Genomic DNA, 176,697 nt, shown 5'->3' on the forward strand with positions numbered 1-176,697 from the left:
AGAGAGAAGTACTGGAAGTCGGGAATTGGAAAGGAACAATTGCGAATAATAAGAAATAAACATAGTTAGATGCCTCGGTGGCGGAACTGGTAGACGCGCTGGATTCAAAATCCAGTGTCTTCGGACGTGTGGGTTCGATTCCCACCCGAGGTACGAATAAACCACAAAAAAGTGGAAATACAAGCGAGCTTCAAAAAAGAAGCTCGCTTCTTTTTTGAAGTAAAGCGAAGTGTTTCTTTTTGTGGTTTTCAAAGCGAGCGCGTAGGGAAGCTTGCCGGAGGGCAAGCAATCCCACCGCGAGTTTTGACTTCCCAGTTTGTAGTTTGTTCTGAGCGTGTATTGAAGTGTTTCTTTTTGTGGTTTTCAAAGCGAGCGAGTAGGGAAGCTTGCCGGAGGGCAAGCAATCCCACCGCGAGTTTTGACTCCCCAGTTTGTAGTTTGTTCTGAGCGTGTATTGAAGTGTTTCTTTTTGTAGTCTTCAAAGGCGCAAATCTGCTATTTGGCGTATAGGCTAAAAAACTCTGCTGTATCTTTAATATCCTGAAGACCCAGTATCCAGCATACCTCGGAGGTATCGGAGAAGTCGAGCCCGCCAGCTGCTATGGCCTCATTGTTGTAACGTCCTTCCACGCCATTATATTTATTCCCAATTTGTACAGCGTGTTGCCATAATTCTTTTAAAGCGGGCTCACTGATATCTGTCTTCCATTGTGAGTACTCTGGCGTACGGAAGCCTGGAGTACCATTGCCAACAGCATTACCATCAGGGATTTTATGATAGGTGGCATTGCTCTTGACATATGCCAGTTTCTGCTGATCTGTAACCTCTTCATTCCAGTTGCTGTGCTGCACTACATGAAATCTCTTAGGCGAATTAATATCAGGCATATCTTCCTTAACTGCCGCAATTAAAGCAGCGGTAAAGTCGGATTGCCCGGCTTCTGCAATCCAGATATTACCATCATTGTCAAGGGTTTTCTTAACTTTTGCTTTTACATCCTTAACCGCAGCAGATAATTTATTATGGGCATCTGTCCAGTTCTTGCCAAAGGCCATTTGGAATAGCGAATTAGGGGGCACATACAGGCCTTCCTGCACACCATATGTGCCTGCCACAGCATGGTAGCTAACCTTGGCATAGTCCGGATGGCTCATCAGGGTAATAAAAGCTGCAACAGAATGCAGATCGTCCACATCGGTTTTACAATCGTATTGCACTAACAAAAGGTCCTTTTCTACATTGAAGCCTTCCTGGGGAGAATGATCAGGAATCATAAAGCTATTCCCTACAGTGATGAAAGCAAAAGTTATTACCAGCAACAAACGAATTCTAAGTTTCATATTTTCTTGTTTTAGTTTTTTCAATTATCAATCTCCTCCTATATCCTTTACAGTAAGAGTGCGATTGGCTTAATTATTTTCATTGAGATCTTGAAGGTAGCATATTCCTGATCGAAGATATTTTCCATTTTCCGTCTTCAGTTACTAGCACAAAACTGCTCCACATATTCCTCTCTTTACCGTTTGGGTTTATAATCTGATATTGACAATCTACCAGGGCACAACCCGCATTTAAGAATCGCAATTTTTTTATTGTTAGCTTTCTTTTACCGGGGTTATTGGCCGAACTTCGCAACATTCCTTCAATAGCCATTTCCCTGTTGTTTCTCCAATTACCGGAAGAAACCAACTGATCCATATCTGATGTCAGTATATTGTTGAGCATAAGCGTATCTAGTTGCTCTCTAGCCTGGACATACATTTCTATCACTGTGTAAATAGCGACTTTTTCCGGATTGTTCACATTATCCTGGGGATAAACAGAAAAAGTAATTAAAATACTGCATAAGGCCAGTAAAAAAGAGGTTATAGGTTTCATATGATATAGTTCGATAAATATGTGATTTTGTTATTCTGAAAGGCCCTTGGAAGTTGAGATCAGGATTTTTAAGCGCTGACCAATGTCCGAATTGCGTTTGACATCTAAAAAGGTTTCGGCCCCAGGGCCCATCGCAAATAGTGGCACCACCGAAGCTGTATGATTTTTTGTGGCCCATACCAGCTGTAAATTGGGGTAATTACTATCCGACACTGCGGCCAGGCCACCGGTCTCGTGGTCTGAGGTAAAAACCACCAAAGTTTCTCCTTGTGTTTTGGCGTAATCGAGCACTAAAGAAAGCGTTTCCTGAAGTGCTGCTATTCCTTTTAAAACCCTTTTAGAATCGTTCCTATGGGAAGCGGAATCCATTTCCTCACATTCCACCAGCAATATAAACGGACTGTCCCGATAACTCAGATACCTCAATGCAGCATCTGTTAGCTGAAGAAGGTTGGGGGTAGAGGTCATGTCCTGAATTTCGTCTTCTTCAAAAATTGCAGCTATAGGTGCTAATACTTCAGTCTGCTGTGGTAGTGTCAGGGTGGCATCCAGCAGTTGAAATCGCTGTTTAAGGATTTCAATAGTGGTTTCGAGGTCCGGAATTTCATCCTCACCCAAATCTTCTAGTTCTCCGAAGAGTAGATCGAGCTCACTGGCAGCTATTTGAGTTAATATTTCTCTGGCATTATCACGAGAACCTGTATGGGCAACAAAGGCGGCCGGAGTGGCATCCCAGATATAAGAGTCTGTGACAATTGCTGTGTTGTATTGTTGGGCATTGGCTAATTCAAAAACATTGGTCAGGTGATTTCCTTCTGCATCTTGCCCTATGACTTCAAAAAACGTGCTGGTACCTGTTGCCATGGCCGTTGCAGAAGCCCCGGAATCCGTTAGTGGTCCAAAAGTTGAACGCGTGTCGTGCCAGCTTTTCACATCGAACTGCTGCCAGACCGAAGTTTTATTTTCCTTTTGTTGAGTTAGCATGGCCAAAGACAGATGGGTAAAGCCCAAGCCATCAGCCACAAAAATTATGATGTTCCTGGGTGTATTGTCTACACTATCTATAGTAGTTCCTTTAGGTTCTAATCCAGGTGAAAATTCGATATCCCCGGATGAACTCACTACTTTGAGATTAAACAAATAAAATATGCCAACAATGAGCAAGCCTAGCACCAACGCGGTAAGGAGACTTGTCTTTTTCCAATTTTTCACAGTCGAATTATCTGTAGATTAAGATACAAAAAATCGGTCCAGATTATTATAACCTGGTCCTATTTGTTTTGCCAGAAAAAGCCAGCATTTTCCAAAAACGTATTTAACTGATTTTCATAAGTGCTTTCTTCCTTTCAATATTCCTGATAGCTAGCTATAGGTGCGGTCGTGCGAACGCAATTTATTCCATTCATCCGTAGATTTAAAGAAACTCTTATCACTGGGATGCAGGTGCTTTTTAACCACCTCTTCATTTAGTTCTATACCCAATCCAGGGGCCGTAAGGGGCACCGTGGCAAAACCTTTATCGATCATTTTAAAACCCCCGACAGTTTTGACCAGATTTTCCCACCAGGGAAGATCCACAGAATGGTGCTCCAGGGCCAGGAAATTCTGGCTGGCCGCAGCACAATGCACATTGGCCATAAAAGAAACCGGGGTTCCTGCCTGATGCATGGCCATGGCAATTCCAAATTCTTCGGCATAATCGGCTATCCTTTTAGTTTCCAGTAATCCGCCCGAAGATGCTAAATCCGGATGAACAATATCTACGGAGCGGTTATGAATCAGCGGTTTAAAATTTTCGAGATAATGGATATCTTCTCCAGTAGTGGTTGGCGTCTCAATGGCTTCCGTGATGGTTCTCCATTGTGTGGTATGTTGCCAGGGAACCATATCTTCAAACCATGCCAGCCTGTATTTATCCAAAGCTTTGGCCAGCCTTATGCCGTTGTTAAGATCAAAATGGCCGTAATGATCTGTTGAGATAGGGATTTCATAACCCACCATATTTCTAACATTTTCAACAACTTGTTGCAAATGTTCCAGGCCTTTTTCAGTAATCTGGATTTGTGTAAAGGGGTGTGCGGTATTTGCATAGGACATGGAGTTTTGCATATCGCCCCATTGACTTAAATTACCATTAGCATCTTCCCAGATCTTCCCATTTACAATAGTTCCGGGGATTCCTTTGAGTTCACCAATAGATACATCCATTTTAAGCCAGGTATAGCCCTGATCCTGAACCCTGAAATTTATGAGTCGTTGCTGTTCTTCAGGAGAACTGGCTTCGGGGGTGTCGGCATATAACCTGACCTTATCCCTGTACCGGCCACCAAGTAGTTGCCATGCAGGCACATTGTAGGCTTTACCACAGATATCCCACAGTGCCATTTCTACGGCGCAAACCCCTCCGGCTTGCCTTGCCGGGCCTCCAAACTGTTTGATAGTTTTAAATATCTTCTCAACATTGCAGGGATTCTGCCCAAGGATGCGGCTTTTTAGGAATAATGCATAACGCACATCCGCGGCATCCCTGACTTCGCCCAGGCCGTAAATGCCCTGATTGGTGTCTATGCGAATTATGGCAGTACCTCCCATGACATTGGTTAAGGCATAGCGCATGTCTGTTATCTTCAATTCCGAAGGTGATGAACTACGGTTAACCCTGGACGTGGTCTCGGATATAGTGTCTTCAAAAGAATAGGCTACAAAACTGCTAAGTGCCATGCCTCCAAGGGCGGTTCTTTTTAAAAAATTTCTTCGGTCGTTAGAGGTTTTTGGATGATTTTGCTCTGCAAGGCGGGAGGCGGAGTACGCCATTTCCTCTTCTTTGTTTTTAGCGATCAGCTGTTGAAGGACATTTTTCATAAATGTGTTTTTAGAATGATTAACCTTATGTGAACTGTGTACTAAATGTACATATATTATTTTACGGTTCCGGGCTTTGATCAGACGAACGATGAACATTGACAATCTTTGGTTTTATTGTGATTATTTCTACTAGTAATTGTCTAGCCTAAGGATATCCCTTATTTTAGATGAAAATCAAAAGAGCATGGGAACAAGGAGAAATTTTATAGAGAAATTAACTGTTGCATCTGTCGGGGTTCCATTGGTATATAACCCTTCTACCTTATTTGCAGCAACCGGGGAGCATTATGATGGTCCTGTGCTGAGGGTGGCCATAATGGGACTTGGAAGTTATGGAACCAGAGTGGCGAAGGCAATGGTATCTTGTAAGCGGGCCAGGTTGGTGGGATTAATTAGTGGCACCCCGGCAAAAGTGGTCAAATGGAGGGCGCAATACAATATCCCTGAAAAAAACTGCTACAATTACCAGAATTTTGACCAGCTAAAAGATAATCCGGATATAGATGCAGTCTATGTTATTACCCCCAATGGACTGCATTGCGAGCAATCTATAAGAGTTGCCCGTGCAGGGAAACATGTGATTTGTGAAAAACCAATGGGGATAAATGCTGCTGAAGGACAAAAGATGGTAGATGCGTGTAAGGCAGCAGGGGTTAAATTATTGATTGGGTACCGAATGCATTTTGAACCCAAAACCGTTGCTGTCATCAAAATGCGTCAGGAGGGTGTTTTTGGACAGCTTAAATTTTTCCAGGGACAATCCGGTTTTGTCATAGGGAATCCTAACCAATGGAGATTAAACAAGAAGTTATCCGGAGGTGGAGCAATGATGGATATAGGAATTTACTCTATTAACGGGGCCCGTTATATGCTCGGGGAAGAACCAGTTTGGGTCACGGCCCAGGAAACCAAAACCGATCCTGTTAAGTTTAAAGAAGGGATAGATGAGACCATTCAATTTCAAATGGGATTCCCGAGCGGGGCAGTGGCATCTTGCCTGTCTACCTATGCCATGAATCATCTGGATAGATTTTTTCTCAATGGATCGGAAGGCTTTGCTGAAATGCAGCCATCAACGGGTTATGGACCTATTGAAGGACGTACCCACAAGGGGAAACTTACACAGCCTCATATTACGCATCAGACCTTACAAATGGACGGGATGGCAAAAATAATATTCGAGGATATCCAACCTATTGTACCTGTTGACGGGGAAGAGGGGGTAAAGGACATGAAAATTATAGATGCTATCTTTTTAGCCGTAAAGACAGGTAAAAAAGTTATGCTTTAGGTGTATTAACCACGGCCAATGTAAGGCATCTCGTTGGCCATAATCGTCATAAAAGGAACGTTCGTATCCAGAGGTAAGCCTGCCATATATACCACAGCACGGCCAACATCGTTAACATTCATGGTAGGTTCTGGTTTGGAAGTGCCATCTGCCTGGAGAATACCCTTTTCAATTTTTGTTGTCATTTCACTTGCTGCATTCCCAATGTCTATCTGTCCACAGCAGATATTGTACTTACGGCCATCCAGGGAGGCAGATTTGGTTAAACCCGTGATGCCGTGTTTACTAGCAGTATAGGCAACAGAATTAGGCCTGGGTACATGGGCACTTATAGAACCGTTATTTATAATACGCCCTCCCATTGGTTCCTGGTTTTTCATAATCTTAAATGCCTCCTGCATGCACCAGAAGGTGCCAGACAGGTTGGTGTCTATTGCACGTTTCCAATCTTCTCTGCTTAGCTGATCGAAAGGATGTGCCGGGGCACCAATTCCTGCGTTGTTAAATAGCAAATCTAACCTTCCATATTTATTTCTAAGCTCGTTAAAAAGTTCCGCAACACTATCTGGGTCTGTAATGTCTGTAACCACTGTAGTTGTTTCACTTGCACATAAGTTGGAGGTTTTAAGGAGTTGATCTGCTCTTCTGCCAGCTAAAATCAATGTCCAACCTGCCCTGCTGAGGGCTAGTGCTGAAGCCCGTCCAATTCCCGACCCAGCTCCCGTGACTACTGCTATTTTGCTGTTTTGTGACATGTGGTTCTACAGTTTTTAATTATAATTGATTGCTTATAATTCCACAAGGTTTTTCAGGGTGGTTCCTTTTGAGAATTGTATGATATTGAGTGCGGCTAGCCTGGACATTTCATTTCTGGCTTCTACAGTTGCTGACCCTATATGCGGTAATACAGCAACGTTTTCCATTTGGAGCAGCGGATTGTCTGGTAACATGGGTTCGGGATCGGTTACGTCTAATCCTGCGCCCCAGATTGTTTTATTCTTTAAGGCTTCAATAAGGTCCTTTTCATTGTGAATACCACCTCTTGCCGTATTAATAAATATGGCCGAGGGTTTCATTTTGGCAAATGTTGGCCCATCAAACAATTGCCGGGTCTTATTTGTAAGTGCGGCATGAACAGAGAGCACATCACTCTGGGCCAATAGCTCATCAAAGGAAACCATACGGGCATTGAGGAGCTTTTCAACTTCTTTATTTGGTTTTCGGTTATGGTAAATCACTTCCATGTTATAGGCTCCGGCACATCGCTTGGCGAATTCGGAACCTATTCTGCCCATTCCTAAAATTCCAACTGTCTTTCCTTTCAACTCGATTCCTAAATTGGCCTTTGGCCTGAAATGTGTCCATTTTTCGGCCTCAATTTGCTTGTGCATATAGAACATTTTTCTGGAAACGGCCAGCATTAGCCCGAAAGCGATATCGGCAGTAGCCGCGGTCATTGCACCCGGCGTATTGGTGATGGGAATTTTAAACTCTGATGCACTTTTAAGATCAATATTATTGTACCCTACGGCATACTGTGAAATAAGTTTAAGATGTTTATTGGTCTTCAGAAAATGTCTGTCAATTTTGTAGATACTGGAGGAAAGCAGGATGTCATGATTTTTACTGGCTTCCAAAAGTTCCTTGTACTGCATCGGCAGATCGTTAGTCCAGAGGGTCAGTTCAAAGCCTTCTTTGCGAAGCATCTCTATACCTACTTTTGGTATATCAATAGAAACCAGGACTTTCATAAATAGTTATTTAATAGAATTGCTTGATATCTTAATATTCCAGAAGTTCAATTTTTCTAAAATCTATTGGATGACTGTTAGACTGAATTGAAAGAAACCCTTCTTTAACGGTATCATCTCCGTTTATGATTAGCGCTTTTGCCGTTTTGTTTTCAGGGTCATAGTTAGGATTGGCATACCGTAGTATTTCTTCTCCATTTACATAGTGGGTAATCTGACCATCTTTTATATCAATTTCCAAACTTACCCATTGATCCCCGTGAAAAGTTCTGGAAACCACCGGAGGGGTACAATAACCAGAATTTTTTTCACCGTTGACCTCAATAAACATCCCATTGGCACAGGCCGCACCAACCGGTCGCTCATCGCTGCCGTTTCCTCCGTGTAAATTGTATTCCAGGCAAATGGGAAAGGCGTCTGTTATACTGAGCGTGGCGGGAGGCTGACTGTGGAATTGAATGCCACTGTCTCTATAGCCCCATTCCGGAGCTCCGGGAGCGGTTTCCCCAACAAATCTATATTCTGCCCTAAACCTGTAATTGGATAATTTTTTGTTGAAGTACAGGCCGCCGAAACGATCGTCAAAGTTATCGCCATAGGCATCATAGCGAATGCTTAAAATACCGTTTTCTACTCTAAATGTATTGCCAAAATTCTCTCCCATGGGAAAGCCCCTTATCTTCATAGTCCAGCCATCCAAATCCTTTCCATTAAATATGGTTTTCCAATTATCGGTGGCAGCTTTTTCTTGCTTTGTATTTGGCTTTTTTTCGGCGCAGGAGACTGCCAAAGATAAAAGCAGCAGCATTATATATTGTTTTAAGTTTGGCATATGTTGTTTATAAGAAGTGTAATACAATTATAAAGTAGAAAGATAATTCAATATTATTAAAAAGTCGGAAATAATTCCTGCTGCTGAGGTGCATGATAGCGGAGTTCGTGCTTAAAAATACATTTCTTATTTTAGAGGTCTTATCATAATAAATCTGCCAAACTATGAGAATTAAATCAGTTTATTTGCTACTTGCTTTTGTGGTTACCGTTTTTCTTACCACTTTTTCCTGCAAGGAAGTACCCGCCAACAATAAGGAGGAGGTTAAAAATGTCATGATCGATACCCAACTGGTGTATAGCGATTATACTCCGAATGCCTCCGATCTGAAATTATCCCGGGCAGATTATGCAGAAAAACTACATGGATTTTGGTTAGCGCAGTGTATTGCCAATTGGACCGGTCTGGTCACCGAAATGGATAAAATTGGGATTCCAAACAAAGAAGGCATAGGTGAAGGTTTTTATACCCGGGAAGATTGGGGCAAACCGGATCAGCCCAATCTTTGGGGTTCTAATAATTATTCTGATACCATAGACTTTCTATTTGCAGATCAGGATAGTATCTGGGGAGCTGATGATGATACAGATATTGAATATATCTATCAAAGCCTGTTATATGAAAACAAGACCAGTATACTCAGTGGAGAGCAAATTCGGGAAGGCTGGCTGAGGCACATTAAGACAGAGGAAGAGAATTTCCTTTGGGTTTCTAACCAAAGGGCGTTGGACCTTATGAGTGAAGGAATAACACCACCTTCGACAAGCGATCCTGAATTAAACCCGGATTACGAGATGATTGATGCGCAGCTGACTACAGAGATATTTGGTTTTTTTGCACCCTCGCGCCCGGATGTGGCATTGAAAATGTCCAAATTGCCTATACAGACCTCAGCCAGGGAGAATGCTGAATGGATTGCTGAGTTTTATGTCATTATGTACGCTCTTGCTCCGGCAGCGGACGAAAATAAATCTATTAAAGAAAACCTTGAATGGATGGCAACGATGGCAAGAAAAAGATTGCCGAATGAATCATATTCTGCCAAGATGTACGATTTTGTGAAGGAACAATATGCGTCCGGTGTCACTTGGGAGGAAGCTCGGGATGCTTTACACGAAAAATATCAGATAAGACAGGAAGATGGTTATATGTGGGCTACCAAAGATGAATCTTGCAGTGGATGTTTTGCTGCGGGGATAAATTTTGGAGCTAGTATAGTAAGCCTGCTTTACGGGGAAGGAGATTTAAAAGAGACGATTAAAATTGGTGCCCTGGCCGGATGGGATTCTGATAACCCTACTGCTACCTGGGGAGGACTTTTAGGGTTTATGTTAGGAAAAGAGGGCGTTGAAAAGGCATTTGACCGTAAGTTTGCAGAGGAATTTAATATTCACAGAACCAGAGTAGGGTTTCCCAATAACGGAGTAGACAATTTTAATGAGATGGCCAAAAAAGGAATTTATATCATAGACAGAGCGGTACAGGAACAAATGGGAGGTGGAGTAAGCCTGGAAGAAGATGTTTGGTACATTCCAGAAATGAAAGTTGAAATTCAGGAGGGGAGCTAACTTTTTGAGAGTCTGAATAAAATCTATTATTAAAACCTCGCTACATAGCGGGGTTTTTTCTTTAAAAAAAGGAATATTATAAGGAGTTGATTATGAAAAACTTAGGTCAAAACGGGTTTTCGCAATTTTTTTCTATAAAATGCATTTTGGGGGGTTTAAGCTGCGTATAATGCGCATTTCATCAGGATTTCCCTTTCCCTTATCTAATTTTCGGACTAAAATCTAAACTTAGTATGACTTTTGTCTTCTAACTAGTAGAGATTAATATAAAGATTTGGGATTATGGAAACATTATTACTTGTTAAGGAGATTTATTTAGAAGGCTTTAAAAATTTGGGCCACTATATCTTAAAGAACTACTTAAAGATATTTGCCTGGTTCAGCTTTGCTTTGTTATTTATAGCTGCATATGCACTGGTATTCAGAATTGCTACCGGATTTGCATTTGATTAAATAGTACCCCCGATCTTATTATTCGCCCCTGTTTTTATTGCAGAGGTGGTATTAAGACCCGCTTTGCAAATGGAATAACTAAAACAAAACGTTATGGATTCTATTTTGGAAAGTTTTAAGCGACTCAGTGAAGGAGTGGTTATTGATTATGGGAGAATAGGGATCATTGGTTATGTTACACTATCTATGATCTTCCTATATACTTTTCTTAATTAAAGCATACTCTTTTACGAAGGCCGTATATTAAATATGATAATGAATAGAAAAAGCACCCACATTAGCTGGGTGTTTTTTTGATATATTAATATGGAAATAATCCAAAAAATAGGAAATAATCCATATATTAGCTATCCTTTTAGTGAAGCCCTGTTTTAGTAGCTCTGCCTTTTGGTGGAACCAGGTAAGCAGATGGTTGAACCTGCCTGCTGGTTTACCCGCCTTTGGAGGGCAGGCAGGCTAACCCCCGCCATAGGACGGGGTCCTGGACTTGTCCAGGGCAAATACTATAGGGATAACTATGAAAAAAACCATACTACATTTAGATCTGGATACTTTTTTTGTGTCTGTAGAACGGCTGCTAGACAGTAGGTTGCAGCATAAGCCTATTCTTGTAGGCGGGCTTAGTGACAGGGGGGTAGTAGCCGCCTGTAGCTATGAAACCCGCGGGTATGGGGTGCATTCCGGGATGCCTATGAAAATGGCAAGGGAACTCTGTCCCGAAGCTATTGCTATAAAAGGCAATGCAGGTACCTACAGCAAGCATTCCGATCTGGTTACCGAGATCATTAAGGAACAAGTACCGCTGTTTGAAAAATCTAGTATTGATGAGTTCTATGCAGACCTTTCCGGGATGGACCGGTTTTTTGGTTGTTACCATTATGCCTCAGAACTCAGGCGAAAGATCATTAAAGAAACAGGCTTGCCCATATCCTTTGGTTTATCTGTTAATAAAGTGGTTTCTAAAGTAGCCACTAATGAGGCCAAACCCAATAACCAACTCAAAATAGATTTCGGCTATGAAAAACCCTTTTTAGCACCACTTTCTATAAAGAAAATTCCCATGGTAGGAGATAAAACCTACCAGACCCTTAGAAATTTAGGGCTTAGGAAAGTACAGACCATACAGGAAATGCCAGTGGATTTAATGCAAAGGGTATTGGGAAAAAACGGAAGGGTTATCTGGAAACGTGCCAACGGTATGGACAATAGCCCGGTGATCCCCTTCTGTGAGCGGAAATCTATTTCCAACGAGCGCACCTTTGATAAGGATACCATAGATGTGATAAAATTAAAAGGAATCCTTATTGCCATGGCCGAGAACCTGGCTTTTCAGTTGCGGAGGGGCGAAAAACTCACTGCCTGTATTGCGGTAAAGATCCGCTACTCGGATTTTAATACCTATTCCAAACAAATGAGGATTCCCTATACCAGTGCTGATCATATCCTTATCCCTAAAATCCTGGAACTGTTTAAAATTTTATACAACAGGAGGTTATTGGTACGTCTGGTGGGGATACGCTTTAGCCATTTGGTGCCGGGCAATTATCAGATAGATCTTTTTGAAGATACCGAGGAAGCCTTAAACCTCTATGCCGCTATGGATACTATCCGCGAACGCTATGGAGATAAGAGTGTGTTGCGTGCTTCGGGCATGGGGGCCAGAACCATTGGAAGAATGCACAATCCCTTTAATGGACAACCTCCAATTGTACTTGCGCACCGGAAACAGTAACAATTATCAGTGAACAGTAAACAATAAGCAATAAACAATAAGCTGTACCCAATATTTAACCCGGTCACCTAACACCTATGTATTTGAATTGCCACACATATTACAGCCTTCGTTACGGGACGCTCTCAGAGTTGGAACTCCTGCAATTGGCAAAGGAGAACCAGGTTACCCGCCTTGTCCTCACAGACATCAACAATACCTCTGCTGCCCTCAATTTTGTCCGTAAGGCTCCTGAATATGATATTACCCCTATTCTGGGGATCGATTTCAGAAATGGGGTGGCTCCCTGCTTTGTAGGGATCGCGAAAAACAATGAAGGGTACCAGGAATTGAACGCTTTTTTGTCTTATCACCTTCACGAGGAAAAGGAACTACCTTCCAGAGCCCCGTATTTTGAAAACGCCTATGTGGTATATCCGTTCGAGAATGTAGTAAAGTATGGGAGAACTAAATTTGAAAAACACGAATATATAGGGGTGTCCCTGGCCGATTTAAGAAGATTGCCTTTCTCCAGATTGAAAGAGAAGAAAGATAAATTAGTAGTGTTGCAGCCGGTTACTTTCAGAAACAAAAGGGATTTTAATGCTCATCGGCTTTTACGAGCTATAGACAACAATGTGTTGTTAAGCAAACTGCCGCCCGAAGAACAGGCGGAAGAAGGGGAAAAAATGTTTCCTGTTCAGAACCTTGCAATTGCCTTTTCTCAGTACCCGTTTATTCTGGAGAATACAGAACAACTTATCAACTCCTGTACGATACATTTCGATTTTTCAAAAAAAAGAAAGCCTCAGAACCTGCGCTCATATAATGCTACTATGGAGGAAGATGAGACCATGATAGAACGCTTGTGCCAAGAGGGAATGCCTTACAGATACCCCGAAGAAGGAGCACATATTTATGCCCGGCTTAAAAAGGAGCTCGATCTTATCAAAGAGAAAGGCTTTGTTTCCTACTTTCTCATCAATTGGGATATTGTGTCCTATGCCAGAAAGCAGGGGTTTTTCTATGTAGGACGGGGAAGTGGGGCCAACAGTATTGTAGCCTACCTGCTTAGGATCACTGATGTAGACCCCATAGAACTCGACCTTTATTTTGAACGCTTTATTAATTTGTACCGGGCCAATCCGCCCGACTTTGATATTGATTTCTCCTGGAAAGACCGCGAAGAGATGACCCGGTATATTTTTAATCGCTTTGATCATGTAGCACTCCTCGGCACCTATGTAACTTTTAAGGAAAGGGGAGTTATACGCGAATTGGGAAAAGTGTTTGGACTTCCAAAGGCTGAAATAGATGTCTTGTCTCAGGGTCATTACGAGCGTTCAAAACTGGATGAGGTTTCTCTACTGGTCTTAAAATATGGGCGACTCATAAAAAACATGCCCAATTACCTGAGTATTCATGCAGGAGGTATTTTGATCAGCCAGCACCCAATACATTATTTTTCGGCTACCCATCTGCCCCCCAAAGGTTTTGCTACCACCATGTTTGATATGGTCATTGCAGAGGATGTAGGCCTCTATAAATTTGACATCCTGGCGCAGCGGGGGCTGGCCAAAATTAAGGAAGCGTTACAGATTGCAATTCAAAACCAGCCCGAAACAGCAAAAGCTGTGGATATACACGACATCAAAAAATTTAAGAAAGATACCCGCATTAATCAGATGATAAAAACAGCCCAGTGTATGGGATGCTTTTATGTGGAATCGCCTGCCATGAGAATGCTACTGAAAAAGCTGGAGGTAGATAACTACCTGGGGCTGGTGGCAGCCAGCTCTATTATTCGCCCGGGAGTGGCCAAGAGCGGAATGATGCGGGAATATATTCTGAGGCATCGCAATAAGGGGAGGGCAGAAATGCAGGCCCATCCGGTAATGCTAGACATTATGCCCGATACTTATGGAGTAATGGTCTATCAGGAAGATGTAATTAAAGTAGCGCATTATTTTGCTGGTCTTACTCTGGGAGAAGCCGATGTGCTCAGAAGAGGAATGAGCGGAAAATTTCGCTCCCGGGAAGAATTCCAAAAGGTGCAGGAAAAGTTTATGGACAATTGCCGCAAAAAAGGCTATGATAAAAAACTCATAGACGAGATTTGGCATCAGGTGGCCAGCTTTGCAGGCTATGCTTTTGCCAAGGGGCATTCTGCTTCTTATGCAGTGGAAAGTTACCAAAGTCTTTTTTTGAGGGCCTATTATCCACTGGAATATATGGTAGCAGTACTTAATAATGGCGGCGGATTTTACAGGTCCGAATTTTATGTGCACGAGGCCCGTATGCTGGGCGCCACCATTTATGCCCCCTGTATCAACAAAAGTGTGGCGGTAAATTGTATAAGGGGAAAAGATATTTATCTGGGGTATTTGTATTTAAAAGAACTCGAGAGCAGGGTGATACAGCGTATCCTGAAAGAGAGGGAGCAAAACGGAGCGTTTTCTTCCCTCGAAGACTTCCTGGACCGGGTGCTGATCTCCATAGAACAAATAAGTATTCTGATCCGTATGAATGCCTTCCGGTTTACCGGGATAAACAAACACGAACTTCTATGGCAGGCACATCTGTTCCTTTCCAAAGGCAATAATATAGACCATCCTAAATTGTTTCCTCCAACCCATAAAGAATTTGAGATCCCTAAACTCAACACCACAAACCTCGAAATGGCCTTTACACAATTAGAATTATTGGGATTTGCCCTCTGCAGCCCCTTTGACCTCCTGGCAACAGCCCCGGCAAACACCAATGGGAGCAAGGACCTTGAAAAGTATTTGAATACATATATAGATATTTATGGCTACCTGGTTACCGTAAAAAACACCAGCACACATAATGGCAAACGCATGCACTTTGCCACTCTGGTAGATTGTTATGGGGAGGTGTTTGATACCGTTCTCTTTCCGCCGGTAGCCGCTAAGTATTTTTTTAGGGGAAAGGGTATTTACAGGTTTTATGGAAAGGTGGTGAGCGAGTTTGGTTTTCTAAGTATAGAAGTTATTAAAATGCAAAAGCAAGACCATATCCAGGACCCGCGATATGCGGATATGAAGACAAGTACAAAATTGTTACAACGAAAGGAGAAAAGCAATACAGCTTCAATAAGCAATAAGCAATAAGCAATAAACAATAAACAATTAACAATTAACAATTATCAATGGCAGGGTAATTACAATTGTTTTAATCTGATATTCCGATATTCTACTTTCATCGGGGGCCCCACATGTACCTGAAAGCCTAGAAAACCAGAGGACTTTCTGTTGAGACTATCATTGTCTATTACCTCACTCATCAAAACCCCATTCACATAATGCTGCAAATTATCGCCCCTGACAATTAAATGACATACATTCCAACCCTTATTTATTTTTGTTTTCAAGGAATCTATATCTCCCAGAGAAGCAATGATATCCCTACTTTGCCAGGCATTATTCTTAATATTTCCCCTTAACGAACCTGGGGCATCAGCATTAATTTGAGTAGAAATAGCCGCTCGCTCCCCCCGGTATGCCAGGGTAGTGCGTTTTCTCTCTTCATAATTCTGACCTGTATAACGATGCTGCCCATCTATATCTGCCTGATAGCCCCTTAAGGCAAAAGGAATAGTATCTAAACGCTCACTTCTATAATTGATGCCGCTGTTACCATTTTCTGAAATTCGGAATTCTAACTTGAGTTCAAAATTACTCGGTTGCCCCTCTTGCCAAATAATAAATGTATTGGTTTTCAGAAGTGTCTCCGGGGTGATTTCCCCTATCAACACGCCATTTTCTGCCCGCCAATACGTATCATCTCCATCCCAGCCTTTTAGCGATGAACCATCAAAAATCAACTCAAACTCATCCATGTTGGCCCCTGCATCTACAGCAGCCTCTTTCTTATCCTGACGCTTTTCCCCACAGGCCATTAGAAAAAAGATGAAGAGGATGCCAAATAAACTGATATGAAGGTTACGCTTTTTGTAATTCATGGCCATTTGTTTTTAGAACACCTTATAAAGGTTTCATTTTTAAGAATCAAAAGCAAATCAAATTTTTTAAATTTGAAAGAGTGCCTTCACAATTCGGATGCATCACAGAGATCTAACTTAAAATCAAAATTATGAATATAGCCATGTTAGGTTCTGGTTTTATAGCTCGTTTCTATGCAGAATCTTTGCATGGACAGCGAAGAAAAGACCGTATTGTTACGGTATATTCCAGAAACATTGATAATGCCAAACGATTTGCAGATGACTACGGATTAAGCTCCCATTATGATGATATGGAGGAAGCCATTAATAAGGACGAAGTAGATATAGTACTTATTTCACTTCCAAACCACCTTCACGAACCCGCAGTAGAAGCCTGTGCCAGGGCAAAGAAGCACGTCCTCTGTACCAAACCTTTGGGACGGACAGCCAAGGAGGCTAAGCATATGTTAGAGCTTGTGGAAGAGGCGGGGATATTTGGCGGTTACCTGGAGGATCTTTGTTATACCCCCAAATTTCTGAAATCAATGGAAAGTATCCGTCAGGGGAGTATTGGCAGGGTACTTTGGGCAAAATCCAGGGAAACCCATCCCGGGCCTCATAGCGATTGGTTTTGGGATAAGGAGCAATCCGGGGGTGGGGCAATTATTGATTTGGGTTGCCATTGTGTAGAGATTAGCCGGAATTTTATAGGGAAAAATATAAAACCACTTGAAGTAATGTGCTGGGCAGCAACTCAGGTACATCCCATTGATGCTGAAGACCACGCCATTGGTTTGGTGAAGTATGCCAATGGTGCTATTGGACAGTTTGAGGTCAGCTGGGCATTCAGGGGTGGGATGGACCTAAGGGATGAGGTTATGGGGACAGAAGGAACTATCTGGGTCAACAGTTTTTTGCGCACCGGTTTTGAAATGTTCAGCAGTGGTAAAGGCGATGGATATGTGGCCGAAAAAGCGGAAGTGAACAAAGGCTGGTTGTTTCCTGTTGGGGATGAAGCTCATGAATTGGGCTACCCGCATATGTTTACAGATATGTTTGAGGCCATTGAGGAAAACAGGGACCCTCTCGAAACCTTCTACGATGGTTACGTGGTTAATGCAATTCTGGACGCCGCTTATAAATCTGCCGAGACTAAGTTGTGGGAACCTGTTGTGCTCGAGATTTGGAGGGGAGACGATGAAACAGTGTATAACAAGGAGTATACTTCCTATGATGATGAATTTTATCTCATAAAGGAAGAAGTTTTGCCAAATGGGGATGCTAAACTCATATTAAAAAACAAAAAAACAGGGGAGCTGGTCCAAAAAACTACCTCCTAAGACTTAAGTTTATCTATGGTCTGATCTACTTCAGGATCTAGCCAATCAGATTCTGGCTCCTGATCGAACCCCGTCAGGGCTGCACTTTTAATTGCGTTGGGACCCACTTTTTTCAGGGGGGTATAACTAGCATGTTGACTTTCCTTATATGGACTATTGCGTGCAGCATTATAACAGCAAATTAGCGACCATCTTGGATGTTCAGATTTGTTTTGATCTGATCGATGTAAAATATTACAATCAAAAAACATAGCATCGCCGGGATCCATTTCGCAATACACCAAAGGAAATTTGGACTTGGCCACATTTACCTTTTCCATATCTGCTCCGGCCTGGTCTCCCGTCAAAGCATGGTCTACCCTGCCCATAGACTGAGAGCCTTTAAGTACCTGTAAACATCCATTTTCACGGGTAGCTTTGTCTACCGCAATAGTAACACTTGTAAGCAACGGCTGTAGCAAACCAAAGTTATACCAGTAACCGTAATCCTGATGCCAGGTCCAGGCCCCACCTACTTTTGCATCTTTTAGGATCATTTTTGAATGGTAATGATAAACCTCCCCCTGCAGTAATGCTTCAGCGATATTAACAAGACGCTCACTCCTTGCAAACATCCCATAAATAGTATTTCCCGGATGATTCCAAATAGAAAGCCGCACACTGCCTCCTTCACCATCGTCTCGCCCATAAGACCGCTTGTCTAATTCCCGATCTGCCAGGGCCGATTTTTTTAGCAAAGCTATTTCCTCGGCATCAAATAAATTTTTCAGCAGAAGGAAACCATCTTTTCTATAGGCGGCTATTTGTTTTTTATTCAACATGCTATATACATCTAATACTACCTTGAGATATTAAAAATACTAATTTAAATACGAAAATATTCTCCTAACCGACAGCCGGTTTAAGTTGTAGCATAGATGGTCAAACCCAGAATTTCCCTATTCTATTTAATATATTTTACTATTTTGTATGAGGTCTTGTAACCAGAGTTGAAACCAAAATTTATTCAGGGAGTAAATCAGTCATATAATAAAAGAAATGAGGATTATTAGTGTATGGACTCTAGTATTATTTATGAGCTTTTCGCAAGCCATAATAACAGATGAAGGCCTCAATTTCCCCGACAATAGGATTGATTTTAAGAACAAAAAAGATACACTTGTTTTAAACAGAACCCTTTACAAGGATAAATTAAAAGGTTTTTGGTTGGGCAGTTGTATTGCTAACTGGACAGGCCTGCCCACAGAGAACAAGCGAACAGATTTCCCCTTCTTTACCGATGCCGATTTTGGTAGCGGTAAGTATAACTATGTTTTGGATGAGGATCCCTGGGGTGCAGACGATGATACCGATATAGAATATGTCTACCAACATGCCATAGAGAAATTTGACAACCCCTTGTTGAGCGGACCGCAGATAAGTGCTGAATGGAAAGAACATATAAGCTTGCCATTGTTATGGGTTTCTAACCTGGCTGCCCTCGGGCAGATGCAGAATGGTGCAATTCCGCCTGCAACTTCATTACCAGAAAACAACCCAATGTGGGATATGATAGACGCCCAACTAACAACCGAGATTTTTGGAGCATTGGCCCCCGGACGGCCAGATTTTGCGCTCCAGATGGGACACCTACCTGTGCGGACAACTGCCTATCTGCACTCGGAATGGGCAGCTGAATTTTACATAATTATGTATGCGTTAGCTGCCAGGACCAATCCGGAGCAAAGTAGAAAGGAGCAAACCCAATGGATGGCTGCTCAGGCCCGAAAAAGAATCCCTGAGTGGTCTTATATAGCAGATATGTACGACTTTGTAAAACAGTCTTACGAGAATAACGACGATAAGGAAAATTGGGAAAAAACCAGGGATGAAGTTGCCCGCCGATACCAGCATACTGTCACCTCCGGCTATAATTATAAGTACCCCTGGGATGCGGGGATTAATTTTGCCGCTTCCATGGTTAGCCTGTTTTATGGAGAAGGGGATTATAAAAAAACCATCAGAATAGGAGTAATGTGCGGTTGGGATTCTGATAATCCTGCTGCCACCTGGGGGGGGTTATTGGGGCTGCTCTACGGACATGAAGAATTGGAAAACCACTTTGGCAAAACCAACTTTTCTGAAGATTACAATATTGCCAGGACCAGATACAAGATGCCAATACCATTAGATAATTTTACCGCTATGGCAGACCGGGGCCTATTAATAATTGATAAAATAGTTAAGGAACATTTAGAAGGAAAAATATCGGGAGATAATTGGTCAATTCCCCTGGGCGAATCTGAAATTGTAAAGGCAGGAGCGCAGGAAATTTTTGTACCATGGATAACGATTGAGGACAATGATCCGGCATGGGAGTATAATGGATTTAAATCCGAATACAATAATTGGAATGCTTCAGGGGCTTATTTGGCACGGGGTTATGCCAATTGCAGTGCTGAAATCACCTTTGTGGGGAAGGCAGTGCAATATTACGCGTATAGAAGTCCTAAGGGAGGAAACGTTAATATAATTCTGGATGGTATTCCCATGGGAACTTATAGTTTAGAAGACAATTCTAGCAGCCATGGCCAGTACTATGTAAAAATATTCGAGAAACTTAATCTTGACCCGGGAGCACATACCATTAAGATCATTGGAGACGCTACAGAAAAAGAGAAGACTATAGACATGCTTTCGATCATTCCTTAGTCTTAATATTCAACTTAACTTAAGGAATACAACCTTCTTGAAGAGATATACATTGTTGAGTTTCAAATAAAGCCAAACACACAAGATCCCTCTCGCCGTTCGGGATAAGTTCAACTTACAATTTTGATTTCGTCCAGAAGACTTTTCAAAATGGAGTTTCACTTAATTAAAAAAGAGCCCCGTCTTTACGATCAGGACTCTTTTACGAGAACACTATATGAAAATGAAAAAAATTATATAACTAACTATTTACAGGATAAAAATAGGTCACAAGACAGGAGGGGAAAAAGAAATGATGTGTAAGCCTCAAAAGATGTGGTGAAAATGTAAAATAGGCCGGAAAAGCACTATTTTTTATAAATAATAGAGGTTCCTTTGCTCGGAAACCCTTCAAAGGAGGTGAGCCTTAGGCCAAATTCTTCGTAGTAGACGGCTGAAATTGCCCGTATATAATCATCTACGACATCTTCATGCACCAGATTGATAGTGCATCCACCAAAGCCGCCTCCCATTTGCCTGGCTCCCAGTACTCCCGGGATTCCTTTGGAAAAGTTAACCAGGAAGTCAGATTCAGGACAACTGATCTCGTACAATTCACTAAGGCCAGAATGCCCGTCGTATAATATCTTACCCGCTGTTTTCAGGTCATTTTCCTTTAAGGCCTTGGTCATTGCCATCACCCTTTCATTTTCTTCAATGATAAACATACAGCGTTTGTAGATGGTATTATCCATTTCATCTTTTACTGTTTTGAGCATTTCCAATGTTGCATCTCTAAGTGTGCCGACAGTATCATATTTTTTCTTCAGGATGGCCACACCTTGTTCACACTCCATTTTTCTGGTATTGTATTCACTACTGGCAAGATTATGCGAAACATGGGTGTTTAAAAGCACAATTTTATAGGGCTCCAGGTTAATCGGGATATATTCGTGTTCCAGGGTGTTGCAATCCAGTAAAATTACATGGTCTTCCCTACTCATAACTGAGGCAAACTGGTCCATAATACCGCATTGAGTGCCTACAAAGGTATGCTCTGCTTTTTGTGAAAGGGCCACAATATCTGATTCAGATAGTCCAAGATTAAATAATTGGTTAAGGCCAAATGCCATTCCACATTCCAGGGCTGCTGAAGAACTAACACCAGATCCTAATGGAACCGTGCTTTCCAATGTACAATCAAAACCCCTTAGCTCATCTGTTAGTTTTTGTATTTCGTTAATTACCCCAAGTACATAATTTTCCCATTCCGTAATACTGCGAACTACTTTACGCAAGTCTATGGTAAGGCTCTTGTCGAAATCCTTGCTATATACTTTGCATATATGTTCGCTTTTATTTTTTCTAAACCTGAAGGTGATTTTTTTATTGATAGCCGTGGGCAGTACGTAACCCATGTTGTAGTCTGTATGCTCCCCGATGAGGTTAATGCGGCCAGGCGATTCTATAATAAGATCGGGGTCGAATGAATTCATGGTATAAATATCCATAATTGTTATTAATTACCCATGCTTTATCTGTCACAAAAAAGGATTCTTTTGTTTTCTTCAGAGACAAGGGGGTATTGTTGGCCTACTTTATTACATAAATTGTAAATTGAAATACCATAACCAACAATAAGCAGTATGACCCAGACCAGTACAGATGTTACCAAACGTCTTTTTTCATTAGATGTATTTCGAGGTCTGACCATGTTTTTTCTTGTTGCAGAAGCAGCAGATTTTCACCATAACTTTTATGAGTTTGTTAAGGACAGTGCTATTTGGTCTTCCATTGCTGAACAGTTGCATCATCACCCTTGGCACGGGCTAAGATTTTGGGATCTTATCCAACCCTTTTTTATGTTTATTGTCGGAGTAGCTATGCCCTTTTCGTTACGAAAGCGATTGGCGTCTGGAACCCGGAAGGCTGCTACACAACATATTTTAAAAAGGTGTTTCCTGCTTTTTGCATTTGGGGTGTTACTGCATTGTGTTAATAGTGGTGCCCTGGTTTGGGAGTTATGGAATGTCCTGGTGCAATTGGCATTCACTATTTTAATTGCCTATGCAATAATGAATTACTCTCATAAATCTCAAATCGCTTTTGCCGTAGGATTGCTGATACTCACCGAGATATTGTACAGAGTCTATAATCCTGCGGACCCCTTTAACCAGGGACAGAGTTTTGGTTCTTTTATGGACATGGTACTTATGGGTAAAGTGAATAGCGGATATTGGGTTACTATCAATTTTATTCCGACGGCTGCACATACAATTTGGGGGGTAGTTTGTGGACAGCTGTTACTTTCAAAAAAATCGGCCTCCGAAAAACTCAGCCCATTAGTGGTATACGGTGCTTTGCTTCTGGTGTTGGGTTATGGTTTAGACCTATTGGGCGTTACCCCTATAATTAAAAGGATCGCCACCACTTCTTTTACCCTGGCATCAGGAGGATGGGCTATATTGGTATTGGCGTTGTTCTATTGGTGGATAGATATTAAAGGGAATAATAGAAAATGGCTGCGTATATTCTCTGTGGTGGGCACCAATTCTATATTTATTTATCTGCTAGCCGAAACGGTGGGGGTTCAATGGTTCAGGGGCTTTGGCAAGATCTTTACAGAAGGGTTGCTTTCACCTATTGGCTTGCCCGATGGCCTTATCATGGTTATAAATTCACTATTTGTGCTCTTTATGTTCTGGTATATCACTTACTTTCTGGACAAGAAAAAAGTGTACTTTAAAGTTTAATGTTTTACCACTTTTATAAAGAAAAAACCGATGTCTTAGTACACCGGTTTTTGCTAAACTAACTCAAACTTAGGCTTTTGAAATCAGCCTTGTTGCAAAGGTCTTAAATAACTTTGTATTAAGTAGTTAAGTAATTGTCAAAGGTGTATTAAATAAATCCCAATATTTGGTTACGTATTTGATTACTTTGTCGCATCCGACTGACAAGAACTTTTTATTCCCTGACCTTGCCACATATGGGATTTTGAAATTGAATTATTATTTTGAAATACCCAAAGCTTCCTTAGGGTTTTCAACAAAAATCAAATCGATCTGTTCCTTACTAAATCCCTGTTCGTAGAGCCTTTTAAGTAAAATTTCTGAAATGGTATTGTAAGGGGTACTGTTCCCGTTTTCAAAAGGTTTTAAAGTCAAATCACCTTCTGTGTATTCCACGGACCAGCCATCGTCATGGGATAGCAAAAGCCTCGATAACAGAGATTTATCGTGTAAGGCAACTATCATGTTGAGGTATTCTTCTATCCGGGTTTCGCTTACTCCATCAAGGCTGATCCATATACCTTCTCTGGCCATCTCAATACGCTCTTCATTTTTTCCATTCTGGGCATGTACCCAAATGAGTTTGTTTAAATCAAAATTGTTCTTTTTCGCTAACCGATACTGGGATTTGATACTTATTCCGTCGCCTGTATGTACAGCCAGGGCCATTCCTGTAGTTGAACCCAATAGCAGCCCGGCCTTGAATATTTTTTGCTCAATACTGTCCAGTTCTCCCTTTCCAACTCCAAGTTTTATAAAACCTGGTCTGATTCCGGTAGCTGAAATCCCTTGTTCCCATTCTTTTAGCCAAGTAGCCGCAATAGATTGGGGGCTTAAACTATAAACGCTTTCCGGAAGGTATTTTTTGTCTACCGCTGCATAGTATCCTGTATTGGTGATAATGTTGATTCCGGAACGTTCCGATAGTTGCTGTAATAGTTCCACGTTCTTACCTATATGGCTTGGAGTACATTCTACAAGGGTAGTATACCCTAAAGTCTTCAGATTGTTGAGGTGGGGTAAAATTAAATTAATCGCTTTTTCCTGGTCTTTGAATGGCTGGTTGGGGTTCCTCGTACCTTCAAAATTTGTAACAATATGTTCATGTACCAGGGTTTTGCCCATTTCTTCAACCGCCAGTTTTCCTTTGACGGTCATGATATAGTTGCTGTCTTGCCCATATAGGAATTGACAAAAACAACCCATATAGAACAGTAGGATGGTTATACGACTGGGAATGAATTTCATTTTAAGGTGATGTTACTTCTCCTGGTTTATTAATGACAAGGACAAGATAACAATTAAAGTCCTGAAATAAGATCTTCTTAGGACTGCATTAGTTGTTCAAGGTGTTCACTATCAATAACATATTCGGTGATCTTAAAGACCTCTTTTCGGTTTTTCCTAAACGATTTTACAAAATCTGACATTTCTTCTTCAAGATGCTCATGTTCTGTTTTAATGATACCGGCATCTTTATGATTAGGGTCTTCAACTAAACGCCCCAATTGAATTACATGTTTTTTAACCTTTTCCAGTAAATCTTTATTTGTTTTGTTCAATTCGTACAATTCCTTTTTGATCTCCCTCACCAAGCTAAGATTTTCGGACTTTGTAATCCACATAAAATACTTGTCTACCAGATGATGCAAGAAAATGAGGTCGTCACTATAAAATTCAAGATCCGATTTCCAATGTCCGGTTAATACATAGAGTTCATCCCAGGGGCCATTCTCTAGCGCATTGGGTTGCTGGGTATATTTTGTATCGTTCATAATAAATATTTCAAAAGTTACAGCTATAAATTTAGTGAAGGCATCAGTCAATCAATATGATAAAAGTCATCTATAAAAACCTAGTGGATGACCAAGATCATTCTTTGTCCCTGGGGGATTGTATAGTTTCGTATAAATAACTTAATACCTCCACAATGAAAACGATTCTCTATGCTACCGACTATTCAAAAAACTCGGTTTCTGCCCTTAAGTTATCGTATTTGCTTGCCAAAAAATTTGATGCCATGTTACTTCTATTGCATGTTTTCGATACGCCCCCTTCACTGGCCAGCTCTGTTTCCATAAGCCATTCAAAGAAGAAGAAAGAACTTTTCATTGAGAATCTTGCAAAGTTGAAGGCCTTCTGTATGGAACACCTTGGGGATGATATGCAGGATGTGGATTGCCATTTAGTGGTGGAAGAAAATGCATCTTCCTGGAGCGGTATTCTTGAAAAGGCTACCCAAACCCGTGCTGATTTAATTGTGGTAGGCGCCACTGGGGCCGGTCAGTTAAAAGAATTACTAATGGGGAGCACTACAAAAGCGCTTTTCCGCAAATCCGCTTGTGCTGTATTAGCAATTCCGGCCGATTGCGATTCGTTGAAATTCAAAACTATGGTGTATGCAAGCGATTTTGAACAGGCAGATATTTTTGCTCTAAGAAGTCTGGTAAGCATGGCTAGAAAGTTTGATGCTCAGATCAGGGTAGTGCATATTGCACCAATAAATGAGTACAAAGGAGAACAACAAATGGAGTGGTTTAAGAACATGGTAAATCAAAAAGTACAATATGAAAAGATAAGTTATGATCAGCTTATCAGTGATAGTCTTACAGGGGCTTTAAATGGATTCTTAGAGGATTCAGGTGCAGATCTGCTGGCAATGTTAGAACGGCAGGAGAAGGGTGCTGTAAGTAATCTATTCCATAAAGACACTGTACTGAAAATGGAAAATCGGATCGATATTCCATTAATAAGTTATAACGTAGGAGGGCTATAGCTGTATTAGTTAGCCGGGACCATAGCGTACCCTTTTTATAATAAGAACAAAAAAGAGTTGAACTATGATAGTACAAGATGAATTACGTAAAAATGTTTCCATAAAAGTGGACGGGGCTATCTTAAAAGGACATCTGGCTATTCCAAAAAATCCGGCCGGACTGGTCATTTTTTCACATGGTAGTGGTAGTAGTCGTTTAAGCCCCAGGAATAATTATGTGGCCGAAGTTTTGCAGAAGAAAGGTATGGCCACTTTGCTTTTTGATCTTCTCACTGAAGATGAAGACCGCAACTACGATAAACGATTCGATATTAATTTGCTTACAACGCGCCTTATAGCTGTTACCCTATGGGTGCAACAACAAGAAGATACAGAGAAATTAGCTGTGGGGTATTTTGGTGCAAGTACGGGAGCAGCATCTGCCCTGCGGGCAGCAGCATTTTATGGCAAAGATATCAAAGCGGTTGTTTCCAGAGGCGGCCGACCAGATCTTGCCTATGACGAACTTTATAAAGTGATTGCCCCCACCTTATTAATTGTAGGTGGCAGGGATGATGTCGTCATTGAGCTAAATGAAACAGCCTATCGAAAATTATCAGCTACGCGAAAGCTCGAAATTATTCCCGGTGCCACCCATTTGTTTGCAGAACCTGGGAAACTGCAGGAAGTTGCTCAGATTTCAGCGGATTGGTTCAGCAACCATTTTCTAAACAAAAAAATTGAAACAAATGTTTGATAATAGGATTGACGCCGGCACACAATTGGCAGAAAAACTGCTAAAATACAAAGGACAAAATGTAGTTGTTCTTGCAGTTCCAAGAGGAGGATTACCTCTTGGAGCTATCGTGGCAAGGGCATTGGAGGCTCCACTAGATGTGGCCCTGACTAAAAAGATAGGCCACCCGTATCACAAGGAGTATGCCATTGGAGCGGTGAGCCTTGAAGATGTCTTACTTACAGATGCCCTTGGGGTTACACAGGGTTATATAGACGAAGAAGTTTCTCGGGTCAGAAAAAACCTGAAACGACGCCATAATCAGTATTACAGCAACCGACAGCCCGAAAATCTTCAGAATAAAACGGTAATTATCGTGGATGATGGCATCGCCACTGGCAACACACTTTTGGCGACTATAGAGCTGGTTGCTAAACAAAAGCCGACTAAAATAATTATAGCCATTCCTGTGGCCCCGGAATCGAGTTTGAGCAAAATTGAAAAAAATCAAAAAGTTGATGCAACCATTTGTCTTCTTGTTCCATTTAATTTTCGAGCAGTAGGTCAGTTTTATAAGGAATTTTATCAGGTTTCTGATCAGGAAGCAATTAGAATTCTGGAAGAGACAAATGCACCAAACACGCCTAGCCTGTAATTGCCATTAAGGATCTGAGCTTTGTAGCTTGTATGGAAATGGTTCAGAGAGTATCTTCGTTTTAAAGGGTATCATGAATAGCACCAAAAGATGATTTGTGCCGTTTAATAGGTTACATTCTGAAACTAAAAACCGATTCATTAAGAACATGCCGGAGGTAACCAACTACCTGGAATCATTCTATTCCAATTATTTAATGCCTGAATAGGGCTGACAAACTTCAAGTTTAAATAACTTGTCACAATTTTGATTGTCCCCGATTTTTATTTCTTCAAAATAGCAATAGGTTCAGCATCCAAATCGTCCTGTAAACCTAGAAGATTCAAAATTGTCGGGGCAATTTGATTACTGTAGAGTTGTTCCTTACTATTTACCTCACCCAGCGGTGCTACTTCATTTCCAAAGCAAAGGAACCAAACTTGTCCTGCATCTACAACCTTGTTACCATGGTGTTGCCAATTCTCCAGGGGATCTGTACCCCGGCCATGATCTGTGGTTATTATAAATAGAGTGTTGACTTTGTAATAGTCATCTTGCTTTGTAAACTCCCATAGGTCTTTAATCAGGCCATCGGTATTTCGTGCTGCTTTTAAATAGGCATCATAGTGTCCCTCATGTGCAAAATCGTCTGTTTCTCCATAAGCGATATAAATGAAGTCCGGATGGTTTTTTTGCATAAACTCTTTAGCGTAATGATGAGTAAAGGCATCTAATCTTACGGTACTCCAGGGGCTGGGCACCTGCGGTTGTAATTCATTCAGGAATACTTCACGAGGACTTAAATTTGAAGATGTGGCAATTTCAAATCCGGCATTCACGGGAACACCAGAGCGCTCTTCATTAATGATAAATGGAAAGACATCCCAACTACCGAAAGCCGCCACTTTGCCTTTAAATCTCGCATCCTTATTAGCAATTTCCAATATGGTACGGTTGGGGTTCGGCAGCTTATCATTACTTGTAATACGCTGGTCATCGGCAGTGCCTGATAGAATTTCGTTATACCCCGGATAGCTAAACCACAGGGTGTTGGTGAGATTTACTTTACTTCCCAGGTTTCGATTTCCATGTAACTGGCCCATATTCGGAACTTCTGTCCATAGAAAAGGCAGTAGTGCCTGCCGTCGTTCTTTGGCCGAATTTCGCCAGAAATTTTTCTTCAACCCAACGGTGTCTTTGACGTATTTTTCGTTGGCTACCAGCAGGGGATCAGCTCCCGAAAATAACTCTTGCCAGCGGAGGCCATCCAAAGTAATTAAAACAATTTTTGGGCTTGTATTTTCCTGGGCAAGAGCAGCGGGGACATTTATTAAAAGAAGGAATGCTAAAAGGAGAAAGGTTATTGGTCTCATTATATATTGAACTAACTGTTGTTTGATGAACAAGATATGGAATTCTCCAATTGTAGACTTAACAGTAGGGCCTGGTTATTATTACCAGGCCTTTAAACTGATGCTAATATGGCGGGAACTTCAGAAATTATTGTTCCAATCAATCTTCCCTGGTGGCCGTCCATACGGCAAGGAAATCACGGTCTATGGCATGGGTGGTTCCATACAACACGCCGTTCTTATAATAAAATGAGGTATTGTATTCTCCAGAATTATCCCCGGAAATCAGCGCTCCATAAACCACCCCTGTTTGGGTATTAATGCGCCCTTCGCGCATTTTGACACCATCCCTGTAGAAGAAGCCATTTATGCGGCCACCATCTATGTCTGTAATTTCCATTTTTGCAAAGTTGTTGTCCGTTTTGTTTTCCGGACTCATATCAAGTTTCCAGCTTCCCTTAAGCGCTTTTAAATCTGCAGTTGTATCCGCTTGTGCGCTAATGAGGTTGCATACTAGTAAAATGAGTACTAAAGTGAACGAATGTAATGTTTTCATGATTTCTGTTTTATATTAATTGGCCCAAACATATAGCGCAGAAGCATGAAAATCGATTCAATTGGGGAATTGACACCTATTTTATAGAATGGGTTGGGATCGTTTGGCGAATTGGTGGAGAGTTTATTGAAAAGCGGCATTGTTAAACCGTGCCATAGTGCTATCCTTTCATTCTGCGGTAAGTTTCAATATGCCATGGAAAGGCCAGAGTATGCGAAACCCTTTCATAGCCCTGTTCGTGAAAAACTTCTCTGATCTTATTTACAGGGTGGACATAGGGTCTGAATGAATTGCTTTTAAACTTTATCAATAGAGCACCAAACCAGGAGACAATTTTGGAAATAATGCCATCGATGGGATAGCTCAATGCAATATGTGTTTTAGCCTTTTTACAAGATACTTCTATTATTTGCTTATAATCGGGATAGCAGCAAACCACTTTATCAAGGGTAATATAATCTGGGCGGTCCACTTGGGTATGTACAACCGTGTAATCACCAAGTACGAAATTGGTTTTCTCGCCCCAGGCGTTTTTAATGGCATGTTCTTCCGCTTGTTGTAAATAACCCGATGAGGCATCAATAGCTGTGGATTGGGATCCGCCCTGTTGAAGGAACCACCATTGCAAGGCACCAATACCACCTCCCACATCAATCAATGACTTACCTTCGATAGTATTATTGGTCAATTGTCGTATAATTTTTGCTGTTACCCTCGAGGGGCCTTTTTTTAAATATTGGCGATATTGTTTTTTTGCTGTTTTCTTATCAAAAAACACATCGGCCCCACAACAATGATCCTGAATTGAGGTCATAAAATTGGTTTCAAAGTGACACTATCAATTTACGGTAATTTATCTGTTTCATAGTACTTTCAAGAAATTAAAACAAGACTTTAACTGCTGCGTTTTAATTCATTTGGAGTAATACCGAGTTGTTTCTTTACCGCACGGTTAAATGAAGATTTTGAATTGAAACCGGCTTCCATGGCCAGGCTCAAGAGGGTATATTTTTTATTTTCATCATTCTTGAGTAGTTGTTGTACCTCTTTTACTCTGTACTCATTGATATAGTCATTGAATTTTTTATCGATTATTTCATTGAGACATTTAGAGACCAGGTAAGATTTTATTCCCATTTCGTTAGCGACCGATCTTATTGAAATATCCTGATCCTTATACATTTTTTTTTCAACCATCATTTCTTCCAATACTACTGAAATTTCGATGAGCCGATTTTTCTCCGAAGGGGATAGCCTTTTCTTAATGGCAGGATCCTGCTGGTTTCTTCTGGAGAATCCTTCTATACCTATCCAGTAGATTAGAATGGCAAGACCAATGAAGAAGGGATAAAAATAGAAGCGATTAAAATAGAAATAATTATGGTCTGTCGTAAGATTATAAACCACTAAATCTATAAGCAGTATCAGAAGTACAATCGAAAAATATATTTTAAAAGCCCGAAGTATTCTGCTTATCCATTTTAGCTTATTGGGATGAATTTCTCCTGAACTAGCAGCAACCTTCAGGTTTTTTTCGGAACGGTAGGTGTAGAATACAATCAGACTACTGGCAATGACATAGATAGTTGCGTTATTCATCCAAACCACATAACCCCAATACCCCAGCCAGCTGAGGCTTTCACGGGTGCCATCCCAATAGAGATTTTGTAGCCTGACAAAAATACTGCAACAAATTTGTATGAATAAAGGCAGGAAATGTATCCAATCCTTTCTCTTGAGTGTAAAATTCCCTGTGGTTTGCGCCCTGGTATAGAAATACAATAGTGCACCAATAAACCAGCTAAAGTCCAGGTGGATATAATACCATCCATCGTAATATCCAAGACCAAAGAGTCTCATTACTTGTACAATTAAGCGATAAGAAAGTAAAAACAGCAGAACAGCCAAAAAGAAGTTTGCAGTGCGGTTATATCTTGTACTTCGCAATAAAATAATACCAAAAACTATTCCCTGGATGGCTCCTATGCAAAGCAGAATAATTATAAAAATGTTAGTGGTACTCATAGGAATTTAATGAGTATAAATATAGTTGATGTTCATAATACAACCATTTTAATACCAATAGCACCTCATTTCGATTAATCAGTCGGAATCCCCCACCTCAGAATGGGTTGGTTAAGCTGCTAAGAAACTGAGTTTAAAAATTTGCGCTATTGGTATTTTACATAACCCTCTATTCTGAAGTAGATATATGCTTGTATTTACTCTGTCTCTGGCATTAAAATGCCTAAAAAGTAATTTTCATCCAAATATTTTTGAGCAACTTGCTGAACATCCTCCGCGGTCAAATCATCAAGTTTGGTGTCGAGTTTCATCATACTTTCCAGGTTGCGATCTTGTTGGTCTGCTTTCACAAGATTGCTAATCCAGAATCTATTTGTCTTTATATCTTCTTTGCGTTTTACCAAATAAGTTTCTTTTACCTTGGCCATATCTTTTGGGGTGACGCCATCTATTTTTATTTTTTCTATTTCAGTTAAAGCGGCGTTAATCAATTTATCAACATTCTCTGGCCCGCAAGGAAACGATATGCTGAAAGTTAAGTTAGAGTAGGATATTTTACTCAAATTACCCCTTGCTCCTACACCATATACTCCGCCTTCTTCTTCACGTAGCTTTTCCACTAGTTTTATGGTCAGCACTTCTCCAAGAGCATTAACAGCCATTTCGGTACTGCTGTCAAAGGGAATCTCTTCTTCCCAGCTTATGCTAACATTACTCTTTGGGTCACTTCCCCTATTTACTATGTGCTTTTGATAGATGTCTTTTCTTCTGAATTTAGTGGGGAGATACTTTTCATTACTATTCAAGCCTGGTAAAGACGCGAGATAGGTGACAGCATATTCCTTAACCTTTGCTTCATCGACATTACCAACAAAGTAGAAATGAAAATCTCCTGCATCGGCAAAGCGTTCCTGATATTTGGCATATGCCAGTTCATAGTCGGAAGCTTCCATTTTTTCTACTGTGGGAAATCCGGTATACCTGGGGTTGCCTTCGTTCTTAACCTGACCCAATTGGTCTTGAAAGTAAAACTGTGGATTGGCCATGAGGTTACCCAAAAAGCTTTTTTGCTTGGTCATAAAAGAATTAAAAGCCGTTTTGTCTTTATTGAGAGAAGTGAAGTAGAGATGTACTATTTGAAATAAGGTCTCCAGGTCTTTGGGGGCCGCAGAACCATTAAAATTTTCACTAAATGCTCCTATTCTGGGAGATACCCTTACAATTTTACCACTCATAAATTTACTGAGATCGGTTAAAGACAATCCCCCTATGCCTGCTTCCGAAAGACCGCTATTGGCAAAAACTGTAGTACGGAATTCTTCATCACTATATAAGCTGGTACCCCCTGGACTATAGGCCCTAAAAAGTACTTCGTCATTTTTAAAATCTGTCTTTTTGTAAGTGACTTTAGCTCCATTGCTTAAGGTAAATGTGGTAATTTCTAAATTGGGATTTGTCTCTGATGCCACTATAGTACCAGGTGTGGGTATTGTTTCAATTAACTCGGACCGAATGGCTTCATCCTGATAGGGAGCGATCTCAGCCGTTTTGATAGTTTCTAATAAGGTTTTAACCTCTTCTTCAGTTACCAATTTAACACCTTCTTTTTCAGGCCCGGTCAATACAATAACCCGATTATCATCATGTAAGAAACTATTAATGAGCACCCCTATTTCTTCAAGTTTTATATTAGGCAATAAGCGTTGGGTTATGTCATATTGCCAGGCGATACCGGGTATTGGACTCTTTCTTAGGTAATTGTAAATATAACTGTTGACTATTCGATTGCTTTCTAGCTTATCCCGGTCATTAAATTGCTTTTCGAGCCTGGCTAAAAGACTTTTTTTAGCACGCTCAAATTCCCCTTCTTGAAAACCAAAACGTTTAACCCGTTCATTTTCTTCCAAAATTGCTTTAAGTCCACTCATTTGGCCGTCGGGACTAGTTTGAGCGAAAGATTGATAGGCATTTTTTGTTCTTGCAAAAGTGCCTCCATAGTAAGAATATCCAAAAACGAATGGGGGATTTGCACTATTGCGAATTTCATCTAATCTATTATTGATTAGGGTGGAAAACAGATTTTTAACCAACCTGTCCCGATAGTCCTTTATCGTAGTCGTTATTGGTGCTTCAAAACGATCTTTATACAGCACCTGTACCCGACTAAAAGCTGCTTCCTTATCGGAAGCAATTGCAATGAGGGTTTCTTCATGGTTTGGTAATTCATAAGACAAACGTTCTGCAGGGTTTTCGGATTTTTTAATGTTCGAAAAATGTGCTTTTATTTTAGCCTCCATTATTTCAACGTCTAGATCCCCCACGGCGATAACTGCCATTAATTCTGGTCTGTACCAGGTTTTGTAATAATCGCGAACGTCATCATAGGAGAAATTTTCCAGGTTTTCTTTGGTGCCAATTGGAAGACGATCTGCATACTTAGAGCCATACATCATCTTAGGTAGTGTCACTTTTTGCATACGTTCTTCTGCGCCTAGTCGCACACGAAGTTCTTCGAGCACTACTCCTCGTTCTCCATCAATAGCCTCTTCAGACAAGGTGGTATTATGTGCCCAGTCTTCCAGTATTTGAAATCCTTTTTCTAATTTTTCAGGATCGTCACTTGGTATGGGGAGTATGTATACTGTTTCATCAAAACTTGTATAAGCATTTAAATCGGCTCCAAATTTTACTCCAATGCTTTGTAGATAATCTACCAAATCATTTTTTTCAAAGTTTTTGGTGCCATTGAAATTCATATGCTCCATAAAATGGGCCAGGCCAAGCTGCCTGTCTGTTTCCATAATAGATCCTGCATTAACGGCCAAACGCAGCTCTACTTTGTCTTCTGGCTTGCCATTATTTCTAATGTAATACGTCAGCCCATTAGGCAATGTTCCTACTTTAACATTAGGATCGACAGGAATATTTTCTTCCGGGATTGTTGTGGTACTCAGACCATCGGTCTGTGCTGTAAGAGTCGAAAGACCAATAAAGGTGCAGACGATTAAAAGAATAAAATTTTTCATGTGTAATGGTTAATGTGAATTTGTAAATAAACGAAAAAGATAAAGAAGAATAAATTGTAAGAAAAATATTATGAATTATTTAAGATTGCTTTCACATTGGATGGCCTGGAGGCAGTAGATAAAATAGAAGAATTAGCGTCCTCTTAGTTTGGGCCTTATTTATTTGTATTTCTCCACAAAACGTTTGAGTATTTCTTTGGCTACAGGGGTGTGTGTATGGCGAACCATGGCAATTAGTTCGTCTGCTTCTCCGGGTGGGAAATAGCCGTGATATTTATAGGCTTTGATTCTCAGAATAAATTCATTGGCATCGGCTTCCGGATGAAATTGTGCTGAATAGATATTGTTTTTAACCCTGAACATCTGAACAGGGCAGGCCTCGGATGAGCATAAGAGTACCGTTCCCGGCGGTACATCGTCGCAAGCTTCTTTATGACCTACCATTGCAGAAAAGGTTCGTGGCAGATCTTTTAAAAGAGGGTCTTTTACTCCTTCATCAGTAATTTGTACCTGGACGCTTCCTAGTGTCTCTGAATATTTTTTTGATATCCGCGCTCCACAATATTTGCCAAGTAATCCGTTACCGGAACAAGCGCCAAAAAATGGAAAATCCTCCGGAACTACGCTATCAAATAATTGATCGTAAAATACCTCGATGTCTTTTTGGATTTGGCTCTTATTTTTATGCGGGGTGGTAATGTCAAAAGGGCTGCCTCCGGCAATAATAGCAGCATAGTCATTGATATCAATTTCAGGAATACCTTGCTCCAGTCGAACGCGATGCACTTCATCCTGGTTTAATCCACCAACACGAAGAATGGCCTGAAATTCACTTTCTGTTACCTCATCTTCCGGCCGCATTTGTAGTATGAGTATCTTTTTCTTCATTGAACCCCTTATATTTTTATTTGGTTCACTTGATTCAATATATAGAATCTTTTGTTTTCTGAAATTAGGGTACTGCTAATTCTTTGACAGTCAATAGATAGTAATTATCGATAAACAATTGATAATAAACAATGATTTTGATCAACCAAAAGGCACCTAGAACTGTATACTTTTTACTGCCTGCTGCATAATGCTATTTTGAATTTGCGCATAAAAATTTGCTTTTTAATACGATTCGTATTATGTTCGTAATACGAATCGTATTAAATATGAAAAATATTATTAAGCCGACGTTATTAGATTTTGCCATACTTGGATTAATTCAAAACCAACCCTTATCCGGGTATCGTATTCGAAAATTATTTGAACAAACCGCTCTAAGTAATTACAGCAGTAGTCCTGGTACAATTTATCCTGCATTAAAAAGAATGGAGCAACTTGGACTTATTGAAAAAGGCGTTATAAAAGATTCAAAGAAATCTCCTTTTCAAATAACTTCCAAAGGAATTTCGATTCTCACAAGTTGGTTTGTTAAACCAATTGAAAAAGAGGATGTCGAAAAAAGAATAGATGAATTATTGCTGCGATTTGCTTTTATGGAAACACTGGTTGATAAAAAGCAAAAATTACTTTTTTTGACCACATTTAGTGACTATTTAAGTAGATACATCAAAGAACTGAAGCAACACTACCACCAGCAAGCAAATGAAATGCCCTTGCATGGTAAGCTCGCTCTTCAACATGGCGTTGATACGGCCATGGTTACATTAAAATGGTGCAAAAAGGCACTGATTGAAATTAATTAATTTATAAAAGATGAAATCTCACTATTACCCAAAGCTAATCCTGGGCGCGATAATCCTGACTGCACTAAATATTATCTACACGCTAATATTGACTTCTGGTGAAATACTGAACCTGAGCGCTATTAAATGGTCTATGCTAGCCAATTTCTTAATTGTAGTTGTATTGGGCATTTACGTTTCCAAAACCAACATGGGAAGGTTCAATCTTGTTTTATCGGTTTTTGTAATCCTTTACCTAGTCGGATGCTTCAATTTAGCAATAGAAGCCTATATTTTTAATGTAACCGATAGATCAAAAACAATTGAAGAAATACTTCAAGGTCTTTTAGTCGCAGCGTTATTTGCCCCAATTTTGATTTACCTCCTTATAAGAGGGGACGCGCAAGGATCGAGGTTAAATTTCAGACCTCGTTCTACATTTGGCTGGTTATGGAGAGTCCTTGTAGGCGTAGTACTATATCTTATTTTTTATTTAGTTGCCGGGATGATATTGCAAGCCACCTATCCTGAACTTATGGATTTCTATAAGGATAAATTACCATCTATTGATTTAATGATTTTGACACAATTCCCCAGGGGGCTCATTTTTGTAGTCATTGCCATTTTAGTTGTGCGTACATCAAATTGGTCGCTAACAAAAAATGCAATTTTAATAGGACTAATTTTCTCAATTCTAGGGGCAATAGCCCCATTAATTCCTCCTAGTGAATATATGCCATCTAATATCAGACTAGTACACGGAGTTGAAGTAGGAATTTCTAATTTTATTTATGGAGGTATCCTTGGTTTTTTATTAGGACAGAAACAAACGAGCATTAACAATTAACAATGGTTTCAGGATATTGCTAATTGCTAACTGTTTACTGTTAATTGAAAACGGGATTGCTTCCTCATTTTATTCGGAAGCGGCCCAAGGGGTGGCCATTCAATTATCAATAAACAATAAACAATAAACAATTATCGATTTCAAAAGAGTACCTATATAACTTCTGACTTCTGACTTCTGACTTCTGACTTCTGACTTCTGACTTCTGACTTCTGACTTCTGGCTTCTGACTTCTAACTGTTTACTGCTAACTGATAATTGATTATTGAAAATTTGGGATTCTTTTCTCGGCTACCACCTCGAAAAGGGCCCAAGGGGTGGCCATTCAATTATCAATTAGCAATAAACAATAAACAATGATCGATTTTAAAAGAGTACCTATATAACTTCTGACTTCTGACTTCTGACTTCTAACTTCTGACTTCTAACTGTTTACTGCTAACTGATAATTGTTTATTGAAAAAACGGGATTCTTTTCTCGGCTACCACCTCGAAAAGGGCCCAAGGGGGTGGCCCAGCAGAGTAGTAGCCCCTCTAACGGCTATGCCGTTGTGGTCCTTTTTTATTTATTCGCATCAACAAGCAAGCTTGAATGCTCCTAAATAAAAAAGCCCCCCTCACTAGGTGAGAAGGGCTTACTACTCTGCGGTCTGGACGGGACTCGAACCCGCGACCCCCTGCGTGACAGGCAGGTATTCTAACCAACTGAACTACCAGACCGTGGCGTTTAGCGTGTGCAAATATACGTTGCCTAATTATTTTGACAAACAATTTTGTTTAAAATTGAAGAAAATAGGAAATCTTCGCATCCCAATGCTCTTCTATATAGGAAAGAAGGTCGAGACATTGCAGATATGTATTTTTGTTTTAGAGATGCGCTAACCTTCAATTCCACGCTAAAATGGCAGCAAAAAATTACATTTTATTAAGGCTTTTTTTATTCTTAGAAAGAAAAATAAGGGCCTTCAATCAAATAACGGGCTAAAGAAATTGCTGTCGCTCTATCATAAAAGTATTTAGTACTTTATCAAATGGAGCGGAGATATCCACATCTACATATTTAATTTTGTATTGCGCGCATTTCAATTTAAGTGAGGCCAAATATTGGGAAAGTTCTTTTTCATAGGCCTGTTTAACAGTATCTGCATAAAGATCTATGTGCTCTCCACTTTCTACATCTACAAACCTTTTGGGAGTATTTTCGAAATTAAAATGCATCTCTGTTTCTTTGTCGAGCAAATGAAACAGCACTACATCATGCTTGTTGTATTTTAAATGCCGAAGCGCATCAAATAGTTCTTCATCGCCGGTACTGGTTTGAAACATGTCTGTAAAAAGGAAAATAAGACTGCGTCGCTTTATTTTCTCAGCAATCTGATGCAAATAGGTATAGGTCTCAGTTTGTTTAGCGGGCTTATTATCCTGGCTAATCTCACTTAATTTCGCCAGCAACATTTGATGGTGTCTCTCACTGCCTTTCTCCGGTGCATAATAGTTGTAGTCACCTGCATATACACTTAAGCCAACCGCATCTCTTTGTTTTTTCAACAAGTTCATCAGCGCAGCAATTGCGAGTACTCCAAAGCCTATTTTGTTTAAATTTTCAACATTTAATTGTTCAACCCGTGGGTAATACATCGAGGCCGAATTATCCAGTATCATATGACACCTTAAATTGGTTTCCTCTTCATATCTTTTGGTATACAGCTTATCTGTTTTGGCAAATAACTTCCAATCTATATGTTTGGTGCTCTCCCCTGTATTGTAAATCTTGTGTTCAGCAAACTCCGCAGAAAAACCATGGAAGGGGCTTTTGTGGATACCACTTATAAACCCTTCTACCACCTGATTAGCCAAAAGTTCCAGGTTCTGGAATAATGGGGCTTTATGCAGTTCGGATTGCAGATTCATGCAACTAAGATATATCAAAAAAGGTTTGACCCCGAACTAAACGAGGTCAAACCTTTTATTACAACTTGTAATTATAATTTATAGTACAGCGTCTATAGCGTCTGTGTACACTTTTTTAGGAGAAACCCCTACTTGTCTGGTGACAATCTCACCACCTTTGAAAACCAATACGGTAGGAATATTTCTCACACCATATTTAGCTGCAAATTCCTGATTGGCATCTACATCTACCTTCCCAACAACAGCCTTGCCTTCATATTCGCTACTTACCTCGTCTATAATAGGACCAACCATTCTACAGGGTCCACACCATGCTGCCCAAAAATCTACTACTACAGGTTTGTCACTTTTTAATACTACTTCATCAAAAGTAGCATCGGTTATTTCTAATGCCATTTTATTTGTTTTTTGATATTACGCAAATTTAGTCAAATATTTTACCTATTCATTACCCCCGTTGTATACATTTTCTTTATAATGACATTGCCATCGTCTATAGCTAAATATCACGGCTTTAAGACCCTAAATCTGCCTTAAAGATTAATTTAATTTATAATGCAGTTCATTTTCTTCCAGAGCGGCCAGTAATTCGCTGCTTATTCTAACTTTCTGTTTTCTGCTGGAAAGTGTCACTTTTATTTCTTCCTCCATTTCATACACTACAAAATTCAGGGAATGGTTGCCTTTATGTGAAACCAGGGTGTCTTTGATGTTATGAACGTCCTGCTCTTTCAGTTCATCGATATTCAGTTTAATGGTCAACTTTTTAGCAAAGGTTTCCATGACCTCCTGTAGCAACATAAAACTGTTGTATTGCAATCTGGGATCTCCTTTTTTCCCGGTATCCCTGTTTACCCATCCTTCTTTTACATACACTTTTATATAGGCAAAGGAATTGATCATTAAAAAGTGTCTGAATCTTAAATACTCTTCTCCAAAAATTCTAAATTCCAGGCTGTCTGTATAATCTTCTATAGTAAAAATGGCCCATCCTTTCCCATTTTTCGAAATCCGATGTTGTACATCTGTGATAACCCCGGCAAAGCTAAGTTCGCGGTTAATATGGTTTTCCAATTGGTGGAAGGCCGCAATATTGCTATTGCAAAAAGCGCCAATCTCGGCCTTGAAATCATCCAGAGGATGCCCGGAGATGTATATCCCAACTACTTCTTTTTCCCTTCTGAGTTTTTCCATGGTCCCCCAGGTCTCGCAAGGAGGTACTTCGGGTTCAGGAATCTGCACCTCACTGGCATCTCCAAAGAGGCTCACCTGAGAAGAATTTTCATTTTCCTGGAATTTAGCGCCATACTTGATCACTTTTTCCAAAAAGGTAAGTCCGTCGCCTTCGCTATGAAAATACTGTGCTCTGTGGGTATTCCCGAAAGAATCGAACCCACCGGCCAGGGCAAGGTTTTCGAACGACTTTTTGTTCGCTGCCCTCAAATCTATACGCTTTGCCAGATCAAAGACAGATTTATAATGCCCATTTTCCTTCCTGTTGGCAACAATGGTCTCTACAGCAGATCTTCCAACTCCCTTTATTGCTCCCATTCCAAAACGTACAGCGTTGTCTTTATTTACTGCAAATTTGTAATAAGATTCATTAACATCCGGGCCCAAAACATTTAAGCCCATCCGCTTACATTCTTCCATAAAAAAGGTAACCTGCTTAATGTCGTTCATATTATTCGAAAGCACGGCTGCCATATATTCTGCTGGGAAATGTGCTTTTAGATAGGCCGTCTGATAAGCGATGTAGGCGTAGCAGGTAGAATGACTTTTATTGAAAGCGTAAGACGCAAAAGCCTCCCAATCTTTCCATATCTTTTCCAGGGTATCTCTGGGATGCCCATTTTTTTCACCTCCATCCAGAAACTGGGGTTTTAACTTTTGCAGCAATGGCAAAATCTTTTTACCCATGGCTTTCCTCAACACATCTGCTTCACCCTTTGTAAAACCCGCCAATTTTTGCGAAAGCAGCATCACCTGTTCCTGATAAACGGTAATCCCATAAGTTTCCTTCAGGTATTCTTCCATCTCAGGAAGGTCATAACTTATTTCAGCAAAGCCGTTTTTCCTTTGGATAAATGTAGGGATGTACTCCATGGGGCCAGGTCTGTACAAGGCATTCATGGCAATTAAATCGTCAAAGACCGTTGGTTTAAGATCTTTTAAATGTTTCTGCATTCCGGCAGATTCGTATTGAAAGATCCCTACTGTATCACCTCTTTGAAACAGTGCATAGGTCTCTTCATCATCGAGTGGAAATTCATCAGGCACCAATTGCAACCCCTGTCTTGCCTTTACTATTTTTACCGTGTCTTTAATCAGCGTCAGCGTTTTTAAACCCAGGAAGTCCATCTTCAACAATCCCGCACTTTCTACTACTGAATTGTCGAACTGGGTAACATAAAGGTCAGAATCCTTGGCCGTGGCGACAGGTACAAAATTGGTGATATCATCGGGGGTAATAATTACTCCACAGGCGTGGATCCCTGTATTTCTTAAGGAGCCTTCGAGCACCCTGGCCATATTTACGGTTTGCGCCTCCAGGTCTTCTCCTTCAGAAATGTTCAGCAGGTTATTCACCTTTTCCAGTTCGTCGGCCCTGAAGCGTTTTTTTAAATCGGCCTCGGGAACACCAAATATTTTCCCAAGTTTGGACATGTTGGGGATAAGTTTGGCTATTCTGTCGGCATCACCCAGGGGAAGATCCAATACCCTGGCAGTATCCCGAATGGAAGATTTTGCTGCCATTGTACCATAGGTAATAATCTGCGCCACCTGGTTAGCCCCGTATTTATTAATTACATAATCCATTACCCTTCCACGCCCTTCGTCATCAAAATCAATATCAATATCGGGCATAGAGACCCTGTCCGGGTTAAGGAAACGCTCAAAAAGCAGATCGTATTTTAATGGGTCAATATTGGTAATTCCCAGGCAATACGCCACTACAGAACCCGCTGCAGACCCTCTTCCGGGACCTACGGAGACGTCCATCTTTCTGGCTTCCCGGATAAAGTCTTCTACAATAAGAAAATAACCGGGATACCCAGAGTTTTCAATGGTCTGCAATTCAAAGTCGATTCGCTCGGTAATTTCCGGGGTAATTTCCTGATATCTTTTCTTAGCACCTTCGTAACTAATATGTCTTAGATAACTATTTTCCCCGCGCTTCCCTCCATCATTTTCATCTTCCTGCACCAAAAAGGCCGGGGGGATTTCAAATTTTGGCAGTAATACCTCTCTGGCCAACTCATAAGGTGTAATCTTTTCCAGGACTTCCCTTATGTTCAGGATAGCCTCAGGATGGTCTCTGAATAAGGTTTTCATCTCTTCAGATGACTTAAAATAATACTCCTGATTGGGAAGCCCGTACCGATAACCACGACCACGGCCAATAGGGGTAGCCTGTTTTTCCCCGTCTTTTACACAGAGCAATATGTCATGAGCGTCGGCATCCTCCTTTGCGCAATAATAGGTATTGTTTGTAGCAACCATTTTAACCTGGTGCTTTTTGGCCATGGGAATCAGCACCTGGTTGGCCCTGTCTTCATCTTCCTGGCCATGGCGCATCAATTCTACGTATAGGTCTTCTCCAAAAACAGACTTCCACCATAGTAGTGCTTCTTCTGCCTGCTTTTCACCTACATTCAGAATTTTTGAAGGAACCTCACCGTAGAGGTTCCCTGTAAGGGCGATAAGATCTTCCTTATATTCCTCAATAATCTTCTTGTCTATTCTGGGCACGTAGTAAAACCCGTCCGTATAGGCGATAGAAGACATCTTTGCTAAATTGTGGTATCCATTTTTGTTCTTGGCTAATAACACCACCTGATACCCATAATCTTTTACATTCTTATTATGGTGGTCTTCACATACAAAAAACTCACAGCCTATAATGGGGATAAGTTCTTTCTTTAATGCTGTTTCCCCATTTTCGATGGCCTCTTTATTTAATTCGGCGATATTTTGGTTGTGGGCCTTGATTTCTTTTACAAAATGGAAGGCACCCATCATATTGGCATGGTCCGTAATGGCTACTGCGGGCATGTTGTTGTCAGCAGCACATTTAACCAGATCTTTAACTTTAATAGTAGATTGTAAAACTGAAAACTGGGAGTGGTTATGAAGATGCGCAAACTGGCTGTCTTCCAGCGTTTTTATATTCTCATTGATCTCTTCATGAGAGACCTCTAACGTTTCGGCAGACTTTAGTCGGTCAGCAATTTTCCTGGAAGCCTTTTTAAGATTAAGATGCTTAAGTCCTAAAAGTTGTACTTCCTTTGGATGGACTTCGCTGAATTTTGAATAATAGTCCTGATCTACGTCGAGTTGTTCTGTGGTAAATTGCTTTTTTCGAACCAATTCGAAAAAACACCTGGCCGTCGCTTCAACATCTGCTGTGGCGTTGTGGGCTTCTGCAAACGGTTCATTAAATAGAAATTCGTGCAATTCTGTCAGCGTTGGCAATTTAAACTTACCTCCTCTTCCTCCCGGAATTTGGCATAGTGTGGCAGTATGCTCTGTACAGGTGTCTAATACGGGGAGTTGTTGCAGTGGATTGTCTATTTCGAGCCGATAAAACTCGGCTCCCATTATATTGACATCAAAACCAACGTTTTGACCAACTACAAATTTGGATTTGGAGAGTGCTACATTAAATGCCCCAAGAACTTCTGCCAGAGGTTTTCCTTTTTGCGCTGCCAAATCGGTAGAGATACCATGAATCTGTTCGGCGTCATAAGGGATGTTAAACCCGTCTGGCTGGATTAGAAAGTCCTGATGTTCTATCAGATTACCAAGCTCATCATGCAACTGCCAGGCAATCTGAATACATCTCGGCCAATTGTCGGTATCGGTTATGGGCGCGTCCCAGCGCTTGGGAAGACCGGTAGTCTCAGTGTCAAAGATAAGATACATACAGTTGGCGTTTCGATATAAACTAATGGATAAAAATAGTCAAAAATTAAGGGTAGAAAAAGGGGAGTTTTCAGTAGTTATCAACGTCATTTTTTTCTTATACTTTTTAAGGAGAAAGCGATTATTACTATATTCCACAATCAATACATCTATATGAGAACAGATATGCTTTTAACAAGGAAAAGATTTGGGATGCTCCTTTTTCTATGTTTATGTCAGTTGCACTTTGCCGTTGCGCAGGATAATGAAAAACAGCCGCCTAACTTTGTCATAATCTTTGCCGACGACCTTGGCTATGGGGATCTTGGAGTTTATGGAAATCCGACCATTGCTACCCCAAATTTGGATCAAATGGCGTATGAAGGGCAAAAATGGACCAATTTTTATGTTGCAGCCAGTGTGTGTACCCCCAGTCGGGCTGCTTTACTTACTGGAAGGCTAACTGTAAGAAGCGGCATGTCTAGCAACAAGTACAGGGTACTTTTTCCGGATTCAAAAAACGGCCTTCCGGCTGCTGAAATTACTATTGCTGAACAATTGAAGCAGGCAGGCTATAGCACCGCCTGTATTGGTAAATGGCATTTGGGGCATAAAGAACAGTATTTACCTACCAATAATGGATTTGATTATTACTTCGGGATACCCTATTCCAATGATATGGATATGATTTCAGAAATGCCGTACTGGAAATATTGGCAACAGGAAGATGAGGCAATAAAAACAGAACACTTCAATGTACCATTGATCAGGAATACAGAGATAATAGAACGTCCGGCAAATCAGAATACCATTACTAAAAGATATGCTGAAGAGGCCATAACTTTTATCAAGGAGAATAAAGCAGCACCTTTCTTTGTGTATCTGGCGCATAACCTTCCCCATATTCCACTTTTTACTTCCAAAGAGTTTAAAGGCAAAAGTAAGCGCGGACTGTATGGCGATGTGTTAGAAGAAATTGATCACGGGGTGGGCAAAATTATCAGCACGCTAAAGGAAGAAGGATTGGCAGATAATACCATTGTGATTTTCACCTCCGATAATGGTCCCTGGTTACCGTTTAAGAATAATGGGGGTAGTGCCGGTTTGTTAAGGGCTGGTAAGGGGTCTACCTGGGAAGGAGGTATGAGAGAGCCCGCAATTTTCTGGGGACCTGGATTAATTGCCCCTGGTTTGATAACAGATATAGGTTCTACAATGGATTTGTTCACCACTTTTAGTAAAATGGCCGGGGTTGATATCCCCAGGGATCGAATTATTGACGGACAAGACCTGAGCGCCACTCTCCTCAATAAAGCACCTGGCCCCAGAAAAAGCATTTTCTATTACAGGGGTACAGAGCTCTATGCCGTCAGGCTGGGAGACTATAAGGCACACTTCATTACACAGGGGGCCTATGGGCAATTTGGCGAAAAAGAAGTGCACGAAATTCCTTTGCTTTACAATTTAAGTCATGATGCAGGGGAACAGTTCAATATTGCTAAGAAACACCCGGAAATTATCAAGGAAATAAATGAACTGGTTGCGTTACACAAATCCAATCTGGTGATGGGGAAAGATCAATTGGCAGAAAGGGAATAAAGGAAATGTGGTAAAGTATTGCGCATTTAAAGAAATGAAGTATATTTGCACCCCTTTTAGGGAATAAAAGAATTAATAACGAGGGTCGGGCACCCTGCAAAATTAATGTGATATGCCAGTTAGAATTAGATTACAAAGACACGGAAAAAAAGGAAAACCATTTTATTGGATCGTTGCGGCCGATGGACGTGCGAAAAGAGATGGTAAATTCCTTGAAAAATTGGGCATCTACAATCCCAATACCAACCCTGCAACCATTGAAGTAAATGTTGATGATTCTGTAAAATGGTTACAGAATGGAGCACAACCTTCTGAAACTGCAAGACGAATTTTGTCTTATAAAGGAGTACTTTTAAAACACCACCTTTTAGGAGGATTAAGAAAAGGAGCACTTACAGAGGAGCAAGTTGAGGAAAAATTCAATGCATGGGTGGCTGATAAAGAGAAAGCTGTAGCAGGTAAAATTGCTGGGTTAGATAAAGAAAAATCTGAGGCCAGAGCTAAAGCATTGGAAGCTGAAAAAGAAATTAGCGACAAACGTGCTCAGGCTGCCATTGAAGCAGCAACTCCCGATGAAGAGGCTGAAGAGGAAGTAACTGAAGGCGCTATAGAAGTGGTAGAAACCGAAGCTGCTGCTGAGGAGACTGCTGAGGCAGTAGAGGAAACTACTGAAGCAGTTGCTGAAGAGAAAGAAGAAGTGGCAGAAGCTCCTGAAGCCAAGGAAGAAGTTGTAGCGGAAGAAGCTGCTGCTGAAGAGAAGGCAGAAGAAGAATAAATAAAAAATACGATATGCAAAAGGAGGAGTGTTTCTTTCTGGGCAAGGTCGTATCCAAATATAGCTTTAAGGGAGAGGTGTTAGTTAAATTAGACACTGATGATCCTGAAATTTACGATAATATGGAATCAGTATTTGTTTCGATCGGAAACAATCTGGTTCCATTTTTTATTGATCGATGTCGCCTACATAAATCCAACTTACTGAGGATATCATTTGAGGAGGTTAAGGATGAATCCACTGCGGAAAGGATACTTGGTGCAGAACTCTATCTTCCTCTAAGTACACTTCCAAAATTAAGCGGGAATAAATTTTACTATCACGAAATTATTGGTTTTGAATTAATAGATGCGGTCCACGGGAATATTGGAAGAATTACCGCGGTAAACGATTCGGCATCTCAGGCACTTTTTGAAGCCGAAAAAGAGGGTAAGCAGATATTGGTCCCCATTAATGATGATATTATTACCAAAGTAGACAGGAAGAATAAAACTATTAATGTCAGCACTCCGGAAGGACTCGTAGATCTCTACCTGAATAATTAAAAAGGTTAGTTAGAACCCTTATCTATTCCCGGATTTCCAAATATTTTCATTTGACGCATCGCCCAGGGGATAGGCAGATCTTTCTCTTCTATATCTTCGAGTTGTGTTATTTTCAGGAACTTCGCCTTCACCAGATCGAAGGCAATCAGAACATCCGCCTGTTCGCATTTTCCCTCGGCAATCTTTTGCCAGTTTTCCCCATCTACAGATGCCTCCAACAGATAGGAACGAGGATAGGTTTGTAATGGCGGTGGGGCAGTGGGCGACCATCCTCTCGACTTCGGAGGAGAATTAAAATGCAATTCGGATACGGATAGGATTTCAGGGAATTCTATTTGAAACCACATCCCTTTTTTCTGAGTTTCCCCCGTACTCCACCCCTCAAAATTAAACGCACTTGAGGCAGCGGCAGTTCCCCCAATCCTGGTAGGTACAATATGACTTGCAGTAATCTTCCATTCTTTAGAAGGCACCATACTCTGGGGTACTTCATTTAATAGTTCCTCATATTTATAGGGGACCTCCCTATCTTCAGTTGCAGAACGTACCAATGCCACATCTTCCGCGTTAATCATAGAGGCTTTATTAGACAAATTCTGTCTGATGTAAGAGGTGATTGCTGCTATCCACTCATCAGACTGTTCTTTATTGCCCACCATAATACCTGCCGGGTAGCTTGTGCCATCTAAAGGTCCTTCCAGCCCATGCATTACTGTTTTTATAATGTATTCAGGATGAGATTGTACTCTTGAAGAGCCAGATAAGGCAGGTGCCATTACCTGTCCGTTACCCAGTGGGGTCCCATTGCCATCGTTTCCATGACATTGAACACATAATTCATTAAATATAACGGCGCCTTTTTTCATGACCGACTTCTGTTTCTGGGTTAATTCGGCATCGCTTTTTTCCCACCATCTTTTTACTTCTTTCGGACGTAAAATCTGTTCTCCTATAGTTTGTACACCCTTTGCTTTATTTGATGTCAGTAGTTTTTCTATAGCGGCATTCAGCCCCGGTATTTTCAAGACTTTTCCACTGAGCATGGCCTGGATGGCCACATCAATATCGTTGTCTCTCAACAGTCCTAAGTAAAGTCTGTCTAAAGATGAGTTCCCTGCCTTATAAAGTGTTTCACCAGCCCTCATGGCCTGTATTCGGATACGTGGATTAGGATCTTTAAACAGTTCATGAAGTAATTCGGGTTTTAGAACCCCCAAGCCTTCCAGGGCCCACAAAGCATGAAAACGAGCTAGAAGGTTATCGCTTTTTGTTGCCAATTGTTCTAACTGTGGAACAACGCTTGTGTCTCTCCTGAGCACTATCAATTGCTGGGCCTTATCTCTCCACCAACCATTGGCATGCTCTAAATGCTTTACCAAATCTGAAGTGGGTGCTTCAAACATTCTGGGTACGGTCTTATCTCTTCCCTGGCTCTTGTGTGTAATTCGCCATATCCTGCCAAGGCCAACTACTTTATCTAGTTGATATTGCTCTATTTTGGTTCTGAGATATGTGCCTTTTTGGGCCCATTGCCCCTCCTGGATAATTCCGTGATACATGTCTGCAATATAAAGGGTGCCATCCGGAGCAGTGGCCATATCTACTGGCCGAAACAAGGGGTCTGTTGAACGCAGGAATTCAGATTTTTGTTCCTGATATACGTTATGGAGGGTGGTTATTCCTTCTTTTACAACCGGATTAATCTGCCGAACTATACGCGCCACCGGTTCCCCGTAAAATAGTTGGCCGTAGACTTCTTTTGGGAGGCGGTCTCCCCGATAAATATCATTACCTGCAGCTCCTGTAACTCTGTTAGGCCCCCCATCTGGCTGACGCACCCTATCCATACCTTCCTGTAAATCGGCAAGTTTAACCGGCGCTCCCCAGGGGATTTCAAAACCTTCAGCAAATTCATTATCATAATTGAAATTTCCATAGTGTACCGGATATTGAAATTGCGAAGGAAGTCCGCTGGCACCACCTAAAAACCAGAGTTTTCCATCATCGTCATGAGATATTCCCCATTGAGCTCTGTTATATCCGGTTTCTTCCCGGATTACCCCACCAGGGGTTTCTCTTACCCGAAAAGCATTAACGGTGCTATACAGCCAATTGTCCATACCGTAATACATAAAGGCCTGTTGGTGTTCCACATTACCAGAGCGGCCATAATTTGTAGTAAAGAGTTCCTTTTTGTCTGCTTCTCCGTCACCATCGGTGTCGGTATATTTATAGACATTATCGGCATCAGATTCCATTGTCAGTATAGCATCTTTTCCATAGGGTAGCACAAACCGGGGGAAAATCAGATGGTCTACAAAAGCGGTTCCAGTCTCATAAATTCCATCATTATCATTATCCTCCCAGCGCGATATTCTGCTTACAGGTTCCAGGGTGCCATCAGAATCTGCGGTTAACATATACGTTCGAAGTTCCAATACATACAGTCTGCCATTACCATCAAAGGCAATGGCACCAGGCTGTTCTATCTGAGGTTCGGTTAATACCGGGGTAATCTGATAACCGTCTGGCAATAAAAACCTTTTAGCCTCTTCCTCCGGGTATAATGGAAGTACAGGGGATTTAGGCTCCAGATCGATGCCTTTCCAATTTTCGTGCTCCGGATCTACATCTTCAGGAATAGATACTACCGGCAGAGAATCTGACATGGATACAATTACTCTTTCCACCGGATGAGGTTCCTTGGTGGCAGAAGTGCAATGCCATAACAACATTGGAATTAGTGAGTAAATAAATACAATTGAAAAATCAGAGAAAAATTTTCTTAGAAAGCAGCAAATGAATTTAGTCATATTAGGTATTGAGGGTGGCGTTAACAGGCTATTGTTCTAGAAAAATAGGTATATTCAGGGCAAATACCAAGCGATTATAAAATCATGAAAAAAGCATTCTATATTATAGCCCTCTTTACCATCATTTTATCTTGTGGAGACCGGAGTAAAAAAGGCGATCCGGTGCCGGAAGCACCACCCAATATTGTGCTCATTTTTACAGATGACCAGGGCTATCAGGATGTAGGAATTTTTGGGTCGCCAGATATTAAAACTCCTCATCTTGATAAAATGGCTGCGGAGGGTATCAGACTCACCAGTTACTACTCTGCCCAGGCGGTATGTTCTGCTTCAAGGGCAGGGATACTTACCGGCTGCTATCCCAATAGAATAGGGATACATAATGCACTTGGTCCTGGTAATACGCACGGGATAAATGCAACTGAGACTACTATGGCAGAAATGCTGAAAGCCAGTGGGTATAAGACAGCGATTTATGGTAAATGGCACCTGGGCCATCATTTAAAGTTTCTGCCCACAAGACATGGATTCGATGAATGGTTTGGTATCCCATACTCTAATGATATGTGGCCATTTCATCCGCAACAAGGGCCAATTTTTAATTTTCCGGACTTACCACTTTATGAGAATGAGACCGTAATTGATACCTTGTTGGAACAGTCCCAGCTGACTACCCAAATTACAGAGAGAAGCGTAGATTTTATCAATAGAAATAAGGATAACCCCTTCTTTTTATATGTTCCACATCCACAACCTCATGTACCTTTGTTTGTTTCTGATAAATTTAAGGGTAAATCCAAGAGGGGCCTGTATGGGGATGTAATCATGGAGATAGATTGGTCCGTGGGTCAGATTATGGAGGCACTTAAAAAGAATGGTCTGGAAGAAAACACTGTCGTAATTTTTACTTCAGATAATGGCCCCTGGCTTTCCTACGGCAATCATGCCGGAAGTGCCCTGCCTTTGCGAGAGGGAAAAGGAACAGCCTGGGAAGGCGGGCAACGAGAGCCCTTTATAATTAAATATCCCAAAAAATTAAAAGCCGGCGGTGTAATTGATGTTCCTGTTATGGCCATAGATATTCTACCCACTATAGCGGCACTTACCGATTCTGAGTTGCCAGAATTACAGATCGACGGAAAAAGTGCCTGGAGCTTGCTATCGGGTGAAAGCGATAAAAGTCCGCAAAAAGCGTATTTTTTTTACTACAGGGTAAATGAACTATTTGGAGTAAGATATGGTAAATGGAAAATGTATTTCCCTCATAGATACCGTACAATGGACGGGCAGGAACCGGGCAAGGATGGTCTTCCCGGGGAATATAGAATGATAGACCTGGAAGAGATAGAACTCTACGATATGCAAAACGATATCAGCGAGACAAATAATGTAGCCCAGGATAATCCTAAGGTAGTTGAAGAGATAAAATTACTTGCCAATGATATGCGTTTCAGATTGGGAGATGCCTTATTAGAATTGGAAGGATCGGAGACCAGGGAACCGGGCCGGTTAGTAAGTAGTGAGCAGTGAGCAGTTAACATAGGCAGGAATCAATAATTATCCATTCTAGCGTTGAGCAAACCCTTTAAGTTTAAACAGTTTACGATTAATCAGGATAAATGTGCCATGAAAGTGGGCACCGATGGGGTGCTTCTTGGGGCATGGACTTCTCTGGATAACGCTCCGGAAAGTATTTTAGACATCGGAGCCGGCACAGGACTGATTGCTCTGATAATGGCGCAAAGAAGTGAGGCGACTACTATAGACGCACTGGAAATAGATGAAGCGGCTTATGTGCAATGTGTAGAAAATTTTGAGGCGTCCCCCTGGGGAGATCGGCTCTTTTGCTACCATGCAGGGCTGCACGAATTTATAGAGGAGATAGAAGACCAATACGATTTAGTAATTTCTAATCCCCCCTTTTACACGGAAGATATGGCAAGTGGAAATGCTGCCAGGGATGTGGCCAGACAAAGCCAGTCATTGCCCTTTGAAGAATTAATTGAGGGAGCTTCGGTCTTGCTTTCTTCCAAAGGGGTCTTTTCAACGATCGTCCCATACAAAGAAGAGTATCATTTTATACAACTAGCGGCAGACAGAGGCTTATTCCCACAGCGCATAACAAGGGTAAAAGGAAATTTTTCATCAGAGATTAAAAGAAGCCTGCTTCAGTTTGTGTTTGATAAAGAGCAGGTCATAGAAGATGAATTAATTATCGAAAAAGAAAGGCACGTATATACCTCAGAATATATTGCGCTAACTAAGGAATTCTATCTGAAAATGTAATCTATATTATTCTATTCACAGGCCTAGTTAAACAGGTAGGCCCCCCACCACCTTTAATACTTATTTCCTGCCCGCTGTACGTTAAAACTTCACATCCAGCTTTTTCAAGGGCAGTTTGTGTTCTTGGATTGCCCTCAACCATGATACATTTTCCGGGTCCTATTGCCAGAACATTACATCCCATACTTTCAAATTCTGCTTCGGGTACTTCTACAAATTTGTACCCCAAATTTATCAGTTGCTTTCGAAATCTAATGGGCATCAAAGGAGGGTAAATTACCGCCAGGTCTTTATCAACAGGACTCAGAATAGACATTAAATGAAATACATCTTGTGGTCCTTTGTAGTGAGGTAAATCAGCTACTATCAACTTAACGCCTATAGGAGAAAGAAAGGCTTTTAACTGCCTAATTCCTTCCTCATTGGTTCTGTATGAGTGCCCCACTGCTAAGGTTGTTCTATTGAGCCAGGCTACATCGCCGCCCTCCAGCGATCCGGGGGATTCAATTTTCCCCAGAACAGGGATATTATGGGTTTTAAATGATTGGTATTGGGCTTCCGGTTCCCATTTTCTACCTTCTTTTCCCATTGCGCAAATGATCATTCCATGATCTGTAGCAATGGAGGCATCCCTGCAATAAACAGCGTCTATCCTTGTTTTGGAATTTTTGGGGAAATACTTTATCGCTATATTGTTATTTAGCAGAATTTTTTCAAAATTTTCATACTCACTTATGCTCTTCTCCAACCCGGGTTTTGATAAATAGTTTAATTCTTGCCATTGTTCGGCAAGCAGCTTCTCTGAAACAAATGCGTCACGTGCAGATTTCAGGTAAACCGTTGCTAATTTTAAATATTCTGAATGAGAGGTCTGCATGATTATTTTTTGGCGCGGGGCTTTGAAGTCATTTATTTTTGAACCTTGAGTTTAATATATTGCTTAAATTAGAAGCATAGCCAATATACAATTAATGTCAAGTAAATTCTTCATAGACCCCGATATTTCCAAGGCCGAAACACTGCCGGCATCTTTTTACAGGGATACTGAAATATTTGAAGCCATCAAAAACAACATCTTTTATAAATCATGGCAATGGTTGGGGCATCAGGATCTAGTGGAAAATCCACAACATGTACATCCGATGGTACTGTTGAACAATTTTATGACAGAACCATTGGTGCTGACCAAAGATTTAAACGAAAACATTCATTGCTTAAGCAACGTTTGCACCCATCGTGGTAACCTTGTGGTGAATTCATCAAAAAAGGCAAAAAAATTAATTTGTGGCTACCATGGCAGGAGATTCAGATTGGACGGTAGTTTTGAACATATGCCAGAATTTGAGAAAGCAGAAGGTTTTCCAAGGCCTTGTGACGACCTGCACAAATTTCAACTACGGCATTGGGGGCCATTTTTGTTTGCTGGTTTAGATCCAGTATTCGATTTCCAGGAAGTAATTAATACCTTGGAAGAACGCATTGGGTTCCTGGATCTGCATAGTTTTAAATTAGATTCTGACAGGGGAAAAGATTATACAATTGCTGCGCACTGGGCATTGTACTGTGATAATTATCTGGAGGGTTTCCACATCCCATTTGTTCATGACGATCTGGACGCTGTCCTGGATTACGGGAATTATGAAACCTTAATTTATGACCATTTAAACCTTCAGATAGGTTATGCATCGGGCGATGAAGAAATTTTTAATTTACCTGCGGGACATCCGGATTACGGTAAAAAAGTGGCTGCCTATTATTACTGGGTCTTTCCCAATATGATGTTTAATTTCTATCCCTGGGGACTCTCCGTTAACGTTGTTCAACCCCTGGCAGTGGATAAAACCAAAGTTTCTTTTTACAGTTATGTACAGGATGCTTCAAAACTCGACAAAGGCGCAGGAGCTATTCTGGACAAAGTGGAAATGGAAGATGAAGAGGTAGTAGAAGGGGTACAAAAGGGCGTGAGATCCAGATATTATAGAGCAGGGCGTTTCTCCCCCACAAAGGAAAAGGGAGTGCATCATTTTCATCATCTGCTCTCTAAATTTTTGCAGTAACTTTCATTAACAAATAATGAAGTAATAGCATTGTAATTTATAACAATCTGCATTTGCATTGTTATATATCCTTACTACCTTTGGCAAAATTTACTCCCATATGAAGCCCGATTTATTTGAAGCCCCGGACTATTACAATCTTGATGATCTTTTTAGTGATGAACACAAGCTGGTGCGCGATGCTGCCCGCCAGTGGGTAAAGCGTGACGTTTCTCCAATTATAGAGGAGTACGCCCAAAAAGCCAAGTTTCCAGAAAGTATTATTGGTGGTTTAGCAGAAATTGGAGCTTTTGGACCTTATATTCCTGTTGAATATGGTGGAGCTGGGCTAGATCAGATAAGCTATGGCCTTATTATGCAGGAAATAGAAAGAGGAGATAGTGGGGTGCGTTCTACGGCATCTGTACAATCCTCCCTGGTGATGTATCCAATCTTCACCTATGGCACTGAAGAACAACGCAAGAAATATTTGCCCAAATTGGCCACTGGTGAATATATGGGATGTTTTGGCCTGACAGAGCCCGATCACGGTTCTAATCCGGCAGGGATGGTAACTAACTTTAAAGACAAGGGAGATCATTATCTTCTCAATGGAGCAAAATTGTGGATATCTAATTCACCTTTCGCCGATATTGCCGTTGTTTGGGCAAAGAATGAAGAAGGCAGAATACACGGTTTAATTGTAGAACGCGGAATGGAAGGGTTATCTACCCCTGAAACCCACAACAAATGGTCATTAAGGGCTTCTGCTACAGGAGAGCTGATATTTGATAACGTTAAAGTGCCCAAGGAAAATCTGATGCCAGGTAAAAGTGGTCTCGGCGCGCCATTGGGATGTTTGGATTCTGCCCGATATGGTATTGCCTGGGGCGCCATTGGTGCTGCCATGGATTGCTATGATACCGCACTTAGATATGCCAAGGAGCGCATTCAGTTTGGCAAACCTATTGCTGCCACACAATTACAGCAGAAGAAATTGGCCGAGATGATTACTGAAATTACAAAAGCCCAATTGCTGGCATTTAGACTTGGTCAGTTAAAAAATGAAGGAAAGGCTACAACCGCTCAGATTTCTATGGCAAAACGAAATAATGTAGATATGGCAATTAAGATAGCAAGAGAAGCCAGACAGATATTAGGAGGCATGGGAATAACGGGGGAATACAGCATAATGCGTCATATGATGAATCTGGAATCTGTTATAACATATGAGGGCACACATGACATTCATCTGTTAATTACAGGGGCCGATATAACCGGGCATAGTGCGTTTAAATAAATTGTATTATTTTGGAGCTACACTTTTCACCAAAATAGTATTATGAGGTTTATCTTATTATTGTTATTCGTTTCTCTAGTCGCTTGTAAAACAGAAACGGATAAAAAAGTTGATACTTCTACCTCCTCAGTTCAGGTAATTACAACTACAACACAAGTTTTTGAAACACCCGACGTCTTGTTAGGCGATTTGTTCGTGGATGTACAGATGAAAGAAGTATTTCATGACGGCAAAACCTTTGTAGACTGTACCCCTAAATATCCGGCAAAGGTTATAGTGGAAAAATACGAAACCCAAAAAAGCAAGGCGGGCTTTGATCTCAGGGACTTTGTTCTGGAAAATTTTGAAGTACCCGTTTCTATATCCTCCGATTTTAAATCGGATCCAAATAAATCGGCTATTGAGCATGTAAATTCCTTGTGGCCCGTATTAAAACGAGCATCTGATACCTATAAAGAAGGCAGTACCTTAATTCCACTGCCAAAGCCCTACGTAGTTCCCGGAGGCAGATTTAGGGAGGTCTATTATTGGGACAGTTATTTTACGATGCTGGGCTTGGTAGAGAGTGGTGAATTTGGTCTGATTAAGGACATGTTAGATAATTTTTCTCATCTCATACAAACTGTGGGTCATATCCCGAACGGGAACAGAACCTATTATATTACAAGATCTCAACCACCATTTTTTTCGCAAATGGTGAAATTGTTAGCAGCGCATAAGGGAGACGAGGTATATGAAGAGTACAAGGATGCCCTGAGGAAAGAATACGAGTTCTGGATGGAAGGACGTAATGCCAATGAGACTCCTATCAAACATTGTGTCGGTACACCTTTGGGGGTGATGAATAGATTTTATGACCTTGGCGATAGCCCCAGGCAAGAGTCGTACAGAGAAGATTATACGCAAGTGAGTGCCATGGGAGGAGGAACCAAAATGTATCAGGATCTCAGAGCAGGTGCCGAATCGGGATGGGACTATACTTCCAGATGGTTCGCCGATGGAAGTACTATAGAATCTATAGAAACCACCGATATTATTCCGGTGGATCTCAACGCCTTGCTTTTTGGATTGGAAGAGGTTTTAACTCATTGCTTTAAAGATGATGCAGCCTATGTTGCAAGCCTTAAGTTAAGTATGGAGAATAGAAAGGCATTTCTGGATCAGTATTGCTGGAATGAACAGGAAGGGGTGTATGCCGATTTTAATTGGGTAGCTCAAAAGCAAACATCTATTAAGTCGCTCGCAATGGTATATCCCTTATTTTTTAAAATGAGCAATCAGTCGCAGGCAGATGAGGTGGCCAGTTATGTAAAAGAGCATTTCCTTAAACCAGGAGGTGTGGTTACCACACTCTATGATACAGGGCAACAATGGGATGCTCCAAATGGATGGGCGCCTTTACAATGGATGACGATTATTGGACTGCAGAATTACGGCCATAAGGATTTGGCCAGGACAATTGCAGAAAGATGGGTAAGTCTAAATGAAAAGGTCTATGCTAATACCGGTAAATTTGTAGAGAAGTACAATGTAGAAGATCTGTCTTTGGAGGCAGGGGGAGGAGAGTACCCTGTACAAGATGGGTTTGGTTGGAGCAACGGAGTTTACCTGGCCTTAAAAGGGTATTTGGAAAACCAATAGTGGCTAATTTAGCATAAATACCAGACCTTTTTGTTGAGTCGGTTTTGGTTTCACCACTTGAAAAATGCAGTTAGTTCATCAACTTTTCCTTCACCACTTCGTTCATATAAGGAACCTGATCAAGGGCTTTCTGAGTAAAATTGTATAAACTAAGTGCCCTGTCCATATTTTGGTTTTCATAGGCAACTTTGTAGTAAATATTTCCATTAAGATAATCTGTCAATGCCCTAATTCCATGGAGAAAAGGCATTAGTACAACTCCCATAGAAAGCAGATCTATTTCCTTTGCCGTAAGAAAAGCAGGGTTAGAACTCAGGCCATCGACAAAGGCTTCAAAAAGCGGCTTGTCAAAAGTAATCTTATGGTGCTCTTTTTCATCTTCAGGGGCCGTGTTGACTACGGTCCGAACAGCATCCCCAAAATCGTAGTGGAAGTACCCCTTCATTAAAGTGTCTAAATCAATAAGGCATAAAGCCTTATCAGTATGCTTTGAAAAAAGGATATTGTTGAGTTTGGTGTCATTATGGCAAAGTCTGACGGGGATTTCCTCCTGATCCCACTCTTTTAGCTTCGCTAAAATCCCAAAAGTAAAATCTATGGCTTTCTCTGCACTAACCTTCAATTCTGAAGGGCAGTTATCCAGTGCCGTTTTAAATTGATCTTCACGCAATTGAAGGTTGTGGAAATTGGGGATGGTTTCTTCAAAATCTTTTATTGGGGCAGTATGCAACAATTGATGAAACTTGCCTATTACCCTCCCGGCTTCGTATGCAATTATAGGATTTGTTGTGGTGTTGTAGGCCGTACTATGATCTATATATGTCATCAACCTCCAGCATTCACCGGCAGATGTCTCATAATAATAATCCCCATCAAGAGTTTTAACCAGCTCAATTTTCGCATAATCAGCATCCGCCAAATAATCCAGTGCCTTCCCAAAATTATTCATCAGGCCTGCCACATTCTGAAAGACTGTAGTATTAACCGACTGTAAGATAAATATGGGTCTGGACACATCCAGCACCAGAAAAGTGTCATTAATTAAACCTTGACTGATACTTTGTAGGCTATAGGGTTTCTTCTCAATGGAAAATTTATGTAGTAGAGCTACATGATCATTATTCTCCATTGCAGACATAGTTTATGATTTGACAGAGTTCCAAAGGGGAGCCTTATAGCCACCATTATTAGTCATGTCTAATAACTGATCCATGGCTTTCTCCTTATCATCTGCATAAGTAATTCCAAACCATTTGCTATCCGAAGGAATCACATCAACAGCGGTTTTGTTTTCCTGTAACATAGCTTGTATTACAAAAGGAAGGTAAACCTCACTACCGGTAATGTTTTCTTCATCTTTTAAAAACTCCCTTATATCTTCTTCAATCTGCGAGAAAATAGAAGGTCTGCAGACCCAGAAATTCATACTTACCAGTTCATCGCCAACAAATGCCTTGCCGGTTTCCAAATCTACTATACCACCGTTTTGTCTTGTAATCTTAATGGTTTCAACAACAGATACTAAAGCATCCCCATCTCGTTCACATACACCTCTTGATACAGAACCGTGTTCGGAAAGTGTATCACTCAGGGTGTAGGCCATAAGTCCATAACGGTCGTTATCCTCATTTTTAGCGATAAATTCAGCGGCATTTCTATAAGCAGCTTTCCCGTAATAGTCATCAGCATTGATAACGGCAAAAGGGGTTTTTATTACGTTTCTGGCAGACCAAACTGCGTGGGCTGTACCCCATGGCTTCTGGCGCTCTCCCTGATAGGCAGAGCCCTCTGGCAAATCTGAAAGCTCCTGTGCAATAACATCTAATTTAACCGATGCCGGAAGTCTAATGCTGAGGTGATCTCTTAGAAACGCAACATTGTCTTTTTGTGTTATAACCACTATATGGTCAAAACCGCTTTCCAAAGCGTCGTATATGCTGAACTCCATCAGGAATTCTTCATTTGGACCAAGGCCGTCAAATTGTTTTAATTTTCCATATCGGCTACCTCTTCCGGCTGCCATTAATAGTAAAGTCATAACTAATTCATTAATGGCCGCAAAAATAAGTTTTTATGACTGAAAATGTATCCTATCCTAAAGATTTTCATAATTTAAAGCGCTTTAAACGTAATGTGTTATGAATTCCAGACGGAAATTTATTAAAAAGACTTCAGTAATTGGTGCCGGCATGCTGACCCTTCCAACAGCGGCGTCGGAGTTTATGGAATCTGTACAGGAATCCAAATTAAATATAGGCCTCATTGGTGTTGGTTTAAGAGGAACTAATCATCTCAGCAATTTGTTGTTGCGAAAAGATGTCAATATTACTGCAATTTGTGATTTGGATCCGAAGCGGATCGCTATTGCAAGGAACATGATTAGTGATGCAGGCGGAAAAGAACCAAAGGTTTATGGCAAGGGAGAATACGACTATAGAAACTTATTGGAGCTCAAGGAAGTAGATGCTGTCATAATTGCCACCCCATGGTTATGGCATGTTACAATGTCTGTTGATGCTATGGAAGCCGGCAAGTATGCCGGTGTTGAGGTTTCGGCGGCCAATACGCTGGAAGAATGCTGGGATTTGGTAAATACACATGAAAAAACCGGCACCCATCTGATGATACTCGAAAATGTGAATTACAGAAGGGATGTTCTGGCAGTGTTAAATATGGTACGTCAGCAGGTATTTGGCGAGTTACTGCATTTTAGATGTGGGTACCAGCACGACCTCAGGGAAGTGAAATTCAATAATGGCAAGCAGCCCTATGGAGGCGGTGTAGAATTTGGCGAAAAAGCAACTTCCGAAGCCAAATGGCGTACTGCACATTCTGTTAAACGCAATGCCGATGTCTACCCAACCCATGGGTTAGGGCCTGTTGCTGTTATGGCAGATATTAATAGAGGAAACAGATTTATATCTATGACTTCTCACGCCTCAAAGGCAGTTGGGTTGCATAACCATATTGTAAAGCATGGTGGGAAAGACCATCCTAATGCCAGCATAAAATTTAAGCAGGGAGACATTATTACCTCTACCATAGGCACTGCAAATGGCGAAACCATTATTGTTACTCACGATTGCAACTCTCCCAGGCCATATTCTTTAGGATTCAGGGTTCAGGGTGCAAACGGACTTTGGGAAGTAGATGGAAACAGAATTTATGTTGAAGGAGAATCCGAACCACATCAATGGGATGATGCAACCGAATGGTTGGCTAAATATGATCATCCACTATGGAAGAAGTTTGGTCAATATGCCGAAGGGGCAGGTCATGGCGGGATGGATTTCTTTGTTATTAATGCCTTTGTGGAATCTGCCAAAAAGAATATTGCGCCTCCCATGGATGCCTATGACGCTGCAGCCTGGAGCGCGGTAACCCCATTATCAGAAGTTTCGCTGGCCAATAATGGAGAGCCTCAGGATTTTCCTGACTTCACCCGGGGGTTGTGGATTAAAAGGGCACCATACAACTGGATTAAAAATAACTTCTAGAACACCGAATACTTCAAAGAACAACCAACGTCAATTTTATGAAAGGACTAGACGCAATAGACTGGATAGTAATTACTGCTTATTTTATAATTCTACTGGGAGTTGCATGGTGGGTCATTAAGCAAAAACAAAAGAATACAGAAGATTACTTTCTTGCCGGCAGAAATATAGGTTGGTTTGTTGTAGGAGCTTCAATATTTGCTTCCAATATTGGTTCGGAACATGTAGTTGGCCTTGCAGGTAACGGAGCTGGAGATAAGATGCCCCTGCTAATCTATGAATTGCATGCCTGGATTGTATTAATGCTGGGATGGGTTTTTCTGCCATTTTATGCAAGAAGCGGAGTTTTTACGATGCCCGAATTCCTTGAGAAGCGATTCGATGCCAGGTCCAGATGGGTGTTATCCGTGGTTTCACTCATAGCTTATATTTTAACCAAAGTATCTGTCACAATTTATGCCGGGGGAGTAGTTGTATCGGCTCTCCTCGGCATCCCTTTCTGGATTGGAGCTGTTGCTACTGTGGTGCTTACCGGATTATACACCGTGCTGGGAGGAATGAGGGCTGTGGTTTATACTGAGACCATACAGGCCATTGTATTGGTAATGGGTGCTGGGGTGCTGACGTTCATGGGGCTCGATGCCGTTGGTGGTTGGGGAGAACTTAAAAACACGGTTGGGGCGGATTATTTTAATATGTGGCGTTCCAATTCGGACCCGGATTATCCCTGGTTGCCGCTTTTTATTACCAGTACTATTGTAGGGATCTGGTATTGGTGTACAGACCAGGTAATAGTGCAACGCGTACTGACGGCCAAAAACGTCAAAGAAGGAAGGCGTGGTAGTATATTTGGTGCCCTTTTGAAACTAATGCCGGTATTTTTGTTTCTGATTCCCGGAGTTGTGGCATTAGGATTAAAAATGCAGGGGAAGCTAGATTGGGACAGTCCGGACGAGGCCTTTCCGGTTCTTATGAGTAACCTCCTGCCCTCTGGTTTAAGAGGGCTTGTTGCAGCCGGACTTCTTGCAGCCTTGATGAGTTCGCTTGCTTCGGTTTTTAACTCTTGTTCTACGCTTTTTACCTTAGATATCTATAAGAAAATAAGACCGGATAAACCGGAAGAAAAGCTGGTGAAAACGGGGCGGATTGCTACATTTTTTGTCGTTGGCCTTGGGTTGCTTTGGATTCCTATTATTACCACATTATCTGACGGGCTGTACGAATATTTGCAAAATGTTCAGGCGTATATCTCACCTCCGATTGCAGCGGTCTTTCTACTTGGGATTTTTTATAAAAGGATCAATGCCAATGGGGCCATTGCTACCCTCGTAGGAGGATTTTTAATTGGATTTTCAAAATTGACACTGGAGATTACCAAGTCCAGTTTTTCGGAAGGAAGTTTTATGTTCAGGATAGCAGATATCAATTGGCTGGTCTTTGGGGCCTATTTCTTTGCTATTTGTGTTGCCATTGCCGTTGTGGTCAGTATGTTTTATCCTGCACCTTCTAAGGCCCAGCTGCAGGGGTTAACATTCGGGTCTATTTCAACAGAGCAGAAAGCTGCAAATAAATCTAGTTATAATATTTGGGATATTCTGGCTTCAATTCTGGTGGTTCTTATAGTGGTATATATTATGGTGTCTTTTAGTGCGATATCGCTTTAATACAGAGTAGAAGGACTCTGAACTCTCTTGCTTAAGATGGATATGTGAATGTCGGTTCTATAAGGTTTTATAGTGTTTTAGCGCTATTGGATCTTCTTAATTGCATTTCAGTTTAGCGAGGAAGCCATTTGCATATTTTTAGGAATTGATAATACAGGATATGCTCATCCTAAATCTAATCCTGACTTTTATCATGTTTTCTTGGTGAAGCTCATTGTAGATTTGTTAGAAACATTTAGTTAATGTGTAGTTTAACCCAGAAATACAATATTCCAGGTCCCAGATATACCAGTTACCCTACGGTTCCCTATTGGGATATGACTACTTTTTCAGCAAAACGGTGGAAAGCATCTTTAATACAAAGTTTTAACGAAAGCAATAAGGAGGAGGGTATAAGTCTTTATATCCATCTGCCATTTTGTGAAAGTATGTGTACTTTTTGTGGATGCCACAAAAGAATTACAAAGCGGCATGAAGTTGAAATGCCATATATCAATTCTGTACTGAAAGAGTGGAAATTATATTGCGATCTTTTCAGTAGCAGACCAATTATAAAAGAATTGCATCTGGGTGGTGGGACCCCAACATTTTTTTCTCCCGAAAATCTTGAAATACTAATTCATGGAATATTTTACAGGGCTGATAGAGCTGAGGATTATGAGTTCAGTTTTGAGGGCCATCCCAATAACACAAATAAAGATCACCTTCAGGCACTTTACAATGTTGGTTTCAGGAGGGTAAGCTATGGCGTGCAGGATTATAGTGAGAAGGTACAAAAGGCCATTCACAGGATTCAATCCTTTGAGCAGGTAAGTAATGTAACCAATTGGGCACGTGAAATAGGGTACACATCAGTTGGACATGATATTATTTTTGGGCTACCCCATCAAACCTTAAAGGACATTGAGAACACCATCGAGAAAACAAAGATCCTTAAACCCGATCGTTTGGCATTTTATAGTTATGCACATGTTCCCTGGTTAAAGGGCAATGGACAAAGAGGATATAAGGATGAGGATTTACCTAGTGCGCAAGAGAAAAGAAAACAATATGCCCTTGGAAAAGAAATGCTCTCTGAGGCCGGGTATTTTGAAATTGGGATGGACCACTTTGCAAGGGAAGGCGATAGCTTGTATAAGGCAATGGTTTCAGGTAAATTGCATAGAAATTTTATGGGGTATACCGCCTCAAAAACCAAGCTGATGATTGGCCTGGGAGCCTCTAGCATTAGTGACAGTTGGTATAGTTTTGCGCAAAATGTCAAAGGTTTGGAAGAGTATCAGCATTTAATTGAAAACCAGATTATTCCTATTTACAAAGGACATATACTAACTGGTGAAGATGAAAAAATTAGAAGGCATATATTAAATTTAATGTGCCACTTTAGAACGTCATGGGATAGCGAAGCTACCTATTTTCCTGAAATTGACAGGGTGTTAAATAGCCTTAAGGAAATGGAGGCCGACAAGCTGGTAGAAGTTATGCCCAAAGAAATAATAGTCACCGAAGCTGGTAGACCATTTATAAGAAACATTTGCATGGCATTTGATTTGTTGTTACATAGAAAAGCGCCAAAAACACGCCTTTTTTCTATGACTGTGTAATCTTAAAATTAAAATTATGAAAACTATTATTGTACCTGTTGACTTCTCAGAACAATCCGAATATGCCATAAAAGTAGCCGCTTCTTTGGCAAAAAAACACAAAGCAGAACTTTTGGTTTTGCATATGCTGGAACTTAATGAGGCCGTTCTGACCTCTGCTGAAGGCTTGCATATAGAACAAACTGTATTCTTTATTAAACTGGCGGAAAAGAGATTGACCAATTTCTTAGATAAGCCGTATTTAAAAGACATAAAGATTACTCCGATAATTAAGCACTTTAAGGTTTTTAGCGAGGTAAATGATGTAGCTAAAAAACACGGTGCTGATCTAATAGTTATGGGGTCTCATGGCACGGACGGACTAAAAGAAATATTTGTCGGATCTAATGCAGAGAAGGTAGTTCGTCATGCCGATGTTCCCGTTCTGGTTATTAAAAAGGAAATTGAAGACTTTAATGTAGAAAATTTTGTTTTCGCCTCTGATTTCAGAGAAGAAGGCTTGGTGGCGTTCCAAAAGGCATTAGATTTTGCCGACACCTTATCTGCAAAACTGCACCTGGTCTATGTAAATACACCTGGGGAAGATTTTCTAAGTCACCAGGATATATACAAAAAGGTTACTGATTTCTTACAGAAGTCCGGAGCCGGGAAAGAAGTTGAAATCTATAACGATTACAGTGTGGAGCGCGGAGTGCTTAATTTTAGCGAGAGTATCGGAGCAGACGCAATAGGGATACCAACACACGGAAGAAGAGGCCTGGCGCATTTCTTCATGGGAAGTATTGGTGAAGATATTGCCAACCATTCAAAAATTCCCGTTATAACATTTAGGATTTGATTGAGTGATATATATAGTTGATGAATGAGAAGGGGAGTCTGTGGGGGCTCCCTTTTTATTTAAAGTATTGACATACATTAATTTAAACAAGTTGCATAGTAACCGGATCCCAATTGACAATCTTCTCGTTAAAATAACTTTCATTAGCCAATAGCGCAGCACCTGCTGCCCGTAATCCAAATGTGGGGTCCTGTACAATAGTACCATTGCCCCGAATTGCCTCGAAGAAATTAAAAAAATGGTCATAATGCCCGCCTTTATAATCACGGGGCGCTTCCCATATGGTCTGCCCGGTGTTTAAGGATGTTGCTCTGGATGTGGTATTTTTAACGGCATATTCTTTCCTGATTTTCTCCTGGGTAGCTTCGGTATAGGCAACCATGGAATAACCTCCCGGAGTCATTCCCAATTTTGAACGGGTTAGTTGAACCCTATTCTGACTCACCTCCATTTCACCTTCGGTACCAATTATTTTAAATCCACCACCTCCGCCATTTCCTGCAATAAAGTTTATTCTGAAGACGGCATTAAAGGCTGCATGAGTTGCTGTTTGAGGATAATCATAAAGGGTGAGAGAAACATCCGGAACATCCCGACCGTCTTTCCAATAACGCAGTCCTCCTGTTGCCAATGCCTTATTTGGCCCCTTTGAACTCAGCACAAAATTTAAGGTAGAAAATGCGTGAACGAAAAGATCGCCGGCAACTCCAGTTCCGTAATCCTGATAATTTCTCCATCTGAAAAATCGTTTCAATTCAAAAGGTACTTTTGAGGCGTTTCCCAAAAAAGTGTCAAAATCTACCGTAGACGGATTAGCATCCGGAGGGATAGGATATTGCCAGGCCCCATCGGATGAATAGCGATCGTTATACATGTCTAGCATAACAATTTCGCCAATGGCACCATCATTATACAATTGTTTTGCTTTCTCATTACCCAGGGAAGACATTCCCTGGCTACCTACCTGGCATACTACAGCTGTTTGCTTTTGAGTTTTAATTATTTCATGGCCTTCATCAAATTTTTGGACCATCGGTTTTTCGCAATACACGGCCTTGCCGGCATTAAGGGCATCAATTGTAATTTTTTTATGCCAATGATCCGGGGTGGCAACAATAACGGCATCGATATCTTTTCTTTGAAGTAGTTCCCGGTAATCCCTGGTGGTGTATATATCATCTCCCCAGAGTTCCTTCGCTCTGTCTAATCTTCCTTCATAAAGATCACAAACAGCAACCAGTTGTACCCCGTTTACTCCTAGCGCAGCCCTGGTATCGTAAATACCCTGAATTCCTGAGCCGATGAGCCCCAGTTGAATCTGATCGTTATGCGCATATTCTTTTTGATGATATGTTTTATGCAGTAGTAGTTTTTGAGAGTAGGAACCTGCTAAAATTTCAGGAGCTGCACTCATTGCGGCGGTTCCCAGGGTGGCTCTTTTAATGAAAGACCTTCTGGATGAATTTTTATTCATAATCGGAAGCAATAGTTATGGTAAATAAAAGCTATCAAGTTACGGCTTTTGATATAGCTGACAAAGTAACATCAGAGAGGTAAGAATGCCTTCTTGTCACCTAGATTTTCAGATAATTCGCGAATTGAAGTAGATTCAAGGCTTTTTATCATTTTTGAACGCGAACTACTAACAGCATGGTGCAGAGGACAGGGTTTATCCTTGCTGCAATCTTTTAGGCTGAGCAGACAGGACTCTAGCTTATTCTTACCGTCTATGACACCAACAATATCCATAACAAACAAATCTTTATTCAGTTCACTTAGATAGAAACCACCTTTAGGGCCACGTGTAGAGGAAACTATGCGATGTCGGGATAAATCCTGGAGTAACTTGGAAAGGTAAGCCTTTGGTACGTTGATGGGCTTGCAGATATCCTTTACCATCAATTTATTGTCTTCACTGGCGTGAAGTGCCAGGTATAGAACAGCCTTAATAGCATATTTTGAGGAGTTTGAGAACATAAAAATGAATTGATAATACAAATATAACAATAAAAAGATATTTTTATCTTAAATATGACAATAGTCATGTTTTTTCTATGACTTCGCAACTACTTTTGAGCCATAATCTTAACATCTATAAATTATGAAATTCGTTTTCAGAAGTGCTCTATTACTCCTCTCTTTAATTGTATTGAGTTGTGGTGGAAAAGAAGAAAAGAAAAAGGAAGGGTTTAGCGTCGAAAGGCAGAAATCCCAGACAGAGCAGCCTAAATCAGAAACAGAAGCTCCTACTACTAAAGCCTCTGAAAGAATAGAACTTAACAATAAAGGGGTAGGCCCAATTACAGATTTGACATTGAATGATGAAATAGACCAGGAAATGGCAACTATGGGAGAAGGGATATATAATCAAATGTGTCTCGCATGCCATAGAGTAGGAAAGAAATTCATTGGTCCGGCACCCGATAAAATATTAGAAAGACGTAGCCCGGAATGGGTTATGAACATGATCCTGAATCCGGAAGGAATGGTCAAGGAAGATCCTCTTGCCAAAGACCTCCTGATAGAATTTAATGGTTCTCCAATGGCCAACCAGGGTCTGACAGAAGAGCAGGCCAGAGCCGTTTTAGAATATTTCCGAACACTTTAAACCAACAAATAATGAAAACAGACACTAGACTTAAGCTGCTACCAGCTTTAATTATTTTGCTCTTCGTTTTAGTTGCATGTAAAAATGATGCTAAAACGACAGGTACCGACTCCGTTTCAGAACCTCAGGCGACGGAACAAACTAAAAAACAAGGGCAGGCTTTCCTTAAAGACGATGAGTCTACGCCCAATGTTTTAGACATTGCAATTGGATCTGCGGACCATTCAACACTTGTTGCTGCAGTGCAAGCTGCGGAATTAGAGAATGTTTTGGTCAATGCAGGGCCCCTTATGGTTTTTGCGCCGACAAACGCTGCTTTTGATGCACTTCCTGAAGGCACCGTGGAAAATTTACTTAAACCAGAGAATAAGGATGCCCTATCCAACATTCTAAAACACCATGTTACGCCAGGTAAATATGATAAGGAATTTCTAAAGAAATTTAAAAAATTAGGCCAGGCAAATGATCAGAGCACGACAGTAGAAGTAAAAGGAGATGATGTCTACGTTGGCGGAGCCAAGATCCTTGCAAGTGTGCCTGCTGGTAATGGAATTGTTCATGTTGTAGACAAAGTGATATTACCTCCATCTAATTAATAACAACTAGAAAATTTATAAAAATGATGAAAAAATTTAGTCTTTTATTAACCGGTATTTTGGGTTTTGCCCTGGTAATGACCAGTTGCAATAACCAGGGAAAAGGCACTTCAAATGGTGCGTTAACTTCCAATGCCGCTGAACGTGTCTATGTGGCCCCTGGAGAGCACGATGAGTTTTATGCCTTTATTTCTGGTGGCTTCAGTGGACAGTTATCTGTATACGGATTGCCATCTGGACGACTTTTCAAAGTGATTCCTGTTTTTTCACAGGATGCTGAAAAGGCATGGGGCTATAACGAAGAAACAAAACCTATGCTTAATACCTCACATGGTTTTGTGCCATGGGATGATTCGCATCACCCGGACATTTCACAAACCAATGGAGAATTGGATGGTAGATATGTATTTATCAATGGGAACAATACTCCCAGGATTGCTAAAGTAGATCTAAGTGTTTTTGAAACTACTGAGATCATTGAAATCCCCAATAGTGGGGGGAACCATAGTTCTTCCTTTGTTACGGAAAATACAGAGTATGTGGTGGCCGGCACAAGGTTTTCAGTGCCAGTTCCTCAAAGAGATATGCCAATTAAGGATTACAAAGGTAATTTCAAGGGAGCCCTTACATTTATAAGTGTGGCACCTGAAAATGGCAGAATGGACATTAAATTTCAGTTGATGATGCCTGGGTTCGATTATGACCTTGCACACCCTGGTAGGGGTGATTCTCACGGCTGGTTCTTTTTTACCACTTACAATACGGAAGAGGCCAGTTCTCTGCTAGAAGTAAATGCATCGCAGAATGATAAAGACTTTATTGCTGCCGTGAACTGGAAGAAAATAGAAGAATATGTCAATGGCGGCGGAGGCAAAAAAATGGCTACAAATTATGCGCATAACGTATATGATGAGAGCACACATACTGCCACTTCAACTATGAAGAAAGAAGTTCTTGTGGTAGATCCACTAGAGGTTCCTGGTGCCGTGTATTTCCTTCCTACACCTAAATCTCCTCACGGTTGTGATGTAGATACTACCGGAGAATATATTGTTGGTAACGGAAAACTTTCTGCAGATCTGACTGTACACTCGTTCTCCAAAATGCTTGCAGCTATCGAGGCAGAGAAATTTGACGGAGATGCTTATGGCATCCCTATCCTGAATTTTGAAGATGTTTTAGCTGGAACGGTTAAAAGTGGAGGCTTGGGGCCATTACACACAGAATTTGATGGCGAAGGTAACGCCTATACTACATTCTTCATTTCTTCGGAAGTGGTGAAATGGAAGGTAGGTACCTGGGAAGTTGTAGACAGGCAACCTTGTTATTATTCCGTAGGTCACCTTATGATACCCGGAGGGAATTCCAGAAAACCATTTGGTAAATATGTGCTGGCGATGAATAAAATTACTAAAGACCGCTATCTGCCAACCGGTCCGGAAGTAACACAATCTGCTCAGTTATACGATATATCCGGAGAAAAAATGGAGCTGCTGCTCGATTTCCCAACGGTAGGTGAACCACACTACGCCGCAGGGATAGCAGCAGATATTGTAAAGGCAAGATCTAAAAAGATATATAATCTTTCAGAGAATGAGCATAAATATGGTATCCAGACAGATGCAGATGTACGAGTAGAACGAAATGGCAAAGAAGTACATATCTACATGTCTATGATTCGAAGCCACTTTAACCCGGATAATATTGAAGGTATTAAAGTGGGGGATAAAGTGTATTTCCACGTCACCAACTTGGAACAAGATTATGATGTTCCCCATGGGGTAAGTGTTTTGGGTGCCAATACAGCAGAGCTTCTTATTATGCCGGGGCAAACGGAAAGCTTTGTTTGGGAACCTAAACAGGTAGGTGTCTGGCCATTTTATTGTACAGATTTTTGTTCGGCACTTCACCAGGAAATGCAGGGGTATATAAGAGTTTCCCCTGAAAACTCGAACTTAGACCTGTCCTGGTCTTTGGGTGAGTAAATACTCTTAGAAATTCTTTTTTTCAAACTAAAAGCGGGTAGCTAACACTAACCCTATCCGCTTTTCTTTTAATCCTTTTACATTATGAATAAGTCGAAGATACTAATGTTCCTTGCGGCATTACTGCCACTGCTTTTGTTTGTTTTTCCTTTGTGGAAGATTACACTAGAAGCACCACAGTACCCAACTCCGCTGGGGATGTACATTCATATTAATGATTTTTCGGATGCAAATCCACATGATATAAAAAACATCAATTTGATGAATCACTATGTTGGGATGAAGTATATTCCTGACGCAATTCCGGAATTTAAAATATTTCCTCTTGGTATCATTATTACGACCGTTTTAGGATTGATAATTGCATTTTATGGGAATCACAAATGGTACCTGTATTGGTTTATAATGATGGTTTTGGTTAGCGCTGCCGGCTTGTATGATTTTTATTTGTGGGAGCACGACTATGGCTATGATCTGGATCCAAAAGCAATCATGAAATTCACCAATCCGGATGGCTCTGTGATGGGTTTTCAACCGCCCTTATTTGGCTCTAAGGACATCCTGAACTTCACGGCACATTCTTATCCCCAGTTGGGAGCCTATTGCCTTGGTCTTGGTATGGCAGTTTCTTTTGTGGCATACTTGCTAGGGCGTAGAGAGAAAAAAAATCAAGTTCTGAGACATGAAGCATCTTAAAAAAATACCGCCCTTTTATTTCCTGATATTAATTGGATTGCTGGTATCCTGTAAAGTAAGCCCCCAACCCATTACCTATGGTTCTGATGGTTGTCATTTTTGTAGTATGACAATAGTAGACCGTCAGCATGCAGCAGAACTAGTGACAGAAAAAGGTAAGGTATTTAAATTTGATGCTGTAGAATGCATGCTGAACCATTTAAAGGATGTTGATAACACCACTATAGCCATGTTTTTGGTTAATGATTATGACGCCCCCGGAGAATTAGTAGATGCAGCTGAGGCGAATTATTTAATATGCGATGAAATACCAAGTCCGATGGGCGAATACCTGACGGCATTTGGCACAAAAGAAGGTGTTGAAAAAGCCTTTAAGGAGAATGGCGGAGAAACATTTACCTGGCCAGAATTAAAACTAAGATTTGAAGTTACCGATTAAATAAAGACTAAGATGCATTCAATTTTTGGAACATTAGAAACGGAAGCATGTATTAAGTTGCTTAAGGATAACTATATAGGACGATTGGCTTTTAACTCTGGAGCAACCCCCTATATAACCCCAATTACTTACTATTATGACGCAAAGGAGAACTGTATTTTGAGCTATTCCACGGAAGGCCACAAAATAGCGGCCATGAGAAAATTAAACCTGGTGGCATTGCAGGTAGACCAGATTGATACCATACAAAATTGGCGTTCTGTTCTGATACATGGCAATTTTGAAGAACTTAAGGGAAGCACCGCCAAATACTATCTGCACAAGTTTGCTGAGGGAGTACAGGAAACTATTGCAAAGACAGAGGGTTCCGGAGCTAAATTTATCAGTGATTTTTCTAGTCGTTTAACACAAAAGGGTATTCCTATAGTATATCGTATAATCATAAATGACATTTCAGGAAAGTTCAGGGATGGGAAGTAGCACCAAAAACCAATTAATGTACGAGCTAAATAATATAATTGCGTCTCTCGCTTTTAATGGTCTCCAGGTAAAGCAATTAATAAAGACATCCTTCTTGGAAATTCTTTGCATAAGTTTAGAGAATGGTGCAATTTTTCCTGAGCATACTTCTCCACGGGATGCTGAATTGATCGTACTTGAAGGTGAGATTACTTTTTTTATTAATGAGCAACAATTCGACTTACATAAGTATCAACATTTTAGATTTCCAAAAGAAGTTCGGCATTGGGTACAGGCCACTGAAAATTCAAAATTTTTAATCATAAGATAATTCATATATGAGCACTTTTAAAGTACTTTTTACACTCTTCCTATGCCTTGTTGTTACTGAGATGAGCATGGCTCAAACCAAGTCATGTGCACTTTGTAATATGGAGATCAATGACAATGCGTTCAGGGCAGAAGCGACTTCCGGTGCTGGAAACCCAGTGAGTTTTGATGCGATAGAATGCCTGGTGAATTACTTGAAAACAAAGGATCAGAACAGTTTTTCTAAGCTTTCCGTCACAGATTATACAAGCGGCCGGTTCATAGATGCAACAAAAGCCTATCATTTAAAAAGCAAAGATGTACCAAGTCTGATGGAAGAAGCGATACCTCTATATCAGAACTATAATGGTATATTTATGGATGAGGATTGGGCGGTAAATATTGCTGTCAGATATATAGTACTCTAAGAAGGAACACTATGAACATAAGAGGATTATTCATTCTTTTCTTTTGTACCATTACAGGGTCAGGCCTTTGGGCCAAAACCATTGAAGTCTGTTATTCATGTGAGGTGGCTTCTGTTAAGGAAGCAATAGCCATGGCCTCAGATTATGATACCGTTCTTGTTAAAAAAGGAACTTATAAGGAATATAACCTGGTAATAGATAAACCAATGACCCTGCTTGGGAAGGGATATCCTGTGATTGACGGAGAAGATAAAGGAGAGATAATTACCATAACATCAGATGGGGTTACCGTAGATGGCTTGTTCATCATTAATGTTGGCACAAGTTATACCTCGGATTATGCTGCAATACGGGTTATAAAAAGCAAAAATTTTCTTATCCAGAATGTGGTATTGGAGAAATTATTTTTTGGTATATATCTGGAGAAATCCCAGCACGGCAAAGTGTATAACAACAAAATTGTGGGAGACGCGGTGGAAGAGTTCAACTCTGGCAACGGTATACAATTATGGTATTGCCAGTATGTTGATATTGATGGCAATATTGTGCAACATGTAAGAGATGGTATCTATCTGGAATTTTCTGATAACATTAATATCAGTAACAACAGGAGTTCGGATAACGTTCGCTACGGCTTGCATTTCATGTTTTCCAATAATGATACTTATCAAAACAATGTTTTTGAGAACAACGGTGCCGGAGTGGCGGTGATGTTTTCAAAGGAAATTAAAATGATAGACAACATCTTTAGAAAAAATTGGGGCCCTACTTCTTACGGATTATTACTAAAGGAAATTAATGATGCGGAAATTAGAGGTAACACTTTTGAAGATAATACCACCGGTATTACTGTAGAAGGTACAAACAGGGTGCGTTATGAAAAGAATGATTTTATAAATAATGGCTGGGCCTTAAAAGTGCGGGGGGCTTGCTATGGGAATATTGTGATTAATAATAATTTCCTTTATAACTCTTTCGATGTTTCTTATAACAGTAAGCTCAACGACAATGTTTTTGATCAGAATTTCTGGAGCTCATATACCGGGTATGATCTGGATAAAAATGGCATAGGTGATGTGCCCTACAGGCCTGTAAAACTGTTCTCCTATATTGTGAACAGAACCCCGGAGACGATAATAATGCTCAGAAGCCTGTTTATGGATATCATTGATTTTTCTGAAAAGGTCTCCCCTGTTTTCACCCCCGATAAACTAATAGACGCTAATCCTCTAATGAAGAAATTATAATGATAGGCATAACAGACTTGCACAAGAAGTATGGCAAAAACAAGGTGCTCACCGGGGTTGACCTGGACATCACTAATGGAGGGATTTATGCAATTTTAGGACCAAATGGCTCAGGAAAAACCACACTCATTAAAAGCGTTTTGGGGATGGTAATCCCGGATGCTGGTGATATTTCGGTTTTCGATAGTAGCATAAAGGGTAAATGGAAATATCGCAAGGAAATTAATTATTTGCCACAGATCGCCAATTTTCCAAACAACCTTAGTGTAAAAGAATTAATTCAGATGATCATTGATCTTCGTCAAAAACCAAGTGAGGAGGAACAACTGATCTCACTATTGGAATTAGAACCTTTTCTGGATAAAAAATTAAGTACACTTTCTGGTGGCACAAAACAAAAGGTAAATATTGTGATGGCCTTTATGTTCGACAGCCCGCTGATGATTTTAGATGAGCCCACCACCGGTTTGGATCCGGCATCACTAATACAATTAAAAGAGCTGATCCAAAAAGAGAAGTCGAAGGGTAAAACCTTGTTGATCACTTCGCACATTATGCAGTTTGTTGAAGAGGTGGCAGACGAAATAGTGTATTTGCTCGAAGGCAATATATATTTTCAGGGGAGTATCAAGGAACTAAAAGAGAAAACAAAAGAGAAAGATTTTGAACATGCCATTGCGGCTATAGCAAATTACAAAACACATGCTTAAAATATTAAAATACAGTTTTTACGATTTAATGCGCAGTCGCTGGAGCTATGTGTACTTTCTCTTTTATTTGTTGTTGGGCTTTGTGTTATTATTCCTAAACAACGATCTGTCCAAAGCGGTTATTACCTTAATGAATGTGATCATTGTGTTGGTGCCGCTTATCGGAACCATCTTTGGAGTCATGTATTTCTATAATTCAAGAGAGTTTATAGAATTATTGCTGGCACAGCCCTTAAAGCGTTCCTCTATCTTTCTGGGCCAATTTTTTGGTGTGGCAACTTCACTGACCCTGAGCCTTATGTTAGGTTTGGGAATACCATTTGTCTTGTACGGTCTATTTAAAAGCGATGCCATTTGGAATTTTTCCCTTTTACTCGTTACAGGATCTTTCCTGACATTTATTTTTACCGGTCTGGCGTTTAATATAGCATTGTCTAATGAAAATAAGATCAAAGGTTTTGGTTATGCAGTGTTACTATGGTTATTCTTAGCAGTAATCTATGACGGATTGTTTTTACTGTCGCTCATAATTTTTGAGGAATATCCCCTGGACACCTTTTCTCTGGCAGCTGCCATGGCCAATCCTATAGATCTGTCGCGTACGTTAATACTTCTGAAATTAGATATTTCGGCTTTACTGGGTTATACGGGAGCCGTATTTAAGCAATTCTTTGGCACCAATTCTGGTCTGATTATTTCTTTTGGATTGCTATTACTTTGGGCGATTCTACCAATTTGGAGTTTGTCTTATAAATCCAGGCGAAAAGATTTCTGATAAAATCAAAAAAAGCCTCGCGAATGATCAAGCCAAATCATCATGTAAAAATCGCTCTAATTTATTTCATTTTGGCTGCCGTATTAGGCCTGGTTTTACGTTCATTTAATCTTCTGGAAATCCCGATAAATTACAAGTTTATCCTGAATACCCATTCGCATATTGCACTATTGGGATGGGTTTATTTATCTGTTTCCACCATATTGTACAAGTTGTATTTAGCCAAAACCAGTTTCAACAAGAAGTATTCCAGAATCTTTTGGTTTACGCAAGTGTCATTAATAGGGATGCTTTTTACTTTTCCCTTTATGGGGTATGCCTTGTTTTCCATTATCTTTTCTACCCTCTTTTTGTTTGCTTCGTACTGGTTTACCTGGTTTTTTTTGAAATATACGCCGATCACTTACCGGAAATCAGATTCCTTTAAGTGTATAAGGGCATCTTTATGGTATCTGGTAATCTCTAGTGCGGGGCCCTGGGCCCTGGGAGCAATTATGAATATTTTAGGTCCGGAATCTGTTTGGTACCGTCTGGCCATCTATTTCTATCTTCATTTTCTATATAATGGCTGGATGATACTATCTCTTGTCGGAATGTTGTTGTTTGTTCTTGAAAGACAACAACTAGTTATCCCAGAGAAGACAATGAAGTTATTTTATGGGAGTCTAAATCTGGGAATAATTCTCTCTTTCTTCTTATCTGCCCTCTTTGCAAAACCACATGTAATAGTTAATATTTTAGGAGCCATTGGAGCAATTTTACAAATAGGGGCATTCTTAGTTCTTGGGGTTTCACTTCTTAAAATACAGAAGAGAGCGGATAAGTTTTTCTCCCCTCTTCATATTGGGATGTTAAAGATAATTGTCTTTTTGGCTGGTCTAAAAATGATATTGCAATTGTTAAGTGCGTTGCCCTATTTTGCCGGCCTGGCAGTAGAGTTTTTAGATTTTACCATAGGCTACCTACATTTAACTTTTTTGGGTGTGGTGACTATAGGATTGTTTTTATTCCTCGATTATTTTAAGATGTTAAGAATCCGGAGGAATATGTATTACCTATATCTCTCTGGTTTTATCCTTTCAGAATTATTTATCTTTTCCAGGGCAATAACCGCCTGGTTAAAACTAAAAATAATTGCAGGGAATTCTGAGCTAATAGCTATTGCCAGCTTGTTAATGGTGCTAAGTTTGATGCTTATTTTGCTCTCAAATAGCCTGAATATCAGGAGAGGTAATCACAAACATTAATCGGTTCGGAGGAAAGTTAAAGTAAAATTGTTCAAAAATACTAATTGCTTCCCCAGCTATCTTTCTCGTTTTGTGTCCATAATACAGGAAAGAATTTACGTTGCTGATGCTTGGGGTGCAAGTATTTTATCCATTTAGATCCGCCGGTTGCTGCCTTTTGTTCTCCTTTTTTATTTAAATAGTGCTTTGCTGTACTGAGATGAACCAAAGGCCATTTTACATTATACAAAACATCAAATTCTTTTAATTTGTCTTTTAAATCCGAGGATAGTTCCGGGAGTTCTAAAATGCGATCTTCAAGTGTGTTACCCTCTATTTTTTTAGCAAATGCTACGAATCCTTCAAGATATTCATCCTCAAACTGCTGCATAGTCAAAGTTTTTTCACCCGTTTTTCTATTGAGCCCGGCGTCTTTCCAGTAGATGTGCTCAAAATAATCTGCGATGGTCGGTTTTACGGGTAGTCTGCTTTTGCCTTGATCATTGACAAGGTTTTGCAAGCGGGTGCAATAGAGCTCAATATACCTGAATTGAGCACTTTGGAAGCCACTGGCAGGGGTAAGTGTAGATCTGAATATGTTGTAATCGTCATAATCCATCCCATCTTTCATAATATCAAAAGAAGTAATGAGCAAAGTGGTATATCTATTTAATCTGTTGATTTTAGTGATGAGATAGTCTTCGGTGAGTTGTTTTTCTTCTGTGATTTGTTCCAGTTCATGACACATCATTTTCAGTACCAGTTCGGTAACCTGATGGTACATAATAAAAATACTTTCGTCTTTAAAATGCGTTCTTGGCTTTTGCAAAGAAAGCAATGTATTTACTTCTACATAGTCCCAATAGTTTATTGGTTTGGCATGTAAGAGGCCTTTCAAATAAGTCTCTGGATTTTCCCCTAATTGCTCATATTTCTCCTTCAGTTTTTTCTTGATATCCGACATGATTTATCTATTAATTTTGTCTGTGCTGATATATCTGCATGTATAGCATTGTGCTCATTTTTTGCGCCCTGTTTTTTGCTATCCAGGCATTTTCTCCCTCAAATAATTCATCTATAGTAGAGAACCAAAGGTTAATCCAATATCCAAAATGCTCGGGTGTTAGAGAATGGTTCATTTTATCATCAACTTCCTGATGTACAAGGACCGGGTTCCCGGAATATTTGCGATTTAAGAAGAGTTGTGTTTCCCAGAAATCTGTGAGTAGACTAAAGTGACTTTCCCAATCCCTGATTATAGCATTAAATATCGGCCCCAGTATTTCATCCTTTCTGATTTTCGCATAAAAGGTCCGGACCAGCAATGAAATATCTTTCCGGTTTTTTATGTCGCTTTTGGTTTCCATTTTATATTATGTTCAGGGCTATTTCAACCATTTTAGTAAATGTATTTTCCCGCTCTTCGGCGCTACAGGCTGTATTGCTCACCAGGGAATCTGAAATGGTAAGAATGGCAAGGGCCTGTACGTTATTTTTGGAAGCTATGGTGTACAATCCTGCAGCTTCCATCTCTGCACATAATACACCACTTTTCGCCCATTTTTTATAGGCGTCCGGATCTTCGCTATAAAACTGGTCAGAAGACAATACATTCCCGGCATTAAAAGCGATGTTATTTTTGGTTGCATATTCTGCTGCTTTGATAAGTAAATCAAAATCCGCTGTAGGGGCATAACTCCCAAATCCAAATTGTTTTTTATTAATGCCAGAGGTGGTTGAAGCAGACATGGCAAACACGATGTCTTTTAACCCGATGTGTTTTTGATAAGAACCTGCAGTGCCTACTCTTATTAAAGTTTTTACCCCATATTCCTTTATAAGTTCATGATAGTAAATCAAGGCAGAAGGAATCCCCATACCACTACCCTGAACAGAAACACGTTTATCCTTGTAGTTACCTGTATAACCAAACATGCCTCTTACCTTATTATAGCACACCGCATTTTCCAAAAAAGTTTCAGCAATCCATTTAGCACGCAAGGGGTCACCTGGAAGCAAAACGGCATCCGCAATATCATTTTTGTTGGCATCGATATGTAAACTCATACTAATGTGTGCTCTTAATTTACTATTGCAATTCCTGAGGAAGTGCCAATCCTGCTAACTCCCATTTCAATATATCTAAGGGCAGTGGTTTTGTCTTTAATTCCGCCAGAGGCTTTTATGGCAGCCAAACCTTTGACCGTATTTTTAATTAATTCTACATCCCCTAGGGTGGCACCGCCAGTGCCAAAACCTGTTGAAGTTTTTACGAAATCTGCTTTGGCGGCAATGATAAGCTTACAAGCACGGCTTTTTTCTTCTTCATTCAGGAAACAGGTTTCAATAATTACTTTTAAAACTTTGCCCTGGATAGCTTCCTTAATTGATGCTATTTCGCTGGTTATACTATCATATAGTCCTTCTTTAAGCCATCCAATGTTGATCACCATATCAATTTCGTCTGCCCCGTTTTCTACACAGTTTTTGGCTTCGGCAACCTTAGATGCTGTAGACATTGCCCCAAGCGGGAATCCAATAACCGCAGCAAGTTTTACTCCCGAGCCCATCAATTGTTTTTGTGCTAATGCTACAAAGCAGCCATTAACACAGACGGCATAAAATTGATGTTGTTTTGCTTCAGAGCACAAATTTATAATGTCCAGACTAGTAGCCGTTGGCTTTAATAAAGTATGGTCTATATACTGTGCTAAATCCATTTATGCAAAATTTTTGGTACTGCCGAACCTTTCAAAAGCCTCTTTTTGCAATTCCTCCCTATGGTCGGGATGTGCAATTGATATTAGTGCATCTGCCCTTTCTTTCAGGTTTTTTCCAAAGAGGTCCACAACACCGTATTCGGTAGCCACATAATGAACATGTGCCCTTGTTGTGGTTACGCCTGCACCATGCTTAAGATAAGGTGTAATTTTTGAAATGCCTTTGGAAGTTACAGATGGCATAGCAAAAATGGGTTTGCCCCGCTCTGAAAGTGCTGCAGCCCTTATAAAATCCATCTGTCCTCCAACACCGGAATACTGGAACTTGCCAATAGTATCAGCACATACCTGGCCGGTTAAATCTATCTCAATAGCACTATTAATTGCAGTAACTTTTGGATTTCTTCGAATGATCGCGGCATCATTTGTATATCCTGCTTCTTTAAAATGTACCAGGGGGTTGTCATCGACAAAATCATATAATTTTTGTGAGCCCACGGCAAAGCAAGAAACAATTTTTCCTGTTTTAATCTCTTTATCCTCACCGGTTAGTATACCGTTTTCAATTAGTGGCAGCAGCCCATCAGAAAACATTTCTGTATGTACTCCTAGTCGTTTATGGTTGTGCAGATTTTTCAGTACAGCGTTGGGGATATTTCCAATACCCATCTGAAGGGTAGCACCGTCTTCAACAAGCTGTGCGACCTGTTTGCCTATTTGCTCTTCAATATCTGAAATTGGGACCAGATCATGAATATGAATTGGAGTGTCCACCTCAATAGCGCAATCAATATTCTTAATATGAATGATACCATCTCCATGGGTTCTGGGAACGCAGGGATTAATTTGCGCAATGACTTTTTTTGCTGTCTGAATGGCTGGCAAGGCAACATCAACAGAAACTCCGAGCGAACAAAATCCGTGTTTGTCCGGAGGGGAGACCTGAACTATGGCCACATCAAGGGGCAGTATTTTTTTTCGAAATAATAAATGAATTTCGCTTAGAAAAATGGGGATATAGTCGCCTCGTGTACTGTTAACCAATTTTCTGACATTAGGGCCCACAAAACAACTGTTCATTTTAAAACTTTCGCTATATGGCAAATGAGCGTATTTGGCTTCCCCTTCAGTATGTATTGAAATAATTTCAACATCTTTTAATTCGTTGTATCGCTCACATAGTGCATCGATCAAAATATTTGGAGTCATAGCTGCTCCCTGTAAAAAAACGCGATCTCCAGATCGCACTTGAGATACGGCTTCAACCGCAGAAACTATTTTCATATGTCTTAATCTATTTTATTAATTAGTGATCTTGTCCGACTATTATGGTTGCTGACATTCCATATCAGCAGATACCATCTCCGTAACTGGCTTGGGAGAAATATATGGTATACCCAGTCCCAAACCACGGAGAATGAATAAGGAACCGATCAAAATTACAAAAACAGGCACTGCCTTTCTCAGCCGGGTTCTTAAGGTCCCCTTAATAATGGATCCAAAGTAAACGGCTGCCGTCATTAACGGAATTGTACCCAGGCCGAAAAGCATCATATAAAATGCGCCTTCAAGGGCATTACCCATTGCTATTGCACCAAAAAGTGCCATATATACCAATCCACAAGGTAGAAATCCATTTAAAACACCTATAGTCAAAAATGTATCAGGAGTTTTCTTTTTTAGTTCTTTACCAAGTCCGGTTTTAATTTTTGAGATGATTCTGAATACAGGCTTGGAGAAGTTATACTTAGCAAAAGTGCGGTAAGGAATAAGCACAACAATTATCATGATGACACCAATAATCACTGATAGTTTTTGTTGCATACCGAAAATGTAAAGACCCTTACCAAGAAGACCAAAAATTACTCCTATGCTTCCATAGGCTAACAAACGGCCCAGATGATATATTGAAAGTTGACCGGCTTTCTTTAAAGAATTGGTATTGTCAACAGGGAGCATAAAAGCAATAGGGCCACACATACCAATGCAGTGTAAACTTCCCATCAATCCCAATATGACAGCCGATATCAACATGTTTTATGGCAATTTTGTTTTTGATAAATATCTCGTATTTATGAGATAGTATTCCTTATTGTATCCTTGCAAAATGTCCAGGTCTATTTATCTCAGTAAACAATACTTTCTTTATGCAAGTAGGCTTTTTCCTTATATACCCAATAAATTTTAATGTCCCAACGACCATCCAATAAACGTTTGTCAGGTATGAGCAAATGTGATTTGGACCAACTTAAAGGTAAGTCGAAATCCAATTGTTTATTAGATGGTCTGTATAAGGACACTGTTCCTTTAGTGTTTTGAGTATTAAATTCTTCTGGTATGTAGATTATCAGGCCTTCTTCTCCTTTAATTATTTTGATAGGTGTTGATAATTTAGAGGCATTGGTCTGGGCATTAATTTCCTTTTGATAGGCCAGTTCCTCCTTATAGTAATCTTCTGTTACAAGATCGTGTTCTGCTCTGTTATCTGTGCTTGCAATGAATACAAAATACAGTATAAAGGCAATAAATGCTGCAAATGCCATCACTATTGCTGTTCCCCAATTTATTTTCATAGCTATCTATTTTCCAGATTATCAAATTAATTCAAATGGTAGAACTAATTGTAACTTCTTGGCGCCAGAAATCTGGCGCTTGTAGTTTCAATAAGTTCATCTCCACTGTATACTCCAATTCTTAATTTATCCTTGTCCCCACTGAGGGCGGCATTATTAATTTCTATAAAGAGGGTCCCTTCCGCAAGGTCCTGAGAGGGCACGGTAAAGTTCTTGTGAGTCACCAGATCTATTTTTCCTTTATGAGAGATCAATCTGAAGTTTACATCAGGGATTTCTTTTGTGGTTTTATTGATCAATTTAAAGGTATACACATTACTAATGATATTACCTTCCTTGCGCTCGTACAGTTGCCCTGGTAATCTTAAAATATTGGCTTCAAGTTCGTTCCGTAAAAATAACATCCCGATCAAGACTCCTGTCAAAATTACAAGTACTGCAGAATAACCTTTAAGCCTTGGGGTAAAACTAAATTTAGCTTTTTTAACAATATTATCTTCACTTGCATAGCGGATCAAACCTGTTGGGAGATTTACCTTCTCCATGATGGTATCACATTCATCAATGCAGGCCGTGCAGTTTACACATTCCAGTTGTGTGCCATTCCGGATATCGATACCGGTGGGGCAGACATTGACGCATTGAAAACAATCTATACAATCTCCATGGCCCAGACTTTTCCTGTCTTCGTTTTTCCTGAATTTCTTTCGGCCGTTCTCACCTTCACCCCGTTTATGATCATAAGCTACCACAATAGATTTGTTATCCAGTAGAACGCCTTGCATTCTTCCATAAGGGCAGGCGATAATGCAGACTTGCTCTCTGAACCATGCAAATACAAAATAGAATACGGCAGTAAATATGAGGAGGGAAATTAATGTATTGACATGATTTAGCGGGCCTTCAATGATATATCGTAGCAGTTGATCTCCCCCTATGAGGTAGGCCAAAAAGACATTCGCAATTATGAATGAGATGATAAAAAAAATGAACCATTTAGACGTTCGCTTTCGTATTTTTTCAGCATTCCAGGGTTGCCGGTCCAATCGCATCTGGGCTCCGCGGTCACCATCTATCCAATATTCTATTCTGCGGAACACCATCTCCAGAAAAATAGTTTGAGGACACATCCAGCCACAGAAAATTCTACCGAAAGCAACAGTGAACAGCGCTATAAAAATAACGCCAATGATCATGGAAATTACAAAAAGGTGAAAGTCTTGTGGCCAGAAAGGAAAACCGAAAATATTAAATCGGCGTTCCAGCACATTGAACATCAGGAATTGGTTGCCATTTAGTTTTACAAATGGAGAGAGTACCAGGAATAGCAACAAGAAATAGCTTACCCATTTCCGGTATTTATAAAATCTTCCACTGGGTTTCTTAGGAAATATCCAGGCGCGCTTGCCTTCTTTATCAATAGTGCCTATAGAATCCCTAAAATTTTCTTCTTCCGTCATAGCGCCTTCCTCTGAAGCCAGGTTACAGGTCTAGTTCTACTCCTCAGGAGCATTTTCCTCTACCCAGATATCACCCTCCGCTGCTTTTGGATTAGCAGGGGTAGTTCCTTGCATTTTTACAATATAACTACCCACCTGGGCCATTTCTAAAGGTTTTAGGGTTTGTTTCCAGGCGATCATTCCTTTGCCGTCTCTTCCCCCTTCCGAAATTGTATTGAAAATGTTTTTAATTCCCCCTCCTAAAATCCAGTTCTGGTCCGTAAGGTTAGGGCCAATTCCACCACCGCCATCTGGCATGTGACAGACAGCACAACTTGCATCAAATATGGCTTTACCCGCACTTAGATCTCCTGCATCTGTCAGGAGTACAACCGTATTAGCATCTACCAGATCTTTGGCTGTTTTTTTGTAAGCATCTATGGCGATTTGTGCAGCTGCCACTTCCTGCTCGTATTCCTGGTCTTGTGTATAATCACCAAAGACATGAAATCTGGCCAGATATACCACCCCAAATATTATGGTGGCATAGAACATATACACCCACCATGGAGGCAGCTTATTATCTAGCTCTCTGATACCGTCATAGTTGTGATCCAGAATTATTTCACCTTCTTCTTCAAGAGGTTTGGAGCCCAATAGTTTTTTATAAATTCTCTTGCCCCATTTCCATTCCCAACGACTTTCTTTGCTGTTTAGATAGCGCTCTCTGGCTTCTTCTGATAAGGTCTGAAGCATAGTGTTTTCAATAGCGCTTAAAATGAGTTCTATAGCTATCAGTATTAAAAGAGTAAGCAGTAGAAACCATTGAGTAACCGGATACTCTAAAAACGCTGGTTTTTCTCCAGAGTCTATGAAGTACTCCATCAATCCAAAGATCAAAAAGAACAGTAAGGGGACCCTAATCCACCATGGCATCATATTTTTCATAATTGTTCGGTATTTTGGTTGTTATCGTCTAGCGGAAGTTCACTAACTTCTTTTATATGCTCTTTGGAAGCGGTAAAAACCCACCAAAAAAGCAACGTAAAAAAAACAAAGAAGATCAGTAATGATATCATAGGATAGGTAGCGATACCCTCTATACTTTCCATATGGTTCTTTATATATTTTAGCATAACTATATCTATTTAACCGATAAGTTTTCGGCGGTTTCTTTTACTTTAATATCTGTACCCAGCCTTTGTAAATAGGCAATTAGAGCAACAATTTCTCTATCGCGCATTTCAATGAAGTCCTGTCCATTGTCAGCAGCGTACTTCTTGTCTTCCTCGTATCCCTTTGCAAATTCGGGGTCTGTATAGAGGTTTTTTTCTATTTGTAAAGCCTGCGATGCCATATTGGCCTCGGCATTGGCAATATCCTCTTCGGAATACGGCACACCCAATTGGGCCATAGCTTCCATTTTACTTTGTACCTGACTTCTGTCGTGCCGGTCAAGTACCAACCATTGATAAGCAGGCATAATAGAGCCTGAGGAGGTACTTTGTGGATCGTACATATGGTTTAGATGCCAACTATCGGAGTACTTCCCTCCAATTCTTGCGAGATCGGGGCCTGTCCGTTTACTACCCCAGAGGAAGGGGTGATCGTATACAAATTCTCCTGCCTTGGAATAGTCACCATAACGTTCTACTTCACTTCGGAACGGTCTAATCATTTGGGAATGACAACCCACACAACCTTCCCTTATGTAGAGGTCTCGTCCTTCCAATTCCAGGGGAGAATAAGGTTTCACACTAGTGATTGTCGGGATATTTGATTTTACAAGTATGGTTGGAACTATCTGGATAATACCACCAATCAAAATAGCTATTGTGGCCAATATGGTCAACTGTATGGGCTTGCGCTCTAACCAGGTATGATATGTCTCGCCGGCAGTCCTCTTTTTGGAGACTCTGGTAAGTGCGGGAGCTTCTGCCATCTCGTCTTGCACCTTGCTGCCAGAACGGATAGTTTTTACAATGTTATATATCATAACAATCGCACCTACAAGATAGAGGCTACCACCTATTGCACGCATCCAGTACATAGGCATTATTTCGTTTACGGTCTCCAGGAAGTTACCATAAACAAGGGTTCCATCCGGATTAAAATCTTTCCACATAAGTGCCTGAGTAAATCCTGCAACATACATAGGTAAGGCATACAAAATGATACCTAAGGTGCCAATCCAAAAATGGAAGTTAGCCATTGGCCTGGAAAATAATCGGGTCTTAAACATTTTTGGCACCAACCAATAGATCATACCAAAGGTTAGAAAACCATTCCATGCTAAAGCGCCAACATGTACATGGGCAATAATCCAATCACTAAAGTGGGCTATGGCGTTTACATTTTTTAGAGAAAGCATGGGCCCTTCAAATGTCGCCATACCATAACCGGTGATGGCCACGACCATAAATTTAAGGGTAGGATCTGTCCTGACTTTGTCCCATGCTCCCCTGAGGGTTAATAGTCCGTTAATCATACCACCCCATGAGGGCGCAATTAACATAATTGAGAAAGCTACTCCCAGGTTTTGAGCCCAATCTGGCAATGATGAGTATAATAAGTGATGCGGCCCGGCCCAGATATAGATAAATATCAGAGACCAAAAGTGAACAATAGACAATCTATAAGAATAAATGGGTCTGTTAGCGGCCTTGGGAACAAAATAATACATTAGTCCCAGGAAAGGAGTCGTTAAGAAAAACGCTACGGCATTATGCCCGTACCACCATTGCACCAGTGCGTCCTGAACCCCGGCATAAACAGAATAACTTTTAAGAGCACTTATAGGTAATTCAAGGCTATTGAATATATGAAGTACCGCAACGGTTACAAATGTGGCGAGGTAAAACCAAATGGCAACATAGAGATGGCGTTGCCTTCTCTTGAGCATGGTGCCTATGAGGTTCCATCCAAAGGCTACCCAAACAAGAGCGATAGCGATATCTATTGGCCATTCCAGTTCTGCGTATTCCTTAGAGGTGGTATAACCCAATGGCAAAGTTATTGCCGCAGCCACGATAATGGCTTGCCATCCCCAAAAGTTGAAATTACTCAGCGCATCACTGAACATTCTAGCTTTTAAAAGGCGCTGAGTAGAGTAGTATACCCCGGCAAAAAGGGCATTACCTACAAAAGCAAAAATTACCGCGTTGGTGTGCAAAGGCCTAAGACGACCAAAACTAAGCCAGGAGATGCCATCAGTGATATTAGGAAATATAAACATAAAGGCCAGCAGTAAGCCCACAAGCATTCCAACAATTCCCCATAGCATTGTGGCATAGAGGAATTTTTGGACAATCTTATTATCATAATGAAATTGTTGCACTTCCATATTTACTTATTTAGTTGGATTGATTTTTTTGGTTTTTCATCTGTCGAGGAATTTTTAACGATCTCGTCCTCGAAGAGCATGCGGACAGATGGGGTGTACGAATCATCGTACTGCCCATTTCTGACAGAAATAATAAAGGCGGTGAAAAAGATAAGAGCCACAGCAATGCTTATAGCTAACAACACATAGATTACACTCATACCAAACTTAATCTGGGGTTAAAACTAAGTCCGGGATATACAATAAAATATGACATATATCAGGTTTTTATATTTAATTCATTTTCTGTTTCTGGCATAACTAAAATACCAATATTTATTTTAAGTTCCTTCCTAAGAAATTCGTAGCCACAGTGGTAAATATTACGATACTAATAGAGCTTAAGGGCATTAAAATAGCTGCAATTACTGGTTCTAATTGTGCCGACACGGCAAAATAGAGGCCAACAACATTGTACAGCAGCGATAAAACAAAGCTCACTTTTATAATTTTCATGGCACTTTTAGAAGCCAGGATAAAAGCATATAATTGTTTAAATTTTAATCCATCTAAAATTCCATCGGAGGCAGGTGAAAAGACATTGATGTCCTCTGAAACGGCAATTCCCACATCACTTTGGGCAAATGCTCCGGCATCATTCAGGCCATCTCCAACCATGAGCACATTCTTGTTCTGTTCCTGCAACTGCTGTATAAATCTTAATTTGTCTTCGGGTTTTTGGTTAAAGTAGAAATGAGTGAGTTTGGGGAACAATTTTTCTAATTGTCGCCTTTCACCATCATTATCACCTGACAGTACTGCTATATCCATAGTTTTCCCTAAAGCCCGGGCAACATCTGAAACTCCTTCCCTATAGGCATTCTGAAAAGAATAATATCCTTTGTAATTATTGTCAGAACTTATATGAACCGCTGTATTAGAAGTGTCGGAATGCGCTGTGTTACCAACAAAATCTGCTGATCCAATTCTAATATTTCGCTCATCTTTACTGGCTTCCAATCCTTTGCCTGGATGTTCTCGGTAGTCATCCAAAGTGGTAATCTCATGTTCTTTCAACAATTCGTAAAGAGATCTGCTCAAGGGGTGGTTAGATCCTCTAAGGGTGTTTTTTAATAATGATTCTTCATCAGGGGTTAATTGCAAACCGTTATAGCTTATGTCATTAATTTTGGTGGTTGTTATAGTGCCAGTCTTATCAAAAATTACCGTATTAATGCGTGAAAGGCGTTCAATACTCTGGGTATCTTTGAGGTAAAACTTACATCGCCCATATATCCTCAGCATATTGCCTAATGTAAATGGGGCAGCCAAGGCTATGGCGCATGGACAGGCAATAATAAGTACGGCAGTAAATACATTTAGGGCCTTACTACTATCATAGACCATCCAGAAACTTGCGGCAACCACCGCAATTATAAGTATTGTTATGGTGAATCGCTTTCCGATGCTATCTGTCAGTGTCCTGAATTCACTTGTTCTGTCTTTTTGAAAGGCAGCTCTACTCCAAAGTTGTGTAAGATAGCTTTGTGACACCGTTTTAAGCACTTCAATCTCAATAGGACCACTTATTTGTTTACCTCCCGAAAAAACTTTATCACCACTGACTATACGTACCGGTTTCGCTTCCCCGGTTACGAAGCTGTAATCTACTTTCGCAGATGTACTGATAAGGATACCATCAGCCGGAATTAATTCTTCATTTCGGATAAGCAAACGATCCCCTTTATTAATCTTGTACACCTGAACACTTTCTTCATTACGGTCGGCATCTATTCTGGTAGCAGCGATGGGGAAATAAGATTTATAATCCCTTTCAAAGGAAAGGAATGAATAAGTTTTTTGTTGAAAAACTTTGCCCAGAAGCAGGAAGAATATCAGCCCGGTAAGACTATCAAAAAACCCTGGCCCCAAATCCAATACGACTTCTGTAGCGCTTCTTAAAAATAGTACTGTAATTCCCAACGCAATTGGGACATCAATGCTTAGCAGTTTAGCCCTGATTCCTTTGAATGCAGAAATGAAATAATCTCGCCCGGAGTAAAATACCACTGGTAATGAAAATACTAGCATTAGCCATCGAAATACTCCTTTAAATTGTTCTAGCCAGAATTCTCCAACTTCAAAGTATTCCGGAAAAGAAAGGAACATGATGTTGCCAAAAGCAAATCCGGCTATTCCGGTTTTATACCACAAACTTCTGTCCTTTTTAATGGGGGCATTCTTATAATCGTTCAGGGAGATATTGGGCTCATACCCAATTTTGGATAGCAGCATTACCAACTCCTTTAAAACAATTTTGTCTGTATTGTATGTAATTGATATCGTCTTCCTTGGGAAATCTACCTGTGAAGATGAAACCCCGTCATGTAGCTTATTCAGGTTTTCGAGAATCCAGATACAGGAACTACAATGAATATTTGGAATAAAAAGATCAACAATTTCCATTTTTTCATTATGGAAAGACAAGAGGCTTTCAACAAATTCAGGAGTATCCAGAAAATCAAATTTGCCGTCTGTATTATCGGGAGTGCTTCCAGGGGATTCCTGGAGTTCATAATAATAGGACAAATCGTTTTGGTGAAAAATTTCAAATACGGTCTTACATCCATTGCAACAAAAATCTTTATCGTCCAAGACAATATGTGTTCTGTTGCACGGTTCACCGCAATGATAACAGGATGCAGGGTCCATTGACATTTGCTAATTACCTGAGTGCAAAATTGAGTTTATTCAATAATGAAATATATGATAAAAGTCAGGATTTGTTCTTTTAATTTAGGGAAAAGTAAATTAAGTAATGTAAATTAGTGCTCTATGGAGAGCAAATGCGAACAATGTATAATTCGTAAGTTCAATTCCCTGCGGGCAATGAGCAAGGAAGAATTGAAAAAGGTTTCGGATACAAAAATCACGAAAGAGATAAAAAAGGGAGAGGTAATTTTTGATGAGGGTGAAAAACTCAATGGGGTATTTTGTGTCCGCAATGGGGTCTCTAAACTTTCTAAATTAAGTTCCAATGGAAAGGATCAGATTGTCAAATTGGCTACAAAAGGCGAGGTTTTAGGACAACGCTCTGTGATTGCCGAGGAATCGGCCAATTTAAGTGCGGTGGCAGTGAATGATATGGAAGTTTGTTTTATTCCCAAAGAGTCTATCGTTAATACTTTACACAAGAACCCCGATTTTACTTTTGAAGTGCTGAGGCATATGGCCCATGACCTCAGGGAAGCAGACGATGTTATAGTTAACATTTCACAAAAAACAGTAAAGCAGCGTATTGCAGAAGCTTTCCTTTATCTGCAAAAGAATTTTGGGGAGGATGATCAGGGGTTTCTACTGCTCACTCTTTCCAGAGAGGATATCGCTAATGTCGTTGGTACCGCCACAGAATCTTGCATCAGAATAATATCAGAATTTAAAAAGAAAGGGTTTCTGATTACTTCCGGTAAAAAGGTGGGAATCGCCAATCAGAAAAAGCTTCAAGACCTCGTTGACGGATTTTAATTTCCTCCTGAACCTCGGGAAATATTAGCTGACATATATCATATTTTTCGCTTATTACTTCAAGTATTTTTACTTCATCTTAAAATACTTGTGATGATGAAGAACATTTTGTTGCCGACAGATTTCTCAGAAAATGCATGGAATGCAATCGAGTATGCCTTGAAATTGTTCAAAGATGATGAATGTACCTTCCATTTGCTCAATACCTATACCCCGGCAATTGTTCATAGCAGATTTATGGCAATAAATACTGAAGGCAGGCTGCTCGAAGATGCTTGTCATTCCGCATCTGTAAGCGGCTTGGAAAATTTATTGATTAAACTGCAAGGAGGGCATCATAATCCAAAGCATTATTTCAATACCATCTCATCATTTAATTTACTGACAGAGGAAATTAAGGAAGCTATAGAGGTTCGGAATATAGATATGATTATCACCGGTACTAAAGGCGCTAGTGGTCTAAAGGAAATATTTTTGGGGAGTAATACTGTTAGGATTATAAAAAGTAATTTACCCTGCCCGGTCCTTGTGGTGCCCGAGAACTTTAAATTTGAGCGTCCAAGGGAAATTGCTCTGGTAACAGATTTTATGAGGAATTTTGATGCCTCTATAATTGAGCCTTTAAAACAAACAGCTATTCAATTAGAGGCAAGGGTGCGCATAATGCGAATCAATGAAACGGAAGAATTAAGCAAGTATCAGAAATCTAATTTATCCACACTGGAGGACTACTTATCCGAAATTCCGACTTCCGTGCATTGGATGCCATATTTTGCTAGTAAAGCTCATGTTATCCAATCGTTTATTGAAGAACTTGGAATAGATCTTCTGGCTATGGTTTATCACAGACACGGATTTTTGGGTGAGCTTACCAGAGAACCGGTGATTAAAAATTTGGCATTTCACTCAAAAATTCCACTTCTTGTGATTCCCGGTTAAATGGAGATGGTGAAAGCTCCGGTACATTTATACAATAGAGATTGTGTATTATATTGATTATCAACTACATTATAATGATCCAGGCACCTTAAGGCGGATTCAGAAAATTTGTCAATAGAGTTCCGATTACATGCAATAGTGAGAATAATGAGGGTCATTTCTATCAGATTATTTATATTGCATTTTTCAAAGAGTAACATTCCCTAGTAGAAAATCTCAACTGTAATGGTCAAAAAAAAATATACCATTAAAGACATTGCCAGGTTAGCAGGTGTTTCTAAAGGGACAGTTGACAGGGTGCTACATAAGCGCGGCAAGGTTTCGCAAAAAGCTTTTGAAAAAGTAGATGCAGTACTAAAGAAAATAGATTACCACCCCAACCCTATAGCCAGGAATCTTAAGACCAATAAGGTCTACAATATTTGTGTCTTACTGCCGGATCCGGAAGTAGACCCCTACTGGGATCCTGCACACGAAGGAATATTGCAGGCTGCTGAAGAATTTATGCCATTCGGAGTAATTGTTGAAGAATTTTTCTATCATCCACATAACAAATCTTCTTTTGTTGCCATTTCTAAAAAGGCCTTACAATCAGCTCCTGATGCTTTGTTGATGGCGCCCTTATTTCATGACGAATCTTTAGAGTTGTTCAATAAATGCAGAGCGAAAGATATTGTTATCGCCTCTTTCAATAATTCTATAGACCCACTACATAATGAGAATTTCATTGGCCAGGATCTGTTTCAGAGCGGGAGAGTGGCTGCCAGCCTTATAGACAAGATGATACAGGGAAAGGAGGCTAAAATAGGTATTCTACACGTAAACCTTGAACCCCATATGCAGCTCAAGGAAGATGGCTTTAAAAGCTATTTTAGCGATAAGGAATTAAAGCAGGTAAAGATGATTACCCATATATTCAGAACAGATGGGGCCATAAGTTTTGAAGAGCAGTTAAGACAATTTCTCAATAGCAACAGGGATCTTTCGGCCATTTTTGTAACCAACTCCAAAGCGTTCCTTTTGACAGAAGTACTGCAAAAGGAATTAAGAAATGCAGTTGTTGTTGGTTATGATCTTTTAAAAGAAAATATCGGATTTATTGAACAAGGGAGTATAGATTTTTTAATTCATCAAAAACCTAAAAGGCAGGCCTATCTGGGGGTTGGACAGCTTGCAGAACATTTTCTTTTTGGGAAAAGTATTCCTTCTAAGAAACTGTTACCCATAGATGTGATTACCTCAGAGAACGTTCAATATTACCATAGCTAGTTGTTTTGGAAATATTGTTTAATAACTTCTGACTGTATTTGGTACTTTAAGCATTATCCCTTAAACAGAATAACCGGTTTTATTAAACTTTTACTATATTTAAAAAACAAAGAGAATTGTGATTAACCAAAAGATTGAGAAAGATGGAATTGATGATGTGCTGGTTTTTAACACTTTAGACAGGTGTTTCAAATTTTTTGGAATAAAATGTGCTCGAGCACATTTTTATGATAAATTGCATTGTAATAAGGAAAAAAGGTTTAATTTAACCGAAATATTATATAACAACTAAAGAAGTCAAGAGGCCAAATTTGCCAGATTGCTTCGAGAACTTAATCAATTAAAACAACGTACTAATTTAAACAGAGAAAACTATGTGTAAAAAGTTACTAGTGTTTTTGCTGCTGGTGTTCGGGACTTACCCGTTGCTTGCGCAAGACAAAACAGTGTCTGGAACAGTCACAGATGCTGCTGATGGATCTCCTTTACCAGGGGTGAGTATTGTGGAGCAAAATACTACCAATGGAACGCAGACAGATTTTGATGGAAATTATACCATCAATGTCTCCGATGGAAGTGTTTTGGTATTTTCCTATATTGGTATGGCTACCCAGACCATTACAGTTGGGGCCTCGGATACCTATAATATACAAATGCTGGAAGATGCCAGTCAGTTAGATGAGGTGGTAGTTACTGCATTAGGTGTAAAACGACAGAAAAAGTCGCTTACTTATGCAACTCAGCAAGTAGACACAGATGGGATAGACGAAGCAAGACCACAACAGAACCTTGTGAACAGTCTGTCGGGTAGAGTTGCCGGACTTTCGATTCAGCGGTCTGGAAATGGGGTAAGCGGTGCTTCTAAAGTGGTGCTAAGAGGTAATAGATCTATTGCAGGTAGTAGTCAGCCTTTATATATAGTAGACGGGGTGCCATTAGGTGGAGACATTTCAGACCTCAGTCCTGATGACATTGCATCTATTAACGTCCTTAAAGGGGCAAATGCTGCGGCCCTTTATGGTGCTCGGGCAAATAATGGGGCTATTATAATTACTACTAAATCTGGTAGTGAGGACAGAGTAAGTGTTGATATAAGTTCAACGATAACTGCCGAAACAGGAAACATACTTTTTGATTATCAAAATCAGTTTGGTCAGGGAAGTGGCGGAACATATAATCCGGCTTCACTTGGTTCCTGGGGTCCATCCTTAGGCGGTGGAAATGTTGCAAATTGGTCACCAGACCCTAATAACTCAGCTGATATTCCTTATGCCGCTCAAAGCGACAATGTGGAAGACTTTATGCAGACCGGTTATAACTTTGCAAATAATATCTCTATCCGGTCCGGTAGTGAAAGAAACCAGACCTTTTTCGGTTATACCAATGAAAACAGAGTTGGTATTGTGCCTGGGAATGAACTTAAGAGACATAACGTTAGTTTAAAAGTCGATAACAAATTAATTGATGATAAGCTCGAACTCAGTGCAAGAATTAATTATATAAGAACTGAAATCGACAATCAGCTGGATACAGGCGAGGCCTTTTCCAACCCTTGGCGTCATGCGTACAGACTTCCAAGGAATATAAGAACTCAGGATGTAAGTGTCTTCCAATATACCGATGACGGTGGTAACGTAAGACAAAATTACTGGGATCCCGGTAACAATGGCGGTGCTAACCCGTATTGGACCATAAACAAGAACTTAAAGGAAATTGTCAATAACAGAGTACTTGGATATGTTTCTCTTACCTATAACTTTACGGACGATTTAAACTTATTAGTACGTACGGCAGTAGACCAGGCAGATATTACCAGGGAAGACCGTTTGCATAATGATTCTTATATCATTGCTGATAATGGTAACTATGTAACCAGAAACGATACCAGTCTGGAATGGAACTCAGATTTTCTTTTGAGTTATAATAAGACGCTAAGTGAAGAATTTGCTTTTAATGTCAGTGTTGGTGGAAACCACAGACAGGCAAACAGCAAATTTGTTAGAACCAATAACGGAGGCTTAAACGCTGCTAATATTTTTGCAATTAGTAACGCACAGAATTTGACTGCCTCCCAGGATTTGTTTAGAAGAAAAGTGAATTCTCTTTACGGTTTAGGACAAGTGGCTTATAAAGACGCTGTTTTCTTAGACCTTACTTATAGGAGTGACTGGAGTTCTACATTACCTGTAGATAATAATAGATTCGACTATTATTCTGCTGGTATAAGTGGTGTGATATCAGATTTGACTACACTGCCAGAATTCATGTCCTATTTAAAACTACGAGCATCATATGCGGAAGTGGGTAATGATACTGCTCCATTTCAGCTGAGCAGAATCGCAAGCCTGCAGCCTGGTGGATTTATCCAGTTAGGAACCGTACTTCCAAATCCGGACTTAAAGCCGGAAAGAACAAAATCTTTCGAGTTTGGGTTTGATGCCCGATTCCTGGAAAGTAGGTTAGGGATAGATTTTACCTATTATAAGACCAATAGTATCGATCAGTTATTTGGACAACAGGTGCCTCAGGGATCTGGTGTTGCTACCAGGTTTATCAATGGTGCAGATATCCAAAACAGAGGGGTTGAAGTCATTTTAACTGCTACACCGATAAGAACAGCTGATTTCAACTGGAACCTGACACTGAATTTCACGAAAAATGACAGTGAAGTTCTTGAACTGGCTGAAGGACTCGAAACACTTAGTTTTGGTGGTGACTTCTTTAGGAGATTTGAACTAAATGTAGGTGACGAATGGGGTAATGTATATTCAAGAGGTTTTGCCAGAGATTCTCAGGGTAGAGTTCTTGTTGCTGCAGATGGAACTCCTGAAATTACTTCAGGACAGGAAGTGTTGATTGGTAATTACAACCCAGACTGGCTTGGAGGTATAAATAACAGTTTTAATTATAAGAATTTTAGTTTTGGGTTCTTAATTGATATCCGTCAGGGAGGTACCGTTGGGTCCTTTACAAATGCTATTCTTGCATCAGACGGAGCCCTTACTAAAACCCTTCAGGGTAGAGACGGCACACTTGTATTTGGAGAAAATATTTTCTCTAACCTCAATGTAGTGCAGGCCGATGGAAGCCCTAATAATATTCAGGTAGGTGCCGAAGCCTTTTGGGCTAAGGTTGGAGGTAGAAACTCCCCGGTAGGTGAAGCATTTGTTGAAGATGCTTCAAATATCAGAATGAGAGAAATTACTCTTGGTTATGCATTTCCGCAGAGCCTTTTGAGTAAGACACCACTTAGAAGCGCTAAAGTTTCTTTAGTAGGAAGAAATCTTTTCTTCATATCTAATAAAGCATCGGTTGATCCCGAGGTTGTTACAGGAACAAATACCAGCGCTGACGGGTTCGAATCTTTTGCCCCTCCAGCCACGAGGAGTTTTGGAGTAAACCTGAAACTTGGATTCTAAAAAAATTGTAACTTTAAAGAAAAAAACATGAAAAAAGTATTAACTAAAATTGGATTCGGTGTGGTCATGGGAGCAATGCTGCTCGGCTGTACCGAAGGATTTGAAGATCTGAACACAGACCCATTGGCCTTGGATATTGGGGCTTTGGAAGACAGTCAGGTTTTGCAGGGCCAGGCCTTTGCACAGGCGCAGTATGTCTCTGTTAATGGGCTGCATTGGAGATTTCAGATCTCTCAAAATTTATTTTCGGATATATGGTGCCAGTACTACGCTACAACGGCTTCCGGATTTGATTCTGACAGGTACGTTCAGGTAGGCCGGTGGGCAGACCTTGCCTGGGGATCATTTTACGGTCAGGCAGCACCTCAGATAAAATTGGTGGAAGACCTTTCCGAAGCCAATGGGAACGACGTAGGAAACGCCATGGCCAAAATTCTTAGAGTTCACGCTTACCATAGAATTACAGATTACTGGGGTCCTGTTCCTTATTCGGCTTTCGGTAATGGAGAGCTAAGTGTACCTTATGATTCTCAGGAATCTATGTACGCAGACTTCTTTACTACCTTAGATGATGCTGTAGCCAAGCTACAAGCTAATTCCGGAGGATCTTCTTACGGAGGAAGCGACAGAATGTATGGAGGAGATGCAGCCAAATGGCTGAAATTTGCAAACAGCCTTCGTCTTAGATTGGCCTTAAGGATTAAGTATGTAGATCCTGCCAAAGCTCAGTCTGAAGCAGAAAAGGCAGTTTCGGCTGGAGTAATTGATGACAATGCCGATAATGCATTTGTTGAAACTGACGATACAAACAGAAATCCACTAGAAACAATCACAGATTGGGGAGAATTCAGAATGAGTGCTACAATGGAAAGTATTCTTGAGGGTTATGGCGATCCCAGAATGCCGGAATATTTTTCACCAGCCCTTGACGGGGATTCTGATGGCGACGGAAGCGATTATGAAGGTCTGCAGAACGGACAAACAAAAGTGTCTTTGGAAACCAGTAAGAATGCCGGACATTCAGATTTGGCAACGAAATTCATTGATGTAGCTAAAGGAGGGACAAATCCACCTATTGAAATAATGAATGCCGCAGAGATGTTCTTCTTAAGAGCTGAAGGTGCCCTGGAAGGATGGGCAATGGGCGGAACTGCTCAAAGTCTTTATGAAGACGGGATCAGAGCTTCTATGACTCAAAAAACTGCTGCTGATGGTGCTGGTATTGATGCTTATATCGCAAGTACTAGCGTTCCTGTTGAGTTTGAAGCAGGCGCAGGCCCTGTTACTGATATTCCTGTTGCGTTCGGAGCTGACCCGGAAACACAGTTAGAGCAGATCATAACACAAAAGTGGATTGCCATTTATCCTAATGGCTGGGAAGCTTGGGCAGAACTTAGAAGAACAGGATATCCAAAACAATATGCCAGGATCGAATCTGAAAACCCTGATGTTGGGGTTACAGAAGTCATGAGAAGAATGGTATATGTACAAAGCGAATTTGATACTAATGGGGAAGCAATCCAAGCCGCGCTTTCACTTTCGGAAATGACCGGAGGAGACAAGAACAACACCAAGGTTTGGTGGGATAAAAGATAATTTTCCCTTAATTTGAATAGCAAAAAATACCAATAAATTTTTATTGGTATTTTTTGTTTCTATTCGTCACAAAAACTTTTTAATCTGGGTTATAGATGAAGAAAACGACATTCATATTTCTTTTCGGCGTAGTGTTTTGTATCCTTAATTCTTGTATGGAGACAGAAGAAAAGAAACTGTTTACCCTAATGGACCCCGATGATACAGGAATTAAATTTAAAAACTTACTAAAAGAAACAGAGCAGTTTAATGTGCTCGAATATGGTTATCTCTACAATGGAGGAGGAGTGTCTATCGGGGATTTAAACAACGATAGCTTGCCAGATATTTATTTTACCGGGAATATGGTGGGTAGTCGCCTCTATATTAACCAGGGAGGAATGGAGTTCAAAGAGATTGCGGAGGAGGCCGGGGTATTTGCCGAAGGACTTTGGAATACAGGAACTACCATGGCCGATGTTAATGCAGATGGGTTATTGGATATCTATGTCTGCAGGTCGGCGGCTAAAGATCCGCAAAAGAGGAAAAATCTTTTGTTTATTAATAATGGCGATCTCACCTTTACTGAAAAGGCAGCAGATTACGGGATAGACGATTCTGGTTATTCCACACAAGGAGCATTTTTTGATTATGATAAAGACGGGGACCTGGACCTATATGTATTAAATCATTCTACCCAGGAGTATGCCGGATTTGGACAAATTACCCCGCAACTAAAAAATAGAAAGAACAAGGCCTATTCCGATAAACTCTATCAGAACAATCAGGGTAAGTTCAGGGATGTAAGTGATGAAGCCGGATTAATATCCAATGTACTCGGATTTGGCCTGGGGATAGCCATCTCCGACATTAATAATGATGCCTGGCCGGATATCTATGTTTCTAATGATTACAATGAACAGGACTATTTGTATATCAATAACGCCGATGGCACATTTAGCGAAAGCCTCGAAGACTATATAGGCCATACTTCATTATTCTCTATGGGATCAGATATAGCTGATATTAACAACGATGGCTATACAGATATTATGACCTTAGATATGCTTCCAGAAGATAATTACCGTCAAAAGATGGTTTCTGGCCCTGATAATTATGATAAATACAGCCTTTTGGTACAGTCTGGTTTTTACAACCAGTCTATGCGAAATATGCTACAATTAAATAATAAAGGAACTTCCTTTTCGGAAATAGGACAATTCGCCGGAATATCTAATACAGACTGGAGCTGGGCTTCTCTTTTTGCAGATTTGGATAATGATGGTTTTAAAGATGTATTTATTACCAATGGATACAAACGAGATTACACTAATATGGATTTCATGAACTACGCCGTTCAGGAGAAGTTGAATGAAAACAAGACGGGAAGACGTACGGCCATCATGGAGTTATTAGAAAAAATCCCTTCCACTGTTGTCGAGAATTACACCTATCGTAATACAGGAAACCTGAAGTTTAACAAAGTAAATGCAGAATGGGGGATAGATCAGAAATCGCTTTCAAATGGGGCAGCTTATGCCGATTTGGACAATGATGGGGATCTGGACCTTGTAGTAAATAATATTGAAACGGAACCTTTTGTTTACCGGAACAATTCTGAAATCCTAACAGCTAATCATTACATAAAAATTAAATTAAAGGGCAGTGATGCCAATACCTTCGGTATCGGGGCCCGGGTGGAAGTTTATTTGCCCGATGGGCAGAAATTAATTCAGGAGTTATTGCCCAGCAGGGGGTACCAATCATCAGTAGATTACCATTTGGTTTTTGGATTGGGTACAACAGAACAAATAGATAAATTAAAGGTGATTTGGCCGGATGGGAAGGTGCAATTAATTACTGACATAAAAGTAGATTCAACCCTTACTCTGTTTCAGAAAGATGCTGCCAGTAATAATTCCGAGCAGCCCAGGGAGAAAAACACATATTTAACTAACATATCTTCAGATAGTGTTCTGGTATATGCCCATACAGAAAATAACTTTATCGATTTTAAAAGGGAACAACTGTTGCCACATAAATTGTCTACCCAGGGGCCAAAATTGGCGAAGGCGGATGCTAATGGTGACGGGTTGGAAGATATTTTTATAGGAGGAGCTAAAGGGAGTTCCGGACAATTGTTTTTACAAGAAAGATCGGGGACTTTCAGAGCCTCAGATCAGAAGACCTTTAACAATGACAAGGGTGCTGAAGATATTGGCGTATTGTTCTTTGATGCGGACAATGATGAGGATATGGATCTTTATGTCGTTAGTGGAGGCGCAGATTTTAATCCTGGAGATAGTGATTTACAAGATAGATTATACTTCAACAACGGTCAGGGAGGTTTTGCGCAGAAAACTGGCACATTACCACAAATGCAAACAAGCGGGTCTTGCGTTACTGCCGCAGATTTTGATGGGGATGGAGATACAGATCTTTTTGTAGGGGGAAGGCTGGAACCAGGACTTTATCCTAATGCTGCCCGCAGCTACATTTTAGAAAATGACGGTCTGGGTAACTTTAAAGATATTACCTCCGATGTAAATGAAAACCTTTTAAAACCCGGTATGGTAACAGACGCACTGTGGACAGATATCAACCAAAATGGCAGCAGCGATCTTATTCTTGTTGGGGAATGGATGAATATCAGAATTTTCGAGAATACTTCAGGGATATTGAAGGAAATTACCGAAACAGCAGGGTTGGATAATTCCTGGGGCTGGTGGAATACCATAGAGGAGGGCGACTTTGATAATGACGGAGATCAGGATTATGTAATTGGGAATTTTGGACTCAATTCACAGTTGAAGGCTTCAGAGGAAGAACCAGTGGAGCTTTTTGTGAAAGATTTTGATGGTAACGGTTCCTTAGATCCTATTTTGTGTTCCTATATTATGGGGGAAAGTTATCCGGTTTTTTCAAAGGATGATCTGGTTGGACAACTAAATAACCTGAAATCCAGATATGTAAATTATTCTGATTATGCAGGGCAGAAAATGACCGATATCTTTAGCCAAAAGCAGTTGGAGGATGCCCAGGTTTTAAAAGCTACCAACTTTGCCAGCAGTTATATGGAAAATATGGGGAACGGAACTTTTAAGCTTTCGGCTTTGCCCAGAACAACTCAGTTTTCCCCGGTTTATGGCATCATTTCCAAGGACCTGAATGCCGATGGTAATTTGGATCTGCTCCTGGCAGGAAACTTTTTTGGCACAAGGGTTAAATATGGGCGCTATGACGCCAATAAGGGGGTATTACTTCTTGGTGATGGCCATGGAAAGTTCAAGTTTATAAACAACGCAGAAAGCGGGATGCTGATCAACGGAGAAGTTAGGGATGTAATCTCTGTTAAGGGCTCAGATGGGCAGGAACTTGTTATTTTCTCACAGAACAATATGCCTGTTGAAATCTACAAGATCAACCAATAATAATTTATAAGGTCATGAAAAAAGGGAATAGTATTTTTCTACTACTAGGGGTGCTCCTCTGTTTAAATGGTGCGAACGCACAAAATGTAACATTTAAAGAGGAAGATCTCTCTTTGGACACGTATTCATTTGATGATCCTAATCCTGTCCCAATCCTTAAGGACAATCCAAAAATCTATCCCTATTTCAAATTTGAAGGGTACAGGCATACTACCGAGAATAAAAAGTGGCGGGTTGTTACCCTTGAAAACGATTATATAAAAGTGATGATTTTACCTGAAATAGGGGGAAAGGTATGGGGAGCCATCGAAAAATCTACCGGAAAAGAATTTCTATATAAAAATGAGGTTGTAAAATTTCGAAATATTGCAATGCGGGGTCCCTGGACTTCTGGTGGAATAGAATTTAATTTTGGGATAATTGGCCACCATCCTTCAACGGCTACCCCTGTAGATTACACAGTTGTAGCAAATGAAGATGGAAGTTTTAGTTGTATAGTTGGTAATCTTGATCTGCCCTCCAGGACCTCCTGGCGGGTTGAAATCAGACTGGAAAAAGACAAGGCCTATTTTGAGACAAAAGCATCCTGGTACAATTCTACGCCGGTTAACCAGTCGTATTACAATTGGATGACTGCTGCAGCTGTAGCTACCGACGATTTGGAGTTTTTTATCCCAGGGGACGAATTTTTAGAGCACAATGGTGATGCCCTTCCGTGGCCTGTCGATGAGCAAAACAGAGATCTTTCATATTATAAGAACAATAATTTCGGCCCTGCAAAGTCGTATCATATTGTTGGAGATTATAAAGATTTTTTTGGGGGCTACTACCATAATTCCAAATTTGGTTTTGGGCATTGGTCGCCTTACGAAGAGATGCCCGGACAGAAGCTATGGCTATGGGCCTTGTCCAGGTCTGGTGGAATTTGGGAGGATTTGCTCACCGATACCGATGGCCAGTATATAGAATTCCAGGCGGGCCGTTTGTTTAATCAATATTTTCCGGGAGCTGAAAATCCAATTTCACAAGCCAATTTTGAACCCTATGTGATGGACAGGTGGCGCGAGATATGGTTTCCAATCAAGGAAATAGGGGGGATGGAAGCTGCTAATGAATATGGGATAATCAATATAGAAGAGGAAAACGGGCAGGCATCAATTGGTTTTAACGCCTTGCAGCATATTACCGAAGAATTAAAGGTAAGGGTAAATGGAAAGCAGATTAAAAACGAATCACTCCGCTTAAAGCCAATGGATATTTATACCACGAATGTACCGCTACAGCAAGGAGATACCCTGGATGTGGTTTTAGGTGATGGTAAACTGATGTATAGTAATATAGCTGAAAAGACCCTTATAAAAAGACCATTTCATCAAAAGGAAGATTTGGCGGTTTCCCCGCATCAGGAATTATTTATGAAGGGTTGGGAAGCCATGAAATACAGGGAATTTGATAAAGCCTTAGCATCTTTTACTACGCTGGTTACGGAGGATCCTTCGCATCAGGATGCCTGGGTTAAACTGGCAGAACTGGAGTATAGGCGTACCAACTACGAAAAGGCGCTGGAATATGCTGACAATGCCCTAAGGCTGGATACCTATCATCCGGGGGCCAATTATTTTGCGGGTATTTCATACAGGGCGATAGACGATCATATAAATGCTCTGGAATCCCTGGGGTGGGCGGCCAGAGAAATGAAATACAGATCGGTGGCCTATGCCCAAATGGCAGAGGTGTATTTTTTGACGGAAAAATATCCTCAGGCAAGGAACTACGCCCATAAAGCGCTGGATTATAATACCTACAACCTCAATGCCCGGGAGCTACTCTTAATACTAAGTAGAATTAATGGTCAGCAAGAAAAAATAAAATTTCAAGCCAGTAAAATACTGGAAATAGATCCTTTAAGCCTCTTTGCGAAATCTGAAGATCATTTTGCATTAGATGGGGAAATAAGCAGCCTTACCGAGCATGTCCAGAACGAATTTCCGGCAGAAACACTGCTGGAATTGGCGCTCAGGTATTATCAATTAGGAAGGATAGCAGAAAGTATCGATATTCTGAAGTTGTCACCTCAGGATACCAAAAGCAAACTATGGTTGGCATTTTTTATTCAGGAGTCGAACCCGCAGGAAAGTCGTGAATTATTATCTCAAATTGCTCAGACGCCACCAGATTTTATCTATCCCTATAGAAGAGAGACCATCCCGGTGTTGCAGTGGGCAATGACGCATAGCAAGGATTGGAAATTTGGGTATTATCTGGCGCTGAATTATTTGGCCGTTGGGTTAGAAGAGAAGGGGAAATCATTGCTACAGGTTGCCGGAGATAACCCCGATGCTGACGTCTTTTATAGGTTTAGGGCAAGATTATTTGAAGATATGCCTTATCAGAACAGATGGGCAGATCATGAAAAAGCACTTAGTTTAAACAATAAGGATTGGAAAGTTTGGGAAGAATACATTCAATTCTATTTGAAAAATAAAAAATTTGAAGCTGCCCATAAATTAAGTGCTAAGGCCTACAAGAAATTTAAAGACAACTACAATATTGGTCTAGGTCATGCAAAGTCAGCATTAAATGTAGACCGGTACCAACAGTGTATCGATGTTTTAAAAGCGATAAATATATTACCGTTTGAACATGCTTCGGAGAGCAAAGCAATCTATGATAATGCCCACATTTTTTTAGCCAGGACTAAGATAGATAAGGGGAAGTATCTCGAAGCGATAGGCCTGTTAGAACAAGCCAAATTATGGCCCGAGAATCTTGGTGTAGGCAAACCCTATGATCCGGATAGCCGAATACAGGATTATCTTTTAGCGATTGCTTACCATGAGACCGATAAAAGCTCTAAATCTGAAAGTCTGCTTGAGGAAATAGCAGATTACAGCCTTAAGCATTCTGATAATCTTTCAATAAAGAGTTATTTTGGAATTTTGGCACTTAGAAAAATTGGTAGGGTCAATGAAGCACAACAGTTGGTTGCGGCCTTGCAAAATGGGCTGGGTGAAGAAAATAAAAGAATTCAACTTATAAAAGCATTCCTGGATAACGATAAGGAAGCTCAGGATCGTTTAAGAAAGGAGCAGATGGTGGAGGATGAAATTTGGGAAATAATGGCACTGTGCAGGAATTTTTAGAACGATAACATTGAGCAAATAGGGTATTAATCCAAATACCCATTTATACTGTTATACTTAAGCTAAAAGAGCAGCTTTATGATCCGGTATTGATTATTTTTGTACAAAATTATCAATGACGCTTCCTAATTCAGAAAATCGCCGTATAGTTATAATTGGTGGCGGATTTGCCGGTATTTCTTTGGCAAAAAAGCTGGGGAATCTCAATGCCCAGATTGTAATGATAGACAAACATAACTATCATACTTTTCAACCCCTGCTATATCAGGTTTCTACCGGTGGACTTGAACCGGATTCCATAGCATATCCATTAAGGAAAATTCTAAAAAGGTTAAAAAACTTTCATTTCAGATGGGCAACTGTTGAGCGTATAGATCCTGTACATTCAATAGTACATACGGATATTGGGGAATTAGAATACGACTATTTGGTGATGGCTACTGGTACAAAGACTAACTTTTTTGGTAATGAGCAAATAGAAGCTAATGCCATGCCCATGAAGAATGTGCCCCAATCTTTGAATATCCGGAGTTATATGTTGCAGAATTTTGAGCGGGCAGATAATTGTGAGGATGCCGAAGAACGCAAGGCCTTGATGAATTTTTCAATTGTTGGAGGCGGCCCAACGGGAGTAGAGCTTGCCGGCGCATTTGCCGAGTTAAAAAAGCACGTTTTCCCAAAAGATTACAGGCACCTGAATATTGAAGAGATGGAGATTCATCTCTTTGAGGGCGGAGATAGGGTATTACCTCCAATGTCTTTACACGCCTCCAAAAAAGCTAATCAATTTTTGGATGAGCTGGGAGTACATGTACATCTGAACAACCTGGTAAAAGATTACGACGGAGAAGTTATGACTATGGGAGATGGGACAAGTATAAAGACGAGAAATTTCATCTGGACAGCAGGAGTAACCGGAGCCGCCGTTAAAGGATTTACAAAAGAGGCACTTCTGGATCGCTTAAACAGGTTTAAGGTGAATGAATACAATCAGGTTACGGGCTATGAGAAAATTTTTGCAATAGGGGATATCGCCTATATGCAAACTGAAGCCTATCCCCAAGGACACCCTCAAATGGCCCAACCGGCAATACAGCAAGGCGAACTTTTGGCCAGGAATCTGAAGTCTCTTTTTGACGGAAAGCCAATGAAACCATTTAAATACAAGAACAAGGGGGAAATGGCTACCATAGGTCGTAATAAGGCTGTGGTAGATTTGCCCAAAATTAGTTTTGGAGGTTTCATTGCCTGGTTTATCTGGATGTTTGTACATCTGATGTCTCTTGTAGGCTTTAGAAACAGGGTAATTGTATTCTTCAACTGGGTATATAATTATATCAACTACGATAAGGCCGCGAGATTAATTGTCAGGCCATTTAAGCCAAAAAAGTAAAACATAGTTACGGACGCACCTCCATGTTAAAAAGCTTTAGTATATTTGCGATGTTGTGTTGTGCATAAGTCACAATTAATAGGATTTATGCAAAGTGTGAAAGTCTTTTAGGACTATCACCAATGAAAGGCTTTCCTTTTTGGGAGGCTTTTTTTCATTTACAACAGTTGAGAATAATCTTTTATCATTTTATTTCAACTGCATTTTATTGTATTTTTACTTAAGTGACCTTGGGTTGAAATTGGCCTGATAGCTTTTTCAATACAAATCTATTCAAGCGCCCACAATGGTTGGATTATTGCCAGACAAACGCAATCTAAAATTCTAGCACATGCCATTATACCATAAATTGGGACATATTCCCCACAAGCGACACACCGTATTTAAGAAAAAAGACGGAACACTTCATTATGAACAGCTCTTTGGAACTATAGGATTTGACGGAATGTCTTCCTTAATGTACCATCTGCACAGACCTACTCAGGTTAAGGAAGTGGCTGAGCCTATTGATATTACTCCCAGGGCGGCGGTAGCTTATAATATGAAGTCGCGCTTGTTAAAAGGCCTGGAATTAAAAGCCGAAGACGATTATCTGGACAGCAGAAAAGTGATACTTTTTAATTCTGATGTTCATGTAGGTCTGGCCGCCCCTAAGAAGTCTATGACGGACTACTTTTATAAAAATGCAGATGCAGATGAGTTGTTGTTTGTGCATAAGGGAACAGGGACGTTGAAGACCATGTTAGGTGAAATTCTCTTTGAGTATGGGGATTATATATTAATTCCAAGAGGAATGATATATCAGATAGAATTCAATAGCGAGGATAACAGGCTTTTGATCACAGAATCTTATCACCCAATATATACCCCAAAGCGGTACCGCAATTGGTTTGGGCAACATTTAGAACATTCACCTTTTTGTGAACGTGATTTTAAACTGCCCGAGAATTTGCAGACCCATGATGAAAAAGGGGAGTTTCTGATGAAGGTAAAAAAGCAGGGACAATTACATCATATGGTTTATGCCACACATCCTTTTGACGTGGTTGGCTGGGATGGTTATAATTATCCTTATGCATTTTCTATCCACGATTTTGAACCGATTACAGGCCGGGTACATCAGCCACCCCCTGTGCATCAGACTTTTGAGACAAGTACCTTTGTGGTCTGCTCATTCTGTCCAAGACTATATGATTATCATCCGGAGGCCATTCCGGCACCCTATAATCATTCGAATATAGATTCTGATGAGGTGTTGTATTATGTAGACGGCGATTTTATGAGCCGGAATAATATAGATCAGGGCTATATCTCATTACACCCTGCCGGGATACCACACGGGCCGCACCCGGGAACCTATGAGGCGAGTATAGGGAAATCCGGGACCGAGGAATTGGCTGTAATGATTGATACTTTTAAACCTTTACAACTTACACAGAAGGCGCTGGATCTTGATGATGGTAAATATTACACTTCCTGGCTAGAGTAAAGCTATTTCGTGAAGCACAAAATGAATTAAACTTGCTGCAAGTATCGCAGTTTGATTGTCAATGTCATATGCCGGGTTCATTTCTGCTATATCCATACTAATCAACTTTCTGGCTTGGATAATTGTCTTTATGGCTTCCAGGGCAATGTCCGGTGCAAATCCCATGGGAGAGGCCGCACTAACTCCTGGGGCATATGCCGAAGAAAACCCGTCCATATCTATGGTCAGGTAGAGATAATCTACCTTCTCAATAAATTCTTTAAGTTCACTTTTTACCTGATCAACATTGTGCATGTTAAATTGCTCTGCCTTGATAAATGCAACCTCCAAATCCTTTGCTTTTGCAAATAATGCCCTGTCATTTGCATTATCACGAATACCCAGACACATATAGTTCATAGGAGTTTTATTGGCTATAGCATCTTCAGCAATTTGAAAAAAAGGAGTGCCGGAATTGTTCCCTGATGCATTGGATCTCAAATCGAAATGCGCATCAAAATTGATGATTCCCAAAGTCTTAGCCTTCCCTAAATAGTTAATTATTCCCTGGTGATGACCATATGCGATATCATGACCACCACCCAGAATAATTGGGAATATGTTTGAGTTGAGAAGGGTAAAGACCTTTTCGCCAAGAAAAGACTGGGCAGCCTCCATATTACCATTCAGACACTCTACAGAACCAAAATCTATAAGGGAGGTGGACTGAGGTAAATGGGAGGGCATTTTTGCGAGTTGCTTCCTAATTGTGTCCGGAGCTTCAGCGGCACCAGGCCTTCCATAATTTCTTCGTACCCCTTCATCGCAGCAATATCCTAAGATACCACAAGCATTGTTTCTTAGATCAGAAAATTCACCATCAAGAGGAATGCATTCAACCCTCTCATGCATATAATGCCCATGGCCGGAATTTCGTCCGGTCCACAGTTTTGCTATAGGAGGGAGATACGACTTCATATTATTTTGCTGTAACTAATTTGAGGATTCCTGAAACCTTCAGGTTTATTCAAACAAGGCCTCCAGAAGGTCATCTTCTACAAAATTAGGTAAAGTAACCTTCAGTTCAGGAGTTCTTTCCATTTCTCTTTCAATGGCAAACAACGCCTCCTTGTTACGGGCCCACCCTCTTCGGGCTATCCCATTGTTTACATCATAAAAAAGCATATTTTTTAATCGAATGTCCGCTTCTGAACTACCATCCAGAACCAGACCAAAGCCTCCATTAATGACTTCTCCCCAACCAACTCCACCTCCGTTATGGATAGAAACCCAGGTAGCTCCTCTGAAACTATCCCCAATTACATTATGGATGGCCATATCTGCTGTAAATTTGCTGCCATCGTATATATTACTGGTTTCTCTGAACGGAGAATCAGTACCGCTTACATCGTGGTGATCCCTCCCCAATACTACTGGTGCTGAGATTTCTCCAGTGCTAATAGCCATATTAAAGGCTTCGGCGATCTTACTTCTGCCTTCAGCATCGGCATAAAGAATTCTGGCTTGGGAACCTACAACCAATTTGTTTTCTTCGGCTTCAGAAATCCACTTTATATTATCGCCCATCTGTTGCTGAATTTCCCGGGGAGCATCAGATTTTATTCTTTCCAACACCTTCAGAGCAATGGCATCTGTTTTTTTTAAATCCTCCGGATCGCCAGAAGTACATACCCACCTGAATGGCCCAAAACCATAATCGAAACACATTGGGCCAAGAATGTCCTGAACATAGGAAGGGTACTTAAAGTCGATATTGTTTTCTGCCATAATCGCCGCCCCGGCCCTTGAGGCTTCCAGTAGAAAGGCATTGCCGTAATCAAAGAAGTAGGTGCCTTTTTCCGAATGTTTGTTAATAGCCGTTACCTGCCTCCTTAAAGATTCGCGCACCTTTTCCTGAAAGGTTTCGGGATCTGAACTCATTAATTTATTGGATTGTTCAAAAGTGAGTCCCACCGGGTAGTACCCGCCTGCCCAGGGGTTGTGAAGGGAGGTTTGATCGGAACCAAGATGCACAAAAATATGTTCGTCATAAAAGGCTTCCCAAACTTCTACAACATTGCCTATATAAGCCAGGGAGACCACCTCTTTTTGTGCAACAGCTTTTTTGGTCCTGGAAATAAGCTGATCCATTGCGATAATAAGCTCGTCTACCCAGCCTTGTTCAAACCTTTTGATTGCTGCTGCCTTATTTACTTCTGCACATACCGTTATACAACCGGCGATGTTGCCTGCTTTTGGCTGGGCACCGCTCATTCCTCCCATACCCGCCGTAAGGAATATTTTCCCGGCTGTTGGTTCTCCCTGAGGTAGTATTTTTCTAAAGGCATTCATAACCGTAATGGCCGTGCCATGAACAATTCCCTGAGGCCCAATATACATATAAGAACCAGCTGTCATCTGCCCGTATTGTGTTACTCCCAGGGCATTGTATTTTTCCCAATCGTCCGGTTTGGAATAATTTGGAATCATCATACCATTTGTCACTACTACGCGGGGTGCTTCTTCTGATGACGGAAATAACCCCATTGGATGGCCAGAATAAATATGCAGTGTCTGCCTGTCTGTCATTTGGGCGAGGTATTTCATTGTGATCAGGTATTGCGCCCAGTTTTGAAATACGGCCCCGTTACCGCCATATGTAATTAGTTCATTAGGATGCTGGGCAACCTCCGGATTCAGATTGTTCTGTATCATCAGCATTATTGCTGCGGCTTGCCCTGAGTTTGCCGGGTATTCGGAAATAGGCCTTGCATATAATTCATAGGCCGGTTTTAGCCTGTACATATATATTCTTCCACAGGTTTCAAGTTCTTCGGCAAACTCCAGGGACAGTGTCTTGTGCCAGGTTTTTGGAAAATAGCGCAGGGCGTTACGTATGGCTAGCTTTTTCTCTTCGGGCGAGAGAATTTCTTTCCTTTTCGGAGCCGGATTGCCTGTAGGGTAACCAGCAGGTTTGGGCGGCAGTTCGTTTGGAATTCCCTGAAGAATTTGAGATTTGAAATCCATAATTATGATTTGTGTTTGTCATATACTCTATGGCCGTTTTTGTAAACCAGACAGGGTTTAAAATTCCCTTGATGATATAGGATTTCCCTGTAATCAGCAGTGTGAAATACACTTAAATCTGCCATTTGATCTACCTCAATGCGCCCTCTGTCTTTTAATCCAAGGGCAGCCGCCGCCCTAAAAGTGATGCCTGCCAGCACTTCGGCATTAGTAAGTTTTTCATAGGCTCCCAGAACAGCTGCCTGAGTAAGTAAATCGCCCATGGGGGCAGATCCGGGATTATGATCACTGGCAATCGCTAAGGCTCCACCGGCATCCAGGATTTTTCGGGCTGGTGTAAAATTGCAGCCAAGCCCCAGTGAGGCTCCTGGGAGCGCAGTTGCGATTACATTGCTATTCCCAAGCAGTTGAATTTCAGTATCAGTACTGGCCTCCAGATGATCGGCACTAATTGCTCCAAATTCTACCGCTACTTTACTGCCTCCTGTAGAAAATTGATCGGCATGTACGGTAATGTCAAAACCCATTTCCCTGGCACGGCTAAAATAAGAGGCAATGGAGGAGGGAGTAAATGCGCCTTCTTCTATAAAGGCATCAATTCTGTTACTTAAGCCCTCTTCTTTGAGCAAAGGAAACAGGGTTGTACTTATTTCATTGAGATATTCTTCAGTAGTGCCATGATGATCCCTGGGCACCATATGTGCTGCCAGACAGGTGGAAATCAGGTCTGAATGCAGTTGCTTGTTGGCCTCTTTAATTGCGTTTAGCATTTTTAGTTCTTCCTCTACGGAGAGCCCATACCCACTTTTAACTTCAAGGGTGGTTGTGCCGTTTTTCAAATGTCTGTTAGCTCGTTTTACGATCCCTTTGATCAGATCTTCTCCACTTGCTTTTCTGGTTTGTGTAACGGTATCCCAAATGCCGCCGCCCGCTTTAGCGATTTCCAAATAGCTTTTTCCGGCGTTTCGCAAGGCATAATCTTTAGCCCTGGAACCACCAAAACATATATGCGTATGTGCATCTATCAGGCCAGGGAGACAACTGTGTTTTCCTTGCAATTCTTCTATAGTGGCATTCATTGCTACGGCTCTTGAGGCCAAATCATCATAATTGCCTATTTCTTTAATGATACCGTTTTCCACCATGATTCCGCCCTGCTCAATTATCTTAAGTTCCTTATCGGCTATAGGGCCTTTAAGGGAAATATCCGAGAGGGTTGCAATTTGGCTAAACGGACCTATTAGTTTTAAATCTTTCAATGGACAGATAATTATTGATTCTTTTTAATATAGTTCAAATTCTTCTGAATATGGAGTATTAAGTGAAAGTCCCTGCTGTTTGATAAGCTTATTGATACTGCTAACTATTTCTTTGCTTTTAATCATACTAATTCCACAGGCAATATCCTTTGCAAAAACCCGGTCTTTTTCGGCGAAAGCCACTTTTTTTCTAACGGCCTTATGCACTTCGTCTAATAAAATTCCCGACTTCATAGGCTTTCTGAATTCAAAGGCCTGGGTGGCAGTCAGCAGTTCTATGGCCAGAATCTTTTCTACATTCTCTATGACCTGCAATGCTTTTCTTCCAGAGATAGATCCCATACTTACATGGTCTTCCTGCCCCAGTGATGTTGGAATACTATCAGCACTGGACGGGAAACATAGTCCTTTGTTTTCACTGGCCAAGGCTGCCGTGGTGTATTGCAAAATCATATAACCAGAATTGATACCGCTGTCTTCCATTAGTAATTTTGGAACACCAGGGCTGTTTCCTTCCAGCGCCAGATAGATTCGACGGTCGGAAATACTTCCCAGCTCAGCCGCAGCCAGACAGGCGTAATCCAGTGCCATTGCAAGTGGCTGACCGTGAAAACTTCCCCCGCTGATCGTTAGATCTTCATCTATCACTACAGGATTGTCCGTGACCGAGTTCAATTCTGTTTCCAATAATTCTTTTAAGTGCAACCAGGCATTCCTTGAGGCGCCGTGAACCTGTGGCATACATCGAAGGGAATAGGGGTCTTGTACACGTTCACAATCTATATGATCTTCCATTATTTCAGACCCTTCCAGAAGCAGTTTTATTCTGCTGGCCACATGTATGTTTCCCTTAAAGGGCCTTAAGTTGTGTAATTCTTTGTAAAAAGGCTTTATGGAACCCTGCAGGCCTTCAATCATCATCGCACCGATGATATCGGCATGAGACAAGCAATTGTGCAGTTTTTCTATGGTCATCACCGCATGGGCGGCAATAAATTGTGTGCCATTAATTAAAGCCAGCCCTTCTTTAGCTATTAAATTAATCGGTTTTAAATTAACTTCTTTTAGCAGGGCATCTGAATTAATTACATTTCCTTTATAATGTACTTCCCCAAGACCTATTAGTGGCAAAAATAAATGAGACAAAGGGGCAAGGTCGCCCGAAGCTCCTACCGAGCCTTGTGATGGGACTGTAGGGATAGCATCATTTTCTATATGCCACAATATCCGGTCCAGGGTGGTTTCTGCAATACCTGAATACCCTTTTGAGAGCGCGTGCAATTTAAGAATCAGCATAAGTTTAGCCAACTCATTTGCGATGGGCTCCCCTACACCAACACTGTGACTCTGCAATATATTGTTCTGTAAAATATTAGTTTCATCTTTGGATATCTTTGTGGTACAAAGTGGTCCAAACCCAGTGTTTATACCATAAACGGGCAGACCTTTATCCACAATCTTCGCTACTGCTTCCTGACTCCTCCTAATATTTCCCCTGCATTTATTTGAGATTCGGCCAATTTTTTCTCCCGAAACTAATTGCAATGCGATCCCGGCAGTTAGCCAATCTTCCCCGTAGTAAAATATCTTTTTTGATGCCACCATGTTATGGGTTTTGGAAGCATAAAATTATTGCTTATGTTTGATAATTACTAATACTAAATATATCAATAGTTAATAACTATGAGTTATCAATTAGAATTGCGACACTTCAAATATTTTCTAGCAGTAGCTGATGAATTGCACTTCAGGAAGGCCGCTGAGAAGCTTTTTATTTCACAACCCGGATTGAGTCGGCAGATTAAACAAATGGAAGACATACTGGGGGTTTCACTTTTTCTAAGAGATAAGAAGAAGGTAAGCCTAACTGCTGCTGGGGAATATCTTAAAAATGAAGTGGAATTTATACTCAATCATCTGGAAATCACTAAAAAACAAATGAAATTAGTAGCCCAGGGGAATACCGGGGAATTGCGAATTGGATTTCTGGGATCTGCCATGCAACAGGTGATCCCGGAATTGCTTTTAAATTTAAAAGAAAGCAGGCCGGGGATTAATACCAGCCTGGAGGAACTTTCTAACAATTCACAGCTTAGTGCTATCATAAAAGATAAATTAGATCTGGGATTCGTAAGATTATCAAGGACCCCACCGGGACTGGAAATACAACCGATATATGAGGATACTTTTTCATTGGTAGTACCAAAAAAACATAAAATTGGGGCTAAAGAATTTACTGGTTTACAACAGTTTGCAAAGGATAGTTTTATTCTGTTTTCACAGGAGTACAGCCCCCTGTACTACGATACTGTTATGAGTATATGCGAGGATGCCGGCTTTTCACCCCTGGTATCACATAAATCGGTACATGCACAAACCATTTTTAAGCTGGTAGAAAATAATCTTGGAATAGCAATTGTTCCTACTGCATTGCAGTATGGTTTTCGGTTGAAAGTAAAGTTCATCGAATTGAAAAAAATACCACAGCGCGCCACCCTTTCCGTAATCTGGAAAACTGACAATAGAAACCCGGCCTTAGAAAATTGCCTCAATCTTTTACTACAGAAAGAAGAATAGTTTGATTGTATTAAATTTGTCCTAAAACCCAGAGAAAGTGCTATGATTTTAGACCTCATCAAAAAAAGACGTTCCGTATTTCCTGTACAGTACAATGATTTACCTATAGAAAGGGCAACGATAGAAAAAGTACTCGAAACTGCCAATTGGGCCCCAACTCATAAAAAAACAGAACCCTGGAGGTTTAAGGTGCTCATGGGCGAATCCAAGGAAAAACTCGGGCTGTTTCTCTCTTATAAATACCTGGAGGAGGAAGCTCGCCCCAAGCAAATGAAGGCAAAAAAACTGATAGAGAACCCTAAAAGGGCAGCGGCGGTAATTGCCATTTGTATGCAACGAGATCCTAATGAAAGTATACCAGAATGGGAGGAAATTGCCGCTACGGCAATGGCCGTACAAAATATGTGGCTGTATTGTGCGGAACTGGGCATAGGCTGCTATTGGAGTTCGCCGGGCCTTATAAAATATATGGATGAATTTTTTGAAATGAAGGAAGGAGAGAAATGCCTAGGATTTTTCTATATGGGATATTATGACGAAGAATTACCAGAGGGTATCCGCAGCCCTATTGCGGATAAAGTGGAATGGAGTCATTAATTCATTGTTTCATATACCAGAATGCAGGACAGACCTTTAAAATAGACGTCTAATCTTCTTCCTTTTGCTTCTCCTTGTCTTTAAAGGCTGTACTCATTCCAGCTCCTATGGCGATACCGAGACTCAGCCAGAGCCCAATATTGCCTGTAGCCACACCTATTGCAGTGCCAATGGCAATCCCTATGGCTATTCCCTTTGCTAAATTGTTATTTTTTTTCATGTTTCGGAATGATTGATATTTGTGAATTGTTGTTAGTACTTTAATCAAAATAAGGGAAGAGCGCTGCTTTATAATCCCATACTGTTGAAATAAATAGCCCCAGGAAGATTATAGTAACAACAAACTTCAGAAAGGTGCCTGTAAGGAACCCAATAAAAGAACCAAAAGCTGCTTTTACCGCTGTTTTCTGATCGGCTTTGTTAGTGAGTTCTCCAATTAACGCCCCTACAAATGGCCAAATGACAATGCCGAAAATACCGAGAATTGGAAAAAATATGGCAACAATTAACCCTATGGTCGTGCCTATCATCCCTGCTCTGCTACCTCCAAACTTCCTGGTCCCCATTGCCGGGATTATATAGTCCATTGCAAAAACAATGAGAGCTACAGCCCCCGTGATTCCCAGGAACCACCAATCGTCCGGGACTGCTTTTGTAAGGTAGAGCAGTAATAATCCTGCCCAACTTATGGGAGGCCCCGGGAGTACAGGTAAAATACTACCCAATATGCCCACCAGCATTAATATAAATCCAATCACTAATAGTAGGATATCCATCAGAAGTATCAATTTATTGTTTGACGAAGATATAAAGGTTTTGTTACATAGATTTCGAGTATTGGGAAGTTATATTTACTGCATCAATTGACTAAAAAATCGTAATTTCCCGCCAAGAATATGGCCTTTATGCGGAAGTTGGGAATATTTTGTCTGCTTTGTTTTTTTGTATCCTGTGATTGGTTTTCTTCCCGGGAAGCAAAAACCCAAAAACTGGTAGAAAAAGAACTGCAAGCCATAGATTGGAATGATGTGGACCAATATCCGTTATTCGAAGATTGTGACGAGACGGTATCCAAGTCGGCCCAACGGGAGTGTTTCGAAAACACCTTGCTTTTACATTTTTCCATGACATTACAAGATTTCGAATTTGTCCTGGATGAGAAAATTGATGAAAGTATTTATGTGGATTTTCTTGTGGACAAGGACGGTAGAATGACCGTTTTGGACATAGAAGAACACGGGGTGCTCAAGGAACAAATCCCTGAATTCAACGGAATCATTACCCAAAGTTTTAAAAGTGTCCCCAAAGTAGCGCCAGCCCTTAAACGAGGAATACCTGTGAATGCAAAATTCAGGATCCCCCTGGTATTTAATGATAAATAGGAAACAATGCCACACGAAAAAATCATATTAGGAATAGATCCGGGAACAACAATAATGGGGTTTGGTATTATCAGGGTTAGCGGAAAGAAGATGGAATTTATTCAGATGAATGAATTGCTCCTCAAAAAATACGATGATCATTTTACCAAACTTAAATTAATATTCGATAGAACTATAGAACTAATAGATACGTATCATCCTGATGAGATTGCCATTGAAGCACCTTTTTTTGGTAAAAATGTTCAATCCATGCTGAAATTGGGCAGGGCCCAGGGAGTTGCCATGGCTGCAGGCTTGTCCAGACAGATTCCCATTACCGAATACCTCCCTAAGAAAATAAAAATGGCCATTACTGGAAATGGTAATGCCAGTAAAGAGCAGGTGGCCAAAATGCTGCAAAGCACCCTCGGGTTAAAATCGCTCCCCAAAAATCTGGACAGTACGGATGGACTTGCAGCTGCAGTGTGCCATTTCTACAATCAGGGTCGAGTAGAGGTCGGGAAATCTTATACGGGCTGGGAGGCATTTGTGAAGCAGAATGATGATAAAATCAATAAACAATAATCAGTTAACAATAATCAATTAGTACCTCTCTATTCTGGTAGTCCTAAGTATTGAGAACATGATTCTCGACAGTTCATCTGCATCATTTATTAGAGAATCTGCAACTTTTATAGACAGGTAATCCGAGTCTCTTAGTAATTTTAGCCAATATTTAACTTCTAAACTTTCTTTATATGCAATAGAAATTTTAGATGAAAAATCTGATTTTGAAATCGCACCATTTGCTTCAGCGACATTTGCTCCGATTGAAGTCCCACATTTTATTAATTGCTTGGAAATTACATATTCTCTTTCGGTTCGACATATTTCCTTATAAAGACGCACAATTTTTAATGCGAACCGATATGATTTACTAAACAAAGGATTATCTTTCATTAAGACTAATATTTATTCAATTTTAAATTATGTACGCGCACTGCAAGTTCAGTTCATCGATTAAACATTTATTCATAAACATTGCTTATTGCTTATTGCTTATTGCTAATTGAAATGAGCGGTATCTACATCCATATTCCTTTTTGCAAACAGGCCTGTCACTATTGTGATTTTCACTTTTCTACCACTATGGCGAAGAAAACCGCAATGGTCCATGGCATTTGCAGGGAATTGGAGCTTAGAAAAGAGGAATTCGCTAACGAAGAAGTACAGACTATCTATTTTGGCGGGGGCACTCCATCTGTTCTGGAGTTAAATGAAATAGAGGATATTTTGGATACCGTTAATGCTAATTATACTATTATTGACGAGCCAGAGATTACCCTCGAGGCGAATCCGGACGATCTTACGAAAGAAGTAATTGCAAAACTGGCCAGTACACCTATCAACAGGCTGAGCATTGGGATACAGTCTTTTAATGATCAGGACTTGCAGCTGATGAACCGGGCACACAATGCGGATGAAGCGGAAAAATGTATAGCATGTGCCGGGGAATATTTTGATAATATTTCTATAGATCTCATTTATGGGATTCCCAATATGAGCACAGCCAGATGGACACAGAATATTGAAAAGGCGCTATCATTTAATATTCCTCATATCTCTTCATATGCCCTGACAGTAGAACCCAGAACTGCTTTAAAGAAGTTTATTGAAAAGGGACTCGTGCCAGACGTTGATGATGAGGCAGCCAGGGAACAATTCTTGCTACTCATAAAGCAGCTGGAAAAGGACGGTTTTGTACACTACGAAGTTTCGAACTTTGGTAAACCCGGTTATTTTTCCAGGAACAATACGGCCTATTGGCAGGGCAAGAAATATTTGGGAATAGGCCCATCTTCCCATTCTTATGATGGTAAAAGCCGGGCATGGAATATAGCTAACAACCCCAAATATATTAAGGCAATAACTATGGGGATACTTCCTATGGAAAGAGAAATACTTACAAAGAGAGATAACTACAACGAATATGTAATGACTGGCTTAAGAACCATCTGGGGGGTATCCTTGGCAGAGATCGAAGTAAAGTACGGCTCGCGCTATCGACAACATTTGGCAAAGGAGTCTGAAAAGTTTCTTGAACAGGGATTACTAAGACTAGATAAAGAAACTCTTCTGGTAACTAAAAAAGGAAAGTTTCTTACAGATGGGATTGCGGCCGATCTTTTTCTGCTAAATTTGAAAGACAGAAAATAATTGATTTGCGAACAGTAGTATATTTTAAGAATAGAAAGTACGAGATAGATTTATCCAGTCCCCTGGATATTTCAATTCCCTTGACCAATAAGGAGGATAACGTCAATGCATGGGACCTGGAAGCACCCAGGATTGAACCACATACAGAAGGAGAGTTCATAGGAAAGGTTTCCGAAGGTGCTGCAGTAAACTTCAATGACATTTGGTTTAATCCACATTCCCATGGGACACATACCGAATGTATTGGGCATATTACAAAGGAGTTGTATTCTGTAAACCAGTATTTGACCAATTACTTTTTCCTGGCCGAATTGGTTACCATTGCCCCGGAAAAGTATCAACAAGACTTTGTGGTGTCCAGAAAGCAGTTGCAATATGCCCTTGGGAATAAAAAACGCGAAGCCCTAATTGTTAGGACCTTGCCAAATACCACACAAAAATTAAACAGACAGTACTCCAACTCTAACCCTCCGTACCTTCTGGAACAGGCAGCACAGTATTTAGTAGATAAAGGGATATCACATCTTTTGATAGATTTGCCTTCAATTGACAAGGAAAAGGATGGAGGAGCACTATTAGCACACAAGGCTTTTTGGAATTTTGATGGCAAGAGAAGAATGCACGCCACTATTACAGAATTCATATTTGTAGCCAATAACATTCCGGATGGTACCTATCTTCTAAACCTGCAAATGGCACCCTTCGAAAATGATGCAAGTCCAAGCAGGCCTGTACTCTACAAAATTATTACAACATGAAATCAGTACTGAAATTAGAAGAAGCAATTCTGTTTTTCTTCGGCACTGTTTTATTTGCACAATTACCTTACCAATGGTGGTGGTTCCCATCGCTTATATTATTGCCAGACATAGGCATGTTAGGTTATATAATTAATGAGAAATCAGGTGCTATTATCTATAATTTGTTTCACCATCGAGGTTTGGCAATTTTAATTTATCTTTTTGGACAATTTACAAATATGCCCATTGTTCAACTCATAGGTATTATCTTATTTGCACATACTGCCATGGACAGAACTTTTGGATACGGATTAAAATATTTCAAAGGATTTAAATACACCCATTTAGGAGAAATAGGAAAGAGTAATGGATAGTTTATTTGAACTGGTTTTGGGTTTAGTTTTAGGTGCCATAATCATGTATTGGGTATATGCTTTTTTCAACACCAGGAAAAGCAGGGAGCTTACAAAATACCAGTCTACGGTTTTACTTGAAAAAACTAAAAGTGTATGTAAGTTGATTACAGTTGAAGGGGATTTTGCTGAGATTTATAAATATGAAAATACCCGAGAGCATTTTATGAGCCTTTTCAGCAGCAAAAAAAAGGCCCTTATTGTAATCAATGCCAAGGCTCAAATAGGGTATGACCTGAATAAGTTAGTTATGCACGCCGATGAAGCCCAGAAGAAGATTGTACTTACCAACTTTCCCAAACCTGAGATATTATCAATAGAACCCGAACTGGAATTCTATGATATTAAAAATGGCCTCTTTAATACTTTTAAGCCAGATGATCTTACTGCTTTGAATCTGGAAGCTAAAGAACATATAAGGGAGAAGATACCCCAAAGCGGACTTATGGATACTGCCAGCCGGGAGGCCATGGAAGCTGTATTGCTCATAGAGAAGATAGTTGAGACTATAGGCTGGAAATTGGATTATTCCGCTTTGCAAATTGATTCTGGCGATGAGAATTTAATAGATTAGTAGCGAAGCCCGTAATTAATTATAGGAAGATGTTCTGTTTAAAGACAGTAGTTGAAATTGAACAAATGTAAAACCTGGCTCACTGATAAAGGCTACATTTACCTATATTATTAAAATTGTATAACACCAAAACAATTCTGAATGAAACAAACAATACTTATTTTTACTTTTATTCTAATATCAATGACAACTTATAGTCAAGAAAAGCAAACAATGAAAAATTTTGATCCTGCCTTCGTGCATACGGTGTTCTTTTGGTTGAATAATCCGGAAAGTGAAACAGATAGGTCTAAGTTTGAGGCTTCTCTGAGTAAATTTCTCAATAACTCTGATTTTGCCAAGACCAATTTTATCGGGACGCCGCCAAAGGCATCCAGAGATGTGGTTGATGGTTCGTTTACCTATTCACTTATAGTTACTTTTGAGTCTGCAGAAGCGCAACAGAACTACCAGGATGAGCCCGCCCATTTACTTTTTATAGAAGAATCTAGCAATCTATGGAGTAAAGTGATTGTTTATGATTCCATGGGATTGTAAGGCAAGGTAGTATGATTCAATACAGGCAGGGGACTAAAGGGGATGCTGAGAATATAGCAGCACTCCATGCAGTAAGCTGGCAACAGAATTATCGTGGAATTTTGGACGATCATTACCTGGATCATGAGGTTGTTGCAGATCGCAACAAAGTTTGGCAAGAACGTTTCAGAACACCGCGGACAGATATGAGCATCATACTGGCGGAATATGGGACAGAATTGGTTGGGTTTGGCTGTATTTTTTTCAATGAAAGCGAAGTATATGGAGCGTATCTTGATAATTTACATGTTTCTAAAGAATATAGTGGCAGAGGTATTGGTAAAGCATTGATGAGATTGCTGGGCAATGAAATTCTGATCAGAGAAAAGCGGCAGGACATGTACCTGTGGGTGCTGAAAGAGAATGAAGGAGCCATCAGATTGTACGAAAAACTCAAGGGTCAAAGGAAAGAAATGGTGATGGAAAAAGAATTATGGGAGCAACCCGTGGAAAAGGTTCGCTACTACTGGCCCAATGTACAGGCATTAATATCAGATTAATCCGCCTGGAGTAAGCGCATGCCAACTTAATAATAGATGAAATTTAGGCTGTGAATATAGAGGAATTCCGATTACACTGTATTGATAAAAAAGGAGTTACGGAAGAATTTCCTTTTGACCAGCACACGCTGGTATTTAAAGTAATGGGCAAAATGTTTGCCCTGGTTCCTTTGGAAAGAATACCGTCACAAGCCAATTTAAAATGTGACCCGGAACGGGCAATCGCACTCAGAGAAGAATATGACGGGGTAATCATCCCCGGCTATCATATGAGTAAAGTACATTGGAATACACTACACCTGGAACAAGTGCCACCAAAATTAGTGCTACAATTAATAGATCATTCCTACGACCTTGTAGTGTCGAAATTCACTAAGAAGTTGAGAGAGGAATTAGGCCGACTCGGCTAGTCCAGAATCCATATCTTTGACATTATTTTTTTGAGGATATGGTTGATCATCATCAGTTTTATAATGACCAAATTAAGCGCTATAGCCAGGAGTTGTCGGCAGTTAAGCGGCAACTTTTCACTTCTAGTATGTTGCGGCTGGCCATTTTCCTATTAGCCATTTTGGGGATCTACCTGTGCTATGGGGAATCAAAGCTGATAATTGGCATACTTGTACTGACCTTTATATTGTTCCTATATTTAGTTTCCCGCCACACAGACCTCCATTATAAAAAGGCCAAACTATTGGCCTTAATTAGAATCAATGAAACGGAATTGGAAGTTGGTGCCCGCAACTTTCAAAGTTTAGCCGATGGTAAAGAATATATAGATGCTTTGCATGATTTTAGCCAGGATCTGGATCTTTTTGGAAGAGGATCTTTTTATCAGTATTCTAATAGAACTGCTCTGCAACAGGGCAGTGAAATTTATGCCTCGGCATTACTGGCAAATGAGCCACGCGATATACTTAAAAAACAAGCTGCCATACAGGAACTGTCGGCCATAGCGGAATGGAGACAAGATTTCTCGGCTACAGCTTCCCTGGTTAAAACAGAAACATCTTATCTAAAGATTATCAACTGGATGAAAGGGTATACACCTTTTACATCGCCGATTATGAAGTACCTGCCCTGGGTATTTTCTATACTTTCCGGCCTTGTAATTGGCAGTTATTTCCTGGATTGGATAAGTGGTTGGATGCTTATAATATGGTTTTTTCTAGGACTGGGAATCACGGGAAGACATCTAAAAAGGATTGGGAAGCTGGCGGCGGATTGTTCCAAAGTACAAAGCACTTTTCAACAATATCAGTCGCTCCTTCTTAAACTGGAAGAGACGGCGTTTACTTCTGATATCCTCAAGGAGAAAAGAGGATTGATTATTCGGGAAAATGGCACTGCTTCTAAACAGATGAAAAGGTTTTCCAGACTGCTTAACGGGCTGGATCAGCGCAACAATATTATAATTGGCATCCTGGGAAATGCCTTTATGCTTAGAGACATTCAAATGTGCTATGCTATTGAGCAGTGGTTAACCCAATACGGTTCAGAAGTAGCCGCCTGGTTTTCGGCTATCGCATTCTTTGATGCTTACAATACTATGGGCAACTTCGCTTTTAATCATCCGGCATACAATTTTCCCCAAATACATGACGGCCCGCTTATAATGCAGGCTACGGATGCTTCCCACCCTATGTTGGATCCTGAGAAATCTGTTACTAATAATTTTAGCATAAAAGATGCGGAGTTTTTTATAGTTACCGGGGCCAACATGGCAGGTAAAAGCACTTTTCTCAGAACGGTTGCCATCCAAATTGTAATGGCCAATACAGGCTTGCCTGTAAATGCCTCATCAATAATTTATAATCCGATAAAGCTAATTACAAGTATGCGTACTACCGATTCATTAACAGATGACGAGTCGTACTTCTTTTCCGAATTAAAGCGACTCAAATTTATAGTCGATAAAATTCAACAACAGCGCTACTTTATTGTGTTAGATGAGATATTAAAGGGCACTAACAGTACAGACAAAGCCCAGGGCTCCCGAAAATTTATAGATCGTTTAATTGCTTCAAAATCTACGGGGATTATCGCAACCCATGATTTAAGTCTCTGCCAGGCTGCAGAGGATTATGAAGCCGTTAAAAATTATTACTTTGACGCAGAGATAAAAGATGATGAACTTCATTTTGATTATAAATTTAAGCAAGGGGTTTGTAAGAATATGAATGCCTCTTTCTTGCTTAAAAAGATGGGAATCGTTAATTAGTTGCAGAGTTTGTTATAATATGGATTCACTGACACAAATTGTTTTAGGAGCTGCCGTGGGCGAGGCCGTTCTGGGGAAAAAAGTTGGTAGCAAAGCTGCTTTATATGGAGCTATTGCCGGGACAATTCCGGATCTGGATATGTTAAGTGCTTATTTTGTAGATCTTGTAACTTATACTGAATGGCATCGGGGATTTAGTCATTCTATTCTCTTCAGCTTACTGATGGCGCCCATTTTTGGTTGGCTTATTTCCAAAATTGAAAGAAAATCTGGCGCAAGCTACAAAGACTGGTCCCGTCTTATGTTTTGGGGACTTTTTACACATCCTCTCTTAGATGCATTTACTACCTGGGGAACCCAGCTATTTTGGCCGTTTGATCTGAGGCTGGCTTTTCAGAATATTTTTGTTATTGACCCACTATATACCCTGCCATTTTTAATCTTCCTGATCATGGCGCTGCGCCAAAAAAGAGGTAGTATTAAAAGGAGGAAGTACAATAATCTGGGTTTGATAGTAAGTAGTGGATATTTGCTCGTTAGTCTAATACTAAAAGGAATTGCTTATAACAGGTTTGTTGAAAACCTGGATATTCAGGGCGTTTCATACCAGGAAATAGCGATCAGACCTACAGCATTTAACACCATACTATGGACGGCCAATATAGATGCTGGGGATGCTTATTTAATTGGGGACTATTCTTTTTTTGATTCCAAACCCATTAAATTTAAATCCTATCCTAAGAATCATGAGTTGTTGGGAAACCTGAAGGCTGATGATAAAGTACAGCGATTAATTGCTATTTCAGAGGGATGGTATATCATTACAAAGGCGAAGAGTACTATTTATTTTAACGATCTCAGATTTGGCATACTCAGTACAGATGAAAAAGAAACAAAGTATATCTTCAGCTATTTATTGCTAAACAAGCAAAATGGCTTAGTGGTACAAGAAGCCCCAAAGTTTGCCAATGATGCTAAGAGTTTATTCGCCAAATTATGGATCAGAATAAAAGGAAACTAAAAATATGAAAAGGACTAAAAATATTGTTTTTTGGTTGGGCTTGCTGGGGGCATTGGTATTTGTTATTGTCTCTATATGGGGTGGTATACGCCTGGAGGATTATAGTGTATTTAGCCAGTATATCAGTGAGACTTATGCCACCGGTATAGAAGGTGCAGCACCTTTGAGATACGGTTTTATTTTCGCAGGGATATGCCTTGCGCTATTTGCATTTTTAGCCCCTAAAACCTTGCCAAAATCTAATGGAATTAAAGGTGCTTTCTGGGGTATAGGCGTTTTTTATGGCCTTAGCACGGTAATTACAGGGATATTTCCTTGTGACCTGGGTTGCAATCCTGATATGGTATCACCCAGTATGGCTCAATTGATCCATAATTTTACAGGTTCCTTGACCTATATGTTTGTCCCTTTTTGTGTATTGGCGATTGGAGTTATTGCACATGGCTGGCCCGATGGTAAAAAGCTTTCTGCAGTTAGCCTGGGCTGTGCCGTAATTGCCGGAATATTTGTGCTTATTCTTTTCTCCCATTTAGATTCGGAGATAAAAGGAATCTACCAGCGGATAATAGAGAGCAGTTTTATTGTTTGGATTATATATCTGGCTTTTTATATAAAAAACAGACCATCATAAGTTCTTGATCTGCAATTCGTGAAAGGCATTGGCCTGTAACCGGAGTAACTCCTCGGCCTTTTCCTTTTTATAGGCGTATGCAGCTTCTTCTTCAGCGATTTCCCCGTACACTTTTTCGTTTAGTGTGGTGTCTGTGGCAAGTATATGCTCTCGCTGACGTACCTTTTGAGTTACCCAGGTAGCTATTGCACTTTCCTCATCTTCCAACTTAAGATCATAGGGTCCTTTTGGTGAAAGTAGTTTAGCAATTATGGGTGAAGTTTCAATAGCTAAAAATAGGAGGAAAATAAAGAAGGAGGGAAGCCATGGAAGTTCTCCCAGGGCATTTATCCTTGCCATTAGTCCGTCAAAACCATCAATAATTGGTTGAGAATTTGCAACTACCTCTGCATATTCAACATTTAAAGCCGCAATTTGGTTCTCAATGTCCGTAATTTTCTGTCCGTTAGTTGCTTTGAGTTCCTGTAATTCTGCAAGATATGCATCGTGCTTATCTCTTTTTTCTTTATAGACTGGTCCTTTGCCCAGTAGCATTGTACCGGCGGTTCCCTCAGCCTCTGTGATATAGGTGTCATATAGGGCGTTGGTCTCCGCTTCTTTGGTAACTATTTCACTTTTCAGATCCGCAATATCCTGATTCAGAGCTTCAACCACAGGGGTGTATTGCAGCGCTAGCTGCTGTTTGTTTGCAAGGGTCATCTCATTCTTTTGTTCCAATAAAACCTGGTTGATTTCCTTTTCAAAAATTTTCATTTCCAAAGGTTTGGAGATGACTACGGCTATTATTACAGCCAAAATAATACGCGGTGTCGCCTGAACTAATTCACTTCTGAAACTGTTCCTTTTTTTGATAGTGGAGACAATAAACCGGTCCAGATTAAATATCAGTAACCCCCAGATTATTCCAAAAAATATGGCGGTATACACATTGTCAAAGACGGTGTATAAAGCATAACTACTGGCAATAAATGCCATTACCGCAGTAAAGAAGACAGTAGCTCCAATGCCGGCATATTTGTTTTGTTCTCCTGAAGAACAGGTTTCTAAAAGGTTGGTGTCTGCTCCGGAACAGAGCATAAAAAAGCGTCGTATCATAATAGCGTTCGTTTTTGATTGATAGTCTGTAACAGACTATTAGAACGCAGTTTGGTATAATTTGTTACAATAATTGCACCCTTAATTACGGCTTTAAGAATCATTTATGATTTCCCGCGATCTTTTTCTTACAAGTACTTCGATATTTTAACCACAGGAGACTCATTATTCTTTCTTTTAACGCTAATGCTGAGTTCCTTATTCTCCTTTACAATTGATATGGCCTTTTCTGCATCTATTTTTTTACCCCGATAGTAAAAAATGGCATCTTCTTTGGCTAGTTGGATGACATGCTCTAAGGGATCGGGGGCTGGGGGAGGAGGAGGAGGAGGTACGTTAACTGCAGCTGCCAATACGGGAGTCTCAGGTGAAGGTGGTGAAGGCGGAAGTGTGGCCTGCGCGGCTTTTACAGCTCTAACTGCCTGGGAGGCAATCGCCGGACCTGGTGCAACCTTGGCACTGGGTGCAACCTCAGGGACATTGGCAAGTTGAGGAGCAGTAGCAGCTCCTGGAGGGTCTGGCATAGGCGGAAAATCTGGAAAAGGTTCAGCATCTGCCTTTTGCTTGTCCGACATTAAACTGTAGATATGTCTTAAACGTTCTACATCTTTTAAGGAGATTTTCATATTCCGGCGTGGCATGTTGTTGTAGTGTTTTGCCAGTTTATTGTATTCTGCCATGAGTTTCCTGGAAGCCCCTTCCTGTGAATTTGCTTTGTGCCGCATAATCGCTGGAAATGCCTCTGCGTGTGCTTTTTGCAGCGGGAGCATTATTTTATAGATACTTTCTAAAGTCCTTAGATCATCCATAGGAATTTTGCGCTCTTCCATTGGAATGGCGTTGTATTTTTTTGCTAACTTTTTAAAAATTTTGAGTTGTTCTTCAGTGGCACCACCCTGTATCTTTTCATGTCTTGCAAATACGGGTTTTTTGTCATCATCATAGTGATTAATCTTAGGTAGCCGGGTATTAATTTCTATTGTTTTAATCCCAAGCTTACCCAGCTCTATATGTAATTGGTTGATTAACCAATCCGGGATCTCAATGTCGGGGGACGCATTAATGAAAATAGAGTTGCTGAGCGACTTTGGAGGCACTATTTGGAGCATTTGACCTGTAAGTTTATCTAACTCAACTTGCTGGTCGTTCAACCATAGGCTGAGATCGTCTTTAATTTCAATCTTTAATTGTGAAATGTTCAATTCTGATTCTTCACTGATGCCTTCTGCCGTTTCATAGTGTATTTCCTTGTTGGAAAAACTAATCAGCAATAGCCCAATTAATGGCAAAAGCAAAAGGTTCTTTAGTAAAATTGATCTTCTTGATGTTTGTGATGTCATGACTGTAAATCGTTTTTTGATTGATGAATAATTTATGGCGTTTGCCAATGATTGTTGATGAATGGGTGTCATAAATGAAAGCAACGTGTTTTGGTATGTTGATGAATCGATACCTTTTTTTAATACCGCTTTGTCTGCCAGAAATTCATGATTGAGTTTGATAGACTTCTTTATGATATAGATTAATGGATTAAACCACATAATGATTTGCAAAATCTCAATGAAAAGCACATCCAGGCTGTGTTTTTGCATGGCATGGGTTTCTTCATGTAAGAGTACCTCTTTCGGAATCTCATTAGCTTCCAGTCTTTCTTTATTCAGAAAAATATAGTTGAAAAACGTATGTGGCGGTAGGTGTTGAAGTAACAAAACCTGTATAAAAGGCAACTTATCTATTTTGGGATTATTTCGGATCCTCTTTAAAATTTGAAAAAGATTCTTTATGAATTTTAATCCAAAAAAGATGACCCCTAACAGGTAAACTACCCATAAAATTGGAGCAATGTCAGCAGCATCTGCTTCAAGCGCAGGAGGTACATTTATGACTTCAGAAGAAGTAACTACAGGTTGTAATATTGTTTCGGTACCGGCTTCAACCACTACATATTCTGTAAATACCAGGGAGGGAACTGTCAAGGAAAAAAACAGAGCGCCCAATAAATAAAACCGCTTGAAAACATGAATACTCTCGCGTTCCAGGAACAGCTTATAAAAGATGAGCAGCGCTGCCAGGCAAAATGTAAATTTTAGGATATAGAGCAACATATTTATTTCTTTTTGATTTGGGTATCGATCATTTTTTTTAGTTCTTCCAACTCTGCTTTACTTAAGTTGGTTTCCTGGGTAAAGAATGATGCAAACTGTGTCGCGCTGTCATTAAAGAAATTCTTTATTAATCCGTTTACATGCTTAGAGAAGTAGTCTTTCTTTTTAACCAATGGGTAATATTTTCTTGACCTCCCCTGACTTTCATAAGCTATAAACCCTTTGTCGGTCATTCTTTTTAATAACGTCGCTATTGTAGTAGTTGCTGGCTTAGGAGCTTCATATGCGTCTAACAGATCCTTCATAAAAGCAGTCTTTTGCTTCCAGAGGATATTCATTAATTCTTCTTCGGATTTTGACAGCTGCATTGGGTTGTATTTAAATATTGCTCTACAAACATAGAACAAATATTTTAATTCTACAAATGTAGAGTATAATTTTATTAAAAGTCCCCCTTAGACTTGTCATTGCGAGCGTAACGAAGCAATCTCATGATTCTGCTATCTATACGAGATTGCTTCGTCGCAAGTTACTTGCAATGACTATGGTCCTGAAGTTTTGGGTTTGGGTAATGCCCAAAGATTACGTTGACAATTCAGCGAAATATTTGTAAAAATAGGGGATGGTTTCTATGCCTTTGAGGTAATTCCAGATACCAAAATGTTCATTCGGGGAATGGATGGCGTTGCTGTCCAGACCAAATCCCATCAAAATAGTCTTACTATTAAGCTCTTCCTCAAAGAGCGCCACTATCGGGATGCTCCCTCCACCTCTTTGGGGTACAGGGGCTTTACCAAAGGTAGTTTCATAGGCTTTACTGGCCGCCTGGTAACCGATATGATCAATTGGGGTAACATATGCCTGCCCCCCGTGATGTGCGGTAACCTTAACTTGAACCCCGGCTGGTGCTATTGACTCAAAGTGCTGTTTAAATAAAGCTGTAATTTCTTGCCAGTCCTGATTAGGGACCAACCGCATAGAAATTTTGGCATATGCTTTACTTGCGATTACCGTTTTGGCACCTTCGCCCGTATAACCACCCCAAATTCCGTTGACATCGAGTGTGGGCCTTATAGCATTGCGTTCGTTTGTTGAATATCCCTCTTCTCCATACACGGCTTCTATAGACAAGGCAGATTTATATTCTTCAAGATCGAATGGCGCCTTTGCCATTTCAGTTCGTTCCTCCATAGAAAGTTCTTCTACCTTGTCGTAAAATCCGGGAATAGTTATATGATTTTTTTCATCATGTAGTGAAGCGATCATTTTAGTTAAAATATTAATAGGATTAGCCACTGCACCTCCATACAATCCCGAATGCAAATCCCGATTTGGTCCGGTAACTTCAACCTCTACATAACTGAGTCCGCGCAATCCTGTAGTAATAGAAGGCACTTCATTTGCGATCATGCCGGTGTCTGAAATAAGGATGATATCGTTGGCCAGCTTCTCATGGTTTTCCTTAACGAAAGCAGATAGGCTTTTACTTCCTACCTCTTCCTCGCCCTCTATCATGAATTTTATGTTACAGGGTAACGAGTTAGAGCGAAGCATATATTCAAGGGCTTTAACATGCATGTAAAACTGTCCTTTATCGTCGCTGGCACCTCTAGCAAAAATAGCACCATCCGGATGCAGTGAGGTGGTTTTAATAACGGGTTCAAAAGGAGGAGAGTCCCATAGGTCCAGAGGATCAGGCGGTTGTACGTCATAATGGCCATAAACCAAAACGGTAGGGCGGTCTTCCCCAATCCTTTTTTCACCATAAACAATTGGATATCCCTGGGTTTCACATATTTCTACGGTATCACAGCCAGCCGTTCTAAGTGCATTGGCCACGGCCTCAGCGGTGTCTAACATGTCCTGAGAATATGCTGAGTCGGCGCTTACCGAGGGAATTCTTAGTAATTCTATTAGCTCATTTAGGAATCTTTGTTTGTGCTCTTCTACGTAAGTTCTGACGTTTTGCATTTGGAATCTTTTGATATAGTTTTAAAAGTACAAAAAGCAACACGAATTTTTTAAACAGTACTATTTTTAAATTGAAATTTTGACTTATATTTGCATCCCGATTTGATCGGGAGATGCAGGCGTGGTGGAATTGGTAGACACGCTAGACTTAGGATCTAGTGCCGAGAGGTGTGAGAGTTCGAGTCTCTCCGCCTGTACGAAGTAAAGGCCCCTCCGGAAGGAGGGGTTTTTTTGTAAAAAAAACAGTGAGGCGAGAAGTTTATCATAAAGGCGCAGTCCATTATGTAGTCTCTCCGCCTGTACAGAGTAGAGGCCCATCCATTTTTGGATGGGCTTTTTTTATAAAAAGCGGAGAAACGAGAAGCCTGTCCCGAGCGAAGTGAAGGGACTATCACCGCCTGTACTAAGTAAGGTTCCTCCGATAAGCGGGGGGTTAAAACAATTCTTGAAACAGGCATCAGAATCCTGCACATTTTGGCATTCAGACGAAAGACTACAAATTGACATTCTATTATTGAAAATATTGTATCTATTTCAGATGAGGTATGTACAGTAAATAAGCTTCATAAATCCGCAAATTGGTTAATATTGACTAAGGGATTAGTGAATAAGGAAGGTAAACCGGAATCTTTTCAGGGACCATTCTCGCCAGATTTCAATTGTTTATGAGAAGGATAGTCCTTTTATCTTTTTACTATCTTTAGATTTTATATTATATATGTTAACTAATGCCTGCAAATATGCTATAAGAGCCGTGATCTACCTTGCTCTAAATAGTGATGCTGATAAAAAACTTGGCGCTAAACAGATTGCCAGCGAATTAGATGTGCCGCAGGCTTTCCTTGCGAAATTATTGCGAAAACTCAGCTCAGATAAATTAATTTCTTCCGCTAAAGGCCCAGGCGGCGGGTTTTTTCTAAACAAGGAAAATCTTGAGAAAACGGTATGGGATATAATAACTGCAATTGACGATCAGCAAAAATTAGACGATTGTTTTCTGGGCCTTGTAAAATGCAATAGTGAAAACCCCTGCCCGGTGCACTATATTGCCGCCCCATTTAAAGAACAATTACTAAACGACTTCAAGAAAAAGACCATTGCCGTCATGGCTGAGGAAATGGTTGAAAATGGAACTGTAATTACACTCAACAGATTCATATGATTCCAGGCCTAAAGTGACAATAAATGGTGAAATTCGTTTTGCTAATTTGATCATTTTCTATGACAAAGATCACCTCCTAAATTAAAATAAAGGACTAAATTGTCCTTTACCGATAATCCCTTTCGTTTAATCGATTAAATATCGCAGATTTTTGTTGCACTATTCAGTTGAATTATCTTTGTTAATTGGGGTTTAGGCCTGTTTGTTCTAAAATTAAAATTGCTGTATTTACTTTAAGAATTATGATCACTTTGCACCCCCCTTTCCTTAGAAAAATTGTCGGATTAGCCTTGTTTTTAATAACAGGAGTATCCACTAGTCTTAACGCACAGGTAAACTTTGCCAAAAGCGATTTGGATTTTAATGGTCAGGGAAATGTTTCCTCTGGTGTCACTTCATTAATGTACGGACCGGATGGGCGTTTGTATGTTGCAGAATATCCCGGGACCATAAAAATACTGACAATAGATAGAAACGGTGCTTCGGATTACGTGGTTACCAATATTGAACAACTTTCATCTGTGACAGATATCGTAAATCATGACGATGATGGTACTGTCAATAATGCTGAAACGCAAAGAGAAACTACCGGGATTACGGTAGGCGGTACGGCCGCCAATCCTGTGATTTATGTCACTTCCAGTGATTTCCGGATTGGTTCTGGTTTTGGTGGAGGTAATGGCGATCTGGATCTTGACACCAATTCTGGTATTATCACCCGTATAAGCTGGAATGGCACTTCATGGGAGACGGTAGACCTTGTTAGAGGGTTACCCCGATCCGAAGAGAACCATGCCACCAACGGCCTCGAATTTGTTACCGTTAATGGTGTTGATTACCTAATTGTCGCCTCCGGAGGTATTACCAACGCGGGTGGCCCCGGCACTAATTTTGTATATACCTGTGAATATGCCCTTTCTGGCGCCGTACTCTCGGTTAATTTGGACTTACTCAACGCAATGGCCATAAAAACAGATGGCAATGGTAGAAAATACATATATGATCTGCCCACCCTTGACGATCCTTCGAGAGCCAATGTAAATGGAATTACAGACCCGGATAACCCTTCATATAATGGAATAGATATCAATGATCCTTTTGGAGGAAATGACGGACTTAATCAGGCAATGATTGTGCCTGGCGGACCGGTGCAAATATTCTCGCCTGGCTATAGAAACGCCTACGACCTGGTGGTTACCCAAAGTGGTGCAGTATATGTTACTGATAATGGAGCAAATGTCGGCTGGGGAGGGTTCCCGGTAAACGAGGGAGGAGGTAGTGCCACAAACGCCTACGATTCCAATGAACCTGGCAGCAGCAATCCAACTGCAGATGGTGAAATGGTTAACAATGTTGACCATCTGGAATTAGTCACTAATAACATACAGAACTATACTTTTGGAAGTTTCTATGCCGGTCATCCCAACCCTACAAGAGCTAATCCAAATGGTGCCGGACTATATACAGCACCCAACCTGCTTGGTACTGCAGGAGCGGTCTTTAGAACCATGGTATATGATCCGGATGGAAGTACCCCCGGGTCTACGACCAATGCAGCGATAGCGCTGCCAGCAAACTGGCCCCCGGTAACCACTGCAAATAGTGTAGAGGGCGACTGGCGTGGTCCGGGCATGTCTAATCCGGATGGTCCTGATGATAACCCAATTACCACATGGGGAACAAATACCAATGGGATAGACGAATATACCGCATCAAATTTTGGAGGTGCCATGCAAGGAGATCTCTTGGCAGGCCATAATAATGGTATTTTAAGGAGAGTAGAACTTAATCCCAACGGTTCATTACAGCAACTAACATCTAATTTTCTAACTAATATTGGGGGAAATGCGTTGGGTGTAAGTTGTAACAGTGACACTGAAATCTTTCCAGGGACCATATGGATTGGTACCCTTAACGGGAAAATCGTCGTTTTTGAACCAGGAGATTTTGAAAGCTGTATCAATCCGGGCGAATCCGGATATGATGCCAATGCGGATTATGACGGTGATGGTTATACCAATCAGGATGAAGTGGATAACGGAACCGATCATTGCAGCCCTCTGTCGCAACCTAATGATTTTGATAAGGCTGTTGGAGGAACATTAGTCTCTGATCTAAATGATGCCGATGATGATGCTGATGGGATACCAGATGCAAGCGATCCGTTTCAATTGGGAGATCCCACTACTGCCGGTAGTGATGCTTTTGTATTACCTGTAAGCAATAATTTGTTTGATAATGCCCAGGGATTAGGAGGTATTTATGGTGTTGGCCTTACAGGTTTAATGAATAATGGAGCGGCAAATCCAAATTGGCTGAATTGGATAGACGATACAGGACAGGGCCCAAATCCGGACGATGTAATAGACGGAGTAGCCGGACTTATGACTTTACAAATGACCTCTGGTACGGCAATGGGTGGTAGCAATACCCAGGAAAAAGGGTTTCAATATGGAGTGCAGGTAGATCAGAATTCATCATCTTTTACAGTCTCTGGTAAACTTTTAAATCTTCATGGCCCCTTGAGACTCTATGACCATACCGCTGCAATTGGTGGTGAATTGGGCTTTTTTATTGGGGATGGCACGCAAAGTAACTATATTAAATTTGTTGTAACCACTGCCGGATTAACAGCTTTACAAGAAATAAATGATGTGCCTCAAACGCCTGTAAATTTTCCAATTGCATTGCCAGACAAGCCTTCGACCGACATCATTTTTTATTTTGAAATTGATCCTTCCAACGGAGAGGTAGAGCTACAGTACGCTGCTGATGGTGCATCACCTGCCAGCATAGGTTTTATTAATGCCCAGGCGGCTATATTGAATGCGCTTCAGCAAGCCAATTCCGATCTGGCCGTTGGCTTTATCGGGACTTCAAATACCCCGGGAGTAGAATTGGAAGGCACATGGGATTATTTAAATGTTATTCCTTCGGCCGAGAATTTTTCGTTAAGAATTAATGCGGGTGGTCCGGAGATTATGCATGCAGGCAAATTGTTTTCCGCCGATCAGCTTTTCCAGGGAGGTGTTCCTTTTAGCAATTCAAATGCCCAGGTACCAGTATTGTTCCAAACCGAACGTACTGCTTCGCCCCCAACTTTCGATTATGAAATTCCGGTCACTAATGGTGATTATACTATAATCCTTCATTTTGCCGAAATATACTGGGGAGCAACCGGAAGTGGTCCGGGAGGCATTGGTAATAGGATTTTCGATGTTCGTATTGAAAATGCTCTGGTGTTAGACAATTATGACATAAATGCGGATGTAGGCCCGGAAACAACCGTTTCCAAGTCTTTTGACACCAATATTACAGATGGCGAGCTCAATATACACTTTTCGGCTCTTGCTGCAGATGGTGGTGTAAATCAGCCCAAGATATCGGCCATAGAGGTAATTGGAAATAGTAGCAATGCACCTCCGGTGGCAATGGCCAGTGCAGTACCAACAACTGGGATAATTCCTTTGGAAGTTACCTTTACCGGGAGCAATTCTACAGATGATGTTGCTGTCGTATCTTATTTATGGGATTTTAAAGATGGCTCACCTGTTTCAACCTTGGCAAATCCCGTACATACATTTACCGTAGCTAATACGTATATGGTAGAACTAACGGTAGAAGATGGGGAAGGGCTGACCGATACTACTTCCATTACCATTAATGCAAATGATATAGTAAACGAAGCCCCGGTGGCAATAGCCAGTGCATTGCCCACAAGTGGCACAGTGCCATTAGTAGTTTCCTTTACGGGTGACGGTTCTACAGATGATGTGGCTGTAGTAAGTTATCAATGGGACTTTAAAGACGGTTCTCCAATTTCAACAACAGCCAACCCGGCCCACACCTTTGGGGTAGCAGGTACTTATATTGTAGAACTAACGGTGGAAGATGGTGAAGGATTAACCGATAGCACAACTATCACAATAGAAGTAGGTTCTCCGGTGAATGAAGCTCCCCAGGCAGTTATGAGCGCATCTCCCCTTAACGGAGAGGCGCCGCTGGAAGTAATTTTTACTGGAAGTAACTCTACCGATGATGTTGCCGTTGTAAGTTACCTCTGGGATTTCGGCGATGATTCGGCTACCTCATCAGAAGAGAACCCTACACATACTTTTGCCAATGCAGGAACTTACGAAGTAACACTGACGGTAGCGGATATTGAAGGACTGACAGCAACCTCATCTGTAACCATAATTGTAGTGGAGACACAGGCAGAAAAAGAAATAGATAAAGAGATAGATGCAATGCTCATAGTAAACCCGGCAAATGAAGTTGCGCAGATTAGACTAATAGACAACGGACCGGCAGACAGGAGGGTGGTAAAGATCTATTTACATGATTCCAGTGGAAGACTTATCGACTTGTATAGTCCAAGTGAGGTATTTGTTCATGGTTTATTTGAGATCCCAATTGCTACACTGACCGATGGGGGTGTTTATTATATTGGATTTGAAATGAACAAGGGAGATCGGCTCGTGATGAGTTTAATCGTAAAGCACTAAGTAGATGCCTGTTATTGTATCGAATTATTAAAACAGAATAGCCATTTAAAATTTTAATTATGATCCTGTTTTCACAAATAGTAATTGCCTACCTAAAACTTCGAAGAGGGGTGTTTTTTTCTTCGAGCTATTTTAGCTCAATAAGGGTGGTAAGTCTTATGTCAGCCGTCTTACTGATAGGATTAAATTCTTGTACACATGAACGGGCAATTAATGATGAAGATATTGATATCGATACAGATGGCGACGGTATTCTGGACAGTGAGGAGATTGCAAACGGGACCAATAAGAACGATCCTTGTGACCCTGTTCAGAACGCTGATTATACTGCGTATGATGCACTGAACATTTTTTGGACAACATCGGATTGCGACAACGACGGAATAAGTAATTCGGATGAGCTTGCAAATGCCACCAACCCGTATTTTGATGAGGGAAGTGTCAACGATTTAGACTTTGCGGTTCCGGAATTTCTACCCAAATTGTCCGAACTACGCATTTTTCAGGGAGACCTTTCAAATCTTGAATTTAATAATGAGGTATATGAATATGAAATGAGCACCCCCCTTTTTACTGATTATTCTTATAAATTACGTTCTATTGCCCTGCCCAAAGGAGAACAAATGACCTATCAGGGAGAAGGTTTGCTATTATTCCCGGACAACACTGTCCTTTCAAAAACATTTTATTATCTGAATGATGAACGAAACCCCGCCCTCGGGAAAAAAATCATAGAAACCCGCATACTTATTAAAAAGAATGGAACCTGGATGGTAGGGAATTATCTATGGAATGCAGAACAAACAGATGCGCTGCTAGATGAAGATGCTCATATTATTCCAGTAGATTATATCGATGATCAGGGAACAAACAGGATGTTCAATTATAAGGTGCCTCCTAAACAATTATGTTTTCAGTGTCATGATAAGAATGGCAGTACCATTCCAGTAGGCCCAAAAGCAAGGGCATTGAATTTTAGCTTTAAAGGTAAAAATCAGTTACAGCATTTTGTGGATATGCAATTACTGCAGGGAGCACCAGATGTGTCTCAAATTCCAGTGTTGCCAGACTGGTCGGATGACACCATTAGTTTAGATGACCGTGCAAGAGCGTATCTGGATGTCAATTGTGCTCATTGCCATCAACCCGGAGGATCTTACAATTTGAGTTTTGGAGATGATTTCGAGTTCCGTTATGAATCCTCTTTTGAAGACACTAATATTTTTGAAACCAGAGTGGCAATACAAGGCCGTATGACCACTCAGATCTCAGGGTATTTTATGCCCTTAATTGGCACAACCGTTATACATGCCGAAGGAGTAGAACTTATAGAGGAATACATAAGTTCACTGGAATAGAGATCCAGAATTCCAAAATCTATCACTGGCATTTCTCAAAGGTCTTTTATATAATTGACCAAGAGCCATAGATCCTCCTCTTCCCTGATTATTTTTTCAAAACCCGGCATTTCATTTCTACCTGTGTACACCTTGTAATAAATACTGCCGTCTGTCTGATCTTTGAAAACATCTGCAGAAAAATCGGCAACAGGTGTTTCTAGTAATTTGGCTGCAGACCCATCACCCTTTCCTTTGCTTCCATGGCAAGTTTTGCAGTATTTAGAATAGGTAATACGTCCAATTCTATCTTCATCTTCAACTTCAGCATAAGGGTTTTCTAAATTTTGATAATCTTCAGGTACTTCCCATACCGTTTCCTGGTTTAGCTTAACAACGGTCATTGAAAGCAACATAAAACCACCTAACAAAATAGTAAGCCTGCGAATAATCATGTACTTCATTCTATATAGTTTTAGTTTGTCAACTTTATTTTTATCATCTGCCTAGGCCATAGCCTAGAAGCGGTAAGCTCTTGTGATATTAAATCCAATCAGGAAATCACCGTTAAAAAAATCATTTTGGTTAAACATCATATCTTTTTGGGGGACCAATGCATTATAGTTGGTTATAAATAGTTGAAAGGCATGACCCGAAGTTGAAAACTCTACACCAATGCCGAAGCCTGCCTTTGGTTCATAATCTGTCGATAATCCATCCACCTCGCTGGCAAAGGGATGATTGTACTCCATAGTAATTGCCGTTTGAGGAGTTATCTTGCATCTTGCTCCTGCAGCAATAGCAAAAAGGTCGTTATTCATATCGCTTTCCACGACATTATAGTGCGATATACTAGGCGCAATCATCAGGGAGAAATCCGGGCTGAATCTTTTTGCAAAAACGATTTGGTGAAAAAATGAAAATCTGTCCTGATCAAATTTGAGGTCCTGTTTTTTACGGGCGTCAATGGTGAAATTGCCAAAGTACGACGCACTTATCGGAACCTTATTTGAACGGGTTTGTCGGAACAAAGCAATTTTTAAGCTGAAATCCTGAAGACGATCAAATTTAGTAGTTCCAAAACCCAAAGTCCACCTATCTCCAACTGCATATGAAAATCCCAGGCGAATATTAGATGGCGCCCATATGCCTATAAGATCATTATCGCCTCCATTTACTAAACCAAATCTATGTTTTATCTGAATTTCCAGCGTCTTCTTTGCAAATAGCACGTTGGTTGGGTTATTGATAAGGTAGGATCCTTCAAAAGCAGGCCGCGCCGGCTTTTCCGGAATAGTGTCTTTTTTGGTTTCCTGGGATACAACCGTAAATACGGACATTGAAAATGCAAATAGCAGTATTTTGAAATATTGCATAGCTCTTGTATTTAAATTTAATTATCTAAGGCTCCTTGCTCTATCCAGCTTTTGACCGAATTAATTTCTGAGGCTGATAAACTACCACTTGGAGGCATAATACTGGGATTGCCAAGAAGCCTTTGATATAGTGTGCTGGCATCTATATCATTGGGAACAACATAAATACCGTTGGTTATACTGCTATATGAATTACCCGAACTGAGATCTGGGTTGGCCACCAGGACAGGATGACAAGAGGTACAATAGGCATTAAAAATGGGTTGAATATCTGCCGTAAATGAAACCTGATCCGAAGGGTCTTCTTCCTCAAATTTGTCATAGTAGCAACCAGACAATGTAAGGGCCAATGTAAAGACTGCTAAGCCGGTTATTTTTGCTAAATCCCTTTTCATATAGAAGGTGTTAAGATTACGAAAAGTATGATGCCTAATAATTTTGTATTCCCTAAATGTTTAATTTCCAGGTGTTTTAGGTTATTAAAAAATGATTCTATTATGGATGCCAGCATAGTTAAGGAAAGGAATATGGCGTATTGAACGTCGTTTTGACGTTACATGGGGTTTATATAATATATTTTACCCCTGTTATTTCATAGCATTAGACTCTCTCATTCAACAGGGAATTATCAATGGTAAAACTAATGCCGAAATACCTCTTATTTTATGAGATTTATCATATTTAGAGGATATTTGGAAGCTGTTTGCGATAAAGACCAATGGCTGATACGTTTTGGATTAATTGTATCTTACAATTATGAAAAAACTAGCAGTCGTATTAATCATCCTGCTTATTTATGGATGTAGAACAGAAAATAAGAAGGAAGTAAGTCCACCTAATATTGTTTTTATTTTTGCAGATGACCTTACCTATAAGGCAGTAAATGCCCTTGGCAATTCAGAAGTTCAAACGCCTAACCTGGACCGTATAGCGGCCGCGGGAACCACATTTACAAATGCCTATAACATGGGAGCATGGAATGGTGCAGTATGTGTGGCTTCCAGAGCAATGATAATATCCGGACGCAGTGTCTGGAACGCTAATAACTTTCGGAAGAACTGGCTCCAGGGTAACGAAATGGACAAAACCTGGGGCAGATTGATGCAAGCTGGAGGATATCAAACCTATATGACTGGCAAATGGCATGTAGATGCCCCGGCAGATAGTGTATTCCAGAATGTAGTGCATATACGCCCCGGAATGCCGAGTGATTCTTGGAATCATAATGGTAGAATAGCTTACATAAATAAACTGGCAGACCAAGGGGCTTCTGAAAGTGAAATTAGAGCAATTGGTTATAACCGGCCCTTGAGTGAAAAGGATACCAGTTGGTCCGCTACAGATAAGAAATTTGGTGGATTTTGGGAAGGAGGCACACACTGGAGTGAAGTTCTTAAAGACGATGCCCTTGGATTTATAGATCAGGCCAAGACCAGTGATAGTCCTTTCTTTATGTACCTCGCATTCAATGCCCCACATGATCCAAGACAGGCACCCCAGGAATATTTGGATAAATACCCTCTGGAAGATATCAGTTTACCAAAGAGTTGGTTACCTATGTACCCCTACAAAGATTCCATAGGTAACGGGCCGGATCTTAGGGATGAAGCCCTGGGACCATTTCCAAGAACCGCATATGCCATAAAAACACACTTAAAGGAGTATTACGCAATTGTTTCTCATCTGGATACCCAGGTAGGTAAAATTATGGAAGCATTGGAAAAGAGTGGAAAAATGGATAACACCTATGTATTTTTTACTGCTGATCACGGTTTGGCACTAGGAAGACATGGATTATTGGGTAAACAGAGCCAATTTGATCACAGTATCCGTCCACCATTTATGATACTCGGACCAGATATTCCTCAAGGAAAGCAAATAACTGCAGACATATACCTCCAGGATGCCATGGCGACTGCCCTGGAATTGGCCGGTATAGAGAAACCACAATATGTCTTTTTCAATAGTATTCTAAAATTAATAGACGGTACGCGGACCAAAAGTTATTACGATGCTATTTATGGAGGGTATGTAAACACCCAGCGAATGATTAGAAAAGAAGGATTTAAGTTAATTGTCTATCCCAAGATTGATAAAATATTACTTTTTGATATGGAAAATGATCCGGACGAGATGAACGATCTGTTCAAGCTTCCGGAGTACAGGGAAATGGGGAGGGAATTATTCATGGAGTTATTACAACTTCAGAAAGATTTGAACGATCCGTTAGATATCTCACATATACAACCATAAAAGAGGGAAGTGCAATTCTTTCCTTTGAATAATCTACCTCTTAAGATCTTGCTATAGATATATTCCTTATGGCTTAGGATTCAACATTTTTATATGTGTTTTAAGGATTGATTTAACAGGCTTAAAGCAGTATCTTTAGAAGTCTAACACCAAGTTCCTGATGAAAATGAATAATCAAAGCAAAACTCCGGGTACAAACAAGGGGAGAAGAAGTTTTATTCGAAATACAGCCCTAAGCCTTGGGGCCATTTCTATTATTCCCAGACATGTAATGGGTAATGGGTATACGGCTCCAAGCGATAAAATTAATCTTGGATTTATAGGCCTTGGAAAACAGAGCGCCGGTCTGGCCAACAGATTTGCTTCACGCACAACCGCTCAGATTGTTGCGGGTTGTGATGTCTGGACAACAAAAACGCAGTGGTTTAGGCAACATGTGCAGGCAGTTTATGCAAGACAACGCAAGCAAAAAGATTACAACGGAGTTGAGGTGTATGCCGAATATAAGGAGTTACTCAACAGGGATGATATAGATGCAGTCGTGATTGCAACACCAGATCATTGGCATGCAACAATGGCCATTAATGCTATGAAGAAGGGTAAGGACATTTATTTGGAAAAACCGCTGACACATAGAATTGCTGAAGGAATAGATCTGGTTAAAACAGTAAAACAAACAGGGCAAATACTTCAGACGGGTAGTATGCAACGCTCTGATGAAAATTTTAGAAGAGCTTGCGAAATTGTACGGAATGGTTATCTGGGAGAAATACAAAAAATTCTGGTAAATGTAGGGGATCCTGCAATAGATTATAACCTGCAAGAAGAGGAAGTCCCTGCCGAAGTAAATTGGAACAAATGGTGCGGGCCTGCACCCTTATTGGCCTACAATCATCGATTGGCACCTGCGAATAACGATGTAAACTTCTGGCCGGATTGGAGAAAGTTTAAGGAAACTGGAGGAGGGATCCTCTGCGATTGGGGTGCCCATATGTTTGATATTGCTCAATGGGCCTTGGGTATGGACCATTCCGGTCCGGTCCGGTATATTCCACCAGCTGAAAAGGACGCCGTTCGGGGTTTACGCATGTTCTATAAAAATGGGATCGAAATGATTCACGAAGATTTTGACCGCGGCTGGGGAGTCCGGTTCATTGGAAGTGAAGGAAGCCTTGATGTGAGCAGAAGTTATCTGGAAACCACACCGGCAAATATACTTTCTGTCGAATTGAAAGATAGGGATACTCGCCTCTACAATTCTAATGACAACCACTATCAGGATTGGATAGATGCCATCAAAAACCGCACGAATCCGCTTTGTGATGTAACCACGGGCCATAGATCTGCCTCCATTTGCAACATCGCCAACATTGCCTATCAATTAGGACGTTCACTAGAATGGGATGTTGAGGAAGAACATTTTAAAGGCGACGCTGAAGCAAACCGTCTGCGCGAACGGGAAGATAGAGTATTTGATTAAAACCCACGATCTGGAAAAGCGATTAAAAATTGTGCTATTTTATATTATAACAGCGACTTTAGTCTGCTGTGGAGGGCCCGAATTGCCTGATGATGTGCAAATGGCCTATGATCTACTGCCAGAGGAAATTGATTTTAACCAACATGTAAAACCCATACTATCGGACAAATGCTTTATCTGCCACGGACCCGATAAGGCCAAAGTGAAAGCAGGTCTCCAATTACACCTCCCGGAATTTGCATATGATGAATTAAAGGATTCCCCTGGCGAATATGCTATAAAACCAGGCAACTTAGCTAAAAGTCAGACCGTTGCACGTATTTTATCTGATGATCCGGACTACCAGATGCCTAAACCAGATGCGCATTTGTCTTTGAGTAATTACGAAAAGGCCATGTTGATAAAATGGATTGAAGAGGGGGCAGAATACAAGGACCATTGGGCTTTTAGTGCACCTGAAAAGTATGCTCCTCCCAAAGTTGAATTACAAGAAAAAGTGGCCAATCCGATAGACAATTTTGTGTTGGCGAAATTAGAGGGCGCGCAATTAATCCCAAACGACAAAGCAGATAAAGAAACCTTACTCCGAAGGCTGACATTTGATCTGACCGGGCTACCCCCTGACCTGCAAGAAATGGATAATTTTCTGGCAGACGACTCTCCCTATGCTTACGAAAAACAAGTAGACCGACTTCTGGCTTCTCCTCATTATGGGGAACAAATGACTTTCGACTGGTTAGATCTTGCCCGTTACGCCGATACACATGGGTATACCGTAGATCGTTACAGAGATGTTTCGCCCTGGAGAGATTGGGTGATTAAAGCTTTTAATGAGAATATGCCTTATGATAAATTTATTCAGTGGCAGATAGCAGGGGATATGATGCCAGATGCTACACAGGAACAAATACTTGCAACCACATTTAACAGGTTGCATCCCCAAAATGGCGAAGGAGGCATAATTGACGAAGAATTCAGATCTGAATATGTAGCAGACAGGACCAATACATTAGGTCAGGGGCTATTGGGTTTAACGGTTGCCTGTGCAAAATGTCATGATCACAAATACGATCCGATTAGTCAGAAGAACTACTACGAAATGTATAGTTTTTTTAATAATGTAAATGAATCTGGTCAGATCTCGTTCGATTATTCGATGCCAGCTCCAAATCTTATGCTTCCCAATGAGGAACAAGAAAAATTTCTCAAATATATTGAAGCATTGATCGGGGAAGAGGAAAAGAAAGTCAAGGAAATGGGAGATGCGGAAGTGCCAAATATCAAAGAGTGGATCTCCACTTTAGGCTATCAAAAAATTAATCCTGACATATTGCCTACCGGACTATTAGCCAACTTTGATTTTAACTCCGGACAACTTAGAAATACGCTCAATTTATCACAAAAAGGAAGAATAAGGAGGCAATACGCCAATGATCAAAAGGTAAATCTCGTCAGTGGATTTGATGGTAATGGACTTAAATTGGACGGCGATGCCTGGTTGCACCTTGATAATATTGGGAATTTTCAGAGGCATCAATCGTTTAGTATCGGCATTCGTATACATCTGCCAGAAGAGCTGGAATCCGGGGTGATATTTCATAAAGGAGTGGGAGCTAAATTGTACAACTTCAGAGGTTATCACCTGGCTTTAAATGACAATAAATTAGAATTGGTTCTGGCACATTTGCATCCGGCTAATGCAATAATTGTCCGTTCCTTATCCGAAGTGCCCAAGAATAAATGGGTGCAGTTAACAATGACCTATAATGGCAATAGTAAGGCATCGGGATTAAAAATATTTATGGATGGTCAGCAATTGCCAACCAAGACCGTGACAGATAACCTTTATAAGGATATAAGCTTTAACAGCAATGCTTATGGTGTTGCAGATGTCCCAAATGATCCTGGTTTGCAGATTGGTGCCAGGTGGAGAGGCAAGGGGATTGGCGGGGCAATAGTAGACGATATCCTGGTATTCGACAAAGAACTCAGCAAACTTGAAGTGCTGCAGATAAGTCGACCTGAGCAGCTGACATCGCTGTTGACAAAATCAAATAAAGAACTTACTGAGGATGAGGTAAATGTAATTAGTGATTATTTCCTTGCCAATAAATCTAAAAATTTACAGACTGCTAAAGCAAGGCTCGAGCAGCTGAAAAAAGTGCAAGTTGATTCTATGGATAGGGTACAGGAGATAATGGTAATGAAGGAAATGGCCATTCCCAGAGCATCATTTATTCTTGAACGTGGTTTGTACGATGTATACGGAGAACAGGTGTTTCCAAATACTCCCCAGAAAATTTTTCCATATCCAGACAGTCTGCCAAAAAACAGATTGGGTCTGGCAAAATGGGTGACGCATAGACAAAATCCGCTAACGGCCAGGGTAGCTGTAAACAGATATTGGCAGCACCTCTTTGGTATGGGGATTGTCCGGACAGCAGAGGATTTTGGGAACCAGGGCGAAATGCCATCCCATCCAAAATTACTAGACTGGTTAGCCATACACTTTATAGAATCTGGCTGGGATGTAAAAGCCTTGCATAAATTAATGGTGATGTCTAATACCTACCAGCAAAGTTCTTTGGCAAGTGATCAGCAGAAAGAAAAAGATAAGTACAACAGATTATTAGCCAGAGGGCCATCTAAAAGATTAACGGGTGAAATGCTGAGAAATAATGCACTGGCAGCTTCAGGATTGCTTAATAAAAAAATTGGAGGACCAAGTGTAAAGCCGTATCAACCGAAAGGCTTATGGAAAATTAACGGTGCAGCTTATGAGGTAGACAAAGGAGATAAATTATATAGGAAAAGCATGTATACGATTTGGAAACGTTCTGTACCCCATCCTACCATTGCGACATTTGATGCACCGGAAAGATCGTATTGTGTCGTAAGGAGGCAGGAAACAAATACACCTTTACAAGCTTTGGTGATGCTTAATGACCCCACTTATGTGGAAGCAGCCAGGGCATTAGGGAATAGTATGGTAGCATATACCGACATAAAAGACGGAATAACAACAGTATTCAGGAAATTGACGGGGAGAACAATTCTTCCTGATGAATTGCAATTGCTTGTAAATCTGAGAGAGGAAGAATTAGTTAAATTCAAGGTTGACAAGTCCAAAACTGAAGGATGGTTAAGTTCCGGGATGTATAGGATTTCTAAGCAGGCAGACGGGGTTGCTGTAGCTGCTAATGCAGTAGTTGCCAGTACTATTCTAAATTCGGATGCAACAATTACTAAAAGATAGGTTTTCAAAAAATGATTTGTTATGTGTCATAATCACGAAGTCGTAAAATCTGATAATAAAGATTTACAGCAGCTCGAAAAACAGTTGAGTCGTAGAAACTTTCTGACCAAAACCTCTATGGGCCTGGGCGCCATTGCATTGAGTTCTTTAATGAATACAGACAGGGTTTATGGTGCGGTAAAGGGTAAAATAGACGCAGCTAATGCCAATAACATATTGGCAGAATATAACAAAAACATCTCGGGCTTACCACATCATTTACCAAAGGCCAGGAGGATTGTGTATCTCTTTCAAAGCGGAGGGCCATCTCAATTAGATATGTTCGATTATAAACCTAAGTTAAGGCAGATGTTCGGCAAGGACCTTCCGGATTCTGTGCGTCAGGGACAACGATTAACAGGGATGAGCGCTGGCCAGACTACTTTTCCTATTGCACCTTCTATAATGGACTTTAAGCAGTACGGAGCATCCCGAGCCTGGGTAAGTGAATTAATGCCTTACACTTCTGAGATTGTCGACGACCTGTGCTTTGTTAAATCGATGCAGACAGATGCCATAAATCACGACCCGGCAATTACATTTCTGCAGACTGGGAATCAACTACCAGGCAGGCCTTCTATCGGGGCCTGGCTAAGTTATGGTCTGGGTTCGGACAATGAGAATCTACCCACCTTTATTACTTTGATTACCAAAAATATGGGGGGTCAGCCACTGTATTCCCGTCTCTGGGGAAATGGCTTCCTACCTACAGAACATCAGGGGGTTCAGTTCAGATCTGGTAAAGACCCGGTGCTGTATCTCAGTGATCCGCAAAATTATGATGGAAATGACAGGCGCAGAATGCTAGACTATCTTGGAAAACTTAATGAATTGCAATACAGTGCTTATGGAGATCCGGAAATAAATGCAAGAATGGCGCAGTACGAGATGGCCTTTAGAATGCAGACATCGGTTCCCGAAGTTACGGACATGTCCGATGAACCGGACTATATTTTTGATATGTACGGCAAGGACAGCAGAGATCCCGGGACATATGCTGCTAACTGTCTGATGGCTAGAAAATTACTGGAGAAAGATGTGAAATTCGTTCAATTATACCATCAGGGCTGGGACCAGCACATAGGTTGTCCGGGTGGTGTCAGAAGTCAGTGTAAACTAACAGATCAGGCAAACGCCGCTTTGATAAAAGACTTAAAACAAAGAGGGATGTTAGAAGACACCCTTGTGATTTGGGGAGGAGAATTTGGGCGCACCGTCTATTCTCAAGGACAGTTAACTGCCGATAACTATGGCAGGGACCATCATCCCAAGGCTTTCACGATGTGGATGGCCGGAGCGGGAGTGAAAGCCGGTTTCTGCTATGGAGAGACAGATGATTTCAGTTATAATGTGGTCAGAGACCCTGTTCATGTGCACGATTTTCACGCTACACTATTACACTTGTTTGGAATAGATCATGAAAGATTGGTCTTTAAGCACCAGGGAAGGCGCTACAGACTTACAGATGTGCACGGGCATGTAGTTAATGATTTATTGGTGTAATCCTGGATGTGCCCTCAGCACAATGAAGTCAAAAAAGTGATGTAGCCCTATTATTTTAATGCTCCATGTATCTAAATGTTATGGATTTTAAAAGTTCTATAGCCATAGACTGCCACTACCAAAAAGCAGATTAATGGCAAAACAAATGAAAAGTTCACCTCGGGTACCCCTAGAATCTCAATATCTGTATACCCGGAACCACCGAAGTCTAAAATAGCTCCTTGTAACACCGGCATAATTGCACCTCCTACTATCGCCATGACAAGGAATGCGGCTCCAAATTTCGCATCTTCTCCAACTCCTTCCAAGGCTATACCGTAAATGGTTGGGAACATTATAGACATGCATAGAGAAATCCCCACCAAGGCGTATAGCCCTATCATTCCCTGAATAAAAATAGCTCCCAATGTAAATGTTATAGCACCAAGGGCAAAATACATTAATAATTTGCCTGAGCTAACAAATTTTAAAAGGTATGTACCTATCCATCGGCCAATTAAGAATAGGATCAGTGCCCAATAGGCATAGGTAACTGCACTTCTATTATCTATACCAAGGGTTTCTGCATATTGGTAAATGTAGGTCCAGCACATTATTTGCGCCCCCACATAGAACATTTGTGCTACTACTCCTTCAAGAAACTTCTTGCTTTTAAACAATCTATTAACAGCATTGGAGACAGTACCACTTTGATCTTCTTTTTTCTCGGGCATTTTAACTAATACAATTAACAAGAGCATAAATAATACAAACAGGCCGAGAAGTACATACGGGTTTCTGATTACCATCAAATCGGAAGTTCTGACTGCTGTTTTAGCCGTGGCTGTCAGCGTATCGTAAATTGGATTCCCATTTACATCCAGATCATCAGATTGTAAGGAACCAAGGATAAATGTTTGTGCTATAAATAAACCCGAAAGCGCTCCTATAGGATTAAAAGCCTGAGCCAGATTTAATCTTCGTGTAGCAGTTTTCTCGTCGCCCATCGCCAGGATAAACGGATTGGCGGTAGTTTCCAAAAATGCCAGACCAAAAGTAAGAATGTACAAGGCAGCAAGAAAAAAACCGAATGCCTCATAATAGGCGGCCGGATAAAATAAAAGCGCACCAGAGGCATACAATAGTAGTCCAACTATGATTCCTTTTTTATAGGTATATTTTTTAATGAACATGGCAGCCGGGAACGCCATGGTAAAATACCCCCCGTAAAATGCCATTTGCACCCAGGAGGCCTGGGTGTTATTTAGTTCAAGTATTTTCTTAAAGGCCGACACCATCGGATTGGTAATGTCATTGGCGAAACCCCATAGTGCAAACAAAGAGGTAATAAGGATAAAAGGTAACAGCACTTTTTTAGAAACAACTGGCGATGATGTAGTAGTTTGCATATTTATAAATGCCTTTGGTTTAATTAATTGTTTAACAAAGCCCTGTCCAGGTGAACATACCCGCCATCAACAAAAATATACTGCCCTGTGGTATGGGATGATCTTTCAGAAATAGTAAAGAGGCATGCACTTGCGATTTCCTCCGGAGTGGTCATCCGCTTTCCCAATGGAATATTTTGTTGAATGGCCTCAAGTTGTTCTTTGCCATTCTTAAGCGTAGCGATCCATTCCTCGTACATCGGGGTATAACTTTCTGCAATTAATACAGCGTTACATCTGATCCCATCCTTTAAAAGGTCTACCGCCCATTCGCGGGTCAGCCCCAGAACTCCACCTTTGGCTGCCGCATATCCCGAGGTTTTTCCCTGGCCGGTTAATGCTACTTTGGAACCGATGTTTAGAATATTTCCTTTAGACATCTTTAAATGAGGAAGGGCGAATTTGACCACCAAAAAATAGCTGGCGAGGTTGAGTTTTATGGATTCCATAAATTCATCGAATGAATTGTCAAGTCCAATCCCGTCATTGCAACCAACATTATTGATAACTGCATCTATTCTCCCGTATTTTTTTGAGATAACTTCTATGGCTTTCTGCACTTCTTGTGGACTGGTAACATCTGTTTTGCAAAATAGGGCCTCACCTCCATTACTGATGATTTCATCTGCATATTTAAGCCCCCTTTCACTGATGTCCAGGATCACCGGAATAGCCTCTTCTTTTGCAAGATGCTCAAACAGGCATGCGCCAATACTACCCTTTTTTCCACCACCGCCGCTTATGATTACTACTTTTCCTTTTAAACCTAAATCCATCAATACTGATTAAAGATTATAAAACTTCATTGCATTCAAACCCATGATCGCCTGCTTTTCATCGCTGCTCAAACTATCAATGAATCCTGTTACCAAGTGGAGTACCTGGCCATAATTTCCAGCTACCAGACAAACGGGCCAATCGGAACCGTACATTATCCTATCCGCCCCAAAAGCATTGAGTGCCAGTTCCATATAGGGGTAGATTTGTTCAGATGTCCAATGCTGATAGTCCGCTTCAGTAATCATACCGGATAATTTGCAATATACGTTTTCATGTTTCCCAATTTCATTCATTAAGACTGCCCAGCCATCATAGTACTGATCCTTTATATATGGTTTAGCTATATGGTCTATTACAAATTTTTGATGAGGAAAATGCCTGACAAATTCCAACGTAGCCCCTAATTGGTGGGGAAAAATCAGGATATCATAGGTGTAATCGTATTTTTCCAGATATGATATTCCTTTTAAAAAGTCTGATCGCAATAAAAAATTGTGATCTGCCTCTCCTTGCACAATATGGCGCCATCCTTTGATTTTCTTTTGATGATGATACTTTTCTAACGTCCCATCTATGCTACTATCTCTTAGATCTGCCCACCCAACAACACCTTTAATGAACTCATGCTCCGATGCAAGCGAAAGGAGAAAATTTGTTTCATCAAGTGTCTGATCGGCCTGTACTGCGACGCAGCCATCAATACTATGCTGTTTGTAAACTTTCTTAAGATCTGAAGGTAAAAAGTCTTTCCGAATAATGGCCATATCGTCATCAATCCAGGAATGTTTATCACTATTGTAGATCCAAAAATGCTGATGTGCGTCTATTTGCATTATTCACAAGTTATTATTGGCTAACAAAATACCATTATTTTCAATTAGACCGCTGGCACCTTAAAGCGATATACCCCGTTTCCAGGGAATAAAGTCGTCCTGTCCAAGTCTGACTGCTGCCGGAATTGCTTCTCCACTGGCCACTTTTATGATATATTCTAAAAGTTCTTCGCCTTTACTTTCTATTGTAGCTTCTCCGGTGATTATATCCCCCGTATTGAAATCGATAAGATCTTTCATTCGTTCACTCAGGGCGTTATTACTACTCATTTTTATTACCGGAGCCACGGGATTTCCTGTAGGTGTCCCAAGACCCGTTGTAAACGCAATGATATTGCAACCAGATCCTGCAAGGCCCGTAGTGCTCTCAACATCATTACCAGGAGTGCATAAGAGGTTTAAGCCTTTTTTGGTGGACTTTTCAGTATAATCCAGGACCTGAGTAACCAATGATGAACCTCCTTTCTTAGCCGCACCGGCAGACTTTATTGCGTCTGTTATTAGTCCGTCTTTGATGTTCCCCGGCGACGGATTATTAGCAAAGGCAGAGCCCAATGCCTCTGCCCGGGCAGAATAGCGATCCATAAGTTCAGCAAACTTAGCTGCGTCATCATTTGTAGCACAACGATTAATCAGCTCTTGTTCCACCCCATTTAATTCGGGAAATTCCGATAAAATTGTAGTGCCTCCCAAGCCAACTATTAAATCTGATGCATGTCCTAATGCCGGGTTGGCCGATATTCCAGAGAAGCCATCAGAACCTCCACATTCCAGACCCAGGACCAATTTGCTCAATGGCGCAGGCATTCTATTTACTTTATTTGCTTCCGTAAGACCTATAAAGGTCTGTTTCACTGCTTGTTCTATAAAATGCCTTTCACTTTTACTCTTTTGCTGTTCAAGGATATAAAGTGGTTTGGAGAAATTAGGATCTCTCTGTGCAATTCCTTCCTGCAGTGCTTTAACTTCCGCATTCTGACATCCCAAACTTAGCACAGTAGCTCCTGCGACATTTGGATTAGTAATATAACCTGCCAAAAGATTGCATAGTGTTTCAGAATCTAAACGAAACCCTCCGCAACCTCCGTCGTGCGTTAAAAATTTAATACCGTCAACATTAGAAAAAACCCTGTTTTGCTTCACATCTTCAGCGCTCAGTATAATCTCGGACTCCAAAAGCTGTTCTGTGGTAGCTCCTTTTTTGTAACGGTCTACCAGGGTATCTGTATCTACTATAAAATCTGTTGTGGTAGGGTAACCCAAAGATTTTAGTAAGGCAGATTTTAGTACTTCAACATTTCTGTTTTCACAAAAGACCATAGGAATTACAAGCCAGTAATTTGCTGTGCCTACAGACCCGTCGGCCCTGTGATACCCTTTAAAATATCGATTATTCCAACGCTCAATATTGGGGGGCTGCCATTGCGCCTTCTCACCTCCCAAACCATATTCGGCTGAGGCATGAATTACATTAGTTGTAGTTAGTACCTCTCCCTTCGAAATGTCTGTAGTGGCCTTTCCAACCAAAGCACCGTACATGAAAATTTCATCTCCAGCCTTTAGGGCATTGAGTAGAAATTTATGTTTTCCCTGAACATCCGTTACAAGCGAAAAATTATTCTTATCAATGTGTATTTCGGTTCCTTTTGAAAGATCTTTCAAGGCTACCAAAACATTGTCTTTTTCATGTAATCTTAAATAAGGTACTTTCATCAATCTGCTTTTGCGAAACGACTTATGATATTGATTATATAAATTATTACCTAACCCACTAAAATTGGCACAAAGCCGATCAGATAGTGAATAAGATCGAAAGTAAATAAACTTATTTAAATTCTAATAATTAAGTAATTTACATAAAATAGTTTCGTAAACAGATTTTTAAATTTGGATGAACTTATTATATGCTACCTAATCTGGAAACTTACTTTTAGTAACATTGGATATGAAAAGAAAATGTAAAGCGGCAATTGCTACAGGTGATGGGAATTTTATAATAGACTATGTCAGCCTGAGTGAGCCGGGACCGGATGAGGTTTTGGTAAAAATAAAGGCAGCAGGTTTATGCCATACAGATTACGATTCCCTTAGTTGGGGTAAGCCCATAGTAATGGGGCACGAAGGCGCCGGAATCATTTCGGCCGTCGGAGCAAAAATAACCGATTTGGTTGTTGGCGATTCCGTGATTCTAAATTGGGCTACACCCTGTAGAAACTGTTTTCAGTGCAAGCTAGGTAATGAACATATTTGCGAGAAGAATTCACCGGTAATTGCCGGGGGGAATGGGTATACTGAAGGGCATGCGCATCTGGATGGAACTACTTTCAGGGGAGAACCAATAGAACGCTCATTTAATCTGGGGACGTTATCCGAATATGCTCTGGTAAAGGCTTCTGCAGTTGTTCAAAACCCATCACAGGAAATGCCTTTTCCAGCTGCCAGTATCATTAGTTGTGGGGTAATGACCGGATATGGGTCTGTAGTGAACTCGGCAAAAGTCTTACCGGGAAGCTCTGTTGTGGTTCTGGGAACAGGAGGTGTTGGTCTGAGTGTTATTCAGGGGGCAAAAGTTGCTAATGCAAGCAGGATTATAGCTGTTGATATTAATGAAGACCGCCTTCGGTTGGCCAGGAAATTTGGAGCTACAGATGTAATAAGGGCGGAAAAAAAAGACAAGGGGCTTTTGGAGGCCGCCAAAGCCGTAAAACAATTAACTGATGGCAGAGGAGCAGACTATGCATTTGAATGCACAGCAGTTCCTGAACTGGGCGCAGCACCTCTGGCAATGGTTCGAAATGCCGGAATGGCGGTACAGGTTAGTGGGATAGAGCAGGAGATCACAATTGATATGAATTTGTTCGAATGGGACAAGATTTATATTAATCCACTTTATGGAGGATGCAATCCAACAAGAGACTTTCCAAAAATTGTAGCGCTTTATGAAAGGGGAGAACTATTACTAGACCAAATGGTAACACAAAAATATGCTCTTGATGATCTTAATATGGCATTCCAGGATTTGTTAGAAGGAAAGAATGCAAAGGGAGTTGTTGTATTTGATTAATTTTAACCATGTTCAGGACATCAGAAATCTCAGACCCTCAGTACGCAAGTAATAATCTGAGGTTTATAACGGTAAAATCTCAGCAGCTTAAAGGAAGGGGCGATATTTGCGTTTTTGTTCCTCCTTTAGATAATCTTAATGAAGTTTCATTAGTGATTCTATTACATGGTGTCTATGGCAGCTCCTGGGCCTGGTCACAAAAAGGAGGGGTGCATGTCACTGCATGGGAGATGATGCAAAAAGGGTTGATAAAACCGATGGTAATCGCTATGCCTTCAGATGGCCTTTGGGGCGATGGTTCCGGATATATGCCTCATGCCGATAAAAATTATGAAAAGTGGATAGTAGAAGATGTACCAAATGCAGTGATGCAACACCTTCCTATGGTTACTGCTAAGTCTGCACATTATATCGCTGGCTTATCTATGGGTGGTTTTGGAGCTTTGCGCCTTGGAGTGAAATATTCTGAAATATTTTCTGCGGCTTGCGGTCATTCTTCAATTACTTCCTTAGATCAGATGCAATTATTTGTAGAAGAATCCATAGAAGAATATTTACAGGAAGATAAAACTGAAAACTCGGTATTTGGAATTATCCAAAAAAATACAAACCGCTTGCCAAGGATTAGATTCGATTGCGGAACTGAAGATCCACTATTAGATCATAATAGATTACTACATCAACAATTATTGAAAAACAACCTTGAGCATATTTATGAAGAATTTGCCGGTGGCCATGAATGGGCGTATTGGGAGGAACATATAAAGAAGACCTTGCTTTTCTTTGAAGGAATTCATTAGATACTTCCGTTTTGAGGTATCACGGTTGCTGTTTTTAAGTGCTTTTGTCTTAATTTAGAAAATCATAGCAGATTTAATCTTCTTTATGATCAGATTTCCGCAAAGGATCAAAAGGTTTACTAGAGAAGATTCACTTAAGGTTAGTATCGTTTGATGCCGTAGAGGGGATTATCTGTGTGCAAAAAGTTTTGAAACGACCTAAAAACAATTGATGGAGCAGAAATTAGCGAAAAAAATAAATGATAATGGCATAATTGCCGTTTTGATAATTGATGAATTAAAGCATGCCATACCCCTGGCAAATGCACTTTTAAAGGGAGGGGTTAGTATTATTGAACTCACATTGCGAACCCCGGTGGCCATTGATGCTGCCAGAGCCATCAAAAGAGAGGTGCCGGAAATTACCCTGGGTTTTGGAACCGTACTAACCACAGAACAGGTGAAGGCAGTTGTTGATGTAGGTGCCGATTTTGCCGTTTCTCCAGGCTGTAACCCGAAAATCATTGTTGAAGCGCACAAACAAGGCTTACCATTTGCACCTGGGGTCATGACTCCTACCGATATAGAACTGGCCGTACAAGAAGGGTGTCGAATCCTTAAATTCTTCCCTGCGGCAACCGCTGGGGGGATGAAACACTTAGAAAGTATGTCGGCTCCATATCAGCATTTGGGTTTAAAATTTATCCCTTTGGGGGGATGCAATATTAACAATGCCGAGTCGTATCTTAGGTCTCCGTTGATTACTGCAATAGGGGGGACCTGGTTGGCAAAGCGCCCCTTAATTCTCTCTGAAGACTGGGACGCCATTACAAATAATGCATCTGAAATTAGAACACTTATTAACCAAACAAGAGGAAATCTGTAAGATAGCAAGAGCGCTTATTATCGATTTTATTACCACATTATTATATTGAATTTAAAATGAAAACAATTGTAACATTCGGAGAAATAATGGGAAGGTTAGCCGCCCCCGGGAATTTACGGCTGCGTCAAACACGTAATTTAGAAGTTACCTATGCAGGGGCCGAGGCCAGTGTGGCGGCTTCGATTTGTAATTATGGGGGTAAAGCACGTTACGTGACTGCCCTCCCTAAACATGCTCTTGCGGAAGCCACATTGGATACTGTTAGATCAGTAGGAATCGATACAGATTTTATCTTGCGAACAAATGATGGTCGGTTGGGATTGTATTTTCTCGAGACAGGTGCAAACCAGCGACCCAGTAATGTAGTTTATGACCGGGCAGATTCAGCGATATCTATAACCCCGGCCGACCAGTACGACTGGAAAGGTATTTTTAACGGGGCTCAGTGGTTGCACTTGAGTGGCATAACTCCTGCTTTGTCAAAAAATGCAGCTGAAGCCACTTTGGTGGCAGCAAAGGAAGCAAAAGCGGCTGGGGCATCAGTTTCAATAGACCTTAACTTTCGGGGAAAACTATGGAAATGGGATCCCTCAAAATCTGCTCATGAATTGGCACAGGAAACCATGCGGGGAATCTTGCCTTTTGTTGATGTAGTTGTAGGTAATGAGGAAGATTGCCATGATGTATTGGGAATACAGGCCGGTGATACTGATGTACATTCAGGGACATTAGATACATCCAGATATCCAGATGTGGCTAGACAGGTGGCGAAACAATTTCCAAATCTCAGTAAGATAGCCATTACCCTCCGTGAGAGTCTATCTGCAAGTCATAACAATTGGGGGGCGATGCTTTATGATGCTAAGTCAGACCAACCATTTTATGCGCCTTTAAACGATGAGGGAAATTACCAGGCCTACCAAATCAGGAATATCGTTGATCGGGTGGGGGGAGGAGATTCTTTTGCTGCTGGGTTAATTTTTGCCATGACTACTCCGGAATTGAATGATACTCAGACAACAGTAGATTTTGCAGTGGCAGCCTCTTGTCTTAAACATTCAATAAAAGGGGATTTTAATTACAGTACCAGAGCAGAAGTAGAAAAGCTGATGGGCGGAAACGCCTCGGGCAGGGTAGTGAGATAAGATTTGTACTTAGTTGTCAAAGCTGCCATTCAAAATTGTTTGGATCACAATTTTCAACTACCTATTATTAAATGTGCGTAACTCTTGAAATGAATTATAAATACACATGTTTCTGCATCTTATTATTGTTATGCTACAACAGTTGTAAAAAAAATGACCAGCTCCCTCAGGAAACACCCAATATTGTGTGGCTGGTATCTGAGGATAATTCCAAGCATTTTTTAAGGCTGTATGATAAGGACGGGGCACCTATGCCCCATATTGAGGCCCTGGCAAAAAAAGGAGTCGTATTCAACAATGCATTCTCTAACGCCCCCGTATGTTCTGTAGCCCGAAGTACGATAATTTCAGGATGTTACGCTCCCCGTGTAGGGGTGCAATACCATCGCAAAATGTCATTGGCACCTATGCCAGAAGGTTTAAAAATGTTTCCCGAATATTTAAGGGAGGCCGGTTATTATACTACAAACAATGCTAAGGAGGATTATAATTTTATTAAGTCGGATAGCGTATGGGATGAATCTTCAAAGGAGGCAACCTATAAAAATCGGAAATCGGGACAGGCTTTTTTCCATGTTCAGAATTTTCATGGCACCCATGAAGGACAATTGCACTTTAGCAAAACCCATATGGACAGTAGCACAACCAGAACCCCAATAGATAATGTTGCGGTTTTTCCTTACCACCCAGACACTCCTACCTATCAATTTACGAATGCCTACTACAGAGATTTGCATCAGAAAGTAGACATGCAAATAGGGGATTTTCTTGATCAGTTGGAAAATGATGGTTTAATGGATGATACTATCATCTTTTATTATGGAGACCATGGAGGAGTACTCCCCAGAAGCAAAGGTTACATATATGAAAGCGGGCTGCACGTACCTATGGTGGTATATGTTCCTGAAAAGTGGAAACATTTGGCCCCTCTCAAAATGGGAAGCAGAACCGATGCTTTTGTGCAGTTTATTGACCTGGCCCCGACGGTTTTGAATTTGGCAGGGGTAGATCTTCCCAATCAAATTGACGGCAAACCCTTTCTGGGGAAATCAGTGACCAATGAACATTTTAATCAAAGAAATACCGCCTTCGGCTATGCAGATAGGTTCGATGAAAAATATGACCTGGTACGCTCTGTTCGAAAAGGAAATTATAAATATATCCGTAATTATCAACCATTCAATATAGATGGTCTATATAACTTTTATCGTTATAAAATGCTCGCTTATAGAGAATGGGAAGAGCTTTTTGACAAAGGCGAGCTCAATGAAGCACAGGCACAATTTTTTAACTCACGCTCGGCCGAGGCATTATACAATATAGAAGAAGATCCGCATGAAATCCATAATCTGGCCAGAGATAAGTCTTATGAAGGGATACTCCATGAACTTCGGACAGCTCTGCAGTATCAGGTAAAATCCATGCCTGACCTGAGTTTTTATCCCGAGTCCTATTATTTGGATAAGGGTATTGCGAACCCGGTTGCTTTTGGACAGCAAAATAAAATTGAAATATCACAATTAGTTGATATAGCAGATCTTAGTCTTACCACCTTCTCAAAAGCACAGAGCAAATTGGAAAACGCGCTTAACTCGGAGAATTCCTGGAAGCGGTATTGGGCCCTCATTGTTTGCAGCTCTTTTGGAAAACAAGCCGCTCCTTTCTTTAGAATTGCGGAGGAAATGGCTGTAAATGATAAGGAAAATCTAGTTCGTATAAGAGCTGTGGAATTTTTAGCATTAAATAAAAGATCCATGCCAAAGGGGATATTGAAGGAGATCGTTAAAGGGGCCAGGACCGAGAGCGAAACCAACTTGGTGTTAAATAGTATTGCGCTTTTGTCTACTGTGAATCCAGACCTTGAAATTCATATCTCCAAGTCGCTTTTCCCTTCGGATTGGGTAGATCGGGAAGGGGATTTGGTGAACCGTAGAATAGACTTCATCAATGGTAATAATAATCCATAATACAATAAAATGAAAAGAAATTTCAAATTCGAATTCTTGCTGTGTTTGATGGTACTGCTTACAATTAATTCTTGCAAAACCGATAAGGAAAAGGGGGAAGTATCCGATGATAAAGCCGGGCCTAACATTGTTATTATCTATGCAGATGATTTGGGTTATGGAGAATTGGGTGTCTACGGAGCAACGGAATTGAAAACCCCTAATCTGGACAGGCTGGCTAATGGCGGGTTGCGATTTACAAATGGATATGCCTCCTCGGCAACCTGTACACCCAGCAGGTACGCGCTGTTAACAGGAGTTTATCCCTGGCGCAACAAAAGGGCAAAAATCCTTCCGGGCACTGCACCTTTAATAATAGATACAGCACAACTAACCCTTCCGAAAATGTTAAAGAAAAAAGGGTATCATACCGGGATAGTGGGTAAATGGCATTTGGGATTAGGAGATGGAAATGTGGATTGGAATAAAAGAATTGCTCCGGGACCCAATGAGGTTGGCTTTGATTACAGCAATATTTTGGCAGCCACCCAGGATAGGGTGCCGACTGTTTATATTGAAAACGGTCATGTAGTTAATCTTGACCCCAATGACCCGATAGAAGTAGATTACCAGAAAAACTTTAAAGGGGAACCAACGGGGCTTGATAACCCGGAAATGCTCAAAATGAAGTGGCATCACGGACACAATAACAGCATTGTAAACGGAATTCCCCGTATTGGATTTATGAAAGGAGGAGCAGCTGCACTTTGGGTTGATGAGGATATGGCGGATTATTTTTTAAATGAAGCCCAGCAGTATGTTAGAGCGCAAAAGGAGCAGCCCTTTTTTCTCTATTATGCTTTGCAACAACCCCATGTTCCCCGAACCCCGCATCCGCGTTTTGTAGGTAGTTCTGGGATGGGTCCCAGGGGAGATGTGATTGTAGAGGCAGATTGGGTAGTTGGAGAGTTGATTAAGACCCTGGAGACTGAAGGGGTATTAGATAATACCTTGATTATTTTTTCTAGTGACAACGGCCCGGTTTTAAATGATGGCTATTATGATGATGCTGTAGAGAAGGTAGGAAATCACCAACCAAAAGGCCCATTAAGGGGAGGTAAGTATAGTCTTTTTGAAGCTGGAACCAGAGTGCCTTTCTTTACTTATTGGAAAGGAACAATTAAACCTGGGACTTCTGATGCATTGGTGTCTCAATTAGATATATTCTCTTCAATTGCGTCTTTAGTTGGCAGTGATTTGGAAGGCGAAGACAGCAAGGATATCTTAAACACCTTTTTGGGTAAGAGTGATATGGGAAGGGATGAACTTGTTTTGGAAGCCACCTCCAGAACAGCATATAGAAAGGGGGACTGGGTGATGATTCCTCCTTATGATGGTCCGGCAAAAAATATGCAGGTTGATATTGAACTCGGAAATGATAAGGAATACCAGTTATATGATCTAAAAAACGATATTGGCCAGGAAATCAACCTTGCGCACAGCAATCCGGATAAACTGGAAGAAATGATAAAGGCTTTTGAACAAATTAGAGGCGAAGGCTATAAAAAAGTGGAGCAACTGGAGCTGAAATAATTCTAATAAACTAATAAAGAATTTTTGGTGAAAAAGCAGAATTCCCTAAATTAAATCCAAATAAATCTAATTGCTATGGAAGAGGTAAAGGATCTGGCCGAGGTGAACGAGCTAATTACTGAACTATTTAAACTTCCCAATTCTCAGGAAGAATGGGAACAATATAGATTAAGCGATGACCAGGTAGATCATTTTCATGAATTTGGTTACCTGGCAGGAATCAAAATGCTTGATGATGTACAGGTTGAAGTACTTAGAAAGGAACTTGCCGAAATCATGGATCCTGAGCACCCTGCCCATCATTTGTTTTATGAGTTTCACAGCAATGAATCTGAGGATCCGAATGCAGTACTTTTCCATTCTTTAGGACATTGGCGGATTACCGAAGGTTTTCATGATGTATTGTGGAACCCTGCTTTTATTATGGCGGCACACCAATTGCTCGAAAATAAACCAGTAAGATTCTGGCACGACCAGTTGTTCTGTAAACCAGCCCGGCATGGCGGCGTAGTAGCCTGGCACCAGGACTATTCTTACTGGACAAGGACTATAGCTATGCAACATCTTACATGTTGGACGGGGCTTGATGATGCAACTGTGTCTAACGGATGTCTGCACTACATCCCAAAGAGCCACAAATGGGGTTTGCTGGATGCACCTTCACTAGCTGGTGATATGGACGGATTGATGGACTATCTTTCCCCTGAACAAAAAGCTGCCTTTGAACCAGTTCCTGTTGAATTAAAAAAGGGGTATGCCACCTTTCACCATCCGCTTATGGTTCATGGGTCTTATGAGAACAAATCCGATATAAGGAGAAGGGCTTTTGTGCTAAACGTTTTTGCAGATGGTACTGTGAGCAACACCAATTATGAATTACTTCATGGAGTTCCGCCTATTGCGAAAGGTCAAAAGATGCAAGGGAAGTTTTTTCCGCTTCTTTTTAAGGGTCTTTAATCGGGATCCACAAACCTTAGAACAAAGAGATCAAAAAATTTAATATACCTATACTTTCCACTTGAGTAGGTTTCAAAAAAAAACAGCCTCCAATTTATGGAGGCTGTTATATAACATTTAAGAAATAATCTTATTTTTTGATCAGCGGCACAGTGAAGCTAGAGCCCTTTGATTGCAAGATCAGATAGTAAACACCATTGTTCTTGTTGTCAAAGGAATCCAGGTTAAACTCTGCATTATCCCCTGCTCTGTCAACAGATATTTTCCCGGTTTCTACCTCTGCACCAGAAGTGCTGATTAGACTATAGAAAACATCTCCTACAACTTCTTCCGGCACTTTTACCGAGAATCTGCCATCTTTAACTGGGTTAGGGTAAACATAAACCTGACCAATTGCTGACTTCGCAGTAGATGTACCTGCTGTGAAGTTTATTGTTGCACTTCCCAGCTTAGTCCCAGTCCTGTTACTTCCGGACCAGGCCTCAGCCAATAAGGTATAGGAACCTGAAGGGAAATTGACTCCAACGTAATTTCCACCATTATCTGCATAAAGTGCATAAGGAGCTGTATTCTCTGTCCAAACTCTGTTCAGACGACCAGATAATCTAAAGTATACACTCTTAGTGCCGCTAAATGAAGAGTTTGCTCTTATGTTCTTATCATTGGGTGAACTAATATTACTGCCATTAGACAGTGTACTCACCACACTGTTGGTACTGGCATTTATCAGGCTAAACGTAACTCCTCCTCCAGATGGTGGTGGTGGCGGTGGTGGTGGGTTACCACTACCTACTGTAATATTAACAGTAGCCGAGGTAGTTGCCCCATCATTATCTGTAACAGTTGCTCTGATTGCGTAGCTGCCTGCAGCAATGTTAGATATAACGTATGGAGTAAAGAAAGTACCGTCAGTATCTCTAAGAACATTGTTCACAAAAATCTGGTGTTTTACAACACTTCCGTCAGAATCACTGGCTGATAATCCAACACTTACATTACTTCCTACGGCAAAATTTTGACCATTATTTGGACTCGTAATACTAACCACAGGAGGATTATTACCTCCTGTTGGTGGTGGTGGTGGCGGTGGTGGTGGATTACCACTACCTACAGTAATATTTACGGTTGCTGATGCTGTTGCACCTTCATTATCTGTTACGGTAACTCGTATAGCATAACTACCCGCAGCAATATTTGATATTTGGTGTGCCGTATAATTGGCCCCATCCGTGTCTTTAAGAGCACCATTTACATATACCTGATGTTTTGCGATACTTCCATCAGAATCACTAGCAGAAACTCCAACTGTTACCGTACTTCCGGTATTAAAGTTCTGTCCGTCCGCAGGATTGGTAATGCTGACTGTCGGAGCATTATTCTCTCCTGATGGTGGCGGAGGTGGTGGTGGTGGTGGAGAGCCTCCTCCTCCTACTGTGATATTAACAGTGGAAGAAGCAGTCTTGCCCCCGTTATCTGTTACTGTGGCTCTTATGGCATAACTACCAGCAGCAGCGTTTGTCATGGTATATGCAGAATAGTTTGCGCCATCAGTATCTTTCAAGACATTATTTACAAAAATCTGATGCTTAGAAATACTTCCGTCAGAATCACTCGCATTTAATGAGACCGTTATATTGCTTCCTGTGTTAAAATTTTGACCATTGCTGGGACTAGTAATGCTAACAGTTGGAGCGTTATTCTCGCCTGATGGTGGTGGTGGCGGTGGTGGCGGTGGTGGTGGTGTTGAACTACCATCGCAATTCGTTTGAGTCCTGGATAAACTTTGAGCAGAACTTGCTGAAATTGATGTTCTATGAAGTACCATACGGTCTATTAGGTGGCCATTAGACCTTCCTGAAACCTGAATACGGTAAACACCGGGAGAATTAAATACTGCATAGACCTGGTGTGGATCAAAATCACTGGTTTGTGTTGACCAACTCCAGTTAATAGTATTGGTATACACCTTAAACCAACCTCCTCCACTGGCACCTTCGGGATTAGGAGTTTTACCAGATCCTTTAGGATAAACCCTGCTATTTCCCCTTAGACCGTAAAAATCAGAGGCGTCCGGGAATTTTAACCAGGAATCATTGTGCTCAGTTGAAGCATTACTACTCGCCAGAACACCAATTTTGTTGCGCCATTGAAAACGGTAGGTTCCCGGGGTATTAATCCGAACCGTATATGTAACAATATTATTTCCGGGGCTGCCAAAGTAGTTAGTACCTTCATAGGAATTGTATCCGCTTCCGGTATAACCAGACTGGCTGGATCTCTGAGCCCAACCTGGGCCATCGACAGATTCAGCTTCTATCACAGCTATCCCGTTTACTTCCTGAAACTGAGCTCCGGTACATTGGGCCTGTATCTGATAAGCAAACAAAGCTGTTAAACAAATAAAAAGAGTAGTTTTTAACTTCATAAGTTAATTGTTTGTGGGGTTAGTAAAAATTTAGAATAATTATCGAGAACGAGAATAAGAAAAGTGCAGATAACAGGCATACATAGGTGTATACCTAGAGCTAAAACATGTGGGGTCAAACGCTTCATACGAATGAGTGGGTGATGATTAGTTTTTTGCACTTGATTGTATATGTTATAATACATATACGACGAAAAGACCATTTTGGTCTACGAAAGGCAAAAAAAACCATTTATTGTCTAATAAACAACTACTTAGACCTTAAATATCTCCTAAAACCTTTATTAATTTGATAATAGTTGATTAATGGAGCATAAATGAAGGAAAAAATAACAAAGGAGATAAGAAATATTAATATAAAAAATTAGGAATTATCCTTCTCATAGAAAATCAGAAGGATCATAAATGCCAATAAGTGTAATGTAAATTTTAGTAAATTTAAAGGGAAAGTAGGACGAAAATAAAGAATTTATAACCATTTTTTGGATGTAGTAATATCCTGTGACATTGGCTCTAATAGAAAAGGCAAGATTGGGGAATCCATAATGCTATAGCGCAGACCTAAAAGAATCCTAATCCGGCCAGAATAAGACAAATTACCACAGCGGCCAGAATTAGTACCAAGACTACAACCATAATACTTAGAAATCCGTTTAGGATTCTAATACCAGGTGTTAAATGCTCTTCCATAATTCATATAATTTACAACAATTTACTAATAATTGCTTAATATTTAAGGGTATATAATTAGAAATCGATCAAACGCCCTGCTTGGAGGGCATTTCAAAGATGTACTGCTTAAATAAACGTTGAATGGCCTGGCGGAAGAAATTACTTTGAACCTGAATCACTAAGTTTTCTGCCAAGTTCTTCCAATGACACCCCTTTTGTTTCTGGCATCATATACCGGACAAATAGCAATTGAAGAACCATCATAAAGGCAAAAAATGCAAATACAGGCCCCGGCCCAATTTTAGAAAAAAGAAAAGGTACGGTTGATGGAATTATAGCAGCTAAAACCCAATGTGTGGAACTGCCAAAAGACTGGCCGGCACTCCTCAAATGATTTGGGAAAATCTCGGAAATAAAAACCCAAATTACTGCACCCTGACCAATCGCATGAGAAGCTATAAACAAAAACAGGAATATGGGCACTGCCATCCCTGTCCAACCCAAAAAGAAGGCTGCGGCAACAAGAGAAAGAGAAACAATGTATCCTACAGATCCAAAATACATTAACTGTTTTCTGCCTAATCGATCTATCAGAAATATGCCCAGGATAGTGAAAAGTAAATTAGTGACTCCAATTCCAATACTACTCAATAAGGCTGTACTTGCCCCTAATCCGGCTTCTTCAAAAATCCGGGGAGCATAATAAAGAAATGCATTGATGCCCGAAAACTGATTAAAAAAAGCTATTAAGAAAGCAAGAATAAGTGGAAAGCGGTACTTCTTAATGAATATAGTCTCTGCAGTGCCATTTGATGCAACTTCTCCAGACATATTCTCCATCAAGGCCTCAACAGTCAAAGACGGATTTACCGTTTTAAGTACTTTACTGGCTTCTTCTTTTCTGCCCTTTGTTAATAGCCATCTTGGACTTCTGGGTACGGATAAGACAAAGAGCGTATATAGAATTGCCGGGATTGCTTCTACCCCTACCATCCATCGCCAGTCGTTTTCTCCCAGTCCGCTTAAAAGATAATTGGAAAGAAAGGCAATCAAAATCCCAAACACCAGCATAAACTGGTAAAAACCTACTAACCTGCCTCGGTCTTTGGCCGGGGCAATTTCAGAAATGTAGGCCGGAGCTGCAATTGTTGAAGCCCCGACACCGAGACCTCCGATAAAGCGAAAGGCAGCAAAGCTTATCGGGTCATTGGCAAAGGCAGAACCGATAGCAGAAACCGAGTAGAGTACACCTATCCATATCAGTGTTTGTTTTCTTCCAATTTTATTGGTGGGGATACCCCCAAAGATTGCTCCAATAACGGTGCCCCAAAGTGCCATTCCCATAACAACAATTCCATGAAAACCATCAGAGGATTGCCAAAGTAATTGCAGTTTTTGATCTGCACCCGAAATTACAACGGTGTCAAATCCAAATAAAAAGCCCGCCAGGGCTGCTATTAAAGAAATTCTTAAGATCCTGGAATTCATTTTGCTGGTTTAGCGGTTTTCGTAAAACTAGCAAAAAAAAGGAAAGCTCAAAATGCAATTTTATGATCAGGCAGTTTTTGGTCTAAGAGTGTCTAATTCGTTTTTGCTCCTATTTTTGTGATTTCTTCGGTCGGACTTTTGTTCTTTCGGAACTTCGTTGATCTTAATTGGCCGTTCCTTTTTTTCCTCACTTTTTTCAACCGGAGATACCTCTGCTTCTTTTGCAGGATTAGCTTTTTGATGAGTATCAGGCTGGTTTCTGCATGCTAAAAATCCTATGCATAAGAACAACATGAAAACTAAATTAGGGGCAAATTTCATAATTTGGGTAGATTAAGCACTATAGTAACGTACGCAGATACGCTATTATTTGGATGCTTGCCCCCTTATTTTTTTCGATATAAGCAGTATTGACCAGACCTGTTCTCTTTCTGAAGTCATTGTCATTTACAAATTTATCTACTGCATTTTCAAAATCTTTGTAGTTATTAATGCTCAGACACCCTTTTTGCTCTACCAGTTCTTCAGCTTCCTTAAAGCCAGTATATTTTGGGCCAATTAAGACAGGCATACCAAATACTGCAGGTTCAAGTGTATTGTGAAGTCCTGTAGCGAAACCACCACCTACATAGGCTATATCCCCATAGCTGTATATTTTTGTTAACAAGCCAATGTGGTCAACTATCAAGACTTCAAAGTCTTTAAGATCCTGCCCATTATACTCCGAATAAAGAACTGTTTTTTTTGTAATGGATTTTCTTAATTCAATTATATGATCTTTTTTAATGTTGTGAGGAGCAATGACGAATTTAACAGATGAGCCCGTGGTATTAATATAGGGGACAATACGTTTTTCATCCTCTGGCCAGGTACTTCCTGCGATAAAACACAATTGATCATCTTTGAAAACATTCATAAAATCCAAAGAATTATCTCGCTCTTTAATTTTATTCACCCGGTCAAATCTGGTATCTCCTGAAATTGTAACCTGGTTAATTCCAATTTCCTGTAATAATACTTCGGACGCTTCATTTTGAACAAAAAAATGATCAAATTTCAGTAAGGCCTTTCGCATAAAATCACCATACCATTTAAAATAAATCTGCTTTTTCTTAAATATTGCCGATATGAGAATAATGGGAATCTGATTCTTTTCTAAGGCACTTAAATAATTGGGCCATATTTCATATTTGACGAAAATTGCAATTTTTGGGTTAACCTTCTTTACGAACTTCCAGGCATTTTTTTTACTATCCAAAGGCAGGTAACAAACAACATTTGCTGCATTGGTATTTTTCTTAACCTCATAACCAGATGGCGAAAAGAAGGTGATAAGTATCTTATATTCACTAAAATGTTTCCTAATCTGCTCTATTACCGGCAGGCCCTGTTCAAATTCTCCAAGAGAAGCGGTATGTATCCATATGACATTGTCTGTTTCAGAAATGTTCTTTTCCAGAATCGAAAAAGTAGCTTTGCGCCCTTTAACAAATAAATTAATCTTTGGTTGGAAAAGCGCAATGATTTTTAAGGTAAACGAAATTACCGCCAGCGCCAGATTATAGAAGAAATACACGAACAACAAGTTTAATGCTAAAATACGCTTCTTTGCTTAAATTCATTTGAAGCCTTTCCTTATTTTTGTAATATTGTTCCCGGTGTCCATTGCAAACGGATACCCTTCTTATCCAATTAAATCTTATGAGGAAAATTCAAATGGTAGACCTTGTTGGTCAATACCAGGAAATTAAAGAGGAGGTAGATGCATCTATATCCAATATTTTGAGTACTGCTGCCTTTATTAACGGACCTGAAGTGAGTGCTTTTCAAAAAGACCTCGAAGCCTATTTGGGCATTAAACATGTTATTCCATGTGCCAATGGAACAGATGCACTTCAAATAGCCATGATGGGACTGGGGTTACAGCCAGGAGATGAAGTAATTACAGCCGATTTTACCTTTGCTGCCACCGTGGAAGTGATTGGGCTGCTTCAATTAACTCCTGTTCTGGTAGACGTTGAGCCGGATACCTTTAATATAGATCCGAAGGCCATTCTAAAAGCGATTACTCCAAAAACCAAGGCCATTGTTCCAGTACATCTTTTTGGGCAGTGTGCGAATATGGATGCCATTATGGAAATTGCTGCAGAGCACGATCTATACGTCATTGAAGATAATGCGCAGGCAATAGGCGCGGATTTTATTTCCAGTAATGGTACGAGCAAAAAAGCAGGAACAATTGGCCATATAGGTGCCACATCTTTTTTTCCTTCCAAAAATTTGGGGTGCTATGGTGATGGGGGTGCAATCTTTACCGATGATGATGAGCTTGCTCATTTTATCAGAGGAATTGTAAATCACGGGATGTATCAACGCTATCATCATGATGTAATAGGCGTTAATTCCAGACTTGATACCATACAGGCTGCAGTACTTAAGGCAAAATTACCGCGGTTAGATACATATTGCGATAAAAGAAGAGCGGCTGCGAGGAAATATTCGAAGGCCTTCGAAGACCAACAACATATACATACCCCTATTACCGTTCAGGGTTGTGAGGGAATATGTGAGAATTGTAATTGCCATGTGTTTCACCAATACACTTTAAGGATTACCAATGGGAAAAGGGATGCTTTGGTGGCTCACCTTGCCAGTAAAGAAATACCATGCGGGGTGTATTATCCGATCCCCCTACACAAGCAAAAAGCCTATCAGGACAGTCGTTATAAGGATGAAGAATTTCCTGTTACCAATAGGCTCGTTCAAGAAGTTATTTCACTTCCAATGCATACAGAGTTGGATGATGAACAAATAAATTATATTACGGAAAGTGTCATTGAATTCATAAACTCCTAGCATGAAAATACTTGTTACCGGGGGCTTGGGATTCATTGGTTCGCATACAGTTGTAGAATTGCTGCAACAGAATTTCGAAGTTGTAATTATTGATAATTGTTCTAATTCTTCGGAAGATGTTCTGGATGGGATTAAAGCCATAACAGGGAAATCACCCATCTTTGAGAAAATTGATCTAAGAGAAAAGGAGGCCGTAGCGGAATTTTTTAGAAAATACAATGATATTGAAGGGGTAATTCATTTTGCCGCCTCCAAAGCGGTGGGGGAAAGTGTGGACAAACCCCTGTTGTACTACGAGAATAACCTTAATACGCTGATTTATCTTCTTCAACAGCTTTCTTCAAAAGAAAGTGCCTCTTTTATTTTTAGCTCTTCATGTACTGTTTATGGGCAGGCTGATAAAATGCCAATTACAGAAAATGCTCCTGTTAAACAGGCCGAGTCGCCTTATGGGAACACCAAACAAATTGGCGAAGAGATCATTGGGGATACCTGTAAAGTAAATCCTCAAATAAAAGCAATATCACTTAGGTATTTTAACCCAATGGGTGCCCATGCTAGTACAGAAATTGGGGAGCTTCCCATTGGGGTTCCTCAGAACCTTGTGCCTTTTATTACCCAGACCGGGATTGGCCTGAGAGAAGAATTATCTGTTTTTGGAGATGACTACTCTACTCCCGATGGTACCTGTATTCGTGATTACATACATGTTGTAGACCTGGCCAAAGCCCATGTTGTAGCATTGGAAAGACTGCTCAAAAATAAGAATGAAGAAAATTATGAAGTTTTTAATGTAGGTACGGGAAAGGGTAATTCTGTTCTTGAGGTTATTGGCAGTTTTGAACGGGTATCAGGAAAAAAATTGAACTACAGAATTGTAGGTAGAAGAGCAGGGGATGTTGTGGTTGCGTATGCAGATACGAGCAAGGCTGAAACTATTTTGGGATGGAAAGCGGATTCTACCTTAGATGAAGCAATGAAATCTGCCTGGGATTGGGAATGTAAAATCAGAAATGAAGCGCAGTAATCTTGCCAAATTCCAAAAGGCTTAGACTTTTGGCAAAAAGCATTAATAAAGCAATAATAAAAATCATGAAAAACACCATTTATTTTGTCCTAATGTTATTTTCGGCTGTGGTCTTTGCTCAGGACACCTATTTGCATTGCGGAACAATTGTAGATACAGAATCTGGTAAACTACTTAAGGAAAAAACCATTGTTGTAACCGGTAATAAGATTAAACGAATAGACAATGGGTATACCAAAGCAACTGCCGAAGACCAGGTCATAGACCTTAAAGGTAAAACGGTACTGCCAGGATTTATAGATATGCATGTACATATTGAAGGGGAATCTAGCCCTACCCGCTACCTGGATAAATTTACCAAAAACCCGGCAGATGTAGCCTTCCAATCCACTGTTTATGCCGAGAGGACCCTAATGGCTGGCTTTACGACCGTCCGAGATTTGGGGGGGAGTGGGGTTAATATTGCTTTGCGCAAGGCAATTAATAAAGGACTGGTAAAAGGGCCGAGGATATTTACTGCGGGGAAAGCACTTGCCACAACAGGGGGTCATGCCGATCCTACTAATGGAATGCGTGAAGACCTTAAAGGGGATCCAGGGCCAAAAGAAGGTGTTGTGAACTCGCCTGAAGATGGGAAAAAGGCGGTACGACAACGTTATAAGGACGGGGCGGATGTAATCAAAATTACGGCTACAGGCGGAGTAATGAGTGTTGCCAAAAACGGGAGGAATCCACAGTTTACAGTAGAAGAAATAAAGGCAATTACGGCAACCGCTAAAGATTATGGAATGCTCACTGCAGCACATGCTCATGGAGATGAGGGAATGCAACGTGCTATTATAGGGGGCATTAAAACTATCGAACATGGCACTTTTATGAGTGAAGAGACCATGGAATTAATGAAGCAGTATAACGCTTTTTTGGTTCCTACCATTTCAGCAGGGAAACAAGCAGCAAAAATGGCGGAAATCCCTGGATTTTTACCACCAATTGTTGCTCAGAAAGCCAGGGAAATAGGTCCCATTAGTCAGGTTACATTTGGGAAGGCATATAAAAAAGGAGTGCCTATTGCCTTTGGGACCGATGCCGGGGTTTCACCCCATGGCGAAAATGCCAAGGAATTTGGTTATATGCTTGAGGCAGGGATGCCCGTTAAAGAATCGCTCAAAAGTGCTACAATTACTAATGCCGAATTACTTGGAATGAAAGAAAGTCTCGGTCAACTCAAAGCTGGTTTCATTGCGGATATTATCGCAGTAGATGAAGATCCTATGAAGAATGTTACAACTTTAGAAAATATGAAGTTTGTAATGAAAGAAGGAGTTATTTATAAGCAGTAAAAAGCAGCAGGTCTTCTTCTGATTAAAAGTATCGGGCAAACGCCCAGACAGATAATATACCAATTGGGGAATCCGGGTTTTTTTAATACAACTTATTATCTTCTACCCATGATTGGAGAAAACGAAGCCCTTCAAATACTGGAAACAGCTGCTACAGAGGCCTTATATGATAAGCTGGTACTGCAGCTTAGCAAGGATTTCGAGATGGCCAATGTGTCCATGGACGAGCTAACGGCGGTTAGTCCAAGGGAAGTTGTAGTGCTTCTTCGCGAAAAAATATACCGTCTTATTTTGGAAGACTTTACGGCTTATTTAAATCTACTCTATGTTATCGATGTCCCTGAAAAAGCCTTCAAGGAACTGGAATTAACAGATGTTGTTGAGGTGGCAGATCAGGTAGGTTGTCTTATTCTTAAACGGGAACTGTTGAAAGTAAGGTTGAAAGACAAATTTTCGAATTAAAAATATACCCTTATAAAGGGCATCCATGGATCCGCATAAATGCTTTTCTGAGCATCGTGCAAAACATCATATCGTATTCCAAAGGTGACATTTTGGTTGCTGTAACCCAAGCCAAAAAACAAAGCCGGGGACCAGTAGTTATCTTCAATGCGGCTCCCATCAAAAGACTCAATTGATCGGTTTACTCTAAGTTGTTCAAATTCAGCTGATAGCTGTATAGGTCTTACAGGATTAAACAAGGTCAGCAGGCTTCCCCCATAGGCCGTAAACTTAGCATCTCCAAACTTATAATAATTGAAACTCAACCCCATACCAGCCGCAAAATAATCATTGGCCTGATAGATAGCACTTGGAGCCAAAGCTATATTGAAAGAATTATTTCCAAACCCTAAACCCAGCCCACCTCCATATCGTACCTTGTTCCAAAAGTCGTTTGAAGAATTCAGATTTTGGGAGTAACCTAAGGCGCAGAAAAGACCAAGAAATATACAAATTGCTATCTTTTTTGGGGAGCTATATTTTATATGTGCCATTAGCATTCAAAATTATCAATAATAGGCTCTAAGATACTTCTATAAAGCTTGAAATGTTGTATTTTTGATGAATTATTCTAGTAAAGACAGTTATAACGTCCATGGATAAATATTCCTTTTTAAATACTGCCCATACTTCTTTTTTTGCTGAATTGTACGATCAATATCTTATCCATCCAGATAGTGTTGAGCCAAGTTGGCGCGCTTTTTTTCAGGGGTTCGATTTTGGAGTTGAAAGTGCTGGTGACCTGGCCGGAGGTTTGGGACAAAACGGAGCTACGGCATTGATTGATGGAGATGAGATAAGCATTCCCGAGTCGCTTCAAAAAGAATTTCAGGTTGTCAGATTAATAGATGGTTATCGCAGCAGAGGTCATTTGTTTACCAAAACCAACCCTGTAAGGGAAAGAAGAAAATACAGCCCTACTTTAGACATTGAAAATTTTGGATTATCGGACAGGGATTTGGATGTGGTATTCAGTGCCGGTGAAATTATAGGGATAGGACAGAATACGCTTAGGAATATAATTAATCATCTGCAGCGGATTTATTGTGATGCCATTGGGGTAGAGTATATGTATATCAGGAGCCCGGAACGCGTTCAGTGGATTCAGGATTGGTTGAATATTAATGATAACCATCCAAATTTTTCTAGTGAAAGAAAGAAGTACATATTAAAGAAATTAAATCAGGCAGTTGCTTTTGAAGGGTTCCTGCATACTAAGTACGTCGGTCAAAAAAGATTTTCGTTAGAAGGAAATGAAACTTTGATCCCGGCAGTAGATGCTATTGTTGAGCGGGCTGCAGAACTGGGGGTAAAACAATTTGTCATGGGAATGGCCCATAGAGGGCGGCTAAACGTGCTTACCAATATATTTGGAAAATCTGCCAAAGATATTTTTAGTGAATTTGATGGTAAGGATTACGAACAAGAGATTTTTGATGGGGATGTGAAATACCATTTAGGCTGGACCTCGGAACGTAAATCGGGAAATGGGAACAGAATTAATATGAATATTGCTCCTAATCCTTCACACCTGGAAACCGTAGGTGCTGTTGTAGAAGGAATAACAAGGGCGAAGCAAGACACTCATTATCCTGATGACTTCTCAAAGGTATTACCCATTGTTGTGCATGGAGATGCTGCCATTGCCGGGCAGGGATTGGCCTATGAGGTAGTCCAGATGGCCAATCTAGATGGCTATAAGACCAATGGCACCATTCATATTGTTGTTAATAACCAAATAGGATTTACCACTAATTATCTGGATGGCAGATCATCTACCTATTGCACCGATGTGGGTAAAGTTACTTTAAGCCCGGTACTCCATATTAATGCTGACGATGCAGAAGCGGTTGTACATGCAGCACTTTTTGCACTGGAATATCGCATGCGTTTTAAAAGAGATGTATTTCTTGATTTATTGGGTTACAGGAAATACGGACATAATGAGGGCGATGAACCCAGGTTTACACAACCCAAATTATACAAAGCAATATCCAAGCACAGCAATCCCAGAGATATTTACGCCGCCAGGCTTAGAGCTGAAGGAATTATAGATGAGAATTATGTTAAGAAGCTGGAAGATGAATACAAATCTTCTCTAGAGGAAGAATTAGTAGTTTCCAGGCAAGAAGATAAAACCGAAATCACACCTTTTATGGCAGATGAGTGGAAAGGTTTCGAGAATGTTCGGGAGTGGGAGATGATGGAAGCCGTTGAAACCGGATATGATATTAAGAAGCTTACAGCCATAGCCGATACTATAACGCAACTGCCAAAAGACAAAAAGTTTTTGCGTAAAGTAGAGCGACTGGTCAATGACAGAAGGAAGATGTTTTTTGAATCTGACAAACTGGATTGGGCCATGGGAGAACTTTTGGCATATGGCAGCCTGTTAGAAGAAGGTTATGGTGTCCGTATGTCCGGACAGGATGTTGAAAGAGGAACTTTTTCTCACAGACATGCTGTAATGAAAGTTGAAGAAAGTGAAGAAGAAGTTTTACTGCTCAATCATTTGTCCGATAAGCAGGGAAGGTTCCAAATTTATAACTCACTTTTATCGGAATATGGCGTCGTAGGGTTCGATTATGGCTATGCAATGGCGAGTCCAAATACCCTGACTATCTGGGAGGCCCAGTTTGGGGATTTCAGCAATGGGGCCCAGATAATGATAGATCAGTATATATCGGCAGCTGAGGACAAATGGAAATTGCAAAATGGTTTAGTAATGCTGCTCCCTCATGGATATGAAGGGCAGGGTGCTGAGCATTCATCGGCAAGAATGGAACGTTATCTTCAACTATGTGCACGAGACAATATGTATGTTGCAGATTGTACCACTCCAGCCAATTTGTTTCACCTGCTAAGAAGGCAAATGAAAGTGAATTTCAGAAAACCATTAATAGTCTTTACACCCAAAAGCCTTTTGCGTCATCCAAAAGCAGTTTCTGAAGTGGCGGCGTTTACAAAAGGCAGTTTTCAGGAAGTTATAGATGATGTTTCAGCAGATGTAAATAAGGTAAAAAGTGTGGTTTTTTGTACAGGAAAATTTTATTATGATCTGCTGGCCACAAAGGAGGAAAACAAGAGGGAGGATGTTGCTTTGATCAGGGTTGAACAACTATTTCCATTGCCTTCGGAACAGATGAAAGAGGTTATTGCCAAATACAAAAAAGCCGATGATCTGGTTTGGGCTCAGGAAGAACCACGAAATATGGGAGCCTGGAGTCATATGATGATGCATTTTAGTGATGCTGCTAAATTCAGAGTGGCCACCAGACGCTTTTATGCTTCTCCGGCAGCAGGTAGTGCGGTAAGATCCAAAATGAGGCACCAACAGGTAATCGATTTTGTTTTCGACAAAACAAAGAGCAATATGACTCGGGTTAAAACAAAGAATAATAAAACTAAATAATACAGCATGATTTTAGAAATGAAAGTTCCCTCCCCGGGGGAGTCCATAACGGAAGTTGAAATTGCGGAATGGCTTGTTAGCGATGGGGATTATGTTGAAAAAGATCAGGCAATAGCCGAGGTGGATTCTGACAAGGCCACCCTGGAACTGCCTGCGGAAGAAAGTGGAACAATAACTCTGAAAGCCGAAGAAGGTGATGCAGTAGCTGTGGGTGAGGTAGTGTGTCTTATAGATACTAGTGCTGCCAAACCCGAAGGAGATGAATCAGAAGCTGTTGCATCTAAAGATCAGCAAGAAGTTAAAGAGACTCCCAAAAAGGAAGCCGAACCAAAACCTGAAAAAAAGGAGACCTATGCAACTGGGGTGCCTTCACCAGCTGCCGCGAAGATATTAGATGAGAAAGGAATAGATGCCAAGAGTGTGACCGGGACGGGTAAGGACGGTAGGATAACCAAGGAAGATGCAGTTAATGCCGTTCCTTCTATGGGCAGTCCTACTGGCGGAAGTCGCGGTGAAACCCGAACAAAACTTTCTATGTTGAGAAGGAAGGTTGCGGAGCGACTTGTAGCAGCTAAAAACGAAACTGCAATGCTGACCACTTTTAATGAGGTGGATATGACGCCCATATTTGATCTTCGTTCTGAGTACAAGGAGACTTTTAAGGAGAAGCACGGGGTGAGTTTAGGATTTATGTCATTTTTTACCAAAGCGGTGGTAAGGGCTTTGGAATTGTTCCCTGCTGTAAACTCCATGATAGATGGCAAGGAAATGTTGAGTTATGATTTTTGTGATATCAGCATAGCTGTTTCCGGGCCCAAAGGATTAATGGTTCCGGTGATTAGAAATGCAGAGCATCTTACATTCAGAGGAGTGGAATCTGAAGTAAAACGTCTGGCGATAAGAGCCAGAGAAGGGGAGATCACTGTTGATGAAATGACCGGAGGAACATTTACCATAACTAATGGTGGGGTATTTGGGTCTATGTTATCAACTCCTATTATCAACCCTCCTCAAAGCGCTATTCTTGGAATGCATAATATAGTCCAAAGGCCTGTAGCAAAAGATGGGCAGGTTGTTATTGCACCGATTATGTATGTGGCCCTGTCTTATGACCATCGCATTATTGATGGGAAGGAATCGGTTGGGTTCCTGGTCGCAGTAAAAGAGGCCCTTGAAAATCCTGTTGAATTATTGATGGATGGTCAGGTGAAGAAAGCACTGGAATTATAAATCGGGCTATTTGTAGGTTCTTGTAGTTTGATTCTTGGAGTAACTTATTTCTTTACCTTAAGATAGAGACTTCGTTTTTCATAATCAATAACGGCTTTACCTTTTTTAAGAATATCCGCGCCTATGATACCGTCAACCGGTAGTGCTTGATGGGCGATTAGGGCACTATTAACATGGATAAGATCAAATAGCACTATTTTGAGCTTCTTTTTCTTCCACGGGCCCAGATTCAAAACATTTTTTGTGGATATCAGGGTTTCCATATCTGTAGCCCCGGCACCGGCGGCTTTAATTTTTGACTTCTTTGATGTGAGTTGGAAGAAATCTATCTTGTCGAATCCTACACAGGTATTGGAAGCACCAGTGTCTAAAATAAACCTCCCGGTAATGCCATTTATCATGGCAATGACCTCCATATGATTGGTAGCCGTAAGTACCAAAGGAATTTTAATATAGTTTTTCTTCTTAAGAAATTTTTTAAGACTACTCATGCACTCTTTTTGACAAAGATAATTCTATTTTTGTTGCATGATTTTAACAGATACCCATACACACCTTTATAGCGAAGCCTTTGATGAAGACAGGGATGCTGTTATTCAGAATGCCTTGTCCAAGGGGGTGCAAAGATTTTTTATTCCTGCAATAGATTCTTCCTATACAAAGGCGATGTTTGATCTGGAGCAGATGTATCCGGATAATGTTTATTTGATGATGGGGCTGCATCCTACCAGTGTTAAGGAGAATTATCAGGAAGAGTTGTCACAAGTAGAGTCTCTGTTGCAGCAGCGTAAATTTTATGCAGTTGGGGAAATAGGAATAGATTTGTATTGGGATACTTCATTTTTTAAGCAGCAAAGAAAAGCCTTTAAATACCAGATAAGGCTGGCCAAAAAATACAGGCTTCCGATTGTTATCCACTGCAGAGATTCCTTTGCTGAAATTTTTGAGGTACTTGAGGAAGAAAAAGGAGAAGATCTTTTTGGTATATTTCACTGTTTTACCGGTACTATAGAAGATGCGCATAAAGCTATTGGTTATAATATGAAATTGGGCATAGGAGGGGTAGTTACTTTTAAAAACGGCAAAATAGATGCCTTCCTTAAGGAGATAGATTTGTCCCATATTGTTTTGGAAACCGATTCTCCTTATCTGGCCCCAGTTCCTTTTAGAGGAAAGCGAAATGAAAGTGCATACCTAATTCAGGTACTGGATAAATTAAAGGATATTTATGGGGTTTCGCCAGAGGAAATTGCGGCGATAACCACTGCAAATTCCAAAGAAGTTTTTGGGATTTAGTTATAATACGGCTTTTGTAAATATAAAACGGCAGCAGGCAGGCAAAATCTATCTTGATTTGAAAAAGAAAACTAAAATATTACTCATATATACTGGTGGAACCATTGGTATGGTAAAGGATTATAAAACCGGGGTCCTAAAATCTTTTGATTTCAAAAAATTACTCACTCATATTCCGGAGTTAGCCCAGTTGGCCTGTAGTATAAAAAGCGTTTCATTTAGAAAGCCGATAGATTCCTCCAATATGAATATTACACATTGGGTGCGAATCGCCAGTATTATTGAGAAACAGTATGACAGATACGATGGCTTTGTAGTGCTACACGGAAGTGATACAATGAGTTATTCTTCTTCGGCGCTTAGCTTTATGCTAGAGCATCTTTCCAAACCTGTAGTATTCACCGGCTCACAGTTACCTATTGGAGATTTAAGGACAGATGCGAAAGAAAATCTGATTACCTCTATTCAGATCGCTGCCTTGCAACAAAGGACTAAACCGGTGATCACAGAAGTTTGCTTGTACTTTGAATACAAATTATACAGGGCAAACAGGACGACTAAAATTAATGCTGAACATTTTGAAGCCTTTGCTTCTTTAAACTATCCTGCACTGGCCGAATCTGGTGTACACTTAAAAGTAAATCAGGAGAACCTGTTGAGGCGTAAAGGCAGAAAGCCATTGTTTGTCCAAAAACAAATGGACAACAGGGTAGCTATACTAAAACTATTTCCGGGAATTAACAAGGAAATAGTGAGAAGCATTTTTTCTGCCACAAATTTAAAGGCAGTTATATTGGAAACATACGGTGCAGGGAATGCCACAACAGAAGATTGGTTTCTCAAAGAGGTTGGCCAGGCTATTCGCAATGGTATATATATAGTTAATGTTACGCAATGTTCAGGAGGGAGTGTAATAATGGGCCAGTATGAAACCAGTGAAGCCCTGCAAAAGATGCAAGTAATTAACGGTAAAGACATTACTACCGAAGCCGCTATTACAAAGCTGATGTATCTTCTTGGAAGTGGCGTGTCTTCAAAGTCGTTTAAATCGATTTTTGAGACTTCATTGCGTGGAGAAATGACTTAAAATTAACGCTTCAAAATTTCGGGAACTAAGTTTTTTTTTGTTTATTGCTCGCCCTGAAAATGGATACTTAGAGAGGTGGCCGAGTGGTCGAAGGCGCACGCCTGGAAAGTGTGTATACACCAAAAGTGTATCGAGGGTTCGAATCCCTTCCTCTCTGCGAATACATTTGCGAAAGATAAATTTTGTCGAAGCTTGCTTCAGCAAAATTTTGAATGAGCAAATGGATTTCTGCAAAGCAGAAATGTTCATCAATGTATTGCCAGCATAGTCTTTTGGGATGCACGAGCATAGCGAGTGAATCCTTTAGTATTATAATGTATGGGGATTGC

At 40.6% G+C, this 176,697-nt stretch carries 148 protein-coding genes and 4 tRNA genes; 86 read left to right on the forward strand and 66 right to left on the reverse strand.

The genetic code is table 11. The features are described from left to right. The first annotated feature begins 71 nt into the window (after positions 1–71). Positions 72–153 (forward strand) — tRNA-Leu (locus J1G40_RS12780). A gap of 342 nt (positions 154–495) precedes the next feature. Here the strand turns inward: J1G40_RS12780 and J1G40_RS12785 are convergent. The 4 genes from J1G40_RS12785 to J1G40_RS12800 all read right to left on the reverse strand — a co-directional run bounded on the left by J1G40_RS12785 (position 496) and on the right by J1G40_RS12800 (position 4,741). Continuing rightward, entirely contained in the window at positions 496–1,341 is an 846-nt protein-coding gene (locus J1G40_RS12785; RefSeq protein ID WP_265243038.1) for a hypothetical protein, read from the reverse strand. 79 nt (positions 1,342–1,420) lie between these two features. Beyond that, positions 1,421–1,879, reverse strand: coding sequence for a nuclear transport factor 2 family protein (locus tag J1G40_RS12790; protein ID WP_265243039.1), 459 nt, complete (start codon positions 1,877–1,879; stop codon positions 1,421–1,423). Between the two features lie 30 nt (positions 1,880–1,909). Beyond that, positions 1,910–3,091 carry an alkaline phosphatase gene (locus J1G40_RS12795; RefSeq protein WP_265243040.1) on the reverse strand — a complete coding sequence of 394 codons (1,182 nt, stop codon included), beginning with the start codon at positions 3,089–3,091 and terminating at the stop codon, positions 1,910–1,912. A gap of 150 nt (positions 3,092–3,241) precedes the next feature. Continuing rightward, positions 3,242–4,741, reverse strand: a complete 1,500-nt coding sequence (locus J1G40_RS12800; RefSeq protein WP_265243041.1) for a mandelate racemase/muconate lactonizing enzyme family protein — start codon at positions 4,739–4,741, stop codon at positions 3,242–3,244. Positions 4,742–4,928: 187 nt separating this feature from the next. Between J1G40_RS12800 and J1G40_RS12805 the strand changes: the two genes are divergently transcribed. Next, entirely contained in the window at positions 4,929–6,035 is a 1,107-nt protein-coding gene (locus J1G40_RS12805) for a Gfo/Idh/MocA family protein (RefSeq protein ID WP_265243042.1), read from the forward strand. 5 nt (positions 6,036–6,040) lie between these two features. Here the strand turns inward: J1G40_RS12805 and J1G40_RS12810 are convergent, their stop codons facing one another. Genes J1G40_RS12810 through J1G40_RS12820 form a run of 3 tightly spaced genes read right to left on the reverse strand, consistent with a single transcriptional unit; the run spans position 6,041 to position 8,594 of the window. Continuing rightward, positions 6,041–6,790, reverse strand: coding sequence for an SDR family oxidoreductase (locus tag J1G40_RS12810; protein WP_265243043.1), 750 nt, complete (start codon positions 6,788–6,790; stop codon positions 6,041–6,043). 33 nt (positions 6,791–6,823) lie between these two features. Next, positions 6,824–7,786 carry a 2-hydroxyacid dehydrogenase gene (locus J1G40_RS12815; protein WP_265243044.1) on the reverse strand — a complete coding sequence of 321 codons (963 nt, stop codon included), beginning with the start codon at positions 7,784–7,786 and terminating at the stop codon, positions 6,824–6,826. Positions 7,787–7,817: 31 nt separating this feature from the next. Next, positions 7,818–8,594 (reverse strand): DUF1080 domain-containing protein, encoded by a 777-nt coding sequence (locus tag J1G40_RS12820; protein ID WP_265243045.1) that lies wholly within the window; start codon positions 8,592–8,594, stop codon positions 7,818–7,820. A gap of 188 nt (positions 8,595–8,782) precedes the next feature. On the opposite strand from J1G40_RS12820, the gene J1G40_RS12825 reads away from it, so the two are divergent. The 5 genes from J1G40_RS12825 to J1G40_RS12845 all read left to right on the forward strand — a co-directional run bounded on the left by J1G40_RS12825 (position 8,783) and on the right by J1G40_RS12845 (position 15,481). Beyond that, positions 8,783–10,186 (forward strand): ADP-ribosylglycohydrolase family protein, encoded by a 1,404-nt coding sequence (locus J1G40_RS12825; protein ID WP_265243046.1) that lies wholly within the window; start codon positions 8,783–8,785, stop codon positions 10,184–10,186. A 282-nt stretch (positions 10,187–10,468) separates the two neighbouring features. Next, positions 10,469–10,639, forward strand: a complete 171-nt coding sequence (locus J1G40_RS12830; protein WP_265243047.1) for a DUF6747 family protein — start codon at positions 10,469–10,471, stop codon at positions 10,637–10,639. A gap of 93 nt (positions 10,640–10,732) precedes the next feature. After that, positions 10,733–10,855: a hypothetical protein gene (locus tag J1G40_RS12835; RefSeq protein ID WP_265243048.1), complete on the forward strand. Its 123-nt coding sequence runs from the start codon at positions 10,733–10,735 to the stop codon at positions 10,853–10,855. 301 nt (positions 10,856–11,156) lie between these two features. Next, entirely contained in the window at positions 11,157–12,371 is a 1,215-nt protein-coding gene (locus tag J1G40_RS12840; RefSeq protein WP_265243049.1) for a DNA polymerase IV, read from the forward strand. 77 nt (positions 12,372–12,448) lie between these two features. Beyond that, the gene (locus J1G40_RS12845) at positions 12,449–15,481 is read left to right on the forward strand and encodes a DNA polymerase III subunit alpha (protein ID WP_265243050.1); all 3,033 of its coding nucleotides are present in this window, start codon (positions 12,449–12,451) and stop codon (positions 15,479–15,481) included. 50 nt (positions 15,482–15,531) lie between these two features. Here the strand turns inward: J1G40_RS12845 and J1G40_RS12850 are convergent, their stop codons facing one another. Then, positions 15,532–16,332 carry a DUF1080 domain-containing protein gene (locus J1G40_RS12850; RefSeq protein ID WP_265243051.1) on the reverse strand — a complete coding sequence of 267 codons (801 nt, stop codon included), beginning with the start codon at positions 16,330–16,332 and terminating at the stop codon, positions 15,532–15,534. A gap of 131 nt (positions 16,333–16,463) precedes the next feature. Here J1G40_RS12850 and J1G40_RS12855 point away from each other — a divergent pair, with 131 nt between their 5' ends. Beyond that, positions 16,464–17,654: a Gfo/Idh/MocA family protein gene (locus J1G40_RS12855; RefSeq protein WP_265243052.1), complete on the forward strand. Its 1,191-nt coding sequence runs from the start codon at positions 16,464–16,466 to the stop codon at positions 17,652–17,654. Here J1G40_RS12855 and J1G40_RS12860 read toward each other — a convergent pair. Beyond that, positions 17,651–18,475: a phytanoyl-CoA dioxygenase family protein gene (locus J1G40_RS12860; RefSeq protein WP_265243053.1), complete on the reverse strand. Its 825-nt coding sequence runs from the start codon at positions 18,473–18,475 to the stop codon at positions 17,651–17,653. The two genes, J1G40_RS12855 and J1G40_RS12860, sit on opposite strands and share 4 nt — an antisense overlap. 253 nt (positions 18,476–18,728) lie before the next feature. Between J1G40_RS12860 and J1G40_RS12865 the strand changes: the two genes are divergently transcribed. Then, positions 18,729–20,345 (forward strand): ADP-ribosylglycohydrolase family protein, encoded by a 1,617-nt coding sequence (locus J1G40_RS12865; RefSeq protein ID WP_265243054.1) that lies wholly within the window; start codon positions 18,729–18,731, stop codon positions 20,343–20,345. Between the two features lie 347 nt (positions 20,346–20,692). Here the strand turns inward: J1G40_RS12865 and galK are convergent, their stop codons facing one another. Then, the gene (gene galK, locus J1G40_RS12870; protein ID WP_265243055.1) at positions 20,693–21,835 is read right to left on the reverse strand and encodes a galactokinase; all 1,143 of its coding nucleotides are present in this window, start codon (positions 21,833–21,835) and stop codon (positions 20,693–20,695) included. Positions 21,836–21,970: 135 nt separating this feature from the next. On the opposite strand from galK, the gene J1G40_RS12875 reads away from it, so the two are divergent. Further along, positions 21,971–23,077: an acyltransferase family protein gene (locus tag J1G40_RS12875; RefSeq protein ID WP_265243056.1), complete on the forward strand. Its 1,107-nt coding sequence runs from the start codon at positions 21,971–21,973 to the stop codon at positions 23,075–23,077. A 258-nt stretch (positions 23,078–23,335) separates the two neighbouring features. Here J1G40_RS12875 and J1G40_RS12880 read toward each other — a convergent pair whose 3' ends face one another. Then, positions 23,336–24,364, reverse strand: a complete 1,029-nt coding sequence (locus tag J1G40_RS12880; protein ID WP_265243057.1) for a hypothetical protein — start codon at positions 24,362–24,364, stop codon at positions 23,336–23,338. Between the two features lie 77 nt (positions 24,365–24,441). Beyond that, positions 24,442–24,891 (reverse strand): hypothetical protein, encoded by a 450-nt coding sequence (locus J1G40_RS12885; protein WP_265243058.1) that lies wholly within the window; start codon positions 24,889–24,891, stop codon positions 24,442–24,444. Between the two features lie 155 nt (positions 24,892–25,046). Here J1G40_RS12885 and J1G40_RS12890 point away from each other — a divergent pair, with 155 nt between their 5' ends. From J1G40_RS12890 to J1G40_RS12900, 3 genes are all read left to right on the forward strand, one after another. Further along, positions 25,047–25,892, forward strand: coding sequence for a universal stress protein (locus J1G40_RS12890; RefSeq protein WP_265243059.1), 846 nt, complete (start codon positions 25,047–25,049; stop codon positions 25,890–25,892). Between the two features lie 64 nt (positions 25,893–25,956). Beyond that, positions 25,957–26,628: a dienelactone hydrolase family protein gene (locus tag J1G40_RS12895; protein WP_265243060.1), complete on the forward strand. Its 672-nt coding sequence runs from the start codon at positions 25,957–25,959 to the stop codon at positions 26,626–26,628. Further along, complete coding sequence (locus tag J1G40_RS12900; RefSeq protein ID WP_265243061.1) at positions 26,621–27,262, forward strand: phosphoribosyltransferase; 642 nt, start codon at positions 26,621–26,623, stop codon at positions 27,260–27,262. The genes J1G40_RS12895 and J1G40_RS12900 overlap by 8 nt, the downstream gene beginning before the upstream one ends. A gap of 263 nt (positions 27,263–27,525) precedes the next feature. Here J1G40_RS12900 and J1G40_RS12905 read toward each other — a convergent pair whose 3' ends face one another. The 6 genes from J1G40_RS12905 to J1G40_RS12930 all read right to left on the reverse strand — a co-directional run bounded on the left by J1G40_RS12905 (position 27,526) and on the right by J1G40_RS12930 (position 35,088). Continuing rightward, positions 27,526–28,614, reverse strand: a complete 1,089-nt coding sequence (locus J1G40_RS12905) for an alkaline phosphatase family protein (RefSeq protein ID WP_265243062.1) — start codon at positions 28,612–28,614, stop codon at positions 27,526–27,528. Between the two features lie 139 nt (positions 28,615–28,753). Further along, positions 28,754–29,149 carry a hypothetical protein gene (locus J1G40_RS12910; protein ID WP_265243063.1) on the reverse strand — a complete coding sequence of 132 codons (396 nt, stop codon included), beginning with the start codon at positions 29,147–29,149 and terminating at the stop codon, positions 28,754–28,756. Positions 29,150–29,309: 160 nt separating this feature from the next. Next, positions 29,310–29,963, reverse strand: coding sequence for a class I SAM-dependent methyltransferase (locus J1G40_RS12915; RefSeq protein WP_265243064.1), 654 nt, complete (start codon positions 29,961–29,963; stop codon positions 29,310–29,312). 80 nt (positions 29,964–30,043) lie between these two features. Continuing rightward, positions 30,044–31,174 carry a helix-turn-helix domain-containing protein gene (locus tag J1G40_RS12920; RefSeq protein WP_265243065.1) on the reverse strand — a complete coding sequence of 377 codons (1,131 nt, stop codon included), beginning with the start codon at positions 31,172–31,174 and terminating at the stop codon, positions 30,044–30,046. A gap of 197 nt (positions 31,175–31,371) precedes the next feature. After that, the gene (locus J1G40_RS12925) at positions 31,372–34,200 is read right to left on the reverse strand and encodes a M16 family metallopeptidase (RefSeq protein WP_265243066.1); all 2,829 of its coding nucleotides are present in this window, start codon (positions 34,198–34,200) and stop codon (positions 31,372–31,374) included. A 159-nt stretch (positions 34,201–34,359) separates the two neighbouring features. Next, positions 34,360–35,088: a glutamine amidotransferase gene (locus tag J1G40_RS12930; protein ID WP_265243067.1), complete on the reverse strand. Its 729-nt coding sequence runs from the start codon at positions 35,086–35,088 to the stop codon at positions 34,360–34,362. A 269-nt stretch (positions 35,089–35,357) separates the two neighbouring features. Here J1G40_RS12930 and J1G40_RS12935 point away from each other — a divergent pair, with 269 nt between their 5' ends. Next, positions 35,358–35,894: a PadR family transcriptional regulator gene (locus tag J1G40_RS12935; RefSeq protein ID WP_265243068.1), complete on the forward strand. Its 537-nt coding sequence runs from the start codon at positions 35,358–35,360 to the stop codon at positions 35,892–35,894. Positions 35,895–35,904: 10 nt separating this feature from the next. Then, positions 35,905–36,720 carry a hypothetical protein gene (locus tag J1G40_RS12940; protein ID WP_265243069.1) on the forward strand — a complete coding sequence of 272 codons (816 nt, stop codon included), beginning with the start codon at positions 35,905–35,907 and terminating at the stop codon, positions 36,718–36,720. A 646-nt stretch (positions 36,721–37,366) separates the two neighbouring features. Here the strand turns inward: J1G40_RS12940 and J1G40_RS12945 are convergent. The 4 genes from J1G40_RS12945 to dnaE all read right to left on the reverse strand — a co-directional run bounded on the left by J1G40_RS12945 (position 37,367) and on the right by dnaE (position 43,557). Next, positions 37,367–37,440: transfer RNA gene (locus J1G40_RS12945), tRNA-Asp, on the reverse strand. Positions 37,441–37,701: 261 nt separating this feature from the next. Continuing rightward, a complete protein-coding gene (locus tag J1G40_RS12950; RefSeq protein WP_265243070.1) occupies positions 37,702–38,631 on the reverse strand; it encodes a DUF58 domain-containing protein in 930 nt (309 codons plus the stop codon). A gap of 78 nt (positions 38,632–38,709) precedes the next feature. Then, on the reverse strand, positions 38,710–39,027 hold the full coding sequence (gene trxA, locus J1G40_RS12955; protein WP_265243071.1) for a thioredoxin: 318 nt from the start codon (positions 39,025–39,027) through the stop codon (positions 38,710–38,712). 144 nt (positions 39,028–39,171) lie between these two features. Further along, positions 39,172–43,557, reverse strand: a complete 4,386-nt coding sequence (gene dnaE / locus J1G40_RS12960; protein ID WP_265243072.1) for a DNA polymerase III subunit alpha — start codon at positions 43,555–43,557, stop codon at positions 39,172–39,174. A gap of 153 nt (positions 43,558–43,710) precedes the next feature. On the opposite strand from dnaE, the gene J1G40_RS12965 reads away from it, so the two are divergent. The 3 genes from J1G40_RS12965 to rimM all read left to right on the forward strand — a co-directional run bounded on the left by J1G40_RS12965 (position 43,711) and on the right by rimM (position 46,455). Next, positions 43,711–45,135 carry a sulfatase gene (locus J1G40_RS12965; protein ID WP_265243073.1) on the forward strand — a complete coding sequence of 475 codons (1,425 nt, stop codon included), beginning with the start codon at positions 43,711–43,713 and terminating at the stop codon, positions 45,133–45,135. 112 nt (positions 45,136–45,247) lie between these two features. After that, positions 45,248–45,910, forward strand: coding sequence for a 30S ribosomal protein S16 (locus J1G40_RS12970; protein WP_265243074.1), 663 nt, complete (start codon positions 45,248–45,250; stop codon positions 45,908–45,910). A 14-nt stretch (positions 45,911–45,924) separates the two neighbouring features. Further along, positions 45,925–46,455: a ribosome maturation factor RimM gene (gene rimM, locus J1G40_RS12975; RefSeq protein ID WP_265243075.1), complete on the forward strand. Its 531-nt coding sequence runs from the start codon at positions 45,925–45,927 to the stop codon at positions 46,453–46,455. A 5-nt stretch (positions 46,456–46,460) separates the two neighbouring features. Here rimM and J1G40_RS12980 read toward each other — a convergent pair whose 3' ends face one another. After that, positions 46,461–49,268, reverse strand: a complete 2,808-nt coding sequence (locus J1G40_RS12980; protein WP_265243076.1) for a c-type cytochrome — start codon at positions 49,266–49,268, stop codon at positions 46,461–46,463. Positions 49,269–49,352: 84 nt separating this feature from the next. On the opposite strand from J1G40_RS12980, the gene J1G40_RS12985 reads away from it, so the two are divergent. Continuing rightward, on the forward strand, positions 49,353–50,798 hold the full coding sequence (locus J1G40_RS12985; protein WP_265243077.1) for a sulfatase: 1,446 nt from the start codon (positions 49,353–49,355) through the stop codon (positions 50,796–50,798). A 42-nt stretch (positions 50,799–50,840) separates the two neighbouring features. Further along, a complete protein-coding gene (locus J1G40_RS12990; RefSeq protein WP_265243078.1) occupies positions 50,841–51,554 on the forward strand; it encodes a tRNA1(Val) (adenine(37)-N6)-methyltransferase in 714 nt (237 codons plus the stop codon). A gap of 1 nt (position 51,555) precedes the next feature. Here J1G40_RS12990 and J1G40_RS12995 read toward each other — a convergent pair whose 3' ends face one another. After that, positions 51,556–52,431, reverse strand: coding sequence for a dimethylarginine dimethylaminohydrolase family protein (locus J1G40_RS12995; protein WP_265243079.1), 876 nt, complete (start codon positions 52,429–52,431; stop codon positions 51,556–51,558). A 94-nt stretch (positions 52,432–52,525) separates the two neighbouring features. Between J1G40_RS12995 and J1G40_RS13000 the strand changes: the two genes are divergently transcribed. The 3 genes from J1G40_RS13000 to treF all read left to right on the forward strand — a co-directional run bounded on the left by J1G40_RS13000 (position 52,526) and on the right by treF (position 56,531). Beyond that, a complete protein-coding gene (locus J1G40_RS13000) occupies positions 52,526–53,611 on the forward strand; it encodes an aromatic ring-hydroxylating oxygenase subunit alpha (protein ID WP_265243080.1) in 1,086 nt (361 codons plus the stop codon). A 100-nt stretch (positions 53,612–53,711) separates the two neighbouring features. Then, a complete protein-coding gene (locus J1G40_RS13005; RefSeq protein WP_265243081.1) occupies positions 53,712–54,890 on the forward strand; it encodes an acyl-CoA dehydrogenase family protein in 1,179 nt (392 codons plus the stop codon). Between the two features lie 42 nt (positions 54,891–54,932). Further along, the gene (gene treF, locus J1G40_RS13010) at positions 54,933–56,531 is read left to right on the forward strand and encodes an alpha,alpha-trehalase TreF (RefSeq protein WP_265243082.1); all 1,599 of its coding nucleotides are present in this window, start codon (positions 54,933–54,935) and stop codon (positions 56,529–56,531) included. A 70-nt stretch (positions 56,532–56,601) separates the two neighbouring features. Here treF and J1G40_RS13015 read toward each other — a convergent pair whose 3' ends face one another. Both J1G40_RS13015 and J1G40_RS13020 read right to left on the reverse strand, forming a co-directional pair. Continuing rightward, positions 56,602–57,669: a phosphotransferase enzyme family protein gene (locus tag J1G40_RS13015; protein WP_265243083.1), complete on the reverse strand. Its 1,068-nt coding sequence runs from the start codon at positions 57,667–57,669 to the stop codon at positions 56,602–56,604. A 3-nt stretch (positions 57,670–57,672) separates the two neighbouring features. After that, positions 57,673–58,569, reverse strand: coding sequence for a nucleotidyltransferase family protein (locus tag J1G40_RS13020; protein WP_265243084.1), 897 nt, complete (start codon positions 58,567–58,569; stop codon positions 57,673–57,675). Positions 58,570–58,669: 100 nt separating this feature from the next. On the opposite strand from J1G40_RS13020, the gene J1G40_RS13025 reads away from it, so the two are divergent. The 4 genes from J1G40_RS13025 to J1G40_RS13040 all read left to right on the forward strand — a co-directional run bounded on the left by J1G40_RS13025 (position 58,670) and on the right by J1G40_RS13040 (position 64,134). Beyond that, complete coding sequence (locus tag J1G40_RS13025; protein WP_265243085.1) at positions 58,670–60,028, forward strand: Gfo/Idh/MocA family protein; 1,359 nt, start codon at positions 58,670–58,672, stop codon at positions 60,026–60,028. A gap of 38 nt (positions 60,029–60,066) precedes the next feature. Next, on the forward strand, positions 60,067–61,692 hold the full coding sequence (locus tag J1G40_RS13030) for a sodium:solute symporter (RefSeq protein ID WP_265243086.1): 1,626 nt from the start codon (positions 60,067–60,069) through the stop codon (positions 61,690–61,692). Positions 61,693–61,934: 242 nt separating this feature from the next. Continuing rightward, the gene (hemN, locus tag J1G40_RS13035) at positions 61,935–63,296 is read left to right on the forward strand and encodes an oxygen-independent coproporphyrinogen III oxidase (RefSeq protein ID WP_265243087.1); all 1,362 of its coding nucleotides are present in this window, start codon (positions 61,935–61,937) and stop codon (positions 63,294–63,296) included. 16 nt (positions 63,297–63,312) lie between these two features. Then, positions 63,313–64,134 (forward strand): universal stress protein, encoded by an 822-nt coding sequence (locus tag J1G40_RS13040; protein ID WP_265243088.1) that lies wholly within the window; start codon positions 63,313–63,315, stop codon positions 64,132–64,134. Positions 64,135–64,216: 82 nt separating this feature from the next. Here the strand turns inward: J1G40_RS13040 and J1G40_RS13045 are convergent, their stop codons facing one another. After that, positions 64,217–65,608: a Gfo/Idh/MocA family protein gene (locus J1G40_RS13045; protein ID WP_265243089.1), complete on the reverse strand. Its 1,392-nt coding sequence runs from the start codon at positions 65,606–65,608 to the stop codon at positions 64,217–64,219. A 71-nt stretch (positions 65,609–65,679) separates the two neighbouring features. Further along, positions 65,680–66,111: an RrF2 family transcriptional regulator gene (locus J1G40_RS13050; protein ID WP_265243090.1), complete on the reverse strand. Its 432-nt coding sequence runs from the start codon at positions 66,109–66,111 to the stop codon at positions 65,680–65,682. 124 nt (positions 66,112–66,235) lie between these two features. Here J1G40_RS13050 and J1G40_RS13055 point away from each other — a divergent pair, with 124 nt between their 5' ends. From J1G40_RS13055 to J1G40_RS13110, 12 genes are all read left to right on the forward strand, one after another. Next, a complete protein-coding gene (locus tag J1G40_RS13055; RefSeq protein WP_265243091.1) occupies positions 66,236–66,742 on the forward strand; it encodes a c-type cytochrome in 507 nt (168 codons plus the stop codon). Between the two features lie 11 nt (positions 66,743–66,753). After that, a complete protein-coding gene (locus J1G40_RS13060; protein WP_265243092.1) occupies positions 66,754–67,338 on the forward strand; it encodes a fasciclin domain-containing protein in 585 nt (194 codons plus the stop codon). Positions 67,339–67,364: 26 nt separating this feature from the next. Beyond that, on the forward strand, positions 67,365–69,323 hold the full coding sequence (nosZ, locus tag J1G40_RS13065) for a Sec-dependent nitrous-oxide reductase (protein WP_265243185.1): 1,959 nt from the start codon (positions 67,365–67,367) through the stop codon (positions 69,321–69,323). A gap of 84 nt (positions 69,324–69,407) precedes the next feature. Beyond that, positions 69,408–70,019 carry a hypothetical protein gene (locus J1G40_RS13070; RefSeq protein WP_265243093.1) on the forward strand — a complete coding sequence of 204 codons (612 nt, stop codon included), beginning with the start codon at positions 69,408–69,410 and terminating at the stop codon, positions 70,017–70,019. Then, positions 70,006–70,458 carry a nitrous oxide reductase accessory protein NosL gene (locus J1G40_RS13075; RefSeq protein ID WP_265243094.1) on the forward strand — a complete coding sequence of 151 codons (453 nt, stop codon included), beginning with the start codon at positions 70,006–70,008 and terminating at the stop codon, positions 70,456–70,458. Before J1G40_RS13070 ends, J1G40_RS13075 begins: the two co-directional genes overlap by 14 nt. Before the next feature lie 12 nt (positions 70,459–70,470). Next, complete coding sequence (locus J1G40_RS13080) at positions 70,471–70,938, forward strand: pyridoxamine 5'-phosphate oxidase family protein (RefSeq protein WP_265243095.1); 468 nt, start codon at positions 70,471–70,473, stop codon at positions 70,936–70,938. 16 nt (positions 70,939–70,954) lie between these two features. Continuing rightward, positions 70,955–71,248, forward strand: a complete 294-nt coding sequence (locus J1G40_RS13085; protein WP_265243096.1) for a cupin domain-containing protein — start codon at positions 70,955–70,957, stop codon at positions 71,246–71,248. A 7-nt stretch (positions 71,249–71,255) separates the two neighbouring features. Beyond that, positions 71,256–71,654, forward strand: coding sequence for a nitrous oxide reductase accessory protein NosL (locus tag J1G40_RS13090; protein WP_265243097.1), 399 nt, complete (start codon positions 71,256–71,258; stop codon positions 71,652–71,654). Positions 71,655–71,665: 11 nt separating this feature from the next. After that, positions 71,666–72,901, forward strand: a complete 1,236-nt coding sequence (locus J1G40_RS13095; protein WP_265243098.1) for a nitrous oxide reductase family maturation protein NosD — start codon at positions 71,666–71,668, stop codon at positions 72,899–72,901. After that, the gene (locus J1G40_RS13100) at positions 72,901–73,611 is read left to right on the forward strand and encodes an ABC transporter ATP-binding protein (protein WP_265243099.1); all 711 of its coding nucleotides are present in this window, start codon (positions 72,901–72,903) and stop codon (positions 73,609–73,611) included. The genes J1G40_RS13095 and J1G40_RS13100 overlap by 1 nt, the downstream gene beginning before the upstream one ends. After that, positions 73,604–74,386 carry an ABC transporter permease gene (locus tag J1G40_RS13105; protein ID WP_265243100.1) on the forward strand — a complete coding sequence of 261 codons (783 nt, stop codon included), beginning with the start codon at positions 73,604–73,606 and terminating at the stop codon, positions 74,384–74,386. The genes J1G40_RS13100 and J1G40_RS13105 overlap by 8 nt, the downstream gene beginning before the upstream one ends. Positions 74,387–74,409: 23 nt before the next feature. Further along, the gene (locus J1G40_RS13110; protein ID WP_265243101.1) at positions 74,410–75,633 is read left to right on the forward strand and encodes a hypothetical protein; all 1,224 of its coding nucleotides are present in this window, start codon (positions 74,410–74,412) and stop codon (positions 75,631–75,633) included. A 40-nt stretch (positions 75,634–75,673) separates the two neighbouring features. Here the strand turns inward: J1G40_RS13110 and J1G40_RS13115 are convergent, their stop codons facing one another. The 13 genes from J1G40_RS13115 to J1G40_RS13175 form a co-directional block, all read right to left on the reverse strand. After that, a complete protein-coding gene (locus tag J1G40_RS13115) occupies positions 75,674–76,576 on the reverse strand; it encodes a tryptophan 2,3-dioxygenase family protein (RefSeq protein WP_265243102.1) in 903 nt (300 codons plus the stop codon). Positions 76,577–76,586: 10 nt separating this feature from the next. Next, on the reverse strand, positions 76,587–76,979 hold the full coding sequence (locus tag J1G40_RS13120) for a group III truncated hemoglobin (RefSeq protein WP_265243103.1): 393 nt from the start codon (positions 76,977–76,979) through the stop codon (positions 76,587–76,589). Position 76,980: 1 nt separating this feature from the next. Next, positions 76,981–77,679, reverse strand: a complete 699-nt coding sequence (gene deoD, locus J1G40_RS13125) for a purine-nucleoside phosphorylase (RefSeq protein ID WP_265243104.1) — start codon at positions 77,677–77,679, stop codon at positions 76,981–76,983. A 14-nt stretch (positions 77,680–77,693) separates the two neighbouring features. Next, complete coding sequence (gene deoC / locus J1G40_RS13130) at positions 77,694–78,332, reverse strand: deoxyribose-phosphate aldolase (protein WP_265243105.1); 639 nt, start codon at positions 78,330–78,332, stop codon at positions 77,694–77,696. Then, complete coding sequence (locus tag J1G40_RS13135; protein ID WP_265243106.1) at positions 78,333–79,616, reverse strand: acetyl-CoA hydrolase/transferase family protein; 1,284 nt, start codon at positions 79,614–79,616, stop codon at positions 78,333–78,335. It lies immediately after the preceding gene. A 42-nt stretch (positions 79,617–79,658) separates the two neighbouring features. Continuing rightward, positions 79,659–80,366, reverse strand: coding sequence for a sulfite exporter TauE/SafE family protein (locus tag J1G40_RS13140; protein WP_265243107.1), 708 nt, complete (start codon positions 80,364–80,366; stop codon positions 79,659–79,661). A 92-nt stretch (positions 80,367–80,458) separates the two neighbouring features. Continuing rightward, positions 80,459–80,905: a FixH family protein gene (locus tag J1G40_RS13145; RefSeq protein WP_265243108.1), complete on the reverse strand. Its 447-nt coding sequence runs from the start codon at positions 80,903–80,905 to the stop codon at positions 80,459–80,461. A gap of 44 nt (positions 80,906–80,949) precedes the next feature. Beyond that, entirely contained in the window at positions 80,950–82,365 is a 1,416-nt protein-coding gene (gene ccoG / locus J1G40_RS13150) for a cytochrome c oxidase accessory protein CcoG (RefSeq protein ID WP_265243109.1), read from the reverse strand. A gap of 36 nt (positions 82,366–82,401) precedes the next feature. Further along, on the reverse strand, positions 82,402–83,292 hold the full coding sequence (locus J1G40_RS13155; protein ID WP_265243110.1) for a cbb3-type cytochrome c oxidase N-terminal domain-containing protein: 891 nt from the start codon (positions 83,290–83,292) through the stop codon (positions 82,402–82,404). Beyond that, positions 83,289–83,480: a CcoQ/FixQ family Cbb3-type cytochrome c oxidase assembly chaperone gene (locus J1G40_RS13160; RefSeq protein ID WP_265243111.1), complete on the reverse strand. Its 192-nt coding sequence runs from the start codon at positions 83,478–83,480 to the stop codon at positions 83,289–83,291. Before J1G40_RS13160 ends, J1G40_RS13155 begins: the two co-directional genes overlap by 4 nt. A gap of 8 nt (positions 83,481–83,488) precedes the next feature. Next, on the reverse strand, positions 83,489–85,687 hold the full coding sequence (gene ccoN / locus J1G40_RS13165; protein WP_265243112.1) for a cytochrome-c oxidase, cbb3-type subunit I: 2,199 nt from the start codon (positions 85,685–85,687) through the stop codon (positions 83,489–83,491). Positions 85,688–85,689: 2 nt separating this feature from the next. Continuing rightward, the gene (gene ccoS, locus J1G40_RS13170; RefSeq protein ID WP_265243113.1) at positions 85,690–85,887 is read right to left on the reverse strand and encodes a cbb3-type cytochrome oxidase assembly protein CcoS; all 198 of its coding nucleotides are present in this window, start codon (positions 85,885–85,887) and stop codon (positions 85,690–85,692) included. Positions 85,888–86,002: 115 nt separating this feature from the next. After that, positions 86,003–88,378: a heavy metal translocating P-type ATPase gene (locus tag J1G40_RS13175; protein ID WP_265243114.1), complete on the reverse strand. Its 2,376-nt coding sequence runs from the start codon at positions 88,376–88,378 to the stop codon at positions 86,003–86,005. A 123-nt stretch (positions 88,379–88,501) separates the two neighbouring features. On the opposite strand from J1G40_RS13175, the gene J1G40_RS13180 reads away from it, so the two are divergent. The 9 genes from J1G40_RS13180 to J1G40_RS13220 all read left to right on the forward strand — a co-directional run bounded on the left by J1G40_RS13180 (position 88,502) and on the right by J1G40_RS13220 (position 105,849). Further along, positions 88,502–89,191: a Crp/Fnr family transcriptional regulator gene (locus tag J1G40_RS13180; RefSeq protein ID WP_265243115.1), complete on the forward strand. Its 690-nt coding sequence runs from the start codon at positions 88,502–88,504 to the stop codon at positions 89,189–89,191. A 93-nt stretch (positions 89,192–89,284) separates the two neighbouring features. Further along, positions 89,285–90,130 carry a universal stress protein gene (locus tag J1G40_RS13185; RefSeq protein WP_265243116.1) on the forward strand — a complete coding sequence of 282 codons (846 nt, stop codon included), beginning with the start codon at positions 89,285–89,287 and terminating at the stop codon, positions 90,128–90,130. A 225-nt stretch (positions 90,131–90,355) separates the two neighbouring features. Continuing rightward, on the forward strand, positions 90,356–91,399 hold the full coding sequence (locus tag J1G40_RS13190) for a substrate-binding domain-containing protein (protein ID WP_265243117.1): 1,044 nt from the start codon (positions 90,356–90,358) through the stop codon (positions 91,397–91,399). Between the two features lie 374 nt (positions 91,400–91,773). Beyond that, the gene (locus J1G40_RS13195) at positions 91,774–94,818 is read left to right on the forward strand and encodes a SusC/RagA family TonB-linked outer membrane protein (RefSeq protein ID WP_265243118.1); all 3,045 of its coding nucleotides are present in this window, start codon (positions 91,774–91,776) and stop codon (positions 94,816–94,818) included. Between the two features lie 27 nt (positions 94,819–94,845). After that, a complete protein-coding gene (locus J1G40_RS13200) occupies positions 94,846–96,414 on the forward strand; it encodes a SusD/RagB family nutrient-binding outer membrane lipoprotein (protein ID WP_265243119.1) in 1,569 nt (522 codons plus the stop codon). Between the two features lie 95 nt (positions 96,415–96,509). Beyond that, on the forward strand, positions 96,510–99,824 hold the full coding sequence (locus J1G40_RS13205) for a VCBS repeat-containing protein (protein WP_265243120.1): 3,315 nt from the start codon (positions 96,510–96,512) through the stop codon (positions 99,822–99,824). Between the two features lie 14 nt (positions 99,825–99,838). Continuing rightward, the gene (locus J1G40_RS13210) at positions 99,839–102,967 is read left to right on the forward strand and encodes a DUF5107 domain-containing protein (RefSeq protein ID WP_265243121.1); all 3,129 of its coding nucleotides are present in this window, start codon (positions 99,839–99,841) and stop codon (positions 102,965–102,967) included. 115 nt (positions 102,968–103,082) lie between these two features. Next, positions 103,083–104,360: an NAD(P)/FAD-dependent oxidoreductase gene (locus J1G40_RS13215; RefSeq protein WP_265243122.1), complete on the forward strand. Its 1,278-nt coding sequence runs from the start codon at positions 103,083–103,085 to the stop codon at positions 104,358–104,360. A 331-nt stretch (positions 104,361–104,691) separates the two neighbouring features. Then, on the forward strand, positions 104,692–105,849 hold the full coding sequence (locus J1G40_RS13220; protein WP_265243123.1) for a homogentisate 1,2-dioxygenase: 1,158 nt from the start codon (positions 104,692–104,694) through the stop codon (positions 105,847–105,849). On the opposite strand, the gene hutG is transcribed toward J1G40_RS13220, so the two are convergent. Genes hutG through hutH form a run of 4 tightly spaced genes read right to left on the reverse strand, consistent with a single transcriptional unit; the run spans position 105,841 to position 111,719 of the window. Continuing rightward, positions 105,841–106,806 (reverse strand): formimidoylglutamase, encoded by a 966-nt coding sequence (gene hutG / locus J1G40_RS13225; protein ID WP_265243124.1) that lies wholly within the window; start codon positions 106,804–106,806, stop codon positions 105,841–105,843. The genes J1G40_RS13220 and hutG overlap by 9 nt on opposite strands. Positions 106,807–106,851: 45 nt before the next feature. Beyond that, positions 106,852–108,855, reverse strand: coding sequence for a urocanate hydratase (locus tag J1G40_RS13230; RefSeq protein ID WP_265243125.1), 2,004 nt, complete (start codon positions 108,853–108,855; stop codon positions 106,852–106,854). A 2-nt stretch (positions 108,856–108,857) separates the two neighbouring features. Then, positions 108,858–110,114 carry an imidazolonepropionase gene (hutI, locus tag J1G40_RS13235; RefSeq protein ID WP_265243126.1) on the reverse strand — a complete coding sequence of 419 codons (1,257 nt, stop codon included), beginning with the start codon at positions 110,112–110,114 and terminating at the stop codon, positions 108,858–108,860. A gap of 24 nt (positions 110,115–110,138) precedes the next feature. Next, positions 110,139–111,719 carry a histidine ammonia-lyase gene (hutH, locus tag J1G40_RS13240; RefSeq protein ID WP_265243127.1) on the reverse strand — a complete coding sequence of 527 codons (1,581 nt, stop codon included), beginning with the start codon at positions 111,717–111,719 and terminating at the stop codon, positions 110,139–110,141. Positions 111,720–111,797: 78 nt separating this feature from the next. Here hutH and J1G40_RS13245 point away from each other — a divergent pair, with 78 nt between their 5' ends. Then, a complete protein-coding gene (locus J1G40_RS13245; RefSeq protein ID WP_265243128.1) occupies positions 111,798–112,691 on the forward strand; it encodes a LysR family transcriptional regulator in 894 nt (297 codons plus the stop codon). 42 nt (positions 112,692–112,733) lie between these two features. Then, positions 112,734–113,288 carry a nitroreductase gene (locus tag J1G40_RS13250; protein ID WP_265243129.1) on the forward strand — a complete coding sequence of 185 codons (555 nt, stop codon included), beginning with the start codon at positions 112,734–112,736 and terminating at the stop codon, positions 113,286–113,288. A gap of 49 nt (positions 113,289–113,337) precedes the next feature. On the opposite strand, the gene J1G40_RS13255 is transcribed toward J1G40_RS13250, so the two are convergent. Both J1G40_RS13255 and J1G40_RS13260 read right to left on the reverse strand, forming a co-directional pair. Further along, the gene (locus tag J1G40_RS13255; RefSeq protein WP_265243130.1) at positions 113,338–113,508 is read right to left on the reverse strand and encodes a hypothetical protein; all 171 of its coding nucleotides are present in this window, start codon (positions 113,506–113,508) and stop codon (positions 113,338–113,340) included. A gap of 40 nt (positions 113,509–113,548) precedes the next feature. Continuing rightward, positions 113,549–114,064 (reverse strand): DUF456 domain-containing protein, encoded by a 516-nt coding sequence (locus tag J1G40_RS13260; protein WP_265243131.1) that lies wholly within the window; start codon positions 114,062–114,064, stop codon positions 113,549–113,551. A gap of 129 nt (positions 114,065–114,193) precedes the next feature. Between J1G40_RS13260 and J1G40_RS13265 the strand changes: the two genes are divergently transcribed. Both J1G40_RS13265 and ruvC read left to right on the forward strand, forming a co-directional pair. Further along, positions 114,194–114,670 (forward strand): hypothetical protein, encoded by a 477-nt coding sequence (locus tag J1G40_RS13265; RefSeq protein WP_265243132.1) that lies wholly within the window; start codon positions 114,194–114,196, stop codon positions 114,668–114,670. Between the two features lie 6 nt (positions 114,671–114,676). Continuing rightward, positions 114,677–115,234, forward strand: coding sequence for a crossover junction endodeoxyribonuclease RuvC (gene ruvC, locus J1G40_RS13270; protein WP_265243133.1), 558 nt, complete (start codon positions 114,677–114,679; stop codon positions 115,232–115,234). Between the two features lie 18 nt (positions 115,235–115,252). On the opposite strand, the gene J1G40_RS13275 is transcribed toward ruvC, so the two are convergent. Then, on the reverse strand, positions 115,253–115,609 hold the full coding sequence (locus J1G40_RS13275; RefSeq protein WP_265243134.1) for a four helix bundle protein: 357 nt from the start codon (positions 115,607–115,609) through the stop codon (positions 115,253–115,255). A 114-nt stretch (positions 115,610–115,723) separates the two neighbouring features. On the opposite strand from J1G40_RS13275, the gene hemW reads away from it, so the two are divergent. The 10 genes from hemW to J1G40_RS13325 all read left to right on the forward strand — a co-directional run bounded on the left by hemW (position 115,724) and on the right by J1G40_RS13325 (position 123,542). Then, complete coding sequence (gene hemW, locus J1G40_RS13280) at positions 115,724–116,866, forward strand: radical SAM family heme chaperone HemW (RefSeq protein WP_265243135.1); 1,143 nt, start codon at positions 115,724–115,726, stop codon at positions 116,864–116,866. Between the two features lie 5 nt (positions 116,867–116,871). Further along, a complete protein-coding gene (locus J1G40_RS13285) occupies positions 116,872–117,624 on the forward strand; it encodes a cyclase family protein (RefSeq protein WP_265243136.1) in 753 nt (250 codons plus the stop codon). After that, a complete protein-coding gene (locus tag J1G40_RS13290) occupies positions 117,621–117,980 on the forward strand; it encodes a DUF4260 domain-containing protein (RefSeq protein WP_265243137.1) in 360 nt (119 codons plus the stop codon). Before J1G40_RS13285 ends, J1G40_RS13290 begins: the two co-directional genes overlap by 4 nt. Continuing rightward, complete coding sequence (locus J1G40_RS13295) at positions 117,973–118,593, forward strand: DUF4230 domain-containing protein (RefSeq protein WP_265243138.1); 621 nt, start codon at positions 117,973–117,975, stop codon at positions 118,591–118,593. Before J1G40_RS13290 ends, J1G40_RS13295 begins: the two co-directional genes overlap by 8 nt. Positions 118,594–118,734: 141 nt before the next feature. Then, entirely contained in the window at positions 118,735–119,130 is a 396-nt protein-coding gene (locus J1G40_RS13300) for a Dabb family protein (protein ID WP_265243139.1), read from the forward strand. Positions 119,131–119,141: 11 nt separating this feature from the next. After that, positions 119,142–119,669 carry a GNAT family N-acetyltransferase gene (locus J1G40_RS13305; RefSeq protein ID WP_265243140.1) on the forward strand — a complete coding sequence of 176 codons (528 nt, stop codon included), beginning with the start codon at positions 119,142–119,144 and terminating at the stop codon, positions 119,667–119,669. 50 nt (positions 119,670–119,719) lie between these two features. Beyond that, positions 119,720–120,079: an MmcQ/YjbR family DNA-binding protein gene (locus tag J1G40_RS13310; protein WP_265243141.1), complete on the forward strand. Its 360-nt coding sequence runs from the start codon at positions 119,720–119,722 to the stop codon at positions 120,077–120,079. Between the two features lie 38 nt (positions 120,080–120,117). After that, the gene (locus tag J1G40_RS13315) at positions 120,118–121,890 is read left to right on the forward strand and encodes a MutS-related protein (RefSeq protein WP_265243142.1); all 1,773 of its coding nucleotides are present in this window, start codon (positions 120,118–120,120) and stop codon (positions 121,888–121,890) included. Between the two features lie 19 nt (positions 121,891–121,909). Next, a complete protein-coding gene (locus J1G40_RS13320) occupies positions 121,910–122,911 on the forward strand; it encodes a metal-dependent hydrolase (protein ID WP_265243143.1) in 1,002 nt (333 codons plus the stop codon). Positions 122,912–122,915: 4 nt separating this feature from the next. After that, positions 122,916–123,542 (forward strand): DUF998 domain-containing protein, encoded by a 627-nt coding sequence (locus J1G40_RS13325; RefSeq protein ID WP_265243144.1) that lies wholly within the window; start codon positions 122,916–122,918, stop codon positions 123,540–123,542. Here J1G40_RS13325 and J1G40_RS13330 read toward each other — a convergent pair. From J1G40_RS13330 to J1G40_RS13345, 4 genes are all read right to left on the reverse strand, one after another. Beyond that, positions 123,537–124,637, reverse strand: a complete 1,101-nt coding sequence (locus tag J1G40_RS13330; protein ID WP_265243145.1) for a DUF4407 domain-containing protein — start codon at positions 124,635–124,637, stop codon at positions 123,537–123,539. The genes J1G40_RS13325 and J1G40_RS13330 overlap by 6 nt on opposite strands. Before the next feature lie 128 nt (positions 124,638–124,765). Next, complete coding sequence (locus J1G40_RS13335) at positions 124,766–126,742, reverse strand: M56 family metallopeptidase (RefSeq protein WP_265243146.1); 1,977 nt, start codon at positions 126,740–126,742, stop codon at positions 124,766–124,768. Positions 126,743–126,744: 2 nt separating this feature from the next. Next, complete coding sequence (locus J1G40_RS13340; protein WP_265243147.1) at positions 126,745–127,110, reverse strand: BlaI/MecI/CopY family transcriptional regulator; 366 nt, start codon at positions 127,108–127,110, stop codon at positions 126,745–126,747. Positions 127,111–127,324: 214 nt separating this feature from the next. After that, entirely contained in the window at positions 127,325–128,713 is a 1,389-nt protein-coding gene (locus tag J1G40_RS13345; RefSeq protein WP_265243148.1) for a dipeptidase, read from the reverse strand. 115 nt (positions 128,714–128,828) lie between these two features. Here J1G40_RS13345 and J1G40_RS13350 point away from each other — a divergent pair. The 4 genes from J1G40_RS13350 (at position 128,829) to J1G40_RS13365 (ending at position 135,738) form a co-directional block, all read left to right on the forward strand. After that, positions 128,829–128,910 (forward strand) — tRNA-Leu (locus J1G40_RS13350). A 521-nt stretch (positions 128,911–129,431) separates the two neighbouring features. Further along, the gene (locus J1G40_RS13355) at positions 129,432–129,875 is read left to right on the forward strand and encodes an RrF2 family transcriptional regulator (RefSeq protein WP_265243149.1); all 444 of its coding nucleotides are present in this window, start codon (positions 129,432–129,434) and stop codon (positions 129,873–129,875) included. 242 nt (positions 129,876–130,117) lie between these two features. After that, entirely contained in the window at positions 130,118–134,380 is a 4,263-nt protein-coding gene (locus J1G40_RS13360) for a PKD domain-containing protein (RefSeq protein WP_265243150.1), read from the forward strand. A gap of 59 nt (positions 134,381–134,439) precedes the next feature. Continuing rightward, complete coding sequence (locus tag J1G40_RS13365; RefSeq protein ID WP_265243151.1) at positions 134,440–135,738, forward strand: hypothetical protein; 1,299 nt, start codon at positions 134,440–134,442, stop codon at positions 135,736–135,738. A gap of 35 nt (positions 135,739–135,773) precedes the next feature. Here the strand turns inward: J1G40_RS13365 and J1G40_RS13370 are convergent, their stop codons facing one another. From J1G40_RS13370 to J1G40_RS13380, 3 genes are read right to left on the reverse strand one after another with little or no spacing between them, the layout of a single operon-like run. After that, positions 135,774–136,181: a c-type cytochrome gene (locus J1G40_RS13370; RefSeq protein WP_265243152.1), complete on the reverse strand. Its 408-nt coding sequence runs from the start codon at positions 136,179–136,181 to the stop codon at positions 135,774–135,776. A 54-nt stretch (positions 136,182–136,235) separates the two neighbouring features. Beyond that, positions 136,236–137,093 carry a DUF5777 family beta-barrel protein gene (locus J1G40_RS13375; RefSeq protein WP_265243153.1) on the reverse strand — a complete coding sequence of 286 codons (858 nt, stop codon included), beginning with the start codon at positions 137,091–137,093 and terminating at the stop codon, positions 136,236–136,238. A gap of 17 nt (positions 137,094–137,110) precedes the next feature. Next, complete coding sequence (locus J1G40_RS13380) at positions 137,111–137,488, reverse strand: c-type cytochrome (RefSeq protein WP_265243154.1); 378 nt, start codon at positions 137,486–137,488, stop codon at positions 137,111–137,113. Positions 137,489–137,849: 361 nt separating this feature from the next. On the opposite strand from J1G40_RS13380, the gene J1G40_RS13385 reads away from it, so the two are divergent. The 4 genes from J1G40_RS13385 (at position 137,850) to J1G40_RS13400 (ending at position 145,624) form a co-directional block, all read left to right on the forward strand. After that, positions 137,850–139,346, forward strand: coding sequence for a sulfatase-like hydrolase/transferase (locus J1G40_RS13385; protein WP_265243155.1), 1,497 nt, complete (start codon positions 137,850–137,852; stop codon positions 139,344–139,346). Positions 139,347–139,512: 166 nt separating this feature from the next. Further along, positions 139,513–140,826 (forward strand): Gfo/Idh/MocA family protein, encoded by a 1,314-nt coding sequence (locus tag J1G40_RS13390; RefSeq protein WP_265243156.1) that lies wholly within the window; start codon positions 139,513–139,515, stop codon positions 140,824–140,826. Continuing rightward, the gene (locus J1G40_RS13395; protein ID WP_265243157.1) at positions 140,750–144,082 is read left to right on the forward strand and encodes a DUF1553 domain-containing protein; all 3,333 of its coding nucleotides are present in this window, start codon (positions 140,750–140,752) and stop codon (positions 144,080–144,082) included. Before J1G40_RS13390 ends, J1G40_RS13395 begins: the two co-directional genes overlap by 77 nt. A gap of 21 nt (positions 144,083–144,103) precedes the next feature. Further along, positions 144,104–145,624 carry a DUF1501 domain-containing protein gene (locus J1G40_RS13400; protein ID WP_265243158.1) on the forward strand — a complete coding sequence of 507 codons (1,521 nt, stop codon included), beginning with the start codon at positions 144,104–144,106 and terminating at the stop codon, positions 145,622–145,624. A 71-nt stretch (positions 145,625–145,695) separates the two neighbouring features. Here the strand turns inward: J1G40_RS13400 and fucP are convergent, their stop codons facing one another. From fucP to J1G40_RS13420, 4 genes are read right to left on the reverse strand one after another with little or no spacing between them, the layout of a single operon-like run. Continuing rightward, positions 145,696–147,012 carry an L-fucose:H+ symporter permease gene (gene fucP / locus J1G40_RS13405; protein ID WP_265243159.1) on the reverse strand — a complete coding sequence of 439 codons (1,317 nt, stop codon included), beginning with the start codon at positions 147,010–147,012 and terminating at the stop codon, positions 145,696–145,698. A 23-nt stretch (positions 147,013–147,035) separates the two neighbouring features. Continuing rightward, positions 147,036–147,827: an SDR family oxidoreductase gene (locus J1G40_RS13410; protein ID WP_265243160.1), complete on the reverse strand. Its 792-nt coding sequence runs from the start codon at positions 147,825–147,827 to the stop codon at positions 147,036–147,038. 9 nt (positions 147,828–147,836) lie between these two features. Then, positions 147,837–148,664 (reverse strand): amidohydrolase family protein, encoded by an 828-nt coding sequence (locus J1G40_RS13415; protein WP_265243161.1) that lies wholly within the window; start codon positions 148,662–148,664, stop codon positions 147,837–147,839. A gap of 60 nt (positions 148,665–148,724) precedes the next feature. After that, positions 148,725–150,377, reverse strand: a complete 1,653-nt coding sequence (locus J1G40_RS13420) for a UxaA family hydrolase (RefSeq protein ID WP_265243162.1) — start codon at positions 150,375–150,377, stop codon at positions 148,725–148,727. 232 nt (positions 150,378–150,609) lie between these two features. Between J1G40_RS13420 and J1G40_RS13425 the strand changes: the two genes are divergently transcribed. The 7 genes from J1G40_RS13425 to J1G40_RS13455 all read left to right on the forward strand — a co-directional run bounded on the left by J1G40_RS13425 (position 150,610) and on the right by J1G40_RS13455 (position 159,034). Further along, positions 150,610–151,728, forward strand: coding sequence for a zinc-binding dehydrogenase (locus J1G40_RS13425; protein ID WP_265243163.1), 1,119 nt, complete (start codon positions 150,610–150,612; stop codon positions 151,726–151,728). 8 nt (positions 151,729–151,736) lie between these two features. Further along, a complete protein-coding gene (locus J1G40_RS13430; protein ID WP_265243164.1) occupies positions 151,737–152,528 on the forward strand; it encodes an alpha/beta hydrolase in 792 nt (263 codons plus the stop codon). A gap of 211 nt (positions 152,529–152,739) precedes the next feature. Further along, entirely contained in the window at positions 152,740–153,393 is a 654-nt protein-coding gene (locus tag J1G40_RS13435; protein ID WP_265243165.1) for a bifunctional 4-hydroxy-2-oxoglutarate aldolase/2-dehydro-3-deoxy-phosphogluconate aldolase, read from the forward strand. A gap of 56 nt (positions 153,394–153,449) precedes the next feature. Beyond that, complete coding sequence (locus J1G40_RS13440; protein WP_265243166.1) at positions 153,450–154,538, forward strand: sugar kinase; 1,089 nt, start codon at positions 153,450–153,452, stop codon at positions 154,536–154,538. A gap of 185 nt (positions 154,539–154,723) precedes the next feature. Continuing rightward, positions 154,724–156,505: a sulfatase gene (locus J1G40_RS13445; protein WP_265243167.1), complete on the forward strand. Its 1,782-nt coding sequence runs from the start codon at positions 154,724–154,726 to the stop codon at positions 156,503–156,505. A gap of 9 nt (positions 156,506–156,514) precedes the next feature. Further along, a complete protein-coding gene (locus tag J1G40_RS13450; protein ID WP_265243168.1) occupies positions 156,515–158,077 on the forward strand; it encodes a sulfatase family protein in 1,563 nt (520 codons plus the stop codon). 75 nt (positions 158,078–158,152) lie between these two features. After that, positions 158,153–159,034, forward strand: coding sequence for a phytanoyl-CoA dioxygenase family protein (locus J1G40_RS13455; RefSeq protein ID WP_265243169.1), 882 nt, complete (start codon positions 158,153–158,155; stop codon positions 159,032–159,034). Between the two features lie 130 nt (positions 159,035–159,164). Here the strand turns inward: J1G40_RS13455 and J1G40_RS13460 are convergent, their stop codons facing one another. The 5 genes from J1G40_RS13460 to J1G40_RS13480 all read right to left on the reverse strand — a co-directional run bounded on the left by J1G40_RS13460 (position 159,165) and on the right by J1G40_RS13480 (position 165,195). Then, positions 159,165–161,459 carry a T9SS type A sorting domain-containing protein gene (locus J1G40_RS13460; protein WP_265243170.1) on the reverse strand — a complete coding sequence of 765 codons (2,295 nt, stop codon included), beginning with the start codon at positions 161,457–161,459 and terminating at the stop codon, positions 159,165–159,167. 561 nt (positions 161,460–162,020) lie between these two features. After that, complete coding sequence (locus J1G40_RS13465; RefSeq protein WP_265243171.1) at positions 162,021–162,149, reverse strand: hypothetical protein; 129 nt, start codon at positions 162,147–162,149, stop codon at positions 162,021–162,023. Positions 162,150–162,290: 141 nt separating this feature from the next. Next, the gene (locus J1G40_RS13470; protein WP_265243172.1) at positions 162,291–163,619 is read right to left on the reverse strand and encodes a sugar porter family MFS transporter; all 1,329 of its coding nucleotides are present in this window, start codon (positions 163,617–163,619) and stop codon (positions 162,291–162,293) included. Positions 163,620–163,685: 66 nt separating this feature from the next. Beyond that, entirely contained in the window at positions 163,686–163,940 is a 255-nt protein-coding gene (locus tag J1G40_RS13475; RefSeq protein ID WP_265243173.1) for a hypothetical protein, read from the reverse strand. 19 nt (positions 163,941–163,959) lie between these two features. Then, positions 163,960–165,195 (reverse strand): 3-deoxy-D-manno-octulosonic acid transferase, encoded by a 1,236-nt coding sequence (locus J1G40_RS13480; RefSeq protein ID WP_265243174.1) that lies wholly within the window; start codon positions 165,193–165,195, stop codon positions 163,960–163,962. Between the two features lie 125 nt (positions 165,196–165,320). On the opposite strand from J1G40_RS13480, the gene J1G40_RS13485 reads away from it, so the two are divergent. From J1G40_RS13485 to J1G40_RS13500, 4 genes are all read left to right on the forward strand, one after another. Next, positions 165,321–166,475 (forward strand): DegT/DnrJ/EryC1/StrS family aminotransferase, encoded by a 1,155-nt coding sequence (locus J1G40_RS13485; protein WP_265243175.1) that lies wholly within the window; start codon positions 165,321–165,323, stop codon positions 166,473–166,475. A 1-nt stretch (position 166,476) separates the two neighbouring features. After that, complete coding sequence (gene galE, locus J1G40_RS13490) at positions 166,477–167,502, forward strand: UDP-glucose 4-epimerase GalE (RefSeq protein WP_265243176.1); 1,026 nt, start codon at positions 166,477–166,479, stop codon at positions 167,500–167,502. Between the two features lie 65 nt (positions 167,503–167,567). After that, positions 167,568–168,842 carry a metal-dependent hydrolase family protein gene (locus J1G40_RS13495; protein WP_265243177.1) on the forward strand — a complete coding sequence of 425 codons (1,275 nt, stop codon included), beginning with the start codon at positions 167,568–167,570 and terminating at the stop codon, positions 168,840–168,842. 108 nt (positions 168,843–168,950) lie between these two features. Then, on the forward strand, positions 168,951–169,304 hold the full coding sequence (locus tag J1G40_RS13500) for a hypothetical protein (RefSeq protein ID WP_265243178.1): 354 nt from the start codon (positions 168,951–168,953) through the stop codon (positions 169,302–169,304). Here the strand turns inward: J1G40_RS13500 and J1G40_RS13505 are convergent. Continuing rightward, positions 169,301–169,837, reverse strand: a complete 537-nt coding sequence (locus J1G40_RS13505; RefSeq protein WP_265243179.1) for an alpha-ketoglutarate decarboxylase — start codon at positions 169,835–169,837, stop codon at positions 169,301–169,303. The genes J1G40_RS13500 and J1G40_RS13505 overlap by 4 nt on opposite strands. A 101-nt stretch (positions 169,838–169,938) precedes the next feature. Between J1G40_RS13505 and J1G40_RS13510 the strand changes: the two genes are divergently transcribed. Both J1G40_RS13510 and odhB read left to right on the forward strand, forming a co-directional pair. Next, positions 169,939–172,755, forward strand: a complete 2,817-nt coding sequence (locus tag J1G40_RS13510) for a 2-oxoglutarate dehydrogenase E1 component (RefSeq protein WP_265243180.1) — start codon at positions 169,939–169,941, stop codon at positions 172,753–172,755. Between the two features lie 6 nt (positions 172,756–172,761). Further along, positions 172,762–173,985: a 2-oxoglutarate dehydrogenase complex dihydrolipoyllysine-residue succinyltransferase gene (odhB, locus tag J1G40_RS13515; protein WP_265243181.1), complete on the forward strand. Its 1,224-nt coding sequence runs from the start codon at positions 172,762–172,764 to the stop codon at positions 173,983–173,985. A 44-nt stretch (positions 173,986–174,029) separates the two neighbouring features. Here odhB and J1G40_RS13520 read toward each other — a convergent pair whose 3' ends face one another. Continuing rightward, positions 174,030–174,476 carry a retropepsin-like aspartic protease gene (locus tag J1G40_RS13520; RefSeq protein WP_265243182.1) on the reverse strand — a complete coding sequence of 149 codons (447 nt, stop codon included), beginning with the start codon at positions 174,474–174,476 and terminating at the stop codon, positions 174,030–174,032. A gap of 37 nt (positions 174,477–174,513) precedes the next feature. Between J1G40_RS13520 and J1G40_RS13525 the strand changes: the two genes are divergently transcribed. From J1G40_RS13525 to J1G40_RS13535, 3 genes are all read left to right on the forward strand, one after another. Next, a complete protein-coding gene (locus tag J1G40_RS13525; protein WP_265243183.1) occupies positions 174,514–175,281 on the forward strand; it encodes a TatD family hydrolase in 768 nt (255 codons plus the stop codon). A 58-nt stretch (positions 175,282–175,339) separates the two neighbouring features. Beyond that, entirely contained in the window at positions 175,340–176,368 is a 1,029-nt protein-coding gene (locus J1G40_RS13530) for an asparaginase (protein ID WP_265243184.1), read from the forward strand. A 69-nt stretch (positions 176,369–176,437) separates the two neighbouring features. Beyond that, positions 176,438–176,525: transfer RNA gene (locus J1G40_RS13535), tRNA-Ser, on the forward strand. Positions 176,526–176,697 lie beyond the last annotated feature (172 nt).

It is taken from the genome of Muriicola sp. Z0-33, assembly GCF_026126425.1.
In the GTDB taxonomy this organism is placed as follows: Bacteria; Bacteroidota; Bacteroidia; order Flavobacteriales; family Flavobacteriaceae; genus JAFMPW01.

Bases quoted from the DNA above. Each gene is read 5' to 3' on its own strand.
- J1G40_RS12785 (WP_265243038.1), bottom strand. From the start codon at position 1,341: ATGAAACTTAGAATTCGTTTGTTGCTGGTAATAACTTTTGCTTTCATC.
- J1G40_RS12790 (WP_265243039.1), bottom strand. From the start codon at position 1,879: ATGAAACCTATAACCTCTTTTTTACTGGCCTTATGCAGTATTTTAATT.
- J1G40_RS12800 (WP_265243041.1), bottom strand. From the start codon at position 4,741: ATGAAAAATGTCCTTCAACAGCTGATCGCTAAAAACAAAGAAGAGGAA.
- J1G40_RS12805 (WP_265243042.1), top strand. From the start codon at position 4,929: ATGGGAACAAGGAGAAATTTTATAGAGAAATTAACTGTTGCATCTGTC.
- J1G40_RS12810 (WP_265243043.1), bottom strand. From the start codon at position 6,790: ATGTCACAAAACAGCAAAATAGCAGTAGTCACGGGAGCTGGGTCGGGA.
- J1G40_RS12815 (WP_265243044.1), bottom strand. From the start codon at position 7,786: ATGAAAGTCCTGGTTTCTATTGATATACCAAAAGTAGGTATAGAGATG.
- J1G40_RS12820 (WP_265243045.1), bottom strand. From the start codon at position 8,594: ATGCTGCTGCTTTTATCTTTGGCAGTCTCCTGCGCCGAAAAAAAGCCA.
- J1G40_RS12825 (WP_265243046.1), top strand. From the start codon at position 8,783: ATGAGAATTAAATCAGTTTATTTGCTACTTGCTTTTGTGGTTACCGTT.
- J1G40_RS12830 (WP_265243047.1), top strand. From the start codon at position 10,469: ATGGAAACATTATTACTTGTTAAGGAGATTTATTTAGAAGGCTTTAAA.
- J1G40_RS12835 (WP_265243048.1), top strand. From the start codon at position 10,733: ATGGATTCTATTTTGGAAAGTTTTAAGCGACTCAGTGAAGGAGTGGTT.
- J1G40_RS12840 (WP_265243049.1), top strand. From the start codon at position 11,157: ATGAAAAAAACCATACTACATTTAGATCTGGATACTTTTTTTGTGTCT.
- J1G40_RS12845 (WP_265243050.1), top strand. From the start codon at position 12,449: ATGTATTTGAATTGCCACACATATTACAGCCTTCGTTACGGGACGCTC.
- J1G40_RS12850 (WP_265243051.1), bottom strand. From the start codon at position 16,332: ATGAATTACAAAAAGCGTAACCTTCATATCAGTTTATTTGGCATCCTC.
- J1G40_RS12855 (WP_265243052.1), top strand. From the start codon at position 16,464: ATGAATATAGCCATGTTAGGTTCTGGTTTTATAGCTCGTTTCTATGCA.
- J1G40_RS12860 (WP_265243053.1), bottom strand. From the start codon at position 18,475: ATGTTGAATAAAAAACAAATAGCCGCCTATAGAAAAGATGGTTTCCTT.
- J1G40_RS12865 (WP_265243054.1), top strand. From the start codon at position 18,729: ATGAGCTTTTCGCAAGCCATAATAACAGATGAAGGCCTCAATTTCCCC.
- galK (WP_265243055.1), bottom strand. From the start codon at position 21,835: ATGGATATTTATACCATGAATTCATTCGACCCCGATCTTATTATAGAA.
- J1G40_RS12875 (WP_265243056.1), top strand. From the start codon at position 21,971: ATGACCCAGACCAGTACAGATGTTACCAAACGTCTTTTTTCATTAGAT.
- J1G40_RS12880 (WP_265243057.1), bottom strand. From the start codon at position 24,364: ATGAAATTCATTCCCAGTCGTATAACCATCCTACTGTTCTATATGGGT.
- J1G40_RS12885 (WP_265243058.1), bottom strand. From the start codon at position 24,891: ATGAACGATACAAAATATACCCAGCAACCCAATGCGCTAGAGAATGGC.
- J1G40_RS12890 (WP_265243059.1), top strand. From the start codon at position 25,047: ATGAAAACGATTCTCTATGCTACCGACTATTCAAAAAACTCGGTTTCT.
- J1G40_RS12895 (WP_265243060.1), top strand. From the start codon at position 25,957: ATGATAGTACAAGATGAATTACGTAAAAATGTTTCCATAAAAGTGGAC.
- J1G40_RS12900 (WP_265243061.1), top strand. From the start codon at position 26,621: ATGTTTGATAATAGGATTGACGCCGGCACACAATTGGCAGAAAAACTG.
- J1G40_RS12905 (WP_265243062.1), bottom strand. From the start codon at position 28,614: ATGAGACCAATAACCTTTCTCCTTTTAGCATTCCTTCTTTTAATAAAT.
- J1G40_RS12910 (WP_265243063.1), bottom strand. From the start codon at position 29,149: ATGAAAACATTACATTCGTTCACTTTAGTACTCATTTTACTAGTATGC.
- J1G40_RS12915 (WP_265243064.1), bottom strand. From the start codon at position 29,963: ATGACCTCAATTCAGGATCATTGTTGTGGGGCCGATGTGTTTTTTGAT.
- J1G40_RS12920 (WP_265243065.1), bottom strand. From the start codon at position 31,174: ATGAGTACCACTAACATTTTTATAATTATTCTGCTTTGCATAGGAGCC.
- J1G40_RS12925 (WP_265243066.1), bottom strand. From the start codon at position 34,200: ATGAAAAATTTTATTCTTTTAATCGTCTGCACCTTTATTGGTCTTTCG.
- J1G40_RS12930 (WP_265243067.1), bottom strand. From the start codon at position 35,088: ATGAAGAAAAAGATACTCATACTACAAATGCGGCCGGAAGATGAGGTA.
- J1G40_RS12935 (WP_265243068.1), top strand. From the start codon at position 35,358: ATGAAAAATATTATTAAGCCGACGTTATTAGATTTTGCCATACTTGGA.
- J1G40_RS12940 (WP_265243069.1), top strand. From the start codon at position 35,905: ATGAAATCTCACTATTACCCAAAGCTAATCCTGGGCGCGATAATCCTG.
- J1G40_RS12950 (WP_265243070.1), bottom strand. From the start codon at position 38,631: ATGAATCTGCAATCCGAACTGCATAAAGCCCCATTATTCCAGAACCTG.
- trxA (WP_265243071.1), bottom strand. From the start codon at position 39,027: ATGGCATTAGAAATAACCGATGCTACTTTTGATGAAGTAGTATTAAAA.
- dnaE (WP_265243072.1), bottom strand. From the start codon at position 43,557: ATGTATCTTATCTTTGACACTGAGACTACCGGTCTTCCCAAGCGCTGG.
- J1G40_RS12965 (WP_265243073.1), top strand. From the start codon at position 43,711: ATGAGAACAGATATGCTTTTAACAAGGAAAAGATTTGGGATGCTCCTT.
- J1G40_RS12970 (WP_265243074.1), top strand. From the start codon at position 45,248: ATGCCAGTTAGAATTAGATTACAAAGACACGGAAAAAAAGGAAAACCA.
- rimM (WP_265243075.1), top strand. From the start codon at position 45,925: ATGCAAAAGGAGGAGTGTTTCTTTCTGGGCAAGGTCGTATCCAAATAT.
- J1G40_RS12980 (WP_265243076.1), bottom strand. From the start codon at position 49,268: ATGACTAAATTCATTTGCTGCTTTCTAAGAAAATTTTTCTCTGATTTT.
- J1G40_RS12985 (WP_265243077.1), top strand. From the start codon at position 49,353: ATGAAAAAAGCATTCTATATTATAGCCCTCTTTACCATCATTTTATCT.
- J1G40_RS12995 (WP_265243079.1), bottom strand. From the start codon at position 52,431: ATGCAGACCTCTCATTCAGAATATTTAAAATTAGCAACGGTTTACCTG.
- J1G40_RS13000 (WP_265243080.1), top strand. From the start codon at position 52,526: ATGTCAAGTAAATTCTTCATAGACCCCGATATTTCCAAGGCCGAAACA.
- J1G40_RS13005 (WP_265243081.1), top strand. From the start codon at position 53,712: ATGAAGCCCGATTTATTTGAAGCCCCGGACTATTACAATCTTGATGAT.
- treF (WP_265243082.1), top strand. From the start codon at position 54,933: ATGAGGTTTATCTTATTATTGTTATTCGTTTCTCTAGTCGCTTGTAAA.
- J1G40_RS13015 (WP_265243083.1), bottom strand. From the start codon at position 57,669: ATGTCTGCAATGGAGAATAATGATCATGTAGCTCTACTACATAAATTT.
- J1G40_RS13020 (WP_265243084.1), bottom strand. From the start codon at position 58,569: ATGACTTTACTATTAATGGCAGCCGGAAGAGGTAGCCGATATGGAAAA.
- J1G40_RS13025 (WP_265243085.1), top strand. From the start codon at position 58,670: ATGAATTCCAGACGGAAATTTATTAAAAAGACTTCAGTAATTGGTGCC.
- J1G40_RS13030 (WP_265243086.1), top strand. From the start codon at position 60,067: ATGAAAGGACTAGACGCAATAGACTGGATAGTAATTACTGCTTATTTT.
- hemN (WP_265243087.1), top strand. From the start codon at position 61,935: ATGTGTAGTTTAACCCAGAAATACAATATTCCAGGTCCCAGATATACC.
- J1G40_RS13040 (WP_265243088.1), top strand. From the start codon at position 63,313: ATGAAAACTATTATTGTACCTGTTGACTTCTCAGAACAATCCGAATAT.
- J1G40_RS13045 (WP_265243089.1), bottom strand. From the start codon at position 65,608: ATGAATAAAAATTCATCCAGAAGGTCTTTCATTAAAAGAGCCACCCTG.
- J1G40_RS13050 (WP_265243090.1), bottom strand. From the start codon at position 66,111: ATGTTCTCAAACTCCTCAAAATATGCTATTAAGGCTGTTCTATACCTG.
- J1G40_RS13055 (WP_265243091.1), top strand. From the start codon at position 66,236: ATGAAATTCGTTTTCAGAAGTGCTCTATTACTCCTCTCTTTAATTGTA.
- J1G40_RS13060 (WP_265243092.1), top strand. From the start codon at position 66,754: ATGAAAACAGACACTAGACTTAAGCTGCTACCAGCTTTAATTATTTTG.
- nosZ (WP_265243185.1), top strand. From the start codon at position 67,365: ATGAAAAAATTTAGTCTTTTATTAACCGGTATTTTGGGTTTTGCCCTG.
- J1G40_RS13070 (WP_265243093.1), top strand. From the start codon at position 69,408: ATGAATAAGTCGAAGATACTAATGTTCCTTGCGGCATTACTGCCACTG.
- J1G40_RS13075 (WP_265243094.1), top strand. From the start codon at position 70,006: ATGAAGCATCTTAAAAAAATACCGCCCTTTTATTTCCTGATATTAATT.
- J1G40_RS13080 (WP_265243095.1), top strand. From the start codon at position 70,471: ATGCATTCAATTTTTGGAACATTAGAAACGGAAGCATGTATTAAGTTG.
- J1G40_RS13085 (WP_265243096.1), top strand. From the start codon at position 70,955: ATGTACGAGCTAAATAATATAATTGCGTCTCTCGCTTTTAATGGTCTC.
- J1G40_RS13090 (WP_265243097.1), top strand. From the start codon at position 71,256: ATGAGCACTTTTAAAGTACTTTTTACACTCTTCCTATGCCTTGTTGTT.
- J1G40_RS13095 (WP_265243098.1), top strand. From the start codon at position 71,666: ATGAACATAAGAGGATTATTCATTCTTTTCTTTTGTACCATTACAGGG.
- J1G40_RS13100 (WP_265243099.1), top strand. From the start codon at position 72,901: ATGATAGGCATAACAGACTTGCACAAGAAGTATGGCAAAAACAAGGTG.
- J1G40_RS13105 (WP_265243100.1), top strand. From the start codon at position 73,604: ATGCTTAAAATATTAAAATACAGTTTTTACGATTTAATGCGCAGTCGC.
- J1G40_RS13110 (WP_265243101.1), top strand. From the start codon at position 74,410: ATGATCAAGCCAAATCATCATGTAAAAATCGCTCTAATTTATTTCATT.
- J1G40_RS13115 (WP_265243102.1), bottom strand. From the start codon at position 76,576: ATGTCGGATATCAAGAAAAAACTGAAGGAGAAATATGAGCAATTAGGG.
- J1G40_RS13120 (WP_265243103.1), bottom strand. From the start codon at position 76,979: ATGGAAACCAAAAGCGACATAAAAAACCGGAAAGATATTTCATTGCTG.
- deoD (WP_265243104.1), bottom strand. From the start codon at position 77,679: ATGAGTTTACATATCGATGCCAACAAAAATGATATTGCGGATGCCGTT.
- deoC (WP_265243105.1), bottom strand. From the start codon at position 78,332: ATGGATTTAGCACAGTATATAGACCATACTTTATTAAAGCCAACGGCT.
- J1G40_RS13135 (WP_265243106.1), bottom strand. From the start codon at position 79,616: ATGAAAATAGTTTCTGCGGTTGAAGCCGTATCTCAAGTGCGATCTGGA.
- J1G40_RS13140 (WP_265243107.1), bottom strand. From the start codon at position 80,366: ATGTTGATATCGGCTGTCATATTGGGATTGATGGGAAGTTTACACTGC.
- J1G40_RS13145 (WP_265243108.1), bottom strand. From the start codon at position 80,905: ATGAAAATAAATTGGGGAACAGCAATAGTGATGGCATTTGCAGCATTT.
- ccoG (WP_265243109.1), bottom strand. From the start codon at position 82,365: ATGACGGAAGAAGAAAATTTTAGGGATTCTATAGGCACTATTGATAAA.
- J1G40_RS13155 (WP_265243110.1), bottom strand. From the start codon at position 83,292: ATGAAAAATATGATGCCATGGTGGATTAGGGTCCCCTTACTGTTCTTT.
- J1G40_RS13160 (WP_265243111.1), bottom strand. From the start codon at position 83,480: ATGCTAAAATATATAAAGAACCATATGGAAAGTATAGAGGGTATCGCT.
- ccoN (WP_265243112.1), bottom strand. From the start codon at position 85,687: ATGGAAGTGCAACAATTTCATTATGATAATAAGATTGTCCAAAAATTC.
- ccoS (WP_265243113.1), bottom strand. From the start codon at position 85,887: ATGAGTGTAATCTATGTGTTGTTAGCTATAAGCATTGCTGTGGCTCTT.
- J1G40_RS13175 (WP_265243114.1), bottom strand. From the start codon at position 88,378: ATGGACCCTGCATCCTGTTATCATTGCGGTGAACCGTGCAACAGAACA.
- J1G40_RS13180 (WP_265243115.1), top strand. From the start codon at position 88,502: ATGGAGAGCAAATGCGAACAATGTATAATTCGTAAGTTCAATTCCCTG.
- J1G40_RS13185 (WP_265243116.1), top strand. From the start codon at position 89,285: ATGATGAAGAACATTTTGTTGCCGACAGATTTCTCAGAAAATGCATGG.
- J1G40_RS13190 (WP_265243117.1), top strand. From the start codon at position 90,356: ATGGTCAAAAAAAAATATACCATTAAAGACATTGCCAGGTTAGCAGGT.
- J1G40_RS13195 (WP_265243118.1), top strand. From the start codon at position 91,774: ATGTGTAAAAAGTTACTAGTGTTTTTGCTGCTGGTGTTCGGGACTTAC.
- J1G40_RS13200 (WP_265243119.1), top strand. From the start codon at position 94,846: ATGAAAAAAGTATTAACTAAAATTGGATTCGGTGTGGTCATGGGAGCA.
- J1G40_RS13205 (WP_265243120.1), top strand. From the start codon at position 96,510: ATGAAGAAAACGACATTCATATTTCTTTTCGGCGTAGTGTTTTGTATC.
- J1G40_RS13210 (WP_265243121.1), top strand. From the start codon at position 99,839: ATGAAAAAAGGGAATAGTATTTTTCTACTACTAGGGGTGCTCCTCTGT.
- J1G40_RS13215 (WP_265243122.1), top strand. From the start codon at position 103,083: ATGACGCTTCCTAATTCAGAAAATCGCCGTATAGTTATAATTGGTGGC.
- J1G40_RS13220 (WP_265243123.1), top strand. From the start codon at position 104,692: ATGCCATTATACCATAAATTGGGACATATTCCCCACAAGCGACACACC.
- hutG (WP_265243124.1), bottom strand. From the start codon at position 106,806: ATGAAGTCGTATCTCCCTCCTATAGCAAAACTGTGGACCGGACGAAAT.
- J1G40_RS13230 (WP_265243125.1), bottom strand. From the start codon at position 108,855: ATGGATTTCAAATCTCAAATTCTTCAGGGAATTCCAAACGAACTGCCG.
- hutH (WP_265243127.1), bottom strand. From the start codon at position 111,719: ATGGTGGCATCAAAAAAGATATTTTACTACGGGGAAGATTGGCTAACT.
- J1G40_RS13245 (WP_265243128.1), top strand. From the start codon at position 111,798: ATGAGTTATCAATTAGAATTGCGACACTTCAAATATTTTCTAGCAGTA.
- J1G40_RS13250 (WP_265243129.1), top strand. From the start codon at position 112,734: ATGATTTTAGACCTCATCAAAAAAAGACGTTCCGTATTTCCTGTACAG.
- J1G40_RS13255 (WP_265243130.1), bottom strand. From the start codon at position 113,508: ATGAAAAAAAATAACAATTTAGCAAAGGGAATAGCCATAGGGATTGCC.
- J1G40_RS13260 (WP_265243131.1), bottom strand. From the start codon at position 114,064: ATGGATATCCTACTATTAGTGATTGGATTTATATTAATGCTGGTGGGC.
- J1G40_RS13265 (WP_265243132.1), top strand. From the start codon at position 114,194: ATGCGGAAGTTGGGAATATTTTGTCTGCTTTGTTTTTTTGTATCCTGT.
- ruvC (WP_265243133.1), top strand. From the start codon at position 114,677: ATGCCACACGAAAAAATCATATTAGGAATAGATCCGGGAACAACAATA.
- J1G40_RS13275 (WP_265243134.1), bottom strand. From the start codon at position 115,609: ATGAAAGATAATCCTTTGTTTAGTAAATCATATCGGTTCGCATTAAAA.
- hemW (WP_265243135.1), top strand. From the start codon at position 115,724: ATGAGCGGTATCTACATCCATATTCCTTTTTGCAAACAGGCCTGTCAC.
- J1G40_RS13290 (WP_265243137.1), top strand. From the start codon at position 117,621: ATGAAATCAGTACTGAAATTAGAAGAAGCAATTCTGTTTTTCTTCGGC.
- J1G40_RS13295 (WP_265243138.1), top strand. From the start codon at position 117,973: ATGGATAGTTTATTTGAACTGGTTTTGGGTTTAGTTTTAGGTGCCATA.
- J1G40_RS13300 (WP_265243139.1), top strand. From the start codon at position 118,735: ATGAAACAAACAATACTTATTTTTACTTTTATTCTAATATCAATGACA.
- J1G40_RS13305 (WP_265243140.1), top strand. From the start codon at position 119,142: ATGATTCAATACAGGCAGGGGACTAAAGGGGATGCTGAGAATATAGCA.
- J1G40_RS13315 (WP_265243142.1), top strand. From the start codon at position 120,118: ATGGTTGATCATCATCAGTTTTATAATGACCAAATTAAGCGCTATAGC.
- J1G40_RS13320 (WP_265243143.1), top strand. From the start codon at position 121,910: ATGGATTCACTGACACAAATTGTTTTAGGAGCTGCCGTGGGCGAGGCC.
- J1G40_RS13325 (WP_265243144.1), top strand. From the start codon at position 122,916: ATGAAAAGGACTAAAAATATTGTTTTTTGGTTGGGCTTGCTGGGGGCA.
- J1G40_RS13330 (WP_265243145.1), bottom strand. From the start codon at position 124,637: ATGATACGACGCTTTTTTATGCTCTGTTCCGGAGCAGACACCAACCTT.
- J1G40_RS13335 (WP_265243146.1), bottom strand. From the start codon at position 126,742: ATGTTGCTCTATATCCTAAAATTTACATTTTGCCTGGCAGCGCTGCTC.
- J1G40_RS13340 (WP_265243147.1), bottom strand. From the start codon at position 127,110: ATGCAGCTGTCAAAATCCGAAGAAGAATTAATGAATATCCTCTGGAAG.
- J1G40_RS13345 (WP_265243148.1), bottom strand. From the start codon at position 128,713: ATGCAAAACGTCAGAACTTACGTAGAAGAGCACAAACAAAGATTCCTA.
- J1G40_RS13355 (WP_265243149.1), top strand. From the start codon at position 129,432: ATGTTAACTAATGCCTGCAAATATGCTATAAGAGCCGTGATCTACCTT.
- J1G40_RS13360 (WP_265243150.1), top strand. From the start codon at position 130,118: ATGATCACTTTGCACCCCCCTTTCCTTAGAAAAATTGTCGGATTAGCC.
- J1G40_RS13365 (WP_265243151.1), top strand. From the start codon at position 134,440: ATGATCCTGTTTTCACAAATAGTAATTGCCTACCTAAAACTTCGAAGA.
- J1G40_RS13370 (WP_265243152.1), bottom strand. From the start codon at position 136,181: ATGAAGTACATGATTATTCGCAGGCTTACTATTTTGTTAGGTGGTTTT.
- J1G40_RS13375 (WP_265243153.1), bottom strand. From the start codon at position 137,093: ATGCAATATTTCAAAATACTGCTATTTGCATTTTCAATGTCCGTATTT.
- J1G40_RS13380 (WP_265243154.1), bottom strand. From the start codon at position 137,488: ATGAAAAGGGATTTAGCAAAAATAACCGGCTTAGCAGTCTTTACATTG.
- J1G40_RS13385 (WP_265243155.1), top strand. From the start codon at position 137,850: ATGAAAAAACTAGCAGTCGTATTAATCATCCTGCTTATTTATGGATGT.
- J1G40_RS13390 (WP_265243156.1), top strand. From the start codon at position 139,513: ATGAATAATCAAAGCAAAACTCCGGGTACAAACAAGGGGAGAAGAAGT.
- J1G40_RS13395 (WP_265243157.1), top strand. From the start codon at position 140,750: ATGTTGAGGAAGAACATTTTAAAGGCGACGCTGAAGCAAACCGTCTGC.
- J1G40_RS13400 (WP_265243158.1), top strand. From the start codon at position 144,104: ATGTGTCATAATCACGAAGTCGTAAAATCTGATAATAAAGATTTACAG.
- fucP (WP_265243159.1), bottom strand. From the start codon at position 147,012: ATGCAAACTACTACATCATCGCCAGTTGTTTCTAAAAAAGTGCTGTTA.
- J1G40_RS13410 (WP_265243160.1), bottom strand. From the start codon at position 147,827: ATGGATTTAGGTTTAAAAGGAAAAGTAGTAATCATAAGCGGCGGTGGT.
- J1G40_RS13415 (WP_265243161.1), bottom strand. From the start codon at position 148,664: ATGCAAATAGACGCACATCAGCATTTTTGGATCTACAATAGTGATAAA.
- J1G40_RS13420 (WP_265243162.1), bottom strand. From the start codon at position 150,377: ATGAAAGTACCTTATTTAAGATTACATGAAAAAGACAATGTTTTGGTA.
- J1G40_RS13425 (WP_265243163.1), top strand. From the start codon at position 150,610: ATGAAAAGAAAATGTAAAGCGGCAATTGCTACAGGTGATGGGAATTTT.
- J1G40_RS13430 (WP_265243164.1), top strand. From the start codon at position 151,737: ATGTTCAGGACATCAGAAATCTCAGACCCTCAGTACGCAAGTAATAAT.
- J1G40_RS13435 (WP_265243165.1), top strand. From the start codon at position 152,740: ATGGAGCAGAAATTAGCGAAAAAAATAAATGATAATGGCATAATTGCC.
- J1G40_RS13440 (WP_265243166.1), top strand. From the start codon at position 153,450: ATGAAAACAATTGTAACATTCGGAGAAATAATGGGAAGGTTAGCCGCC.
- J1G40_RS13450 (WP_265243168.1), top strand. From the start codon at position 156,515: ATGAAAAGAAATTTCAAATTCGAATTCTTGCTGTGTTTGATGGTACTG.
- J1G40_RS13455 (WP_265243169.1), top strand. From the start codon at position 158,153: ATGGAAGAGGTAAAGGATCTGGCCGAGGTGAACGAGCTAATTACTGAA.
- J1G40_RS13460 (WP_265243170.1), bottom strand. From the start codon at position 161,459: ATGAAGTTAAAAACTACTCTTTTTATTTGTTTAACAGCTTTGTTTGCT.
- J1G40_RS13465 (WP_265243171.1), bottom strand. From the start codon at position 162,149: ATGGAAGAGCATTTAACACCTGGTATTAGAATCCTAAACGGATTTCTA.
- J1G40_RS13470 (WP_265243172.1), bottom strand. From the start codon at position 163,619: ATGAATTCCAGGATCTTAAGAATTTCTTTAATAGCAGCCCTGGCGGGC.
- J1G40_RS13475 (WP_265243173.1), bottom strand. From the start codon at position 163,940: ATGAAATTTGCCCCTAATTTAGTTTTCATGTTGTTCTTATGCATAGGA.
- J1G40_RS13485 (WP_265243175.1), top strand. From the start codon at position 165,321: ATGAGGAAAATTCAAATGGTAGACCTTGTTGGTCAATACCAGGAAATT.
- galE (WP_265243176.1), top strand. From the start codon at position 166,477: ATGAAAATACTTGTTACCGGGGGCTTGGGATTCATTGGTTCGCATACA.
- J1G40_RS13495 (WP_265243177.1), top strand. From the start codon at position 167,568: ATGAAAAACACCATTTATTTTGTCCTAATGTTATTTTCGGCTGTGGTC.
- J1G40_RS13500 (WP_265243178.1), top strand. From the start codon at position 168,951: ATGATTGGAGAAAACGAAGCCCTTCAAATACTGGAAACAGCTGCTACA.
- J1G40_RS13505 (WP_265243179.1), bottom strand. From the start codon at position 169,837: ATGGCACATATAAAATATAGCTCCCCAAAAAAGATAGCAATTTGTATA.
- J1G40_RS13510 (WP_265243180.1), top strand. From the start codon at position 169,939: ATGGATAAATATTCCTTTTTAAATACTGCCCATACTTCTTTTTTTGCT.
- odhB (WP_265243181.1), top strand. From the start codon at position 172,762: ATGATTTTAGAAATGAAAGTTCCCTCCCCGGGGGAGTCCATAACGGAA.
- J1G40_RS13520 (WP_265243182.1), bottom strand. From the start codon at position 174,476: ATGAGTAGTCTTAAAAAATTTCTTAAGAAGAAAAACTATATTAAAATT.
- J1G40_RS13525 (WP_265243183.1), top strand. From the start codon at position 174,514: ATGATTTTAACAGATACCCATACACACCTTTATAGCGAAGCCTTTGAT.